The organism is Paracoccus seriniphilus (assembly GCF_028553745.1).
Classification (GTDB): Bacteria; Pseudomonadota; Alphaproteobacteria; order Rhodobacterales; family Rhodobacteraceae; genus Paracoccus; species Paracoccus seriniphilus.
This window is the reverse complement of record NZ_CP067129.1, coordinates 575,758-801,512: the sequence shown is the minus strand read 5'-3', so window position 1 is coordinate 801,512 and position 225,755 is coordinate 575,758. Positions and strand designations below refer to the sequence as shown.

The following is a 225,755-nucleotide window of genomic DNA, read 5'->3' as shown; positions in this document are numbered from 1 at the left end:
GCCTCGGCGGGCCGGGGCTTGGGATAATCCACATGTTCAAGACCGACGAACTGGGTCGATTCCACCGGGACCAGCTGCAACCGCTCGAAGTTGAGATCGACCAGTTCGGCCAGCCGTTCGGGGCGGTTCAGATAGGCCCATTCGGCCCGCAGGACACCCAGATCCTCGCGAAGCCCGCCAATTTCGCGTTGCACCTGCGCCATGGAACTGATCGCGGCCTGTGTGCGGTAGTTTTCGCGATAGGCCCAGAATGCCAAACCCATCACCAGCAAGGTCACCGCCAGATAGGTCAGCGAGCGCATCACCCACCCCCCTTGACCGGTAGCCTTGGCATGGCCAGCGCGCCATCATCCGCGCGCCCTGCCGGAGCTTCGGTGCGCACCGCAACCCGCAACAGGGCCGAGCGCGCACGCGGGTTCTGATCGGTCTCACCCGGATCCGGGCCGATCGCGCGCCGGAATGGCAGCCGGAAAGCGGCGGGGGCGACCTCCTGCACGGGCGCATAGCGACTGCCCCCGCCCCCGGTGTTCGAACGCGCCTGCATGAAACGCTTGACGATGCGGTCCTCCAACGAATGAAAGCTGACCACCGCCAACTGGCCACCGGGCTTCAGGGCCCGTTCGGCGGCGGACAGCCCCTCGACCAGTTGCCGGAATTCGTCATTCACCCAGATGCGGATCGCCTGAAAACTGCGCGTGGCCGGATGACTTTGGCCCGGCTTGGGGCGAGGCAGACAATGGGAGACCACCTCGGCCAATTGCGCGGTGGTCGTCAAGGGACGCGCGGCAACAATGGCGCGCGCAATCCGGCGCGAGGCCCGCTCCTCGCCGTAATGATACAGCACATCCGCGATCACGGCCTCATCGGCGGTGTTCAGCAGTTCCGCAGCCGAAGGCCCGTCCTGCGCCATGCGCATGTCCAGCGGCCCTTCGCGCATGAAGGAAAAGCCGCGCTCGGCCTGATCAAGCTGCATCGAACTGACGCCCAGATCCAGCACCACACCGTCCAGAGGTTCGCCCGCCAGTGTATCCAGATCGGAAAAGGTGCCCTCGACCAGACGCAGCCGGTCGCCGAAATCCGCCGCCCAGTCCCGTGCCATCTCGAAGACCATGGGATCACGATCGACCCCGATCACCCTGTCTGCACCGGCCGCCAGCAGGCCGCGGGCATAACCGCCCGCACCGAATGTTCCGTCCAGCCAGACACCCGAAACCGGCGCCACCGCACGAAGCAGCGGGTTCAGCAGAACCGGAATATGTGGATCAGCAGCCATGGCCTATTCTTCGCTTTCATCTTCGCTGAGGAACACGCGCGGATCAAAGCCCGGCCCCTTCGAGGCGGCAAATTCCTCGAGTTCCTCGACATCCTTGGGACGCGAGTCGGGAAGATAGACTTTGACATAATCGCCATGCGATTCGAACGTCGTCTCGACGCCATTGTCGAAGCCCAGCTTCTCACGCAGTTTCTGGGGAAGGACCAGCCGTCCCTCGCGGTCGATCTCCAGATCGACGGATTGCCCGTTCATCAACTGCTCCAGCCAGCGGCGCTTCTTGCTGCCCCGGGTCAATTTGTCGATCTGTTCGTCGATATCTTCGATCGCCTCGATGCTGTAAAGCTCGATCCAGTTCCACCAGTCGGGGCCATAGACGGCAACGACCTGGGTGCGACCGGTATTGGATGTCGCAAATGCGGGATCACAGGCATCAAAGACCTTCCGCAGCCGGGCGGGGACCGACATCCGGCCCTTTCCATCGACCTTTACGGTCTCTGTGCCTCTGAACTTTCGCGCCACGCCCGCCCGTCCTCACTGCCCCATCTTGTGCATCCGCCCAAAATGAGAAAGGCGGATTGGGCCGCTGCCACTGCCCAATCCGCCGCCCTCGTTCCCAAAACATGGGCCCCATTCGGGGTTTGCCGGCCCTGTCACGCGCCACCTGGGGGAGGTGCTGCTCGCACGCGCGGACCGACTATTTGGAAAACGGGTGCCTGCATGAAACCTGCGTCGCCACATGGGGTCTTGATGCCCCTTCACTGCCCGTCTTCGTGATCAAGTTGTGACATGGGAATTCATGGGAAGCAACGGATTTTTTCGGGAAAGCACCACAAGCCCCGGCCCGGAAACGACCTTACGCAAGGGAAAAAATTGTCCGGCCTATGGGTCGTCCGCTACAAATAGACGACCCTTACCAATGAACCCCTAAATATGGATAAGGTATTGAGTTGAGCGGAATCTGGCTCAGGAACTCGCCATTCCCGTTATCCGGCAGGCACATATGGTGGATATCCGGAGGTCCTCACAACGAATCACGGAAACGAGAGAGAAAACGGGCGCCGGTGCCATGCATTCCCAGCGGTGCCGGGAATTCCCAGATGCGCCCGTCGCACAGCCGATCAGGCCAGGCCGCCCTTGATCAGGCGGTCGGCCAGACGCGCATAGGCATCCGAGACATCGCCCTCACCCAGGGCAACCGGACGCCCCGCGTCCCCCGCCAGACGGATCTCGAGCTGCAGGGGAATTTCTCCCAGAAAGGGCAGATCCATTTTTCGCGCATCCTCGGCCACGCCGCCATGTCCGAACAGATGCGCCTCATGCCCGCACTTGGGACAGATATAGCTGGACATGTTTTCGACCAGCCCGAGAACCGGTGTTTTCAGCTTGTTGAACATGTCGATCGCGCGGCGCGCGTCCAGCAATGCGACATCCTGCGGGGTCGAGACGATGATCGCCCCGGTCACGGCGGCCTTCTGGCACAGGGACAATTGCACATCACCGGTGCCCGGAGGCAGGTCGATCAGCAGAATGTCCAGTTCACCCCAGTTCACCTGCTGCAGCAACTGCTGCAAGGCACCCATCAGCATCGGACCGCGCCAGACGACGGCCTCGCTTTCCTTCAGCATCAGGCCGATCGACATCATCGTGACGCCATGCGCCTTCAGCGGCTCGATCCGCTGCCCGTCCGGGCTGGCCGGGCGACCGGACACTCCCATCATGCGCGGCTGGGACGGCCCATAGATATCGGCGTCCAGCAATCCGACCTTTCGCCCGGCCCGCGCCAATGCCACGGCCAGATTCGAGGTCAGCGTCGATTTGCCGACACCACCCTTGCCCGACCCTATGGCGATAATGCTGCGCACCCCCGGCACCGGCTGCGGGCCAGCCTGCGCGGTCGGGTGCCGCCCGATCTTCAACGAGGGCGCATCCCCCCTGGCCGGTGCAGCGGGTTTGCCAGCGGGCGCCGTCATGACGATCTGCACATCATCAACGCCCTCCAGCGCCAGCAAGCGACGGCGCGCCTCGGCCTCGACCGGGGCCAGCGCCTTCGCCGCACCGGCATCGGCGACCTCAAGCACGAATCGCACCGTGCCGGACTCGAGGGTAAACGCCCGCAGGATATCTGCTGCGGCAAGGGTTTTGCCGTCCGGAAGCGCAATGTCAGAGATTTCCCCAAGGGCAACTTCACGTGTGACGGACATGTCATAATTCCTTCATGATCTTTCGTGGCACATCTTGCACAGGTCGGCCACCGGCAGCCACCCCCTGCAGCCACCGCAAGTCCTCCGCGCAGAAGAGGTCAAGATTTCAGCAGTTTCCGCTATGCAGCGTGACCGCTAACGGAAAAGCCTGATTGATCTTAAAGTGCAATTTCACCCCGTCGCCGCGAAAATGACCCGGACGAGCCATGCGATTGCTGCATGGCAGCATTACGAAACCATCCATTGTGCATTCGCAGCATTAGCGCCATCTTTAAACCAACGAAGCGCCGGGCCATCCGGGCCGGGCGCCAGACCGAAGAAGATGCAAGGAATAGAGCAATGACCGTATTCGCCCAAGCACAAAACGCATCGGCCGCAACCGGCCTGCGCGGACGTCTGTCGGCTGCGGTTCAGCGCTATCAGGAAAATCGCGCTCGCAACGCAGTCTATCGCCAGACCGTTCGCGAACTGAATGCGCTGACCACCCGTGATCTGAACGATCTGGGAATCAGCCGCTCGATGATCACCCGCCTGGCTCACGAAGCAGCCTGGGGTTCGTCGAAATAAGGAATTCGAATTCCCGCCCGACCTCCTCCCCGGGCAGGGATTGGCGACACTCTCCCCTCCTCCTCCCAGGAGAGTGTCGCCCCTAGATAGCGCCGGTCCCCTCTCCTCCTCCCTGGGAACGGCGTCAGGCGGTGGCCTCACTCCTCCTCCCAGAGGTCACCGCAAAAACATAGCCGCCCCATAACGCGGCAACCTGTTACGAACGGCTCACTCCTCCTCCCTCGGAGCCGATCGTTTGCGGCAAAGCCCTTCTCCTCCTCCCTGGGGCTGGCCGCACCCCATAGCCGCTCCGATTGCGGCAACCTGATGCTACGGACCTTCTCCTCCTCCCTTGGTCCGGCAGCATGCGACGTAGGCCTCTCCTCCTCCCTGGCCGGCGTCGCAGCCCATACGCGGCCCTCCCTCCTCCCTGGGCCAGCGTTGCGCGGCGGCACCCCTCCTCCTCCTCCCTGGGTGCCGCCGCAATCTCCCCTCGCTTCGCACATTCATTGCCCGCTGATCCTGCCAAGTTGTCAGCCGCCCCTTTCGCCCTTCGCGGTTCAGGGGTAAGGCAAGGTGATGCTCAGTTATCAACACGCCTATCACGCCGGAAATCTGGCCGATCTGCACAAGCACGCCCTGCTTGCGACAGCGCTGGCCTATATGACCCGCAAGGACAAGCCGCTCAGCTATATCGAGACCCATGCCGGGCGCGGCCTCTATCACCTCGATTCCGCCGAATCGCTGAAAACGGGTGAGGCAAGGGCAGGCATCCAGCGCGCAGCCGCCAATGGCTGGCTGCCCAAGGACCACCCGCTGCTGACCGCCCTGCAAGAGGTCCGGCGCATGCATGGCGATACCGCCTATGCGGGCTCTCCTTTGATCGCGGCGCAGATCCTGCGTCCGACCGATCGCGCAATCCTGGCCGAGATGCACCCCAATGAGTTCGCCCATCTGGAACAGTTGTCATGGTTTGCGACGCTGTATCACCAGGACGGGTTCGAGATGGCGCATGCCGTCTGCCCGCCGACACCGCGACGCGGCTTTCTGCTGATCGACCCCAGCTACGAGGTCAAATCGGAATATGACACCATCCCGCGCCGCATCGGCCAGATCGCGCGCAAATGGAACGTGGGGGTCATTGCGCTGTGGTATCCGATCCTGACCGACAACCGGCACGACGCGATGCTGCAGGCGCTGATGCAGGCACATCCCCAGGCCCTGCGGTCAGAGGTTCGATTTCCTCCGGCCCGTGCGGGACATTCGATGGTCGGTTCAGGGATGTGGATCCTGAACGCCCCCTATGGGCTGGACGGCGAAGCACAGCAGCTTCAGGCAATCTTTCGCAAGAACTGCTAGCGCGGGTTTCCCCTGACCGGTCTGCTGTGGCATCATGGCGCAACAACAACGAATGGTTCAGGGCATGACACAGCGCCTTTCGATCAGCGCGACCGTTTTCTTTGTACTGGCGCTTATCCTTGGTCTTTATTTTGCCTTTGCCGCGGTGCAGGGCCCTTCGGGCATTCTGCGCAGAATCCAGATCGAAGCCGAAACCGCCGAATTGTCGCAAGAACGTGACCAGCTGCGCAACGAGGTGGAGCAGATGCAGAATCTGACTCATCGCCTGTCGGATGATTACCTTGACCTTGACCTGCTGGATGAGCGCGCACGCGAGGTTCTGGGCCTGCTGCGGCCGGATGAGATCATCCTGCGCTGACCCTGAAACAAGGGGCCCAAACGCGCGCCATTGCACCCCTCGAAGCGATGGTTTACGGATAGTTTAACGCTGAACTACTCCGTAGCATCCAGGAGGAATGCCCGCATGGCCAGGAAACCCGCAGGCGGCACGGCAGCGCCGTCCAATACGTCAAAGGACGAACTGCTGAAATTTTATCGCGACATGTTGTTGATCCGGCGCTTTGAAGAAAAGGCCGGACAGCTTTACGGCATGGGGCTGATCGGTGGCTTCTGTCACCTGTATATCGGTCAGGAAGCCGTCGTCGTCGGGCTGGAAGCAGCCGCAAAGGAAGGTGACAAACGTATCACCTCCTATCGTGACCACGGCCATATGCTGGCCTGCGGCATGGACCCGCGCGGTGTCATGGCCGAACTGACCGGCCGCGAGGGTGGTTATTCCAAGGGCAAGGGCGGCAGCATGCATATGTTCAGCCGCGAAAAGCACTTCTATGGCGGGCATGGCATCGTTGCCGCGCAGGTTCCGCTGGGGGCCGGGCTGGCCTTTGCCGACAAATACCTGGGCAATGACAATGTGACCTTCACCTATTTCGGTGATGGCGCGGCGAACCAGGGTCAGGTCTACGAATCCTACAACATGGCCGAACTCTGGGATCTGCCGGTCGTTTTCGTGATCGAAAACAACCAATACGCCATGGGCACCTCGGTGAAGCGTTCGACCAAATCGACCAGCCTCTTCGGCCGCGGCGAAGCATTCGGCATTCCCGGCGAACAGGTCGACGGCATGGATGTCCTGGCAGTGAAGGCCGCAGGCGAAAAGGCGGTCGCGCATTGTCGTGCGGGCAAGGGCCCCTACATCCTTGAAGTGATGACCTATCGCTATCGCGGCCATTCGATGTCCGACCCGGCGAAATACCGGACCCGCGAAGAGGTTCAGAAGATGCGCGACGAGCGTGACTCGATCGAACATGTGCGCGACCTGCTGCTGCAGGGCAAACATGCCACCGAGGACGAGTTGAAAGCCGTCGACAAGGAAATCAAGGACATCGTCAATGATTCCGCCGAGTTCGCCAAGGAAAGCCCGGAACCGGCGCTGGATCAGCTGTGGACCGACATTTACGCCAGCGAGCTGCCGCAGGGCAGCGCCAAAGAAAACGCCTGAGGGAGAGTGATCTAGAATGGCAACCGAAATTCTGATGCCCGCCCTGTCGCCGACCATGGAAGAAGGCACATTGGCCAAATGGCTGGTCAAGGAAGGCGATGACGTGAAATCCGGCGACATTCTTGCCGAAATCGAAACCGACAAGGCCACGATGGAATTCGAAGCCGTCGATGAAGGCAAGATCGGCAAGCTGCTGGTCGCCGAGGGCACGCAGGGTGTTGCCGTCAACACGCCCATCGCCGTGCTGATCGAGGAAGGCGAAAGCGCCGACGACATCCAGAGCTCGGCCCCGGCGGCCCAACCCGCAGAAGCCAGGGCGGAAGACGCCCCCGCGGCCGCGGCCGCCCCCGAAGCTCCGGCTCCGGATCGCAGCCCGGACTGGCCCGAAGGCACCCCGATGAAGACCATGACCGTGCGCGAAGCGCTGCGCGAGGCCATGGAAGAAGAGATGACCCGCGACGATACGGTCTTCCTGATGGGCGAGGAAGTCGGCGAATATCAGGGCGCCTACAAGATCAGCCAGGGCCTGCTGGACAAATTCGGTCCGCGTCGGGTGGTCGACACGCCCATCAGCGAAATCGGCTTTACCGGCATCGGCACCGGTGCCGCGCTGGCCGGTCTGCGCCCGATCGTCGAGTTCATGACCTTCAACTTTGCCATGCAGGCAATTGACCATATCATCAACTCGGCCGCCAAGACCCTGTATATGTCGGGTGGGCAGATGGGTTGTTCCATCGTGTTCCGCGGCCCCAATGGCGCCGCCGCACGTGTGGGTGCCCAGCACAGCCAGGATTACGCGGCATGGTATGCCCAGATCCCCGGCCTGAAGGTGGTCATGCCCTATAGCGCCGCAGATGCCAAAGGTCTGCTGAAACAGGCGATTCGCGATCCCAACCCGGTGATCTTCCTTGAAAACGAGATTCTCTATGGCCGCAGCTTCGAAGTGCCGGACATGGATGATTTCACCATCCCCTTCGGCAAGGCGCGGATTGCGCGCTCGGGCAGCGATGTGACGATTGTCAGCTTCGGCATTGGCATGACCCATGCGCTGGAGGCAGCGGACAAGCTGGCCGAAGACGGGATCGAGGCCGAGGTGGTCGATCTGCGGACCCTGCGTCCGCTGGATTATGACACCATTCTGGAGTCGGTGAAAAAGACCAATCGTTGTGTCACCGTCGAGGAAGGCTTCCCGGTCGCGTCGATCGGCAACCATATCTCGGCGCATGTCATGGAAAACGCCTTCGACTATCTGGATGCCCCGGTGATCAACTGCACCGGCAAGGACGTGCCCATGCCCTATGCCGCCAATCTGGAAAAACACGCACTGCTGAACGCCGATGAGGTCGTCGAAGCGGTGAAAAAAGTCACCTATAAATAAGGGGATATGCGAGATGCCAACAGAAATCCTGATGCCCGCGCTGTCTCCGACGATGGAAGAAGGCACCCTGGCCAAATGGCTGGTCAAGGAAGGCGACGAGGTCAAGTCCGGCGATATTCTGGCCGAGATCGAAACCGACAAGGCGACGATGGAATTCGAAGCCGTTGACGAAGGCAAGATCGGCAAGCTGCTGGTCGAGGAAGGCAGCGCCGGCGTGAAGGTCAACACGCCCATCGCGGTTCTTCTGGAAGAGGGCGAAAGCGTCGACGATATCGCCAAGGCCCCCGCGCCAAAGGCCGAAGCTCCCAAGGCTGAAGCCGAGGCCCCCGAAACCGCCACAGCCGCGCCAGCCAAGGCCCCTGCCGCACCGGTATCGGCCTCGGGGCAGCGTGTCTTTGCTTCGCCTCTGGCGCGTCGCATTGCGGCTGACAAGGGCATCGATCTGACCGCCATCAAGGGCTCGGGCCCGCATGGCCGGATCGTCAAGGCGGATGTCGAGGGAGCGCAGCCCGGCGCAGCCCCCGCCCCCGGGGCCGAGACCGCTGCATCTGCCACCACCGCCGCACCCGCCGCGCCCAAGCCGCCTTCGGCCGATGCAATCGCCAGGATCTATGCCGATCGCGAAACCGAAGAGGTTCAGCTGGACGGGATGCGCCGCACCATCGCGCAGCGTCTGGGCGAGGCCAAGCAGACCATCCCGCATTTCTATCTGCGTCGTTCGGCCAAGCTGGACGAGCTGATGAAATTCCGTGCCACGCTGAACCAGCAGCTGGAATCGCGCGGCGTCAAGCTGAGCGTCAACGATTTCATCATCAAGGCCTGCGCATTGGCCCTGCAGCAGGTGCCCGACGCCAATGCCGTCTGGGCCGGTGACCGGATCATCAAGCTGAAGCCTTCGGATGTGGCGGTTGCCGTCGCTGTCGAAGGCGGCCTGTTCACGCCGGTTCTGAAAGATGCCGAGATCAAGACATTGTCCTCGCTGTCGGCAGAAATGAAGGATCTGGCAGGTCGGGCCAAGTCCAGGAAGCTGGCCCCGCATGAATATCAGGGCGGCAGCTTCGCGATCTCGAATCTGGGCATGTTCGGCATCGAGAACTTCGATGCGGTCATCAATCCGCCCCATGGCGCCATTCTGGCCGTGGGTGCCGGGATCAAGACCCCCGTGGTCGAAGGCGACGAAGTCGTCATCCGCAATGTCATGTCCATGACGCTGTCGGTCGATCACCGGGTGATCGACGGGGCGCTGGGGGCACAACTGCTGGAAGCCATCGTCACGAACCTGGAAAATCCGGTCGCCATGCTGGCCTGACCGGACCGACCGACAGAAACGGGAAAAGGGGGCCTTGACGCCCCCTTTTTCATGCCTGTCAGCACGGTCTATTGCGCCGGGATATCGCGCGCCTTGTTCAGCCCAATTCGCTTGCCAAGCCAGCCAAAGACACCGCCCTGCGCGCCATGCACCATCGAAAACAGCGATGGCACGAACAGCAGTGACAGCACGGTAGACAGGATCAGCCCCCCGATCACCGCAATGGCCATGGGGGCGCGGAACTCGCCCCCCTCGCCCGTTGCCATGGCCGAGGGAATCATGCCCGCGCTCATCGCGATGGTTGTCATCACGATGGGGCGCGCCCGCTTGTGCACGGCATCAAGGATCGCCTCGCGCTTCGGTGTGCCCTCGGCCATCGAGGTCAGGGCAAATTCGACCAGCATGATCGAGTTCTTGGTCACGATCCCCATCAGCATCAGAAAGCCGATGACAACAGCCATGCTGATCGAATTGCCGGTGATGAACAACGCAAGGATCGCCCCGCCAATCGCCAGGGGCAGCGACAGAAGAATCGTGATCGGGGTGACAAAGTTATGAAAGAGCAACACCAGCACGACATAGACCAGCATCACGCCGGCCCCCATCGCAGTCCCGAAGGCCGCGAAGACCTCGCCCATGATTTCAGCGTCACCCGCCGCCTGAATGCGCGTACCCGGCGGCATCTCGATCTCATCCTGCAATTGCGTGACCTGCGCACTGACCGGCCCCAGCAAGGCTCCGTCGGCCAGATTTGCGCTGACGCTGGTCTGATACTGGCGATCATAGCGCCCGATCTCGGTGGCGCCGGCCGACAGCCTGACCTCGGCGACCGTCCCCAGCGGGATCTGGCCCGCCGAACTGGGCACCCGCAGGTTCTGCACCTGCATCAGATCGGTCCGCGCGGCCTCGTTCAGCCGCACGACAATGGGCAGCTGTTCGTCGCCGGTATTGAATTTGGCCAGATTTGCCTCGGTATCGCCCAGCGTGGCAATCCGCAGGGTCGTGGCCATGGCGCTGGCGCTGACGCCCAGTTGTGCAGCCACATCGGAACGTGGATAGATCTGGATTTCTGGCCGCTGCAGGCTGGCCGAAGAGGTCACGCCCTCCAGCGTCGGCAAGCGCGACATCCTTGTGGCCAGACGCTCGGCCGCAAGGGCAGCGCCTTCGTCCGTTTCGCCCAAAACGCTGATTGACAGGTCATTCTGGCCGTTCTCATTCTGGAAATTGATCCGCATATCGGGCGTCAGGGACAGCCGCTCCTTCAGCTCAGCCTCCAGCGCGAATTGCGATCGGTCGCGGGTTTCCTTCTTGCCGTAATTGATCATCACCCGCGCGGTGGTGACATCGACGCCATCGCCATAGGCAAAGACCGATTTGACCTCGGGCGTATGCGCGATCTCTTGCGTCAAACGGCGGGTTGCATCCTGGGTTTCCGAAATCGTCGAACCGGGTGGCAATTCCACCTCGATCTGGCTGCGCCCGACGTCCGAGGCCGGAATGAACTCAGTCGGCAGCAGGGTCGCCGAATAGATCGAACCCGCGAAGATCCCCAGCCCCGCCAGCAGGGTCAGCCCGCGATGGCGCAGCGTCCAGCGGCACAACGCCATCAAACGGGCCATCACAAAGCCGTCTTCGGGCGTTTCCGCATGGGCGGTACCGCGCATGAAATAGGCGGCCAGCATGGGCGTGATGATCCGCGCGACCAGCAGCGAAAACAGCACGGACACGGCGACCGTCAGCCCGAATTGCTTGAAATACTGTCCCGGAATCCCGCCCATGAAGCTGACCGGCGCAAATACCGCGACAATCGAGAAGCTGATCGCGATGACCGTCAGACCGATTTCATTGGCAGCCTCTTCGCTGGCCTCATAGGGGGGAACCCCCATGCCGATATGGCGGACGATATTCTCGATTTCCACGATGGCATCATCGACAAGGATGCCGGTAACCAGCGTGATACCCAGCAGGCTGATGCCATTCAAAGTAAAGCCCAGCCAGTGCATCACGAAAAAGGTCGGAATGATCGACAGGGGCAACGCCACCGCCGCGATCAGCGTGGCCCGCCAGTTGCGCAGGAACAGAAAGACCACCACCACGGCCAGCGCCGCACCTTCATAAAGGGTCTCCATCGCGCTGTGATAGCTGGCGGCGGTATAGGTCGTGCTGTCGTCAATCAACGTGATGCGGGTATTGGGATATTCCTGACGCAGTTCTTCCAGACGCTTCTTGGTTGCATCCCCGGCGGCCAGATCGGATTCACCCGAGCCGCGATAGACCCCGAAGGCCACCACCGGCTGCGCATCCAGCAGGGCAAAGGTGCGTTCGTCACTGGCACCATCGACGACGGTTCCCAACTGGTCCAGACGGATGGTCCGGCCGGTGCCAATCGCAATCGGCGTGGCGGCCAGTTGCTCGACCGTATCGGCCGAGCCAAGGGTGCGGATCGAATATTCGGTCCCGGCCAGATCGCCACGACCCCCACCCATGTCGATATTCTTGTTGCGCAACTGACCCGAAACATCCGCTGCGGTCAGGCCATGCGCCAGAAGCCGGTCGGGGTCCAGATCAACCTTGATCTGACGCTCGGCCCCGCCAATGCGCGAGGTTCTGGCCACGCCGGGCACATTGGACAATTCACGCCCGATCACGTCATCGACGAATTTCGACAGGCCCTCGATGCTTTGTGTCGGATCGCTGACGGCATAGGTCAGGATCGGAAAACCGGTCACATCGACGCGTTGCACGATGGGCTCGTTGATGCTTTCAGGCAGCTCGGCCCGCACATTCGACACCGCGTCCTTGACGTCATTCACCGCCCGGTCGCTGTCGGTTTCCAGTTCGAATTCGATGGTGATGCTGGCGCTGCTGTCCGTGGCGGTCGAGGTCATGTGACGCACCCCGGTAACCGAGGCAATGCTGTCCTCGACCGGCTGCACGACCTGGCTGATCAGTTCCGAAGGTGCCGCGCCGGGCTGCGAGATGCTGACGCTGACAATCGGCAGGTCGATATTGGGCATGGCCGTGACCGGCAGGCGGCCAAAGCTGAACAGCCCGACCACAAGCAGCACCATGAACAGGGCAATCGGTGGAACGGGATGCCTGATCGACCAGGTGGACATGTTCATGGGTTGGTCGCCTCTGCCGCGGCACTGGCGGTTTCCCGTCCGCCCCCGGTCGGGCCATCGCTGTCCCGCATCATGCCCGGATCGACCGTGTGAACCTGGTCTCCATCGCGAAAGAAGGCCCCCGAACGCGCGACCACCTGTTCGCCCTCGGCAAGACCTTCAAGGATTTCCCGCCGGCCCTGCCACAGAAGCCCCGCCCTGACCGGTCGGGTTTCAATCCGCCCGTCTGCCACGACCTGCACCCGCTCACCCGTGGCATCGGCCAGCACCGCCGTCGCGGGCACGGTGATCGCCTCGCGACGGTCGGTGGTGACCCAGCCGCTGGCGAATAATCCGCTGCGCAATTCGGCCTTGTCCTTCAGGGAAATGCGCATAAGCCCCAGCCGCGTGACCGGATCGACCGAGGCCGGCACCAGGCGCACCGCGCCTTCGACATTGCCAAGCCCGGCAATCTCGACATCGACGGGATCGCCCTGCGACAGTTTGGGCAAGGCCGTTTCGATGACCTCGGCCTCCAGTTCGATCTCTCCGTCCGCGATCAGGGTGAACAGGGGCGCCGCCGATCCCCCCGACAAGGCCCCCAGTTCGGCATTGCGCGCCACGACCAGCCCCGCAACCGGCGCCTTGATATCGGCATATTCCAGGTTGAGCCGCGCGATGCGACGAGCCGCATTCGCCTCTGCCAAAGCCGCCTGCGCCACGGCCAGACCATCCGAGGCCGAAGCCGCACTGGCGCGGGCGTTGGCCTCGGTCGCCACGGCCTGATCCAATGCAGCCTGAGATGTATTGCCGCTTTGCCGCAATCGGCGCGCGCGTTCCAGCGCAGTCACAGCCTGCGTCAGAGACGCTTCGGCGCTGTCGATATTGCTTCGCGCCTGCCCCACCCCGGCCAGGGCGCGCTGATATTCGGCCTCGGCCTGGGCGAGTTGGGCAGACAGCGTATCATTGGACAGGCGCGCCAGAACCTGCCCCTGTTCGACACGATCCCCGGTTTCGGCAAGGATCTCGGTGATTTCGAAGCCCGTCACCTTGGGGAAGACCTGGACTTCCTGGCGCGCCACCAGGCTGCCTGACACGGGAACGCGGGCCAGCATTTCGGCGCGGATTGCGGGGGCAACCGTGACCATGGGTGCCGCGCGCTCGATTTCAGGCAGACGCACGTCTTCTGCCTGCGCGGAGACAGAGAGCATGGCCATGGCCATCAGGCTGAAGAAAACGCGTTGCATGGCCCTGTGTCCCGATCCTGAGTGCCGACGAGGCGAACCGGACAAGCCGCGTCCAGTCCTGAACCCCTGTGGTCACCCTTTTAGTCTATTCCGTCTTGCCATGCAGTTAAACCACATGCGCCCGCGGCCCCGGCTACACGAATTCGCCAGTTCGCGGTCAGAAGGTGATCTCGACGCCGGGCAAATTCAGTTCGGCGACCAGATCGCGCAGCTCTTGCCGCGCAGCAATATTGGACATCGACAGTTGTTCGGTGCCGATATCCTTCAGATCCAGCAGGGTCAAACCGCGCGGAAACAGCTCGCGGAAAATGACCCGCTCGGAAAAGCCCGGAGCCACGCGAAAGCCGATCCGCTTGGACAGATCGGTCAGCGCACGGCCCACCTTGCGCTTGTTGTGCATGGCCTGCGTGCCCAGACGGTTGCGCAGCACCAGCCAGTCGATCGGCCCGGCCCCGGCCTCGGCACGCATCTGCCGTGCCGCCCAGACCATTTCGGCATAAATGGACGGCCCCTGGATCCGGCCCTCGGGGGACATCCGCGCCAGCAGGTCGAAATCGACGAAACTGTCATTCAACGGCGTCAGCAGCGTATCGGCCACGGTATGCGCCATCTGGCTGAGCCGCGTATGCGATCCGGGACAATCCAGCAGGATGAAATCACAGGTCTTTTCAAGCTGGGTCAGTGCCGGGGTCAGCGGATCAGACCCCTCGCCCATGCTGCCCAGCACCGGCATGGGCAGATCGATCTTCTTGCGTTCGGCATAGGCCGCACGATTTTCCAGATAGCGACCAAAACTGCGCTGTCGCACGTCCAGATCCAGCCCCCCGACACGATGGCCCATACGCGCCAGCGCGGTTGCCACATGCATCGAGGTCGTAGACTTGCCCGAACCACCCTTTTCGTTGCCCACAACGATGATATGCGCCACCGAATACCTCGTTCCCGCCTGTTGTCTGGCGGACCCTAACGAGTGCGTGAGCCGATGGAAAGTGGCGCGATGCAAAGGGTTTGCCGGCTGTGTCCGCTTTGCCTTCAGGCGGGGTCATCATCCTTCAGCAACAGGATCAGCGCCGCCAGCGTTGCAAACACGCCGGGCAGGACCGCCAACCCCGGTCCGCCCTGACCAAGGGCAACCTCCAGCAGGATCACCCAGACCGGCGTCAGATAGGTATAGGCCATCACCTTTGCCGCTGGCAGACGCAGCGTCGCATATTGCACCAGCACGAATGACACCGCGCTGGCACAGACCGCCAGATAGACCAGCGCCACCCAGACGATGCCCGGCAGGGCCGCCCAGTCGGTTGCCCGCAGGGGCTGCCAGCCCCAGACGATCAGGATCACCGCACCGGCGATCAACGTGCCAAGGGTAAAGACCAGCGGGCTTTCACCCCGGTTCAGCCGTCGCACCAGCGGCGTATAGAAGGCATGAGCCATGCAGCCCACCAGATAGATCGCCTCTCCGCGACCGAACTCCAGCCGCGCCATCGCAGCCAGGTCGCCGCGAAAGATCACCCAAAGCGCGCCGGCACCGCCCAGCATCAGGGCAGATGCCATGCGCAGGGTCATTCTCTGGCGCATCAGCATCCAGCCAAAGCCGGCCGCCATCAGCGGAGTCAACGTGAAGACCGCGCTGGCCGAAACCGGTGGCGCGGTCTTCAGACCCTCGAACATCAGTACGAAATAGATGGCAAAGACGCCGCCCAGAAGCAGATAGCGCCAGGGCGCACGAAAGGCACGGGCAGGAATGCCGCCGCTGGCCAGGGCCACACCTGCAATGACACCCGCAGCCAGCGCAAAGCGCAGCGCGGTCAGCGCCGTCGGATCGATCAGATTGGCCGCCCGCGCGCCCAGCGAGAACGACCCCGCCACCAATGCCGAAAACAGCAGCATGGCCGCATGTCCCGACAGGGCCTCACGCCGCGCCCTGCCATCGGCAACCGAGGTTCGTATCGCAATACCTTGCGTCGGCGCATTACGGGTCATGGCCCTGGCGTCACGTTCTTCCCAGCATGTAGAATTCATCGTTGGGACGAATATCCCCCGCATTCACCAGGCGGTTGGACATGCCGAAAAAGGCCGCGATCGCCCCGATGTCCCAGATTTCGTCCGCCGAGAACCCGTGGTCACGCAACACGTCATGGTCGGCTTCCTCGATATCCTGCGCATCCAGCGCAACCTTTTCGGCATAGGCCAGCATCGCTTTCTGGCGCGGGGTAAGATCGGCCTTGCGCCAGTTGACCGAGACCTGATCGGCAATCAGCGGGTTCCTGGCCCGGATCCGCAGAATGGCCCCATGTGCGACAACGCAATACTGACAGCGGTTCAGCCCGCTGGTCGCCACCACGATCATCTCGCGCTCGGCCTTGCTGAGCCCGTCGTCCTTGTCCATCAGCGCGTCGTGATAGGCAAAGAAGGCCCGGAACTCGGCGGGGCGATGGGCCAGCGCCAGAAAGATGTTCGGAATAAAGCCGGATTTCTCTTCCACCTTGCGCATGGCTTGCTGCATGTCTTCGGGCAGGCTGGCAAATTCCGGAATGTAAAAACGGCTGATCGGGGGCAGTTTGGCTGTCATCATGGGTCCTCCTGCCGCGCATCTTGGCCCAGAGGATTGCCGGGGAAAAGCACCAAGGCGCCGCAACAGTCAGATATCGCGCAAAACCGCCAGCGCGGCCTGAACCTTCGGCGAGCGATGCAGATCGACATGCGTCACCAGCCACAGCCGCGATTCCCATTCCGGCAGGCACATCACCTCGACCAGTCCCCCGGCATTTGATGGCGGGACGCTGCCGATCGCAAGACCTGCGCGAATGACCGCCTCGCGGGCCTGGGGATCATTGCTGACCATGAGGAAATTCGCGGCAGGCACGCGCGCAACCAGCCAGCGCATGACCGGTGCCAGCGGTCCGTCAGGCGGCGGCACGACGAAACTGTGACCCAGCAGATCCTCGACCGGACCGAAACGGTCCAGATAGGATTGCGTCGCATAAAGGGCCTGTCGCGAGACGATCATTTCGCGAACAACGTAATCGGGCTGGGTCGGGCGCGCGCCGGCCCGAATCGCCAGTTGAGCCTCGCCCGCATCCAGACGGAACAGCCGCGAATCGGTCATGTAGCGCAGGCGCAAACCGGCATGCTGCAGCAGCAGGGGCATCAGGCGCGGCATCACCAACGGCGCCAGTTCCGGCAGTGAGGTCACGACCAGCTCGCCCTCGATCCGGTCACCTGCCCCCGAGATCCGCGAAGCCATCTGGCCGAAATGTTCGTCCACCTCAGTGGCCGTCTGCAACAAGGTCCGCCCGGCATCGGTCAGCGTGTAACCGCGCGGATGCCGTTGGAACAGCCGCGCGCCCAGATGCTGCTCCAGCGCGTCGATGCGGCGGATCACGGTCGCATGATGCACGCCCAGAACATGCGCCGCGCCGCTGACAGTGCCTTGCCGTGCAACAGCCAGCGCCACGCGGATATCATCCCAGCTTTCAATCAAATTGTGCGCTCCTGCACAGATGCTGCGCGATTATCTCTGTTTCGTTCGTTCATGCAAAGCACTATCCAATCCTCAACAGACAATCCAATGAGGTTTAGCCATGAATATCCTGCATCTCGACAGCGCCATTACCGGTGATGCCTCGGTTTCGCGCAAACTGACGGCCGAGGCGGTGGCAAAGCTGACCGCAGCACATCCCGACGCCAGGATCACCTATCGCGACCTGAACATGGGCGTTCCGGCGATCGACACAGAATGGTTCCACGCGGTGCGCATGACGCCCGAAAACCCCAGCCCGAAACAGCTTGAGCTGATCGCCACCTCGGATGCCTATCTCAAGGAGGTGCAGGATGCGGATGTGCTGGTGATCGGCCTGCCGGTCTACAACTTCAACCTGCCTGCCCAGTTGAAGAACTGGCTGGACCAGATCGCCCGCGCCGGGATCAGCTTCCGCTATACCGCCGAGGGACCGGAAGGCCTGCTGAAAGGCAAGCGCGCCATCATCGCCTATGCTGCGGCCGGAACGCCGATGGGATCGGAGATGGACCATGCCTCGAAGTATCTGCGTCACATGCTGGGATTCCTGGGGATCACCGATGTGACCTTCATTCCCGCCGATGGACTGGCACTGGATCGTGACGCGGCCATGACCCGCGCCCAGCAGGCGCTGGAAGAATTGGCTGCATAAACGGCACGAAAAGGATATGGACGGCTCTCGTTGACTCGGGGGCCGTTTTTTCGTATCAGCCAATCGAATTCCCGGAAGGATGTCCCTTCCGGTCCCCGACATGCGCGGGGATCGCCCTCCGTCAGCGCGTTGCGCCCACGGGGGCAGTACCGTTTTGGACCGCAGGAGGCCGTGGCTCATGTTCGAGAACCTATCCGACCGGTTGGGCGGCGTCTTCGACCGGCTGACCAAGCAAGGCGCGCTGTCCGAGGACGACGTTACCGCCGCCATGCGCGAAGTGCGCATCGCCCTGCTGGAGGCCGATGTCTCTTTGCCGGTGGCGCGCAATTTTGTCAAAGCCGTCACGTCGAAAGCGACCGGCGCTTCGGTCACGAAATCGGTGACCCCCGGCCAGCAGGTCGTCAAGATCGTCCATGACGAGTTGATCAAGGTGCTGCAGGGCGAAGATGCCCCCGAAGCCCTGCGGATCGACAACCCGCCCGCCCCGATCCTGATGGTCGGCCTGCAGGGTTCGGGCAAGACGACCACCACCGCGAAGCTGGCCAAACGCCTGACCGAGCGCGAGAAAAAACGCGTGCTGATGGCCTCTCTGGACACCAACCGTCCCGCTGCCATGGAGCAGCTGGCCATTCTGGGCCAGCAGATCGGCGTCGATACGCTGCCGATCGTGCCGGGCGAGAACGCCGTGCAGATTGCCAAACGCGCCAAGCAGCAGGCCAGCCTTGGCGGCTATGACGTCTATATGCTGGACACCGCCGGACGGCTGCACATCGATCAGGTGCTGATGGATGAGGTTCAGGCCGTCCGCGATGTCGCCAATCCGCGTGAAACCCTGCTGGTGGTCGATGGGCTGACCGGTCAGGACGCCGTGAATGTCGCCACCGAATTCGACGGCAAGGTCGGCGTGACCGGCGTTGTGCTGACCCGGATGGATGGTGACGGGCGTGGCGGTGCGGCCCTGTCGATGCGCGCCGTGACCGGCAAGCCGATCCGCTTCGTCGGCCTTGGCGAGAAGATGGACGCGCTGGAGGGCTTTGACGCGCAGCGAATCGCTGGCCGTATCCTTGGCATGGGCGATATCGTCTCGCTGGTCGAAAAGGCCCAGGAAGTGCTGGAGGTCGAACAGGCCGAACGCATGATGAAGCGCTTTCAGAAAGGTCTGTTCAACATGAACGACCTGAAGGGTCAGCTGGAACAGATGCAGAAGATGGGCGGCATGCAATCCATCATGGGCATGATGCCCGGCATGCAGAAAATGGCCAAACAGGCCGAGGCCGCGGGCATGGATGACAATGCCATCCGTCGCCAGATCGCCCTGATCAATTCGATGACCAAGAAAGAGCGCGCCAATCCCGCGATTCTGCAGGCCAGCCGCAAGAAGCGGATCGCCAAGGGTGCCGGCATGGAAGTGGCCGAGCTGAACCGTCTGCTGAAGATGCAGAAGCAGATGGCCGACACGATGAAGAAGCTGGGCAAGATGGGCAAGGGTGGCATGCTGAAACAGGCCATGCGCGCCATGACCGGCAAGGGCGGCGGCCTGCCCGACATGGAGAACATGGACCCGGCGAAAATGGCCGAGGCCACCAAGCTGCTGCAGGACCCCAAGGGGCTGGGCGGCGATCTGTCCAAGGCTGGTCTGCCCGGCGGGCTCTCGGGCCTGTTCGGCAAGAAGTGATCCGCCCCGGATGATCCAGCTGTCCCCCACCCCGGTCCTGACGACGCAGCGCCTGACGCTGCGGGCGCCGGTCGCAAGCGACTGGCCGCATTGGCGCGCCTTCATGGCAAGCGAGCGTGCGCAGTTCGTCGGTGGTGGCCCCGAAGTGAAGGCATCGCAAGGCTGGCGTGCCTTCGGTCATGTCATCGGGCATTGGGTCCTGCGGGGCTGGGGAATGTTCGTCTTTACACGCCGGGATGAGGACAGGCCGCTTGGCATGACCGGCCCCTGGTTCCCCGAAGGCTGGCCCGAGCGTGAAATCGGCTGGTCGCTCTGGGACGAAACCGCACAGGGCAAGGGCTATGCCTTCGAGGCGGCACAGGCCGCGCGCAAACATGCCTATGACGTTCTGGGCTGGAACGGCGCCGTCAGCTATGTCGCGCCGGACAACAGCCGTTCGATCGCCCTGGCCGAAAGGCTGGGCGCAGAGCGTGACGATTCGGCGGCAACACCCGAATTCGACGCGCCCTGCCTTGTTTATCGCCATCCCGCCCCGGCCGGATGCCAAGGAGACCGTGCATGACCGACCCCGTGACCCGTGCGGCCGAACTGCTGAGAGAACATCGTGACAGCATTGACCGGCTGGACGCGATCCTTGTCTACACGCTGGCCGAAAGGTTCAAGCACACCCAATCCGTTGGCCGCCTCAAGGCCGACCACGACCTTCCTCCGTCCGATCCTGCCCGCGAGGCGCAACAGATCGAGCGGCTGGAACGCCTCGCGCGCGAGGCCGATCTGGACCCGGAATTCGCGCGCAAATTCCTGAACTTCGTGATCGCCGAAGTCATCCGGCATCACGAGCAATACCAAACATAGGATGCGCCTGTCGCATCGTATTCCCGCCATTTCAAAGGAGAAAATCAAATGGCTATGAAAATCCGTCTGGCCCGTGGCGGCTCGAAAAAGCGCCCTCATTACGCCATCGTAGCCTCGGACTCGCGCATGCCGCGCGATGGTCGCTTTCTGGAAAAGCTGGGCACCTATAACCCGCTGCTGCCCAAAGACAGCGAAGATCGCGTCAAGATGGACATCGAGCGCGTGCAGTACTGGCTGAGCCAGGGCGCACAGCCCACCGACCGCGTTGCACGTTTCCTGGAAGCCGCTGGCGTCAAGGAAAAGGCCGAGCGCAAGAACATGAAAAAGGCCGAACCGGGCGAAAAAGCCAAGAAGCGTGCCGAAGAGAAAGCCGAAAAAGCTGCTGCTTCTGCCGAGGATGCCGCTGCGGAATAAGCGGTTTGTCGGGCCCGGATTTCCGGGCCCGATCCCGTCTGTGACCCATGCTGCGTCTGTTTCGTTTCTGCGTGATGATGCTTCTGGCCTTTGTCGGGGGAATCATGTTTGAACGCGCCCATCAGCGCGACCTGTGCGAAGATTCAGGTGGCGACTGGATGGGCGTCGGCATTTGCGGGGTAAGGTGAACCATGTCCGATAAGATCTGTGTCGGCGCCATTGCCGGAGCCTTCGGGGTTCGTGGCGAGGTCCGCCTGAAGAGTTTTTGCAGCGAGCCGCGCGATATCGCCAGATACGGCCCGCTGACCACCGAGGACGGCAAGCGCAGCTTCGAGGTCAGGCTGACCCGACCGGTGACCGGCGGTCTGGGCGCGCGACTGTCAGGCGTGGCCACCCGCGAAGATGCCGAGGCCCTGAAGGGCGTGACGCTCTGGGCACCCCGCGCGGCGCTGCCCTCTCTGCCTGATGATGAATTCTACCATGCCGATCTGATCGGCCTTGATGTCTATGACACCGGCGGCTTGTTGCTGGGCCGGGTGCGGGCGATCTTTGATCACGGCGCGGGCGATATCCTGGAAGTCGTGGGCAAGGAGGTGCTCTTGCTGCCTTTCACCCGCGCTGTCGTCCCCACGGTCGACCTGAGCGCCCGCCGGATCATCGCCGATCCGCCAGGGACAGACGAATGAGCGACACCCCAAAATCGCACGGACGGCTGAGTGTCAAACCCAGTCTGCGCCCGCGCGCCCTGATGGAGGAACCCCGGATCCGCGATGCCTGGACCGCCAGCATCGTGACACTGTTCCCCGAGGCCTTCCCCGGCATTCTGGGCCTGTCGCTGACAGGGCGGGCCCTGCAGCAGGGGCTCTGGAACCTGCACACGGTACCGCTGCGCGATTTCGGAGTCGGAAAGCACCGCAATGTCGATGATACGCCCGCGGGCGGCGGGGCCGGCATGGTGATTCGTGCCGATGTCATGGATGCCGCCCTGCGCGAAGCACGCCGCCTGACAACGGGCCCGGTGATCTATATGTCCCCGCGCGGTCGCCCCCTGACGCAGGCCCGTGCCCGCGCGCTGGCCGAAGGCCCTGGCGTGACGCTGATCTGCGGCCGTTTCGAGGGCGTCGATCAGCGCGTTCTGGATGCCCATGATGTCGAGGAAATCAGCATCGGCGATTATGTCCTGACCGGGGGAGAGATCGCCGCTCAGGTCTTGATCGACGCGACGGTTCGCCTTATACCGCGCGTGCTGGGGAATCAGAACTCTCTGGCCGAGGAATCCTTTTCCGTCGGCAATAGGGGTTTGCTGGAAGCCCCTCAGTACACGAAGCCAGCCCTGTGGGAAGGCCGCGAGATCCCGGATGTACTGCTTTCGGGGCATCACGCGGCCATTGCTGCTTGGAGGGAACGTGAGGCCGAAAGGCTGACCAAGGAACGCCGCCCCGACCTGTGGCGGGCATATGCAGACGATCCGCATATGGACCCGGCAAAGGACCGACAGCTCTCGGGCGCATCAGACCAATCGCGGAATCACCGCGAGCATGACAAGGAACCCAAGCGATGAACCTGATCGCAGAACTCGAAGCCGAGCAGATTGCCTCGCTCGGCAAGGACATCCCGGATTTCAAGGCTGGCGACACCGTTCGCGTCGGCTACAAAGTGACCGAGGGCTCGCGGACGCGGGTGCAGAACTACGAAGGCGTCTGCATCTCGCGCAAAGGCGGCCAGGGCATTGGCGCCAGCTTCACCGTGCGCAAGATCAGCTTTGGCGAAGGCGTGGAACGTGTGTTCCCGCTGTACTCGACCAATGTTGAATCGATCACGGTCGTTCGTCGCGGTAAAGTTCGGCGCGCCAAGCTGTACTATCTGCGTGATCGTCGCGGCAAATCCGCACGTATCGCCGAAAAGACCAACTACCGTCCCAAAACCGACGCGAAAGCCTGAGGAAGGTTGTCAGAATGAAAAAAGATATCCATCCCGACTATCACATGATCGAAGTCAAAATGACCGACGGGACGGTCTACCAGACGCGTTCGACCTGGGGCGCCGAAGGCGACTCCATGACGCTGGACATCGATCCTACCGTGCACCCTGCATGGACCGGCGGTTCGGCCCGCCTGATGGACGCCGGCGGCCGCGTTTCGAAGTTCAAATCGAAATACGCAGGCCTGGGCTTCTGATCTGCCCGCCAATCACGAACGACGAAACGCCGCCCCTTCGGGCGGCGTTTTTCATGTTGCGGCAGCGGCGTGACCGGCCGTGCAACGGTCAGGCGGCAGCCGAGCCCGGCTCGACCAGAGCAACGATATCCATCATGATCCGGTTCAGCTGGAAATCCTTGGGCGTATAGACCCGCGTCACCCCCATCTCCAGCAGACGCTCTGCGTCTTCATCGGGGATGATCCCCCCCACGACCACCGGAACATGGCTCAACCCGGCCGCGCGCATCCGCTGCATCAGATCCTCGATCAGTGGCAGATGGCTGCCCGACAGGATCGACAGCCCGACCACATGGGCATCCTCTTCCTGTGCCCGGGCCACGATCTGCTCGGGCGTCAGGCGAATCCCTTCATAGGTGATGTCCATGCCGCAGTCGCGGGCCCGGAAGGCGATCTGTTCCGCGCCATTGGAATGACCGTCCAGACCGGGCTTGCCGACCACGAATTTCAACCGCCGCCCCAGGCGGGTGCTGACCGCATCGACAGCATCGCGGATCTCTTCCAGTCCTTCCGTCCGATTCGAGGGACTGGCGGCTACGCCGGTCGGACCGCGATATTCGCCATGCACCTGCCGCATCACGCCTGCCCATTCGCCGGTCGTGGCACCGGCCTTTGCGGCCGCGATCGAGGCGGGCATGACGTTGCGTCCCTCTTGCGCCGCAAGGCGCAACGCGGCGAGGGCGGCCTCGACGGCCCCCTCGTCGCGATCCGCCTTCCATGCTTGCAACCGCCTGATCTGTTCCTGCTCGACCGCCGGATCCACGACCATGATGCCGCCATCTCCAGCGGTCAGGGGAGAGGGCTCGCCCTGCTCCCAGCGGTTGACACCGACCACCACCGTTTCGTTCGCCTCGATCCGGTTGAGCCGCTCGGCATTGGCCTCGACCAGCCGCGACTTCATGTAGTCGATGGCCGAGATCGCGCCACCCATCTCGTCCAGCAGGCGCAATTCATCGCGCGCACCCTGCTTCAGATCTTCGACCTTGGCGGCGATGACGGGATTGCCGTCGAACAGATCGCCAAACTCCAGAAGATCGGTTTCATAGGCCAGAATCTGCTGCATGCGCAGCGACCATTGCTGGTCCCATGGCCGCGGCAGGCCCAATGCCTCGTTCCAGGCAGGCAACTGCACCGCACGGGCGCGGGCATTCCTGGACAGGGTCACCGCCAGCATCTCCAGCAGGATGCGATAGACATTGTTTTCAGGCTGCTGCTCGGTCAGGCCAAGGCTGTTGACCTGCACACCATAGCGGAACCGGCGGAATTTCGGTTCTTCGATGCCATAGCGTTCGCGGGTGATCTCATCCCAAAGCTCGGTGAAGGCGCGCATCTTGCACATCTCGGTCACGAAACGGATGCCGGCATTCACGAAAAAACTGATTCGTCCGACCATGGCCGGGAAATTCTCTTCCGGCACCTTGGTCTTCAGATCATCCAGAACGGCAATCGCGGTGGCCAGCGCATAGGCCAGCTCTTGCTGCGGCGTCGCCCCGGCCTCTTGCAGGTGATAGGAACAGACATTCATCGGGTTCCATTTCGGCAGATGCTCACGCGTATAGGCCGCCACATCGGTGATCATCGCCAGGCTGGGCTTGGGTGGGCATATATAGGTGCCGCGCGACAGATATTCCTTGATCAGATCGTTCTGAACCGTGCCCTGCAGCTTGCGCGTATCGGCACCCTGCTCTTGCGCGACGGCAATATACAACGACAACAGCCAGGGCGCGGTCGCATTGATGGTCATCGAGGTGTTCATCTGCTCCAGCGGAATCTGATCGAACAGGGTCCGCATATCGCCCAGATGGCAGACCGGCACACCGACCTTGCCGACCTCGCCCCGTGCCAGAACATGATCGCTGTCATAGCCGGTCTGGGTCGGCAGATCGAAGGCCACCGACAGTCCGGTCTGTCCCTTTTGCAGGTTGCTCCGATACAGGGCGTTGGACTTTTCGGCCGTCGAATGACCGGCGTAGGTCCGGAACAGCCAGGGCTTGTCTTTCTCGGCCATTTTATCCTCGCAACAAAATATCGGTTGAGAGATCGTTACAGAAACAAAACTACCCAGTCAATTCGCCGCGTTGCGGCATTATGCAAATCAATGCGACATAAAATTACCCTATATGGACATTATTGGTTGCATTGTTTCTTATTCATCTCTAGGACTTCGGAAAACCCCGCAACGATTCTGCACTGCGGCACGACCAAGGAGATGCTGATGGCTTTGGATTCCCCGACCCCGATCGCGCCCTATGACGCGCCCGTGAAAGACCTTTATGCCGTGGGTGAAATGCCACCCCTGGGCCATGTTCCCAAACAGATGCACGCCTGGGCGATCCGCCGCGAGCGTCATGGCGAGCCTGACAAGGCCATGCAGCTCGAGGTGGTGGACACACCCGAAATCGACAGCAATGAAGTGCTGGTTCTGGTGATGGCCGCAGGGGTCAACTACAACGGGATCTGGGCCGGACTGGGTCAGCCGATCAGCCCCTTTGACGGCCATGGCGCAGAATATCACATTGCCGGATCCGATGCCGCCGGCGTGGTCTGGGCCGTCGGTGACAAGGTCAAACGCTGGAAGGTCGGCGATGAGGTCGTGGTTCACTGCAACCAGGACGATGGCGACGACGAGGAATGCAATGGCGGCGACCCGATGTTTTCGCCCACGCAGCGCATCTGGGGCTATGAAACGCCCGACGGCAGCTTTGCCCAGTTCACGCGCGTCCAGTCGCAACAGCTCATGCCGCGCCCGCGTCACCTGACATGGGAGGAATCAGCCTGCTACACGCTGACGCTGGCCACCGCCTATCGCATGCTGTTCGGCCATGAGCCCCACGAGTTGAAACCCGGCATGAATGTGCTGGTCTGGGGCGCTTCTGGCGGGCTTGGCTCTTTCGCGATCCAGCTGATCAACGCGGCGGGCGGAAATGCCATTGGCGTCATCAGCGACGAGGACAAGCGCGAATTCGTCATGGATCTGGGTGCCAAGGGTGTCATCAACCGCAAGGATTTCAAATGCTGGGGGCAATTGCCCAAGGTGAACACGCCCGAATACAAGGCATGGTTCGCCGAGGCCCGCAAGTTCGGCAAGGCCATCTGGGACATCACCGGCAAGGGCAATAACGTCGATATCGTCTTCGAGCATCCCGGCGAAGCGACCTTCCCGGTCTCGACACTGGTCTGCAAGAAGGGCGGCATGGTCGTGATCTGTGCAGGCACGTCGGGCTTCAACTGCACCTTCGACGTCCGTTATCTGTGGATGCATCAAAAGCGCGTGCAGGGCAGCCATTTCGCGCATCTGAAACAGGCCAGCGCCGCCAACAAGCTGATGCTGGAACGCCGCATCGATCCCTGCATGTCCGAGGTCTTCCCCTGGGCCGAAATCCCGCAAGCCCATCTGAAGATGTATCGCAACGAGCACAAGCCGGGGAACATGTCAGTTCTGGTGCAGGCACCCACCACCGGGCTGCGGACATTCGAGGATGCGCTGGAGGCCGGCCCCCGCTAGCCACCATCCCTATCGCCACGCAAGGCACCGCCCTCAAGGCGCGGTGCCTTTGCATGACGGTTCAGATCTCGGCCTGCCCCCGGACCACGGCGCGGCAACTCCAGCGCCGCACCCGGTCGCGCGGATGGCTTTCGACCCAGCGCGCAAGCTCGGTCTGGGCATCACGCTGGCAATGTGCGAGCCCGATCCGGTCATCGAACAACAGGCTGCGCTGCTGGCAGATGTCGGGCGCTGTCGAAAGACAGGTCACGAAGAACAGGCCGATCATGATGCGCCTTCCTTTCTGGCTGGACAGGCAATAATAGCACGGAGTCACGCGCATTTCGTGGCCGCCCTCTTCGCTTTTCGTCCGTCGCGGGATAAGGCTTTGACATGACCGGCTCATTATCCGCATCGTCCTCTGCCACGCCCCAGCTGTCGCCCGATCAGGCCGACGCATGGGATGCGCTGACCGAAACCTTTCAGGCCGCCGGAATCGATCTGGTCGCAGAAGAGATCAGCCCCCAGAAACCGGGCAAGGGCCGGGTAATGGCGGTGATCGGCAAGGCCGGTTCGGGCAAGACGCTGATGCTGTCGGAAATGACGCGGGCGCTGCGCGAGGCCGGAGTCGATCTGATCAGCGCCGATTACGAAGGCCGACGCCGCAAGGACCGGCGCACCGTGGCGATTCTGGCACCGACCAACAAGGCCGCCTTCGTGCTGCGCACGCGCGGCGTGCCCGCCACGACCATCCACCGCATTCTCTATACTCCGGTCTATGATCCAGAATATGAACAGATCGCCGAATGGCTGACCGGCGAAGGCAGCCGCCCGGTGATCGAGTCCCTGGCTGATGACGCCCTTGATCGTGCCAAGGCGTTTTACGACCTGCATGCATCCATTCCCGGAGCGCTCGCCGCCGCGGGGCTGCGCGGGTCCGATTTCATCAATGGCTGGAAGCGGCGCGAAGAAGGTCTGGACATCGGGCTGATTGACGAGGCCTCGATGCTGGATGAGCGCCAGTTCGACGACCTGCGGGAGATCTTTCCGCTTCTGGTGCTGTTTGGCGATCCCGCACAGTTGGCCCCCGTCGGCCTGTCGGGCGAAATGGTCTTTGACCGTCTGGCCGAAAGCCAGCGCCTGACCCTCAGCCGCATTCACCGTCAGGCCGATGACAGTCCGATCCTTGACCTGGCCCATGCGCTGGCCGACGAAAAACTGCTGTTCGAAGATTTTGAAAGCATGATCCGCGATGCGGCACGTCGTGATGACCGCGTCATCTGGGCCGAACGTGTCGAATCCGACCTGATGGCGCGCAGCCCGGTTCTGGTCTGGCGCAATGCCACGCGCATTCGCCTGATCCACGCCTTCCGGGCGGCCTTCGGGGCGCCCGGCGACGCGCTGCTGCCCGGAGAGCCGCTGATTTGCGACGGGCTGGAACTGCCGCTGAAATACCGCAAGAAGCGCATCGACCTGGAGGCGCGTGGCCTGATCAAGGGCGCGCAGGTCGTCTATCTGGGGCCGGGGCGCAAGCCCGGGTTTTCAAGGCTGCATGTGATTGGCGCCGAAGATCCACGCCTGTCCGCCGCCAGCATCGTCAAGATCGAGATGCCCGACCAGGAAGAACCCTTCATCCCCTATGCGGCCGGGATGGGGGCGGCCTTCCTGCATGGCGCGGCGGTCACGATCCACAAATCACAGGGCAGCCAATGGCCCGATGTGCAGGTCTTCGCCCCTGATATTTCGGCGGCCGCATGGTCGAACCGTTCGGAAGCAGGCATTCCGCTGTGGAAACGGCTGGCCTATGTCGCCATCACCCGCGCGCAGGAACGTCTGCACTGGGTCACCCGCCCCCGACTGGCGCGCCCCTCGGGCCCGCTGTCCACGGCCGATCTCGAACAGCCCGTGGCACCGCTATCTCTGGAAGTGCAATCCGAATAGCCGCCCCGGATCCGACAATACCGTCAGGCGGACCGCGCCGGGCGACCCTCGATCCGACGAATCGACAGGCCAAGTGCCTCGGTCAGCGCCTCGGGCGGCAGGCCGGTTTCCTGCCCCAAGCGCATCAGGCCGAAATGCACCCGCGCCAGTTCCTGATAATAGCGGGCAAAGGTATAGTTGATCGAAGCACCGGCCACCGCCCCGAACAGCGGGGCCGCCTGCGCCGCCAGCTTTTGCGCCAGTGACACCGACAGGCGCGGCGCAACGCGGGCGATCAGCCCCTGCACCGTCTGACCGGTGATGGACAGCCGCGCGGCCAGCAGGCCCAGATCGACATCGTCGTCCTCTTCCATCGGCCCTGCCGCCGCAAAGATGCGCAGGCACTCCATCTGAACCTCTTCGCTGTCAGGGTCCAGCCCGTGTTCAGCCGCGATCTCCAGCATCGAACGCAACAGCAGCGTCACCGTCAACGGCAATTCGATCATCGCGCCGGCAAAGCCGCCCGCCCCGCCAGCCGCTCCGCTGACCGTCGTGCTCATGCGGTTGAACCAGTCACCACGGTCGCGCATGATCCTGCGCGAGCGCGAGGCTGCCGTGAATGCGCGTCGCAGCGCCATCCGGGTCAGACCATCCATGCGCGAGCGGAGGAAACCGGGCAGACGCTCGATCAGCGACTCGGCACTTGCGCCGATCATGGAGAGAAGCTCCATGCCCAGTCCGCCAGCATCGACATAGCGCTGTGCCAGACGGTCGATCTGCTTATGCACCGTCGGGTCGGTGATCGGCGGAAGAACAACCTGCGGCTTGCGATCCATGATGTCCATCTTTCGGTTGAGGGCGTTCAGGTTCCGGGGTCCTTATATGGGGAGCCACATCATCCCCTGCCAGAGCGGGCGGTTGCGCGCGGCAAACCGTTCCACGGATTCCAACCCATGAACCCTCACGAAGTTCCAGCCCCAGCACCCGATCGGGATTGGTGGGCGGTGGCATTTCGATGCCATCCAGCCGCGAAAAGCCGAACCTGGAATAATAGGGCGCATCTCCGACCAGCAGCACACGCCCCCAGCCAGCCTTCTGGGCGCGCGCAAGGCTGTCGCGCATCAGAATAGCCCCCAGCCCTTCACCCTGCGCCGTCGGGTGAACCGCGATCGGCCCCAGCAAGAGCGCATAGTGATTGCCGATCCGCACTGGCCAGAAACGGATTGCAGCCAGAAGGATGCCATGTTCCTCGCGCAGCAACAGGCACAGGTCGGCCACCTTTTCGACCCCCTCGCGCAGGCGATAGGATGACAGGGCCGTCCGCCCCGGGGCAAAGCAAAGGTCATAAAGCGCCTCGACTTCATATTCGTCGGCAGGCGTCTCGGTGCTGATCGTATACATCGCCCCTCCTCGTCTTACGCGGCCCATTATCACGCCCCTGCACGACGGGGAACATTGCAGCCGGCAAAAAGCGGTGGCAGTTTGAAAGCTTACAGGAAAAGAGGCCGATCATGTTCTATCGCCCCGAGGCTGGCCACGGCCTGCCACATAATCCCTTCAATGCCCTTGTCGCCCCAAGACCCATAGGCTGGATTTCAACCCGTGGCGCGCAGGGCGACAATCTGGCCCCCTATTCCTTCTTCAACGCCGTGGCCTATGTGCCGCCACAGGTCATGTTCGCCTCGACCGGTGTCAAACCGGACCGCAAGGGAACCAAGGACAGCGTATCGCAGATCATTGAAAGCGGAACCTTCTGCGTCAATATCGGCACCGGCGACATGCGCGACCAGATCAATGCCAGCTCGGCGCTGTTGCCCGCAGGACAAAGCGAATTTCAGTCGGCAGGCATTGAATCGGCGGAATGCAACAGCATCGATTGCCCCAGGGTTGCCAGAGCGGCTGCCGCGATGGAATGCCGCATGACGCAGATCGTGCCCCTTGCCGGAGAAACGAATTTCATGGTTCTGGGCGTAGTCACCGGCATCCACATCCGTGACGACTGCATTGTCGAGGGACGATTCGACCCGCGCCCTGCCGGCGGATGGATTGCGAGGCTGGGCTACAAGGATTTCGCGACAGTCACCGAACTGTTCGAAATGGACCGCCCCAAATGATGCCCAATATCCGTGACTATATCCGCTCGATCGCGGATTTTCCTCATGAGGGAATCATTTTCCGCGATGTGACGACGCTTTTTGCCGATGCACGCGGCTTTCGCATGGCGATCGACCAACTGTTGCACCCCTATGCAGGCATTCCCATCGACAAGGTCGTCGGACTGGAGGCACGGGGTTTCATTCTGGGGGGAGCCTTGGCTCATCAATTGTCGACCGGCTTTGTTCCAATCCGCAAGAAAGGCAAGCTGCCGGGCGCGGTGATTTCCGAAGCCTACCAGCTGGAATATGGCGAAGCGGTGATGGAGGTGCATGACGATGCGCTGAAACCCGGAGAGCGCGTCCTGATCGTGGACGACCTTCTGGCCACCGGCGGCACGGCAGAGGCGGGCATCAAGCTGTGCCGTCGTCTGGGGGCAGAGGTGATCGGCTGTGCCTTCGTCATCGACCTGCCCGAACTGGGCGGGCGCGCCAAGCTGGAACAGATGCAGATGCCGGTCCATGTGCTGACCAGTTTTGAAGGCGCCTGACCGCCGCAGCTAGCTGGCCATGGCAAAACTGTCGATCTGGGCACGATCCCAATATTTGGCGAACGCCGGGTGAGAGACCTTTTCGGTCAACAGTTCACCCGGCGACAGCCAGTCATACAGGCTGGCCGCCGATCTAACCTCGCGCGGGCTGGTTCGAATCATCAGGTGATGCGGGGTGAAGGCATCGGGGTGATCCAGCCCCGAACTTTCGCAGGCTTCCTTGACGGCGAACATCGTCGCCTCGTGAAAACGCGCCGCGCGCACCGCCTTGTCGGGCACCACCAGCGCGCGATAGCGATCGGCATCCTGCGTGGTGATCCCGGTCGGGCATTTCCCGGTATGGCAGGCCTGCGCCTGAATGCAGCCGATCGCGAACATGAAGCCACGCGCCATGTTCACGCCATCCGCCCCCAGCGCGGAAATCCTGCAGATGTCAAAAGCCGTGATGATCTTGGCCGAGGCGATCAGCTTGATCCGGTCGCGCATGTTCAGGCCAACCAGCGTATTGTGAACCAGCATAAGCCCGTCACGCAAAGGTGCCCCCTTGTGGTCGGCGAATTCGACCGGCGCGGCCCCGGTGCCTCCTTCGCCGCCATCCACCACGATGAAATCGGGCGCGATTCCGGTTTCATGAAAGGCCTTGGCCATGGCAAACCACTCCCAGGGGTGGCCGACGCACATCTTGATGCCGATGGGCTTCCCGCCGGAAAGCCTGCGCAGTTGGGCGATGAAATCGCACAGCCCCCGCGGCGTGGAAAAGGCCGAATGCGACGAGGGGCTGACACAGGCGACGCCAACCTTCACACCACGGGCCTCGGCAATCGCCTCGGTCACTTTCGGGCCGGGCAGAATGCCGCCATGGCCGGGCTTGGCGCCCTGACTCAGCTTGATTTCTATCATCTTCACCGCCTCACCGGCGGCATTTTCGGCAAAGCGTTCGGCGTTGAACGTGCCGTCATCGTTGCGACAGCCGAAATAGCCCGAGCCGATCTGCCAGACCAGATCGCCGCCCATGCGGTGATAGCGCGAAATCGACCCCTCACCCGTGGTATGGGCAAAATTTCCGGCCTTGGCGGCGCGGTTCAATGCCTCGATGGCATTCGGGGACAGGGCCCCATAGGACATGCCCGAGATATTGACGACCGAACTATCGTAGGGCTGTTTGCAATCAGGTCCGCCGATGTGAATGCGAAAATCGGAATCGGGAAGATGCGTTGTCGCCATGGAATGGTTCAGCCATTCATAGCCATCGCTATAGACATTGCACAGCGTGCCGAACGGCCTGACGCCCTCGATCCCCTTGGCGCGGCGATAGACGACCGCGCGCTGCTCGCGGGAAAACGGGGTTTCGGCATGGTCATCCTCGACAAAATACTGCCGGATCTCGGGGCGGAAATGCTCCAGAAGATAGCGCATCCGCGAGGACAGCGGGTAGTTGCGCATCAACGCATGTTGCGTCTGGGTCAGGTCATGCAGGCCGGTCAGCGTTCCCGCAAGACCCAGAAGAACCAGGATCGTCGCGAAAATCGGCGCAGAGCCGAACAGCAGGATACCCGCCGGGATCATCAGCACCGCAAGGGCGAAGGGCACATAGCGTTCGTAATAGCGTGCGCGTTCCCGGGCACGTGTAAATCGCTGCCGCATCACTTCCTCCGCAGTTTCGACGATCATGACTCAATAACATCGAAACATTAAGGAAAAACATCGGCAGCACTGCCTAGAGCGCCAGAACTGCCCCCGGGTTCATGATCCCTTGCGGATCCAGCGCCTGTTTGATGGCCCTCATCGCGCCCAGACGACCCGGATCGCCCCAGCGCGCCAGATCATCGACCTTCAGCCGTCCCACACCATGTTCGGCCGAAAAGGACCCGCCCCGTGCCACCACCATCTCATGCACCAGGCGGGACAGGTGGTGGCGCTGGTCATCATATTCATCGCGATGCCGGCCATGGGCGGGATACAGGTTGTAATGCAGGTTTCCGTCGCCCAGATGGCCAAAGCAGTTGATGCGCATGTCGCCCTGCGCGGCCAGCATGTCGCGCGCATCGGCAATGAAGGAAGGAATTTCCGAAAGCGGCAGGCTGATATCATGGCTGGCGATGGCCCCGACGGCACGATTGCCAAGCGGGATATGTTCGCGCAGCCCCCAGAAATCGGCGGCTTGCTGGCCCGATTGGGCGATGACGCCATCGCTGACCAGCCCGGCCTCCATCCCTGCCATGAACAGCCCCTCCAGCGCGTCCTGCGCCTGCAGGCCCGCAGGCAGGCCGACCTCGATCAGCACCTGCCATTCGGGAATCTCGGCAAAGGGTTGGCGGATCTGGGGGAAGTGCTCGGCGAGGAACTGCAACCCCTGCCCTGACAGCAATTCAAAGGCCGACACGCCGCCCGCCATGCGCGTCTGCGCCAGTGCCAGCAGGCGCAGCGCCGCCATCGGATCCTCGACCACCATCAGCGCCACCCCGCTTTCGGCCGGATTGGCGGCCAGCGCCAGAGAGGCCGCCGTGATGATGCCCAGGGTTCCCTCGGCCCCGATCAGCAGGTCGCGCAGATCATAGCCAGTGTTGTCCTTGCGCAGCCGTTTGAGGTCGTGCAGGATTTCTCCCGAAGGCAGAACGGCCTCCAGCCCCAGGCATTGGGCGCGGGCATTGCCATAGCGCAGCACATTGACCCCGCCCGCATTGGTGGACAGCACGCCGCCGATCTGGGCCGTGCCCTGCGAGGCCAGTGACAGCGGGAACAGCCGCCCCGCCTCTGCCGCCGCGTCGCGGGCCTGTTGCAGGGTGACGCCGCTTTCGGCCAGCATGACGCTTTCCTCTGCATAGACCTGTCGAATGGCAATCATCCGCTCCATCGACAGAATCAGCGGCGCAGGGCCGTCGGTCATCACCTGACCGCCCACCAGTCCGGTTCCGCCACCGCGCGGGACGATGGCCACATTGGCAGCGGCGCAGGCCCGCACGACAGCCGCGACCTCTTCAACATCCCGGGGCGCAGCAATCAGACCCGCATGGCCATGATAGCGGCCACGCGGCTCTTCCAGATAGGCGGGCGAGACCTCGCGCAGAACGCCCTCGGGCAATCTGGCCGCCAGGCTCTTGTCAGCCGCATTCCAACCCATGTCTTGCACCCTTTCCTGATGCCGCGTCTTCAGCGGGCATCGGCCTTGCCGCGACGGTCACTGCGCAGATTGGCGTAAAGGACGTGGTTGCGCCAGCGTCCGTTGATCTGCAGATAGCTTTGCGCCACGCCCTCATATTTGAAACCCGACCGCTCCAGCACTCCGCGCGAGGCGGCGTTCTCGGGCAGGCAGGCGGCCTCGATCCGTGACAGGTCCAGCGTGGTAAAGGCATGATGGACCAAGGCACCGATGGCCTCGCTCATGTATCCCTGACGGGCAAAGGGCTTACCGATCCAATAACCGATGGTCCCGGTCTGGGCCGGACCGCGCCGGATATTGTCCAGCGTGATCGCCCCCAGCAGGACCCCGTCCCGGCGCAGCAGGAACAGCGGATAGGCCGTGCCGCCCTTGCTGGCCCGAGAGGCCCAATAGACGCGATTGGTAAAGCTTTTGCGCGACAGATGGTCGGGAGACCAGACGGGCTCCCAGGGAACCAGGAAATCCCGGCTTTCGATACGCAGCGCCGTCCAGGCATTGTAATCCGAATGCGCCGGCAGACGCAGGACGATCCGCTCGGTTTCCAGCCGGACGGGGCGCCGCATCGGGAACATCAGGCGGCAAGCCTTTCGGCAAGACGATCACGCGAGGGCGCACCGGCCACGGGTCCGTAAAGCGCCAGCGCCGGACGTGCCTGCCCGATCAGCCGTTCGGCGTGAGCGCGCACATCCGCCAGAGTGACCGCCGCGATACGTTCAGCCACCTCGGCCGGATCAAGCACCCGGCCCCAGATCGCCAGAACCCGGGCAATGCGCTCGGCCTGTCCCGAGGGGCTTTCCAGCCCCATCAACAGCCCTGCGCGAAGCTGCGCCTTGGAACGCTGAACCTCGACCTCGGTCAGGTCACCCGCCGCGCGCTTGATCTCGTCGATGGTTAGATCGGCCAGCGCCGCCACGTCATCTCCGCCGGTACCGGCATAGACGGTCAGCATGCCGGTGTCGTCGTGAAATCCCGACTGTGCAAAGATCGTGTAGCACAGTCCGCGCTCTTCGCGGATCTTCTGAAACAGCCGTGATGACATGCCCCCGCCCAGTGCCGCCGAAAAGATCTGCGCCGCGTAGAAATCATCGTCCAGATAGCCCGGCCCTTCAAGGGCCAGCGCGAAATGGGCCTGTTCCAGCTTCTTGATGTTGCGCACTTCGCGACCCTGCCAGACGGCAGCCTCGCGCGGCTTCTGGGTGACGGCAGTCATATGCCCGAAGGCGCTTTCCGCCAGCCGCACCAGTCGATCATGATCGACCGAACCGGCAGCCGCGACAATCATCTGACCGGGGCCATAGTTTTCGGCCACGAAACCAGCCAGATCGGCGCGGCCAAAGCTGCCCACCCGCTCGGCCGGACCCAGAATCGGGCGACCGATGGCCTGATCGGGATAGGCGGCCTCTTGCAGCCAGTCGAAGATGATATCATCCGGCGTGTCCAGGGACTGGCCGATTTCCTGCAGGATGACACCGCGTTCAACCTCGATCTCGCGCGGATCGAAGATCGGATTCAGCACGATATCCGAAATCACGTCAAAGGCCAGATCCACATCGTCTTCCAGAACGCGCACGTAATAGGCCGTGGTATCGCGCGAAGTATAGGCATTGATGAACCCGCCGACATCCTCGATTGCCTCGGCAATCTGCAGCGCCGAACGGGTCGTGGTGCCCTTGAACGCCATATGTTCAAGAAAATGCGCGATACCGTTCTGCTCGACACGCTCATTGCGCCCGCCGGCACTGACCCAGACCCCCAGAGAGGCGGAATGCAGCCCCGGCATGTCACGCGTCGCAATGCGAAGTCCGTTGGGCAGGGTCGTCACGCGCAGATGAGGATCGATCGTCAATTAGGTTCTCCGTTCAAGGATCAGCGATTTAAGCGCCGCGGCATCATTTTCAACCCGTGTCACACGTTCGGGAAGATCGAACAGATCGCCCATATGCGCGGGAAGCCCGGGGCGCAGACCCACGGCCCGCTCGACAGCATCGGGGAATTTCGCCGGATGCGCCGTCGCCAGTGTCACCATCGGCACACCGGGTTCAAGATGCTGACGCGCCACGGCCACGCCGACCGCACTGTGCGGACACAGGATCTGGCCGGTCTCTTCGCGGATGGTGCGGATCATGGCAATCGTCTCTTCCTCGCTGACGCGACCCGAGAGATATTGCTCGCGCAGCGCCTGAAGCGCGCCCTGACTGATGGTGAATCCACCGGCTTTCAGTTCATCCATCAATTGCGTGATGGCCGAGGCATCGCCGCCATAGGCCCAGAACAGCGCACGTTCAAAATTCGAACTGACCTGGATATCCATCGAGGGGCTGATCGAGGGCTCGACCGTGCCGATCCGGTATTCACCCGTACTCAGCGCGCGGTGCAGGATGTCATTCTGGTTGGTGGCCACGATCAGGCGGCGGATCGGCACACCCATCGCGCGTGCCACGCTGCCTGCGAAGATATCCCCGAAATTTCCGGTCGGAACCGTGAAATCCATCGGGCGCATGCCAAGGCTGGCGGCGGCGGTAAAGTAATAGACGATCTGCGCGACGACCCGCGCCCAGTTGATGCTGTTCACGCCCGCCAGTCCGACCTGATCGCGGAAATCGTGATCGTTGAACAGGTCCTTCAGCCGGGCCTGACAATCATCGAAATGGCCGGTCAGTGACAGTGCATGCACATTCGCGGCAGTCGGCGTGGTCATCTGGCGGCGCTGCACCTCGCTGACGCGACCATGCGGGAACATGATGAAGACATCGACATTCTCGATGCCGCGAAATGCCTCGATCGCGGCGCTGCCGGTATCGCCCGAGGTTGCGCCGACAATGGTGATCCGCTGCCCGCTGCGCTTCAGGGCGATTTCGAACAGCTGGGCAATCAGCTGCATCGCGAAATCCTTGAAGGCCAGCGTCGGCCCGTGGAACAGTTCCAGCAGGTGATGACCCGGCGCCAGTTGCACCAGAGGCGCCTTGGCAGCATGGCTGATGCGGTCATAGGCGCGGTCAATCGCGCCGCGCAGCTCTTCCTCGGTAAAGCAATCGCCCGTAAAGGGGCGGATGACGCGAAAGGCGACCTCTTGATACGACAAGCCGTCCAGTTCGTTCAGTCCCGAGATGGCGGGCACGGTTTCAGGCAGATACAGGCCGCCGTCACGGGCCAGCCCCGACAGCATGGCCTGTTCGAAATTCAGAACCGGGGCCTGACCCCGCGTTGACACGTAACGCATAGGTGTTCCTTCAGTATTTCGACTGCCTGATACGCCAGATCAGGGCGACTGTCATCCCTGCCCATACGGCCGCAATCATGAACCATTGCATTGCATATGACAGGTGGTTGTTGGGAATGCCATCAATGGCCACGGGGATCGGTTGAACGCCCTGCGCGTCGCCCTCGACAAAGCTGGCGACGACCAGCACCGGTTCGGTATCGAGGACTTCCGCCATGGCCGGGACGTCGCGGGCGAACCAGATATTCTCATCCAGATTCGGTTTCGGGGTCGAGCTGCTGACCTCGGCCGGCCAATGCAGATTTCCCTGGACCACCAGGCGTGTCGGGCCACGTTGCAGGTGGCGCATCTCTTGTGGGACGAAGCCGCGATCAACCATGATCGCGCGCCCGGTGTCGGTCACGAAGCGGGAAATGATCTGATAGCCCCCACCCTGATCCTTGCTGCCCGACAGCATGTCGATCTCGTCCCCTGTCGTCGTGCCGCTGACGGTGACGGGCATATATTTCATCGAGGGGTCGATCTTCTCGGGCAAGGGCACCGCAGGCGCCTCGATGCCGGCCTGTATCTGCTCCAGCATGGCTTCCTTCCATGCCAGCCGGCGCAGCTGCCACATCCCCAGGCTGATCAGGATTGCACAGCCGACGATGCCAAGAATGGCGGGAAACAGGATGCGGCGCATGGGTCAGTTCACATGATGGGGCGGCAAGCGCCCGAAAAGAAAACGCGCGGAGCAGGCCCCGCGCGTCGGTTCAGTGTCGCGTGGCGCCTTAACGGCCCCAGATATAGACTGCGGCGAAGAGGAACAGCCAGACGACATCGACGAAGTGCCAATACCATGCGGCAGCCTCAAATCCGACATGCTGTTCCTGGGTCATTTGCCCGCGCAGCATGCGAATCAGGCAGACGGCCAGGAAGATCGTGCCGACGATGACGTGGAAGCCGTGGAAGCCGGTCGCCAGATAGAAGGCGCTGGCATAGGAGGTATCGGCCAGACCAAAGGAAGCGTGGCTGTATTCATAGGCCTGCAGCACCGAGAAGGCGACGCCAAGGATGATCGCCACGATCAGCCCGTTGATGGTCGTCTTGCGGTCGCCCTCATGCACGAAGGCATGGTGAGCCCAGGTCACGGCAACGCCCGACAGCAGCAGGATCAGCGTATTGATCAGCGGCAGATGCCAGGGATCGAAGGTCACGATGCCTTCCGGCGGCCAGACGCCGTCCTTGATCGGGCTTTCCGGGCCCATCGGATAGAGGACGTTCTTGAACCAGTTCCAGAACCAGGCGACGAAGAACATCACCTCGGAAATGATGAACAGGATAAAGCCGTATTGCAGGCCGATACGAACGACCGGCGTGTGATCGCCCTCTTCGCCTTCACGGATGACATCGGCCCACCAGCTGTACATGACATACAGCACGCCGACGAAACCGATCAGGAACAGCCACGGTCCGGACACCGGGATCCAGAACAGATGGACCTCGCCCGAATGCATCCAGCCCACTGCGCCAAACAGCATCAGGAAGGCCGCGACCGCGGATATGAAGGGCCAGATGGACGGCGGAAGAATGTGATAGTCGTGGTTCTTTGCGTGCGCCATTTGCGAGTCCCCGTCGGCTCTTCAGATCAGTTGATATTGGTGACCGAGGGGGCGTCAAGCGCCGCCTGTTTCGACTCGGTCAGGTGGAAAGTATAGGACAGCGTGATGTCCCGCACCCAACTGGCATCAGGATCGTCTACCAGCTCGGGATCGACATAGAATGTCACCGGCATCTCGACCCGTTCGCCCGGTTGCAGGGTCTGTTCGGTAAAGCAGAAACATTCGATCTTGTCGAAATAGTAACCAGAGACCTCTGGCGCGACATTGTAGCTGGCCGTGCCGGTGATGATCTGGTCGGAATTGTTCACCGCCTCGTAAAAGGCCAGCGCCGTCTCGCCGATCTTGATGTCCATCTTGGTCTGCATCGGACGGAAGGTCCATTCCAGATTCTTGTCGACATTGGCGTCGAAACGCACCCGGATGGTTTCATCAAGCACGACATCGGATGCCTGCTCGGCAATCTGCGTCGTTCCGGCAAATCCGGTGACGCGGCAGAACCAGTTGTAGAAGGGCACCGCTGCCCAGGCCAATGCGCCCATCGTCACGACGACACCGATCAGAGCGGCAAGAGTGCGGGTTTCGCGTCTCATTCCGAAGGCTCCTTGGGCTGGCTGCTTGTCAGCGGGGTCTTGGACACGCGCGGCTGATGGTCAAATCCTTCCATCGTGTCACCCTGCCGCACCTTGACGACGGTTAGCCCGAAGACAAGCGCAACAAAGGCGACCAGCACCAGACCCAGCCCGACATTGCGCGACCGGCGACGGCGATGCAGTTCATGTTCAACGCGTATCGCCATTACCAGGCACCGACCCAATGCTGCACCAGCAATGCCAGGAAATGCAGGAACAGGTAATAGAGCGACAGCTTGAAGACGCGCTTTTCGGTCGCATATTCATCGGCGATGGCCGCATCCTCGTCACGGCGCATGATGTTCCAGCCACCCAGAATGAACAGGATGTTCAGAACCACCGAGACGGCCAGATAGATCGGACCACCGACCGAGGTCAGCCCCAGCCAGATCGAGAAGGGTGCCAGCACCAACGTATAGGCGAAAATGTGACGCCGTGTCGCCGCGCGTCCATGCGTGACGGTCAGCATCGGCACGCCGGCCTTGTGGTAATCTTCCTTCATGAACAGCGCCAGCGCCCAGAAATGCGGTGGGGTCCAGAAGAAGATGACGGCAAACATCAGCAGCGATTCGATGCTGATTCCACCGGTTGCGCAGGCCCAGCCGATCATCGGCGGAAAGGCACCGGCAGCGCCGCCGATCACGATATTCTGCGGGGTCCAGCGCTTGAGCCACATCGTATAGACGACGGCATAGAAAAAGATGGTGAAGGCCAGAAAACCGGCCGCGAACCAATTCGCGGCAAGCCCCAGCATCATGACGGCAAAACCCGAAAGCGTCAGCCCGACGGCAAGCGCCTCGCCTCCGGCAACGCGCCCCGAGGGGATCGGCCGGCTTTGGGTCCGGCGCATCACCGCATCGATATCGGCGTCATACCACATGTTCAGCGCACCCGAAGCGCCGCCTCCCAATGCGATGAACAGCACCGCACAGAAGCCGACGAAAGGATGCACATCGACCGGCGCGACCAGCAGCCCCACAAAGGCCGTGAAAACGACCAGCGACATCACCCGCGGCTTGAGCAGGGCGACATAGTCGCCGAACTCGGCCTCGGGGGCGCCTTCATATAGGTGTGTATCTGCCATTGCGCGTCCGGCTCACAATCCCTGATCAGTCGGCTTTCGCCAGCTGGATTTCATGGGCAGGCAGATCAAGCGCGGCCTGTTGCTCTTCGCTGATGGTACCGCCCTGCTCGGCAACCCATGCGGCATAGACCTCGGGGCTGACAGCTTTGACAACGATCGGCATATAGGCGTGGTTGATCCCGCACAGCTCGCTGCACTGACCGAAATAGACGCCTTCCTGTTCAACATTGAACCAGGCTTGGGCAATCCGGCCCGGCACGGCGTCCTGCTTGATGGCAAAGGCGGGCATGGCCCAACTGTGGATCACGTCATTGGCGGTGACCTGCAGCAGAACGGTCTTGCCGACAGGAACGACAACAGCGGTGTCGGTCGCCAGCAGATGCTCGTCCTCGCTATAGCCATATTCGGCCAGCTCGTCCTCGGCCAACATGATCGCGTCGAAGCTCAGATCATTGTCGGGATATTCATAGGACCAGTACCACTGGTTGCCGATCGCCTTGATGACGATATCCGGGTTCGCAGGCATTTCCTGGCTGCGGAACAGCGCGGGCAGCGAGAACGCACCGATCGAGATCAGAATCAGCACCGGCACAAGCGTCCAGGCAACTTCCAGCGGCGTATTATGGGTAAATTTCGCGGGCACCGGATTCGCCCGGCTGTTGAACCGGAAGATCACCGTCAGCAGCAACAGGCACACCACGGCAGTGACAACCGTGATGATGACCAGGACGAAATGGTCCAACCACTGCTGGTCACGCGCCAGTTCCGTGGCTGCCTGCTGGAAGCCCATGCCTTTCGCGTGGGGTTTGCCGATCGTCGGCAGATCGCCCAGAACATCCTGCGCCGTCGCAGTTCCAGCAACCATGCCCGCCGTGGCGAACCCCATAGCTGCCGCGACTGCACGGCGAATCATCGCTTTTGCCATCATTCCATCCCGTTGCGTTGGCCCGGCCGCAATGGCCGTAGGGGCCGCCAAGGCCGCCCCTTTCCCTTTCACATTGCCCGTTCTATGACCATATCTCGCCTTGTCGGGCAAGCCATACATCAGAGCAAGACATGATTTTCCGCATCGAACATGCAGATTAGACCCGACATCAGGTGCAAAACCAAGGAGTTTCAGACATGAGCAGCGATCGCTTCGCCCCCTTCGAGAGTTTTCTGGATCGCGACCGGGCGCTGGCCATCCTGCGTCAGGCCGTCGCGGGGGCGGATGACGGAGAGCTGTTTCTGGAACGTTCTGTCGCGGAAACGCTGGTCTTTGACGACGGAAGACTGCGCAATTCGGGCTATACGGCCGAGCAAGGATTCGGCCTGCGCGCGGTCCGTGGCGAGGTGACCGGATATGCGCACTCTACGGAAATCACCGAAGAATCACTCAAGCGTGCGGCAGAAACCGCACGGCTGGCGGTCGGAGCCGGGGGCGGCAGTCTTGCAACACCTCCGGCAATGAAGGGCGTCGCGCTCTATGGTGCTCTGGACCCGGCTGCAGGCATTTCCGTCGCCCGGCGAATCGAACTGCTGCGCCAGATCGACGACTATGCCCGCGCACTGGATCCGCGCGTGGTTCAGGTCACCGCCTCGATCGCCTCATCGCTGCAGGAGGTCGCGATCCTGCGTCCCGAGGGCGGGCTGGCCGTCGACATCCGGCCGATGGCGCGACTGAATGTCGCAGTCATCGTCGAAAACAACGATCGGCGGGAATCCGGCAGCCATGGCGGCGGCGGACGGGTGTCGCTGGAAGGGCTGATGCAGCCCGAACATTGGCAGGGCGCCGTCGATGAGGCCCTGAGGATCGCGCTGGTCAATCTGCGCTCGGTCGCGGCACCTGCCGGGGTGATGGATGTCGTGCTTGGCGCGGGCTGGCCGGGAATCCTGCTGCATGAGGCCGTGGGTCACGGGCTGGAAGGCGATTTCAACCGCAAGAAGGCCAGCGCATTCGCCGGGCTGATGGGACAGCGCGTCGCTGCGCCCGGCGTGACCGTGGTCGATGACGGAACCATCCCCGATCGTCGCGGCAGCATCAGCGTCGATGACGAGGGCACCCCTCCGGCGCGCAATGTGCTGATCGAGGACGGCATCCTGGTCGGCTACATGCAGGACCGGCAGAATGCGCGCCTGATGGGGGTCGAGCCCACGGGCAACGGCCGGCGCGAAGGTTTTGCCCATGCCCCCATGCCGCGCATGACCAACACCTATATGCCCGCAGGCGATGCGGATCCGGCGGCGATCCTGGCCGATCTGGATGATGGCATCTATGCGGTCGGCTTTGGTGGCGGCCAGGTGGATATCACCAACGGAAAATTCGTCTTTTCCTGCACCGAGGCCTATCGGGTCAGGAACGGCAAGGTCGGCGACCCGATCCGCGGCGCAACCCTGATCGGGGACGGCGCCACCGCGCTGAAACATATTCGCGCCATCGGCAATGACATGTCGCTGGACCCGGGAATCGGCAACTGCGGCAAACAGGGCCAATGGGTTCCCGTTGGCGTCGGCCAGCCAACCCTGATGATCGGCGGGCTGACCGTGGGTGGCTCGGCCGCCTGACATCCCGCAAGGACGCGGATCAGTAACCATGTCTTAACTCTCTCTGCGCTATCACGGGAATCGCAGAAGGCGGAGGCAACATGGATACCGGTCACATTTCCTCTGGCACCCGGTTCGGGAGGCAGACATCAGATGCCGATGATCTGGATGTGCTGCGGCTGATCCGCTCGCGCCGCGTCGGGCCGACAACCTTTCATCGTCTGCTGGCGGAACATGGCAATGTCCGGCAGGCCTTGCTGGCCCTGCCCGATCTGGCCGCGGCAGCCGGGGTCAAGGATTACCGGCCCTGCCCCGAGGGGGTGGCCGCCGCCGAGTTGGCGGCGGGTCGCAAGGCCGGTGCCAGACTGATCCGCTTTGATTCCCCCGATTATCCGCAGGCCCTGCGCGAGATTGATGACGCGCCACCGGTCCTGTGGCTGCGCGGATCACCAGAATGGCTGTCACGCAAACCTGTCGCGGTGATCGGCGCGCGCAATGCCTCATCCCTGGGCCTGCGGATGACAAGGGCGATGGCCTCTGGCCTTGGCGAAGCCGGGTTCACGGTCGTTGCCGGTCTGGCGCGCGGAGTTGACACCGCCGCCCATAATGCGGCCCTGCCCACCGGCACGGTCGCGGTGATGGCCGGTGGCGTAAATGTGATCTACCCCCCTGAAAACGCGGTTCTGGCCGCCCAGATTGCGGAAAAAGGTGCGCTGATTTCAGAACAGCCGCCGGGAACCGAGCCTGCGGCACGGCATTTTCCGACCCGCAACCGGATCATTTCGGGGCTGTCGCGCGCCGTTGTCGTGATCGAGGCGGCACACCGCTCTGGCAGCCTGATCACTGCCCGGAACGCACTGGATCAGGGCCGTGATGTCATGGCCGTCCCCGGCCATCCGATGGATGCCCGCGCCGCTGGCTGCAACATGCTGATCCGCGACGGCGCGGTTCTGGTGCGCAACGCCGGGGATGTCGTCGAGGCCATGACGGTCGCGAACGATCTCACATCATCGACCGCCTCGGAATCACGGGACAATATTGCGAACGATCCCCCGGCCCCGACCACCAGCCCCGGGCCTCGGGGGCCACAACCCGACACACGCATTCCGGCGGCGGATCGCGGCGGGCCCGTTCAACTCGAGGCGCGCATCCTGTCGCGTCTGTCCCCCAGCCCGACCGACGAAAACGACCTGATCCGCGATCTGGGCATTCCCGCCGCCAGCGCGGCCGCCGCAATCCTGTCACTGGAACTGCAGGGTCGGTTGACCCGTCTGGCAGGTGGACGACTGGCACTAAGTTGACAGTGAAAGGACGCATTTCCGACCGGCATCGGCCCCGAAAATGCCGATTTGCCACACCCTTCCCCGTGCTCTTTGCGCCGCAGGCCGTTGACAGCAACCCGGTGTGGACCCATGTTGCCGCCCCATTGAGCGGTCCTCCGAGGTGAATATGCCCGTCGTCGTCGTCGAATCTCCGGCCAAGGCCAAAACCATCGAAAAATATCTCGGTGCCGACTACCGTGTGCTGGCCAGTTTCGGCCATGTCCGCGACCTGCCCCCCAAGGATGGCAGCGTCGATCCCGAACATGATTTCGACATGAAATGGGAAGTGGCCAGCGACAGCCGCAAGCATCTGAAGGCGATCAAGGACGCACTGAAGGAAGACCCGAACCTGATTCTGGCCACCGACCCCGACCGCGAGGGCGAAGCCATCAGCTGGCACCTTCTGGAAACGCTGCGCAGCTCGTTGAAAAAGGACAGCGAGGTCAACCGCGTCACCTTCAACGCCATCACCAAGGCTGCCGTGACCGAGGCGATGCAGCAGCCGCGCGAAATCGATCAGGCGCTGGTCGATGCCTATCTGGCGCGGCGTGCCCTGGATTACCTGGTCGGCTTCAATCTCTCGCCGGTGCTGTGGCGCAAGCTGCCCGGCGCGAAATCGGCCGGACGGGTGCAATCGGTCTGCCTGCGGCTGATCGTCGATCGCGAAATGGAAATCGAGGCCTTCAAGCCGCGCGAATACTGGTCGGTCCACGCCCGGCTGGCGACGCCTGCGGGGGCCGAATATGACGCCCAGCTGGTCTCTCTGGCCGGGACCAAGCTGGATCGTTTCGACCTGGGCGATGCCGAAAAGGCCGCCATGGCGGTCAGCGCTGTTGCCAGCCGCGACCTTTCCGTGACCTCGGTCGCGGCGAAACCGGCCAGCCGCAATCCTTGGCCGCCCTTCATGACATCGACCCTGCAACAGGAAGCATCGCGCAAGATGGGCATGGGGGCCAAGGCCTGCATGTCGGCCGCGCAACGCCTCTATGAAGCCGGGCTGATCACCTATATGCGGACCGATGGCATCGACATGGCCCCCGAGGCCGTGATGGCCGCCCGTGATGCCATCAAGTCGAAATTCGGCGAGAAATACCTGCCGAAAAGCCCGCGCATGTACAAGAACAAGGCCAAGAACGCGCAGGAAGCCCACGAATGCATCCGTCCGACCGACATGATGCTGTCACCCGACAAGCTGAAGGTCACCTCCGACGAACAGCGCAAGCTGTATGACCTGATCTGGAAACGCACCATCGCCAGCCAGATGGAAGCGGCCCGGATGGAGCGCACGACTGTCGAGATCGGCAGCGAAGACGGTCAGGTCGGCCTGCGCGCCACCGGTCAGGTGATGTTGTTTGACGGGTTCCTGCGGGTCTATGATCAGGGCCGCGATGATGACGAGGGCGAAGACAGCGCCCGCTTGCCCGCCATCACCCAGGGCGAAGCCGCGACCCTCGTGGCCTCGGCCTTCGAAAGCGAATTCGCCAAGGCCCGTGAAAAGGGCGAAGACGTACCTCAGGCGCCCGCCGGACAGCGGGCAGCACCGGGATTGCTGATGGATGAGGCCGCCTCGGCCGCCGCCCGTCAGCATTTCACCCAGCCCCCGCCCCGCTTTACCGAGGCAACGCTGGTCAAGCGCATGGAGGAACTGGGCATCGGTCGTCCTTCGACCTATGCCAGCATCGTGACAACGATTCAGGATCGCGCCTATGTCCGCAAGGACAAGAACCGCCTGATCCCCGAGGACAAGGGCCGTCTGGTCACGATCTTCCTGGTCAAATATTTCCCGCGCTATGTCAGCCATGACTTCACGGCCAATCTGGAAAACGAACTGGATGAGATCAGCGCCGGCGAATTGATGTGGCGCGAGGTTCTGGGCCGTTTCTGGAAAGATTTTTCAAAGGCGCTGGAAGGCACATCGGAACTGCGCATCACCGAGGTTCTGGACGCAATCGACGACGTTCTGGCGCCGCATCTCTATCCGCCCCGTGCGGATGGCGGCGATCCGCGTGAATGCCCGCTGTGCGGCAAGGGTCGGCTGAACCTGAAAACCGCGCGTTCTGGCGGTGCCTTCATCGGCTGCTCGAATTACCCCGAATGCCGCTATACGCGCCCCCTGTCGGCCCCCGATGGCGAAGCCCCGGTCGGCGACCGCGTCCTGGGTCAGGACAATGGCGATGAAATCAGCCTCAAGACCGGACGCTTCGGCCCCTATGTGCAGCGTGGCGAGGCCACGGCGGAACAGCCCAAGCCGCCGCGCGCCTCGATCCCAAAGGGATGGGATGCGGCGACTCTGGATCTGGAGCAGGCGCTGCAACTGTTGTCCCTGCCTCGGCCCATTGGCCCCCACCCCGATGACGGCGTCATGATCGAGGCCGGAATCGGGCGCTATGGCCCCTATGTGAAACATGACCGCAAATATGCGAATCTGCCCGATGTCGACGAGGTCTTCACCATCGGCATGAATCGCGCGGTCGAGGTTCTGGCCGCAAAACAGACCCGTGGCAGAACGGCTGCCGCTCCGTTGAAGGAACTGGGCGATCATCCCGATGGCGGCGCAATCCAGGTGATGAATGGCCGCTATGGTCCCTATGTGAAATGGGAAAAAATCAACGCGACCCTGCCCAACGATGTCACGCCCGAGGACATCACCATGGAACAGGCGCTGGAACTGATCGCGGCCAAGGCCGCGAAGTCCCCCAAGAAGGCTGCCAAGAAGCCCGCCGCGAAGAAGAAACCCGCGGCAAAGGCAACAGCCAAGAAGGCCGCTCCCAAGAAGGCGGCGACCAGAAAACCGGCTGCGAAAAAGGCACCCCCTGCCGACGATGGGGACGAGTCCGCACCGGATCAAAGTTAGGGTCAGGCCACCGTCCCGATCTGCGTGGCGGTGGCGAGGAATTTCTGCCGTGCAGGCCGGGCGTAGGGATTGGCCTCAAGGATCATGTGCAGCAATTCGGGGGAATCGGCGCGCACCATCGCCACTGCCTCTGCCAGTCGACGATAGCTTTCGGTGGTCAACCGCGTCGTCGGTCGCGCCATCTGGTCCAGGCTGCGCGCGATCAGATGGGTCAGCCCCTGCACCACAGCCATGTCGCGATCATGTTCATCCGGTGTGGTGGCAATCAACTGCAGGCCCAGAAACCGCAGCAAGGCCGCGACCCGCCGGTGGGCCGTCCCGCGCAGAGGGCACCAGGCCAGCCGGTGCCCGGCAATCCCGTCGCGTGCACTTTCCGGACCGAACAAGGGATGCGTGGCAATGATCTGCACGTGTTCCGGCAGGATCTGCTGCATCGCGCGGGCGGGCTCGACCTTGACGGAAGCCACATCCATGACAATCGTGCCCGGCCGCAGATGCGGCGCGATCTGCTGCAGCACGGTCTCGAACTGGCTGAGCGGCACCGCCAGCACGACGATATCGCAACTGGCCGCCACCACCAGATCCACCTGCGGCAAATCATTCGAACGATGATGGGGATCGCAGACACAGACCGACAGATGCGGTCGCAGATGGCGGGCAATCAGGCGCCCGAAGGCTCCGAAACCGATAATGGCAAGACGTTGTCGAGAATTCATGGGACGGACCTGAGACTGGCGCAAGGCCGTGGTCTGTTTCCCGTTTCAACCGCCGTCCCCGCGCGGTTGACATGACTTTGCCCCCGCTATGTCAGCGGGCAATAATAGGTGGCAAAGGTCGCTATGATGTTCTTCATGCCTTCATAAAGAGCGTCGCTCGCCCTGGAAGTCAAGACTTGCCGCGAAGGGCCACGCCATGATTGACACGACATGGCACTCGGGCCACAAGTTGCGCCGGAAACGGATGTCATGAGGGGGATGGCCGATGAAAAAGGTCTATACCAATGCAACAGAGGCCCTTGATGGTCTCTTGAAGGACGGGATGTTCATCTCGGCCGGAGGGTTCGGCCTTTGTGGCATCCCGGAATTGCTGATCGATGCCATTGTCGACAGCGGCGTGAAGGATCTGACGATCGCCAGCAACAACTGTGGCGTTGACGGTTTCGGACTGGGCAAGCTGCTGGACACCAAGCAGATCAAGAAGATGATCTCGTCCTATGTGGGCGAAAACGCTGAATTCATGCGCCAGTATCTTTCGGGCGAGCTGGAACTGGAATTCAACCCCCAGGGCACTCTGGCCGAACGCATGCGCGCCGGCGGCTGCGGCATCCCCGGTTTCTACACCAAGACCGGCGTCGGCACGCAGATCGCCGAGGGCAAGGAAGTCAAGATCTTCGACGGCGAGGAATATATCCTTGAACGCGGGATCGTCGCCGATCTGGCCATCGTCAAGGCCTGGAAGGCCGATGAGACCGGCAACCTGGTGTTCCGCAAGACCGCGCGCAACTTCAACCCGCCCGCCGCGATGTCCGGCAAGGTCTGCGTGGTCGAGGTCGAAGAGATCGTCAAGCCCGGCAGCCTTGACCCCGACCACATCCATCTGCCCGGCATCTATGTGCATCGCATCATTCAGGGCGAGCATGAGAAGCGGATCGAGAAAGTCACCACCCGCAAGCGTGAGGAGGCCTGATATGGCATGGGATCGTGACCAGATGGCGGCCCGCGCCGCCGAGGAACTTGAAGACGGCATGTATGTGAACCTGGGCATCGGCATTCCGACGCTGGTGGCCAATTATACGGGCGACAAGGACATCACCCTGCAGTCGGAAAACGGCATGCTGGGCATGGGGCCCTTTCCCTATGAGGGCGAAGAGGATCCCGACCTGATCAATGCCGGCAAGCAGACCATCACCGAGCTGCCGCGCACCTCCTATTTCGACAGCGCCACCAGCTTTGGCATGATCCGCGGCGGCAAGATCGCGGCGGCGATCCTGGGCGCGATGGAAGTGGCCGAAAACGGCGATCTGGCGAACTGGATGATCCCGGGCAAGCTGGTCAAGGGCATGGGCGGCGCGATGGATCTGGTCGCGGGCGTCAAGCGCGTGATCGTGGTGATGGACCACACCAACAAGGCCGGCGAATCCAAGCTGCTGAAGGAATGCACCCTGCCGCTGACCGGCAAGGGTGTCGTCGATCGCATCATCACCAATCTGGGCGTCCTGGATGTCGTCGAGGGCGGCCTGAAGATCGTCGAACTGGCCGATGGCGTCACCGAGGAAGAATTGCGCAACGCAACAAAGGCCACGATCGTCAACTGATCGCCGGATTGCCGATCCTGCAAGAACACCGACGGGGGGCCCAGCCCCCCGTTTTGCGTCAGCGCCCCGCCCTTGCGGCGCGACGAGACATCACCAGCCCCACAGGAAGCCCCGCAGATGACGCCTGAAGAGATTACGGATCTGTTTACCCGCAAGGACGGCAGCTATCTTTGTGCAAGATGGGGCCGCCCGGTCGCCCCTGTCATCTTCGGTCTGGCCGATGAAAGTCTGGACATCTTTCGAACCGTCATCCGCGCGGGTTTTGCCCATGCCGGCCATCCGGTCACGGACACCGACCCCGAGATGGGCAGCAACCTGATGATCTTCTTTGTCCGCGACTGGGCCGAACTGGCCGAAGTGCCCGATCTGGACAGGCTGACCGGCAGCGAAGATCTGCCGCGGCGCCTGCAGCGGCAGCGGGCCGACCAATATCGCATGTTCCGCTTTGATCCCGATGGCGCAATCCGCGCCTGTCTCAGCTTTGTGCGGATGTCGGGCGCCCTGGCCGATGCCCATCCCGCCGAGCTGGCCGAAGCACTGACCATGCGCGCCACGCTGAGTTTTGCGGCCGACATCACCCCCAGTCCCGAACTGGCCGCGCTGATCAGGGCCGCCTATGATCCGGCCCTGCCCGTCGCCGCTGGCGATCCCAGCCATGCGCTGCGGCTGTTTGCCAGACTGTCGGTCTGAACATGCCAATGATTGCGGGCCCTGCGCCCCGCCCCTAGGATGGCCCCCATGACCCATTGCCTGACCCTGCGCGTCTATTACGAAGACACCGACCTTGCCGGGATCGTCTATTATGCGAATTACCTGAAGTTCATCGAACGTGGCCGTTCGGAATGGCTGCGTGAATTGGGCGTGGACCAGGTTGCGATGAAGCAGGACGAGGGCAAGGTCTTTGCCGTGCGCCGTGTCGAAGCCGACTACCTGAAACCCGCCCGTTTCGACGACTTGCTTGATGTCGAAACCCGTCTGGCCAGCCTCAGTCCGGCACGGATCGTGGTCGAACAGATCGTCCGCCGCAACGAGGAAAAGCTGTTTTCCGCCACGGTGACCATCGCATGTCTGGACCAGCGCGGCCGCCCCTCGCGGCTGCCCGCGCGGCTGGCGGAATGCCTGAAAGGCCCGGGTGATGGCTGAGACCAAGCGAATCGCCATGTGGTCGGGGCCGCGCAACCTGTCGACCGCAATGATGCGTGCCTTCGGCGCAAGGGGCGACTGCACCTGCGTGGATGAACCCTTTTACGCGCATTACCTGCTGAAGACCGGGCTGCCGCATCCCATGCGTGACGAGGTCATCGCCAGCCAACCCGCCGACTGGCGCGATGTCCTGCCGGATCTGACGGTGACAAAGGTCAACCAGCCGATCCAGTATCAGAAACACATGGTCCAGCACATGCTGCCCGATATGGACATCACCTGGACCCACAGGCTGACCAATGTCTTCCTGATCCGCGAACCGGCCCGCGTGGTCGCCTCGTTCAGCAAGAAGCGCGGGCTGCCCGATCCGGCAGAACTGGGCTTTGAACGCCAATGGCAGCTTTTCCGCGAGATGTCCGATGCCGGTGCCAGCCCAGTGGTCATCGACAGCGCCGACATAAGGCGCGATCCTGCCCGTGCGCTGACAGCACTGTGCGAGGCCATCGACATTCCCTTTACCCCGCGGATGCTCGACTGGCAGCCGGGGCCCCACCCCGAGGACGGCGTCTGGGGGCAGGTCTGGTATGATGCCGTCAATGCCTCGCGCGGCTTTGCCGGTGCCGAGGGCCCCGCGCCGGAACTGGAAGGTGACCTGGCACGTCTGGCCGCGGAACTGCAGCCCTCATACGAGGCGATGGCCCGGCACCGGTTAACATTTTCCTGACACATGCTGCCCATTCTGGTGACGGCATTGTGTTGCGCCAAGGGCTAAAAGCCCTGCTACAGAAGGGCTAGAAGGCCCGACAAACCGGCCCGTTGACGATGAGGCAGTGACTATGGAACCCATTCAGGCCGCGCAGGCCCTCGATTTCTCGCTGGTGGCGCTGTTTGCGCGCGCTTCGCTGACGGTCAAGATCGTGATGATCCTGCTGATCGTCGCCTCTTTCTGGGGATGGGCCATCATCATCCAGAAACTCATCAGCCTTGCCGCCGCACGGCGCGAGGCGAACCGCTTTGACCGCGCCTTCTGGTCGGGCGAACCCCTGGACGATCTGTTCGACCGGCTGGGCGAAACGCCCTCGGGCGCGTCCGAACGGATCTTTGCCGCCGGCATGATCGAATGGCGGCGCAGCCATCGCGAGGACGGGGCGTTGATCCCCGGTGGCGTGCAGCGGATCGATCGTGCCATGAATGTTGCCATCCAGCGCGAGGAATCGCGTCTGTTCAAAGGCCTGTCCTTCCTTGCGACGGTCGGGGCGACCGCCCCCTTCATCGGCCTGTTCGGCACCGTCTGGGGCATCAAGACCGCCTTTGAAGGCATTGCCATGTCCCAGAACACCAGCCTTGCCGTCGTCGCTCCCGGCATTGCCGAGGCGCTGCTGGCAACCGCATTGGGCCTGCTGGCGGCCATCCCGGCGGTGATCTTCTACAACAAGCTGTCGGGCGATGCCGAGCGCGTGGTCGGGAACTGGGAAGTCTTTGCTGACGAATTCTCGACCCTGCTGTCGCGTCAGCTGGACGGCGAAGGCTGAGGGCGCGCATATGGCGGATGTCGTCAAGAGAGTCAGTCGGAAAGGCCGCGGGCGGCGGCGCAATGCGCCAATGTCCGAAATCAACGTCACGCCCTTTGTCGATGTGATGCTGGTGCTGCTGGTGATCTTCATGGTCGCCGCGCCGCTGATGACTGCGGGTGTGCCCGTCAACCTGCCCAAGACGGCCGCCACCGCCGTGCCCTCGGAACAGGAAGAGCCGCTTGTGATCTCGATCCCCGCCGAAGGGGCGATCACGCTGATGAACACGCCCGTGGCCGACGACGAGGTGATCGGCCGCCTGAGCGCCATCCTGCAGGAACGCCAGACCGACAAGATCTTCCTGCGCGCCGACGGCGCGATCCCCTATGCCCGCGTGGTTCAGGTCATGGGGGCGCTGAACGCGGCTGGCTATACCAATATCGTGCTGGTCACCGATACCGGCGGCCCGCGACTGGATCGCTGACCCATGGAAGAACGCGAGGGCCGTATCGGTTACTGGATCTCGGGCGCGGCTCATGTCGCGCTGATCCTCTGGGCCTTGCTGGGCGGCGTCCTGTTTCGCCCCCAGCCCTCGGTTCCCGTCCGCACCACAGAAGTCTCGACAATGAGCGGCGCCGAATTCGAAGCCTATGCCGCGGCCGCGCGCGGATCGGGCCCGGTATCGCCCGAGGCAACGGCCGTGGCCAGCATTCCCCAGCCGGCCACCGAAACCGATGCCGGCACGATGCCCGAGACCAGCGATACGCCTGATGTTCAGGACAGTGCACAAGAGCTTGCCCAGCCGGATGCGCCCGAGGCCAAGCCGGACCTGAGCGATTTTTCATCGCAACCGCGCATTGAGGTCACCAGTTCCCTTCCCTCCGCACCTGCGGCCCCTGAAATCGAAGAGGCGGCCCCGCCCGTTCCGCAGGGGGTCTCCGCTCCGCAGACGGCTCCACAGCCCGCACAACCCAGCGCCGCGCCGCAGGACCAGGTCGCGCCGCCGGTTCCGCCACGCTCGGCCCTGGCGCTGGACAGTTCGGCGCTGCCCCAGCCGCGCCCGGCCGATCTGGTCGAAGCCCGCAATGAACGGCTGGCCGCCCGGGCCGCTGCCGAGGCCGAGGCCGCCGAAGAGGCGCAACGGGCGGCCGAACGGCAAGCCGCAGCGGAGGCTGAAGCCGAAGCGGAACGGCAGGCTGCCGCCGCCCGCGCCGAAGAAGAGCGCGCGGAACAGGCCCGCCAACAGGCCGAAGCGGCAGAACGCGCCGCCGAAGCTGAACGTCAGGCTGCGCGGGAAGCAGAAAGACAGCGCGCTGCCGAAGCGGAACGGCGGGCCGCCGAGCAGGCCGAACAGGAGGCAGCACGAAAACGCGCCGAGGAAGAACGGCTGGAAGCCGAACGCCGGGCGGAAGCCGCGCGTCAGGCCGAAGCGGAGCGACAGGCTGCCGAACAGGCCGAACAGGAAGCAGCACGGCAACGCGCCGAGGAAGAACGGCTGGAGGCCGAACGGCAGGCAGCGGCCGACAGGCAGGCGCTGGAAGACGCGCTGCGCGAGGCCCAGCAGGACAGCGACGCCACGACCACGGTGGGCGAGACGGCTTCGGGCAACCGCCAGCGCATCGAAGGTGGAAGCGATGCCTCGGTCGCTCAGGACCCGTTGAGCGCGGCGCTTTCCGAAGCCATGTCCGCCACACAGGCGCCCCCGCAAGAATCCGCCCGGGAACCCGCGCCGGACCCCCTGCAACTGACCCCGGTGCCGATCACGCCGACACCGCTTCCCGATCCCGAAGAACATTCGGACGCCGGGCTGGACAACCTTGGGGCTGCGCCGCTTGGCCAGCCCCTTTCGCTGTCCGAGCGCGACGGCTTTCGCACCGCGATCGGGCAATGCTGGAATGTCGGTGCCCTGTCTCTCGAGGCGGCAAGGATGTCGATCTCGGTCGAATTCAGGATGGGCCCGGATGGCCGCCCCGATGCCAACAGCCTGCGCCTGGTGGATTTGCGCGGCGGATCCAAACATGCGGCACAAAACGCATTCGACGTCGCGCGCCGCGCGATCCTGATGTGCGGCCGCAACGGCTATCCGCTGCCGGCCGAGAAATACGGTCGCTGGCAAGAGGTCATCGTCGATTTCCGCCCGGAGGGAATCGGTTTCAACTAATGGTGCATAGGTATTCCCGCCATCTTTTGCGCCCCCGCCAGAAAGGTTAGAGAGGACAACATGTTCCGCAAACTGACACTTGTATTTGCACTCAGCCTGACGGCCACGCCGCTTGCCTCCCTGCCCGCCTTGGCGCAGGACGGTCCGCTGCGCATCGAAATCACCGATGGCATTGTCGAACCCATGTCCATCGCCATCCCCGAATTCTTCGGCGACGCCGAGATTGCCGGAAAGGTCCGCGATGTCGTGGCCGCCGACCTGACCGGAACCGGATTGTTCCGCGAGATCCCCGCCGAGGCACAGATCGCAGACCCCGGCAGCTTTGCCAGCGCCGTCGCCTATGAGGACTGGCGCGCCGTCAATGCTCAGGCCCTTGTGACGGCCGAGGTCACCGGCGCGGGCGACGAGATCAGCGTCAAGTTCCGCCTCTTCGATGTATTCGCCGGACAGCCGCAGGGCGACGGCATGCAATTCGACGCCCGCGCCGTGGACTGGCGCCGCGCCGCGCACAAGATCGCCGACCAGATCTATTCGCGCCTGACCGGCGAAGCGCCCTATTTCGACAGCCGCGTGGCCTTCGTTCAGGAAACCGGCCCCAAGGATGCCCGGATCAAGCGTATTGGCGTCATGGATTACGATGGCGCCAACATCCTGTGGATGACCGACAGCTCCTCGCTGGTTCTGGCACCGCAGTTCTCGCCCGATGGCAAGTCGATCCTCTTCACCAGCTTTGACAGCGGTTTTCCCCAGATCCGCGTTCTGGACGTGGCCAGCGTCACCTCGCGACCGCTGACACAGGGCGGTGACAGCATGGCCTTTTCACCGCGCTACAGCCCGGATGGCCGCTGGATCGTCTACTCGCTGGAAAAGGGCGGCAATACCGACATCTGGTTGATGGACTCTGCCACTGGCGCTCAGCGACCGCTGACGACATCGCCCTCGATCGAGACCTCGCCCAGTTTCAGCCCTGATGGCAAGCGCATCGTCTTCGAATCGGATCGCTCGGGGACGCCGCAACTGTACATCATCGGCCTGAATGGCGGCGAGCCCGAGCGCATCAGCTTTGGCGAGGGCCGCTATGGCGCCCCCGCCTGGTCACCCAAGGGAGACATGATCGCCTTTACCAAGCAACTGGGCGACAAGTTCCATATCGGCGTCATGCGCACGGATGGTTCTTCGGAAAAGATCCTGACGGAATCATTCCTTGACGAAGGACCGACCTGGGCCCCCAATGGCCGGGTGGTGATGTTCACGCGCGTCGCACCCGGCGGAACCGGCCAGCCGCGCCTGCATTCCGTGGACATTACCGGACGCAACATGCGGCCACTGGACCTTGACTTTGCCGCCTCGGACCCGTCTTGGGGTCCGTTGATGCCGTGAGGAAGATGCTCAAAGCAAGACCCGCCCGAAGGAGCCCGAGATGAAAGCCTGGACAAAGCCCGTCACCGCCGCCTGTCTTCTGGGTCTGGCCGCATGTGCCCAGCCCCCCGAGCCCCCTCAGCAGATCTATGATCCCTATGCCAATACCAGTGCCGGGGCACTCTATCAGGGTGACCTCGCCGGTGGTGCGCTGGGTATCGAGGCGACGGCCCAGTATTTCCGCAACACGGTCGGCGACACCGTGCTGTTCCCCTCGGGTCAGACGACCCTGACCGCCGAGGCGCGCAACGTGCTGGCCCGTCAGGCGGAATGGCTGAACAAATACACCAATTTCAACGCCGTGGTTCAGGGGCATGCCGAGGAAACCGGCACCCGTGAATACAATCTTGCCCTCGGTGCGCGCCGCGCCAGTGCCGTGCAGGAATATCTGGTCGCAAAGGGGGTCTCTGCAGGCCGTATCCGCACGCTCAGCTTTGGCAAGGAGCGCCCGGTCGAAACCTGTTCGGATGAGGCCTGTTATGCCAAGAACCGCCGTGCCGTGACGGTGGTGACCGACAGCGGGGCCGCATCCTGATGCAAAGACTTGCCGCCCTGCTGCTGGTGCTGTCTCTGGCGTTTGCCCTGCCGGCAACCGCCCAACAGCCGACGCTGGCCGATCTGCGGACGGATCTGACGCAATTGCGAAACGAGCTTCAGGCCCTGCGATCCGAACTTGTGGCATCGGGCGCGGCCGGCTTTCAGGCTGCTGGCGGAGATGCCGCGATTGACCGGATGAATGCGATGGAGCGTCACCTCTCGCAGTTGACCGATCGCGTCGAACAGCTGCAGAACCGCATTCAACGGATCGTGGCCGATGGCACCCGCCGCATCGACGATATCGAGTTCCGCCTGTGCGAGATGGACGAGAATTGCGACCTGAGCGCGCTGATGACCACGCCGGACCTGGGTGGTCTGGGCGGTGGCGGTGTGACCTCGTCGCAGGTCGGGCCAGCCGAATCCGGGCTGGCATCGGGCCCGACCGGCAAGGCAACGACAAATGCAGAGCAGGCCGATTTCGATCAGGCGCAGGCCGCGATGAATAACGGCGATTTTCAACGCGCCGCGGATCTTTTCGGTGCCGTGGCCGAGAACCACGCCGGCGGCCCCCTGATCGCCGAAGCGCTGTTCCTGCGCGGTGCGGCGCTGGACAGTCTGGGCGATACGCAGGGCGCGGCGGCAGCCTGGCTGGAGAGCTTTGCCTCCTCGCCCGATGGTCCGCGTGCGGCCGAAAGCCTGCTGGGGCTTGCGCGGGTGATCGCATCCGATGGCGACCCGACGGCCTCTTGCCTGTATCTGGCGGAAATCCCGGCCCGCTTTCCCGGCAGCGCCCCCGCCGCCGAGGCAGAGCGGCGGATGACCGTCCTGAATTGCGGCGGCATCGATCTGGGGCAGAATCTGACCGACGGGGCCGATTTCGGCGCAGTTGACCCCGAAGCTGCCGCCGATATGGCCGAATACGAATGATCCTGACGTCATGAGCGCCGGGGCCTGCGATATCGACGCATTGGTCCACGCCAGACTGGATCAGATGGCCGGTGATCTGCCTGCCTTGGGCGTGGCGGTCTCTGGCGGCGGTGACTCGATCGCGCTGATGCATATGGTCGCCACCTGGGCCGCCGGGCGGCGCATCATGGTGGCGACGGTCGATCATGGATTGCGCAGCAGCAGCCGCGCCGAGGCCGAAGCCGTGGCCAGGCAGGCGGCAGCTCTGGGGTTGCCCCACAGGATCCTGACATGGCAGCGGGAAGAAGCCGTCTCGGGAAACCTGATGGCAGATGCCCGCAATGCGCGGCTGCAGCTGTTGTCGCAATGGGCGCGGGACAATGACCTGGCGGCCATCGCGCTTGGCCATACGGCGGATGATCAGGCGGAAACGCTGATCATGCGACTGAACCGGGGCGCGGGCGTGGACGGGCTGGGCGCAATGTCTGCGCGACGACATGCGCGGGAGATGCTGTGGCTGCGTCCCATGCTGGAAATCACGCGTCAGCGCCTGCGCGACTGGCTGCAGGCGCGTCAGCTCGACTGGATCGACGATCCCAGCAATGACAACGAGGATTTCGAACGCGTGCGCGTGCGCAAATCCCTGAAAGCCACGGGCTGGAGCGTCACCGCCATCGCGGATTCCGCCGCACATCTGCGCGAGGCGCGTGACGCCTTGACCCATTACGTTCTGCAGGCCTGCGCCGACGCACGATTCGCACAGGCCTGTATGGATCTGCCGTTGACCGCCCTCCAGGAGGCCCCGAGCGAGATTCAGCGGCGCATCCTTCTGGCCTCGGCCCGCTGGATCACCGGACAGCCCTATCCGCCGCGGCGCGCGGGCGTGGCCAATGCCCTGGCGGCGGTTCTCGCAGGCCGGCGTGTGACATTGGACGGGGTGCTGTTTCATCCCCGCCGCGACCACCTGCGGATCATGCGCGAACCCGCTGCGGCCTTGCGCGCGCCCCCGGCACAAGAGCTGTGGGACAACCGCTGGCGAATCACCGGGCTGGCCCCCGGTCAGACGATTTCGGCACTGGGGCCGGACAATCTGGCCAATACGGCCTGGCGCGACCGTGGCTTCAGCCATGATCAGGCCATCGCCAGCCCCGCCGTATACGAAGAAACACGGATGATCGCGGCCCCGGCGCTGCAAGATCATGACATTTACGCCGCGACACCGCTAAGAACCGCGACGGATTTTCGCAGACTTGTCATGGCGCATTGAACCTGCGCCGATAATCCCTATTTTCATTGCAAACCGAATTCCGCCGGAGGACCCGTTTTGGGCAACGCACGCAACTTGGCCTTCTGGGTCGTTCTGTTTCTGATGATCTTGGCCCTGTTCAATCTGTTCAGCGACGGAACATCGACGATGAACAGCCGGCAGATCAGCTATTCCGACTTTGTTCAGCGCGTCGACAAGGATCAGATCTCTGCCGTGACGATCGATGGCGAAGACCTGTTGATCACCGGCACGGACGGTCAGCAATATGCATCTGTTCGTCCCCTGGGCGAGGAGATCGCCGACAAGCTGATCGAGAAGAACGTCGATGTGAAGGTCGTCAAGCAGCAGCAATCGGGCTTCATGTCGATGCTGGGTGTCTGGCTGCCCTTCATCCTGTTGATCGGTGTGTGGATCTTCTTCATGAACCGCATGCAGGGCGGTGGCAAAGGCGGGGCGATGGGCTTTGGCAAATCGCGCGCCAAGCTGCTGACCGAAAAGCACGGGCGCGTCACCTTTGACGACGTTGCCGGGATCGACGAAGCCAAGGAAGAACTGGAAGAGATCGTCGAATTCCTGCGCAATCCGCAGAAGTTCAGCCGTCTCGGCGGCAAGATCCCCAAGGGTGCCTTGCTTGTCGGCCCTCCGGGCACGGGCAAGACGTTGCTGGCACGCGCCATCGCGGGCGAGGCCGGGGTGCCCTTCTTCACCATCTCGGGCTCCGACTTCGTCGAAATGTTCGTCGGTGTCGGTGCCAGCCGCGTGCGCGACATGTTCGAACAGGCCAAGAAAAGCGCCCCCTGTATCGTCTTCATCGATGAGATCGACGCCGTCGGCCGCTCGCGCGGGGTCGGCATTGGTGGTGGCAATGACGAACGCGAACAGACGCTGAACCAGTTGCTGGTCGAAATGGACGGTTTCGAGGCCAATGAGGGCGTCATCATCATCGCCGCGACGAACCGCAAGGATGTTCTGGACCCCGCCCTTCTGCGTCCGGGTCGCTTTGACCGCCAGATCCATGTGCCCAATCCCGATATCAAGGGCCGCGAAAAGATCCTGTCCGTCCATGCCCGCAAGGTTCCGATCGGACCCGATGTCGATCTGCGCATCATTGCACGCGGCACGCCGGGCTTTTCCGGTGCCGACCTGATGAACCTCGTGAACGAGGCCGCATTGACCGCAGCCCGGATCGGGCGTCGCTTTGTCAGCATGGAAGATTTCGAGAACGCCAAGGACAAGGTGATGCTCGGGGTTGAACGCCGCAGCATGGTGCTGACGCCCGAGCAAAAGGAAAAGACTGCCTATCACGAGGCCGGTCACGCCATTGTCGGCCTGTCGATGCCCAAATGCGATCCGGTCTACAAGGCCACGATCATTCCGCGCGGCGGCGCGCTTGGCATGGTTGTCAGCCTGCCCGAGATGGATCGCCTGAACTTCCACAAGGACGAGGCCAAGCAGAAGCTGGCCATGACCATGGCAGGCAAGGCCGCCGAGATCATCAAATATGGCGAAGAAGGTGTGTCGAACGGCCCCGCCGGTGACATTCAGCAGGCTTCCAGCCTTGCGCGCGCCATGGTGATGCGCTGGGGCATGTCGGACAAGGTCGGCAATATCGATTATGCCGAAGCCCATGAGGGCTATTCCGGCAGCACCGGCGGCTTCTCGGTCTCGGCAGCGACCAAGGAACTGATCGAACAGGAGGTCCATGACCTGATCGAGGAAGGCTATAACGAAGCCCGGCGCGTCCTGCTGGAGAAGAACGAAGAATTCGAGCGCCTGGCACAGGGACTGCTGGAATACGAGACCTTGACTGGCGAGGAAATCGGCAAGGTGATCCGGGGCGAACCGCTGGGTGGCGACGACGACACGCCGGGCAGCGCCATCCCGTCGGTGACCGCCGTGCCCAAGGCAGGCAAGCCATCGACGGATGGCGACGCGGCCCCGGCCTGATCCCCTTCAAGCCCCGCCCTTCCTGGCGGGGCTTTTTCTGATCGGCGATTACCGAGAAATCCCCTTGCCTGTATTGTCGGCAAATGCGTATCACGTTCAGGCCATCCCCTTTGGAAACTGCCCAGGTGCAAGTTACGCCCCCATGATCCAATATGACGACATCGCCGACATGACCGCCTTGCGCCAGAAGATCGACGAGGTCGACGGCCAGTTGATCGAGCTTCTGGCGCATCGCCGCGCCCTGATTGACCGTGCCGCCCGGATCAAGGCCCGCGACCATCTGCCCGCCCGCATCGACTGGCGCGTGGAAGAGGTCGTCGAGAACGCGCGACGCAACGCCATTGCCGCTGGACTGGATGGAGAATTGATCGCCTCGATCTGGCGCACACTTGTCGAGGCGGCGATCGCACAGGAAGACTGCCAGTTGAAAGGACCCCCGGATGACCGCGACACTGATTGATGGCAAGGCCTTCGCGGCCGAGCTTCGCCAAAGGATTGCCGATGAAGTCACACGCCTGAAGGATCGTGGCATCACGCCCGGGCTGGCCGTCGTGCTGGTCGGTGAAGATCCCGCGAGTCAGGTCTATGTCCGGTCCAAGGGCAAACAGACCGTTCAGGTCGGCATGAATTCTTATGAACACAAGCTGCCGGCAGAGACATCACAGGAAGAGTTGCTGACACTGATTGAACGGCTGAACTCCGATCCTGCCGTGAACGGGATCCTCGTGCAGCTTCCCCTGCCCGCCCATCTCGATGAAGCCGCCGTCATCAACGCCATCGACCCCGCCAAGGATGTCGACGGCTTTCACATTCTGAATGTGGGCCTGCTGGCCACCGGCCAGAAGGCCATGGTGCCCTGCACGCCACTGGGATGTCTGATGCTGTTGCGCGACCAGCTGGGCGAACTGTCGGGCAAGCGCGCCGTGGTCCTGGGCCGCAGCAATATCGTCGGCAAGCCGATGGCCCAACTCTTGCTGCGTGACAGCGCTACCGTGACCATCGCCCATTCCCGCACGACTGATCTGCCGGAGCTGTGCCGGCAGGCCGATATCCTGGTCGCCGCCGTCGGCCGCCCGCATTTCGTGCAGGCGGACTGGATCAAACCGGGTGCCACCGTCATAGACGTCGGCATCAATAGAACCGAGACCGGACTGGTCGGCGATGTCGATTTTGCCGCCGCCTCTCAGGTTGCCGGGGCGATCACCCCGGTGCCGGGTGGTGTCGGGCCGATGACCATCGCCTGCCTGCTGGCCAATACGCTGACGGCGACGGCAAGGGTGAACGGGCTGCCGGACCCCGAAGGGCTGACCCCCTGAACCTGCCCTCTTGGGCGCGGCTTGCCAGAGACCCTGACAACAGTGACCGGGGGAAATTCCCCCGATCAGCTTCCAAAGAGGGACTGCTGCCCCGTAGGGGCCGGTGCCGCCAGCCCAAGGTGGGACCATGCCCTTGGTGCCAACAGGCGCCCGCGCGGGGTGCGTGCAATCAGCCCCTGCTGCAGCAGGAAAGGTTCGATCACCTCCTCGATGGCATCGCGGCTTTCTGACAGCGCCGCCGAAAGGGTCTCGACCCCGACCGGCCCCCCCCCGTAATGTTCGGCCATCAGGGTCAGATAGCGACGATCCGCGCCGTCCAGCCCCAGATCGTCAACCCCAAGACGGGTCAAGGCGCTGTCGGCAATCTCGCGCGTCAACCGACCATTGCCCTCGACCAATGCGAAATCGACCACGCGCCGCAACAACCGCCCCGCAATACGCGGCGTGCCGCGGGCGCGCCTTGCGATTTCCCGCGTGCCATCCAAATCGGCCTCGATCCCCAGCATCCGTGCGCCACGCTGCACGATCAGGTCAAGCTCCGGGATGGTATAGAACTGCAGGCGGGTCGGAATGCCGAAACGGTCGCGCAAGGGTGTCGTCAACAAGCCCAGACGCGTGGTCGCCCCCACCAGCGTGAAAGGCTGCAACTCGATGCGCACCGTCCGGGCCGCGGGGCCTTCACCGATCACCAGATCAAGCTCAAAGTCCTCCATCGCCGGATAGAGGACTTCTTCGACCGCCGGATTCATGCGGTGGATCTCGTCGATGAACAGGACGTCACGCGCCTCCAGATTGGTCAGAATCGCGGCCAGATCACCGGCACGTGCCAGCACCGGCCCGGATGTCATGCGAAAGCTGACGCCAAGTTCGCGCGCCATGATCTGGGCCAACGTGGTTTTCCCAAGGCCGGGAGGGCCAAAGAACAAGGTATGATCCATCGCCTTGCCCCGCATACGGGCGCTTTCGATGAAGACACTCAGATTGGCGCGGGCCTCGGCCTGGCCGACGAATTCGGACAACGCCTGCGGACGAAGGGCGCGATCCTCGGATTCGCCCTCGATCGGTTCGGGACGCAATGTCGGATCTGGCTGCGTCATGGACCGACACGCTCTCGATGACGAAACCGCCCCGCCAGACGCGGATCGTGATTGGGTTGAAGACCTGAAACCCTCATCTCACTCTATCCTTTCGGTGCCAGCAGACGCAGTGCGGCCCGGATCAGCGATGCCGTGCCGGCATTTTCCTGCGCGGCCTGCGCTTCGGCGACCGCCGCCGCCGCCTCGGAATGGCCGTAACCCAGATTTGTCAGTGCGGACAACGCCTCGGCCGCTTCCCTGGCAACCTGTGCGCCATCGGAAGCAGAGTGCGCCGCGCCACCGGCCATCGAGGCCGGTGGCGCGGCGGCGGTTGAACCGGGCTCGACGCCCGGCTCAACCGCTCCCCCCCCCGCCAGATGTCCCGCATCCACAGTCAGATCGCCGCCCAATGCCATGATTCCGGGCGCCTTGTCCTTCAGTTCCAGCACGACCCGCTGTGCCAGTTTTGGCCCAACCCCCTGCGCCTTGCGGACTGCCGACCAATCCCCCAGCGCAATGGCACGTGACAGCCCATCGGCTCCCAGGGTACCCAGAATCGCCAGGGACACCTTGGCCCCCACACCCTGAACGCTGGTCAGCAGGCGGTGCCATTCCTTTTCCAGCATGGTCGGGAAGCCGAACAGTTGCAGCAGGTCCTCGCGCACCAACAATTCGGTATATAGCGCTACGGCCTGACCCGCCGGCGGCAGGCTGGCCGCCGTGCGCTCACTGACATGGACGATATAGCCGATGCCGCGTACATCGATCAGCACCTGATCCTGTCCCCGATGCAAGATCACGCCTGCAATCCGTCCGATCATGCCATTCCTCCCCTTGCCACGGCAACCCGCAGGCTGCGCCCTTGCAGATGATGCGCATGACAGATGGCAATGGCCAGTGCATCCGCGGCATCCGCATTCTCGAATTGCACCCCCGGCAATTGCACCCGCACCATATGCTGCACCTGTTCCTTGCCCGCATGCCCAACGCCGACCACGGTCTTCTTGACCGCATTGGGCGCATATTCGCCAACCTCCAAGCCGGCTTCGGCAGGGGCCAGCAGCGCGATGCCGCGCGCCTGCCCCAGTTTCAGCGTCCCCGTGGCATCCTTGTTGACGAAAGTCTGTTCGACCGCGGCGGCATCCGGACGGTATTGGGCGATCACTGCACTCAGCCCGCGAAACAACAGCGACAGGCGCGCGGCCAGATCCGTCGCGCTGCCATCGGCCTGACTGCGAACGACGCCATTTGCCACATGGCGCAGGCGCGGACCGTCCATGTCAATGATGCCCCAGCCCATATTCCTCAATCCGGGATCGATCCCCAAGACCCGCATGGCTGCCCCTTTCGATTTTTCCCAGCACTAGCACGAAAGGCGAACATCAACCAGAGCAGACCATGTGTCGCAAGTCAATTGCTTGACTTCGACCGTGTCATTCGAAACACAAAGTCAATCAAGAAGTCGTTAATGCCCCACAGGAACGAGGTCTCATGTCGCCAGCACTCATTGCCTTGCTGCCATTCATTGGGGCCTTGCTGCCCGGACTTTTGATCCGCTCGGGGCGTACGGTCGCCGCAACCGCGTGTGGCACCACCACGCTGGTTGCATTGCTGGGATTGCTGCTCCACATCCCCGCGATCCTGCGCGGAGAGGTCGCCACGGCGCGTTTCGACTGGCTGCCGCTGCTGCAACTGAATGCCAGTTTCCGCATCGACGGACTGTCGCTGCTGTTCGGGATCCTGATCCTGGGGATCGGGCTGCTGATCATCACCTATGCGCGGTTCTACCTGTCGCGCCATGACTCCATCGGCAAGTTCTACACCTATCTGATGCTGTTCCAGGGCGCGATGGTGGGGATCGTCCTGTCTGACAACATATTGCTTTTGCTTGTTTTCTGGGAATTGACCTCGCTGTCTTCCTTCCTGTTGATCGGCTATTGGCGTCACCTGCCAGAGGGTCGTCAGGGCGCGCGCATGGCCTTGACCGTCACCGGCATGGGCGGGCTGGCCATGATTGCGGGCATGCTGATCCTGGGGCAGATCGCAGGCAGCTATGACATCAGCGAGATCCTGAACGCCAAGGATGCCATCCAGGCCAGCCCCTATTACACCCCCGCCTTGATCCTGATCCTGATCGGTGCCTTTACCAAATCAGCTCAGTTTCCCTTCCATTTCTGGCTGCCACACGCCATGGCCGCGCCGACCCCGGTCAGCGCCTATCTGCACAGCGCGACGATGGTGAAGGCGGGTCTGTTCCTGATGGCGCGGATGTGGCCGGTCCTGGCTGGCACCGACCAATGGTTCTGGATCGTGTCGACGACCGGGCTGATCACCATGTTGCTGGGCGCTGGCATCGCGCTGTTCAAGGATGATCTCAAGGCGCTGCTGGCCTTTTCGACGGTCAGCCATCTGGGCCTGATCACCATGCTGCTGGGCTTTGGCACCGAAGAGGCCGCCATTGCGGCGACCTTCCACATCATCAATCACGCCACCTTCAAGGCGGCGCTGTTCATGACCGCCGGGATCATCGATCACGGCACCCATACAAGATCGATTGCCCGTCTGGGCGGCCTGCGCAAGCTGATGCCGATCACCTTCGTGATCGGGACGGTTGCCGCCCTGTCGATGGCCGGGATCCCGCCGCTGAACGGTTTCCTGTCCAAGGAAATGATGCTGTATGAGGCCAGCCATCTGACCATGGCGAAACAGGGTTTCATGGTTCTTGCGACCCTGGCAGCACTGTTCTCCGTGGCTTATTCGCTGCGCTTCATCTTTCACGTGTTCCTGGGACCGCAGCGCGACGACTATCCGCACAAGCCCCATGATCCGGGGTTCGGCCTGTGGTTCAGCCCGGGCCTGCTGGTCGCGCTGGTCGTCCTGATCGGCCTGTTCCCGAACACCATGGCCGGCTGGCTGGTCGATGCTTCGGCCGCAGCCGTCACCGCCGGCCATCCCCATGCGCATATCGCCCTGTGGCACGGCGTGAACGCGGCGTTGATCATGTCGGTCATCGCCATTGCCGGGGGCGCCATGCTGCTGTCGCTGCACAAGCCGTTCCAGTCGGCATGGGACAGTGCCCCGCGCCCCGAGGCCAAGGCCATCTTCGACTGGCTGGTGCTGCGGATCGTCTTTGCCTCTCGCGGCATCAGCGACAATCTGACCAATGGTGCAATGCCCCGGGCGCTGGCCGCCTTCACGCTGGCCACGCTCTTTGCCGGGGCCGTCGCCTGGTATACGGGCAGCGCCGGTCCGGTGACACGCCCCATGCTGCCGATCGAGCCCGTGCCGCTGATCGGCTGGCTGATGGTGCTGGTGGCAACGGGATGCATGGTCTTCTTCCATCGCATCCGCGTGCTGGCGCTGGTGCTGGTCGGGGTCGTGGGGCTGGTGACCTCGGTGTTCTTTGCCTATTTCTCGGCCCCCGACCTGGCGCTGACACAGATTTCGGTCGAGGTGGTGACGGTGATCCTGCTGTTGCTGGCGCTGAATTTCCTGCCCAAGCGCACGGCCACCGAAACCTCCTCGGTTCATCGGGGCTGGGACGCCTTCATCGCAACATTGGCGGGGATCGGCATGGGGTCGCTGTGCTATGCGATCATGCGCCGCGACTTTGCCTTTGACTCGATCTCGGGATACATGCTGGAAAACAGCCACAATCTTGGCGGCGGCGACAATGTCGTCAATGTCATTCTGGTGGACTTCCGCGGCTATGATACCTTTGGCGAGATCACCGTGCTGGGCATTGCCGCATTGGCGATCTTTGCGCTGACCCAGACCCTCCTTCAGGGCAAATCGGCGAAACGCCTGATCAACTGGGTCCATGACCAGCGCCGCGCTGGCGACCGCCACCCGGTCATGCTGGTGATTGCAACGCGGGTGATCCTGCCGATTTCGCTGGTGGTCGGGGTTTACATCTTCCTGCGCGGCCACAACCAGCCGGGCGGCGGGTTCATCGCCGGCCTTGCCGTCGCCATCGGCCTGCTGATGCAATACATGGCCTCGGGCTATGCCTGGGCACAAGAGCGTCAGACCCTGCCCTATCACGCGCTGATCGGCGCGGGCGTGGTCGCGGCAGGTGCAACCGGCATCGGTGCATGGTTCAACGGCCTGCCCTTCCTGACGTCGGCCTATGGCTATGTGAAGCTGCCCTTCCTGGAAAAATTCGAACTGGCCACCGCGATGGGTTTCGACCTTGGCGTCTTCCTTTGCGTCGTCGGGGCCGTGATGCTGGCGCTGAATTCGCTCAGCCGGATTGCACGGCGCGCCGGGGAAACGGTGAACAAGAACCCGATGGACATCGACCTGAGTGACGAACCCAAAGAAGGAGCCCACTGATGGAAATGCTTGTGGCCTCTGCGATTGGCGCAACCACGGCGGCCGGGATCTATCTGATCCTGCGGCTGAGGACCTTTGCCGTGGTTCTGGGCATGACGATGCTGACCTATGCCATCAATGCCTTCCTCTTTGCGACCGGCAGGCTGGTGGTCAACATGCCGCCCATCCTGCAGGATCACGCCGCCGGTGGACATCCGACCTATACCGATCCGCTGCCGCAGGCGCTGGTTCTGACGGCCATCGTCATTTCCTTCGGGATGACCGCCGTGGTCGTGATGATGGCCCTTGGCGCCTTTATCGAAGGTGGTGACGATCGTATCAACATGCCCGAAGACGACTATATCATGCCGCCCCTGAAAACCGTTGACGACCAGAAGACCGAGGACGAGACCGCATGAACCATCTGCTGATCGCCCCGGTCCTTGTCCCCGCCCTTCTGGGTTCCCTGATGGTCCTGTGGATGCGCCACGACCTGCTGCAGCAACGCGTGTTCGGCGTGATCGGCAGCCTGCTGACCGTCGTGCTGGCGATCAAGCTCAGCCATATGGCAGCGGGTGGAGAGGTCTTCGTCTATCGCCTGGGCAACTGGAAAGCTCCCTTCGGCATCGTGCTGATGCTGGACCGGCTGTCCGCCATGATGCTGCTGCTGACCTCGGTTCTGGCCGTCATCGTACAGCTATACGGCATCGGCTCGGGCTGGGATCGCAAGGGCTGGCATTTCCATTCGCTGTGGCTGTTCCAGCTGATGGGACTGAATGGCGCCTTTCTGACCGGCGACGCCTTCAACCTGTTCGTGTTCTTCGAAGTGCTGCTGATCGCCAGCTATGGCCTGATGATCCATGGCGGCGGTCCGATGCGGCTGCGGGCCGGGGTGCAATACATCAGCTATAACCTTGCGGGATCAACGCTGTTCCTGATGGCCCTGGGCACGCTTTACGCCGTGACCGGAACCCTGAACATGGCGGATATGGCCGAACGCGTCGCCGCCATGCCCGCCGAAGATACCGCGCTGTTGCGGACCGGTGCGGTGCTGCTGCTGATCGTCTTTGCGATCAAGGCGGCGCTGGTGCCGCTGCATTTCTGGCTGCCCGCGACCTATGCCAATGCGCCCGGTCCCGTCGCTGCGCTGTTCGCAATCATGTCCAAGGTCGGCGTCTATGCGATCATCCGCTTCTTCACGCTGATCTTTCCGCAGGATTCCATCACCGAATCGCTGGCCACCGATCTGCTGCTGCCGGCGGCGCTGATCACCCTGGCTCTTGGCCAGATCGGGGTTCTGGGCACCCGCAGCCTGACACGGCTGGCGGCCTATGCGGCCATCGCCTCGATCGGCACGCTGATGATCTCGGTCGCACGCTTTGATGCACAGGGGCTGACGGCAGGTCTGTATTACCTGATCCATTCGACACTGGCCGCTGCGGCCCTGTTCCTTGTGGTCGACATGATCGCCGCGCGCCGTGGCGGGGATATCTGGCTGCGCCTGCGGCCGGCGATCCTGAACACCGGGCTGGTTTCGGCGCTGTTCTTCCTGACCGCCATTGCCGTGGCCGGTCTGCCGCCGCTGTCCGGCTTTCTAGGCAAGCTGCTGATCCTGAACGCCACCGCCGATGATCCCTGGATGGTCGGCATCTGGGCGACAGTCCTTGTCACGTCGCTGTTCGCGATTGTCGGCTTTTCCCGCGCCGGTTCGATCCTGTTCTGGAAATCCCACGAGATGGACCCCGAGCCGGGCAATGACAGCGACGAGGGCGAAGCCCCCAGCCGCGGACCGATCCCGACCAAGCTGGAAACCGATGAACCCATTCAGGACGTCAAGGATTCCGCAGCACCCTGGCTGTCCTTTGTCTCGGTGGGGGCATTGCTGGCCGGTCTGGTCGCGTTGACCCTGTTTGCCGGCCCGCTGACCGGATACATGCAGGACACCGCCGACCAACTGACCAATCCCCAGCTTTACTATGACTCGGTCTTGCGCCAGCAGGAGGGTTCGCGATGATCCGCCGCATTTTCCCCCACCCCTATCTTTCCGCCCTGCTGGTGCTGATATGGATGCTGCTGGTGAACCGCTTTGCCTGGGGGTCGCTGGTATTCGCGCTCATCCTCAGCATCGCGATTCCGGCGCTGACCGAACCCTATTGGCCCGACCGAGCAAGGGTGCGCCACCCTTTCAAGATCATGAGCTATGTCCTGCTGGTGATCTATGACATCATCGTGGCCAATGTGCAGGTCGCGCTGATCGTGCTGTTCAAGGCGAACCGGAACCTGAATCCGGCATGGATCAGCGTGCCGCTGGATCTGCGCTCACCCGAGGCGATCACCGTCCTGGCGGGAACGATCACCCTTACACCGGGCACCGTCTCGGCGGATCTGTCGCAGGATGGCCATGCGCTGCTGGTGCATTGCCTGCATGCGCCGGACCCGGAATCGGTGATCCTTGACATCAAATCGCGGTATGAAGACCGGCTGAAGGAGATTTTCGAATGATCGAATATGCCCTGTATTTCGCCTTTGCCTGCTTTGGCATCGGCCAGCTGTTCTGCCTGTATCGCGTCGTCTTTGCCCCCGGAGTTGGTGACAGGGTGCTGGCGCTGGACACAATGTCGATCAACATGATCGCCCTGATCGCGCTGTTTGGCATTCTGCACAACACCACCATGTATTTCGAAATCATGATGCTGTTTGCCATGGTCGGTTTCGTCTCGACCGTGGCCTATGCCAAGTTCCTGCTGCGCGGCGATGTGATCGAATAGAAAGGACCGGACAATGGAATTTTATGTCGAGCTGCTGATCGCGATCATGCTGGTCATTGCCGGGTTCTTCGGATTGGTAGGATCATACGGACTGGTGAAACTGCCCGATCAGATGACGCGGCTGCACGGCCCGACCAAGGCGGCGACGCTGGGTGTGGGGGGCGTGCTGATTGCCTCGTTGCTGTGGTTCGGCTTCTTCGGACCCCACTTCAGCTGGCACGAGCTGCTGATCGCCCTGTTCCTGTTCCTGACGGCACCGATCACCGGTCTGATGATCTCGAAGATCAATCTTCACCTGACCTGGAGCCCCGAAGAGCTGCCCCACCCGGTCGAGGATCAGAACTGGGCCACTTTCGGCAATTCGGCCGAACGCAGCCTGATGGATGCCGCGCCCGACAGCGGCCGGGTCGAACGCGAACACCACGAATGATTGCGCCGCGCCGGTCCACACCGGCGCGCCAGTTCAAGTGCTATTCCTCGATCACATCCAGAACCCCTGGCACCGCCCGCAGCGCCTGACGCGCAGGCGTGTTCAGCGGCGCGTCATTGGCGACCTCGATCTCGATCAATTCGTCGCCTTCGCGGATGCGCAGCAGAACCGGCCCGCGCGAACGTGAGGACACATTGATCTCGGCCTTGATGCGGCCCAGCACTTCGGCCAGACGGGGGATCGTATCGGCGCCCTGCATCTCTACCGCCAGACAGCCTGCCCCGGCATCGGCCACCGCGTCATCCAGTGCGGTCACCGAATTGGCCAGCATCTTGACCTGATCGCCCGAGGGTTCGACCTTGACCTGCAGCACGACATTCTGGCCCGGCTCCAGAAGTTCGCGGGCCGCGTTCAGCAGATCCGAGAATACCGTCACCTCATACAGCCCGGTCGGATCGGACAGGCTGACAAAGGCATATTGGGTACCCTTGGCCGATTTGCGCTCCATCCGCGCCGCGACCGTTCCGGCAATCGATGTCACCAGCGGCCCGCCCAGAGCCTCGGCGCTGATCTCGGCAAGGGTTTGCACCTTCTTGCGTTTCAGCGCCGGCAGATAGTCATCCAGCGGATGGCCCGACAGGTAGAAGCCGACGGCCTTGTGTTCCTCGCCCAGCTTTTCGGCGGGCAGCCAGACCTGTGCGATGGCGGGGCGCGGTGGCGGCAGATCCTCGCCCCCGCCAAACAGCGATGACTGACTTGAGGCCGCCTGTTCATGCACCGCCGCCGACCATGCCACCAGCCCGTCCAGCGATTTCAGCACCCTTGCACGATTGTCATCCAGCAGGTCAAAGGCCCCCGCCCGCGCCAGCATTTCCAGCGGCCGCTTGCCCACGCGCTTCATGTCGACGCGGCGCGCGAAATCATTGATGTCGCGGAACGGAGTTTCGCCCCTTGCTTCGTGGATCAGGCGCATGGCGTCCTGCCCGACCCCCTTCAGCGCCCCCAGCGCATAGTGGATACGCCCCTGGCTGACGGTAAAGGTCGGAGCCGAGCGGTTGACGCAGGGAGGCACGATCTCGATTCCCATGCGGTCGCATTCGCGTTTGTAGACGGCCAGCTTGTCGGTCAGATGCATGTCGCAATTCATGACCGCCGCCATGAATTCGACCGGGTGGTTCGCCTTCAGCCATGCGGTCTGATAGCTGACCACCGCATAGGCCGCTGCGTGGGATTTGTTGAAGCCGTAATTGGCGAATTTCTCCAGCAGGTCAAAAACCTCGCCGGCCTTCTTTTCGGAAACGCCATTCTCGACGCTGCCCTTGATGAATTTGGGCCGCTCCTTGGCCATCTCGGCGGCGATCTTCTTGCCCATGGCGCGGCGCAGCAGGTCAGCGCCGCCCAGAGAGTAGCCCGCCATGACCTGGGCAATCTGCATCACCTGTTCCTGATAGACGATGATGCCCTGGGTTTCCTCAAGGATATGGTCGATCAACGGGTGGATGGATTCCAACTCGCGCGCGCCGTTCTTCACGTCGCAATAGGTCGGAATATTCTCCATCGGGCCGGGACGATACAGCGCCACAAGCGCGACGATATCCTCGATACAGGTGGGACGCATGCGCCGCAGCGCGTCCATCATGCCCGAGCTCTCCACCTGGAACACCGCCACGGTGCGGGCGCTGGCGAAAAGATCATAAGTGGCCTTGTCATCCAGCGGGATGGCGTTGATCTGGTTCTCGGCCCCTTCGGGGGGCTGATACAGCTCTTCGCCGCTGGCCGAGACATGCAGCGGCCGACCGCCACCATTGATCAGATCGACAGCGTTCTGGATGACGGTCAGGGTCTTCAGCCCCAGAAAGTCGAATTTGACCAGACCGGCCTGTTCCACCCATTTCATGTTGAACTGCGTGGCAGGCATATCCGAGGACGGATCGCGATACAGCGGCACCAGCTGATCCAGCGGCCGGTCACCGATCACCACACCGGCGGCATGGGTGGATGCGTTGCGATACAGGCCCTCGATCTTCTCGGCGTAATCCAGCAGACGGGCGACGACCTCTTCCTTGGCGGCCTCGCGCAGGCGCGGTTCGTCGGCGCGGGCCTTGGCAATGCTGACCGGCTTGACGCCTTCGACGGGAATCATCTTTGACAGGCGGTCGACCTGACCAAAGGGCATCTGCAGCACCCGCCCGACATCGCGCACGGCAGCCTTGGACAGCAGCGCACCGAAGGTGATGATCTGGCCGACCTTTTCCTTGCCGTATTTCTGCTGCACATAGCGGATCACCTCTTCGCGGCGATCCATGCAGAAGTCGATGTCGAAATCCGGCATCGAAACCCGTTCCGGGTTCAGAAAGCGTTCGAACAGCAGGCTGTAGCGCAGCGGGTCAAGGTCGGTGATGGTCAGCGCATAGGCAACCAGAGAGCCCGCACCCGAGCCCCGCCCCGGCCCGACCGGGATGTCGTGATCCTTGGCCCATTTGATGAAATCCGCAACGATCAGGAAATAGCCGGGAAAGCCCATCTGTTCGATGATGCCCAGCTCGAAATCCAGCCGCTTGTGGTAATCCTCGACCGGGACGGCATGGGGAATGACCTTCAGCCGTGCCTCAAGCCCTTCGCGGGCCTGACGGCGCAGCTCCTCGACCTCGTCATCGGCGAATTTCGGCAGGATCGGCTTGTGCCGGCTGACGGCAAAGGCGCAGCGTTTGGCGATTTCGACCGTGTTTTCCAATGCCTCGGGCAGATCGGCAAACAGGACCGCCATTTCCTCGGGCGATTTGAAGTAATGCTGCGGCGTCAGGCGGCGACGGGGCTGGGACTGGTCGATATAGGCCTTTTCGGAAATGCAGATCAGCGCGTCATGCGCCTCATAGAGGTCCGGCTTCGGGAAATAGGCGTCATTGGTAGCAACCAGCGGCAATTCACGTGCATAGGCCAGCGATATCAGCCCCGCCTCCGAGGCCGCTTCTGCCTCGGTCAGCTTGCCGTTTTCACCGGGATGGCGCTGCAATTCGACATAGAGCCGGGTCGGAAAGCTTCGCTCCAGGCGTTCGGCCAGAAGATTGGCCTTGTCGGTCTGTCCCTGCGCGATCAGCAGGCCAAGGGGGCCTGTCGCGCCGCCGGTGAGACAGATCAGCCCCTCAGAGCGTTCGCAAAGTTCATCCAGCGTGACATGGGGCAGGCTGCCATCGCTACGCAGATAGAGGCAGGAGGACAGCGACATCAGGTTCAGCCAGCCCGCCTGATTTTGCGCCAGCAGGACCACCGGTCCGGTCGCGTCGGCCTCCAGCGTGATCTGGCAACCGATGATGGGCTGCACCCCCTTGTCCATCGCCTTCACGCTGAACTCCAGCGCCGCGAACATGGCATTGCTGTCGGTCAGCGCCACAGCCGGCATGCCCGCTTCGGCGGCAAGCGACGGCAATTTGCCCACCGGAATGGCGCCTTCCAGAAGCGAATGCTCGGAATGTGTGCGAAGATGGATGAACTTAAGAGGTTTTGTCGCCATGATCGACACAGTATCCCAGCCTGACCAAACAGTGCAATTGCCCAGACAGCCAGCATCGCGCTATGCAGAGAAGATTTTACCGGAGGGACAGGAATTTGACGACAGAGGCGGTGTTCCTGGCACAGGGGATCGGCAAGTCCTATCCCGGCGTTCGCGCCAATGACGATGTATCCTTTCAGATCTCGCGCGGCGAGATCCACGCCCTGCTGGGCGAAAACGGCGCGGGCAAATCGACCCTGGTCAAGATGATCTATGGCCTCGTGCGCCCAGATGACGGCCACATGATGCTTTCCGGACAGCCCCATGCGCCATCGGACCCGCGCGCCGCCCGCGGTGCCGGTGTGGCCATGGTGTTTCAGCATTTCAGCCTGTTCGATGCGCTGACCGTCGCCGAGAACATTGCCCTGGGCATGGAGAATCCGCCGGCTCGGCGTGAACTGGCCGCGCGCATTTCCAGTGTCAGCCATGAATTCGGCCTGCCCCTGAACCCCGGACGGCGCGTCGCATCGCTGTCTGCGGGGGAACGGCAACGGGTCGAGATCATCCGCTGTCTGTTGCAGGACCCGCGTCTGCTGATCATGGATGAGCCGACAAGCGTCCTGACCCCGCAAGAGGCCGAATTGCTGTTTGCCACCCTGCGCAAGCTGGCGGCACAGGGCACGGCGATCCTCTATATCAGCCACAAGCTGGAAGAGATCCGCAGCCATTGCGACCGCGCCACCATCCTGCGCCACGGCAAGGTCGTGGACAGCTGCAACCCGCGCGACCATTCCGCCAGCGAACTGGCCGCGATGATGGTGGGCGGCGAAATGCGCCGGATCGACCGCAGCGGACGTCAGGCCGGAGAGATCCTGCTGGAGGTCGAGGATCTGTCCCTGCCCGCTCCCGATGCCGAAAGCACGGCGCTGAAATCCCTGTCGCTGACCCTGCGCGCCGGAGAGATCCTCGGCATCGGCGGGGTCGCCGGGAACGGACAGGAGGAATTGCTGTCCGCCCTCTCGGGCGAAAGGCGCAGCCCCCATGGCGCAATCCGGCTGGAAGGCCGGGATCTGGGCCATCTGGGCCCGCAGGCGCGACGCGCGGCGGGGCTGCTGGCCGCGCCGGAGGATCGCCTGGGACATGCCGCCGTGCCCGATTTCAGCCTGACCGAAAACACATTGCTGACCGCCGCAACGCGCAGGAAGCTGGTGCATGGCGGATTGATCGACAAATCTGCCGCGCGCGATTACGCCAAGCAGGTCATTGCGGAATTCGATGTCCGCACCCCCGGTCCGGGCACGGCAGCGCGTGCCCTGTCCGGCGGAAATCTGCAGAAATTCGTCATCGGGCGCGAGGTGATGCAGGCCCCTAGCGTGCTGATCGTCAACCAGCCGACATGGGGTGTTGATGCCGGCGCGGCGGCATCGGTGCGTCAGGCCCTGCTGGATCTGGCGCGGGATGGTGCGGGCGTGATCGTCATTTCCCAGGATCTGGACGAATTGCTGGAACTGTCAGACCGTTTCTGCGCCCTCAATGAGGGCAAGCTCTCACCACCCGTCCCCACCGAAGGACTCTCGCTTGAACAGATCGGCCTGATGTTGGGCGGCGCACATGGAATGGAGGTCGCCCAGATATGATCCGTCTGGTTCCCCGCACAGAAACCTCGACCATGTGGCAGGTGGCAACACCGCTGCTTGCCGTTCTGGCCACGATGATTACCGGCGGGCTGCTGTTTGCCGTCATGGGCTATGACCCGGTGGCCGCGATCCGCACGATCTTCTGGGATCCGCTTTTCGGCATGGCCTCCAGCTATTCCCGCCCGCAATTGCTGGTCAAGGCGGCCCCGCTGATCCTGATCGCATCCGGACTGGCCATCGGCTTTCGCGCAGGCATCTGGAATATCGGTGCCGAGGGGCAATATATCATCGGCGGCATCACCGGTGCCGCCGTCGCCCTGGCCGCCTATCCCTCCGAGGGCATGTGGATCTTTCCGGCCATGGTGCTCGCCGGGGCGCTTGGCGGCTGGGCCTGGGGAATGATCCCCGCCCTGCTGCGCAACTGGTTCGGCTCATCCGAGATCCTCGTGTCGCTGATGCTGGTCTATGTGGCGGAAAAGATCGCCGCCTGGATGGCATTCGGCCCGATGAAGAACCCCGAAGGCTTCGGCTTTCCCGGATCGCGCAACCTGCAGCAATATCCCCCCGCCTCGAACCCTGAACTGATCGCCGGAACCGGCGCGCATTGGGGCGTTGTCGCGGCGGCGATCGCCATTCTTCTGACATGGGGATTGATGAACCGCCACATCCGCGGTTTTCACATCCGCGCCGCAGGGTTGGCCCCGCGCGCGGCACGTTTTGCCGGCGTCAAACCCGAAACGCTGGTCGCCTTCTGCCTTGGTCTGTCGGGCGCATTGGCGGGCATGGCCGGACTGTTCGAGGTCGCCGGACCTGCGGGACAGATCACCGACAGCTTCGGATCGGGCTATGGCTTTACCGCCATCATCGTCGCCTTTCTGGGTCGCCTGCATCCCGTCGGCATCCTGCTGGCAGGCTTGCTGCTGGCGCTGACCTATATTGGCGGTGAACTGGCGCAGCTGACATTGCAGCTGCCTGCCGCGACCGTTCAGGTCTTTCAGGGCATGTTGCTGTTCTTCCTGCTGGGTTTCGACCTGCTGACCCGGTTCCGCATTGCCCGGAGGATCGCCGCATGATCGACCCGCTTTCCGTCTTTCTGCTGCTGCTTGCCGCTGCCACGCCAATCCTTTTCGCAGCCCTTGGCGAATTGGTCGCCGAACGCGCCGGAGTGCTGAATCTGGGGGTCGAGGGCATGATGATCACCGGTGCTCTGGCCGGGTTTGCCGCCGCCTATGCCACCGGCAGCCCGATGATCGGATTTCTGGTTGCGGCGCTGGCAGGCGCGACGATTTCGCTGATCTTCGCGCTGCTGACCCAAGTGCTTCTGGCCAACCAGGTGGCCTCGGGGCTGGCGCTGACCCTGTTCGGGCTGGGACTGGCGGCACTGTTTGGCAAACCTCTGGAGGGGATCAAGGCCCCCGCGATGACGCCCGGCCCGCTGGGGATCAACTGGATCGTCTGGCTGGGGCTGCTGATGGTGCCGCTGGTCTGGTGGTTCCTGAATCGCACCCGCCCCGGGCTGATCCTGCGCGGCGTCGGGGAAAACCATGATGCCGCCCATGCGCTCGGCTATTCGGTGCGCGGTGTTCGCGTCGCGGCGATTGCCTTTGGCGGGGCGATGGCCGGGGTTGGCGGTGCCTTCATTTCCATCGCCACGGTTCTGCAATGGACCGAGGGCATGACCGCCGGTGCCGGCTGGATCGCGCTGGCAATCGTGGTCTTCTCGAACTGGACGGCGCTTGGCGTGCTGGCGGGGGCCTGGCTGTTCGGCGGCGTCACCGTGCTGCAACTGCGGTTGCAGGCGGCAGGCGTGTCGGTTCCGGTGCAATTATTGTCCATGGCACCCTATCTTGCCACGATCATTGTTCTGGTGATGATTTCGGCGCGCCAGAAACTCAGCCGCAGCGCGGGCAAGGCCTCGCCCGGATCGCTCGGTCAGAATTTTCACGCGCTGCGCTAGGCGCAGCCAAACAGGAGAGCATCTCATGAATCGCAGAAAACTATTGGCCAGCGCGGCAGCCCTGTCGGCCATCGGACTGGCCGCTCCCGCCTTTGCACAGGACGAACCGCTGAAGGTCGGCTTCATCTATGTCGGACCCGTCGGTGATGGCGGCTGGACCTATCAGCACGACCTGGCCCGTCAGGCGATCGAGGCCGAATATGGCGACAAGATCGAAACCACCTATATCGAAAGCGTCCCCGAAGGGGCCGATGCCGAACGCGCGCTGACCCAACTGGCACTGGCGGGCAACAAGCTGATCTTTGCCACCAGCTTTGGCTTCATGGATGCGGTGATGAATGTCGCCGCCAAGTTCCCCGACGTGAAATTCGAACATGCCACCGGCTACAAGCGGGCCGAGAATGTCTCGACCTATGATGCGCGCTTCTACGAAGGCCGAGCCGTGATGGGCACCATCGCCGGACGCATGACCAAATCGAACAAGATCGGCTATATCGGATCCTTCCCGATCCCCGAGGTGATCCAAGGCATTAACTCCAGCTTCATCCATGCCCGCAAGGTCAACCCGGATGTCGAGATGAAGATCGTCTGGGCCTACAGCTGGTTCGATCCCGCCAAAGAGGCCGACGCAGCCTCGGCCCTGCTGGCCGAAGGCGTCGATGTGATCCTGCAGCACACCGATTCGACCGCCCCCTTGGCCAAGGCCCAGGAAGCCGGCGCCATCGGCTTTGGCCAGGCCAGCGACATGTCGAATTTCGCGCCCAGCCCGCGCGTTTCGGCCATTATCGACAATTGGGCCCCCTATTACATCGACCGGGTCGGCAAGGTGCTGGATGGCACCTGGACTTCCGAAAGGACCTGGGCCGGAATCGCCGGCGGAGAAGTCGAGATCGGCGAAATCACCGAGGCGGTTCCCGCCGAGGTCAAGGAAGAGGCGCTGGCCCTGAAGGACATGATCGCCTCGGGCGAATACCATCCTTTCACCGGCCCGCTGAACAAGGCCGATGGCACCCCCTGGCTGGCCGAGGGTCAGGTGGCCAGCGACGAGGAACTGTCGGGCATGAACTTCTATGTCGAAGGCATCGACGCCGAGATCCCGCAGTAAGCCTGACACACCGGGCCGTCACTGCAGACGATGGATCCCCGCCATGCGCTGGCGGGGATTTTTCATGGGATCAGCCCATCCGCTCGGACATGTAGCTTCCCGGAGAGGCGGGAAAGACCACCGTCTTGGAACCGTTCAGGAACACCCGCCCGTGAATATGAGCATGAACCGCGCGCGACAGAACCTGCGATTCCACGTCGCGCCCAAGGGACACATAGTCGCCCGGCGATTGCGCATGGGTCACACGCACGGTGTCCTGTTCGATGATCGGGCCTTCGTCCAGATCGGCGGTCACGTAGTGGCTTGTCGCACCGATCAGCTTCACACCGCGCTCATAGGCCTGTTTGTAGGGATTGGCGCCCTTGAAGCTGGGCAGGAAGGAATGGTGGATATTGATGATCCGGCCCGACATCTTCTGGCACATCTGGTCAGAGAGAACCTGCATGTAGCGCGCCAGAACAATCAGTTCGGCCCCGGTTTCCTCGACCAGGGCCATCTGCTGGGCCTCGACCTCGGGTTTGTTCTGGGGGGTGACACGCATCATGTGGAAGGGGATGTCATGGTTCACGACGACCTTCTGGTAATCATGGTGGTTGGACACGACCCCGACGATATCAATCGGCAGCGCACCAATCCGCCAGCGATACAGCAGATCGTTCAGGCAATGCCCGAATCGCGACACCATGATCAGAACCTTCTTCTTCACGGCGTCGTCACCGATTTCATACTCCATGCCGAATTTCTTCGCGATCGGCTCGAATGCCGCGCGCAGGGTTTCGACAGTCGCACCACCCTCGGAGCGAAAGCTCATCCGCATGAAGAAGCGTCCGGTTTCCGAATCGTCAAACTGGGCGCTGTCGGTAATGTTGCAATCCTGCGCCGCAAGAAGTCCGGAGATGGCGGCCACGATGCCGCGGGCCGTCCCGCAGGTGACGCGCAAGGTATAGCTGTTCATCTGATGACGTCGTCCTTTTCATGCTGAATGCGGTCGTATCGACCTGCCGCATTCAGCATTTCGTCAGGTTTTTCGCGTCCCGACCATCGCGATTCCGACATCACGCGGTATCAGCGCGACAATTCCGCCCCGCGGATCAGGCGGCCGGCATGCGCATCTCGACCATCTGGGCATACCAGCTTGAACCGGCCGGGATCGCATCATCGTTGAAATTGTACGCCGGGTGGTGGACCATGGCCGAATCTCCGTTGCCCAGAAAGATATAGGCGCCCGGGCGTTCGTTCAGCATATAGCTGAAATCCTCACCGGCCATCATCGGCTGCATGCTCATATCGACATCTCCGGAGATCTGGCGGGCCACTTCGGCGGCCCATTCCGTCGCCTGGTCGTCATTCACGGTCACCGGGTAGCCACGATGGTAATCCACCTCGGCCACGGCCCCCATGGCGGCGGCGACATTGGTCGCGACACGCCGGATGCCCTCTTCCAACTGACTGCGCACTCCGGCATCCAGGCTGCGAGCCGTGCCCTTCAGCTTGACGACCTGCGGAATCACGTTATGCGCCGTCGAATCCGTGGACACGACACAGACCGATATGACCGCATTCTGCAAAGGATCGATATTGCGTGCCACGACCGATTGCAGGGCAACGATGATCTGCGCCGCCGTCAGGGTCGTGTCAACGCAATCATGCGGCTTGGCGGCATGGCCGCCCTTGCCGGTCACGGTGATGTCGAATTCATCGGCAGCCGCCATCATCGCGCCCGGCTTGATCGCGAACTGCCCGACCGGCACCCCCGGCATGTTGTGCATGCCGTAGAATTCCTGAATCCCCCAGCGTTCGACCAGCCCGTCCTTGACCATGGCATCGCCACCGGCGCCGCCCTCTTCTGCGGGCTGGAAGATCATGACCGCCGTGCCGTCGAAATTGCGGGTTTCGGCCAGGTATTTGGCCGCGCCCAGCAGCATCGCCGTATGCCCGTCGTGACCGCAGGCATGCATCACGCCCGGCGTCTTCGAGGCATAGTCGACGCCGGTCTGTTCATGGATGGGCAGCGCGTCCATATCCGCGCGCAGGCCGATGACCCGCTTGCTGCTGTCAGTCTTGCCCCTGATCACGCCGACCACGCCTGTCCGGCCGATGCCTTCGGTCACTTCATCGCAACCGAATTCGCGCAGCATCTCGGCGACCTTGCCGGCGGTGCGATGCACCTCATACAGCAACTCGGGGTTCTCGTGAAAGTCACGGCGCCATGCGGTGATTTCTGGCAGAAGTTCGGCAAAACGGTTCTTGACGGGCATGATGATCTCCTTTGCGCGCCAGACTATGTCATTGTGCAGACCGTGCAAGAGCGCAGACACCCCGCAGGGGCGGCTCAGTCATGGGTAACCGGGTCGATCAGGACCCGATGTCCTGGCGCGACCTCTTGATAGACGGACGGCCCCGGCTCGAACCCGGCTGGATGGATCGGCGAGGGAATCGGCCGGAACTGCAGATCCTCGCTGATCTTCTTTTGACGAGGGTCGGCCACCGGGACCGCTGCCATCAACTGTCTGGTATAGCTGTGCCGGGGGTTCTCGAACACCTGACTGCGGCTGCCCATTTCGACGATCCGGCCCAGATACATGACCCCGACATAATGGCTGACACGTTCGACCACGGCCATGTCATGGCTGATGAACAGCATGGAGATTCCCAGATCCTGCTGCAATTCCATCAGCAGGTTCAACACCTGCGCCTGCACCGAGACATCCAGCGCAGAAACGGCCTCATCCGCCACGATCAGCTTGGGGTTCAGCGCAAGGGCACGGGCGATGGCAATGCGCTGGCGCTGACCACCCGACATTTCATGGGGATAGCGCCGCATGAAGGCGCGCGGCAGCTCGACCCGGTCAAACAGCTGCGCGATCCGGTCCTCGCGCTCTTGCCGGTTGCCGATGCCGTAATTCTGCATCGGCTCGGCCACCTGATCATACAGTTTCATATGCGGATCCAGGCTGGCGAAGGGATCCTGAAAGATCATCTGCATGTCCCGCCGCGCCTTGCGCAACCCCGATTGCGACAGCGCCAGAACATCGGTATCCCCCAGAATGACCGAGCCTGAATTCGGTTCGACCAAGCGCAGAAGCGACCGCCCGCAGGTTGATTTGCCACAGCCCGATTCACCGACCAGCGACATGGTTTCCCCGGAATTGATGGTGAAGCTGACATCTTCGACCGCATGAACCTGCGCCACCGTGCGCCGCAACAGCCCGCCCTTGACGGCAAAGCGTGTTGTCAGGTTCTTCACCGTCAGCAATGGCTTGGGGTCGGCAACCACGATCGGTTCGGGTTCCCCGACCGATCCGTCGCGCATCACGCGCATGCGTTCGGGCGCGGGTTTGCCGGTCATCTCGCCCAGACGCGGCACGGCGGCCAGCAGCATCCTGGTGTAGTCCTGCTGCGGAGCCTCGAATATCTGTTCGACCGTACCTTCCTCGACCTTGTCGCCGCGATACATGACCACCACCCGGTCGGCCATCTGCGCAACCACGGCCATGTCATGGGTGATGAACATCACCGCAATCTGTTTTTCCCGCTTCAGCCGGTCGATCAGGGCCAGGATTTCAGCCTGAATTGTCACATCCAGCGCGGTTGTCGGCTCGTCACAGATCAACAGGCGCGGCTCGCAGCACATGGCGATGGCAATGACCACACGCTGGCGCATCCCGCCGGACAATTCATGCGGATATTGATCCAGCCGCCGCTCCGGTTCGGGAATGCGCACCTGTTTCAGGATTTCCAGCGCGCGGGCGCGGGCCTCTTTCTTGTCCAGCCCGCGATGGGCGATCAGCCCTTCGGTCAGCTGATCACCGATGGTAAAGACCGGGTTCAGCGCGGTCATCGGTTCCTGAAAGATCATCCCGATCCGGTTGCCGCGAATGTCGCGCATCGCGGGGGTGGATTGCTGCGCAAGGTCAATTGCCTTTCCGTCACCGGGATCGAACATCAGTCGGCCCCGGGTGATCGTGCCGCCGCCGAATTCGACCAGCCGCATCAGCGACAGCGAACTGACCGATTTTCCCGATCCCGATTCCCCGACCACGCAGACGCATTCGCCGGGCTTGATGTCAAAGCTGATATCCTTGACGCCGACAACCACGCCGTCATTGGTCTGGAACTCGACCCGGAGTTGCTCGATCGAAACAAGCGGTTTGTCATCCAGCATCCGGCATCCCCATGATCTGACCCTTTGCAAAGGCTAGCGGTGGCGTCCTGAAAGTCAAAGAGATTACCACCTGCGCCCTGACAGGCGATAAGTCTTGCTTTTGAAAGGGGCATCGTTTGAACTGATCCTGTTCCGCAGGGATGGCCGCACCAGAACAATCACCCGAAGAATACGGGGAACCCGATGAACAAGAAAAACCTGACAACGGTTCGTCATCGCGTGTCGCGCAACCCTCGGCCTTGCAATCGCCAACAGGAGAACAACATGAAACTGAGGACCTTGCTTTTGGGGGCTGCGGCTTCGATGGCACTGGCACCCGCCGCCATGGCCGAACGCGGCAGCGACGGAGAGCTGAAAATCATCTATTGGCAGGCCCCCTCCACGATGAATCCCTATCTGTCTTCGGGCACCAAGGATGTCGAGGCCTCGAGCCTGGTCCTGGAAGGGCTGGCCGGCTTCAACGAAAAGGGCGAGGTCATCCCGCGACTGGCGGCCGAAATCCCCAGCCTTGAGAATGGCGGCATCAGCGAGGATCTGAAAACCGTCACCTGGAAGATCAAGGAGGGCGTCACCTGGTCGGACGGCACGCCGGTGACCTCGGCCGATGCCAAGTTCACCGCAGAATATTGCCTGCATCCCGAAGGCGGTTGTGCGCAGGCCGCCCGCTACGAGGGCATCGCATCCATAGACACGCCCGACGAACGGACCGTGGTGATCAATTTCACCGAACCGCGCCCCAACCCCTTTACGGCCTTTACCGGCGCGACCTCGCCGCTGCTGCAAAAGGCCCAGTTCGAAAACTGCCTTGGGGCCGCGGCCTCGACCTGCACCGAACAGAATTTCAATCCCATCGGCACCGGCGCCTTCCGGGTCGTGGAATTCAAGACCAATGACGTGGTCACGCTGGAAGCCAACCCCGAATATCGCGAAGCGGACAAACCGGCCTTTGCCACCGTCACGCTGAAAGGTGGCGGCGATGCGGCATCGGCAGCGCGTGCGGTACTGGAAACGGGCGAATTCGATTATGCCTGGAACCTGCAACTGGCTCCCGATGTTCTGGCCGGAATGGAAGCCGCCGGACAGGGCAAATTGGTCACCGGTTTCGGCACGCTGGTCGAACGGATCGAGATGAACATGACCGATCCCTCGCCCGATCTGCCCGAGGGCGAACGTTCGACGACCAAACACCCCCATCCGATCCTGTCCGACGAAAGGGTGCGCCGCGCCCTGTCGATGGCCATCGATCGCGAATTGCTGACCGAGATCGGCTATGGTCAGGCCGGCCGCGCGACCTGCAACCTGGTGCCCGCACCCGAGTTGTTCGCCTCGGACAACACCGATTGCCTGACACAGGATGTCGAAGGCGCCAAGGCCCTGCTTGAGGAAGCCGGCTGGGTCATGGGCAGCGATGGCGTGCGCGAAAAGGACGGCAAGAAACTGTCACTGCTGTTCCAGACCAGCGTCAATGCCGTGCGTCAGGATTTTCAGGCGCTGATCAAGCAGTGGTGGTCGGAAATCGGTGTTGAAACCGAACTGAAGACCGTCGACGGATCGGTATTCTTCGGTGGCGACGCCGGATCCCCCGACACCTTCCAGAAATTCTATGCCGATGTCGAAATGTATGCCAACAACTTCGATGGCACCGACCCCGAGCCCTATCTGGCGCAATATACCTGCGAAAAGATCCCCGGCCCGGACAACCAGTGGCAGGGCGAAAACGTCAACCGCTTCTGCGACGAAGCCTATGATGAAAAGGTCGTCGAACTGGGCAGGACCGGCGATATCGAGGAACGTGCAAAACTGGCACGCGCCATGAATGACATGCTGACCAAGGACAGCATGGTCGTCGTGCCGCTGGTGGATCGCGGCCGCGTTTCGGCCCATTCCAATTCCCTGGGCGGCGTGGTCCTGAACACCTGGGACAGCGAAATCTGGAACGCGGCGGACTGGTATCGTATCGCCGAATAGGCTGAACCCGGCTCTGGCCTCTCGGATGACGGGCCAGAGCCATGACATTCAAGAACAAGGGACGGATAATGAATCGGATTGTTGCCTCTGTGCTGGCCCTGATGGTCGCCAGCCCTGCCATTGCCGAACGCGGAACCGATGGCGAGTTGCGCGCCCTGTATTGGCAGGCCGCAATGGTGCTGAACCCGTATCTGTCCACAAGCGCGAAAGATGTCGAACCAGCCGGCCTGGCCGTCGAGCCGCTGGCCATCGTCGAGGATGACGGCACGATGACCCCGCGGCTGGCGCAGGAAATTCCCAGCATCGAGAATGGCGGCATCGCCGAAGACTATCGTTCGGTCACATGGAAGCTGAAACCCGGCCTGTTGTGGTCCGACGGGACGCCCGTCACCGCCGAGGATGTGAAATTCACCGCGGATTACTGCATGGCACCCGGCTTTGGCTGCGCGGTGCTGGACGAGTTCGAGAACATCAGTTCGGTCGAGGTGATTGACGAAACCACCCTGCGCATCAATTTCGACCAGCCGAAATATGTTCCGCTGCAGGCCTTCGTCGGCCAGCGCACGCCGGTTCTGCAAAAGGCCCAGTTCGAACCATGCCTTGGCGCGGCAGGTGCCAGTTGCACCGAACAGAATTTCGGCCCGATCGGCACCGGCCCCTTCAAGGTCACCAACTTCCTGCCCGGTGATGTCGTGCAGTTCGACATCAACCCTCATTACCGCGAGGCTGACAAGCCGGCGTTTTCCTCGGTCACGATCAAGGGTGGCGGCAATGCCATGGCGGCGGCGCGCGCGGTTCTGGAAACGGGCGAGTTTGACTTTGCATGGAATCTGCAGCTTGCCCCCGATGTCGTGGCCGCGATGGTCGAAGGCAGCAATGGATCATTGACCGCAGCCTTTGGATCAATGGTCGAACGGATCGAGCTGAACCAGACCGACCCCGGCTTTGGCCTGCCGCCCGAGGAACGTTCGACCACCGCCCATCCCCATCCCTTCCTGACCGATCCGGCGGTGCGCAAGGCGCTGTCCATGGCGATCGACCGCCCCTTGCTGGCCGAGCTGACCTATGGGCCGGCGGGCAAGGCGACCTGCAGCATCGTGCCCACACCGCCAGCTTTCGCGCCGCTTGATCCCGAGGCCTGCTTTGCCCAGGACATCGCCGGAGCCAATGAGGTTCTGGATCAGGCCGGATGGCTGCCCGGCGCCAATGGCATCCGGGAAAAGGACGGTATCGCGCTGTCTCTGGTGTTCCAGACAAGCGTCAATTCCGTGCGTCAGGACGTGCAGGCGCTGATCAAGCAGTGGTGGTCGGAAATCGGCGTCCAGACCGAATTGAAAACCGTCGAGGGGTCGGTCTTTTTCGGGGGTGATCAGGAAAACCCGGACTCGCTGCAGAAATTCCATGCCGATGCGCAGATGTATACCGATGCCTTCTATTCGCCAGATCCGGCATCCTTCCTGAACAAGTTTGTCTGCGCGAACATCCCCTCGCCCGAGAACCAATGGCAGGGCAAGAACCCGACGCGCTTCTGCGATCCGGCCTATGATGATGGCATCGCGCAGTTGCACCGGACCGCCGATCTGCAAGAGCGTCAGGATCTGGCGCGGGAACTGGAGGCGATGCTGACCCACGACGGACATTACATGCTGCCGCTGATCCATCGCGGGATGGTCTCGGCCCATGTCAATTCTCTGGCCGGAATCAGCCCCAACGGCTGGGAAGGTCAGCTTTGGAATATCGCCGACTGGTATCGCACCGAATGAGATCACGCCAAGAGCCGAGGGCCGCATGCTGAACTTCACGATACGTCGATTGCTTCTGGCGGTGCCGACGCTGCTGTTCATCTCATTGGTGATCTTTCTCTTGCTCGAGGCATCACCGGGCGATCCGCTTGGCGACGTGCCGCTGACAGTTCCCCCCGAGGTCAAAGAGAAGATGCGTGAGGCCCTTGGCCTGGGGCAGGCCTGGTATATTCGCTATGTGCTGTGGCTGAAGCAGTTCTTCTGGGTCGAACCGCTCTACTGGTGGGATCAGGCCTTCGGGACCGATTTCAGCCAGGGTGCGCAGCGGGTCATCAGTTTTCAGTCCCGCAGCCCGGTATTCGATGTGATCGCGCAGCGTGTTCCCCAGACTCTGACGGTCGTCGGCATGTCCTATCTGGTCGGGATCCTGATCGCGATCCCGATCGGCATCCTGTCTGCCTACAGGCAATACAGCTGGTTCGACCAGCTGGGCACCTTCATCTCGATGATCGGCTTCTCGATGCCGACCTTCTTTACCGGCGTCGTTCTGATCATCATCTTCGGGGTCAAGCTGCAATGGTTCCCTTCGGTCTATGACACCACGCTTGAAGTGACTGACTGGGACAGCTTCCTGGCCCAGATGCGCCAGATGGTCATGCCGGTCACGGTTCTGGCGCTGTATAACGCCGCGCAGATCAGCCGCTTCATGCGGGCCTCGATGCTGGACAACCTGGGACAGGACTATGTGCGCACCGCGCGGGCCAAGGGGCTGGGCGAACGCACCGTCGTTCTGAAGCATGTGCTGCGAAACAGCCTGATCCCGGTTGTCACCGTCATCGCGCTGGGGCTGCCGACCGTCTTTGGCGGGGCGATCATCACCGAACAGGTCTTCAAGGTGAACGGGCTGGGGCAGTTGCTGATCAGTGCGATCCACGCCAATGATCTTCCCATGGTGCTGACGCTGACCTTCATCTTTGCGATCCTGATCGTCACCTTCACTCTGATCGCAGATATTCTCTATGGCGTTCTGGACCCGAGGATCCGCTATGATTGATTCCGAAAAGCAGCGCCGTCTGGATACTGCCGAACTGATCGACGAAACCGCTGCAGGGGCGGCGGCAACCTCGGCCCTGCCCCCTGACGATCCACAGCATGCCGGGCAAACCCGCAGCCAGTGGCGCGATGTCTGGCGCCAGTTCCGCAGCCATCGCGGCGCCATGATCGCGCTGGTTCTGTTCATCGGCGTGCTGCTGTTCGTCTCGCTTGGGCCCTATGTCTGGACCATCGATCCGACCTATGTCGATATCAGGGCGCGCAATTCGGGCTTTGTTGCTGCCCATCCGCTTGGCACCGATCAACTGGGGCGCGACATGCTGGCCCGGTTGATGGCCGGCGGGCGGGTGTCGATTGCCGTCGGTCTGACCGCCATGATCATCGCCATCACGCTTGGCGGCTTTATCGGTGTGATGTCGGGCTATTTCAAACGGCTCGACGCGCCATTGATGCGGCTGACCGAGTTGTTTCTTGCCCTGCCCCTGCTGCCCTTGCTGCTGCTGATGGTGACGCTGTTTCGCGAGCCCCTGTCCAAGGCATTCGGCCCGGCGATGGGCATTTTCATCCTGATCGTGACCGCCATTGGCGCGACAAGCTGGATGCAGGCCGCGCGGATTGTCCGTGGCGATGTCCTGGGCCTGAAAGAGCGCGAATTCATCCTGGCCGCGCGCTCGATCGGGACGCCACCGCGACGGATGATCCTGCGACATGTGCTGCCCAATGTGCTGTCGCCGATCATGGTCGCTGCCACTCTGGGCATTGCCACCGCGATCATCACCGAAAGCGCGCTCAGCTTTCTGGGGCTGGGCTTTCCGCCAGATTTCCCGACCTGGGGGCGATTGCTCTTTGATGCCGTGGACCAGATGGTTCTTTATCCCAGCCGCGTGATCCTGCCCGGCGTGTTCATTTCCCTGACGGTTCTCTGCGTGAATTATATCGGGGACGGGCTGCGCGATGCCATGGATCCCCGGATCAGGGGGCGCTGACCCCCTGACAACCGCTTTGGCTATTTGCGCGGCTTGCCCTTGAAGCTGTCCAGCCAGCGCCTGAACCTGCCCTGTGCGCTGGCAGTGCTGGTCGAGATATGGTCGCGTGCGGCATCGGCACCATCTTCGACCCGGTCCCAAGCCTGATCGACCTGATCCACCACCGGATCAATGGTGCGTTCGCGGAACTGTGCCCACATCCGCCAGAACAGCGCCAGAAACACCAGCAGCACAAGGCAGATGACCATCGCGCCCCAGTTGCGGGGCCGCTCATCCGGGCCGGCAAGCGTGTCGATCGAAATCGCATTGGGATAGGCGGTCAGCCAAGGGATACGCCAGCCATAGGAGGTAATGCTGACCCATTGCGGATCCGCCGATGTCGAACGCAGATTGGTTGCCTCGGCATGCAGATTGGCGCTGTCATATTTGAAATAGGGCGGCCAGATCCAGCCGGTATCCTCATTGCGATAGACATAGACCTTGCCATTGGGCCGCACGGTTTCGAAGAAACGCACATCCCGCTGTCCCGAGGCATTCTCGACCGTGCCGGTGTCCTCGGCGGCATAGAACATGGCATTGGACGAGGTGATCGAGGTCAGCCGGTTGTAGGTATTGGTGATCCGGACAGTGTTCTTCGAAGGCAGGCTATAGTCCAGGAACATGAACACCACGATCCCCAGCAACACCCCGAGAACAACCTTGACGTAATGGAACATATGCGGCGGCTCCTACTGCCAGTTCACCCAATAGACGATCCCCATGATCGCCATTGTCGGAAGGATGAAGACCAGCCACAGCAGCCGGGACTTCAATGTGCGGTCGAATCCGACCATCGACTTGCGCAGGAATTCATCCCGCGCTGCGCTGTCGCCCGCCTTGTCGGGATGGCGTTCATCCCAGATTTCTTCAAGACGCTCACGGCGCAGGGATCGTATATAGATCCGCAGCAGCAGATAGAACATCGCTTCCAGCAGAAACACCAATACGATCAGGCGGAACAGCGCTATCAATCGTTCCCTCCGGATGCACGACCCCATGGTCCGGCCGGCCGGACCAGCGCGGCCTCGGCCAGCTTAACACGGGCCGGACCCCATGGGCCAGAGCGTGCCGGTGCACTCCCGGTCTCGCTCATGTCCGGCTCGGCGCCGAACAGCGCCTCGCGCGTGCCCTGTTTGTCCATCGCGTATTCCCGCGCCAGAATGCCCACCACATAGTCCCGCTGGCTGTCCGGCCAGCCTTGATACAATTTATAGAACAGCGGTTTATGAGTGATGAACAGCTGCCGGACATCGCGGGGGGCCAGTTCGGACAACAACCTGTTGATCAGGTCGCGCAATGGGCCCGAAGTGGCGCGCAAGGCATAGAAATAGGCCGGGTCGCCGCTGTCGATCACCGGCCAGTCACCGCCGCTTTCGGCATAGCGATGCAGCGCGGACAGCCCGGATATCTCGTCAGGCAGGTCCGGCCCCATCCGGGCCGCCGCTCGGCGCAGTTCGCTGCGACTGCCACTGCCTGTCTCAATGCCCAGGCCTATCGCGGCATCAGCCAGAATGAAGTCGATCTTCTGACGCAGGATCGCCGCCGCATCCGCACCGTTTGCATTGATGATCGGTTCGGCCAGAGCGTTGCGGGCAAGCCAGGCCGCGACCTGATGCCTGTCATCCAGCGAAAGCGTCAGAAAGCCCGAGACTTCGACCTGTTGCTTCGCCTCTGCAAAGATCATCGCCGGTTGCTGGCATGAGCGGATGACATAGACGCCGCCGAAATCCGCCGTCCAGAAATCGGGCATGGCGAATTGGGTATGGGCCAGCCGCACCGGATTGCGCAGCACATCTCCGGATTTTCGGGCCTGTTCGATCATCCGGGCGATCAGCACATCGTCCCACCAGGCATCGGGTCGGCTGCGGAAGCGGTCGATCATTTCGCCCAGCCGCTCGGCTTCGGCGACATGGTTGCCGGTCGTATCGGCCTCGATGCTCAGATGGCGCAATGTCGCCAGATCGGCGGGGGTCTCAAGTGACCAGACCCGGTCGTCGATCTGGCCGATCACGGCATCCCGCGCCGTCAGGCTGAACAGCTGGCTTTCATTTTCGGTGATGAACCGGCGCAGAACATCGCGCAGCACCGACAGTTCGGAATTCAGCAAGGGCGCGGTTTTCTGTTCCGTCGTCAGCAGGATGAACTGTCGTTCCCCGCCCCTGGGAGACAGATAGTCCATGTCGCCCAACTCATCCCCGACCTCGGGTGAAAAGCCGCTGATGTCGATGTGAAATTCGCCTAGCGCGGTTTCCCGTCCGGTCAGCCTGGCCAAGGCCCGGTTATACAATCCCAGCCATGCCGGTGAATCCACCCGGATCAGATTGCCAAACATCAGGCCTTTTTCGATCAGCCGTCTCACCTTGCAACAGCCTTGTTGCGCCGGGCGGTCATGGGGGGCGTTTTCATCCTCCGCCCTCGAATCTGCGACGGGCCTCGGCCATGCGCTCCATGCTCCGCACCGCCTCCTGAATGGCCCTTTCATCGGCATTCTCGGCATAGCGCCATTCGCTGTCGGCGTAGCGGTTGATTTCCTGCACGACCATCTCGGGCGTGACCGGTTTGCGCAGCGCCTCGATCATCTGGAGTTTGCGCTCATAGGGTTGATGCAGGAAAGGCTCGGGCGTTTCGAACCATTCGTCGGGCATGTCAAAATCCATGGCCCGTGCCTTGACCGCATCGGTGATATTCTTGACCGCACGGCCTGTGAAACGAGGCTCGGCACGGGCGATGGCATGCAGATAGCTGCCCAGATCGGCCATATTGTCCAGCGGGCCGAATTCACGGCTGACCCTGTCAAAGACCCGCGCCAGACCTTCCTCGGCGGGGCGCGAATGGCGGGAATATTCGGCCGCCACCGCCCGCTGCATGGCCTGCGCGCGCATCAGGTCGTGATCGCCGATCGGGATATCATGCCGTGGCCCCATCAACAGGCCCAGAATATCGATGTAATCATCGCGGCTCTTTGGACCATCGATCAGAAAGCGGGCCGAGGCACGCTGGCGCAGGGCATCGTCGATATTCTCGGCATGGTTGGAAAACATCCCGAAGGTGGCATTGCCGCGCACCACTGTCGAGGCACCGGCAAAAGCCTCCATCAGAACGGCGGTGATCTCTTGCTGACCCGAGGAAGACTGTCGGTCGCCACGTCTCCCCGCGATCTGGTCGATATCGTCGATGCTGCCAAAGGCGATGACCTTGGGGTCAATGATCGCATTGACGAAAGCCCGCGCATTCTGGCCAGACTTGCCCTGATAGCTGTCGATACTGTCCACCGACAGATTGCGATAGCGGAAGGGATAGCCCGCCATCAGGCAATAATCATTGATCAGCCCGGCCATCATCTGGATCAGCGTCGTCTTGCCGGTGCCGGGCCGACCGTCGCCCAGAAAGGTAAAGACGAATCCGCCCAGCTCGACAAAGGGGTTCATCATCCGGTCGAAATCATAGGCGACCAGCATCCGCGCCAGGCGGATGGCCTGGTGCTTGGCAATGGCGTTGCCGACGACCTCTTCGGGTTTCTTGAAGCTCATCGCCACCGGGCCGCCATGTGCCCGCGTAGGCGGCGCGAAACCGGCAATGGGAAAATCATCCTCGGCCACCCGCCAGGCGGCACCGGTAAAGGCACCCACGCGCGGCGCGGTTTCGCCCCGCGCAGCAACGGTCGAAGACAGCGCCTCGGCCCATGCCAGCGCCGTGGCGAGCAGGCTTTGGTCATCATGCGCGTGACGCGACAGGTTCTGGTCCAGTTCCCACAGCGCGCCCTGCAGGGCGGTTTGCGGGTTGTCGGTCAGCACCTCGTCCGAGGTTACACCCTCGACGTTATAGGTGCCCTCATGTTCGGCCAGAAGAAACGCCGTGGCATTGGCCAGAACCGACAGCGCGGCAAGCGATTCGACAGCCAGAAGCTCGGCAAATTCGCGATGCCGAGCGGCGGGCAACCGGGTTTCCAGATTGATCCGCTTCAGCTCGCCCCCACCCGAACGGGCGGCGACATCCTCGGCGACGGCCATGGCTATCGCGACGGCACGGCGCAGAACCCGCGCCAGGGTCGCCGCTGCAGGGGTCAGCAATTCATCCCCACCGGCATTCTCGATCCGCTCGAGCAGATTGACACCATCCGCCCGCCCCGTCCCTCGCCCCAGCAGGCCCGGCGTGGTCGGTCGAAAGCGCGAGGGCGCGGCAATACCCGCTGACAGATCGGCCTGCGCTTCAACCACCGAGTGCCCCAGACGCGGCGCATGTTCAAAGCCGGTCAGCAGCGACAGCGCCTGCGGGTAAAAGCGCCTGATCTCTTCCTCGGGCAGTTCCATTTCGTTGCGGGCGTCCATCCCAACCTCTTTACATCACAAAACACGACAAATGACCGCACCCGAAGCCGGTGAGGCGATCCCTTCGTGCCGGGGCCTTCCGGCAAGATGGATCAGAACATGATTGGATCGCCATGACAATTTCGCTGTTCCCTTCAGCGATAGGATGCGACGCGCCCGTCCGGAGCGGGAACATATTTGCGCATGTCGCGAAATCCGGTCGGGTCCAGCGTTGCCAGCGCCTGATAGGGCCGCTGCGGCAGGATCAGCGCGCGCGTGACCGAACCGGCTCCCTGGCCGACGGCCAAAGGGTCCAACTGGAACAGCTGGCGTTCGACCACGCCGAAAAAGCCCTTGGGTTCGACAATCGCCTTTTCCGACTGCAGATCCTCGACAGTCATGGCCATGGCCCAATCCTCGCCCTCGCCTGCATAGGCGTTTTTCAGGACCTCACGGATTGGCCCCTGCTGCACGGTGAAACGCTGCGAATAGATCGGGCCCAGCACGATCCGCCGCAACCGCATGGGGTGAAGGTTGTCGAAATCGCTGTCAAAGCCTCGCGCGATGGTCAGCAACTGCAGCGATGTCACGGATTGCGCCAGAAGATAGGCACGCAGTTCGGGCCAGCGCCGCGCATCCTCGATCAAGGGACGGCGCCCGCTGTCATCCACATCCATCAGATACAGCACCGGCACGTTCAACTGGCTGTCATAGACCGCCCAATGAAGCAACCAGCGCCGACGTTCGCCCTCTGCGCCCGACAGCCAATAGCCCTGGGGGTGCATTTGCGGCCAGAACAACCCACCCCCCGCCAAGGCCTGATAATAGAGCCGCTGCGACATTGCATATTGCAGCCGGGTCGGCACCGTCAGATCCCCGACGATCTGACGGATCATGTCATCCTTGATTGCCTCGGGCGTGGGGGTGCGCGACAGCTCCTCGTCGGCCTGCGCCGCATCGGCGGCGGTCTGGGCGATTTCTGACCAGACCGGAAAACCCGATTCGTGAATGTCGATGGTCACGTGACGCCGCAGCGGCCCGTCAATACGACCGGCCACCAGATATTTCATCGCAAGCGCCCTGATGCTGGTCGACAGCGCCTGCAGATAGCCGTTCATGACCGCCGTCTCGATTGTCGTGAACAACCCGTCGCGCTGCATTTCCGTCAGGGCCGCAGGCAGGACATCCGCGATCTGCCCGACCTGTTCGAAAAAGGCACGGGCCGTCGGCTCATCTTCCAACGCGTGGTGATCGGCGTCCAGATTTCCGGTTTCGGCCACGGGTCAGCCACCATACAGATTGCTGTCGTGTTTCTTGACGATCTCGCCAAAGCGGCGGGCAAATCGCTCGTCCGCCCTGGCCTTTTCCTCCAGAACCTTGCGGGCGAACACCATATGATCGCCATGAGCTTCCAGCATATCGGCCATCCGGTCGTTCGTCGCGGTGCCGATGGCCGCCATGGCCGCCTGCGCCTCTTGGTCCGTCTTGACGCCGATCTCGTTGATACGATGGGCGACATCCTGCTGCTGCGCGGTTTTCAGCGACTTTGTAAGCGCATCATACAGCACGACCCGCTGCCGCGTGTCGGTCTGCAGCTTGTTGATCAGCACCATCTGCGTCGCTGCCTGATTTTGCAGACTGTCCACCCAGGTCTTGCCCGCCTCGATATAGCGTTCCAGCGTCTGCGAGCGTGCCAGCGTCACCTGTTCTTCCTGAACCAGCGCATTGTGATCCTTGTTGGCATTGGCAAGCTGTGTCTCCAGCCGGGTGCGTTCGGTCGCATCGGTGGTGCTGGCCAGCTTGTTTTCCAGCCGGATCAGATCCGGATCCATGTCCCTGATCCGTTCGCGCAACGATTCCAGCGTCGCGACAGTCTCTTCGCGTTCGCTCAGCGTCCGTGTCAGGTTCTCTTCGACCCTCTGCTTCTGCTCGTTCAGCAAGTCCAGTTGCCCTTGCAGCAGCCGCGTGATGGTATCGGATTTCGAGATCAGATCCTGCAGCTTGTCGTCGATGCTGGCCGAACGCAGGCGCTCCTGCCGCATCGATTCAGATTTCCCGCGAGCAAAGATGCCGACGAATTTCTCCCAGCCGGTCTTGTTGCGCAATTCGTCGAAATCACGGCTGAATCCGGCGGTCACATCGTCAAGCCCCATGATCAGTTCGGCGATATTGGCATTCATCGCCTCGTTATGGGCATGCACGTCTTCAAGCGTGGCATTGGCCACATCCACCGGCAATGAGGCCGCATCGGCCCTGGCCGACACGCTGTCCAGTCGGGCAGTCATTTCCGCAATCTTGCCCTGTGTCAGCGACACCTGCTTGCGGCTGGCGTCGATCTGTTGTTCCAGCGATGCCATCACGGCCCCTCCATCCTGTGTTCCGATTGATGTTAGGCCGCCCACCCCATGACGCAAGGGGCAGCGCGACCGATCAGCCGGAAGTCGCCTTGCCGCGATGACGCACAAGGCAACGCAGATCGCCGCGGCAGCCCCGCCGAGGGAAGTTTCATCCCTCATCCGCGCGCAGGCTGGCCATAGAGGCCATTGCACGGCCCGCGCCCGGAAGGCGCGGGCGTTTTGAGAGCAGCCTAGTTTTCAGGCTTGGCCGGGGTGCTGGGGGCGCTGGCTGCAGGCGTTTCCGCCGTCGATTTGCTCGCAACGGGCGCGCTGGCGGGTGCAGAGGTTTCCGCTGGCTTTGATGTCGCGGTCGTCGCGGACTTGCGTCGGCTGCGGGTTGCGGGCTTTGCGGCTTGCTCGGCCTGAGATGAGGTCGCCGTGCTGGCCGGTTTGCGCCGGGTCCGGGTCGCCGCAACTCCGGCTTCAGGCTTTGCCGCAGCCTTGGGCGCCGGTGCGGGCGCGGTTGCCTTGGCGGCAGAGCCAGCCTTCGCCTTGGCGGTGGCAGGCTTGCGCGCTGCGGTTGCGGGCTTGGCATTTGCGGCCTTGGTCGTGGCGGCTTTGCTGGTCGCAGCCTTGGTGGTCGCGGGTTTTGCTGTTGTGGCCTTGGGGGCGGCGGCGTCCTGGGGCTCGGCGGCGACCTTGGCCGTCGTTGTCTTGCGGCGCGACCTTGTAGCGGCTGGCTTGCGGGTTGCCGGTTTCGGCGCGGGCTTGACGGCAGGTGGCGTCACGACGGCAGCGCTGCCTTCACAGATCCAGTCCGAGGCGGCATCCAGCGCCTCATCGGGGAAGACCGCGACTTCACTGGGCATCAGGGGGGCGAACATCTTGATCGAACGCGTGATCCAGCCAATGTCGCTGACAATCGCGATCCGTTCGAAACTGCGCCAGTTGGTCAGGCCAAGGCGGGCGTCATCCCACATGGCCCCCACCGAATACTTGTCGAAATCATGACCCAGCTGCATCAGCAGACGCACCTTGCCATGCGCCTTGGCCTTCTTGCGCACCAGAGGGATCAGCCGGTCTTCATAGTCACGCGAGGTCACCTCGCCGACGGCACGGATGGCGATCACATTGTCAGGATAACCGTCCAGCAGCAGATAGCCTTCGGGCTCATGCTCTGCCGCGCCGGCCCAGGAGATGGCCTCGGCTTCATTGCGCTGATCAAAGTGACGCACGCGGGCACGCACGAAGATATCGGCCAGATTGGGAAGGAAGGCCAATCCCTTGCTGTCGGTGACAATCGCCACGCGCGGCAGAACCACGCCATGTTCGCGCACCACCTCGAAATGGGCGCGCATCGCGGACAGGCCCTGCCAATGGGGCAATGCGTTCAGATGGATGACCAGTCCCGGCATCCGGTCCCGTTCATTGATGTAGCTGTCAATAGCCTCACCCAGCGCCTCGAATTCAGAAGCAGGGATAAGTCCTTCGGGCCGGGCGGTGATGATATTCCTGTCGGAGTCTACATGGATATTCAGCATTCGCTTTCCTCTGTTTCCGGCCCCACCGCAGTCAGAACGGAACGTCCTGATCGTCACCGGCCGGTCTGACATAGCTGGCCTTGATGTTCTTGAAACCAGCCTCAAACTGCACCGTCAACGTGCCCTCGGCAATGCCCATGACCTGACCCTGGCCAAATTTGGCGTGAACCACCTTGTCACCAACGCTGAATCCGGCAGCAGGATCCGCATCAATGGTCACCGTTGCCCGGGGTATTGGCGTTTTGCGTTCCGCCGCGCGGGCCTGCATCCGCTTCCAGCCGGGCGAATTGTAGACATCGGCCCGGGCCGCGCGCTCCTGCATTCCGGCTGCGGGCGCACCACCCGCATGGGCCATTGCTGCACCATAGCCACCGCCATAAAGGCCGGGCGGGGTCAGAACCTCGACATGTTCCGGGGGCAATTCGTCGATGAAACGCGAGGGCATCGCGCTTTGCCATTGCCCATAAAGGCGGCGGTTTCCGGCAAAGGTGATGGTCGCCATGCGCTCGGCACGGGTCAGGCCGACATAGGCCAGCCGACGCTCTTCCTCGACGCCCTTGGTGCCATTTTCATCCATCGCCCGCTGGTTCGGGAACAGCCCGTCTTCCCAACCCGGCAGGAAGACGATCGGAAATTCCAGCCCCTTGGCCCCATGCAGGGTCATGATGCTGACCTCTTCACCGGCCTCATCCTTGTCGCGGTCCATGACCAGCGCGACATGTTCCAGAAAGCCCTGAAGATTCTCGAATTCCTCAAGCGCCTTGACCAGTTCCTTGAGGTTGTCCAGCCGCCCCGGCGCATCAGGTGATTTGTCGTTCTGCCACATCGCGGTATAGCCGGATTCATCCAGGATCCGTTCAGCCAGTTCGACATGGCTGGCCGCGCTGTTCAGCGCATCCACCTGCCAGCGCGCGATGCCGGTCACGAAGTCGCGCAGATTGGCCAGCCCCTTGCCGCCCAGTTGCTTGTCCTCGACAACGATGCGCGCGCCTTCCAGCAAGCTGACACCATTGTTGCGCGCTGCCGACTGGATGGTCTTGACCGCCTTGTCTCCCAGCCCGCGCTTGGGCGTATTGACGATGCGTTCAAAGGCCAGATCGTCATCGGGCGATACGACCAGCCGGAAATAGGCCATCGCATCGCGAATTTCCTGACGTTCGTAAAAGCGCGGGCCGCCAATCACGCGATAGGGCAGACCGATGGTCATGAAACGGTCCTCGAAGGCCCGCATCTGATGCGAGGCCCGGACGAGAATCGCGATATCGTTCAGGCTGACCGGTCCCATCGAGGCCCGGTGGCCACCCTGGAAGGCCTCGATCTCCTCGCCGATCCAGCGGGCCTCGGCCTCGCCGTCCCAATGGCCGATCAGACGCACCTTCTCGCCGGATTCGGCATCCGTCCACAGCGTCTTGCCCAGTCGGCCCGCATTGGCCGCGATCAACCCCGAGGCCGCCGCGAGGATTTCCGGGGTTGAACGATAGTTCTGTTCCAGCCGGATCACCTGGGCGCCGGGAAAATCCTTTTCGAAACGCAGGATATTGCCCACCTCGGCCCCACGCCAGCCATAGATCGACTGATCGTCATCACCCACGCAGCAGATATTCCTGTGTGCCTGCGCCAGCAATCTCAGCCACATGTATTGGGCGACATTGGTATCCTGATATTCGTCCACCAGGATATAGCGGAACCGATCCTGCCAGCTTTTCAGAACATCGGGATGGGCCTGAAACAGCGTCACGCAATGCATCAGAAGATCGCCGAAATCGACCGCATTCAGCGTCAGCAAGCGGTTCTGATAGGCCTGATACAGCCGCCCGCCCCAGCCGTCGAATGTCGCATCCTCGCCCTTGGGCAGATTGGCAGGCGTCAGGCAGCGGTTCTTCCAGCCGTCGATCAGATGCGCCAACTGCCGCGCAGGCCAGCGCTTCTCATCGAGGTTCTCGGCCTGAATCAACTGTTTCAGCAGGCGGATCTGGTCGTCCGTATCCAGAATGGTAAAGCTGGGTTTCAGATGCAGGTCGCCATTGCCGATTAACTCGGCATGGCGGCGCAGGATCTTGACGCTGATCGAATGGAAGGTCCCCAGCCAGGGCAGCCCCTCGACTGACTCGCCCAGCAAACGACCGATGCGGTCCTTCATTTCCCGCGCGGCCTTGTTGGTAAAGGTCACCGCCAGAATCTGGCTGGGCCATGCCCTGCCCTGAACCAGCAGATGGGCAATGCGGGTGGTCAGCGCCCGGGTCTTGCCCGTCCCGGCCCCGGCCAGCATCAGCACCGGCCCGTCAAGGGTTTCAACGGCAGCACGCTGCGCGGCGTTCAGCCCCTCAAGATAGGGCGCGGGGCGTGCGGCAATCGCGCGTTGCGACAGCGGCACCCCATCGAAATCGTCGGAATCGTCCAGAAGCTCCATAGCCCTCACCATATGCGCCCCGGTGCCTCAAGAAAAGCCCGCGTTCCATTTTTGTTCCGCAATCCACCGTCAGACGCGCAGGCTTTCGAACGTCATCGGATCCAGCGAGGATTGGGCAAAGGTCGGCCCGTCCACCAGCAGGCTGACGGCATCGTGGGAGTGCAGGGATTCCTGATGGCTGGCCACGACGCGGAAATCGCCGATCCGGGGATCGCCCTGCAATTCCTTGGCAAAGGCGCGCACGGCATCCTCGACGAAAATCGGGTTCGAGGCGTTCAGCTCGGCAAAGGCCTGCTCATCCTCGCGCTTGACCATGACCTGCGTTTCCGTCGGAACGGCGCGGCGGCACAGGTCGACCAGATCCTCGAACCAGACCTTTTCGGGCCCCGCCATCACCAATGAGATTCGCGCGATCGATCGCTGCGAATGCGGCGTCGCCAGACGCGATCTGGATTCACGGGCATGTTCCGACAGTTCCAGCGAACAGGGGCAGGTCGAGGAATAGACATAGTCGAAATGCATGATCCGCAACCGCTCGCCCTTCCGCTCGATCACCTCCTGGGCAATGTCGTAATACTGCCAGCCCGACAGACCCGAACGCAGCGATTCCACCCGCACCGGATAGGAAAAGCGCATCTGGATCCGCGCGTCAAAGGCGTCGAGATCGGCCTTGTAGTCATCCAGCGCCGCCTCCAGCACCGACAGGCTGAACAGGTGATCGGAATGCCCATAGAAAGAGCGCATGATGCGGCTCATGTTGATGCCCTTGCGGTCGGCATCCAGACTGACGGTGCCGGTCACGCTGGTTTCCAGCGCGACCTCGCCCCCCGCCCGCGTCTGATAGCGGATCGGCAAGCGGAAGTTGGAAATGCCGACATGCTGGATCGGCGCCCGCGCGCCCACGATCAGGCTGGCCGGACCGTTCTGCAAATCCGGCAGGCCAGCGCGATAGTCGTCATCCACGCGAAATTCCGCGTCATATTCGCGAACAAGCGCCGGATAAGCCGGAACGAGAGGGCGTGCATCAGTCAAGCGGGCATCCTCCTTGGGGGAACTCTGGCGCAATATGGGGGCTTTCACGCATTTGCGAAAGCCCCGAGCTGCAATGATCTTCAGCCCGCCAGCGCCTGGGTCAGATCGGCGATCAGATCACGGGGATCTTCCAGGCCGATGGACAGGCGCAACAGACCCGGAGAGATTCCCAGGGTTGCCTTGGCCTCATCGGAAAGGCGTTGATGGGTCGTGGTTGCCGGATGTGTCACGATGGACTTCGCATCTCCCAGGTTGTTCGAGATCTTGACGATCCGCAGCCGGTTCAGCGCGGCAAAGGCATCATCCTTTCCCCCGGCAACCTCCAGGGCAATCATCGTGCCCCCCGCCCCCATCTGGCGCATGGCCAGCTCATGCTGGGGATGATCGGCAAGCCCCGGATAGACGACACGCGACAGATGCGGATTCCCCTGCATCGCGCGGGCAACCTTGTCGGCCGTATCGGCCTGTGCGCGCACCCGCAGATCCATGGTGGTCAGCCCGTTCAGCATGATCCAGCTATGAAACGGGCTGATCGCGCCGCCGGTATGCTTGACATAGGGCTCGACCGTCTTGCGGATGAAATCGCGCGTTCCGCAGATGACCCCGGCCAGCGCCCGTCCGCCGCCATCGATATGCTTGGTCGCGGAATAGACCACGACATCGGCGCCCAGTTCCACCGCGCGCGAGAAGACCGGCGTGGCAAAGACATTGTCGACAACGACCATGGCCCCCGCCGCATGGGCCAGTTCGGCGACGGCCTTGATATCCGTGACCTCAAGCCCGGGATTGGACACGGACTCAAAGAACACGGCCCTGGTGCCCTGACGGATCGCACCGGCCCACTGGTCGAGGTCGGTGCCATCGACATAGGTGACCTCGACACCGAATTTGGCCAAGAGGTCCAGCACGTAGATGCAAGAGCCGAACAACGCCCGCGCCGCCACGACATGATCGCCCGGCGCACAGATGGAAAACAGCGCGCCATTCACTGCGGCCATGCCGCTGGCGGTGGCAAAGGCGTCCTCGGTTCCCTCCAGCGCGGACATGCGGTCCTCGAACATGCGGCTGGTCGGATTGCCATAGCGGGCATAGATGAATTCATCCGGCCCGCTTTCAAGGAACCGGGCTTCAGCCTGCTCGGCACTGTCATAGACAAAGCCCTGCGTCATGAAGATCGCCTCGGACATCTCGCCATACTGGCTGCGCCGGGTGCCGTGATGAACGGCGGCGGTCCGGGGGTGAACGTCATCGGGGCAAGGGGTCTTGGGCTTTCCGGCCATGGTCTTTTCCTTTCGGATATTGCTCCGGGGTTAGCGCCGCCGGCCCGACCGTGCAAGCACCCCGGCGAACTGCAGGCAAAATGTTGGACGGGAACCCGCAAATAACAACCAGAGGTGGATTTTATCAAGTCAATACAATATCTTTTTAGACAGCTTACATGAGCACATTTCCGCCGATAGTTTGCGCCCTGTATTTAACGATGGAGCAGGGTAATGCGTTTTCGCAAGGCATTTGGATTCGATAACAATCGTTTCGATAAACATTTTGATCGGCATTCCGACAGTCACGACAGCCGCCATGAAGGACGCCGGGATTTTTTCGACCGCCGGGACAATGATCACAATGATCGCAGCCACGCGCGCAACGACCACCACGACCACGGGCGCCACGACCATGGCCGCAAGTTCTGGCATCATGACGACAAATCCGACAGCAGCCATGACGCCTCGGCGGCACCGGCCGAGGCTCCGGAAGGTGCCGACACGGTAACCTGGGCCCTGGAAGGCCCCAAGAACGTGACGGTCGAGATCACCGCGCATGCGGATGACGACGGAAATGTGGTGTTCAACTACGAACTCACCGGCGGCACCGCTGATCTGAACGGCTTCTTTGTCGATCTGGACAATGACGGCGGCGCAATCAGCCAACTGGGTCGCAACAACAGCATGACCGGCGTCGATTCCGACGGTGACACCCTGGACGGCTTCGACTTTGCCCAGACCATCGGAACGACTGGCCAATGTGATGCCAATACGACCGAAGGCGCGGTTGTCGTGTCGATGGAGAATCTGGGCATTTCGGATCTGTCGGAACTTGCGGATGCGGAACTGGGCATCCGCGTCAATGGCACCGGGCGCCTGTCTGACGGCAGCATGAAGCTGGCCGATACCGGCACCTTCGTCGAAGGCGACGCCACCGATGCCGAAGAGCCCATGTCCGTGGTTCTGGATTTCCCCGACATGGAGGCCCCGATCAGCGTGCTGACCCTTGCCTTCGTGCAGCAGGGCGGCGTCGATGCCGGAGACTTCGACTCGAACGGCCTGCGGATTGTCGATCTGAACCTTGAAGGTGACATGCCCACCGATCTGGATGTTTTCGTCGAGCAACTGGTCGATGATCTGATCGCTTCGGACAGCTATCTGACCGATGATTCCTACCTCAAGGCGGTCGTTCTGGGCGGCGAGGGTGTTGCCTCGGACTATTACCTCTATGGCGGAGTCAACGCCAATGGCGAAGAGGCCGATGTCATGCCCCAGGGCGCTTTCATCGATCCGGTCAACGGCATGGTCGCCCCCAGCAGCCTGATCGACGACAGCTATACCGTCGCCATGAACGAAGACCATTTCGTCTTCGCCTGAGCGACCAGACCTTGCGGAATCGGAAAGGGGCGGATCAACCGCCCCTTTTTCTTTGACTGCAGCAGTTGGAGGCTCAAGGGTCGTTGCGACGCTTCCTTCTATCCTGGCTTCATGAGTTCGTCCCTGAAGGCTTCAGCCGGTGTGCGCCATCCGAGGCATTTTCTGGGTGTGCCGTTCAAGCGGTCGCAAATCGCCTTCATCGAGCGATTTGAGAGCGCGGCCACAGGCGTATCCCGTGGCAGGTAGCGGCGGACCCGCTTGTTGAGGTTCTCGACGGATCCTTTCTGCCAGGGCGCTTGGGGATCGCAGAACCACGCTTCCGTTCCGATCCCAGGCTTGAGCTTGCGCCAGTTCCGGAACTCGATCCCTCTGTCGAAAGTGATGGAGCTCCGCGCCGGCTGGGGCAGGGGTTCCATGACGTCCATCAGCCGGTTCATCAGGTGTGTGGTGCTCCGGTCCTGGTTTCTGAACAAGACGGCAAACCGCGTCTTTCGCTCTACAAGCGTGGCCACGTTGGCATTGCCCTGGGCGCGTTCGAAAATCATCAGATCGCCTTCCCATTCACCGAATGTCTCGCGGGACTTCACGTGCTCCGGGCGCTGATGAATGGAGCGCTCCGGCGGGAAAACAAGGCCGCGCGGCCTGCGCGCATGGCGCGGCTGCCGTTTCTTGCGCCGGCTCGGCAGGTGGCGCGCCAGTTCTTCGGATTGGCCATCGGGGCCATAGACGTAAGCGTAAATGGTCTCGTGGCTCACGCGCACCGGTTGGCCTTCAAACCAAAGACGGCCGGCAATCTGCTCTGGTGACCAGCCTTCCTTCAATTGGGTGATCACTGCTTTGCGCAGTTCTTTCAATCGCACGAGTTTGCGGCGGCGCATGCGTCTGGCGGCCGCGGCTCGCTGCGCGTTCACACCGTAGTAGCCGTTCAGATATGGCAGTTCATTGTCTTCAAAGCGGTTGCGCTTGATTTCCCGGTAGACAGTAGAGCGATGCCTGCCGAGCGAAGCCGCGATCTTGCTCACGGGCGTCTTTGCGTTCAGCATATCCTCAATTGTGCGCCGTTCTCGCAAATCCAGCTCTATGTGGGCCATCTTCCATTCTCCTTGCTTTCCAGCAAGATAGGGGAACTGTCGCAACCCAATCTAGAATGTGCCAGTTATGCCCTCGCCTACAGATAATCTCCGCGCTGCAATCCGTATTTTGCCATCTTCTCGTTCAGCGTCCGGCGCGGCAGGCACAGTTCTTCCATGACGCTGGCGATGCTGCCCTTGTGGCGGCGCATGGTATTGTCGATCAGCATTTTCTCGAAGCTTTCGACATATTCCTTCAGCGGCTTGCCCTCGGTGGTCGTGGCCTGTTGGTTGTCATCTCCATCCGCCATCAGCAAAGAGGCAATGCTGCCCGATCCGCGACGGTTCTGCAGCACTGCACGCTCGGCCACATTGATCAACTGGCGGATATTGCCCGGCCAGGGGGCCTGCAACAACTGCGCGGCCTCCTGCGCGCTGACCTGCGGAGGTTCGCAACCATATTCCTCGGCGAACTGATCGGCCATGCGGGTAAACAGGGCCAGAATATCCTCGCCCCGCGCCCGCAGCGGCGGCAGGGTGATCTTCAGCGCCGACAGCCGGTAGAACAGATCCGGACGCAGCGAATCCTCGGCCTTGCGACCTTCCCCGCGCGCATTCGAGATCGCGATGATCCGCGCCTCGACCGCGCCGGCCTGTTCGCTGATAAAGGCCAGCAGCCGCGCCTGAAGCGGTTCGGACAGCGCCTCGATGTCCTCGAGGCACAGCGTTCCGCCGCGCGCTTCTTCGACGGCAGGCAAGCCATCTTCCATCGGGCCAAACAGCCGCGCGGTCAATGCCTCGTCATTATAGGCGGCGCAGGAGACCGGGACGAACTTGCGCGACGCGCGTGGCCCGACCGCATGCAGTGCATGGGCCACCAGCGTCTTGCCGGTCCCGGTTTCGCCATCAATCAGCACGTGGCCATCCGCCTGCCCCAGATCGAGAATATCCTCGCGCAGCCGCTCCATGACCGGGCTGGAGCCAATCAGCTTGGACATCACCTGCTGACCCTCGGACAGATCGCGCCGCAGCGCCCTGTTGTCCAATGTCAGCCGTCGCGCCTGAGTGGCCTTTTTCGCCAAGGTGGTCATCTTGTCGGGGTTGAACGGCTTTTCCATGAAATCCATGGCCCCCAGCCGCATGGCCTCGACCGCCATGGGGACATCGCCATGGCCGGTGATCATGATGACCGGCAGGCCCGAATCCAGCCCCATCAGACGCTTGAGAAAGGCAATGCCATCCATGCCCGGCATGCGGATATCCGAAACCACGACACCCGGCCAATCAGGGCCGATGACCTTCAGCGCCTCTTCGGCACTGGCGAATGTCTCGGTTTCGAATCCTGACAGGACCAGCCACTGGCTGATGGATTCCCGCATATCCGGTTCGTCATCGACAATCGCGATCTTCAGCTTGCGGGACATATCTGTTCCTCTCTCGGTCTCATTCTGCAGCAAGGGCTTCGGCCGGATGACCGGGTCGGTGCAAAGGCAGCTCGACACGGAACACCGCCCCGCCCTCGGTTTCGTTATGTGCGGTCAGGCGGCCTCCGAAATCCGCCACGATGGTCGAAGAAATGGCCAGGCCGAGGCCCGTACCCTCTCCGGGTTTCTTGGTTGTCCAGAACGGTTCAAACAGCTTTTCGAGGTCCGAAACACCCGGACCATTGTCGCGAACGGACACATAGGCGTGAGCACCGCTTTCCACGGTGATTTCGATCCACGCATCACGCTTGTCCTTGACGGCATCCACGGCGTTTCGCAGCAGGTTGATGATCACCTGCTCCAGCCGGATGCGATCGGCCAGGACCATGACCTTTCCGCGCGAAACATTGCGCGTGATGCGGATGGTACGGGCGCGCAGCTGCGGCTCCATCATGGTCAGGGCGGAACTGACAGCGGCACGCAGATCGACGGGCTCGACGGCCTCTCCGCCCTTGCGGGCATAGGATTTCAGCTGGCGGGTGATGGCCCCCATACGTTCGATCAGATCGTCGATCCGCTGAAAGCTGGACAGCGCCTCTTCGCTGCGCCCGCGTTGCAGCAACAGTCGCGCCCCCGCCAGATAGGTCTTCATCGCCGCAAGAGGCTGGTTCAACTCGTGGCTGACGCCCGCCGACATCTCGCCCAGGGCGGCCAGCTTGGAGGATTGCTGCACGGTCTGCTCGGCCACGCGCAATTCCTTCTGCACACGCTCGCGTTCGGCGATTTCGCGGGTCAGGCGCATGTTCAAGGCGCGCAGATCGGCGGATTCGCGCATATAGGCCGCCGATTGCATGCGGGCCCGGCGTGACAACACATAGAAGGTCGCGGCCAGAAGAATCGCAAATCCCATGATCTCCAGCGCCAGAACGGCATTCACCCGCTCGCGTGTCGACGTATAGGTGGTGAAGCTGATCATCTTCCAGCCGCGAAAGGGAATCCGGGCCTCGCTGCGCATCACCGCGCGCCCCTGCAGATAGGCATCGGCGGGGGGCGAGGTCCAATCCGCCGTCACCTGAAAGGCCCGCTGGATCGCCGAGGTCGGAGAGCGCACCGAAAGGGCCTCGGGCAGGGGCAGCCCGCGCCAGCGTGGCTCGGTCGCCAGAATGATCGAACCCTCGCTGTCGGTGACGACCACGGCATCGGCAATCCCGGCCCATGATCTCTCCAGGCGGGTCAGATCCGCCCCCACCACGATCACCCCCAGGGTCTTGCCATCGGCAATGATGGCGCGCGAGTGGTTGAACTCATAGGCGCCCGAATCCGTGGTCGAGACGGTAAAAACGGTATCGCGTGAACGCAGTGCCTCGACAAAATAGGGTGTGGAAACATTATTCGCGCCGATCTGATAGCGATCGGTCGAGCCCACCGTCCGCCCCGAGGCATCCAGCAGGCGAATCGATGCGGCACCGATTTCCTGTTGCGCAGCGATCAACCGTGCCGATGTCTTGGAGAAATCCGAACTGTTCAGCGCCCCGATCAATGCCGGGTCACGCGCCAGCAGCAGCGGCACGACCTCGTTTCGATCCAGTTCGGAACGCAGGTTGCCGGTATAGAGCGCCAGCCGAAGATCGGCCCGAACGCGGGTATTTTCGGAAAAACGCTCGGTCAGCCAGGAGTTTGTCACCCAGACGGCCGCGACGGCAGTCAAACAGATCACCCCGATGGCGGAACGAAGCCACCACGGGTTGGACGGTTGCGCCGCACCGCCCACGCGGGTCTTCCCGCTGTGGCTGTTTGTCTTTTTCCTACTCACCGCGTCGATCCGACAAAATCGTTAACTGACGCAATTTAGGCCCAGAATGGCCGCCGCTCAAGTCACGCGTGCTGCAATCCGCCAATCAGGGACGAGAACATGGCCGCGCCATCCTGTCCGCCCAGGGCCGGATCGGCCGCGCGTTCGGGGTGGGGCATCATGCCCAGCACACGCCGGTTCGCCGACAACACCCCGGCAATATCGGCCACCGACCCGTTGATCGCGGGCGCATAGGTAAAGGCAATCCGGTCCTGATCCTGCAACTCGGCCAGACCTTCCGGCGCGATCTGGTAGTTGCCATCGTGATGGGCGACCGGGATCGTGATGGTCTGTCCGCCCTGATAGCCCGACGTGAAATCGCTGTCGGTGGTGGCCACGCGCAGCGTGGCGGGCTTGCAGATGAAGGTCAGGCCCTGATTGCGCATCAGGGCACCGGGCAGCAGGCCCAGTTCCGTCAGAACCTGAAAGCCGTTGCAGATGCCCAGAACGTAACCGCCCCGCGCGGCATGATCGCGCAGCGCGCCGGCAATGGGCGAATGCGCTGCAATGGCGCCGCAGCGCAGATGATCGCCATAGGAAAATCCGCCCGGCACGGCCACCAGATCGGTGCCATCGGGCAAAGCGGTATCCTTGTGCCAGACCTGCGTCACCTCGGACCCGGCCTGTTGAAGGGCAACGGCCAGATCACGATCGCAATTCGATCCGGGAAAGGTGATGACGGCGGCTTTCATGACACGGGCTCCTGTAGGGTGCTGCGCGCACTGATAGCCCAGCCTTGCGCCACAGAAAAGCCTCAGCGCGCGATCCGGCCCCACTGAATTCGCTGCCAGAGGCGTTCATAGCCCAGATACATCGCAAATCCGATGCCGGCATTCATCAGTGCCATGCTACCGGCGACACTGGCCGATCCGGTCATCACCAGACCGACAAGCGTCATGCCCAACAGGCCGATCACCTGCCACACCACCGCCTTGGTTACTGATCTGACACGGGATTCCATCAGGGGTCCTTTCCATATTCTCTACCTTCGCCTTGAAGTTAACCCAGTTGGCCGCCCGCAGAAATTCTGAACATCATTAGCAGAATGTCTCGTTTCGTGATAATTATCACCACATGAGTGATTTTATCGACAAAAGAGAACTGGCCAGAGAGCTGCGCACCCGCCTGTCCCAGATCATGGCCGAGACCGGCGAAACCCAATCCGGCCTGGCGCGGGCGACCGGCGTGGACAGATCCACCATTTCGCAGTTGCTGACCGATGAGGGCGGACGCATGCCCGGAGCCCATCTGATCGCGCTGGCGGCACGGCATTTCGGCATCAGCACCGACTGGCTGCTGGGGCTGAGCGAACATCAGCAGATGGCCAGCGACCTGGTCGATGCCTCGCTGCAGGTCACCAAGGCCACGCGGATGCTGATCGACGACCAGATCTATGAATGGCATCGGCAGGCGACGGGCTACAAGATCCGGCATGTGCCCACCGGCCTGCCCGATCTGCTGAAAACCCGGGAAACCCTGCGCTGGGAATATGGCAATCACGTCACCCGCGACAGCCAGCAGGCCATCGAGGCCTCGGAACGGCGGCTGGAATGGATGCGACAGACCTCATCCGATGTGGAAATCGCCTTGCCCCTGCAAGAGTTGCAGATGCTGGCACGGGGCGAAGGATATTACCGCGACATGCCCGGGCCGCTCCGCAACGGCCAGCTGCAGTATATGCGCGATGTGACCGACCAGCTTTACCCGGCGCTGCGGCTGTATCTTTATGATGCGCGGCAGGTCTTTTCCGCACCCCTGACCGTCTTCGGTCCGCTGATGGCGGCGATCTATATCGGCCAGAACTATCTGGTCTTCCGCGACAGCAACCGGGTGCGGATGCTGACAGCGCATTTCGACCAATTGGTGCGTCAGGCCGAACATGGCGCCCGCGATCTGCCGGATGTGCTGGCATCGCTGCTGGAGCGCCCCAACGAATCAGGGCCGCGCTGATCCAGCGCGGCCCTGTTCAGATTGTCAGAGTTCTGTTCAGGACAGAGCTTTGTTCAGATATTCGTCGACTTTTTCCAGATAGCCCATCGTGGTCAGCCATTTCTGGTCCGGACCCACCAGCAGAGCCAGATCCTTGGTCATGAAGCCGTCTTCGACGGTCTGCACGGTGACTTTTTCCAGAGTGGTGGCGAATTTCATCAGCGCATCATTGCCATCCAGCTTGGCGCGGTGCTTCAGACCACCGGTCCAGGCAAAGATCGACGCGATCGAGTTGGTCGAGGTCGCATTGCCTTTCTGATGCTCGCGATAGTGGCGGGTCACGGTGCCATGCGCGGCCTCGGATTCAACCACCTGTCCGTCCGGCGTCATCAGGACACTGGTCATCAGGCCAAGGCTGCCAAAGCCCTGAGCAACGGTATCCGACTGGACATCGCCGTCATAGTTCTTGCAGGCCCAGACATAGCCGCCCGACCATTTCATCGCGCTGGCGACCATGTCGTCGATCAGGCGGTGTTCATAGGTGATGCCGGCGGCCTTGAACTTCTCTTCGAACTCGGCCTCATAGATCTCCTGGAACAGATCCTTGAAGCGACCGTCATAGGCCTTGAGAATGGTGTTCTTCGTCGACAGATAGACCGGAACGCCACGGTTCAGACCATAGTTCATGCTGGCCCGGGCGAAATCACGGATCGAGTCATCCAGATTGTACATCGCCATGGCGACACCGGCGCTTGGCGACTGGAACACTTCGTGCTCGATCTCTTCACCGTCTTCGCCGACGAACTTGATGGTCAGCTTGCCCTTGCCGGGGAACCTGAAATCGGTCGCGCGATACTGGTCACCAAAGGCGTGACGGCCGACGATGATCGGCTGGGTCCAGCCGGGCACAAGCCGCGGGACGTTCTTGCAGATGATCGGCTCACGGAAGATCACGCCGCCCAGGATGTTGCGGATCGTTCCGTTGGGCGAACGCCACATTTTCTTCAGGCCGAATTCTTCCACGCGGGCTTCGTCCGGGGTGATGGTCGCGCATTTCACGCCCACACCGTATTTCTTGATCGCCTCGGCGGCGTCAACAGTGATCTGGTCGTCGGTACGGTCACGCTCTTCGATGCCCAGATCGTAATATTTCAGGTCAATATCCAGATAGGGCAGGATCAGCTTCTGTTTGATAAAATCCCAGATGATCCGGGTCATTTCATCGCCGTCGAGTTCGACGACTGGATTCTCTACCTTGATCTTGGACATGGATGGTCCCCTTGTTGGCGTCAGGATCTGCTGCCTCATAGCGGTTCCCGAGGCAAAAGAAAAGACGGTATGCCTTTGTATGCCAAAATCGGCACAGGCTGCAGACAGCTAAACTTGTCGGCATTTTGGCGCACCCGGCAAAGCGGTTCTTAAACAGCTGCATGGCAGATCGTGGCTGTAACCGCCACGCAGGAACTGTCGATATGCCAACCCATACCATGATCTATCTGGGCAATTTCGCCGATCTTGATCGCAATGAATGGAGCTTTTCTGCCGAACGGGCGACGGCGCATTTCGCCCGGACCAGCTTTGGGTCGCCCGATGATCCGTTATATGGGCAGCGGGTTCAGGTAGAGATGCAGGACGACAATGATGACGGCGTCATCCTGACCAACAACTGGTTCGGACATCAGGAAGAAATCTCTTACAGTCTGCCCGGTTCGACCGCGCAATCACATGAAATCGACAGCGCCTTCACCGCACGCAATGTCGAGGTGACGCGGCTTCTGCCCGACGGCAGCACTGATCGCGTGCAGACCACCCTGCGGGTCATCCAGGACACCGGCGGCAATGTCTTTCTGATGCCGCCCCCCATGGAGGACAGTGACACCTCCGAGATCGAGGCGATGACCACCCTGCCCATCGTCTCGATTCGCTTTCCATCAGCGAAATATTTTTCCACCGATTACAATGCCGCCTATGCCGGACGACATGACCTGACAGGCTTTGTGCCCTGTTTTGCCAGCGGCACCCTGATCCTGACCGAATCAGGGTCGCGCCCGATCGAGCAGATCGCGCCGGGCGAGATGGTCATGACCAGGGACCACGGGCCACAGCCCCTGCGCTGGCGCGCGCAACGCAGCCTGACGACCAGGGAATTGCGGACCCATCCGAATCTGCGCCCGATCCGCATCGAGGTCGGGGCACTTGGCGTCGATATCCCCGACCAGCCGCTGCTGGTCTCACCCCAGCACCGCATCCTGCTGCGCTCACCCATCGCGCAACGCATGTATGGCACGCAGGAATTGCTGATCGCGGCCTGCAAGCTGACCGACCTTCCCGGCATCCGTGCCACCTCGGGCAATGCGCCGGTCACCTATGTCCATCTGCTGTTCGAACGCCATGAAATCCTGACCTCGAATGGTGCCGAGACGGAATCGCTCTATCCGGGGAAACAGGCGATCTCGGGGCTGGGCGAAGCTGCGGAAGAACTGTTCACGCTGTTTCCGCAATTGCGCGACATGGCCGAACCCTTCCCCGCTGCGCGGCCCTTTGCCACCGGCAGACGGGCCCGCCAGATGGTGGCACGACATATGCGCAACAGACGCGCGCTGTTCAACTGACCTCCGGCGGGATCACGCAGGCAGCAGGGCGGCGATCTGCGGGCGCAGCCAATCCCAGATGGCCGGAGCCCCCAGCGCAATCTTGTGACCCACGCGGCTTTCCACATCCGCGAATGTCACATGATATTCCCGCCAGCCCAGACCGCCCGAACGCAGGTTCTGGATGGCAGGCTGGCAGCGGTCCAGTGACTTGGCAAAGATCGCCTCGGGGGTCTGCACCGCCTCGAATTCCTGCCAGAGGGTCAGGAATTCCCTGCCCTGCCGTTCCGGCAACAGGCCAAAGATACGCCGCGCGGCCTCGGCTTCGGCAGCCTGGATCTCGACCGAACCATGGGCCTGCCCCGCCGCCGAATGCAGCGGGACGTCGCCGACGTCGATTTCGACCAGATCATGCAGCAACAGCATGCGGATCACCCGGCCGATATCCAGCCCGTCATCCGCCAGCCCCCGCAGTGCAAGGGCATAAAGCGCCAGATGCCAGCTATGCTCGGCGCTGTTTTCGCGGCGCGAGCCATCTATCAGCGTGTTGGCCCGATAGACCGACTTCAACTGATCGACCTCGGCCAGAAAGCGCAGGCGACGGGCCAGGTCGTCATCTGCCGGCTCCTGCCCTGCCATCAGCGCATGGGCGGCCTGCATGATCTCGGGCCATTCCTGCGCCAGCCGTGCGGCACGCCCCTTGTCCAGATTGTCGCGCACGATCTCCAGATGTGCCGGCAATGGCGTTTTCGCCTGCAGAACCTGAAACAGCGGCTGGCTGTGATCCATGCGCTTGGCAACACATGCATCCGCCGAACTCGCAGCCTCGAATTCGGCCCAAAGCGCCAGAAGCGCATCGCCTTCGGGCGACAGACCAAGAATTCGTTGCGCGGCCAGAGCCTCGGTCCGGGCCAGTTCCGCCACGTCATGATCCAGATGGATCGGCTGGTCTCCCACGTCGATCTCGACCAGATCATGCAGCAACAGCATGGCGATGGCGCGATCGGACGCGCCAAAAACCATGGCGAACAGCGCCACATGCCAGCTGTGTTCGGCGCTGTTTTCCGGTCGCGACAGATCCATCAGGACATTGGCGCGATCGACGGATTTCAGCCGATCGGCCTCGCACAGAAAATCGACCGAACCTGCGATATAGGCGGACATCCCCGCGAACTTAACGCGTGGTTTCCGTCAGACGGCGGCGCACATAGCTTTGCACCGTCGAGATCATCGGCTTCATGTGCTGTTCGTCATCGCGGAAGAAGTGGTCGGCACCCTCGATTTCCTCATGGGTGACAGTGATACCCTTCTGCTCGCGCAGCTTGCCCACCAGAGCATGGGTGTCCTTGGGCGGCGCAACGCGGTCGGCCGTGCCATTGATGATCAGCCCCGAAGACGGGCAAGGCGCAAGGAAGCTGAAATCATACATGTTCGCCGGCGGGGCGACACTGATGAAGCCGGTGATTTCCGGGCGGCGCATCAGCAGCTGCATGCCGATCCAGGCACCAAAGCTGAATCCGGCAACCCAGCAATGTTTGGAATTGGGGTTCATTGCCTGCAGGTAATCCAGCGCCGAGGCGGCATCGGACAATTCGCCCACACCCTGATCGAATTCCCCCTGACTGCGCCCCACGCCGCGGAAATTGAACCGCATGACGGTGAAGCCCATATTGTGGAACGCATAGTGCAGGTTATAGACGACCCGGTTGTTCATCGTTCCGCCATATTGCGGGTGCGGATGCAGGACGATGGCGATCGGGGCATCAGGTTTGCCAGGTTGAGGATGGTAGCGGCCTTCCAAACGACCTTCGGGACCCGGGAAAATCAGCTCTGGCATCGTCATCCTTCACAGCATGTTGGTTTCTTGACGCCTTCGCGTCCGACTTCTAGACCATTATCTGGGAAGCCAGCGCCAGCGACACAAGAAGCAGGCCATCGCGGCATAGCGCAGCGATAAGCCATACGTCAATCCGGCGTCAGCCACAAGCAGAGGGTCTTGCGATGAAATTGTCAACCAAAGGACGTTACGCGGTCATCGCTCTGACCGATCTTGCGATTGCCAAACCTGAAGAACTTACCTCGCTGTCCGAGATCTCGAAACGTCAGGACATCTCTCTGCCCTATCTGGAACAGCTCTTCGTGCGCCTGCGCCGGGCCGGGCTGGTGGAATCCGTGCGTGGCCCCGGAGGGGGCTATCGCCTGGCGCGGGCAGCCGAAACGATCCGCATCTCTGATGTGCTGGAGGCTGTCGATGAAACCGTCAGCGCCATGCATGTCGGCGCGGGGGCCTCGGGCGGGGTCTCGGGTTCGCGCGCGCAGACCCTGTCGAACCGGCTGTGGGAGGGGCTGTCCGCGCATGTCTTCGTCTTCCTGCACAATCACACGCTGGCCGATGTCGCCAAGAATCAGCTGCTGCCCTGCCCCGCGCTGCCGCAACTGTTGAAGGTCGTCGACGAGTGATCTGACGGCCCGGCGCGACGCCGGGCTATCGCGTCAGGGAATGGGCAGGGCGCTGGTCGCCTTGATCTCTTCCATGGACAGCAGCGCCGTCACATTGTGAATCTTCACCTCGCCGATCAATGACTGGTAGAACCGGTCATAGGCCCGTGCGTTACGCACCTGCACCTTGAGAATATAGTCGATGTCTCCGGCCAGCCGATGCGCTTCGATCACCTCGGGGCGGTCGCGCAGGGCCTGCAGAAAGCGCGTGGCCCAGTCCTTGTCATGTTCGCTGGTTCGCACCAGCACAAAAAAGCAGGCCTCCAGTCCCAGCGCATCGGGATCAAGAATCGCGACCTGCCGCAGGATCACCCCCGCATCGCGCAACTTGCGGATTCGGTTCCAGACCGGCGTTTTCGAGGCCCCCACGCGCTCGGCAATCTGGTCCAGGGACAGGCTGGCATCACTTTGCAGCAGGGACAGGATTTTACGATCCACATCATCCAGCCGGACGGATGTCCGCTCGGCCCGGAGATCGGAGGGATTTTTGTCTGCCATAGCGGCCTCTCTGGACTGTTTGTCCTTATTTTGCGCAACCTATCGCAAAATTCCAGAACAAAATTCTATATATGAGGGCAGCAAGGGAAGGTCCGAAATCATGAGTAAAGCCTTTACACCGACAGCCGCGCGACCTGGCGTCATCACCGCAAACGATCTGCGTGAAGGTCACAATGTCTGGATGTGCGACGGTGACTGGACGGCGGACCCCAGGCGCGCGACCGTCTTCGAGGATCAGGCCATCGCCGAACTGGCCCTGCTGGAAGCCCTGGGTCAGGCCGACCGCGTCATCGGCCCCTATCTGGTCGAGGTCAAACGCGGCCCTGACGGCCCCGAACCGACGCATTTCCGCGAGGCGTTCCGCCAGACCGGACCCTCGAATTACTTCCACGGCATTCAGGCCCAGAAAGCGGAGACAGCCAATGTTTGATATCCGGCCCGTCGAAACCGATTATGTGCGCCACCGTGCCCAGCAGTTCCGCGATCAGGTCGCGCGACGTCTGGACGGCAGCCTGACGGAAGAAGAATTCCGCCCCCTGCGGCTGATGAATGGCGTCTATCTGCAATTGCACGCCTATATGCTGCGCATCGCCATTCCCTATGGCACGATCAATCCCGACCAGATGCGGATGCTGGCGCATCTGGCACAGAATTACGACAAGGGCTACGGCCATTGGACCACCCGCCAGAACATCCAGTTCAACTGGCCCAAGCTGGTGGAAATTCCCAACATGCTGGACGACCTGGCCAAGGTCGGGCTGCATGCAATCCAGACCTCGGGCAACACGATCCGCAATGTGACCACCGATTCCTTCGCCGGGGCCGCAAAGGACGAGATCGCCGATCCCCGCCCCTATGCCGAACTGCTGCGCAGCTGGTCCACCGACCATGCCGAATTCCAGTGGTTGCCGCGCAAGTTCAAGATCGCGATTTCCGGCGGCGCGCGTGATCGTGCGCTGGTGGCTGCGCATGACATCGGGCTGCGCCTGATCGAACGCGACGGACGCACCGGTTTCGAGGTCTGGGTCGGTGGCGGTCTGGGCCGCACGCCGGTTCTGGGCCAGATCATCCGCGACTTCCTGCCCGAAGAGGACCTGCTGCCCTATGTCGAGGCGATCATCTCGACCTACAACCTCTCGGGTCGGCGCGACAACAAATACAAGGCGCGCATCAAGATCACCGTGATGGAACGCGGGCTGGATGTCTTCAAGGCCGAAACCGAAGAGGAGTTCATCCGCCGCCGTCGCGATTTCCACGGCGCCGACCGCGAAGCCCTGGCAATCTTCCGCGATCGTTTCGCCGCGCCCGAATTTCGCGACGCGCCGGTCACCGGCTTCGAGGCCGAGCGTCAGGCAAACCCCGCCTTCCGCAGCTGGACCGACACGAACCTGCATGACCACAGGATCAACGGCTATGCCAGCGTCATCGTGACCTTCAAGGCCCCCGGTGCCACGCCGGGTGATGCCAGTGCCGATCAGATGCGCCTGCTGGCCGATCTGGCCGAGAAATACGGCCATGCCGACCTGCGCATCAGTCATGATCAGAACGTGGTTCTGCCCCATGTCCATAAATCCGACCTGCCCGCGCTGTATCTGGCATTGCGCGACGCCGGTCTGGCGACGGCCAACGCCGGTCTGACCAGCGACATCATCGCCTGCCCCGGCATGGATTACTGCACGCTGGCCACGGCGCGCTCGATCCCCATCGCCCAGGAAATCGCCGAGCATTTCCGCGCCAAGGGACTGGAAGAAGAGATCGGCAAGCTGAACATCCGCATCTCGGGCTGCATCAATGCCTGCGGCCACCACCATCTGGGTCATATCGGCATCCTCGGTCTGGACCGTGCCGGCGTCGAGAACTACCAGATCACGCTTGGCGGTGACGGCTATGACATTCCGGCCATCGGACAGCGCGCCGGTGCCGGATTCCCGGCCGAAGAGGTCGTGCCCGCCATCGACCGGCTGCTGACCGCCTATCTGGAACTGCGCGAAGATCCGTCCGAGCGGTTTCTGGACGCCTATCGCCGCCTTGGCCCGGCGCCCTTCAAGGCCGCGCTCTACCCCGAGGTCGCCCATGCTTGATGGCAGCCTCGACACGCGCGCGGGGCGCCTGAACGACCGGTATCGCCATCACGCGGCAACCGAGGTTCTGCGCCGCGCCGTCAGCGACCCCGATCTGGGTCGGGTGGCGCTGGTGTCCTCATTCGGGGCGGAATCGGTCGTGCTGCTGCATATGGTCAGCGTCGTGGCCCCCGGCCTGCCGGTGCTGTTCATCGATACCCAGATGCTGTTTCCCGAAACGCTGGACTACCAGCGCCAGGTGGCGGGCAAGCTGGGCCTGACCGATGTGCGGGTGATCCGCGCCGATGAAACCGAGGTCAGCCGGCTGGACCCCGACGGCACGCTGCATCGGTTCGACCAGGACGCCTGCTGCAACCTGCGCAAGACCGTTCCGCTGGAGCAGGCACTGTCGGGATTTGACGCATGGATCACCGGACGCAAGCGGTTCCAGAATGGTCTGCGCGCCGCGCTGGAATTCTTTGAGCCCGAAGAGCCCTCGCGCCTGCGCGTGAACCCTCTGGCACATTGGCGGCCCGAGGATGTGCAGGACTACATGATCGAAAACAACCTGCCCCGGCATCCGCTGGTGGCACGGGGCTACCCATCGATCGGCTGCGCCCCCTGCACATCGCCCGTCAAACCGGGCGAGGATCCGCGCGCGGGACGCTGGCGCGGCAGCGACAAGACCGAATGCGGCATTCACTTCATTGGCGGACGCATGGTCCGCAGAAAGGTCCCGGCATGACCCAGCAGTTGAACAGCAAGGACATCATCGTGCGCGACGACGGCTTTCACGCGCTGGACGCCGAGGCCGAACTGATCCTTGCCCCCGACACTTCGCCAGAAGAACTGGTCGATCATCTGCATCGCGACCTGATCGGCATTGATTTCCCCGCCTTTACCGACGGGCGCGGCTTTTCGCTGGCTCGCCGACTGCGCGAACTGGGCTTTCAGGGCCGCTTGCGGGCGACCGGCCGGCTGATCGCCGATCAATATGCCATGGCGCGCAGGGTCGGCTTTGACGAAGTCCAGATTCCGGTCGATATCGCCGAGCGTCAGCCCGAGGCGCAATGGCTGGCCCGTGCAGACTGGCGCGCCTGGGACCATAGGGCGCAGCTTGCCGGCTGAGCACCCTCTTTCGCCACCGCGACAAATCGCATAAAGACATTCAGGAATTTTCACATGACGCTGGATCTGCACGTGGCCGAAGCCGCCGAAAAACCCGCCAAGAAGACCCTGCCCGATGCCCAGACCGTGACCGCGGTCCGGCATTGGACCGATTCCCTGTTTTCCTTCCGCGTGACGCGGCCTGCCAGCCTGCGCTTCCGCTCGGGGGAATTCGTGATGATCGGTCTGCCCGGCGACAACGGCAAACCGATCCTGCGGGCCTATTCCATTGCCTCGCCCAATTGGGATGACGAGCTGGAATTCTATTCGATCAAGGTTCAGGATGGCCCGCTGACCTCGCGGCTGCAACATATCCAGCCCGGAGACGAGATCATCCTGCGCCCCAAACCCGTGGGCACGCTGGTTCTGGACGCCCTGCTGCCGGGCAAGCGCTTGTGGTTCCTGGCCACCGGCACGGGGATTGCGCCCTTTGCATCGCTGATGCGCGACCCCGACACGTTCGAACGCTACGAACAGGTCGTGATGATGCACACCTGCCGGACTGCTGCCGAATTGAACTATGGCCGCGAACTGGTCGAGAACCTCAAGAACGACCCGCTGCTGAGCGAAATTCACGGCGAGGATTTCGCCAAGCGCCTGCTGTATTATCCGACCACCACGCGCGAAGAATCGCCAATTATGGGCCGGATCACCGACAACATGGCCTCGGGCAAGGTGTTTCAGGATCTGGGCCTGCCTCCGATCACACCTGAAAACGACCGCGCCATGATCTGCGGCAGCCTTGCCTTCAACGTCGATGTGAAGGCCGTTCTGGAAGGCTTTGGCCTGCGCGAGGGAGCAAACTCCGAACCGCGCGAATTCGTTGTCGAAAAGGCATTCGTCGGCGAAGGCATCTGACGCCCCATCGAAGATGAGAACATCGCGAAAGGCATATGAGGAAACTCATATGCCTTTTTGCATGCCCCGCCATCTGAATAAAGATTCGGCACGACGCGACGACGTCAAACGTCCCTTGCATTCACCCTGTCTTTTCCATATTTCATGTAATATGGAAAAGATAAATGCTCTCACCTGCCTGTCCGCACTTGCCCATGACCTGCGGCTGGATGTCTTCCGGCTGCTGATTCAGGCCGGCCCCGACGGTCTGGCCGCTGGCGACATCGCCAAACAGGCCGGAATCCGTGCCAATACACTGTCAAACAATCTCAACATCCTGGCCGCCGCCGGATTGGTGCGATCCACGCGTGAGGGCCGCTCGATCCGCTATTTCGCGCAGATGAACGCAATGCGCGACCTGATGTCCTACCTGCTTCAGGATTGCTGCGGCGGGCAGGCGGAACTGTGCCGTCCGCTGCTGGACCAGATCGCCTGCGAATGCTGATCTGCCTGTTTCCCGTGATCCGCGCCGATCAGGAAAATCCCGCCGCGCGCCAAGACATGCTCTCAACGTCCAAAGAATGAGCCCGCCATGACCGACACCACAGCCCCCGACACCGACAGTCTGGGCATATTCGAACGCTATCTGACCCTCTGGGTCGCGCTGGCCATGATTTCCGGCATCGCGATTGGCAGTTTCGCCCCCGGTCTGGTCGATGCCATTGCCAGCGCCGAGATCGCCTCGATCAATCTGGTCGTGGCCGTGCTGATCTGGGCGATGGTCTATCCGATGATGGTCAGCGTCGATTTCGGCGCTGTCGTCGGAGTTGCCCGCCAGCCGCGCGGCCTGTTGATCACCCTTGCCGTGAACTGGCTGATCAAGCCCTTCAGCATGGCGCTTCTGGCGGTGCTGTTCTTCGATCATGTCTTCGCGCCCTGGATCGCGCCCGAGGATGCGGCCCAATATATCGCCGGTCTGATCCTGCTGGGCGCCGCGCCCTGCACGGCCATGGTCTTCGTCTGGTCGCAGCTGACCCGTGGCGATGCCACCTATACGCTGGTGCAGGTCTCGGTGAATGATCTGATCATGGTCGTCGCCTTTGCGCCGATCGTCGCCTTTCTACTGGGTGTCACCGATATCACCGTGCCCTGGGAAACGCTGGTTCTGGCGACGCTGCTTTACGTGGTGCTGCCGCTGATCGCGGGCATGCTGACGCGCCGCGCATTGGGATCGCAGCAGGCCATCGACAGTTTTTCGGCGCGCATCAAGCCGCTGTCCATCATTGGCCTGATCGCCACGGTTGCCATCCTGTTCGGCCTGCAGGGAGAGATCATCCTGAACCGTCCGCTGATCATCCTGCTGATCGCCGTGCCCATCGTGATCCAGAGCTATGGCATCTTCGCCCTGGCTTATGGCGCAGCCTATGCGCTGAAGGTGCCCCATCGGATTGCCGCGCCCTGCGCCATGATCGGCACGTCGAATTTCTTTGAACTGGCCGTGGCCGTCGCCATCAGCCTGTTCGGTCTGAATTCCGGCGCGGCATTGGCCACCGTGGTCGGCGTGCTGGTCGAAGTGCCCGTGATGCTGTCCCTTGTCGCCTTCGCCAACCGGACCCGTCCAAACTTCCCCGAGGTGCAATCATGATCGTCATTCACCACAACCCCTCCTGTGGCACATCACGCAAGGTGCTGGCCATGATCCGCGCCTCGGGCGCCGATCCGGTCGTCGTGAACTATCTGGACGAAGGCTGGACCCGCCCGCAGCTGCTGGCACTCTTCGCGGCGGCAGATCTGACTCCGCGACAGGCGTTGCGCGACAAGCGCTCGCCCGCCGCTGAAATGGGCCTGCTTGACGACGGCGTGTCCGATGAAACCATTCTGGAGGCCATGCTGGCCCATCCGGTTCTGGTGAACCGACCGATCGTCGCCTCTCCCAAGGGGGTCCGCTTGTGCCGCCCCGCAGAACTTGTTCTGGACCTGCTGGAGCAAGAACCCGCCGCCCCCCTGCACAAGGAAAACGGCGAAACGATTCCGGATCAGGAAGGAAAGCCCGTTGTCTGATTTGCCGAATATCCAGCCCGAGGCCTTCGAGGCCATCGACCCTGCCAAGCTGTTTCCCGCCCAACGCGACAGCTCGCCCCCGCGCATCCTGCTGCTCTATGGCTCCCTGCGCGAGCGCAGCTTTTCGCGTTTCGCCGCCGAGGAAGCCGCGCGGATCCTGAATGCCTATGGCGTGGAGACCCATATCTATGACCCCCATGGCCTGCCGCTGGCCGATGCCTGCGAGGCTGATCACCCGAAGGTCGCCGAACTTCGCGATCTGGTCACATGGTGCGATGGCATGGTCTGGTCATCACCTGAACGCCACGGCGCGATGTCGGGCGTGATGAAGACCCAGATCGACTGGATCCCGCTGTCTCTGGGCGGCGTGCGTCCGACGCAGGGCAAGACCCTTGCGGTGATGCAGGTCTGCGGTGGCAGCCAGAGCTTCAATACCGTGAACCAGCTGCGCGTTCTGGGCCGCTGGATGAGGCTTCTGACCATTCCCAATCAGTCTTCGGTCGCCAAGGCATGGGACGAATTCGACGAGAATGGCCGCATGAAGCCCTCGCCCTATTACAACCGCATCGCGGATGTGATGGAGGAACTGGCCAAATTCACCGTGCTGACACGCGACATTCGCGACCATCTGGTGGATCGCTATTCCGAACGCGTGGAAAGCCATGCCGCCCTTTCGGCGCGGGTCAACCTGTCCAAGGCCGTCTGAAAGACCGCGCATCCCGCAGGGGATGCGCCACTACAGCCAGTTTTTCCAGCGCAGGAACAGCCAGGTCGCGACCGACGTGCCCAGCATCAGGCCCAGCGCCATCGGATAGCCCCAGGACTTGTCCAGCTCGGGCATATTGGCAAAGTTCATCCCGTACATGCTGGCGATCAACGTCGGCGGCAGGAACAGCGCGGCGATCACCGACAGGATCCGCACGGTATTGTTCTGTTCCAGATTGATCATGCCAAGGATCGTGTCCACGGTCAGGCTGACCCGGGACGACAGGAAATCGGCATGAACCTCCAGCGCCTGAACGTCGCGCAACTGCGCCTTGATGACCGGACGCAGCTTGTTGCCTTCGCGCCGCTCGGTGGCGGTGGCCAGGCTGAAGGCCAGGATGCGCTCGATGCTGAGCAGGCCCAGCCGCACCCGCGCCATCAGCTCGGCCTCGCGTCCGACAACCCGCAGCGCCTGCTGCAGCCTTTCGGCGCTGCCCTTGCCGGCTTGCCCCATCCCGGTGCGGCGTTCGAAGACAGCCCCGCTGGTTTCATCCAGCAGCCGCCCTGATGCCTCGAGAATATCTGCCAACCGCGCGATGATTTCTTCCAGAAGCCCGACGAACAGCCGGTCGGCATTGGAACACCCCAGGGTCGATCGCTCGGCCCGCTCCGGGAATGTCAGGAAGGGGCGCGGCGAGTGGTGGCGCACCGTCACCAGGCGTTTCTCTGACAGGATGAAGGTAACCGGCATGGCCGCGCGGATTCCATCCGCCCGATCCCCCGGCAGAACCGCGGTCATGTATTCCATGCCGTTCTCGCGATAGAGTCGGTTCGAGATTTCGATCTCTTCCATATCGGCAAGCGAGGGCACCGCGACGCCCAGATCTCGCAGACAGGCGATCTCGGCATCCGTGGGCTGGATCATGTCGATCCAGATCGCCTCTGCGAGATCGGCATCGCGCTTCAACTGAGCGATGCGCCCGTCCCTTGTGACATAGCCATATAGCATCGGCGCGCTCCATGATGGACGGACACGGTCTCAAGACGGTCCTTAGCCGCACATCGGGCAAATTGAAATCCCCGCGCGATCCCCCGCGTGAGCACAGGCCATGACCGCCACGAAAAAGGCCCGGCAATCGCCGGGCCCTGTCGATCTGTTGTGGAACAGTCCTAGACCTTGTCCGAGAAATGGTCGTCGATCTCGCGCTCGGCCTGTTCCTTGGACCAGCCGTATTTTTCCTGCAGCTTGCCGGCCAGCTGGTCCTTGTTTCCTTCGATCTGATCCAGATCGTCATTGGTCAGTTCGCCCCATTTTTCCTGAGCCGAGCCTTTGAGTTGCTGCCACTTGCCTTTTACGATGTCCCAGTTCATGTCGTCCTCCTTAGACTGCATGCGTTGTATGGCCGGTCAACGAATGGCAGCGGTCAGAGTTCCAGAAATCTCGGGACCGATCAGTTCACCAGATCGCGAGGGGGGCGCCCTTCGGTGAATGCGACGAGGTTCTCCAGCGCGCGCTGCGCCATGGCGGTCCGGGCGGATTCCGTGGCCGTACCCAGATGCGGCAACAGCGTCGTATTGGGGGCCTTGATCAGGGCTTGCGGGACCACCGGCTCGTTTTCATAGACATCCAGCCCCGCACCCGCGATCGTGCCCGACGTCAGGGCCGCAATCAGCGCGTCTTCTTCGACCACATCGCCACGGGCAATATTGATCAGGAAGCCGCGCGGCCCCAAAGCGTGCAATTGTGACGCCCCGATCATGTGGCGGGTGCCCGCACCGCCCGGCACGGCCACGACCGCGATATCGCATTCCTGCAGCATCTCGTCCAAGCCGGGCATCTGCCGCGCGGGAATATCCAGCGATGAGACGGTCGAGCGGTTGTGAAACACGACCCGCATCCCAAGGCCCAGATGGCAACGCCGCGCGATGGCCTTGCCGATCCGGCCCATGCCGATAATGCCGACGGTTGCTCCGCTGACATGGGCACCCAGCAATTGCGTCGGATGCCAACCCTGCCACTGCCCGGCGCGCAGCATGGCCTCGCCTTCACTGGCCCGCCGCATGGTCATCAGGATCAGCGTCAGGGCGATATCCGCCGTGGCCTCGGTCACGACATCGGGCGTATTCGTCACCGCGATGCCCGCCTTCCGCGCGGCCTGAACGTCGATATGGTTATAGCCCGCGCCGAAATTCGCGAGAATCCGGCAGCGCAGCCCCTCGCCTGAAAAGGCACCCGCGTTGAAGGCATCGCCCAATGTCGGGATGATCGCGTCATAGTCACGCAGCGCCTGCGCCGCGGCAGCCTCGTCCAGCGGACTGTTGTCGCGAAATTCCGCATGAAAGCGTGCCTCGATGGATTTCCTTGCCCGATCCGTCATCGGACGCGTGACCAGCACCCTCATCAGAACAGCCTGCCACCATTGGGAACCGTCTTGTCAGGACCGATCAGGACCACTTCCCTGTCTGCATCAGGCACGCCAAGCACCAGAACCTCGGACATGAAGGGGCCAATCTGCCGCGGCGGAAAATTCACCACGCACATCACCTGCCTGCCGATCAGGCTGTCGACATCGTAGTGGCGGGTGATCTGCGCCGAAGACTTCCGGCTGCCCAGTTCACCCAGGTCCACCCACAGCTTGATGGCGGGCTTGCGGGCCTCAGGAAAGGGTTCGGCACGGATGATCGTGCCGACGCGGATATCAACCTTTTCGAAATCCTCGAAGCTGATGGTCATGCCGCACCCTTGCCCAGTTCACGCCCCCGTTCGGTCGCGGCGGCAACAGTGCGCCGCATCAGTGGCGGCAGGCCGTTTTCCGGGTCCATCAGCACCTTCAGCCCCGCTGCGGTCGTGCCGCCGGGCGAGGTCACATTCTCGCGCAGGACGGCCGGGTCCTCATCGGCATCCACGGCCAGCGCCCCGGCCCCGGCAACGGTCATCCGCGCCAGTTCCAGCGACAGTTCCGGTGACAGGCCCTGCGCCTCGCCAGCCTTGGCCATCGCCTCGATCATGTGGAAGACATAGGCCGGACCACTGCCCGACAGGCCGGTGACGGCATCCATCTGATCTTCGCTGTCAAGCCGGACGACCCGACCGACCGCACTCATCAGGGTTTCGGCGGTATCCAGATGCGCGGCAGTGGCGAGGCCATTGCCGATCAAGGCCGAGATCCCTTGTCCGATGGCGGCCGGCGTATTGGGCATCACCCGCACGATGGGCGCATCGGGAAAACTGCGTTCGAAGGTGTCGATGGTGGTCCCGGCGGCAACCGAGACGACCAGCGTGTCGCTCAGCCTAGGAACACCTCCAAGGGCATCGGCCATCATCTGCGGCTTGACGGCCAGAACCATCACGGCCGGATTTTCGGGCAAGGGCTGATTGACGCGCAGCCCCTTGTCCTGCCATTCCGGCGCAAGCCTCGGGTCGATCACCGTGACAGAACCGGGTTGCAATCCGCGCGACAGCCAGCCTTTCAGCATCGCGCCGCCCATGCGGCCGCATCCAACCAGAACCAGTCCGCGTGTGTTGATGTCCTCGAAATCGCTCATCCGCTTCCCCATTATGCTGACCGGGGCAGGCCGCCCCTAGGCCCGTCCGTAGGCCTCGCCCAAGGCGATGTCCAGTGCGGCTCCCGGCTCGGTATCGCCCCAGCCGACCAGCTGGAACGAGGGATAGAAACGCTCGCAGGCGATCAGCGCATTGCGGATCATCTGGTCGATCTGCTCGGGTGCGGCCACGGATTCGCCCGCCAGCACCAGCCCATAGCGCCAGACCATCAACCTCTGTTGCGCCCAGAAGGTAAAGCCGCCATCCCAGACCTGGTCATTGGTCAGGTTCAGCGTCTCATAGATGCGCGACAGCCGGTCGGCGGGCGGATCCATGTCAAAGGTGCAGATCAGGCGCAGAACCTCCTCGCGCGGGGACCATGCCAGCGTCAGCGAGTAATTGCGCCACTGCCCCTCGACGGACATGGCGATCTGATCATCGGCAAGACGGTCGAAATCCCATTCGTGATGGGTTGCGACCGCCTCGACGATATCGATCGGATGAATCTCGTCGCTGGCGATGAAATGATCCGTCTGAGCCATAGCCTGCATCCTGCCTCTCTGCGGGAGCGATTCTGACGCCGCTAACCCTTGGTTCCGATACAATACAGGGCATAGGTTCCTGTATGTTCTCACTACATATCGTGGTCGGGATTGCCTCTGGTGTAAAGTAAAAATTCGTTAACAGATTGCAGGACAGAGGGGCTTCTCCTACCAGATACGGGGCAGGAAATAAGGGGAATCACAAGATGGCGCGTGACCATGGCGGGAACATAGACGAGGCGCAGCGCGACTATGGAACCGGGGACTGGATCGACCTTTCGACCGGGATCAACCGCCGCCCCTGGCCGGTGGCGCAACTGTCCGACGCTGCCTGGCGCGCATTGCCAACCGCGACAGCACAGAAACGGCTGATCGAAACGGCGGCCAGATGGTTTCGCTGCAACCCCGGGCATATCCTGCCCGTCGCCGGAGCCTCGGCCGCGATCCAGATGATCCCGCGCGTCCTGCCCCGCGGACGGGCTGCCGTTCTGTCACCCAGTTACAATGAACATGCCGCCAGCCTGGGGCAGGCAGGCTGGCAGGTCACGCAGGTCGCGGACCCCGAAGACATGGCCGGGGCGGACCTGGCGGTGATCGTCAATCCCAACAACCCCGACGGGCGCGAATGGAGCCCCGAATTCCTGACCAAACTGGCCCGCAAGGTCGGGCACCTTCTGGTGGATGAAAGCTTTGCCGATCCCCGCCCCGACCTGTCGCTGACCCCCGAGGCCCCGGAAAACGGCCTGATCCTGCGCAGCTTCGGCAAGTTCTGGGGGTTGGCCGGGCTGCGGCTGGGCTTTGTCATCGCCAAGCCCGAGATGCTGTCCGATATCGCCGAATATGCCGGCCCCTGGTCGGTCAATGGCCCGGCGCTGGAGATCGGCGCGGCCGCCATGGCCGACACCCATTGGGCGGATGAGACCATCGTCTATCATTCCGAAGCCTGCCTGCGGCTGGATCGTCTGGCCGGTCAGGCGGGATGGACGCCTGCGGGCGGCACGCATCTGTTCAGGCTTTATGATGCCAAGGATGCTGAATCGGCGCAGGACCGTCTGGCGCGGGCCCAAATCTGGACGCGTCGTTTCCCCTATTCCGATCGCTGGCTGCGGCTGGGTATTCCGGGCACCCGAGATGAATGGGACAGGCTGACCGCAGCCCTTGTCCAGAGCTAGGCTTGCGCCCTCTTTGATTTGCGACAATGCGCGCACCATGTCACAGAGGAACCGTCCCATCGAGCAAGGAGCCGCCGTGACCGTCCTGATCCGCCTTGTCCTGCTGGCCTTTCTGGCGACAGCACATTCCGCAGCGGCGGATGCACCGCTGATCATCCTTGACCAGACGCAACTGCCCTTTGACCTTGGCCCGGGGCATCCTGACAACAAGCCATCGAAACGCTCGAATTCGCCCCATGCATCGTGGAACTCGGCCGGGAATACCGCCAATTCCTCGTCGGTCTGGGGCAACCGGCCATCCAACCCTGCCAATGAAAAGCGCCTGATCATCACCGCCGACGGCAGCGTGCTGGGCTATTACGCGCGCAATGCGGGGGGAGTGCTGAACCTGTTCGATGTGAACGGCCGTCGCATTGCCTATCGACCGGCACGGGGCACACGTAGCCTGTTCACCACCAATGGCGAATGGTGCGGCACGGTCGACGGGACCGGGCAGAGTTTCGTTCTGGCCGTGACACGCAGCTGCGCGGCGCGTTTCCACCGCTGAATAGCTGAAAAACCGCGGCATGGCCGCAAATTCGTTACATTCCCGCCTTAAAGGGGGATCTCATACCGGAGAGGACCATGCAGGAAACACCCAAGGACTGGCTTGAGGCCGAGCTTCAGGACACGCTGGACGAAGATATCGAGATCGAGCTGGAAGATGCCGTTCTGTCCGCCGAGATCAAACGCATCTATCGTGGACATCACCCCGACCAGATGGACCGCAAGCTGTACTTTCAGGAATTGCTGCGCCTGCAGTCCGAGTTGATCAAGCTGCAGGACTGGGTGTCCTACCACAAGGAAAAGGTCGTTGTCCTGTTCGAAGGCCGCGATTCCGCTGGCAAGGGTGGCGCAATCAAGCGCATCACCCAGCGCCTGAACCCGCGCGTGGCCCGTGTGGTCGCCCTGCCCGCCCCTTCGGACCGCGAAAAGACGCAATGGTATTTCCAGCGCTATGTGCCGCATCTGCCGGCCGGCGGTGAAATCGTGCTGTTCGACCGCAGCTGGTACAACCGCGCCGGCGTCGAGCGCGTGATGGGCTTTGCCGATGAAGATCAGGTCGAACAGTTCTTTCAGGATGTTCCCGAATTCGAACGCATGCTGGTCCGTTCGGGCATCCGGGTGGTGAAATACTGGTTCTCGGTCACGGATGAGGAACAACAGATGCGCTTTCTGATGCGCATTCACGATCCGTTGAAGCAGTGGAAACTGTCACCCATGGACCTGCAGTCCCGCGTCCGCTGGGAGGCCTATACCAAGGCCAAGGAAGACATGTTCGAGCGCACGAATATTGCCGAAGCGCCATGGTATATCGTTCCCGGCAATGACAAGAAACGCGCCCGCCTGAACTGCATGAACCACCTGCTGAGCCTGTTTCCCTATACCGATGTCCCACATGAGGACATTCAGCTGCCCGATCGGGTCTTCAACCCCGATTACGAACGCGAGGTGCTGCCCCGCGATCTATACGTGCCACAGAAATATTGATCGCGGGCTTCGGCGGGTGCGAATGTCGCCCGCCAGAGCGCCCCGTCGACGAGGAAGCCGCCCGGAGATGGCGGGCATTCGCCGCTTGTGACCGGGGCGAAAACCCTTATGATCCGCTTATGTTCCAAGGTCTCTTATCCCGCTTGTTCTTCGACGCCCCCGGCCCGAAACCTCTGGCCTCGGCGGATGCCGAAGTCGCCATCGCGGCATTGCTGGTGCGTGTCGCCCGGGCCGATAATCACTATGATCTTGCCGAGAAACAGCGCATCGACTCGATCCTGGCGCGCCGTCGCGGGCTGACCATGGAAGAGGCGGCCGAATGTCGTGCCGCAGCCGAGATGATAGAGGCCGAAGCCCCCGACACCGTCCGCTTTACCCGCGAAATCAAGGACCGTATCGCGCTGGAGGACCGCCTGGGCGTCATCGCCGCAATGTGGGAGGTGACCTATGCAGATGATCACCGTGACCCCGACGAGGAAACGATGGTCCGTCTGGTCTCGGGCTTGCTGGGCATCCCCGACCGGGATTCCGCGCTGGTGCGGCAGAAAGTGCTGGAAGGGCTGGGGTCGGCCGGGCTCTAGAACCCCAGACGATCCCGCAGGCCATACCACGCCATTCCGGCCACAAGCAGCGGCCCACGCAGCATCGCCCCACCGGGAAAGGATCGCGTCGTCACGGCCGCCATGGTGTCAAATCCCGCAGCCTGTCCGGCAATGGCATCCGCCATCAACCGTCCCGACAGCGTCGCCATGGCAACCCCGTGGCCTGAAAAGCCACTGGCCGACAGGCAATTGGGTGCAGGACGGGCAAAGAACGGCATCCGGTTCATGGTGATCGCCAAGGTTCCGCCCCAGGCATGGGTCAGTGCGACATCGGCCAGTTGCGGATAGACCGACAGCAGATGTCGCCGCACCACGCCCACAATATCCTTGGGGAAACGATAGGTGACGGTTTCCCCACCACCAAAGATCAGACGCCGCTCATCATCCAGCCGCCAATAGTTCACGACGAATTTCGTATCGGCGGCTGCGGTATTGCGGGGCAGAACCTCGGGAAAGCGATTCCCCAGAGGCTCGGTCGCGACGATGTAATTGTTGATCGGCATCACCCGGGCCGAGACCTTTGGCTCGATATCCCCCAGATAGCCATTTCCGGCCAGAACCAGATGATCGCACAGGATCCGGCCCGTATCGCAGTGAACGATCGTCTTTTCGCCCGCCTTGCGGGCATGGGTGACGCGATGCACATGGGTGTCTTCATGCAGGCGCGCGCCCGCCTGATCGGCCAGTCGCGCCATACCAAGGGCAAGGTTCAGCGGATGGACATGCCCTGCCCCCCAATCGACATCGCCGCCATGATAGACCTCGCTGCCGATCAACGCGGCAAGCCCGGGACTGTCCAGAGTCTCGACCCGGTCGTAACCATAGGATTCGCGCAGATGCTCGGCCATGTGACGGGCGTGATCGACCTCGGCCTGATTGCGACAGGCATGCACGATACCGTCACGCACCGGCACGGATGCCTCGGCCGCCAGACCACGCACCAGCTCCTTGGCCTGCTCGGCCAGATTCCACAGGCGAGAGGCCTGCTCGGCCCCCAGCTGCTGTTCCAGCCAGTCGACCTCTTGGCGTTGTCCCGATCCGATCTGCCCACCGTTGCGCCCCGATGCCCCAAAGCCGACGCGATGCGCCTCGACCAGAACCACATCCAGCCCCGCACGCGCCAGATGCAGGGCCGCCGACAGCCCCGTATAGCCGCCACCGACAACCGCGACATCAGCCCGTGTCTCGCCCCGCAGGCGCGGAAACGGGGCCAGATCGGTTTTCGTCGCGGCATAGACGCTGTCGGGATAGTGGCCGCGCCGATCGTTCATATACAGAAGGTTCATACGTTCAACAGCAGGTGCTCGCGTTCCCACGGGCTGATGACCTGCAGGAATTCATTGTATTCATTGCGCTTTACCGCAACGAACAGATCCACGAATTCGTCACCCAGAATGTCCCGCATGGCCTGACTTGCCGTCATCAGATCAAGCGCATCACCCAGATTATAGGGCAGCTCGCCCTGAGACATATAGGCGTCACCCTTGTATTCGGCGCGCGGATCCTTTTTCTCGGTCAGACCCAGATACCCGCAGGCCAGCGAGGCCGCGATTCCCAGATAGGGGTTGCAGTCCATTCCGGCCAACCGGTTTTCAACGCGCCGTGCCTCGGCCCCCGAAATCGGCACCCGCAAACCCGTGGTGCGATTGTCACGCCCCCACTCCAGATTGATCGGCGCGGCAAAGTCGGGAACATAGCGGCGATAGCTGTTCACATAGGGCGCCAGCAGGGCAATCGCCGCCGGCAGATGCCGCTGCATGCCGCCGATGAAATGCATGAAGGCCTCGGTTTCCCGCCCCTCGGCATCGGAAAAGATATTCTGCCCGGTTTCGCGATCCACGACCGAATGGTGGATATGCATCGCACTGCCCGGCTCTCCTTCGATGGGCTTGGCCATGAAGGTGGCAAAGCAATCATGGCGCAGGGCTGCCTCGCGGATCAACCGCTTGAAATAGAACATCTCATCAGCCAGCGCGACGGGGTCGCCATGGGCCAGGTTGATTTCGACCTGCCCGGCCCCGCCCTCTTGCAGGATTCCGTCGATTTCGAAGCCCTGGCTCTCGGCGAAATCATAGATGTCATCAATGACCTTGCCATATTCATCCACGGCCGACATGGAATAGGCCTGTTTGGCCGCCGCCCGGCGTCCCGTGCGCCCCATGGGCGGAATGATCGGCTGATTGGGATCGGTATTGCGCGCCACCAGGAAGAACTCCATTTCCGGCGCGACGACGGGCTTCCAGCCCTTTTCCTCATAAAGCTTGACGATCCGTTTGAGCACATTGCGCGGGGCAATCGGCACCGGATTGCCCTGCTGATCATGGGCGTCATGGATGACCTGCATGGTCCAATCCGCCGTCCAGGGGGCCGCTGCCGCCGTGCTGTAATCCGGCGTCAGGATCATGTCCGGTTCGGTGAAGGCACCGGCAGGGTTTTCAGCCCATTCCCCGGTGATGGTCTGCAGAAAGATCGAGTTGGGCAGATAGAACTTGTCCTGCCGCATGAATTTCGACGCCGGCATGGCCTTGCCACGGGCGACACCGGCAATATCGGCCACGATGCACTCCACCTCGTCCAGTCGCCGTTCCGCCAGATAATCCCGTGCAGCCTGCGGCGCCTTTTCCAGCCAGTCCGCATTCATACCGCCCCCTCTGCCGCTGCCCGCGACATCTTGAAAAAAGTTTCAATCCGATCTGCCAGCAGGTCCGAGTCCCTGGGCTCTCCCATGCGCTGCGCCGCGCGGTCCAGCAAAGGCTGGGGCACTACACCCTTGGCGCGCGTATCCATCAGACCCTGCACGAATGCGTCATGGAATTCGGGATGCGCCTGTACCGTGAAGGCCCTGTCTCCATAGACCAGGGCAGCATTCTGGCAAAATTCGTTGCTGCCCACGACCTCGGCATCCGGGGGCAACGCCACGACCTGATCCTGATGCCAGGCATTCAGTGTCACGGTCTTCCCGCCGAAATCGTAGTCCTGCGCGCCGACCGCCCAGCCCCTGGGGTGCTTGATGACCTTGCCGCCCAATGCCTGCGCGATGATCTGATGGCCAAAGCAGATGCCGACCATGGGAATCCCCGCCGCATAGATCCGCCGCACCAGATCCTCAAGCGGCGGAATGAAGGCGTGATCCTCATAGGCGCCATGGCGCGACCCTGTCAGCAGCCAGCCATCCGCGTCGTGAATGTCATCGGGAAATTGCATTTCCTCGACGTGATAGACATCGAACTGGAAACCGCGACCGGACAGAAGGCGGGTGAACATCTCGGGATAATCACCCAGTTCACCCTTCAGCTGTTCGGGCGACTGGCCGCATTGAAGTATGCCGATACGCATGAAGAACCCGTGGTGTTGATGATACCGCAAGGTAGGCACGCAAAGGCATTCGCCGCAAGGGGCATAAAGCAATGAAGGCTGCCGGACTGGCGCTGCGGGACAGACCACGCTAGCCTTCGGCGCAACGGCACAACCGCCCGCATTCAGGAGGAAAAATCATGTCAGCCATTGACCCGGACGGGCTGCAGGAGTTCTCGGTCGTCTTCACCGATCGCTCGCTCAACCATATGTCGCAACGCTTCCAGAAGGTCATGCGCGACCTCTCGGCCTCGCTGCGCGAGGTCTATGGCGCAGATCAGGTCGCCATTGTCCCCGGCGGTGGAACATTTGCGATGGAATCGGTGGCACGACAGTTCGGCCTGGATGCCCATGCCTTTGTCGTCCGCAATGGCTGGTTCAGCTATCGCTGGAGCCAGATTTTTGAAACCTCCGGCATTGCGCGGGAAACCACCGTCGCCATGGCGCGCCCCGCCGGCAACGACCCGCAACCCGCCTATGCACCCCCACCCATCGAAGAGGTCACCTCAAGCATTCGGAAAGCCCGCCCCGATGTGGTCTTCGCGCCCCATGTCGAGACCTCGGCCGGGCTGATCCTGCCCGACGATTACATCACCGCATTGGCCGAAGCCGCCCATGAGGTCGGCGCACTGATGGTGCTGGACTGCATCGCTTCGGGCGCGGTCTGGGTGGACATGCAGAAAACCGGGGTCGATGTGCTGATCTCGGCACCGCAAAAGGGCTGGTCTGCCTCGCCTTCGGCCGGTCTGGTGATGCTGTCCCGGCGCGCCGGGGAACGGCTGGAGCAGACCCAAAGCGACAGTTTCGCGCTGGACCTGAAGAAATGGCGCAGCATCATGGCGGCTTACGAGGACGGCGGTCACGCCTATCACGCGACCATGCCGACCGACGCCCTGACCGGTTTGCGCGACGCCGTGGCGGAAACCCGCGAAATGGGATTGGAAGCGGCACGGCAAGCGCAGTGGCAACTGGGCGATGGCGTGCGCGCCCTGCTGGCCGAAAAGGGGCTGCGTTCGGTAGCGGCAGCGGGCTTTGGCGCGCCGGGCGTTGTCGTATCCTATACGCGGGACCCGGATATCAAATCCGGCAAGAAATTTGCCGAGCAGGGCCTGCAGATCGCCGCAGGTGTGCCGCTGGCCGTCAATGAAGGCGACGATTTCTCGACCTTCCGGCTGGGGCTGTTCGGGCTGGACAAGCTGAAGGATGTCGAGGGCACGATCGAACGTCTGCGCGCAGCAATCGACAAGCTGCTGTAGGATCGCAGTGCAGGGGCCCAGGTCCCTGCCTCACCGCAAGGGAATGCGGCGGAGGGAAATGAAAAAGGCCGGGTTTCCCCGGCCTGAAATCAGTTCTTTTCTTCGATGATGGTGACAAGATGCGGGATCTTGGCAACCATTCCGCGCACCGAGGGAGTATCTTCCAACTCACGGGTGCGGTTCATCTTGTTCAGGCCCAGACCTTTCAGCGTCGCGCGCTGAATGGCGGGGCGGCGCAGCGGCGAACCGATCTGCTTGACGACGATGGTTTTTGCCATGTCTCTCTCCTTACGCCTGTGCAGCCGAGGTTACGGTTGCGTCGGTTCCGGCGGTCGCGGCAGGTGCCTTGTCCTGCGACGGCAGGATCTCGGCAACCTTCTTGCCACGACGCTGAGCGACGGCCCGCGGGCTGGAACCCAGCTTCAGACCATGCAGCGTTGCGCGGATCATGTTGTAAGGGTTTTGCGACCCCAACGACTTGGCCACGACGTCCTGAACGCCCAGCATTTCAAAGACGGCACGCATCGGACCACCGGCGATGATCCCGGTACCGGGAACTGCCGTCCGCATCACGACCTTGCCAGCGCCGTGACGGCCCTCGATATCGTGGTGCAGGGTGCGGCCATCACGCAGCGGCACGCGGATCATGTTGCGCTTCGCCTGTTCGGTCGCCTTGCGGATCGCCTCGGGAACCTCTTTGGCCTTACCTTTGCCAAAGCCGACGCGGCCACGTTGATCGCCCACAACCACAAGAGCAGCAAAGCCGAAACGCTTACCACCTTTGACGGTCTTGGACACACGGTTGATCGCTACAAGGCGATCGGCGAATTCCGGAGTTTCGTCGCGATCATCACGACGGCCCCGACGGTTGTCACGTTCTGCCATAAGGCATCCCTTTCCAGCTGACGCGCAATTGGCGCCAATTAATTCAATCCAGGTGGATCGAGGATCCCCGGATCATCGGGGTGACGCGAACGCCACCCACAACTTTTAGAACTTCAGGCCACCTTCGCGTGCAGCGTCGGCCAGGGCCTTGATCTTGCCGTGGAAGATAAAGCCACCCCGGTCGAAGACGACGTCCTCGACACCGGCTTTCTTTGCCCGCTCGGCAATCGTCGCACCGACCTTGGCGGCCGCTTCGACGTTGTTCTTGCCCACGAAGCCCAGATCCTTTTCCAGCGTGCTGGCCGAAGCCAGGGTCACGCCTTTCAGGTCGTCGATGACCTGAACGGAAATGTTCTTGGACGAACGGTGAACCGACAGCCGCGGACGGCCATTCGACATCGCCCGCAGTTTGTTCCGTACGCGCAAGCGGCGCTTTTGGAACAGCTCTTGCTTTTTCAGTGCCATTTCTCGCGCCCCTTACTTCTTCTTGCCTTCCTTGCGGAAAACATACTCGCCCTTGTAGCGGATGCCCTTGCCCTTGTAAGGCTCGGGACGACGCCACTCGCGAATGTTTGCCGCAACCTGGCCGACCAGCTGCTGGTCAATGCCTTCGACAACGACTTCAGTCTGTTTCGGAGCCGTGATCGTCACGCCCTCGGGCGTTTCGAAATTCACCTCATGCGAATAACCCAGCGACAGCTTCAGGGTCTTGCCCTGCATCTGCGCCCGGTAACCCACACCCTGGATTTCCAGCTCTTTCTTGAAGCCAACCGACACGCCCACAGCCAGGTTTTCCACCATCGAGCGGGTCATGCCCCACTGCTGGCGGGCCCGCTTGGACGTTCCGCGCGGGGTCACCCGCACGAAACCGTCGTCGATTGCCATATCGACGTCATCGGTCGCGGTGAAGCTGCGGGTGCCCTTGGGGCCCTTCACTTCGATCACATGACCTTTGACTTCGGCCGTTACGCCCTTGGGCAGTTCGACCGGTTTCTTACCAATCCGAGACATCTGCTGCCCTCCTTAGAATACCGTGCAGAGGACTTCGCCGCCAACGTTGGCGTTGCGAGCCGCTGCGTCCGACATGACACCTTTCGGCGTCGACACGATCGAAACGCCCAGACCCTGACGGACCTGCGGGATTTCCTTGGCGCCGGCGTAAACGCGGCGGCCAGGCGTCGATACGCGAGACAATTCCCGGATGACCGGGGTGCCGTCGAAGTATTTCAGGCCGATTTCCAGCTCAGTATGGCCGGTAGCAGTGGTCACTTCCTCGTAGCCGCGGATGTAACCTTCGGATTTCAGCACGTCCAGAACCCAAGCGCGAAGCTTGGAGGCCGGGGTGCGCACGGTCGATTTGCCACGCATCTGCGCATTGCGGATGCGGGTCAGCATATCGCCGAGAGGATCGTTCATCGACATCAGTGCCCCCTTACCAGCTAGATTTGACCATACCCGGAACCAAACCGTTCGAGGCAAGCTCGCGCAGTGAGATCCGGCTGAGTTTCAGTTTCCGGTAATACGCCTTCGGGCGTCCGGTCAGCTGGTCACGGTTGTGAAGCCGCGTCGGCGACGAATTGCGGGGCAATTCAGCCAGTTTCAGCGTAGCCTTGAACCGCTCTTCCATCGGAAGGGACTGATCCTTGACGATCGCGTTCAAAGCAGCCCGTTTCTCGGCATACTTGGCGACCATGCGCTGGCGCTTTTTCTCGCGCTCAACCATCGATTTCTTTGCCATATCTTCTTCCCTCCGCGACTCAGCTGTTGAACGGCATGTTGAAATGCTTCAACAGCGATTTCGCTTCCGCGTCGGTCGTCGCGGTGGTGCAGATGATGATGTCCATTCCCAGAACTTCGTCGACCTTGTCGAAGTTGATTTCCGGGAACACGATGTGCTCTTTCATGCCCATGGCATAGTTGCCGCGGCCGTCGAAAGAGGTGCCCTTGACGCCGCGGAAGTCGCGGATCCGGGGCATCGCGATGTTGATCAGGCGATCCAGGAATTCATACATCCGGTTGCCGCGCAGCGTGACCTTGGCACCCAGAGGCATCTCTTCACGGACGCGGAACCCGGCGATCGAGTTCTTTGCCTTGGTGATGACAGCCTTCTGACCGGCGATCAGCGACAGCTCTTCAGCGCCCTGTTTCACCTTCTTGGTGTCCTTGACCGCTTCACCGATCCCCATGTTCAGGACGATCTTGTCCAGACGCGGGATCTGCATGTCGTTCTTGTAGGCGAACTCTTCTTTCAGAGCAGCCTTGATCGAATCGCGGTACTGCGCCTTGAGGCGCGGCGTATATGTTGCAGCGTCCAGCATCAGATCACGTCTCCCGTGGTCTTGGCGAAGCGCACTTTCTTGCCGTCTTCCACGCGGAAGCCGACCCGAGTTGCCTTGCCGTTCTTGTCCATGAGGGCCAGGTTCGACAGGTCGATCGGCATTGCCTTGGGCATGCGACCACCCTGACTGTTCTGGGTCTGGCGCTGGTGACGGATCGCGATATTCACGCCGTCAACAATGGCCTTGTTGTCCTTGGGCATCACCGCGGTGATCTCGCCCTGCTTGCCCTTGTCCTTGCCGGCAAGCACGACGACCTTGTCGCCCTTTTTCAGCTTGGCAGCCATTACAGCACCTCCGGAGCAAGCGAGATGATCTTCATGAAGTTCTTGGCGCGCAATTCACGCACGACCGGCCCGAAGATACGGGTTCCGACCGGTTCGCCCTGGTTGTTCAGGACGACTGCGGCATTGCGGTCAAAACGGATCGAGGTTCCGTCTTCACGTTTTACTTCTTTCGCGGTGCGGACGACGACGGCCTTGCGGACGTCACCTTTCTTGACCCGGCCCCGCGGGATGGCTTCCTTGACGGAAACGACGATGATGTCGCCCACCGACGCATAGCGACGGTGCGAACCACCCAGGACCTTGATGCACTGAACCCGGCGAGCGCCGGAGTTGTCAGCAACATCCAGATTGGTCTGCATCTGGATCATTTGGTTTCTCCCGACCTTTGGGGACCGGCCAATCCGGCCCCAGGGTTTCGATCATTTCTGATCTGTGATGATGGACTTATGCCGAAGCAGTATCGTCCGTCAGGACAGTCCAGCGTTTCGTCTTCGAAATCGGCGCACATTCGACGATGCGAACGATGTCCCCGATCTTGAATTGGTTGTTTGCGTCATGCGCCCGGTATTTCTTGGACGAACGAACGGTCTTGTGCAGCAGCGGATGCTTGAAGCGACGCTCGACCAGAACGGTGACGGTCTGCTCGTTCTTGTCGCTGGTCACGCGGCCTTGCAGGATACGTTTGGGCATGGGCCGGTCTCCTTACTTCGAGGCCGCGGCTTCCGCCGCTTTCTGGTTCAAAATGGTTTTGACGCGTGCAACATCGCGACGAACGGCGCGCATGCGAGCGGTGTTTTCAAGCTGGCCGGTGGCCTGCTGGAAGCGCAGATTGAACGCCTCCTTCTTCAGCGCGACAAGCTGCTCTTGCAGCTGGTCGGGCGTCTTCGACTTCAGTTCTTGCGCGTCCATGCGCCTTTTCCTTTCCAACATCACCGGAGAGCCCCGGTTTGTCCGGGCCACCCTGATTCCGGTGGAGTTTCGTGATGAAGGCCTGCCCATACAGGGCCAGACCGTGCTTGGCAAGCCCTTTTGAGGTTTTGCCAAATACGGAACCCCGCCAGTTGCCCGGCGGGGTCCGTTTTCTGCGATCAGCGCGGTGGCGCCGGTCTTACCAGTCCTGGCGAGCGATGATGCGCGTCTGAACCGGAAGCTTCATGGCGCCAAGGCGCAGGGCCTCACGCGCGATGGTGTCGGACACGCCGTCGATCTCGAACATGATCCGGCCGGGGTGAACCCGGGCGGCCCAGAAATCGACCGAGCCCTTACCTTTACCCATCCGCACTTCGGTCGGCTTCGAGGAAACCGGAACATCCGGGAAAATCCGGATCCAGACCCGGCCCTGACGTTTCATGTGACGGGTGATCGCGCGGCGAGCCGCCTCGATCTGGCGCGCGGTGACGCGCTCGGGTTCGACAGCTTTCAGGGCGAAGGACCCGAAGTTCAGTTCGTAACCGCCCTTCGCGTTGCCGTGAATCCGGCCCTTGTGCTGTTTGCGGAACTTCGTCCGTTTAGGTTGCAGCATTTGTCGTTCTCCTTACCGGGCGTCGCGGCGCGGACCGCGAGGAGCCGGACCTTCCTGGGCTTCTGCGGCCTTGCGGTCGCGAGCCTGGGGGTCATGCTCCATGATCTCGCCCTTGAAGATCCACACTTTCACGCCGATGATCCCGTAGGGGGTCGTGGCTTCGCAAAGCGCATAATCGATGTCGGCACGCAGGGTATGCAGCGGCACACGGCCTTCGCGATACCATTCGGTCCGTGCGATCTCGGCACCGCCCAGACGACCGGCAACGTTCACACGAATGCCCAGGGCGCCCATGCGCATGGCGTTCTGAACCGAACGCTTCATGGCACGACGGAAGGACACACGACGCTCGAGCTGCTGCGCGATCGATTCTGCAACCAGGGCAGCGTCGATTTCCGGCTTGCGGACTTCGACGATGTTCAGGTGCAGTTCCGAGCTGGTGAAAGCGCCCAGCTTCTTGCGCAGAACCTCGATATCGGCGCCTTTTTTGCCGATGATGACACCCGGACGTGCTGCGTGAATGGTCACACGGCATTTCTTGTGCGGACGCTCGATGATGACGCGGCTGATGCCGGCCTGTTTGGCTTCTTTCTTGATGAAGTCCCGGATCTTCAGGTCTTCAAGCAGCAGATCGCCATAGTCCTTGTCGTCGGCGTACCAACGGCTGTCCCAGGTGCGGTTGACCTGGAGGCGCATCCCGATCGGGTTTACCTTCTGACCCATTACGCTTGCTCCTCGACTTGGCGCACCTTGATGGTGATTTCCGAAAACGGCTTCATGATCTTGCCATAGCGGCCACGTGCCCGCGGACGGCCACGCTTCATCACCAGGTTCTTGCCAACCCATGCTTCGGCGACGATCAGGTTGTCGACGTCGAGACCATGGTTGTTCTCGGCATTCGCGATGGCCGACTGAAGGCATTTCTTCACGTCACCAGCAATACGCTTGTGCGAGAAGGTCAGGTCGGACAGCGCCTTGTCCACCTTCTTGCCCCGGATCAGCTGAGCGACGAGGTTCAGCTTCTGCGGCGAGGTGCGAAGCATCTTGGTCTTCGCCATCGCTTCGTTCTCCGCCACGCGGCGCGGATTCTGTTCCTTACCCATGACGATTATTTCCTTTTGGCTTTCTTGTCCGCCGCGTGACCGTAATAGGTCCGGGTGGGCGAATATTCACCGAATTTCTGGCCAATCATATCCTCGGTAATCGCAACGGGGATATGCTTCTGCCCGTTGTAGACACCAAAGGTCAGGCCGACGAATTGCGGCAGGATGGTGGAACGACGCGACCAGATCTTGATAACGTCGGATTTCCCCGACTCACGGGCTTTTTCCGCTTTCTTGAGCACATAGGCGTCAACAAAGGGGCCCTTCCAAACAGAACGTGCCATTGGTTAACGCCCCTTCTTCTTCGCGTGACGCGACCGCAGAATATACTTGTCGGTCGCCTTGTTGCTGCGGGTCTTCTTGCCCTTGGTGTCTTTACCCCAAGGCGTAACCGGCGTGCGGCCACCCGAAGTCCGACCTTCACCACCACCATGGGGGTGGTCGATCGGGTTCATGGCGACACCACGAACGCTGGGACGGATGCCCTTGTGGCGGTTCCGGCCAGCTTTCCCGAAGTCCTGGTTCGAATGGTCGGCATTCGACACGGCACCGATGGATGCCATGCATTCCTGACGCACCAAACGCAGTTCGCCCGAGGACAGGCGGATCTGCGCATAGCCACCGTCGCGACCCACGAATTGCGCGTAGGTGCCGGCGGAACGTGCGATCTGGCCGCCTTTGCCGGGCTTCAGCTCGACATTGTGGACGATCGTGCCGATCGGCATGCCGCTGAAGGGCATGGCGTTGCCGGGTTTCACGTCGACCTTGGCGCCGGAAACGATCTTGTCGCCCACGGCCAGGCGTTGCGGCGCTAGGATATAGGCACGCTCGCCGTCTTCGTAGCTGATCAGCGCGATGAAAGCGGTACGGTTGGGATCGTATTCGATCCGCTCGACCACCGCGGTCACGTCAAATTTGTTACGCTTGAAATCGACGATGCGATACAGGCGTTTTGCCCCGCCGCCTTTGCGGCGCATGGTGATCCGTCCGGTGTTGTTCCGGCCGCCTTTCTTGGTCAAACCTTCAGTGAGGGTTTTGACCGGGCGACCTTTCCAAAGCTCCGAACGGTCGATCAGAACCAGCCCACGCTGGCCAGGCGTCGTCGGCTTATACGACTTCAATGCCATCTTTCTGTCTTCCGTTGCTTTGGACCGAGGTGGTCCGTTTATTCCAAAAGATCTGCGGCCCCGGAGCTACCGGGGCCGCAGATTCGCGACCTACTATCAGAGTCCCGTCGAGACGTCGATAGTGTTCCCCTCTTCAAGGGTCACATAGGCTTTTTTCACGTCGACCCGACGGCCCAGCTGGCCCCGGAAACGCTTTTGCTTGCCTTTGGTGATGGTCGTGTTGACCGCCTTCACCTTGACGCCAAACAGGGCTTCGACCGCTTCCTTGATCTGCGGTTTGGTCGAATCCTTGGTAACCTGGAAGACAACGCCGTTGTTTTCCGAAGTCATCGTGGCCTTCTCGGTGATGACCGGCTTGACGATCACGTCGTAGTGTTCGGGTTTCGCGCTCATTTCAGGCGAGCCTCCAGAGCTTCGACACCAGCCCGCGTGATGACCAGAGTATCACGCTTCAGGATGTCATAAACATTGGCACCGATCGAGGGCAGAATATCCACGCCTTCGATGTTGCGCGCAGCGCGGGCGAAGCCTTCGTTGACTTCGGCACCGTCGATCACCAGCACGCGCTTCCAGCCGTTTTCCTTGACAGCCTTGGCCACTGCCGCGGTCTTGGCGTCGGCGAGGTTCAGATCCTCGACAACAACCAGTTCACCAGCGGTCGCCTTGGCGGACAGGGCATGCTTCAGGCCCAGGGCGCGAACTTTTTTCGGCAGATCGAAAGCGTGCGAACGCGGGGTCGGACCCTTGTAGACGCCACCGTGACGGAAGATCGGAGCCTTCTTGGAACCGTGACGTGCGCCGCCGGTGCCCTTCTGGCGATAGATCTTCTTGGTCGAGTAGCTGACTTCGGACTTGGTCAGAACCGAATGCGTGCCGGCCTGAGCCTTGGCACGCTGCCAGCGGACAACGCGCTGCAGCAAGTCGCCGCGCGGGGCCAGGCCAAAGACCTCATCGGCCAGCTCGATCGACCCGGCCTTGCCGGAATCCAGCTTGATCACATCAAGTTTCATCACTTGTCTCCTTCCGACGCAGCTTGTTCTGCGGCAGCAGCTTCGGCTTCAGCAGCCTTGCGGGCGGCTTCTTCCTCGGCAGCGGCCTGTGCAGCTGCTTCTTCGGCCAGACGTTTTGCTTCATCAGCAGCCGATTTCAGCGCGGCAGGGTAGATCACGTTCTCGGGGGTGGTTTTCTTGACGGCATCCTTGACGGAAACCCAGCCACCCTTGGAGCCCGGAACCGAACCCTTGACCATGATCAGACCACGTTCGGCATCGGTGCGGACAACCTGGAGGTTCTGGGTCGTGACGCGCACGGCACCCATGTGACCGGCCATCTTCTTGCCCTTGAACACCTTGCCCGGATCCTGACACTGACCGGTCGAACCATGCGAACGGTGGCTGATCGACACGCCGTGCGAGGCACGCAGACCGCCAAAGTTGTGCCGTTTCATGGCACCGGCAAAGCCCTTACCGATCGAGGTGCCGGCGATGTCCACATACTGACCTTCGAAATAGTGGTCAGCCGTGATTTCTTCACCGACATTGATCAGGTTTTCTTCCGCAACACGGAATTCCGCGATCTTGCGCTTCGGAGCAACCGAAGCTTTCGCGAAATGTCCGCGCATGGCGGCCGTGGTACGCTTGGCCTTGGCAACACCCGCGCCCAGCTGAACGGCAGTATAGCCGTCGCGCTCGGCCGTGCGCTGAGCCACGACTTGCAGATTGTCCAGTTGCAGGACGGTGACCGGGACCTGACGACCGTCCTCAAGGAACAGCCGGGTCATGCCCAGTTTCTTGGCGATTACACCAGTACGCAGCATGTCCGCCTCCTTACACCTTGATCTCGACATCCACGCCGGCGGCGAGGTCGAGCTTCATCAGGGCGTCAACGGTCTGGGGCGTCGGGTCGACGATGTCCAGCAGACGCTTGTGCGTGCGGATTTCCCACTGATCCCGCGATTTCTTGTCGATATGCGGACCGCGCAGGACGGTGAATTTCTCGATCTTGTTCGGCAGCGGAATCGGACCGCGAACAGTCGCTCCGGTGCGCTTGGCCGTGTTGACGATTTCCTGGGTGCTGGCGTCCAGCACGCGGTAATCGAAAGCCTTCAGCCGGATGCGGATATTCTGGCTTTGCATGTATTATCCCTCGGATGGGATTTCAGTTGAGAGGCAGACAACGCACCATGCGAAGCCTGCTTCGAACCGTAGTAATAGGCAGAGCGGCCGAATAACGGCCGCTTTACCAAATTGCAATCCCCTTTTCAGAGGAATTCTTTCGTCGTTGCAAAGGCTGGCCGAAACCAGCCCTTGCCACCCATCATCACTCGATGATTTTGGAGACGACGCCTGCGCCGACGGTGCGTCCGCCTTCGCGGATGGCGAAGCGCAGTTTTTCTTCCATGGCGATCGGCGCGATCAGTTCGACTTCGAACTTCAGGTTGTCGCCCGGCATCACCATCTCGGTGCCCTCGGGCAGGTTGACCGTGCCGGTGACATCCGTGGTGCGGAAGTAGAACTGCGGACGATAGTTCGCGAAGAACGGCGTGTGACGGCCACCTTCATCCTTGGTCAGGATATAGGCTTCGGCTTCGAACTTGGTGTGCGGGGTCACCGAGCCCGGCTTGGCCAGAACCTGACCACGCTCGACGCCGTCACGGTCGATGCCGCGCAGCAGGGCGCCGATGTTGTCGCCAGCCTCACCGCGATCCAGCAGCTTGCGGAACATCTCAACGCCGGTGCAGGTGGTTTTCTTGGTGTCGCGGATACCCACGATTTCCAGTTCGTCGCCCACGTTCACAGCGCCACGCTCGACACGGCCGGTCACAACCGTACCACGACCCGAGATCGAGAACACGTCTTCGATCGGCATCAGGAACGGCTGGTCGACAGCGCGCTCGGGGGTCGGGATGTAGCTGTCAACGGCTTCCAGCAGCGCGCGGATCGACTTCTCGCCGATTTCCTCGTCGCGACCTTCCAGAGCGGCCAGAGCCGAGCCCTTGATGATCGGAATGTCGTCGCCCGGATAGTCGTAGCTGGACAGCAGCTCGCGCACTTCCATCTCGACCAGTTCCAGCAGCTCTTCGTCATCAACCTGGTCGACCTTGTTCAGGTAGACGACCATGTAGGGGATGCCCACCTGACGGCCCAGCAGGATGTGCTCGCGCGTTTGCGGCATCGGGCCGTCAGCTGCGTTCACAACCAGGATCGCGCCGTCCATCTGCGCCGCACCGGTGATCATGTTCTTCACATAGTCAGCGTGGCCGGGGCAGTCGACATGCGCATAGTGGCGCGTCTCGGTTTCATATTCGACATGGGCCGTCGAGATCGTGATACCGCGGGCCTTCTCTTCCGGCGCGCCGTCGATCTGGTCATAGGCCTTGAAATCGCCGAAATACTTCGTGATCGCGGCCGTCAGTGTCGTCTTGCCGTGGTCAACGTGACCAATCGTGCCGATGTTGACGTGCGGTTTGTTCCGTTCAAACTTTGCCTTTGCCATGATTGGCTCCTTTTCATGTGACGGTGCGTGCAAGCACGCACCCTACGGGGGTGGTAGGGTGCGCCGAAGCGCACCGCCCTTATGCGTATTTCTTCTGGATCTCGTCCGAGATGTTCTGCGGCACGCCATCGTAATGGTCGAACAGCATGGTGAACACGGCACGGCCCGAGGACATCGAACGCAGGTTGTTGATGTAACCGAACATGTTGGCCAGCGGAACATAGGCGTCGATGACATTGGCGTTGCCACGGGTATCCTGCCCGCGCACCATGCCACGACGGCTGGTCAGATCGCCGATGATCGAACCGGTATATTCTTCCGGCGTCACAACTTCGACCTTCATGATCGGTTCCAGCAGTTTCGCACCGGCCTTGCGCAAACCTTCACGCATTGCCGCACGAGCCGCGATTTCAAAGGCCAGCACCGAGGAGTCGACATCGTGGAATGCACCGTCGATCAGCGCAACCTTGAAGTCGATCACGGGGAAGCCTGCCAGCGGACCCGAATCCATCACCGATTTGATGCCCTTTTCGACACCCGGAATGTATTCCTTCGGAACGGCACCACCGACGATCTTGCTTTCGAAGGAATAACCTTCACCCGGCTCGGTCGGGGTGATGACCAGCTTGACCCGCGCGAACTGACCGGTACCACCGGTCTGTTTCTTGTGGGTGTAGTCGATTTCGGCTTCCGAAGAGATCGTTTCGCGATAAGCCACCTGAGGCGCACCGATATTCGCCTCGACCTTGAATTCCCGCTTCATGCGGTCAACCAGGATGTCGAGGTGAAGTTCGCCCATGCCCTTCATGATCGTCTGACCCGATTCCAGATCGGTTTCGACGCGGAAGGACGGATCCTCGGCGGCCAGACGCTGCAGAGCCAGACCCATCTTTTCCTGATCGGCCTTGGATTTCGGCTCGACCGCGATCTCGATGACCGGATCGGGGAAGGTCATGGTTTCCAGAACGACCGGCTTGCTGGGATCGCTGAGCGTGTCCCCGGTGGTCGTTTCCTTCAGACCGGCCAGCGCAATGATGTCGCCGGCATAGGCTTCTTCGATCTCTTCGCGGTTGATGGCATGCATCAGCATCATCCGACCGACACGCTCGCGCTTGCCCTTGGTCGAATTCAGCATCGTGTCGCCCTTCTTCACTTTACCCGAGTAGATCCGGGTGAAGGTCAGAGAACCAACGAAGGGGTCGTTCATGATCTTGAACGCCAAGGCCGAGAACGGCTCTTCATCGCTGGCCGGGCGCGGGATATTACGCGTTTCCGTCTCGTCATCGGGCGAGAAGCCCAACAGGGTCGGAACGTCCTGCGGACCGGGCAGAAAGTCGATGACAGCGTTCAGCAGCGGCTGCACACCCTTGTTCTTGAAGGCGGAACCAGCCAGCATCGGGAAGAACGACAGCGACAGCGTACCCTTGCGGATCAGCTTGCGCAGCGTGTCCTGATCAGGCTCGTTGCCTTCAAGATAGGCTTCCATGGCTTCATCGTCTTGCTCGACGGCAAGCTCGATCATGTTGTTGCGCCATTCGTTGGCCAGATCCTGCAGCTCTTCACGGATCGGTTGCCGTTTCCAGCTTGCGCCCAGATCTTCACCGATCCAGACCCATTCTTCCATGGCGATCAGGTCGATGATGCCTTCCAGCTTGTCTTCCGCGCCGATGGGCAGAACGATCGGGCACGGCGTACCGCCGGTCCGTTCCTTGACCATCTTGACGCAGTTGAAATAGTCGGCGCCGATCTTGTCCATCTTGTTGACGAAGACAAGCCGCGGGACCTTGTAGCGGTCAGCCTGACGCCAGACCGTTTCGGTCTGCGGCTCGACACCGGCGTTGCCGTCCAGCAGTGCCACGGCACCATCCAGAACCGCCAGCGAACGTTCGACTTCGATGGTGAAGTCGACGTGGCCGGGCGTGTCGATGATATTGAACCGGTACTTGGTGTCAGAAGTGCCCTCGGCAGTCGGGTCTTCCTGACGCTGCCAGAATGTCGTGGTTGCAGCGGACGTGATCGTGATGCCGCGCTCGGCTTCCTGCTCCATCCAGTCCATCGTCGAGGCGCCGTCATGCGTCTCGCCGATCTTGTGGTTCTTACCGGTATAGAACAGGATGCGCTCGGTCATCGTGGTCTTGCCGGCATCGATGTGAGCCATGATGCCAAAGTTCCGGTAGCGCGTAAGCGGATACTCGCGTGCCATTGAGGGCCTTCCTTCCGATTACCAGCGGTAATGGCTGAACGCTTTGTTAGCGTCGGCCATCTTGTGGGTGTCTTCGCGCTTCTTGACGGCAGTACCGCGGCCGTTAACGGCATCGGCCAGCTCGCCAGCGAGGCGCTCTTCCATCGTGTTTTCGTTGCGGTTCTTGGCCGCAGTGATCAGCCAGCGGATGGCCAGTGCCTCACGGCGGGTCGGACGAACCTCGACGGGAACCTGATAGGTGGCACCACCAACGCGGCGCGAACGCACCTCGACCGAGGGTTTCACGTTGTCGAGGGCCTCGTGGAAGACCTCGATCGGTTCGCGCTTGAGGCGGGCCTCGACACGGTCCAGAGCGTTATAGACGATACGCTCGGCAACCGATTTCTTGCCGTCAACCATCAGGTTGTTCATGAATTTTGTCAGGACGCGATCACCAAACTTGGCGTCGGGCAGGACTTCGCGCTTTTCAGCGGCGTGACGACGGGACATTGATGCCTCTCCTTACTTCGGACGCTTCGCGCCGTATTTCGAACGACGCTGACGACGATCTTTGACGCCCTGGGTATCCAGCACACCGCGCAGGATGTGGTAACGGACACCCGGAAGGTCTTTCACACGGCCGCCACGGATCAGCACGACGCTGTGTTCCTGAAGGTTGTGCTTTTCGCCCGGAATGTAGGAGATGACCTCGAAGCCATTCGTCAGGCGGACCTTGGCCACCTTCCGCATAGCAGAGTTCGGTTTCTTCGGCGTCGTGGTATAGACGCGCGTGCAAACGCCACGCTTCTGCGGGTTACCCTGCAGATGCATTGACTTTGACCGCTTGACTTTAGGCTGCCGCGGCTTGCGGATCAGCTGTTGAATTGTCGGCATTCGGTTCCCCGTCTTGCTCTGTCAATACTCGCAGCCACCGGCTGCGCCTCTTCTCGACGGCACTCCGCGCGAATCGCGAAATGCCATACCCATCCGTCCCCTATCGGGGTGGATAGGCGAATTCCAGAGGATCGGGGCTTAAAACGGCCCGGATCGTGTCCACATAGGTTCTGGTTCCCGAAACGGTTTCCCGCCGGGTGAGCGGCGTATATGGGGAATCATCCAAGCTGTCAACAAGAGCCGCCGCGCGGCCCGCATCAGCTTTCGCGGGCCAGACTGTCCAGATCCTGTCGGCGCAGGCGAAAGCGCTGCCACAGCTGCCGGTCGGCCTGTTCGCGGCTGAGAGACCAGGGCGTTCCCGGCCCCATGGCGCCCGAGTCACTGTCACCATGGATGGCGCGCAGGAACATCAGCGGCTTGGTAATCGCGACGCCGGGCATCCACAAGCCGATCTTGGAATGATCAAAGTGCAACGCGCTGCTTTCGACCTCGGGGGGCAGGAATACAGTCAGGGCGACGCCCATGTTGTGGCACAGACGCGGCGTCAGCTCGATCCCGTCTGGGCCGACCGAGGCCATCACCCCGCGCGAATAATCCAGCGACAGCCGTTGTTCGGTTTTCCACAGCGCCTTCACCCGCCGGAAATCCCTGCGCGTGGAGGCGACATAGTCAATCGCCACCGCGTCATCATCGTCATGGCGGAAATGCCCGATCACATCAGCATCGCTTTCGACATGGGGGGCGATTGCGGCTCGGCAGGCCTGCAGGTGACGCTCCATCGGCGGGACCAGTTCCAGCCGCAGCTGCGGCATGCCCGCGACCAGTTCCCGCAGGCGCGACAGATAGGGGTCGGGCAGATCCGGTCCGGTCATGATCACAAGGGTGAAATCCGGGTCGGTCTGGGCCTGCCATGCCGGCAGCGCCACCCGGGTGAACCATTGCCAACGCCGTGCCAGCCGATCGGGCTGATACAGAAAGCGACGCCGCTCCTCATAGCTGTCATGCTCGATCTTGTAACCACGCAGGCCGACATAGGAGAACCGGCACAGCCCCAGCATTTGCACGCGCATCACTGCTTCTCCAATTGCGCTTCCCGCCAGATCACATAGATGCCCGCTGCCACGACAAGCGCCGATCCCAGCCAGGTCCAGATGTCCGGCCATTCCCCGAAGATCGCCACGCCCGCAGCAATGGCTACGATCAGCGAGGTATAGCGGAAGGGTGCGACATAGGAAATTTCCCCGACCCGCATTGCCGCCACGCCGGTCACATAGCCCATCGTCAGGAATGCACTGGCCAGAAGGAGCAACAGCAGGTGCTGCAGATTCGGCATGATCGCGCCCTGCCCCAGCGCCAGAACGCCACCCATGACCGTCACCGACAGGGCCGCGTAAAAGGCGATCGTGGTCGAACTGACATCGCGGCTGAACATCTTGGTCACAATATCGCGCAGGACCATCAGCAGCACCGATCCCAGCGCCACCAAGGCCCAAATGCCGAATGTGCCGCTGCCCGGCCGCAGGATCATCATGACCCCAACCAGACCGACCAGAACCGCGCCCAGGCGCCGCGGTCCCAGCCTCTCGCCAAAGAACATCGCGGCGGCCAGCATCACCACCAGCGGCAGGGACTGCATCACCGCCGACAGGTCGCCGATTGCCATGACCTGCAAGGCATTCAGGAACAACAGGGTCGAGCCGACCTCTCCGAGCGCCCGCAGCACCATCGACCAGCGATTGCCTCGCCCGACGGCCAGGGACAACCCGCCCTCGCGCAGCGCCAGCGCCCAGAGAACCACCATCATCGTCAGCCCACGCATGGTGATGGCCTGATACAGCGGCATGTCCTGGGTCACGAATTTCATCGCGGCATCGTTGCAACCAAAGCCGATCATCGACAGCGTCATCAGCAATGCCCCACGCAGATTGTCACCCGGAGCATGGGGCTGCGGGGTGACCGAGGCGGGGCTGACCCGCCGCAGGGGAGACATGAGAGGCGCACGCATGAGAGACCTGCCTGATTGGGCTATCCCCAAGCGATAGGGGATGCGGACCGCCGAGAAAAGCCCCGCCAGAGGCCACAATGCACAAAGATGCGCATGAAAAAAGGCCCGGCCAAATGGCCGGACCTTTCAGTTCTGTCAGAGCGGATCACTCGTCCGTGCTGCTGTCCGGCTTCGGAGCGAAGATATCCGCCGCCTCGTCACTGGCAGTTTCGGGTTCGGGCGCAGCCAGGGCTGCGGCCGCTTCCGCTTCGGCCCGACGCGCAACGATCACCTCGTTGTCGCGCTCGGTCGCGATGCGACGCACCCGTGCCGTGGCTCCGCCGGTCCCTGCCGGGATCAGACGACCGACGATGACGTTCTCTTTCAGGCCGACAAGCTTGTCGCGTTTGCCCTGAACCGAGGCCTCGGTCAGCACGCGCGTCGTCTCCTGGAAGGATGCGGCCGAGATGAAGCTGCGGGTCTGCAGCGATGCCTTGGTGATGCCCAGCAGCACCGGCTCGCCCGAGGCACGACGCCCCCCCTTGGCTTCGATCTTGGCGTTCTCGGCCTCGAACTCGTCGCGCTCGACATGCTCGCCCTTGAGCAGGGTCGTATCGCCGCTGTCGATGATCTCGATCTTCTGCAGCATCTGGCGAACGATCACCTCGATGTGCTTGTCGTTGATCTTCACACCTTGCAGTCGATAAACGTCCTGCACCTCGTCGATGAGGTAGTCGGCAAGGGCCTCGATCCCCAGGATCCGCAGGATATCATGCGGAGCCGGGTTGCCGTCCATGATGTAGTCGCCCTTCTGCACGAAGTCGCCTTCCTGCACCGGGATATGCTTGCCTTTCGGCAGCATGTATTCGACGGGTTCCCGCCCTTCCTCGGAAGGTTCGATCGAAACGCGGCGCTTGTTCTTGTAGTCCTTGCCAAAGCGCACATAGCCGTCGATTTCGGCGATGATGGCGTGATCCTTGGGACGACGTGCCTCGAACAGTTCCGCCACGCGGGGAAGACCCCCGGTGATGTCCTTGGTTTTGGCACCTTCACGCGGAATACGCGCAACAACGTCACCCGGACGGATTTCCTGCCCATCCTCGATCGACAGAATGGCATCCACCGACATCGGATAGCTGACCGGATTGCCCTGATCGTTGCGCACCGGCTCGCCGTTGACGTCCATGATGATGATCTCGGGCTTCAGATCATTGCCTTTCGGCGCGCTGCGCCAATCGGTCACGATCTTCTGCGTCATGCCGGTTGCATCATCGGTCTCGTCACGCACCGAAATGCCCGACACGAGATCAACGAACTTGGCCGTGCCACCCTTCTCGGCGATGATCGGCAGGGTATAGGGATCCCATTCGAACAGTTTGGCGCCACGGGCGACGCGATCGCCTTCCTTCACGAACAGCTTCGAGCCGTAGAACAGCTTGTGGCTGGCACGTTCCTGTCCCTGATCGTCCAGAACAAGAACCTGCATGTTGCGCGACATCACGACCAGCTCGCCATTGGCGTTTTCCAGCAGGCTTTCGTTGCGGAACTGGATCGTCCCCTCGTGCGAGGCCGGCTGGAAGGACTGTTGTCCACCCTGGGCAATGCCGCCGATGTGGAAGGTCCGCATCGTCAGCTGGGTGCCCGGCTCACCGATGGACTGCGCGGCAATGATGCCGACAGCTTCACCGATGTTGACCAGCGTACCGCGTGCAAGGTCACGGCCATAGCAAAGTGCGCAGATGCCGTCTTCGGATTCACAGGTCAGGGCCGAGCGAATGCGAACCGTCTGGATGCCAGCGGCTTCGATTTCATCTGCCTTGCGTTCGTCGACCAGCTCACCCTTGCGCAGGATGATCTCGTCGCCGCCCGGAACCAGAACATCCTCGGCCACGGTCCGGCCCAGAATGCGCTCGCTCAGAGGTGCGATGACCTCACCGTCATTGACGGCAGCCGAAGCTGTGATGGACTGCTCGGTTCCGCAATCATGTTCGCGGATGATGCAATCCTGCGCCACATCGACCAGACGCCGCGTCAGATAGCCCGAGTTCGCGGTCTTCAACGCCGTATCCGACAGACCCTTCCGGGCACCGTGGGTCGAGTTGAAGTACTCAAGAACGGTCAGACCTTCCTTGAAGTTCGAGATGATCGGCGTTTCGATGATCTCGCCGTTCGGCTTGGCCATCAGGCCACGCATGCCGCCCAGCTGTTTCATCTGGTTGGTCGAACCCCGAGCCCCCGAATGCGCCATCATGTACACGCTGTTCGGTTCCATTTCGGCACCGTTTTCGTCCGTCTTGACGGCCGAAATCGTGGACATCATGGCATCGGTGACGCGGTCGTTACATTTCGACCAGGCATCGACAACCTTGTTGTATTTCTCGCCCTGAGTGATCAGGCCGTCCAGATACTGCTGTTCGAACTCCTTGACCTGAGCCTGAACCTCTTCGACGATGCCCCATTTGTTGTCGGGCACCACCATGTCATCCTTGCCGAAGCTGATGCCGGCGCGGAAGGCTTCGCGGAAACCCAGGGACATGATCTGGTCACAGAAGATGACCGATTCCTTCTGGCCGCAATAGCGGTAGACGGTATCGATGACGGTCTGCACGTCTTTCTTGCGCAGCAGACGGTTGACCAGTTCAAACGGCGCCTTGGCGTTCAGCGGCAGCAACGCCCCCAGACGGACACGACCCGGCGTGGTTTCAAAGCGCTTGATGACTTCCTGGCCGTTTTCGTCGATCTGCTTGATCCGCGCGGTGATTTTCGAGTGCAGATGCACTTCGCCGGCGGCCAGGGCATGTTCGACCTCATCGACATTGGCAAAGGCCATGCCCTCTCCGGGCATCCCCTTGCGCTCCATCGAGGTATAATAGAGGCCAAGCACCATATCCTGCGACGGAACGATGATCGGCGCGCCGTTGGCGGGCGACAGAACGTTGTTCGTCGACATCATCAGGACGCGCGCTTCAAGCTGGGCTTCCAGCGACAGCGGGACGTGAACGGCCATCTGGTCGCCGTCAAAGTCGGCGTTGAAGGCCGAGCAGACCAGCGGGTGCAGCTGGATGGCCTTGCCTTCGATCAGGATCGGTTCGAAGGCCTGAATGCCCAGACGGTGCAGCGTGGGCGCACGGTTCAGCAGAACCGGATGCTCACGGATGACCTCGTCCAGGATATCCCAGACTTCGGGGCGTTCCTTTTCGACCAGTTTCTTGGCCTGTTTGACCGTCGAGGACAGCCCCTTCGCCTCAAGCCGCGAATAGATGAACGGCTTGAACAGCTCCAGCGCCATCTTCTTGGGCAGACCGCATTGATGCAGCTTCAGTTCGGGGCCGGTCACGATGACCGAACGACCCGAGAAGTCCACGCGTTTACCCAGAAGGTTCTGACGGAAGCGACCCTGTTTGCCTTTCAGCATGTCCGACAGCGACTTCAGCGGGCGACGGTTGTTGCCCGTGATGACGCGGCCACGACGACCGTTGTCAAACAGCGCATCGACCGATTCCTGCAGCATCCGCTTTTCGTTGCGCACGATGATATCGGGCGCACGCAGTTCGATCAGGCGCTTCAGACGGTTGTTCCGGTTGATAACGCGGCGATAGAGATCATTCAGATCCGAGGTCGCGAAACGGCCGCCATCCAGCGGAACCAGCGGACGCAGCTCCGGCGGAATGACCGGAATCACGGTCATGATCATCCATTCCGGACGGTTGCCCGATTCCAGGAAGCTCTCGACGATCTTCAGACGCTTGATGATCTTCTTGGGCTTCAGTTCACCGGTGGCCTCTTTCAGATCCTCGCGCAGCTGTTCAGCCGTTGCAGCCAGGTCGATATTGGCCAGCATCGCACGGATCGCCTCGGCCCCGATATCGGCGGTAAAGGCATCGGCACCGTAATTGTCCTGCGCGTCGAGATATTCCTCTTCGCCCAGCAACTGGCCATAGGCCAGATCGGTCAGACCCGGTTCGATCACCACATAGTTTTCGAAATACAGGATCCGTTCCAGATCGCGCAGCGTCATGTCCAGCATCAGGCCGATGCGCGAGGGCAGCGACTTGAGGAACCAGATATGGGCGACCGGCGCGGCCAGTTCGATATGGCCCATGCGCTCGCGGCGGACCTTTTGCAGCGTCACTTCGACGCCGCATTTCTCGCAGACCAGACCGCGATATTTCATGCGCTTGTATTTGCCGCAAAGGCATTCATAGTCCTTGATCGGACCAAAAATACGCGCGCAGAACAGACCATCGCGTTCGGGCTTGAAGGTCCGGTAGTTGATGGTTTCGGGTTTCTTCACCTCGCCAAAGGACCAGGCCAGAATTTCTTCGGGCGAGGCCAGCGAGATCTTGATCTCATCGAACTGACGCGGCTGAGCCAGCGGGTTCAGGGGGTTGGTGGCAAGTTCCTGGTTCATTTCCAAATCCTAATGAAGGGCACGGGGGCAAAGTGGGTGAGGGCCGATGCCCTCACTCCTCTTCCTCCGCATCCAGGAGTTCCATGTTGAGGCCCAGACCCCGGACCTCCTTGACCAGAACGTTGAACGATTCGGGCACACCGGCTTCGAAATTGTCATCGCCCTTGACGATCGATTCATAGACCTTGGTCCGGCCTGCGACGTCATCCGACTTGACGGTCAACATTTCCTGCAGGGTATAGGCGGCGCCATAGGCTTCCAGAGCCCAGACCTCCATCTCACCCAGACGCTGACCACCGAACTGTGCTTTACCACCCAGCGGCTGCTGCGTGACAAGGCTGTACGGACCGGTCGAACGGGCATGCATCTTGTCATCGACAAGGTGATGCAGCTTCAGGAAGTATTTCACGCCAACGGTGACAGGGCGGGCGAACTGCTCACCGGTCCGGCCGTCAAAGACGATCGACTGACCCGATTCATCAAAGCCCGCGCGGCGCAATGCGTCATTCACATCGGCCTCTTTGGCACCGTCGAAGACCGGCGTCGCGATCGGCACACCGTTACGCACGGTATCGGCATGTTCGATCAGCGTGGCGTCATCCATGTCGGCAAGAATGTCGTCATAGATCTTCTCGCCATAGCCGTTCTTCATGGCCTCGCGAACCGCATCGATGTCGGCATTGCGGCGATACTCTTCCAGCGCCTCGTCGATCTTGATGCCAAGACCGCGCGAAGCCCAACCCATATGGGTTTCGAGGATCTGTCCGACGTTCATCCGCGACGGAACGCCCAGAGGGTTCAGCACCAGGTCAACCGGCGTGCCATCGGCCAGGAAGGGCATGTCTTCCATCGGCACGACCTTCGAGATGACACCCTTGTTGCCGTGACGACCAGCCATCTTGTCACCAGCCTGCAGCTTGCGCTTCACGGCGACAAAGACCTTGACCATTTTCATGACACCCGGCGGCAGGTCGTCGCCCTGACGGACTTTCTCGACCTTGTCCTCGAAGCGGGCTTCCAGAGCCTTCTTCTGGGCGTCGTACTGATGGTTCAGCGCCTCGACTTCCTTGGCGATGTCTTCCTCGCCAACAGCCAGCTGCCACCATTGACCACGGCTCAGCGTTGCCAGCAGATCCTCGGTGATCTCGGTGTTCGCCTTGACGCCTTTCGGCCCCTTGACGGCAACCTTGCCCAGGATCAGCGACTTCAGACGCGCATAGATGTTGCGGTCCAGGATCGCCTGCTCATCGTCGCGGTCACGCGCCAGACGCTCGACCTCTTCACGCTCGATCTGCAGCGCGCGTTCGTCCTTGTCGACGCCGTGACGGTTGAAGACACGCACTTCGACAACGGTCCCATAGGCTCCGGGCGGCAGACGCAGAGAGGTGTCACGCACATCCGAGGCCTTTTCGCCAAAGATCGCGCGCAGCAGCTTTTCTTCCGGCGTCATCGGGCTTTCGCCCTTGGGCGTGATCTTGCCCACCAGAATATCCGCGGGTCCGACCTCGGCACCGATATAGACGATGCCGGCCTCATCAAGGTTGCGCAGCGCCTCTTCACCGACGTTGGGAATGTCGCGGGTGATTTCCTCGGGCCCAAGCTTGGTATCGCGGGCCGCCACTTCGTATTCGTCGATATGGATCGAGGTGAACACGTCGTCGCGGTGGATCCGCTCGCTGATCAGGATCGAGTCCTCGTAGTTGTAGCCGTTCCAGGGCATGAAGGCGACGACCACGTTGCGGCCGATGGCCAGTTCACCCCGATCGGTCGAAGGACCGTCGGCGATCACCTGGTTGGTCATCACCCGTTCACCGACCTTCACCAGCGGACGCTGGTTGATGGTCGAGGACTGGTTCGAACGTTTGAACTTGCGCAGGCGATAGATATCGACACCGGCATCGCCGGCTTCGAGATTCTCGGTCGCGCGCACAACGATCCGCTGAGCGTCAACCTGGTCGATGATGCCGCCACGGCGGGCCATGATCGCAGCGCCCGAGTCACGGGCCACGGTCGCTTCCATCCCGGTGCCCACGAATGGAGCCTCGGCACGCAGCAGCGGCACCGCCTGACGTTGCATGTTCGACCCCATCAGGGCGCGGTTGGCGTCGTCGTTTTCAAGGAATGGAATCAGCGCCGCAGCAACCGAGACCAGCTGTTTGGGCGACACGTCGATCAGATCGACAGCATCGACCGGATTCAACATGAAGTCACCCGACTGACGGGTCGAGATCAGCTCGTCGACGAAATTGCCGTCGTCGTCCAGCGTCGCGTTTGCCTGGGCAACCGTATGGCGCATCTCTTCGGTAGCCGACATGTAAACGACATCGTCGGTCACCTTGCCGTCGATCACCTTGCGATAGGGCGTTTCGATGAAGCCATACTTGTTGACACGGGCGAAGGTCGCCAGAGAGTTGATCAGACCGATGTTCTGACCTTCCGGCGTTTCGATCGGACACATCCGGCCATAGTGGGTCGGGTGAACGTCGCGCACCTCGAAGCCTGCACGTTCCCGCGTCAGACCGCCCGGCCCAAGCGCCGAGAGACGACGCTTGTGCGTGACCTCGGACAGCGGGTTGGTCTGGTCCATGAACTGCGACAGCTGCGACGAGCCAAAGAATTCACGCACCGCGGCCGCTGCCGGCTTGGCGTTGATCAGATCCTGCGGCATGACGGTGTCGATCTCGACGCCCGACATGCGCTCGCGGATCGCCCGTTCCATGCGCAGCAGACCGACGCGATACTGGTTTTCCATCAGTTCGCCGACCGAGCGGACCCGGCGGTTGCCCAGATGGTCGATATCGTCGATCTCGCCCTTGCCGTCGCGCAGTTCCACCAGACCGCGCACACAGGCCACGATATCTTCGTGACGCAGCGTCCGCTGGGTGTCCGGCGCGTCAAGGTCCAGACGCATGTTCATCTTGACCCGACCAACGGCCGAAAGGTCATAGCGTTCGCTGTCGAAGAACAGATTGTCGAACAGTGCCGAAGCCGCCTCGACGGTGGGCGGCTCGCCCGGACGCATGACGCGATAGATATCGGTCAGCGCCTGTTCGCGGTTCATGTTCTTGTCCGCAGCCATGGTGTTGCGGATATAGGGACCGACATTGACATGGTCGATGTCCAGAACCGGGATGTCGCCGATGCCATTGTCCAGCAGAACCTTCAGCAGACCGCCCGAAAGTTCGCCGTCCTTGTCGTATTCCGCCGTAATCTCGTCGCCGGCTTCGGCATAGATCAGGCCGGTTTCCTCGTTGATGATATCCTTGGCAACGAAACGTCCAATGATACGGTCAAAGGGAACGAACAGATTGACCTGCTCGCCGGTCTCAAGCAGTTGCTTGACCAGACGCGGAGTGACCTTGTCACCGGCCTTGGTGATGATCTCGCCGGTATCGGCATTGACCAGGTCATAGGACGGACGGGTGCCACGCACACGTTCGGGGAAGAACCGCGTCACCCAGCCCTGCTCACGCCCCTCTTTGCGCAGGGTATAGTCGACGGTCTCATAGAAGGCATCCATGATTGCCTCCTGATCCATGCCAAGCGCATAGAGCAGGGTCGTCACCGGCAGTTTCCGGCGGCGGTCGATGCGTGCAAAGACCAGGTCCTTGGCGTCGAATTCAAAGTCCAGCCAGCTGCCGCGATAGGGAATGATGCGGCAGGCAAACAACAGCTTGCCCGAGCTGTGGGTCTTGCCGCGGTCATGGTCAAAGAACACGCCGGGCGAACGGTGCATCTGGGAAACGACCACACGTTCGGTTCCGTTCACGATGAACGTCCCGTTCTGCGTCATCAGGGGCATGTCACCCATGAAGACGTCCTGTTCCTTGATGTCCTTGACCGATTTGGCACCGGTGTTTTCATCGACATCGAACACGATCAGACGCAGCGTCACCTTCAGCGGCGCCGCATAGGTCATGTCGCGCTGCTGACATTCCTCGACATCGTATTTGGGCTTTTCAAGTTCGTATTTCACGAACTCGAGCGTTGCGGTTTCGTTGAAATCCTTGATCGGGAATACCGACTGGAACACGCCTCGGATCCCGTCGCCGTCCCGGTGCTCTTCACCTTCGCCGGATTTCAGGAACAGGTCATAGGAAGATTTCTGAACCTCGATCAGGTTCGGCATCTCCAGAACTTCACGGATGTTGCCATAATAGCGCCGGATACGCTTTTGGCCGACATAAGCTTGCGCCATGGGGTCTTGTCACCTTTCGTCTTCGCGCGCGCGCCGGGTCGGGGCCCCCGGTACGCGGCCTACGAATGCAGGGGTGAGGTTCCATTCATGCCGCCCGTCCCACCGTGCGACTCCCGAACCTCGAACATGCCCTGAAGGAAGGTCTTAACGCCAAACCGTCCTTCAAGACAGGTTCGGCAGGGACCGGGAAATCCCGGACCCTGCCTCAATTCGATCAGTCCGAAGACCGATTACTTCAGCTCGACCTTGGCGCCAGCGGCTTCCAGTTTGGTCTTCATTTCTTCGGCTTCTTCTTTCGAAGCGCCTTCTTTGACTTTGCCGCCTGCTTCGACCAGGTCCTTGGCTTCTTTCAGGCCCAGACCGGTGATGCCGCGAACTTCCTTGATCACGTTGATCTTGCTTGCGCCGGCATCGACCAGAACGACGTCGAATTCGGTTTTTTCTTCAGCAGCTTCGCCAGCAGCAGCCGGGCCAGCCATCATGACCGCGCCACCGGCTGCGGGCTCGATGCCGTATTCGTCTTTCAGGATCGTTTTCAGTTCCTGGGCTTCCAGAAGGGTCAGGCCCACGATTTCTTCGGCGAGTTTTTTCAGATCAGCCATTTTTCCGTATCTTTCCAATTGGTGTTCCAACGTCGGGTCATCGACCACACGCAGGGAAGGGGTTGCTTATGCAGCCTCGCGCTCTTCCAGAGTGCTGAGGATGCTCGCGATGTTGCTTGCAGGCGCGCCAATGGCACCAGCGATGTTGCTTGCAGGCGCACCGATACAGGACACGATCTGAGCGATAAGCTCATCACGCGACGGCATCGAGGCGACGGCTTTCACACCGGCCGGATCCAGAGCCGAGTCACCCATTGCACCGCCCAGAATCACGAAACGTTCGTTGTCCTTGGCGTATTTGTCAGCGATCCGCGCCGCAGCGGTCGGATCCTCTGAATAGGTGATCACGGTCATGCCCGTCAGGTAATCTGCGATGCTTGCGCATGGCTTACCCTCAAGGGCGATCTTGGCGAGCTTGTTCTTGGCAACGCGAACCGAACCACCGACTTCACGCATGCGTGCACGGAGGTCCTGCATATGTGCAACCGTCATCCCTTCGTAATGGGCAACCACTACGACGCCAGAGCTTTCAAAGATCTGGCCGAGTTCCTCGACCACCTGTTCTTTTTGTGCTCTATCCACGGTTTCACTCCAAGTTGGGGGTTTCCCCCCGGCTCTCACTTTTCCCGTTCCCCGGAACCGGGGCGCGGGTCGGGTCCGCAGGGGACAAGATCGCCCGAAGGACGTGCCTTCGGAAAAATACTTGATCCCATCTCAGGAAGGACATTAAGCCTTTGCCCTGCGGCATCGGCACCCTCCGTCTCGGACAGGACGGGGCGGCTTGCACTGCCCCGTCATTCCCGGCTTGCGCCAGGAAATTCTCAGTTGGCCGACGCCGAAACGACGTCAACGGAAACGCCCGGGCCCATGGTCGAGCTGATCGAGACCTTTTTCATGTAGGTCCCTTTCGCGCCCGACGGCTTGGCCTTGTTAACGGCGTCCACGAATGCGCGCAGGTTCTCGACCAGCTTGGCTTCATCAAAGCTGACCTTGCCGATTCCGGCGTGAACCACGCCGGCTTTCTCGGCCTTGAACTGCACTTCACCACCCTTGGCGGCCTTGACGGCATTCGCGACATCCATCGTCACCGTGCCGACTTTGGGGTTCGGCATCAGGTTGCGCGGACCAAGGATCTTGCCCAGACGACCAACCAGCGGCATCATGTCCGGCGTTGCGATGCAACGATCGAACTCGATCTTGCCCGACTGGATGGTTTCCATCAGGTCTTCGGCGCCGATGATGTCCGCACCGGCTTCCTTGGCTTCATCAGCCTTGGGGCCACGGGCGAAAACGGCAACGCGAACGTCCTTGCCGGTACCGGCAGGCAGGGTCACGACGCCACGGACCATCTGGTCGGCGTGACGCGGGTCGACACCCAGGTTCAGCGCGATCTCGACGGTCTCGTCGAACTTGGCCGAAGCATTGTCCTTGACCAGCTTGACGGCGTCCTCGACGGTCAGGTTGTCCTTGCCTTCGAATGCAGCGCGGGCGGCGGCTTTTTTCTTGGAAAACTTTGCCATGACTTAGCCTTTCACCTCGATACCGATCGACCGGGCGGAGCCCAGAATGATCTTCATCGCCTGCTCGACGTCGTTGGCGCTGAGATCCTTCATCTTGGCTTCGGCGATCTCACGCACCTGCTTGACGGTCACGCTGCCAGCAACCTGACGGCCCGGCTTTTCCGAACCCTTGGCGCGGTTGCGCTTGCCGACCGGCTTCAGGCCGGCGGCTTTCTTCAGCAGGAAGGACGCCGGGGGCGTCTTCGTCTCGAAAGTGAACGACTTGTCGGCGTAATAGGTGATCACGACGGGAACAGGGGCGCCCTGTTCCATCTCCTGCGTCTTGGCGTTGAACGCCTTGCAGAATTCCATGATGTTGATGCCGCGCTGACCCAGTGCGGGACCAACGGGGGGGGACGGGTTCGCCTGCCCCGCCTTGATTTGCAGTTTCAACTGCCCGACGACTTTCTTGGCCATGTGGCCCTCTCCTTCATCATCAGATCCCGCATGGGGATCGACTTAGCGGTTCGGCCTGCCCCCGATGGGACCAGAACCTCCCGCGACCAATCACGCGGTCTTGGCAACCTGCGTGAATTCCAGTTCGACCGGCGTGGGCCGGCCAAAGATCGAAACGGTGACCTTGACGCGCGATGCGACCTCGTCGACCTCTTCGACCATGCCCGAGAAGCCCTCGAACGGGCCATCGGTCACATTCACCTTCTCGCCGACGTCGAAGCGGATCAGATTGCGCGGGGCAGCCTCTTCGCCATCGCCGGTGCGATTCAGGATCGTATTCACTTCCTCGTCACGCATGGGCATCGGCTTGCCCTGAGCGCCCAGGAACCCGGTGACCCGGTTGATCGAGTTCACCAGATGATAGGTCCGATCCGACATGTCCATGTGGACCAGAACATATCCCGGCATGAAACGACGTTCGGACGTCACCTTCTTGCCGCGACGGATCTCGATGACCTCTTCGGTCGGAACCAGAACCTCGTCGATCTCTTCTTCAAGGCCTTTTTCGGCAGCCGCCTGACGAATCGCCTCGGCGACCTTCTTCTCGAAGTTCGACAGGACGCTGACGGAATACCAACGCTTTGCCATGTCTCGATCGACCCCTGCTCGTCTTGAGGGAATCACGCAGCAATCGCGCCAAACCCCTGAATTCATTTGCGTCCGTCAAAATTGAAATCGGCGCGCATGCGGATTCGATGCACGCCGCTTACCGGACAGTCGAGCGCAAATAACGCCCCAAGGCCGGAATTGCAAGCCCTGATCAGCCGCTGATCATCTGCAGACCCTCGGTAATACCGAAGCGGATCACCAGATCGACAAGAAAGAAGAAGATGCTGGTCAGCGCCGCCATGATGAAGACCATGATGGTGGTGGTGATCACTTCGCGACGGGTCGGCCACGAAATCTTGGCACCTTCGGCGCGCACCTGGTTGATGAACTGGACGGGATTGGCCACGGGAGGCTCCTTCGCGAAATCAGGGGCTGATGTAACCCCCGAGGCCCAGCACTTCAAGTCCAAACCCCGTTCAAAGGACGGACCCTCTCGTCGATGCTCCGATGGAACATCTAAAATTCCACGTAGTTTTCGACCGCAGGAACCGTCGGCTTAAGGCTTGGGAAACAAAGGGGCAGCTATCCACTCCGCACCGATCAAAGGAAAGGATGCTTCCATGAAACCAGGTCGTTTCGCGCTGTCACTCTTGAGTGCTATTCCCTTAGTTCTGGCAGCCTGCGCCAATAAATCCGATGAGATCGCGGCCAGCTATGTCTCGCCGACCATCTACGAGGGCATGAGTTGCAGGCAACTGGCGGTCGAAGCCCAGAGCGTCGCGAACCGCGCTGCGCAGGCTGCCGCGGCGCAGGACAAGAAGGCCAACAACGATGCCGTGGCCACCGGGGTAGGCGTGGTGCTGTTCTGGCCCGCCCTGTTCTTCATCAAGGGCGATGGCGCGCAAGCTGCCGAGGTCGCGCGCCTGAAGGGTGAAATGCAGGCGATCGAAACCGCGAATACGGTCAAGAACTGCGGAATTCGTTTCTCGACCTGAGTCGGAAATCCGGCAGAACGCACCGGGCGCCCTGCGCCCGGGCATCTTTCGCAGAACATCGGGCGATGTCGGCTGCGGCATCAATTTCAGGATGCGGCCTGGCAGGGGCAGAGGGACTCGAACCCACGACCCTCGGTTTTGGAGACCGATGCTCTACCAACTGAGCTATACCCCTAAGGCCGAGCGTCCGTTTAAGGCAGCGGCGGCGATAGCGCAAGGGGGTTTGCGTCGCTGTGGCGAAGAACCCGCCCCACCCTGCCCTACAGGCAGACAGCACAGAGGTGATCAGCGGATCAACCGGCAAGATCGGCAGCCAGGAAGCCGCCCGATTGCCGGGTCCACAGCCGCGCATACAGGCCATCACGCGCCAGCAGTTCGGCGTGGCTGCCCTGTTCGACAATGCGGCCCCTGTCCATCACCACAAGGCGATCCATTGCGGCAATCGTCGACAGCCTGTGCGCGATGGCGATGACAGTCTTGCCCTGCATCAATACGTCCAGACGGGACTGGATCGCAGCCTCGACCTCGCTGTCCAATGCGCTGGTGGCCTCGTCGAGAATCAGGATCGGCGCATCCTTCAGCGCCACCCGCGCAATGGCGATTCTCTGACGCTGCCCACCTGACAGCTTGACGCCGCGCTCTCCGACATGGGCATCCAGTCCGGAATTGCCATAGCTGTCGGACAGATCCGGCACGAAGCCATCCGCCTCGGCCAGTTCCAGTGCCTTCGCGATCTGCTGCTCGCTGGCATCGGGACGCCCATAGGCGATATTGTCCCGGACCGAGCGATGCAGCAGCGAGCTGTCCTGTGTGACAACGCCGATTGCAGCGCGCAGGCTGTCCTGTGTGACCGAGGCGATATCCTGACCGTCGATGCTGATACTGCCCTGTTCGATATCGTGAAAGCGCAACAGCAGATTGACCAGGGTCGATTTGCCCGCACCCGAACGCCCCACCAGCCCGACGCGCTCGCCGGGCGCGATATGCAGCGTCAGGTCATCCAGCACCGCCAGGGGGCGGGCACCCTCGACCCCGCCATAGCGGAAGGTCACATTGTCAAAGCGCACCTCGCCGGGCCCCGGCAACAGGGGACGTGCCTGCGGTCCATCCAGAACCTGCCTTGGCAGCGCAAGGCTGGCGATGCCGTCGCGAACCGTGCCGATATTCTCGAAAAGCGCCGCGAATTCCCACATGATCCAATGCGCCATATTGTTCAGGCGCATGGCCAGCGGCACCGCGACGACAACCGCCCCGACAGCCACCTGATCCTCGGTCCACAACCACAGGCCCAGCCCCGCGACCGAAGCCACCAGCATCACATTCATCACGTTCAGGGCGACATCCTGGATACTGCTGAGTCGCATCTGCTGGTGGACGGTATGCAGGAAACCGTCCATCCCCTCGCGCATCCACGCCTCTTCCCGCGCGGAATGCGAGAACAGCTTGACCGTGGCGATATTCGTATAGCTGTCGACCACGCGACCGGTCATCGCCGAACGGGCATCGGCCTGCGCCTGCGCCACCCGCCCCAGACGAGGCACGACCTGCCACAGCATGATTCCATAGGCCACGGCCCATGCCAGGAAGGGCAGAGCAAGCCGCCAGTCCTGGCTGGCGGCCAGCGCCATCGCGCCAAGAAAATAGATCAGGACATAGCTGCCCACATCCATGATCTTCATCGAGACTTCGCGCACCGCCAAGGCGGTCTGCATCAGCCGCTGCGCGATACGTCCGGCGAACTCGTCCTGGAAATAGCCGATGGACTGATGCAGCAGATAGCGATGCGCCTGCCAGCGAATACGCTGGGGGAAATTGCCCATCAGAGACTGATGCAGGATCAGCGACGCGATCAGGTTCAGCACCGGCAGGATCAGGACCAGCATGACCGCCATGAAGGCCAGACGCCCGCCTTCCTCGCTCCAGAACTGATCACGCGGCGTATCGCCCAGCCGGTCGATCAGATCGCCAAGCCAGCCGAACAGCATCACCTCGATGATCGCGATCAGCCCCGAGAATACCGCCAGCAGCATCAGCCAGAGCAGCGCGCCCCGCGAATAATGCAGGATGAAACGCCACAGCGATCGCGGCGGCATCGACGGATCATCCGCCGGATAGGGATCAATGCGACGCTCGAACCACGCGAACATAGTGACACCCGCAAGCTGTTTGACCACAGAACAGAGCGCCTCTGCTGACCTGCGACGCATTCCGAGTCAAGACGCGGGAGCCGCACCTTCCCCAACCGGGACGCCTGAAAACCCGCCAGGATGCCCCGTTGACGTTGCTGCGCTATTTGTAACGGCCGGCGCGCTGCAAGACCTCGATCTGATAGCCGTCGGGATCCGCGATGAAGAAAAAGCGCCCGATGACCTCGCCTCCCGGGGCGAAATCGACCAGCTTGCGTGGCGCGAAACCCTCGGCTTCCAGCCGCGCATGGGTTGCATCGACATCCTCGACCGAGAACGCCACATGGCCATAGCCGTCGCCCAGATCATAGGGTTCCGTGCGACCCTTGTTCACCGTCAATTCCAGCTCGGTGTCGCTTTCCTCATTGGCCAGATAGATCAGCGTGAAGGCATCGAAATCCAGCCGCTCGGCGACCTTCAGGCCAAAGCAGCGCTCATAGAAATCGACCGAACGCCGTTCGTCCAGCACGCGAATCATCGAGTGAATGTATTTGGCCATGATTTGACTCCTGATGTCGAAAGACGGTTTCTGCGGGGCAATGAAACGGAAAAGGGGCCGTCCCGAAGGACAGCCCCATAAATCGCGATATCCCGAGGGATCACTCGATGATTTTGGAGACGACGCCTGCGCCGACGGTGCGTCCGCCTTCGCGGATTGCGAAGCGCAGTTTTTCTTCCATGGCGATCGGCGCGATCAGTTCGACTTCGAACTTCAGGTTGTCGCCCGGCATCACCATCTCGGTGCCCTCGGGCAGGTTGACCGTGCCGGTGACATCCGTGGTGCGGAAGTAGAACTGCGGACGATAGTTCGCGAAGAACGGCGTGTGACGGCCACCTTCATCCTTGGTCAGGATATAGGCTTCGGCTTCGAACTTGGTGTGCGGGGTCACCGAGCCCGGCTTGGCCAGAACCTGACCACGCTCGACGCCGTCACGGTCGATGCCGCGCAGCAGGGCGCCGATGTTGTCGCCAGCCTCACCGCGATCCAGCAGCTTGCGGAACATCTCAACGCCGGTGCAGGTGGTTTTCTTGGTGTCGCGGATACCCACGATTTCCAGTTCGTCGCCCACGTTCACAGCGCCACGCTCGACACGGCCGGTCACAACCGTACCACGACCCGAGATCGAGAACACGTCTTCGATCGGCATCAGGAACGGCTGGTCGACAGCGCGCTCGGGGGTCGGGATGTAGCTGTCAACGGCTTCCAGCAGCGCGCGGATCGACTTCTCGCCGATTTCCTCGTCGCGACCTTCCAGAGCGGCCAGAGCCGAGCCCTTGATGATCGGAATGTCGTCGCCCGGATAGTCGTAGCTGGACAGCAGCTCGCGCACTTCCATCTCGACCAGTTCCAGCAGCTCTTCGTCATCAACCTGGTCGACCTTGTTCAGGTAGACGACCATGTAGGGGATGCCCACCTGACGGCCCAGCAGGATGTGCTCGCGCGTTTGCGGCATCGGGCCGTCAGCTGCGTTCACAACCAGGATCGCGCCGTCCATCTGCGCCGCACCGGTGATCATGTTCTTCACATAGTCAGCGTGGCCGGGGCAGTCGACATGCGCATAGTGGCGCGTCTCGGTTTCATATTCGACATGGGCCGTCGAGATCGTGATACCGCGGGCCTTCTCTTCCGGCGCGCCGTCGATCTGGTCATAGGCCTTGAAATCGCCGAAATACTTCGTGATCGCGGCCGTCAGTGTCGTCTTGCCGTGGTCAACGTGACCAATCGTGCCGATGTTGACGTGCGGTTTGTTCCGTTCAAACTTTGCCTTTGCCATCTAGGCCTCCTGATCGCGGGGCGTGGCGTGAAGATGGCCCCGAATTAACGTGCGCCGCGATGTATAAGCCGCCAGAGGAAAAATCAAGGGCAGGACAAGGGCACAACACTCATTTTCACCCTCCTGTGGCGCAAACAGCCGAAAGGTCGGCGGGAACCATATCCGCCGCAGGATCATTGTTCCTTGAAGCAGGTCGCATCTGGCGGCCTCGGCAGCAGGGGGACTTGACAATGAGCCTGATGAAATCGCTGGCCCGCGTGGCCGCAGGTGTAATGGTCGCCAAGGGAATCGGCGCTGTGATGAAGCGCCGCCAGCAAGGCAGCCAAAGCGCTTCGCCCGACAATCAACAGGGCGGAGGCGGTTTGCTTGACAGCCTGTTCGGCAGCAATACGGATGGCCGGACCGGCAGCCTTTCGGATACATTGGGTCAGGTTCTGGGCAGCGGGAAGACGGGCGCCGGCACGGGTTCACCCTATGGCGGTGCGCAATCTGCTGGCGCCCAGGGTGGCTTGGGCGGCTTGCTTGACGGGCTGACGAATCGGGCCCGCAGCGGTGAATCCTCCGGCGGCGGCCTCAGCGACATTCTTGGACAGCTTACCGGTGGCGCGCGACAGCCGGGCAGCGGCAGCAGCGGCGGACTGGGTGACATGCTGGGCGGACTGCTCGGGGGGGCGGCAGGTGGTGCCGCAGCGGGCGGACTGGCGCGCAAGGGCGCGCAGGAAAGCAATGACGCAAGCTTTGGCGAGCTGTTCAACGACGCCATTGCCCGCAATGACGAACCCGCCGTCGCGCCAACAGCCGAACAGAACGCCGTGGCGGGCCTGATGCTGAAAGCGATGATCCAGGCTGCCAAATCCGATGGCAAGATCGACGAGGCCGAAAAGCAGCGCCTGCTGGAACATCTGGGTGACGAACTGGATGACGAAGAGCGGCAGTTCGTGCGCGAGCAGATGGCCCAACCTGTCGATGCCGCCGGATTGGCCCGCGAGGTGCCCAAGGGGCTGGAGGCTCAGGTCTACCTGATGTCGCTGCTGGCGATCGATTTCGACAATGCCCAAGAAGCGCAATATCTGCACAGCCTTGCACAGGCGATGGGGCTGGCACCCGAGATCATCAACGACATTCACGATCAGGTCGGCGTGACGCAACTCTACAAATAGGGTGTGCCTGTCGGACCGACATTGCGGAGCGGATCATTGCGCCGCTCTGCAGCCCGTCGGTTTTTGCCTTTGTCATGAAGGTCATCGCATAGAAAACGCGTGATTCATGCAGCCCCAGATTGATTGCAGCGCCGGGCTCTGCCAATGTTGAAACGAAGCAAATTCTTCGCCAACTCAATTCAGGAGCCAGCCATGCACTTGTTCAAGTCAGTCGCCCTTGCAGCCCTTGTTGCTGTGCCGGTCGTTGCCGCGGCCCAATCCAGCAAGGATGTCCTAGAAGCCCGTCACGGATACATGCGGATGCTGGCGCTGAACATGGGTCAACTGGCCGGCATGGCCAAGGGCGAGATCGAATATGACGAGGCTGCGGCCGCGACTGCGGGGGCCAATATCGAGGCGCTGGCGCAATATTCGGCGGCCGGCCTTTTCGTGCCCGGCACGGCCAATGGTGAGGTCGAGGGTTCTGATGCCCTGCCCGCCATCTGGGAAAAACCCGGCCAGTTCGCGCAAGAGTTCAAGGCATTCGCGGATGCCGCCGCCGGCGCGGGCGAGGCCGTCAAGGGCGGCCAGGGAAATATCGGAGCGGTCCTGCAGAAACTGGGCGGCACCTGCAAGGACTGCCATGACGATTTTCGCAAACCCGAATGAGCCAGCCTGACCACAGCCAACGCGTTCGTGTCTGGGACCCGGCGCTGAGGATATTTCACTGGCTGCTTGCCATTCTGGTCATCTCGAACTGGCTTCTGGGCCAGTTCGGGCCGAATGTCATGACCCTGCACTTCTGGCTCGGCTATGCCATTGCAGGATTGCTGGTCTTCAGGATCATCTGGGGATTTGTCGGCCCCGAAGCGGCACGTTTCACCAGCTTTCTACGCGGCCCCAGGGCCATCTGGGACTATATTCGCCATATGGGACGCCGCGAACCCAGCAACTGGCCCGGCCATAACCCGCTGGGTGCGCTGTCGGTCGTGGCAATGATCGCGGTTCTGGCTCTGCAGGTGGGCACCGGCCTGGTGTCGGACCCAGAGGATTTCATCAATGTCGGGCCCTTCGCCGCTGACGTCGGGGCCACCGTGTCGCGCAAGGCCGTCGGATGGCATCACCTGGGCGGCACGGTCATCCTGCTGCTGGTGCTGCTGCATGTCGCCACGATCCTGTTCTACCGGTTCTGGAAGAACGAGGATCTGGTCCGTCCCATGCTGACCGGCTGGAAATGGGTGCGGCGCCGCTAGGGGCGCCGCATCTGGATCCGGACCGTTGCTGCGCGATCAATCGCGCAGCCATTTTCCTGACATCTACCTACGGAAAGCGATTGTTGCGCGGGAAGCCACGCGGCGCCATGCGCCCGGCCGTGGCGCGTTTGCCCAGCCATTCGCTCAGGTCGCTTTCGGTGCGCGTCTTGCCGCCGGTCATCGGCCAGCTCAGCCCGTCCGTCAGGGTCAACGTGATGGCGTCTGACAGGCCGCCATCCTTGAACTTCAGCAGCCGCACCCCCTTGCCGCGCGACATTTCCGGCAGTTCGGACAGCGGGAAGACCAGCATCTTGCGGTTTTCCCCGACCACGGCGACATGATCGCCCGAGACCGGCTTGCACAGCAACGCCTCGCCGTTCAGCACCTGTTTCCCGGTCTTGGTCTGGGCCAGAATGTCCCCCGCCTGAACCACGAAACCGTCCCCCGCCCTGGAGGCGACCAGATATTTCTCATCAGCGCGCCAGGGGAAGATCGAGATCACCTCGGCCTCATTGGGAAGATCAACCATCAGTCGCAGCGGTTCGCCCATGCCGCGCCCGCCGGGCAGGTTGTTGGCAGGCACGGTATAAAAGCGCCCATTGCTGGCAAAGACCATCAGCTTGTCGGTGGTCTCGGCATGCAGCGCGAATCCCGGACCGTCGCCATCCTTGAACTTCAGTTCGGCATCCAGCGGCTGATGGCCCTTCAAGGCACGAATCCAGCCCATCTTGGACAGGATGACCGTCAGTGGCTCGCGCTCGATCATGGCCTCCATGCTGACCGCCTCGACTACCGGCGCATCGGTGATGACCGTGCGGCGCCGGCCTTCGGGCGTGGATTTGCCGAAGAGGTTGCGCACCTCTTTCAGCTGCTGGGAAATGCGCAGCCATTGCAGCCCCTCGTCAGCCAGCATGTCCTGCAGGGCCTGCCGTTCCTCGGTCAGATTGTCACGTTCCGCGCGCAGCTCGATCTCTTCCAGTTTGCGCAGGGCCCGCAAGCGCATGTTCAGGATGGCCTCGACCTGAACATCGGACAGCCCGAATTCAGCCATCATCACGGCCTTGGGGTTGTCTTCATTGCGGATGATCTCGATCACCCTGTCGATATTGAGATAGGCGACCAGATAGCCTTCCAGCACCTCCAGCCGGGCGGCAATCTTCTCCAGCCGGAAATTGGCGCGGCGGACCAGAACCTCGCGGCGATGGTCAAGGAAGGCGTGCAACACTTCCTTGAGGCTGCAAACCCTGGGTACCCGGCCGTCGATCAGAACGTTCATGTTCAGATTGAAGCGGATTTCCAGATCGCTGACCTTGTACAGCGCCGCCATCAGCTGGTCGGGATCGACGCTGCGGCTCTTGGGTTCCAGCACGATGCGGATGTCCTCGGCCGATTCGTCGCGCACATCGGCCAGAATCGGGATCTTCTTGGTCTGGATCAGTTCGGCCAGCCGTTCGATCAGCTTGGATTTCTGAACCTGATAGGGGATTTCGGTCACGACAATCTGCCATTGCCCACGACCCAGATCTTCCTGTTCCCATTTCGCGCGGATACGGAAGGCCCCGCGCCCCGTGCGATAGGTCTCGGCAATCGATTCCCGGCTTTCGACGATGACACCGCCGGTCGGCAGGTCCGGCCCCTGGATGATATTGGCCAGGGTATCGTCGCGCGCATCCGGCGTCTTGATCAGATGCAGACAGGCATCGATCACCTCATGCAGGTTGTGGGGCGGGATATTCGTCGCCATCCCCACCGCGATCCCCGAAGCCCCATTGGCCAGCAGGTTCGGGAAAGCCGAGGGCAGCACGACAGGTTCGGTCAGCGTGCCATCGTAATTGGGCCGGAAATCCACCGCATTCTCGGCCAGCCCCTCCATGAGGGCCTCCGATGCCTGTGCAAGACGCGCCTCGGTATAGCGGGCGGCTGCGGGGTTGTCGCCATCGACATTTCCGAAATTGCCCTGCCCGTCCACCAGCGGATAGCGCATGGCAAAATCCTGGGCCAGACGCGCCATGGCATCATATATCGCGGCATCGCCATGGGGATGATAGTTCCCCATCACGTCGCCGGTGATCTTGGCCGATTTCCGGAATGCGCCATTCGGAGCAAGCCGCAGTTCCCGCATGGCATACAGGATGCGACGATGCACGGGCTTCAGCCCGTCACGTGCATCCGGCAGCGCCCGGTTCATGATCGTGGACAGCGCATAGGTCAGATACCGCTCGCCAATGGCGCGGCTGAGCGATTCGGCCTGGGTATTCTCTTCGGGGTCGATGGGCAGATCTTCTGACATGCTGCACTGGATATGATGGGATCGACGCCCGGTCCAGCAGGAAAATCAGATCATCGGAACCGCAACGGCCCAAGCGGCGTTGAGATCGTGAAGCTATCGCTACTTGTGAAACAGCTATCCGGGAATGATGACCGCGCGATGACAAGATTGTTGATCCTCATGGCAGTCACGCTGACGGCGCTCTATCTGGTGCTGGGCACCTATGGGGCTGTTGACCGACGCGCCGCCAGACAGGTTGCCGCCCCATCCGACACAACCCCTCAGGCCGAAACGACCGCCAAGATCACCAGCCCCGCGGCCGCGCCGGAAACAACCGAAGCCACGCCCCCGCCCGAGGACATCGAACCTTCCGGGCAGGCCGAAGAACAGCCGCTGGACTCGCCGGATCCGGCGCTGAGGCGCGCGCCCGATCATACCGAACAGGCCTCGCCGACAGAGGCCGATGCGGCGATCGTTCCCGAACCTGACGCTTCGGACAAGATTCTGTATGTCACCGGCAACCGCGTGAATTTCCGCGCCGGACCTTCGACGAACAACCGGGTGATCGGCGCTTTGCAGCGCGGGGATCCCGTTGAAGCTCTGGGCCCGACCGATGCCCCATGGATCAATATTCGTGACGCCGAGGGACGCATCGGCTATATGTCGGCGCAGTTTCTCAGCAACATCCCGCCCAACTGACATGCGCAAATCCGTTCTGATTACCGGCGCCTCGTCCGGCATAGGCCTGGATGCGGCCCGTCGCATGACGGCCGAGGGCTGGCATGTCATTGCCACCTGCCGTCGCCCGCAGGATATCGAGGCGCGGCGCGCAGAGGGAATCGACTGCCACCATCTGGAACTGTCTGATCCCGACAGTGTCACACAGCTTGTTGAAACCGTCCTGTCACGGGGACCCTTGCACGGGCTGGTGAACAATGCCGCCTTTGCCCTGCCGGGAGCGGTCGAGGACATCCCGCGCGGTGCCCTGCGCGAAATCTTCGAGACGAACCTGTTCGGCACGCATGACCTGACAACGCAGCTGATCCCGCATTTCCGCAAGACCGGTGGTCGCATCGTCACGATCAGCTCGGTGCTGGGCCTGGTCGGAATTCCATGGCGCGGCCCCTATGTCGCCACCAAATTCGCACTCGAGGGGCTGACCGATGTTCTCAGGCTGGAGATGCGGGGCACCGGGGTCAAGGTCATCCTGATCGAGCCCGGCCCGATCACCAGCCGCATCCGAATCAATGCCATCCCGCATTTCGAGAAATGGGTGAACTGGCAGGCCAGCCCCCGCGCCGAGGATTACCGCGCGACCCTGCTGCGCCGTCTTTATGAACCCTCGGGAAAGGACAGGTTCGAATTGCCGCCCTCGGCAGTCAGCGACCGGATCCTGCAGGCCCTGACCGCAACTTCGCCCCCGCCCCGCTATTACGTGACCACACCGACGCGGCTTTCGGCGATTGGTCGCAGGCTTTTGCCGACGCGCGCTCTGGACTGGTTTGCGCGGCGCAGCTAGGGTCACGCGCGAAAGGCGGTTCCCATGCAAGACAAGCCACTCTTCTACATCGTCGTCCTTGCGGTCCTGATCGTGCTGGGCATTCTGGCCACGGGCATCGGCGGCTTCGCGCGCGGCGGCGAATTCAACCGCAAACACGGCAATCGGCTGATGCGCTGGCGGATCATCGCCCAGGCGGTCGCCATAGCGCTGATCCTGCTGTTCATCTGGCTGAGGTCAAGCTGATGGTCGTTCTGAACAAGATCTATACCCGCACCGGCGACAAGGGCGACACGGCGCTGTCAGACGGCAGCCGGGTCGCCAAACATGACCCGCGTGTAGAGGCCTATGGTTCGGTGGATGAATTGAACGCCACGCTGGGATTGTGCCGGCTGCATGCCCAGGGACAGATGGCCGAGGAACTGGCCGTCATCCAGAATGACCTGTTCGATCTGGGTGCGGATCTGTCGCGGCCGGATATGTCCGCAGATGATCAGGCCGGATATCCCGTGCTGCGCATGATCGACGCCCAGGTCGAACGTCTGGAACGCGAGATTGACCGGATGAATGCCGAGTTGCAGCCCCTGCGCAGCTTCATCCTGCCCGGTGGCAGCACCCTGGCCGCGCATCTGCATCTGGCGCGGACCGTTGCCCGTCGAGCCGAACGGCGCGCGACCGAACTGGCCGCGGGGGGCGATGCCAATCCGGTGGCGGTACGCTATCTCAACCGGCTGTCGGACTGGCTGTTCGTGGCCTCACGTCAGGCGAATGACAATGGCAATGCGGATATCCTCTGGGTGCCGGGTGCAAGCCGTTAGCGGACAACAGTTTCCTGCAAGCTCAGCTGATGGCCGCAAAAGGCATATTCAGGGACGTTTTTGCCCTGTAAATGCCATCGACCTGTCGCTAACACTTGCCGCAGCCGAAGATATACAATCAAGGGAGAAAGGCCGATGAAGGTACTTGTACCGGTAAAGCGGGTCATTGATTACAACGTTAAGGCCCGTGTCAAGGCTGACGGATCGGGTGTTGATCTTGCGAATGTGAAGATGTCGATGAACCCGTTTGACGAGATTGCCGTGGAAGAGGCGATCCGTCTGAAGGAGAAGGGCGTCGCCACGGAGGTTGTCGCGGTCAGCATCGGCGTCAAGCAGGCGGCCGAAACCCTGCGCACGGCCCTTGCGATGGGGGCCGACCGTGCCATCCTGGTGATTGCGGCCGATGACGTGCATACCGATATCGAGCCTCTGGCGGTGGCCAAGATCCTCAAGGCGGTGATCGACGAGGAGGCACCGGGCCTGGTGATCGCGGGCAAGCAGGCGATCGACAACGACATGAACGCGACCGGCCAGATGCTGGCGGCGCTGCTGGGCTGGGGTCAGGCGACCTTTGCCAGCAAGCTGGAGATCGAGGGCGATGCCGCCAGGGTCACCCGCGAGGTCGATGGCGGCCTGCAGACCATCGAGGTCCGGCTTCCGGCCATCGTCACCGCCGACCTGCGCCTGAACGAGCCGCGCTATGCCAGCCTGCCCAACATCATGAAGGCCAAGAAGAAGCCGCTGGAGGAAAAGACCGCCGCGGATCTGGGCGTCGATGTGACCCCGCGCCTTGCCGTGGTCAACACGCGCGAGCCCGAGGGCCGCAAGGCCGGCATCAAGGTCGGCTCGGTCGATGAGCTGGTATCGAAACTGAAAGAAGCGGGGGTTGTGTGATGGCTGTTCTGTTGCTGGGTGAAGTCACGAATGGCGAGTTGAACCGCGATGCCACCGCCAAGGCGGTCGGCGCGCTGAAATCCCTGGGCGATGTGACGGTGCTCTGCGCCGGGGCCTCGGCACAGGCCGCGGGCGAGGCGGCTGCCACGATCGAGGGCGTGGCAAAGGTCCTGGTGGCCGAGGATGCGCTCTATGGTCATCGCCTGGCCGAGCCCGCCGCGGCGCTGCTGGTCAGCCTCGCGGGTGATTACGACCATATCGCCGCACCGGCCACGACCGATGCCAAGAACATCATGCCTCGCGTTGCGGCGCTGCTGGACGTGATGGTGATCTCGGATGTCTCGGGCGTGGTGGATGGCGAGACCTTCGAGCGCCTGGTCTATGCCGGCAATGCCATCCAGACGGTGAAATCGGCGGATGCGAAGAAGGTTCTGACCGTGCGCACGGCCAGCTTTGACGCCGCCGGTGACGGCAGCGCGGCGCCGGTCGAAGCCGTGGCCGCGGCGGGCGATCCGGGCCTGTCCAGCTGGGTTGCCGACGAGGTGGTCACCAGTGACCGCCCCGAGCTGACCTCGGCGGGTCGCGTGGTGTCGGGCGGTCGCGGCGTCGGCTCGAAAGAGGATTTCGCGATCATCGAGAAACTGGCCGACAAGCTGGGCGCGGCGGTCGGCGCCTCGCGCGCGGCGGTCGATTCCGGCTATGCGCCCAATGATTATCAGGTCGGCCAGACCGGCAAGGTCGTCGCCCCCGAGCTTTACGTCGCCGTGGGCATCTCGGGCGCGATCCAGCATCTGGCGGGCATGAAGGACAGCAAGATCATCGTCGCCATCAACAAGGACGAAGAAGCCCCGATCTTCCAGGTCGCGGACTACGGACTCGTCGGTGACCTCTTCTCGACTGTCCCGGAACTGACCGACAAGCTGTAAACAGCCGATCAATCCGGCATTTCAACCGCCCCGATGTTTCGGGGCGGTTTTGCATTGCGACGACCCGCGCCCCGCCCTATCGTCCCCGCGATCAAGACGTGAGGGTACGGAGATGGCGATACAATCGGTTGGCGTGATCGGCGCAGGTCAGATGGGCAACGGCATCGCCCATGTCTTTGCGCTTGCAGGATTCGACGTCCTGCTGAGCGATATCAGTCGCGAGGCTCTGGACAAGGCCATCGCGCTGATTGACAGGAATATCGAACGTCAGGTCAGCAAGGGGCGGATCTCGCCCGAGGACAAGAAGGCCGCAATGGCCCGAATCACCACGACCCTGAATCTGGCCGATCTGGGTCAGACCGATCTGGTCATCGAAGCCGCCACTGAACGCGAATCCGTCAAGCAAGCCATCTTCGAGGATATTCAGCCGCATCTGAAACCCGACACCATCCTGACGTCGAACACATCCTCGATTTCGATCACCCGGCTGGCCAGCCGCACCGATCGTCCCGAAAAATTCATGGGGTTCCACTTCATGAATCCGGTCCCGGTAATGCAGCTGGTCGAGTTGATCCGCGGCATTGCCACCGACGAGGCGACCTACAAGGCCCTGCACGAGGTGGTTCGCAAGCTGGGCAAGACCGCCGCAAGCGCCGAAGACTTCCCCGCCTTCATCGTCAACCGGATCCTGATGCCGATGATCAATGAGGCGGTCTATACGCTGTACGAAGGCGTCGGGAATGTGAAATCCATCGATGAATCGATGAAACTGGGCGCCAATCACCCCATGGGACCGCTGGAACTGGCCGATTTCATCGGGCTGGACACCTGTCTGGCGATCATGAATGTGCTGCATGACGGGCTGGCAGATACCAAGTACCGCCCCTGCCCCTTGCTGACCAAATATGTCGAGGCCGGATGGCTTGGCCGCAAGACCGGACGCGGTTTCTATGATTATCGCGGCGAGACGCCAGTTCCGACAAGATAGTCGTTTTCGGACGGTCTCAGGTTGAACTTCGGTTATTGACTGGTCAGACAATCAACTGACCAGTCACCGTATGTAACCGGAGGAAATCTGATGAGACTCGTTCAAATGACATCCCTTGCCGCCTTGCTGGCAGGGGCTGCGCTGCCTGCATCAGCCGACGACGCGGCAAGTTGCGAAACGGTACGTTACTCCGGCCCCGGCTGGACCGACATCGCGGCCACCAATGGCGTGGCAGCGGTTCTGTTCGAAGCGCTGGGATATACGCCCGACATCGCCACCCTGTCCGTACCTGTTGGCTATGAAGCCCTGAAGAACGGTCAGACCGACATGTTCCTGGGCAACTGGCTGCCCGCCCAGCAGAAATTCCGCGACGATCTGGATGCAAACGGTGGCATCGAGGAACTGGTGCAAAACCTGGAAGGCGCGAAATTCACTCTGGCGGTCAACAAGCCCGGTGCCGAGGCAGGCGTTGCCGATTTTGCCGATCTGGACGCCCACAAGGACGCCTTTGACGGAAAGATCTATGGCATCGAGCCGGGCGCACCGGCCAATCAGTCCATTCAGGCGATGATCGAGGCCGATGACTTCGGGCTGGGTGACTGGACGCTGGTTGAAAGCGGCGAACAGGCCATGCTGGCCCAAGTCGGACGCAATGAATCCGCCGGAACGCCATCGGTCTTCCTGGCATGGGCCCCCCATCCCATGAACGAGGCCATCGACATCACCTATCTGTCCGGTGGAGATGCACAATTCGGGCCCGATTTCGGCGGCGCAACCGTCCACACGCTTGCCCGCCGCGAATGGGTCGAATCCTGCCCCAATGCCGCCAGGTTGCTGCGCCAGCTGACCTTTGACGTGCCCATGGAAAACGCGCTGATGGGGGATATCCTGAATGATGGCATGGATCCGGCAGAGGCAGCATCGGCCTGGATTGCCGAACACCCCGAACGTCTGGAAGCCTGGCTTGATGGCGTGACCACGCTGGACGGCAAACCCGGTATCGAAGCGGTCAAGGAGGTCGTTCAGCAATGAAACCGAATATCCTGATCTTCATGGTTGACCAGTTGTCCGGGGTGCTGTTTCCCGACGGTCCCGCCGATTTCCTGCACACCCCGAATCTGCGCAAGCTGGCCGCCCGCTCGACCCGTTTTTCCAATGCCTATACCGGCAGCCCCCTTTGCGGCCCGGCGCGCGCCAGCTTCGTCTCCGGGCAACTGCCCTCGCGCACCGGGGTCTATGACAATGCGGCCGAGTTCGCCTCGGACATTCCGACCTATGCCCACCACCTGCGCCGGGCGGGGTATCAGACCTGTCTCAGCGGCAAGATGCATTTCGTCGGTGCCGATCAGTTGCATGGCTATGAGGAACGTCTGACCACCGATGTCTATCCGGCCGATTTCGGCTGGACGCCTGATTACCGCAAGCCGGACGAACGGATCGACTGGTGGTATCACAATATGGGTTCGGTCACCGGCGCGGGTGTGGCAGAGATCACCAACCAGCTCGAATATGATGACGAGGTCGCCTATAACGCCTGCCGCAAGCTCTATGATCTGGCGCGGGGCGAGGATGAGCGGCCCTGGTGCCTGACCGTCAGCTTTACCCATCCCCATGACCCCTATGTGGCGCGACGCAAGTATTGGGACCTGTATGAAGGCATCCCCGAACTGGAGCCGCCCGAAGCCATCCCCTATGATGAACAGGACCCGCATTCGCAACGCCTGATGGACGCCAATGACTGGCGCAATTTCAACATCTCGGACGACAATATCCGTCGCGCGCGTCAGGGGTATTTCGCCAATATCAGCTATGTCGATGACAAGATCGGCGAGATCATGGATGTGCTGGAGCGCACCCGGCAAGAGGCAATAATCCTGTTCCTTTCCGATCACGGCGACATGCTGGGCGAACACGGGCTGTGGTTCAAGATGAGCTTCTATGAAGGTTCATCGCGGGTCCCGCTGATGATCTCGTCCCCCGACATGCCGGTGGGCCGGGTGGATCAGCCGGTCAGCACCATCGATGTGGTTCCCACGATCTGTGACCTGGCCGGGCTGGACATGGACGAGGTGATGCCCTGGACCGATGGGGAATCCCTGGCAGATGGCGGTGCCAATCGGGGCCCCGTCCCGATGGAGTATGCCGCCGAGGGCAGTATCGCGCCTCTTGTCGCGCTGCGTGACGGGCATCTGAAGTATATTTCCTGCCAAGCCGACCCCGAACAATTGTTCGATCTGCAGGCCGATCCCGGCGAAAGGCGCAATCTTGCGACCGACCCGGCATATGCCGAGGATCTTGCAAGGTTGCGCGACATGGCCGCCGCGCGCTGGGATCTGGCGCGGTTCGATGCCGAGGTGCGGGAATCTCAGGCACGCCGCTGGGTCGTCTATGAGGCCCTGCGGAACGGAAAGTACCGTGCCTGGGACCACCAACCGTTCCTGGATGCCAGCCAGCGCTATATGCGCAATCACATGGACCTGAACGTGCTGGAAGAGAACCAGAGGTTCCCCCGCGGAGAATAAGCGAAGGGGCCGGAGATTCCGGCCCCATCCAACTTCGGGATCAGTTGCCCGTTTTCGCGTCGCGCTGATCCATGAACTGATCGAACTCGGATTTGTCCTTGGCTTCACGCAGCTTCTGCAGGAAGGCCATGAACTCTCCATGCTCGTCTTCCAGTCGCTTGAGGGTTTCCTCGCGATAGGAATCGAAGGCCGTGTTCCCCGTTGGCGCGGCAGAATAGTGACGGTGATGGGTCCGTTTGCTGCATCCGAACATGCGTTTACTCCAGATCATATAACCAAGAATGGCCAGTCCGACCGGCCAGAAAGCCACGAATCCCAGGACCATGGCAACGATCCATGCCGGGCGGCCCCTTTCGTCCAGCCAGTCACGGGCGCGGCCCAAGGGCCCCGTTGCGCGTGACGCCATCATCTGGGCTGAAAAGTTCTGTGATGCGCTGTGCATCCTGCGTTCTCCCTATGTTAATGTTAATCACATTTACATAGATGGGCGCAAAACTGGCTGAATCAAGACATTTGCCCGAATTTTTCAGTTGGGGATCAGGCCAAGGCCGCGCAGATAGATGATGACGCCGCTTTCCAGCATTTCCGAGGGTTCGACCGAGCTTCGCCCGCCCGGCTTGCCGCGCGAGAAAAGTTCGACCACGCCGTGACTGAGCGCCCAGACATGATTGGCCACCATGCGCGACGGAGGACGGCGATCCTTCGGCATCCGGCTGGCCAGCGCATCGGCGGCGCGCAAAAGGACGCCCTGCGCACGGTCGGACGCCGCTGAAAGCTCCGATTTTCCGGCAATGGAGATGCCCGATTCAAACATCGCCATATAGAAACCCGGACGTTCCCCGGCAAAATCAAGATAGGCCTGCCCCATCCGCAGGAATGCGGTCAGAACCGTCGGCGCGCCGTCATCAAATGCGACCTCCAGCCTGTCGGCAAATTCCAGAAAACCCTGTCGCGCGACCTCTTCGATCAGATCGTCGCGCCCCCTGAAGTGCCGATAGGGCGCCGCCGCCGACACCCCGGCCCGGCGCGCGGCCTCGGACATCGTGAAGGCCTGTGGGCCAAGTTCCTCGATCAGCGCGGCAGTTGCATCAACCAGGGCCTGACGAAGGTTCCCGTGATGGTAGGATCTGCGTTCTGCCACGGCAGGCCTACATGCCTTCGCCGAAATAATCCGCCACCAGTGCCTCCAGCGCGTCGGCAAGTTCGACGGCATCCGGACCCTCTGTTGTCACCTTGATGCTGCTGCCGCGCGGTGCGGTCAGCATCAGCAACCCCATGATCGAGTCGCCCGACACGCTCATTCCATCCTTTTCGACCATGGCTGTAGAGGAAAATCTTTCGACGATATCGACAAATTTGGCGCTGGCGCGGGCGTGCAGCCCCTTTTCATTGATGATCGACAGCTCGCGCGTCACGGATTGCGTCATGTTGCAGGCGTTCCGGTGTTGAAAACGGCCTCGACCGGCACGTTGTAAGAGTTGATATATTTGCGCCCCGCCTCCTTGGCGAAAGTGACCGCATCGGGCACCGAGAGATGGCGCGACTTGGCCAGCTTGACCAGCATGGGAAGATTGGCGCCGTATAGAATGCTGCGGTCGCGCATTGCACATGCGGGCAGCGACAGGTTCGATGGCGATCCTCCGAACAGATCAGTCACCACGATCACGCCATTGCCATCATCGACGGAATTCGCCGCGTCCTGGATTTCGGCTGTTTTCGCCATCCGGTCGTGATCATCCTCGATCGCAACCGCCGCAATCCCTGACTGCGGACCAACGACATGCTCGACCGCGGAAAGATATTCCCGGGCAAGTCCGCCATGCGCTACGATGACAATTCCAATCAACGCCTATCACCCAAAACAGGCGCCTCGCCGCGCCCGGCATCGACACGAGATTCACGGGAAGGCCCAACCTCGCCCGTTTCCACTTCGTGAACAGATGCGGACGTCGGCAGCCGACGCTCCAATTCCCTATGCCTTATTGACACCGGCCAGCCGGCATCTGCAAGCGCGACCGCCATCTTTTCAGCCAGAGTGACCGAACGGTGTTGCCCTCCGGTACACCCAAAGCCTACCGAGAGATGCGATTTGCCCTCTTCCAGATGCGCGGGCAGCAAAAACAGCAGCAAATCGCGGATCCGGTCAAAGAATTCACCGAATCGCGGGTCGGCCTGAACATAGGCCTGGACCTCGGGGTCGCGCCCGGTCTTTCGCCTCAGCGCCTGCTCCCAATGCGGATTGGCAAGGAACCGACAGTCAAACATCAGATCGACCCCGCGCGGCACCCCGCGCTTATAGCTGAAGGAATGCAATGACACCGTCAGCCGACCGTCCGGCCTGATGTCGAACCATCGGTTCAGCTCGGCCTTCAGATCATGGGGCGTCAGTTCCGATGTATCGACCAGAACATCCGCCCGAGCACGGATCGGGGACAGAAGATCGATTTCCGCGGTGACGCCAGAGAGCGGCGAACTGTCCGGGGCCAATGGATGGCGGCGGCGCGTTTCGCTGTAGCGCCGCACCAGCACATCCGGCGCACAATCCAGAAACAACACCTCTGGCGCATAGTTGGGATTGCGGGTCAGACGGTCAATCAGCTCGATGACATTCGAGGTCGAGAAATCCCGGTTGCGCACATCCAGCCCCAGCGCCAGCGGATCCGGCCGTACCGGCCCGTCCAGCAGGCGCGGAATCAGCGACAGCGGCAGGTTGTCGATGGCCTCGAAACCCAGATCCTCAAGGACATTGATGGCCGTTGACCGCCCGGCCCCGGACGGCCCCGTCACCAGAACCAGCCGCTGTGCCTGTTCGCGTCGGCCAGCCAGATCATATTCGGTCAAACCGCGATCTTCCATGAACGCCCTCCGAAGCTCCTTTCACGTTTCCGGTCACATCATGCGACCGGCCAACAGAAATTGCCGCAAAGCAGCATAAAGATGTGGCCGATAAGGGCCGAAAACAAGGGGCAGACGCAATCCCAGAAGCTCAAGCTCGTGTTCCAATGGCAATCGCTGTTCTTCCTGCTGCCCCAGATCGATAACCGCATGCAATTGCACAGGGTCAGAGGTCATTGCCGCGAGAATCCCGACCCCGCGCGCCTCGATCTGTCCAACCAGGACCTCGGGACAGCTGGCGATGATCGCATCTCCGTCACGACGCAGATCCGTGCGGTCATCAGCAACCAGTTCCGCACCCACCGCCATAAGTTGCAGAGCCAGAGAAGATTTTCCTGAACCCGAAGGTCCGAGAATCAGCAATCCGCGCCCATTCATCGATATGGTCGTACCATGCATCTGGCACATGCGAATCACCTCCGGGTCCAATCCTTGTCCGAAATGCTGAATTTCCCGACCCGAGTCTTTATAGAACGTTCTTGTTTGCGATAACATGTTGTGTTTGCGCTACCGTTTGCGCTCCCTCACTTTTTTGACTCTCGCGCGGTGCTATAGGCCGCTCATACTGCGTCATGGAACTGTCGCAGGCCTTAACTGAAGTCAGGAGCGTTTTGACATGAGCACGCGTGTAAACCCGAATTGCCGGCTGGAAGATCAAGGTTTCGAAGGCCTCGGCCGGGTTTATTACAATCTCTCCGAGCCTGCTCTCATGAACGAAGCCGTCGCGCGCGGCGAGGGCAAACTGGGTCAGGGCGGCACCTTGCTGGTGTCAACCGGTGCCCATACCGGACGTTCGCCCAAGGACAAATTCGTCGTCCGCACACCCTCGGTCGAAGATTCGATCTGGTGGGAAAACAATGCGCCCATGGCTCCTGATGCCTTTGACCGGCTGCATGCCGATATGCTGGAACACATGAAGGGTCGTGACTATTTCGTGCAGGACCTCTTCGGGGGTGCCGACCCTGAAGAACGCCTTGACGTTCGTGTCGTGACCGAGCTTGCCTGGCATGGCCTGTTCATCCGCCATCTGCTGCGCCGCCCCGAGATGGCCGAACTGGCCGAATTCGCGCCCGAGTTCACCGTCATCAACTGCCCCAGCTTCAAGGCCGATCCGGCCCGTCACGGCTGCCGCAGCGAAACGGTCATCGCGCTGAATTTCGACAAGAAGCTGATCCTGATCGGCAACACCGCCTATGCTGGCGAAAACAAGAAATCGGTCTTCACCCTGCTGAACTACATCCTGCCGGGCAAGAACATCATGGCCATGCATTGCAGCGCCAATCACGCGCCGGGCAACCCCGATGACAGCGCCGTGTTCTTTGGCTTGTCGGGCACCGGGAAAACCACGCTCTCGGCCGATCCCAGCCGCGTGCTGATCGGCGATGACGAACACGGCTGGTCCGACAAGGGCATCTTCAATTTCGAGGGTGGCTGCTACGCCAAGACGATCAACCTGTCGCCCAAGGCCGAGCCGGAAATCTATGCCACCACGACGCGGTTCGGCACGGTCATCGAAAACATGGTCTATGACGAGGACACCTTCGAACTGGATTTCGAAGACAACTCGATCACCGACAACATGCGCTGTGCTTACCCGCTCGAGGCCATCTCGAACGCCTCCGCGACCAGCCTTGGCGGCCATCCGAAGAACGTGATCATGCTGACCTGCGACGCCTATGGCGTCCTGCCGCCGATCGCGCGGCTGACCCCGGCGCAGGCCATGTATCACTTCCTGTCGGGCTTCACCTCGAAGACCCCGGGTACCGAGGTTGGCGTGACCGAGCCGATTCCGACCTTCTCGACCTGTTTCGGCGCCCCCTTCATGCCGCGCCGCCCCGAAGTTTACGGCAAGCTTCTGGCCGACAAGATCGCCCAGCATGGCGCCAGCTGCTGGCTGGTCAACACCGGCTGGACCGGCGGTGCCTTCGGCACCGGGTCGCGCATGCCGATCAAGGCAACCCGCGCGCTTCTCTCGGCCGCGCTGGACGGCAGCCTCAATGACGCGGAATTCCGCAAGGATGCGAATTTCGGCTTCGATGTCCCGGTCTCGGTGCCTGGCGTGTCCGACGTGCTGCTGGATCCGCGCCGCACCTGGAGCGATGGCGCAGCCTATGATCGTCAGGCCGCCAAGCTGGTGCAGATGTTCAGCGACAACTTCGCGCAATATCTGGATGGCATCGATGACGAGGTCCGCGCGGCAGCCATCGGCTGATCCCGCTCCATCCGACAAGACAAAGGCCGCGCAGATGCGCGGCCTTTTTCTTTGGCGTCGGGTGGCCCGCGGCCACCCGACATTCAGGTCGAGGAAGGCATCAGCCGATCTTCCCGCCACCCTGTTTCGTGATCGCCACGACCGACGGACGCACCGGCATCGCATCGTCGAAATCCGGCCAGCGGGTCGAAAGATCCTCGTAATAGGACGGGCGCCCGAACTCATCCCATCCCTCGCCCTCGTCAGCAGGGTGCTGCACCGCGACAAAGAAGGTTGTCATGTCTTCAGTCAGACAGGGGCCGCACAGTTCCGCGCCCACCGGCACGCGATAGAACAGCCGCGAGGTTCCACGCGCCGCACCTTCGATGTCCATCGCCCACAACCCATCGGTGCGACCGGTCTTGGACGGAGAGTTGCCATCCGTCGAGACCCACAGACGCCCCTCGGCGTCGATCGCGCAATTGTCGGGCATGCCGAACCAGCCATCCTCTGTCGTGGCCGTCGAAAAGGTCGCCCCGACCTCGGCAACCGAAGGGTCACCGCATTTCACCAGGATTTCCCAGCGCCCCTTGGTCGCGGCGATGTCTTCGCCATCCTCGATGATCTCGATGATATGGCCGAACGCATTCTCGACGCGGGGATTGGCAGCATTCGCCTCGTCGCGTTTGGTATTGTTGGTCAGCATGACATAGGCACGCCCGGTATCGGCATTGGGCTGGATATCCTCGGGGCGGTCCATCGGCGTCGCCTCCAGCAAATCGGCGGCGCGACGGGTTTCGATCAGCACATCCGCCTGGCTTTCGAAACCGTTTTCCGCAGTCAGCGGGCCTTCGCCCTGCACCAGGGGCAACCAGACGAGACTGCCGTCCTCGTCAAACCGCGCCACATACAGCGTGCCCTCGTCCAGCAGGTCCATGTTCGCAGCGCGGTTCTCGGGGTCGAATCTGCCCGCCGTCACGAACTTGTAGACATAGTCGAACCGCTCGTCATCGCCCAGATAGAAGACCACGCGCCCATCACGGGCCACGGCACTTTCGGCACCCTCATGCTTGAAACGGCCAAGCGCCGTGCGCTTCTTGGGGACCGATGTCGGGTCATTGACATCGACCTCGACGATCCAGCCAAAGCGGTTCGGCTCGTTGGGTTCCTTGCTGATGTCGAAACGGTCATGGAACCTTCCCCAGTCATAGCTGGCCCCCGGCACGCCCACGCGCGCATAGTTGCGGGCCTCGGGGTGGTCAGAGGGCAGTTCACCGATGAAATAGCCATGGAAATTTTCCTCGGCCATGACATAGGTTCCCCAGGGCGTCACGCCACCGGCGCAATTGTTGATCGTGCCCAGCACCGAGCGGCCTTGCGGGTCGGCCTTGGTCTGCATGCGCGGATGACCCGCTGCCGGACCGGCGATCTCCATTTCGGTCTTGGCCGTGATACGGCGGTTCTGCCTGCCCTCCAGCACCGTCTGCCATTTTCCATCGACCTTGCGGATCTCGATCACGGTGCCACCATGGGCCGCCATCTCGATATTCACCTGGTTCTCGGTGGCGGGGGCGACCGTGACCTTGCCATCCTTCACGGAGACAATCCCCGGGAACATCAGGTGGTCATTGGTGTATTCATGATTCACGACCAGCAGCCCGTGGTCATGTGCCCCGTTCAGCGGGATGAAGCCCACGAAATCATTGTTGTATCCGAACTGGCGTTCCTGCGCGGCCTCGGACTGGTTTTCCGGATCGAATTCCGGCGCGTCGGCAAAGATCTTGTCGCCCCAACGCAAGAGCACATCGGCATCATAGCCTTCTGCTACGTGATGATCGGCATCCACGCCGGCCTTCACCTCGGGGAAACTGAAGCGGCTGCCCTCGACGGCACCCTGCGCCTTGGCGTCATCGGCGGCCAGCATTGCCATCGGGCTGACCGTTGCGGTGATTGCCACCGAAGCCATCGAGCCACGCAGGAAGCCGCGGCGGGAAAAGCGCGCCGCGATGATCTCTCCCATCGTGCGATTGCCGGTGGGATTCAGGCCGGGGCCATCCGCCGCTTCAAGTTGGGTGGTCCGGAAAACATGGCGGGAAGAGTCTTGGTCGCGCATGGCGGTCTCCTGGCTGAACGAAAGGCAAACCCGCCGGTGGCAGGTATGTCGCCGCCAGAGATAAAGCCGCCTCGTGACAGAGATGCGACGGGATCGCGACGCTTTCCCGACACGCCCTTGCCCGCAGCCAGAATGTAAAACGCCCGCCAGTTGGGGCGGGCGCTACATCATCCGATGTCAGACGATCACAGCCCCAGACAATAGCGCATCACGGCCTTCTGGGCATGCAGCCGGTTTTCGGCCTCGTCCCAGATCACCGAATGGGGGCCGTCCATGACCGCGCTGGTCACCTCATCCTCGCGATGGGCGGGCAGGCAATGCATGAACAGAGCATCCGGCCTGGCCTTCGCCATCAGCGCCTCATTCACCTGATATCCGCGCAGCTGATTATGGCGGCGTTCCTTGGCCGATTGCGGATCATGCATGCTGACCCAGGTATCGGCAAAGACCAGATCGGCGCCCTCCACCGCCTTGGCCGGGTCGCGCTCGATCTCGACCCGAACGCCCTGGGCACGCGCGAATTCCAGCGCTTCGGATTCGGGGTCCAGCTGCACCGGGCCGGTGAAGGTGAAATCGAAACCGAACTGCCCCGCCGCGTGGATCACGCTGGCGCAGACATTGTTGCCATCGCCGACCCATACGATCTTCTTGCCCGCGATCGGCCCGCGATGCTCTTCGAAGGTCATCACATCTGCCATGATCTGACAGGGATGCGTGCGGTTGGTCAGCCCGTTGATCACCGGAACATCCGCATATTCTGCCATTTCTTGCAGGGTGGCCTCTTCGAAGGTGCGGATCATGATCAGATCGACATAGCGCGACAGCACCCGCGCGGTATCGGCGATGGTTTCGCCATGCCCCAACTGCATCTCGCTGCCCGACAAGACCATGGTCTGACCGCCCATCTGGCGCGCGCCGATGTCAAAGCTGACGCGGGTCCGGGTCGAAGGCTTTTCAAAGATCAGCGCAACCATGCGCCCGTCCAGCGGCTGCTCGTCATCGGCGGCCCCCTTGGGGCGGTCCTTGCGGGCAGCCTTCATGGCATGGGCCTGATCAATAATGGCCCGGAGATCGTCTTTCGACGTCTTATGGATATCCAGAAAATGCGTCATCACGTTGTCTTTCAGCGGTTTGGTGCAGCAAGCCCGCTTGAAAAGCCGGGGTCAAGGGAAATGCTGCGGCTGTTTGCGCCGCAGGCCTTGGCCCCGGCAGGTTTTCAGGCGGCACCGCCCTGTCGTCGCCGCGCCGCACACCTGCGCGCGCCACCGACACAAGGGGCCCGAAGGTTCCGCTGATCAGGCATCGACCATCCCCGCCGCGCGATCCAGCCGGGCCACGGCCTCGGCAATCTCGTCATCGGAAATGTTCAGGGGCGGCAACAACCGCAGCGTATGATCCGCCGCCGGAACCGTCAGGATATGCTGCTCATAACCCGCGCGGACCAGATCGGCCGGAGAGACCTTGCATTTCAGGCCCAGCATCAGCCCCTGCCCCCGCACTGACTCGAAGACGGACGGATGGCTGGCGACCAGCCCTTCCAGCTTTTGCCGCATCAATGCGGATTTTCGGTTCACCTCGGCAAGGAATGCCTCATCGGCAACGATTTCCATGACCTTGGTGCCTACGGCGCAGGCCAGCGGGTTGCCACCATAGGTCGAACCATGGGTCCCCGCCGACATCGGGCTGGCGGCCTTTTCCGTGGCCAGCACGGCCCCCAAAGGAAAGCCTCCGCCAATGCCCTTGGCGACCATCATGATATCTGGCGCGATCCCCGCATATTCATGCGCGAACAGGCGACCCGTCCGGCCCATGCCGCATTGAACCTCGTCAAGAACCAGCAGCGCACCGGTCTGGTCGCACAACTCGCGGATCAGGCGCAGATCCTCGTCGGCGATGGGCCGGATGCCGCCCTCGCCCTGAACCGGCTCGATCATGACAGCGGCTGTGGTTTCGCTGATCGCGGCCTTCAGCGCATCGATATCGCCCCAGGGCAATTGCCGGAAACCGGGCATCAGCGGCCCGAAGCCCGCAACCATTTTTTCCGATCCCGCGGCAGCAATCGCCCCGGTCGAGCGGCCATGGAAGGCACCCTCGAATGTCAGGATCTCGATGCGCTCGGGCTGACCTGCATGATCCCAGTATTTGCGCACCATCTTGATCGCCAGTTCGGCGGCCTCGGTGCCGGAATTGGTAAAGAAGACCGTATCGGCAAAGCTGTGTTCGACCAGCATGTCGGCCAGCTTTTCCTGTTCGGGAATCTGATACAGGTTGGACACATGCCAGATCTTGCCGGCCTGTTCGGTCAGCGTCGCGACCAGTTCGGGATTGGCGTGCCCCAGAACATTGACCGCGATACCGGCCCCCAGATCAAGATATCGGGTGCCATCAGTGGCAATGGCCCAGACGCCTTCCCCCCGTTCAAAGGCAAGAGGAGCGCGATTATAGGTCGGCAGGACATGCGAAATCATGGCAGATTCCCCGAATGGCATGACAGATTTGAAAAGGCAGGCGGGATCGGACGGTGACGAGGCGTCAACGTCGGGGACGGGCAACTATGGCGGTCCAGATGATCATGCAAAGGCCAATAGCCTGCTTTTGCCCTTCGCGCAATCACGCTTTCATCCGATAACCGGTTTTGAACCAGCGCCATCCCAGCGACAGCACGCAGACCACCGCAAACAGGCAGACCGCAAAGCCGCGCAGCGGTGGCGCATCGCTGACCCCCGTCACGCCATAGCGCGCGCCGTCGATAAGATAGAAGATCGGGTTCCAGTGCGACAGCGTGCGGAAGGGTTCTGGCAGCGCATCGACCGAGTAGAACGTCCCAGACAGGAAGGACAGCGGCGTGATCAGAAAGTTCGTGATCGCCGCCATCTGATCGAATTTCTGCGCAAGAATTCCCGCCAGAATCCCCAGGCCACCCAGCAGCAGCGCCGCCAGCAGGACGAAGGCGATCGCCCAAAGCGGATGCGCGATCCCGGCACCGGTGACGAGGACCATACCCGTTCCGATCACCGTGGCGACCAGGCTGGCCCGCACCACCGATCCGGCCAGATAGCCGGTCAGCAGCTCTCCGGCGGAGAGGGGCGGCATCAGGGTATCAACGATATTTCCCTGCACCTTGGCAGAGGTGATGGAACTGGAGGTATTGGCAAAGGAGTTCTGGATCACCGTCATCATCAGGATGCCCGGCCCCAGGAACTGCAGATAGGGCAACCCCATGATCTGGCCCCGCCCCTGCCCCAATGCCAGCGCGAAGACCAGCACGAACAGCGCAGCGGTCATCAGCGGCGCAAAGATCGTCTGTTGCCACACAGCCATGAAACGCATGACTTCGCGGCGGGCCAACGTATACAGTCCCAGCCAGTTCACCTGGCCGAACCGACGCACCCCCATCGCGGGTTGCTCACTCATTCTGATGCGCTCCATGCTTGCAGTCCTTGAATTCCCGCGTCTCAAACGCTAAATCTCGGCATCCCGTTTCTGACGGGGTCAATCGAAGGTTTCAAGATGGGGCGGCAGGTCAGACCCGCCCGGAAAGGCAGCCATGTCCTGGACGGATGAACGTGTCGAGACTCTGAAACGCATGTGGAGCGAAGGCCAATCGGCCAGCGCCATCGCCAAGGAACTGGGCGGTGTGACCCGCAACGCCGTGATCGGCAAGGTTCATCGCCTGGGCCTGTCCAATCGCACCGAAGAGCCCGAAGCCACACCAGCGCCCGAGCCCGTGGTGAAGAAAGAGGCCGAGAAAAAACCCGCGCCGGCCCCCAAGGCAGCACCCGCAGCCGCGGCAGAGCCCGCAAGCGCCAAGCCCGAGCCGATGGCCGAACAGCTCGCGCCGCAGCCGGTATTCACGCCCACGCCGCGCCGGCCCATCGTTCCGGCCGGCCAGCCGCTGCCGCCGCAGCCCTCGGCCAATGAAATCAGCCCCGAAGCCCTGGCCTCGGTACGCGAGGTCGAAAAGAAATCCCGCAAGCTGACGCTGATGGAACTGACCGAACGGACCTGCAAATGGCCGATCGGCGATCCCGCGACGGACAAGTTCTGGTTCTGCGGTCTGCCCAGCCAGCCCGGCAAACCCTATTGCGAAGCCCATGTCGGCGTCGCCTTCCAGCCGATGAGCTCGCGCCGCGACCGCCGGCGCTGATTCCTTGACCAATTTCCCAAGACTTGCCGCGCTGGCCGTAACCCTGCGCGGCGAAGATGTCCTGCTGGCACGGCGACGCAATCCGCCCGATGCGGGACTTTGGGGCTTTCCCGGCGGTCATGTCGAGACCGGCGAAACGGCACTTGCGGCAGCCAGCCGCGAACTGCTGGAGGAAACCGGCGTCACGGCCACGCCACGCCATTACCTTGACAATGTCGATCTGATTCTGCGCGACCCGGACGGACAGTTGCAGTTTCATTTCCTGCTGGCGGCGGTTCTGTGTGACTATGTCTCGGGAGAACCTGTCGCCGCCGATGACGCATTGGATGCGGCATGGATGCCGATCTCGCATGTGCTGGCCGGTGCGGTGCCGCTGTCCAGCCATGTCGAGGACATCCTGCGGCAGGCCGTTTCGCGCCGTCAGGACGTGCGGCATGTCCGGGCGTGACCCGGGACGGCCCTGCCTGCGCCCTGGCGCAAAGGAGCGGTCAGCCCCACTTTCATTTGGCTGACATCGCGGCTAGATAGGCCGCGACCGAAAAGGACGCATCGCCATGGCCCGCCACCTCATTACCTCTGCCCTGCCCTATATCAACGGCATCAAGCATTTGGGGAACCTCGTCGGATCGCAGCTGCCTGCCGATCTTTACGCCCGTTACCTGCGCGCACGCGGCAACGAGGTGATGTTCATCTGCGCGACCGATGAACATGGCACCCCGGCCGAGCTGGCCGCAGCCAAGACCGGCGAACCGGTCGCCGAATATTGCGCGCGCATGCATGGCGTGCAGACCGCGCTGGCCAAGGGCTTTGGCCTGTCCTTCGACCACTATGGCCGCTCATCCAGCGATCGCAACCGCGCTCTGACCCAACATTTCGCCGGCAAGCTGGCCGACAACGGCTATATCCGCGAAGTGTCCGAAAAGCAGGTCTATTCCATCGATGACGGACGCTTCCTGCCGGACCGCTATATCGAGGGCACCTGCCCCAATTGCGGCTATGACAAGGCGCGCGGCGATCAATGCGAAAACTGCACCAAGCAGCTTGATCCCACCGATCTGATCGAGCCGCGCAGCGCGATTTCGGGCAGCACCAATCTGGAAGTCCGCGAAACCAAGCATCTCTACCTGCGCCAGTCCGCGCTCAAGGAGCAGATCGCGGAATGGATCGACAGCAAGACCGACTGGCCGATTCTGACCACTTCGATCGCGAAGAAATGGCTGAATGACGGCGACGGCCTGCGTGACCGTGGCATCACCCGCGACCTGAACTGGGGCATTCCCGTCAAGCATGGCGAGGACGACTGGCCCGGCATGGAGGGCAAGGTCTTCTATGTCTGGTTCGACGCTCCGATCGAATATATTGGCGCGACGGCGGAATGGGCCGATGCCCACGGCCTGCCCGACGCGGACTGGCGCCGCTGGTGGCGCAAGGACGAAGGCGCCGAGGATGTCACCTATACCCAGTTCATGGGCAAGGACAACGTCCCCTTCCACACGCTGTCCTTCCCCGCCACCCAGCTGGGTTCGGGCGAGCCGTGGAAAATGGTCGATTACATCAAGTCCTTCAACTATCTGACCTATGATGGCGGGCAGTTCTCGACCAGTCAGGGCCGCGGCGTCTTCATGGATCACGCGCTGGAGCTGTTGCCTGCCGACTACTGGCGCTGGTGGCTGCTGTCCCATGCCCCGGAATCGGGCGACAGCGAATTTACATGGGAAAACTTCCAGCAATCGGTGAACAAGGATCTGGCCGATGTTCTGGGCAATTTCGTCAGCCGGATCACCAAGTTCTGCCGGTCGAAATTCGGCGAGGCCGTTCCCGAGGGTGGCGCATATGGCGAGGCCGAGGCCACGCTGATCGAGGCGCTGAGCACCCGCATTCGGGCCTATGAATCCGCCATGTCGCGCATGGAGATCCGCAAATCCGCCGCCGAACTGCGCGGCATCTGGGTGCTGGGCAATGAATATCTGCAAAATGCCGCGCCCTGGTCGACCTTCAAGACCGATCCCGACACGGCGGCAATGCAGGTGCGGCTGGGTCTGAACCTGATTCGCCTCTATGCGATTCTTTCAGCCCCCTTCATTCCCTTTGCCGCCGACGGCATGCTTCAGGCCATGCAGACGGACAATCGCGACTGGCCCGATGACGTAAATGCCGCGCTGAACATGTTGCCCGCCGGTCATGCCTTTACCGTCCCCGATGTGCTGTTTGCCAAGATCACCGACGATCAGCGCAGCGAATGGCAGGAACGCTTCCAGGGCGTGCGCAGCTGATCTGATGGTGGACTTTCCGGCGCTTGGGGTCTTAGCTCGAAGCGAAACGGACAGGAGAACCAGATGACACATTGCATCCTGATCGGCGCGCCGGTGGATGAGGGACAGCGCCGCCCCGGCTGCCTGATGGGCCCTTCGGCCTATCGCACCGCAGGGTTGGCCGCGACGCTGGAAGATCTTGGCCATACCTCCGAGGATCGCGGCGATGTCTCTCCGGCGCCACTTGGGGCCGAGACCTGCCGGAACGGCGCCGTGCATCATCTGCCCGAGACGATCGCCTGGACCAGGGCGCTGCGCAGCGCGACCGAGGCCGCGATGCCGGATGGCATGCCCATCATCATGGGCGGGGATCACTCGCTGGCGCTTGGCTCTGTCGCCGGTATTGCCGCCCATGCGGCCAGGGTCGGACGCCCGCAATTCGTGATCTGGCTGGACGCGCACAGCGATTTCCATACCGTGGAATCGACCACCTCGGGCAATCTGCACGGCACGCCCATGGCCTATGCGCATGGAAATGCCGGGTTTGATCCCTTCCCGCCATTTCCTGCCCCGATTCCGGGCGAAAATATCTGCATGTTCGGCATTCGCAGCGTCGACCCCGCCGAACATGCCGCCATGCAGCTGACCGATATCACCGTCAATGACATGCGGATATTGGACGAACATGGCATCGTCGCGCCGCTGCGAGGCTTTCTGGACCGTGTGCGGGCCGCCAATGGGCTGCTGCATGTCTCGCTGGATGTGGATTTCCTCGACCCTTCCATCGCTCCTGCGGTGGGCACCACGGTGCCTGGGGGCGCAACTTTCCGCGAAGCCCATCTGGTGATGGAGCTGCTGCACGAATCGGGGCTTGTGACCTCGCTGGATCTGGTCGAGCTGAACCCTTTTCTGGACGAGCGCGGACGCACGGCCAAATTAATGGTGGATCTGGTCGGGTCGCTGATGGGGCGCAAGGTGTTCGACCGCCCGACCCGCAGCTATGGCTAGCAAGCAGCGCGACTGCCCTTTCCGGCGTGATACCGCACAGGACACCAGAGCTAGCGCCGCCCCTTGATTATTTCGCGGCGCTTGGCTAGCCACATCGGGCTGGCGCGTGGATTTCACGCCCAGATGCGGGCGTGGTGGAACGGTAGACACAAGCGACTTAAAATCGCTAGGGCCTGGCCCGTGCGGGTTCGACTCCCGCCGCCCGCACCACTTTCTTCCTGTAAGGGAATCCGTCCGAAAAACACTGTCGGGAACAACAGAAAAGGCCGGTCACAAGGACCGGCCTTTTCTGTTTCAACCCTGGTGCCGGTGAAGGGACTCGAACCCCCGACCCCATCATTACGAATGACGTGCTCTACCAGCTGAGCTACACCGGCATCAGGTTGTGCGGGGCCGGATAGCAGGTTCGAACGACAAGTGGAAGAGCCTATCTCGGGTTTTTTGCACTGCCTGCCATTCAACCCTGCTGACGCTTGCCGGATTTGCTCGTGTCGGACCAATCGATCTCGACCGCGGGCTCGACATCGGGGCGCACTGGCGTCGTTTCGACATCGGTTTCCACATCCGCCTTGGGCGCGGCAGAGGCCTTGTCGGATACGTCGACCTCGACATAGTCGCTCTCATGGGGAACCATGCCGGGCGCGACATCCGCCACCTCGACCTTGCTGGTCCTGGCCGGCTCTTCCTGCGCGGGTTCTTGGGCACTGTCCTTGTCCGACGGCTCCATCTCCTTGGCGGCATCCGGCGCCTCGGCTTCGGTTCTGGTCGCCACAGCGGGTCCGACCAACAGCGGCAACATCTCGGCCCCATGCGCATTCGGCGCAGCATTGCGCGCCGGATCGGGCTCGCGCCAGGTCAGCGTGTCGAAACCGCCACAGCTGTCGCAGACCGGAGCCCATTCCCCCATGACATTATGGCAGCTGTCGCACACCCATTGCGGCCCCCGCGAGGCCGTCAGCGCCTTGGCCAGCCAGCCGCGCACGACACTGTCGTCCGCGCCTTCGCCGCGCTCGATCGCGGCCATGATCGACAACGTGCGTACCGTCGGATGCTTTTCCGCCAGGTCGCCCAGGGCACGACGCGCACCCGGGAAGTCTTCGGCAGCCAGCAGCAACTCGGCCTTGAGCAGATGCGACTCTTCCGAGTCGGGGCTTTTGCGAATCAGGCGCTCGAAACGTTTGAGGCGCGCGGCCGGCGTCTCATCGGGAACGATCTCGGCATAGGCCGCTGCAATATCGGGATGCGGACGCACCGACCAGGTTTTTTCCAGAACCCGCGAGGCGTTGCGCGTGTCTTTCTGCGCGATATAGCTGCGTGCGGCCAGCACCGCCGCCGGGATCAGATCGGGCGAGGCCTTGTTGGCGGAAATCGCCGCCTCGCGTGCGCTGATCGAATTGCCCTCGGCCAGCACCTCGCTGGCCTCCTGCAGGGCCAGAACCGCATCGCGACGCAGGTGTACATCCTTGGGCAGTTCGCCCTGACGCCGCTGCTCTTTCATCAGCTTGCGGGCACCTTTCCAATCGCCTTCGCGCATTTCCAGATCAAGCAATGTGTTCTGGATTTCCTTGTGACGCGGCTTCAGCGCATAGGCTTTCTGGGCCAGCAGCAGCGCGGTCGAGGTCTCGCCAGCCTCCAGTTTCTGACGCATCAGCCCCCGGACACCGACGAAACGGGTGCGCTCGTCTTCAAGAAGCTTGCGATAGGCGGCCTCGGCCTTGGCGCGGTCTCCAGCAACCTCGGCGGCCTGCGCAGAAAGAACATTGGTGATATGGGGCCGGTCCAGATATTTCCCCGCCTTGGTCGCCTTGTCCAGCGCCAGTTTGCCCTCGCCCGATGCGACGGCCAGCATGCCTTCACCCAGGGCTTCATATCCCTTGCGCTCACGCGAGCGGGCGAAGAAGCGATTGATCGCCGTGTCGTCGCCCGCAAGAAAGCGCAGGAAAGCAACCGCCAGCCCCAGCAGCTTGAATGCAATCCAGATCAGCACCATCAGCACCAGCGCGGCGATGATCGCCTTGACCGGTGTCAGCGCGATCTCGATCCCGCCATATTCGACACGCAGGGTCTCTCCGACTTCGGAAAGCTGCATCGCCCCCAGAGCAAGGGCCAGCACGACGGCAAAGAAGAACAGAATTTTCAACAATGACAAAAGCATGATCGCGCCCTCAGTTCGATGTGGCCGACAGATCGGACAAGGCCGAATGTGCGTCCTGATAAGCTGTTGCACCACTCAGCCAATCGGCCATTGACGGCGCATTGCGTGCCGTATCCGACAGATCGGTCAATTCGGTCAGAGCAGCCGCGATATCGCCTGCCTCGACCTTGGCATTGGCACGCGAGAGAATCGCATCCGCGTCATCGCCCTCACGCGGGGCGACGGATCTGGCGCCGATCTGTGCGCGAAGGAAGTTGGTGATCACATTGCCGCCCTCGGCACTGTCGCTGCGCAGCGAAGCCCGCAGCGCCGCGCGGGCAGCATCGGGGAAATCCTCCTGCAGGCTGATCAGGCTGGGAACCTCTTTGTTCAGTGCTTCGGGCGCCTGCAAACCGGCATCTTCCAGCGTCTTGCGCGCCTCATCCGGCGTCACGCCACGGTCAAGCGCGGCCTGCAACGAGGCGATCGCGGCTACGGCTTCCGCGCGGCGGGTGCTTGCAGCGGCGGCCTCTTGCAGTTTCTGCGCCTCGGCCTGGGCCGCGGCGATGGTGGATTGGGCGTTTTCGGCTGCCGCGGCGATCTGACCTTCCAGCGCGGCGGCCTTGTCTGCCAGGGTCTGCACGCGCTGCGCCAGTTCGGGGTCGATGCCGGGCTGGGCGCTCAACTGCGCGATCCGCCGGTCCTGTTCCTCCAGTTGCGCCAGGATTTCGTCGATGCGCGGATCAGGGGTCACGGCATCAGTCGCGGTGCCTTCCGGTGCCGGGTTGGCCGCCAGTTCGGCACGCAGGGCGTCGACCTCTTGTCTGGCTACCTCTTGCGCCTTGGCAACGGCTTCGGCGGTGATGGGCGCGGGGTCGAATTCGGCAGTGGCGACCGGTCCTGCCTCGGGGGCAGCAGGCAACCAGCCTGCTGGCAGATGCGGCAGCGCCCAGATTGTCGCGGCCGAGCCAAGCCCCGCGGCAACGACGCCACCCAGAACGACAGGCCAGAAACCGGTCTTCTTGACGGTGACATTCTGCGCCGGGGACGAAATTGCCGTGTCCCGCCCGGACCCTTCGGCCGCAGCGGGTTGGGCCACAGGTTTATCCGCGACGGCGGATTTCTCCGGGGCGACGGAATTCGTCGTCCCCTTGTCCGCCGTACCCTCTGCTGCGCCAGCCTTGGCCGGATCAGCCGGTTTTCTGGGCTGCGCGGCGGGACGCCCGCCGGAACCCGAACCGACCAGCGTCGATTCGACCGCCTCGATCTTGCCGCCACCGGCCATGGCAGCCTTGCCATCACCTGCGCCCGTGTCACGCATCTCCAGCGTGCCCGGCTTTGCGGCTGCCTTCCTGACCGGTTCTGCCGGCTTGTCGACGATTTTTCCGGGCTTGGCGGCCTCGGATGCCTTCTTGTCGCTTGCGGATTTGATTTCTTCTGGCTTTTTCACGTTTTGTCCCCGTCATCGCATGCCACGGTGGCATCACCGCCAAAGGTGTTGGCCTCAGCCTAATGAGACGCGCCTTTTTGCTCAACCCGCCGTATTCATGATTGTTCCCCTGTCAACATATGGCGAATGGACGCGGCAAGTCCTGCCGCATCCGGCGTTGGCGCAACAATCATGCGTTCACATGGCACTGAAAAGCCCCGTTGCGCCGCTTTGCTGATGGATGCAACCCAGAGTGGGGCGCGCGCATCCCTGACCTGCGCCGCAACCAGCCGGGCCGAGCGCGGCGAAAACAGCGGCAGGATCACCGGTGTCTCTGCTTGCAACAGCGCCCGCGCCTGATCCGACAACGCCAATGATTGCTGATCATAGACCACAACCCCCTGCACGGGCAGCACTTTTGCCAAATGCCGTCCATGGGGATGCACCAGGGGTTCCGGTGCAGCTTGCAGGATGGGCAGCAATCCCTCGGCATCGCCCGGCCCCTGCACCACATCGAACCCGGCCAGCCGCGCCAGTTCGGCGGTGCGCGGCCCCACGCAATAGGCGCGCCGGCCCCGCCCTTCGCCCGCGGCCGCGATTGCATGGCCCGACGTGAACACCAACGCCGGTGCGCGCAGCAGCGCCTCGCGGTCATGGGGCAGCGGAACAATCCGGATGATCGGAGAGAACACGACCGGCAAATCGGGCAGCAATGCCGCGAAACGGCGCGAATCATCCTCGGGGCGGGTCAGCAGAAACGCCGGCTTGGCGCGGGTTGGCATTGGCATCCTTTCCGGGCGGTGTTACCTCGACAGGGGTAAGCCTCCCTTTGCACAGCGGCAATAGCATGGACGATCAGATCTTTCTTGGCATCGAAAGCAGCTGTGACGACACTGCGGCGGCAATCGTCACCGCAGATCGCAGGATCCTGTCTTCGGTGGTCAGCAGTCAAACCGACCTTCATGCGGATTTTGGCGGCGTCGTACCCGAAATCGCCGCCCGCGCCCATGCTGAAAAACTGGATCTGGCGGTCGAAGAGGCGCTGCAGCAGGCCGGGGTCACGCTGCGCGATCTGACTGGCGTTGCGGTAACGGCCGGTCCGGGGCTGATCGGCGGCGTGATGGCCGGGGTCATGTGCGCCAAGGGTATCGCCGCAGGGGCCGGATTGCCGCTGGTGGGGGTCAATCACCTGGCCGGGCATGCGCTGACGCCGCGCCTGACCGATGGCATCGACTATCCCTATCTGATGCTGCTGGTCTCGGGCGGGCATTGCCAGTTCCTGCGGGTTGACGGCCCCCAAGATTTCACCCGCCTGGGCGGCACGATCGACGATGCTCCGGGCGAGGCCTTTGACAAGCTGGCCAAGCTTCTGGCCCTGCCACAACCCGGCGGCCCTGCGGTCGAGGCAGAAGCCGCCCTGGGGGATGCCGAACGTTTCAGGCTGCCGCGCCCGCTGCTGGACCGCCCCGGCTGCGACATGTCATTCTCGGGGCTGAAGACCGCCGCCCTGCGGCTGCGTGACAGGCTGATCGCCGAACAGGGCGGATTGCGCCAGCAGGACCGGCGCGATCTCTGCGCGGCCTTCCAGAACGCCGTTGCCGAGGTGCTGGCCGAGAAATCTCGCCGCGCCCTTGCACAAGGCCCCGTCCCTGTTCTGGCCGTCGCGGGAGGCGTTGCCGCGAACAAGACGATCCGCGCCGCCCTGGAACAGGTTGCGCAGGATGCCGGTTCCCGCTTTCTGGCACCGCCCCTGCGCCTGTGCACCGACAATGGCGCGATGATCGCCTGGGCCGGGATCGAGCGTTTCCGGCTGGGCCATCGCGATGGCATGGATCTGACCGCCCGCCCCCGCTGGCCGCTGGACAGTCGCGCCAGACCAATGCTGGGCAGTGGCAAGAAGGGGGCCAAGGCATGACGATCGCGATTCTGGGTGCCGGTGCCTTCGGAACGGCACTGGCGGTTGCGCTTTCTGCCAATGGTCCCGTTGGCCTGTGGGGACGGCAGGCAAGCTGGCGTCGGGAAAACCCGCGCCTTCCCGGCATCACCATGCCCGACAATATCGATGTCACCGACAATCTGACCAGCGTTCTGACTGCCGACACGATCCTGCTGGCCCTGCCCGCCCAGATCCTGCGCGGCTTTCTGGCCGATCATGGCGCAAGGCTGAACGGCAAGACCCTGGTCAGCACCGCCAAGGGCATCGACATATCGACCCTGACTGGTCCCTCGGCCCTGATCGCCGAGGCCTGCCCCGAATCCTGCATCGCCGTGCTGACCGGCCCGTCCTTTGCCGCCGATATCGCCCGTGGCCTGCCCACCGCGCTGACGCTGGCCTGTGCCTCGGGCATAGAAGGCCCACGCCTGCAACATGCGTTGTCCACGCCGGTGTTGCGCCTGTATCTCACCAGCGACATTGCCGGGGCCGAACTGGGCGGCGCCTTGAAAAATGTCATCGCCATCGCCGCAGGCATCGTCATTGGCGCCGGACTGGGCGACAGCGCGCGTGCTGCGATCATCACCCGTGGTTTTGCCGAGATGACGCGCCTGGCCGGACGGCTTGGCGCACGCCCTGAAACCCTGACCGGCCTGTCCGGGCTGGGCGATCTGACGTTGACCTGCACCTCGCCGCAATCGCGCAATTTCCGCTTTGGCCTGTCTCTGGGCGCGGGACAGCCATTTGATCGCGCGACCACCGTCGAGGGTGCAGCCACCGCGGGCGCGGTCGCCGCCCTGGCCACGCGGATCGGCGAGGACATGCCCATCGCCGCCATGGTGGCACGCCTTGCCGAAGGAGCGGTTTCGGTGGAAAAAGCTGTAGAAAACCTGATGACACGTCCCCTCAAGGAGGAATGATGCCCCTATTTGCCGTAACCTGCCGGGACAAGCCCGGTGCCCTGCAAATCCGTCTGGACACCCGTGAGGCCCATCTGGAGTACCTGAAGAACAGCGACATCGTCTTCATGGCCGGCGCCCTGCTGGAAGAAGGCGAGATGCGCGGCTCGCTGGTGGTTCTTGATACCGAAGACATGGCCTCGGCCCAGGCATGGGTGGATGGTGACCCCTATGGTCACGCGGGCCTGTTCCAGTCGGTCGAAATCCGCGAATGGAAAAAGGTGATCGGCTGATGGCACGCTGGCTGTTCAAATCCGAACCCAATGTGTTCGGCTGGGACGATCTGGTCGCCAAGGGCGAACAGGGCGAGGAATGGGACGGGGTGCGCAACTATCAGGCGCGCAACAACATGCGTGCCATGAAACTGGGCGATCAGGGTCTGTTCTATCACTCCAATATCGGCAAGGAAGCCGTGGGCATCGTCGAGGTGGTCGCCCTGGCCCATCCCGACAGCACGGCCAGCGATCCGAAATGGGAATGCGTCGACATCAAGGCGGTCAAACGCCTGCCCCGGGCAATTTCGCTGGAGGAGGCCAAGGCCGAACCCCGTCTGAAAGACATGGTTCTGGTCAATAACAGCCGCCTTTCCGTGCAGCCGGTTTCGGATGAGGAATGGGCCGTGATCATGGAGCTTGCCGGTCTGTAGGCAAGGCCCAAAGGGGGCCATGGTGAACGTCGCGTTTTCGACAAAGCGGGTTCATATTGCTCCCTCTGCGCGTTAGGGTCCGCGCATTCGACACCCAGGAGGTCTTATGAGCCAGCGTCTTCACCTGGTCTTTGGCGGTGAATTGGTCGATCCGCAAAGCACCCAGTTCCGTGACACCGACGACATCCATATCGTCGGCATCTTTCCAAATTATGCGCAGGCCTACAGCGCCTGGAAGGCCGAGTCGCAGCGCACCGTCGACAGCGCCCATACCCGCTATTTCATCGCCCATCTGCATCGCCTGCGCGATGAGGAAACCGAAGTCAGCGCGACCGAGGAACTGGGCAGCTGATGTCTCGGGCCGGTCTTGGCAGGCTGGGATTGTGGCTGCAATTGCGGCGCAGCCCCTCCGGTGCCATCTCTCGGCCCGATGCCCCGGAAGGCGACGGACCGCTGCTGCTGCTTTACGTGGCAGCGGATGCGGTTTCGGCCAGCGCACCCGTCGTCAAACAGTTGCAGGCGTCACGGCCCGATCTGCGGATCCTGCAATTGCCCGCCCTGCGCGGCGACAACAAGACCAACATGCGCGCGGCCCGAGCGCTGATGTCGCAGATCCGCCCCGACGCAATTCTGCTGCTGGGCTATCAGATGCCGACGGCTCTGGTCGTCACCGCCAAACAGAATGACGTGCCGGTTTTCCTGGCCGAGGCCCGCCTTCAGAACAAGACCGGCACATGGGGTCTGCGCAGTTCGGCGCGACGCACGCTGTTGCGGGCGCTGGATGCCATCATGGTCCCCGATGAGGCCAGCGAGAACATGATCATTCGCATGGGGGCAGACCCGGGCAGGGTCGAACTGACCGGCCCGGTCGCGGAAATCAAGGATCCCCCCGGTTGCACCGAGGCCGAGCGCAACGGCTTCGCACAGCTGCTCAGCGGGCGTCATGCCTGGCTGGCCGCTGACATCCCCGAATCCGAGGAACAGATCGTATTGGCCGCACATCGCGCCGCCATGCGTCAATCGCATCGCGCCCTGCTGTTTCTGGCTCCGCGCGACCCCGGCCGCATCGATCCGCTGGCGGAAATGCTGGAGGCCCAGGGGTTGATCGTGTCGCGGCGCAGTCTGGACGAGGAACCCGTAGAGGAATCCCATGTGATGATCACCGATGGACCAACCGAGATGGGCCTTTGGTACAGGCTGGCGCCGGTCACCTATGCAGGCGGCACTTTGAGCGGATGCGACACCGCCGATTTTCACCCGTTCGAACCGGCCGCGCTGGGGTCGGCCATCGTCCATGGTCCCAATGTCACCCAGAACATCACCCAATGGCAGCAACTGGACGGGGCCAATGCCGCGCGCGTGGTCGCCAATGCCGGGGAACTGGCCGCCACCATGGCCGAATTCACCCAGCCAGATGTCATCGCCCATATCGCCGGCAATGCCTGGACGGTCAGCACCGGTGGCGCGGAAGTCACGCAGCGCATCGCCGCGCCGGTGCTGGCAGCCTTATCGAAGGACAGAGCATGAGGCGCGCGCCGTCATTCTGGTTTCACAACCCTCCCACGCTCGCCGCGCAGGTGCTGCGCCCTCTGGGCGCGATCTATGCCGCAGCCACGGCCCGCCGCCTGGCAAAGGGGCCGCGCCACAGGGTCGGCGTTCCGATCATCTGCATCGGCAACCTGAATGCAGGCGGCACGGGCAAGACACCCACCGTCATCCATATGCAGCAACTGCTTCAATCGCAGGGACTGAAGGTGCATGTCGTGTCAAAAGGCTATGGGGGCCAGATCACCGGCACGATGCGCGTGGATGAACGCAGACACAGCGCTGCGGAAACCGGTGACGAACCCCTGCTGATGGCGGCCTTCGGGCCGGTCTGGGTCTGCACCGACCGCGTGGCGGGCGCGCGACAGGCGGTCGAGGCCGGGGCCGAGGCCATCCTGCTGGATGACGGTTTTCAGGATCCCTCGCTGGCCCATGATCTTTCGATCATCGTCGTCGATGCCGCCAAGGGGTTCGGCAACGGGCTTTGCCTGCCCGCGGGCCCCCTGCGCGAGCCGGTCTCGACCGGCATGGCACGCGCCGATCTGCTGATCTCGATCGGGCCAGAGACGGCGCAGCAACGCTTTTCTCCCTCCGACAGCCCGGTGCCGCATCTTCGGGGTAAATTGGTTCCTCTGCAAACCGGCATAGACTGGCAGGGGCATCGGGTGCTTGCCTTCGCCGGGATCGGCCATCCGGAGAAATTCTTTGCGACATTGCGCGAACTTGGGGCTGAACTGGTCCGAGGAGAAGCTCTGGATGACCACCAGAATTTCACCCCCGCCCTGCTGACCCGTCTGGAAACCGAGGCCCGAATGACCGGCGCGCAGCTTGTCACCACCGAAAAGGATGCCGTCCGGCTGCCCCCAGCCTTCCGGCCCAAGGTGCTGGCCCTGCCGGTGCGCATGGCACTGGAGGATGCTTCGGCCCTGACGGCCCGCCTGCATGACCTGTTTCCCCGGCAAGGATTTCAGGGCTGAGAAAACGCGGGGACTTTGCATTTTGGTCCTCAGACCCGATATAGACAGGACTGCCATCATCGAACCGGATACCGGAAAGGGTCGCGATGTCGCGAAACGCCATGCAACGGCTCAGCTTTTATCTGCTTGTCCTGCTGACGCTCTATGCGTCGCTGGCTGGCGCAGCATAAGGGACAGATGATGGCACAGCGTTATGGCGGACGTCATTCGCCCGATTCCAGCGGTCACGACCCCGCGCAGCGCCTGACCACAGGCGCCCGGCTGCACCGGCTGTCGTCGCGCCCGAAGTGGGTCACCATCGCGGCGGTTCCCTTTCTGTTCAGCGCGTTCTTCCAGCCACCGGTCGGAATGGTGATGAATCTTGCCGGGTTTGGTCTGATTGCTGCCGGCATGTGGCTGACCCGCGACGGGCTGGCCGCGCAGGCCGCCTATGACGCGCGCCCCACCGCACGTGCGCCCGCCATCCCGCGCAAGCTGTTTGGCGGTGTTCTGGCCGGTCTGGGGCTGGGTCTGGGCGCCGCGGAACCGGGGGCGATTGCGGGGGCTGCCCTGATCGGCATCGCCGGATTCGCGTTGCATCTTCTGGCCTTCGGTGCCGATCCGATGAAGGCCAAGGGCATGGATGGCACCGATGATTTCCAGGCCGACCGCGCCGCGCGAATGATCGAGGATGGCGAAGCGCATCTGTCCCAGATGCTCGAGGCGATCCGGCGCATTGGTGATCGGCGGCTGGAGGCTCGCGTCATGAGCTTTGCCGCAACGGTGGAAGACCTGTTCGATCAGGTGCGCAGCGATCCGCGCGATCTTTCGGCCGCGCGACGCTATCTTGGCGTCTATTTGCAGGGTGCCCGCGATGCGACCCGGAAATTCGGAAATATCTATGCCAGATCGCGCGATGCCCAGACCCGCAGCGCCTATGAGGCTTTTCTGGATGATCTGGAAAATGATTTCAAAGCACGTTCCGAGAAATTGCTGGACGGTGACCGCGACGATCTGACCATCGAAATCTCGGTGCTGCGCGAACGACTGCAACGCGAAGGCGTCCGCCCTGCAAGGGACGACGGCGAAACCGCGCAACTGACCAGCGAGGACGCCCGGACGATGGACGATCTGCTGTCACGAAACGAAACCCTGCATTCAAGAAAGCCGCGCTGACGCGAGATGCCCAGATATGCGCTAAAGATCGAATATGACGGACGACCGTTTTCCGGCTGGCAGGCACAGGCCGATCAGCCTTCGGTTCAGCAGGCCGTAGAAGAGGCGTTGGGATGGCTTGATCCCGGTTTCGCCGCCGGAGCCAGGATAGCCGCGGCCGGGCGGACCGATGCCGGTGTACATGCCACCGGACAGGTGGCCCATGCCGACATGCAGCGCAACTGGGATCCCTTCCGTCTGGGCGAGGCCCTGAACTTTCATCTGAAACCGGCGCCGGTCGCGATACTGGCCGTGGCCGAAGTGCCCGATGAGTTTCATGCGAGGTTTTCGGCGCTGGAGCGGCGCTATCTGTTCCGGCTGGTGGCGCGGCGTGCGCCGGTGACACATCTGCGTGGTCAGGTCTGGCAAGTCCTGAACCCGCTGGATGTCGATGCCATGCGAGAAGGCGCGGCGCATCTGTTGGGGCGGCACGATTTTACCACCTTCCGTTCATCCATCTGTCAGGCGCAGAGTCCGGTCAAGACGATGGACGAAATCACCATCGAAAGCCTTCCCCTTCCCAATGGCCAGGAATACCGCTTCTACCTGCGCGCAAGGTCGTTCCTGCACAATCAGGTCCGGTCAATCGTCGGCACGCTGGAACGGGTGGGTGCAGGATCATGGAAGCCTGAACGGGTCAAAGAGGCCCTTGAGGCCCGCGACCGCGCGGCCTGCGGCCCGGTATGTCCTCCACATGGTCTGTATCTCTCGGGGGTCAGCTATCCGCAGGATCCCTTCGCAGATCGCGAATCACCCGGCTGAGCGTCGCGACGACATCTTGCGGCGGCGGCGCGGGCGTTCGTCACGGCGCGAGATGACGATCTTGATCGTGTGCCACAAAATCCAGATATCCATCCGGACATTGCGGTGACGCTGATAGATCAGATCGATCTTCAGCTTGGCGGGAAGGCAACGGCGGTAATAGGCCGCCTCGGTTGCCTCGGCGCTGGTGCAGCGCGCCAGGATCTTGTCTTCGTGCCGGTGATAGATCAGCGTCGCCAGCCCCGTCACGCCAGGACGGCTCTTGAGCACCTGCGTATAGATGGCAGGGAAACGTTCGACATATTCACGCAGCGGGGGGCGCGGGCCGACAAAGCTCATATCGCCTTTCAGGATGTTGAAAAGCTGCGGCAATTCGTCAATCCGCGTGCGGCGCAGGAAATGCCCGATGGGCGTGATGCGCCAGTGCTTGTGCGCGCCGGTCGCCCCGAAATCGCCATCCTGCAACAACATGGTGCGAAATTTCAGCTGGGTAAAGCTGCGCGACGGCGCGCTCATCCTTTGGGCCGAGTAGAAGATGGGTCGCCCCTGCACCACCAGCAGGATCAGGGCCACGGTGAACATCACCAGCGACAAGGGCACAAGCAACACCAACACCAGAGCCACATCGAAAACCCGTTTTGACAACGGCATCGGGTTGAACTCATCGGCACCGGACCTGTGAATGAACCGGCCCACTCCGGGCGCTCTCAGCGCGGCCAGACGGTGCTCCTGTGTCTTGTCCCAGTTGTGGTGGATCGTCACATCGCGGTCCGATAGTCCTGTTGAAGCCATATCCTTCCGGGTAGCATAAGACTGTTCTCTTTGAAATGACGAAGCAACCCTTTGGTGCAATGACTTGCACAGCCATGGCACTTCGGCCACTGTATGGGCAGAAAACCACCTGGATCGGCTCTCTGATGCGTAAATTTCTGGTGCTGCTGGACGACAGCCATGAATGCCTGAATGCAATGCGGTTTGCGGCAATGCGGGCTGCCAATGGCGGGGGAGGCGTCGTGATCATGTCCGTGATACCGACCGCTGACATTCAACACGGATTCGGGGTTGCCGATGTCATGCGCGCCGAAGCCCATGAAAGGATCGAGGCGCATTTCGAGGTTTTTGCCAAATGGATGCGCTCTCGCCCCAGAGTTGAGCCCGAACTGATCATCCGCGAAGGCGACCCTGCCGAGGAGGTCATCGCGCAGATCGCCGAGGATCCCGAAATCGGGGTCGTCGTGCTGGGGCTGAACAGCGACAAGTCCAGCCAGAACCCGGTGCTCAACCGGTTGTTGCGCGATGCTGCGGCGCTGGCATGCCCGATCACGATCGTGCCCGGCGACATCCCCAAGGAACGGCTGGAGGCGATAACCTGACGGGCTTGGCTTGACCCGCAGTGCCGCGGTCGCCATATCAATCCCAAAGGAGCGCTGCCGATGTTCATTCAGACCGAGACTACCCCGAACCCCGCGACGCTGAAGTTCCTGCCCGGTGAAACCGTACTGGGCGCGGGCACAGCTGATTTTCCCAATGCCGAAGCCGGACAGAAGTCACCGCTGGCCCGTCGCATCTTTGCGATCGAGGGCGTGACGGCGGTATTTCTGGGCCGCGACTTCGTGACCGTCACCAAGGCCGAGGATCAGCCCTGGGATCACCTGAAGCCGTCCATTCTGGGCGCGATCATGGAGCATTTCCAGTCGGGTGCCGATGCCATCGAGGGCGAAGACAATGGCTCGGCCGGACATGCCGAACATTCCGGCCCCGATGCCGAGATCGTCGGACAGATCAAGGAACTGCTGGACACCCGGGTGCGGCCGGCCGTGGCACAGGATGGTGGCGACATCACCTTCCATGGTTTTGACCGCGGCATCGTCTACCTGCATATGCAGGGTGCCTGCGCGGGATGCCCGTCCTCGACCCTGACCCTGAAAATGGGCATCGAGAACCTGCTGCGTCACTATATCCCCGAGGTCGTCGAGGTGCGTCCCGTTGCCTGACGCGATTGCTCTGGGCTTTGACACATCGGCCGCGCATTGCGCGGCCGCTTTGCTGTGCGGTGACGAGGTTCTGGCCCAAAGCCGGGAAGAGATGACCAAGGGTCAGGCCGAGCGGCTGTTTCCCATGCTGGGCGAACTGCTGACCGAGGCCGGAGTGACATGGTCGGACCTGAATGTGCTTGGCGTCGGGATCGGGCCGGGCAACTTTACCGGCATTCGTGTCTCGGTCGCCGCAGCCCGGGGACTGGCGCTGTCACTGGGCATCCCGGCCATCGGCATCAGCGTGACCGAAGCCACCGCCTATGGTATCGCGCGTCCTTGTCGCGTGGCCATTCCCGCGCGCCGCGATCAGTTGATCTGGCAGGATTTCGGCTGCGACGGAAATGGCGGAACGGAAGAGGGCCAGCCACAGCAAGCTGCGGCCGGCGCGCTGCCGCCCGGCCCCGCGCCGGCTTCGCCGGTGGTTCCACTTGCGGAAGGCATTGCGCGACTGGCCCTGTCGCGCCGGACGTGCCCTGCAAGCCGGCCCGCACCGCTCTATCTGCGCCCGGCCGACGCTGTTCCCCCTTCCGATCCGCCACCCGTCATCCTGCCATGACCCCCGAAGACCTGGCGCGGCTGCATCAACGCTGCTTCGATAACACCCCAAGGCCCTGGTCAACGGATGAATTTTCCGGCCTGCTGGCTTCGGCCGGAGTCTTTCTGTTGACCAGGGCCCATGGTTTTCTGCTGGGTCGGGCCATTGCGGGCGAGGCCGAACTGCTGACCCTTGCGGTTGATCCGGGACACCGCCGGATGGGGGCCGGCGCGGCCCTGACCACCGAATTCGCAGTTGCCGCGCGTGATCTTGGTGCCGAAACCGGATTCCTTGAAGTCGCCGCTGACAACATCGGCGCAAGGGCACTGTATCGGCGACTGGGCTGGATCGAGGCCGGAACCCGGCGCGGCTATTATGGCGCTGGTCTGGATGCCCTGACCTTACGGCTTGAGCTTTGATTTCACGAAGAAGGCAGTTGACCCATTCGGGGTGATGCGCCCTAATCGGCACATCAGGCAGGCGACATGACTCGCCGGCAATAACAGGATGAGGCTCCGCAATGACCTTGATGAATTCCCTTCTGGCGGGAACCGCATTGATCGCACTGGCATCCGGTGCCGCCATGGCCGACCCGGCGTTGATCTATGACCTTGGCGGGAAATTCGACAAATCCTTCAACGAGGCAGCCTATGCCGGCGCGAAACGCTGGACCGAGGAAACCGGCGGCAGCTACAAGGAACTGGAAATGCAGTCCGAGGCACAGCGCGAACAGGCCTTGCGTCGGCTGGCCGAAACTGGCGCCAACCCGATCGTGATGACCGGCTTTGCCTTCAGTGACGTGCTGACCAAGATTGCCCCTGACTATCCCGACACGAAATTCGCGATCATCGACATGGTGGTCGATCAGCCCAATGTCCAATCGGTCGTCTTCGCCGAGGAACAGGGCAGCTATCTGGCTGGCGTGATGGCCGCCATGAAATCCCAGTCGGATGTGGTCGGCTTCATCGGCGGCATGGACATTCCGCTGATCCACAAGTTCGAATGCGGCTATGCGCAGGGCTTCAAGGCCGTGAAGCCCGAAGGCAAGGTGCTGGTCAACTATACCGGCACGACCCCGGCCGCCTGGAACGACCCCGTGAAAGGGGGCGAACTGGCCAAGGCACAGAAATCGCAAGGCGCTGACGTGATCTATGCAGCTGCCGGCGGAACGGGCATCGGTGTCCTTCAGGCCGCGGCGGATCTGGGCATCCTGTCCATTGGCGTGGACAGCAACCAGAACCACCTGCACCCCGGTCAGGTTCTGACCTCGATGGTCAAGCGCGTCGACAATGCCGTCTATGATGCATTCATGGCGGGAACCGATCTGGAGCCGGGCGTGAGGGTCATGGACCTGAAGGCCGAAGGCGTCGGGGTGGCCATCGATGACAACAACAAGGATCTGGTGACGCCCGAGATCCAGGCCGCGGTTGACGAGGCCGCCGCCAAGATAGGCTCGGGTGAAATCATGGTTCATGACTACATGACCGACAGCAGCTGCCCGGTCGAGTAATGGCAGCGCCTGCGAAACATGCCGGGGGGCGGTCGGACGCGGCCGCCCCCTATGCCATCGAACTGCGCGGGATCTCGAAGGCATTCGGGGCCGTGCAGGCGAACAGGAATATCGATCTGCGTGTTCCCAAAGGCAGCATCCACGGGATCATCGGAGAAAACGGCGCGGGAAAATCCACGCTGATGTCGATCCTCTACGGGTTCTACAGACCCGACCGGGGCGAGATTCTGGTCAATGGCGAGAAGCTGACCATCTCGGACAGTCAGGCCGCCATCCGCGCCGGGATCGGCATGGTGTTCCAGCATTTCAAGCTGGTGCAGAACTTCACCGTGCTGGAGAACATCATCCTTGGGGCCGAGGATGGCGCCCTGCTGCGCCCCTCTCTGGCCAAGGCGCGTGGGGTGCTGCGCGATCTGGCAACCGAGTATCAGTTGAATGTCGACCCGGACGAGCGAATCGAGGAACTGTCCGTCGGACACCAGCAGCGGGTCGAGATTCTCAAGGCGCTGTATCGCCACGCCGACATCCTCATTCTGGACGAACCGACTGGCGTTCTGACCCCGGCCGAGGCCGACCACCTGTTCCGGATTCTGGAAGGTCTGAAGGCCGAGGGAAAGACCATCATCCTGATCACGCACAAGCTGCGCGAGATCATGGATATCACCGACAATGTCAGCGTGATGCGGCGCGGCGAAATGGTGGCCTCGGTCAAGACGGCGCAAACCAGCCCCGAAGAACTGGCCGAACTGATGGTGGGCCGCAAGGTTCTGCTCAGCGTGGACAAGACGCCCGCCAAACCGGGCAAGCCGGTGCTGGAAGTGCGCGACCTGAAGATGGTCGATGACGAGGGCGTGGAACGACTGCGCGGCATCAGTTTCGACATAAGGGCCGGGGAAATTCTGGGCATCGCGGGGGTCAGCGGCAATGGCCAGACGCAACTGCTGGAATTGCTGGGTGGCTATCCCGAAAAGGGCAGCAAGGTCGGCGGCAGCATCCGCATGAACGGCGAAAAGCTGGACCTGACGGGCACACGATCCGATGCGGCCACCCGGCGGCAACGCGGCATCGGCCATGTCCCCGAAGACCGGCAGGTCGAAGGTCTGATCATGGATTTCACCGCTTGGGAGAATGTCGCCTTCGGCTATCATCAGGAGCCGGAATTCAATCGCGGTTTCCTGATGGACAATGCCGCGATACGCGCGGATGCCGAGGCCAAGATGGAACGTTTCGACGTGCGGCCACGCAACCCCAACCTTGCCGCGCGCAATTTCTCGGGCGGGAACCAGCAAAAGATCGTTGTCGCGCGCGAGATCGAACGCAATCCCGACCTGCTGCTGATCGGCCAGCCCACGCGCGGCGTCGATATCGGCGCGATCGAGTTCATCCACAAACGCATCGTCGAATTGCGTGACGCCGGAAAGGCGATCCTGCTGGTCAGCGTCGAGTTGGACGAGATCCTGTCGCTGTCGGACCGCGTGGCCGTCATGTTCGACGGGCGCATCATGGGCGAACGGCTGCCCGAGAACACCACGACCGGGGAACTGGGCCTGCTGATGGCAGGGATTACCGATACCGAACATCACAGCCCTGATGAGGGGATCCCGCCCGAGACCCAGCATGTGGACAGACTGCCCGAGGGAGGCGCCTGATGGACAAGATGCCGAAATGGGCCGATGTGATCCTGACGCCCCTGATCTCGCTACTGCTGGCCATGGCGATTTCCGCATTGGTCATCCTGGCCATTGGCGAAAGCCCGTGGCTGGCCCTCAAGACCATGGTCGATGGCGCGCTTGGGTCCAGCTATGGCTGGGGCTTCACGCTGTATTACACCACCAATTTCATCTTCACCGGCCTGGCCGTCGCGGTGGCCTATCATGCCAGCCTGTTCAATATCGGCGGCGAAGGTCAGGCGATGCTGGGCGGGCTGGGCGTGGCGCTGGTGCTGCTCTATCTGCCCTTGCCGCATTGGGCGCTCGCCCTGCCCGTCGCCATGATCGGCGCGGCGGTTCTTGGCGCGGCATGGGCACTGATCCCGGCCTGGCTGCAGGCCAAGCGCGGCAGCCATATCGTGATCACGACGATCATGTTCAACTTCATCGCAGCGGCGCTGATGAACTATGTGCTGGTCAATGTCCTGCGCCCCGTGGGCAGCATGGACCCGGCCTCGGCCCGTTTTCCGGAATCGACCCATCTGCCCAGCCTGTCTGATCTGGCGTTGGGTCTGGGCGTTGAATGGGGCAAGCACACGCCGGCCAATGTGACCTTCTTTGTCGCGCTGCTGGCCTGTCTGCTGGTCTGGGCACTGATCTGGCGCACACGCCTTGGTTATGAAATCCGCGCCCTCGGACGTTCGGAACCGGCAGCCATGTATGCCGGTATCTCGCCGGTGCGGATCACCGTGGTGACGATGCTGATTTCCGGCGGGCTGGCGGGTCTGATGGCCATCAACAACGTCATGGGGGAATCCGAACGTCTGGTGCTGAATTCGGTCGAGGGCGCGGGCTTCATCGGCATCGCCGTGGCGCTGATGGGGCGAAACCATCCCTTTGGTGTGTTCCTGGCGGCGCTGCTGTTTGGCTTTCTCTACCAGGGCGGGGGCGAACTGGCCCTGTGGACCAGCATTCCGCGCGAATTGATCATCGTCATTCAGGCATTGGTCATCCTGTTCACTGGCGCACTGGACAATATGGTGCGCATGCCGCTGGAGCGGCTGTTCCTTGCGATGCGCAACAAGCGAGGAGATACGTGATGGATTTCAACACGATCATTCAGATCCTCGACAGCGCGGTGCGCCTGATGACGCCGCTTTTGCTGGCCTGTCTTGCCGGGCTTTATTCCGAACGTTCGGGCGTCTTTGACATCGGGCTGGAAGGCAAGATGCTGATGGCGGCCTTTACCGCGGCCTCGGTCGCCTATGCCACGGGGAATGCCTGGCTGGGCTTGGCGGCGGGAATTGCCGGTTCCATGGCCCTGTCGCTGATTCACGGGCTGGCCTCGATCACCTTCATGGGGAACCAGCTGATTTCCGGCGTCGCCATCAATTTCCTCGCCTCGGGGCTGACCGTCCTGCTGGGGCAAAAGATATTCGGACTTGGCGGGCGCACACCATCGCTGACCGGAGGTGGCCGTTTCGGTGAAATCACCCTGCCCTTCGCGGATGCGATGCGCGATATTCCCTTCATCGGCCCGATCTATGCGGAACTTCTGTCGGGCCACACCGCATTGGTTTATATCGCCTTTCTCTGCGTGCCGCTGACCTGGTGGATCCTGTCGCGGACGCGCTTCGGCCTGCGGCTGCGTGCGGTGGGAGAAAACCCGGCCTCGGTCGATACGGCTGGCGTATCCGTGACCCGGCTGCGCTATGCGGCCATTGCCATATGCGGGCTGCTCTGCGGCCTGGCGGGGGCCTATCTGGCCACCGGCCTGTCGGCGGGCTTCGTCAAGGAGATGTCGGCGGGGCGCGGCTTCATCGCCCTTGCCGCGTTGATCTTTGCCAAATGGCGACCATGGAATGCGCTGTTTGCCACCTTCCTCTTCGGACTGCTGGAGGCCATCGCCAACCGCTATCCGAATCTGGATCTGGGCGTCATCACCATCCCTTCGATGTTCATGAATGCCCTGCCCTATATCCTGACCGTGATCATCCTTGCCGGCTTTGTCGGCCGCGCAATCCCGCCGCGCGCGGGTGGAGAACCCTATGTCAAAGAGCGCTGAACTTGCTGATTTCATCCGTGACAAGGCCGGGGATCAGCCCCCCGAATACGGATTGATCCTGGGCTCGGGCCTGGGTCATCTTTCGCAGCAGGTCGAAGGGGTCGCCATCCCCTATGACCAACTGGACGGCTTTCCTCATGCCGGGGTTTCGGGTCATGTGCCACAACTGGTCATCGGCACGCTGGAAGGACGGCGAGTCGCGGTATTCGGCGGGCGGGCGCATTACTATGAATCAGGACGCGCCGATGCCATGCGGCTGCCGCTGGAAACCCTGGCGGCGCTTGGCTGCCAGAAGTTGCTGCTGACCAATGCCGCCGGTTCACTGCGCACCGATATCGCCCCGGGCGGCCTGATGCTGCTGGCCGATCACATTGCCTTTGCGGGCAACAACCCGCTGATCGGCGAAAAGAGCGATGCGCGCTTTGTGCCGATGACCATGGCCCATGACCCCGAGATACGGGCGGCACTCGGGCAGGCGGCACAGCAGGAAGACGTCGAATTGCCAGAGGGAGTCTATTGCTGGTTCTCGGGCCCCAGTTTTGAAACCCCCGCTGAAATCCGCGCCGCACAGGTTCTGGGGGCAGATGCGGTGGGCATGTCCACCGTGCCCGAGATCATTCTGGGCCGTTTTCTGGGGCTGCGGTGCGCGGCCATTTCGGTGATCACCAATATGGGTGCCGGGCTGAGCGATGAATCGATCAGCCATGAACATACCAAGGCCATGGCTCCTCTGGGCGCGGCCAAGCTGGAAAAGCTGCTGCGCCGCTTTCTGCGTGATCACGACCGCGACTGACGCAGGTTTCCCGTCAGCCGCAGGGCCTCGGCCTCGACACGGGCCGCAATACTGTCCAGATCGGTCAGATCCTTGACCGGCAGCAGGCTTTCCCTTTGCGTGGCAAAGCGCGCCCGATGCCGTTCATAGCGCGGGTCATAGTGATCGCGCATCAGACCAGCGGCCAGTTCCTCCATCTGGCCGCTGCGCGCCAGTTCCAGCCAATGCGCGATCCGATCCCTGGAATGCAGGGCAGCCAATGCCTGGACCTTGTCCTGCAGTGCGTCACGATCCAGCGTCAGATCGGCGTAGTCGCGCGTGCAATAGGCGGCCCGGACCCCCACCGGAACGGCAAGGCGTATCCGTGGGGCGTCGCATATTGCCCGCCAGATCGCTTTCGGCAGATTCAGATTTCCGATACGGCTGCTTTCCGCCTCGAGGATCACCGGACGCGCGGGGTCGATCTGTTCCATGGCGACGGCCAGCCGTCCTTCAAAGGCTTTCTGGCTGGGTTGATCGCCCATCGCGCCGAACAGGCTGCCGCGATGATGCGCCAGCCCTTCAAGGTCGATGACCTGTGCGCCGCGCGCAGCCAGTCGGGTCAGGATCGCGGTCTTGGCGCTGCCGGTATTGCCGTCCAGCACCACGACCGGTGCCGCGAGGCTGCCGTTCTGCACCTTGTCCACCACCAGTCTGCGCCATGACTTGTAGCCGCCGCGTATCGTGTCGATCCGCCAGCCGATCTGGCCCAGAATGGTTGCGAAGCTTCCCGATCTTTGCCCGCCACGCCAGCAATAGATCAACCCGCGCCACGCGCCATCACGATCTGCCAGCGGGCCGGCGATATGACGCGCAGCATTGGCCGCGACCAGCGCCGCCCCCAGCTTGCGCGCATCAAAGGGAGAAACCTGTTTGTAGATCGTGCCGACCCGGGCATGTTCTTCGTTGTCCAGCACGGGCAGATTGATCGCACCGGGCAGATGGTCCTCGGCAAATTCCGCAGGCGAACGGACATCGATGATATCGTCGAACCCGGCAAGAGCCGGGTCCAGCACGCGATTCAATTGCAGGGGCAAGGCTTAGTAGACATAGACCGGAGTGCCGATCGGAACCTGATCGAACAGGCTCATGACCGCTTCGTTGCGCATCCGCAGACACCCATTGGACACCGCCCGACCAATCGACTTCGGGTTCGTGGTGCCATGGATCCGGATCGCCGTATCATTGCCATTGGCATCATAAAGATACAGCGCACGCGCCCCCAGGGGGTTGCGCGGGCCGCCGGGCATGCCATCGCTGTATTTCGCATAGGCCGCCGGGTTGCGCTTGATCATGTCCTGAGTCGGACGCCAACTGGGCCATTCGACCTTGCGCCCGATCGTGGCCCGACCCCTCCATTTCAGCTCGTCACGGCCAACGGCAACGCCATAGCGAATGGCCTTGCCGGGCGCGATCACGTGGTAAAGGAAGAAATCCTTGCTGACGACGACAATGCTGCCCACTTCGAAATCATTGCGAATCGACACTTCGGTCGGCGCATAGGGGTCGCGGGTTTTTGCCGGCGCCGGCGTAGCCTGTGCAAACGCAAGGGACGGCGCGGCGATCAATGGCAGAGCCAGCGAGATCATCTGACGGCGGTTCATATCTGGTTCGTCCTGTATGTTTTGCAACGCTCGAGGTTTCCCAACCAAAATACAGGAGGGAGGGGCGAGGTTGCAACTCAAGACGCCGAAATGACCTGAAATGCAGCGTGACGTCGCGTCTTGTGGCCATTTTGTGCCGCTGCGCGGACCGCATCCGGCCCGGCACCGGCTTCAGGCCAGTTGACAGATCCTGATCAGTGATCGCTCTGAGGCATGCCGGCTTCCATTTGGGCATGTTTCCCATGCATGCCATGCCCCATCGCAGGCTTGCGTTCATTGTCGACGACGGCTTCGACCGTCTGGATGCCACAATCGCCGAAATCCAGCGAGATCTCGACCTTGTCACCGTCGGCAAGGGAATTTTCCAACCCCAGGAACATGACGTGATCCCCGCCGCGCGCCAGCATCAAAGTACCACCCGCGGGAACCACGAAGCCTTCTTCCACATGCACCATCTTCATCACGCCATCCTCTTCACGATGGGTGTGAAGCTCGGTCCGCGCGGCGATCCCCGAAGAGACATCCTGCAGATGGCAATCGACATCGCCCGAGTTCTCGATCGTCATGAAGGCCGCGCCGGTCACCGGATTGGCGCTGCGGGCATAGGCATCATGGATGTGCAATGCCTGATCGGCAAATGCGGCAAGGGGCGTGGCGGTCAGCAGGGCAGCAAGGAAGATCGGCTTCATGAAAAACTCGGCTCTTTCGGAAATGGAGGCATGAACAGACGAAAAGACAGACCATGCAAGGCGGATTGCCCCCGTGACGCCTTTGGTTCACGACCATGGCAGGGGATGCACAGAGTCTGACCGCCTGATGCAGCACGATTGGATTTGCTCGATACAATACCGAAGCTTGCATCACCTGCAACCTTCTATGCCGCTCTGGACATGCAGATCGGACAATCGGTCGCAATCAGCCAGGGCTTTTCCGGTCCCCTGAACGCGAAAGCCCCGCCGAAGCGGGGCAAACACAAGACTGTCTGGACCAATCAGGCCTGCTGTTCAGCCGCAACGTCCTGCTTGGCGATCTCACGCTTGATTTTCAGCGCGCGCTCGGACAGATCGGCATCCTTGGCTTTTGCAAGGAAAGCGTCCAGACCACCGCGGTGATCCACCGAACGCAGCGCCGCAGCCGAGATGCGCAGCGAATAGCCGCGACCCATTTTCTCGGAGAGAAGGGTGACATCATTCAGGTTGGGCAGGAACCGACGACGGGTCCTGTTTTTGGCGTGGCTGACATTGTTGCCTGTCATCGGGCCTTTGCCGGTCAATTCGCAGACGCGCGACATGATCTAAATCCTTTGTCTCAGCTTTAGCGGGCGTCCCCGGCGGGAGGGTCCGACCCAATGTGAAAGGGCGCCGCGAGGCAGCGCCCGGAATTCCGTTTGCGGGTGGTTACCGTTTGGCATCGGCCGCGTCAACCCCTTGCGGGTGAAATCACAGACCCGCCCCGGTCTGAGCGGCATAGGCACGCTCGGCCTCGATCAGCCTTTGCTTGCGCCACAGGCCGCCTGCATATCCGGTCATGCTGCCATCGGCACCAATGACCCGGTGGCAGGGAACAACCAGGGCGATGCGGTTCGTGGCGTTGCTGCGGGCAACCGCGCGTACCGCATTGGGCTTGCCGATCCGCTGCGCCAGTTGCTTGTAGCTCAGGGTCTGTCCCGCTGGTATCCGGCGCAGTTGCTGCCAGACCTGACGCTGGAAATCGGTCCCATGCAGGGTGACGGGCACGCTGAACAGGGGACCAGTCCCCTTGAAATAGGCCCGCAGCTCCTGCTCGACCAGATCGGTCACCGCATTGCGGCCCAGACCGATACGCCCGCCAACCATGGCAGAGAGCTTGCGCAGCCCTTCGGGCAAGGCCTTGCGATCGGTGAACTCCAGCAGGTGCAGAGTTCCCTCATCGGTGATCGCGATCATTCCGCCCAAGGGCGTATCAATCCAATCAGCACGCAGATCAGCCCCATCACGCAATTGATGGGGCGCGTGACCAAACAGCCGCGAAAAGGCAGCGCGGAACCCCGATGCCGATTCGAACCCGGCCTCCAGCTGTGCGTCGATCATCTTCTCTCCCTTCTTCAGGCTGTTCACCGCGTTCCGCAGCCGCGTGGTGCGGGCCATTTGCAGAAAGCTCTGCCCGAAATGCCGCTGAAAAGCGCGACGCACCGTAGAGGGGTCCAGCCCCAGCTCGACCTGATCGGCCTCGCTCCAGCGCCGGGCCGGATCGGCCTGCAATCTTGCCGTCAGATCGGCAACCAGTCCGCTTGCCCCTGCCTCTGCGACCGGATGGCAACGGCGGCAGGGGCGAAACCCGGCCGCCTGCGCCGCAGCCGCATCCGCGAACCAGCGACAGTTTTCGGGACGGGGCTTGCGGGCGGGGCAGGTCAGACGACAGAAGATTCCCGTTGTCGTGACCCCCACCAGCGCGCGCCCCTCATAACTGGGGTCACGGCTGACAAGTGCGGCATAAAGGGTGTCGGGCGCAGGCAGATCCAGCATGTTTCTTTCCTCTGTCACCCGGATGTTCTACCTGATTCGCGCCCATCAAGGGCGCAAAAAACAGGCGTTTCATTCCTGTGACATCTGCCCCAACAGATCCAGCATCCGGGTCGCGGCCATTCCAGGCGCCAGCTTGCCCTGCGCCACATCATCGCCAAGCCGCGCCAGATGCGCCTGCGCCTGCGGCTGATCCAGTTGCGACAGCAGACCCGCGCGCAATTCGGCCATGAACCACTGACGCTCTTGCGCGGCACGGTTTGCCTCGAAATGCCCGTGTTCGCGACGCCAATCGGCCAATGCGGTCATTTCCGCCCAGGCCTTGTCCAACCCGTCGCCCGTGGCAGCCGAGACCGCCATGGCCTTTGGGAAGCCCTCGGGATCCTGCGGCCGTTTGCGCAGCAATCTCAGCGCACCGGCATAATCCGCCACGGTGCGCCTTGCGGTGGGGAGCAGATCGCCATCGGCCTTGTTCACCAGAATCAGATCTGCCATTTCCATGATGCCGCGTTTGACACCCTGCAGTTCGTCACCCCCCGCAGGTGCCAGAAGCAGAACGAACAGATCGGACATTTCGGCCACAAGCGTTTCCGATTGTCCGACACCGACTGTCTCGATCAGAATCACATCATAGCCCGCGGCCTCGCACAGCCGGATGGATTCACGTGTTCGCCGCGCCACGCCGCCCAGTTCCGCGCTGGAGGGCGTGGGCCGAATGAAGGCGCGCGGATTGCGCGACAGGGTTTCCATGCGGGTCTTGTCCCCCAGGATCGAGCCCCCCGAACGGGTCGAAGACGGATCAACCGCCAGAACAGCCACCCGCAACCCTTGTTCGGTCAGCATGGTGCCAAATGCCTCGATGAAGGTTGATTTTCCGACACCTGGCGTGCCCGACAGCCCGATGCGCAGGGCCTGTTTCTTCGGCAGCTCGGCCAGCAACGCCACCGCCCTTTGCCGGTGATCGGCCCGCGTCGATTCGACCAGAGTGATCGCGCGCGACAGGGCGCGACGGTTTCCCTCGATCAAAGGCTTTAACAGTTCGTCCATGCGACCCCATCCCAAGCCGGGGCTTTTGCCCCGCCTTTCTGGATATGTTCAGCAATCGCGAATGTGAAGCCCGTCCTAATCGGTCAGCAGCCTGATGGCGCGATTGGGCGCAGGCGACACGGTGCCCTGCCTGCGCAGATAATTCTCGACCACATCCCAGATCTGCGGCCCTTCCGTGCCTTCGTTCACCGAAGCCCAGCCCGCAACCACATAGTTGCGCGCCGGATCGATCGCGCTGCCATCCTTCAGCAGCGTCATGCCGGTGATGCGATTGCCAATGCTTGCATAGGGATCGATCGTATAGCCAAGTCCGCCGACGCGCACCATGTCGCCGCCCTGCTGGTAATAGGGATCTTCGTTAAAGATATTGTCCGCAACATCCTCCATGACGGTTTTCAGCATCTCGCCCGACATTTCGGTGCGATAGCATTCGCCATAGGTCATCGAGGTGACGGAATGGATATCCTCGCGGGTGATATCGCCGGGCAAGAGCGATGCTCCCCAGCGCACACCCGGCGACAGCGCAATCTCGGCATCGCGCTCCGAGAGCATTGCGTCGCAGATCAGATCATCCCAGCTGCCGTTGAAATTGCCGCGCCGATACAGCAGTCCTTCGGATTTTCCGATGACTTCGGAGAGTTCCGATTCATAGGGCGCGCGGATTTCATCGATCAGTCCGGCCATTTCCGAATCAGGTTCGATCACATCCGAGAAAACCGGGATCAGCTTGTGCCGGAAGCCCATCATCCGGCCATCGCGCACATCCAGATCGACCCGGCTGACGAATTTTCCATGGCTGCCGCTGGCAATGATGATCGTATCGCCGACCACCACCGGTTCGGGAATGGCGTCATGGGTATGGCCCGACAGGATCACGTCGATGCCGCTGACCCGTCCGGCCATCTTGTGATCGACGTCAAAGCCGTTGTGGGACAGGCAGACCACCAGATCGACGCCCTGCCCGCGCAGATCGTCAACGACCTGCTGCATGCGTTCCTCGCGGATGCCGAAGCTGTATTCCGGGAACAGCCAGCCGGGATTGGCAATGGGCAGATAGGGAAAGGCCTGTCCGACGACGCCAACGCGCAGCCCGTTGGTTTCGATGATCTTTGACGGCTCGAAGGCCGGTTCGTCCCATTCCGCGTCAAAGATATTCGCGCCCAGCATGGGCTGGTTCATCATCCCGATCAACTCTTGCACACGCTGGGTGCCGAAGGTGAACTCCCAATGCGCGGTCATCGCCTGCGACCCCAGCAGGTTCATCACCCGCACCATATCCTCGCCACGGGTTTTCAGGCTGGTGTAACTGCCATGCCAGGTATCGCCGCCATCCAGCAGGATCGCACCGGGACGTGCCGCGCGGATCGATTTGACCACCGTCGCAATCCGGTCAAACCCGCCCATCCGGCCATAGCTTGCCGCCAGATTCTGGAAATCGGGATAGGTCAGCGCATAGGCCTCGGGGCTGCCGGGCCTGATCGAAAACATTTTCTGAAATGCGTCACCGACCACATGGGGCACACGCCCGCTGGCCTCGCCCACGCCGATATTGGTGTCGGGTTCGCGAAACCAGACCGGCTTCAGATGCGCATGGGTATCGGTCAGATGGATCAGGGTCAGATTGCCGAAATCGTCAAATTGCAGCAGCTGATCCTGCGTCAACGCCTGCTGGGCAAAGGCCCGCGTCGGATTGCCAAGCCCCAGCCCGGCCAGAGCGGCCGAACTGGCAAGACCCAGCTGAAGCATTTCTCGACGGGAAATCATCCGTGCCCCCTTTGACTGGAATTGAGGTCGAAGCCCGTGGTTCAGTGCCGGACACTGACCCCTTCGACCGGAAGACCGTTCCCCCGCGAAGCGACATACAGCTCCAGCGCGCGGAATTCATCGCTGCCCATGGGGAATGTCTCGGCCCGCGTGTCACGGATGCAGCCGCGGAACCGGTTGTGCTGGGACACCAGCGCCGCCTGTTTCAGACGATAGACCGGAAAGCCGTTGGTATGACCCTGACTGAGATGATCGGCCCGGATCCAGTCGCCATAGTGATCTTCGTGGCAATTGGCGCAGGCCAGCTGCAACTGCCCATAGCGGGTATAATACATCTCCTTGCCCTGTTCCCAGAAAGGTCGGGCGGGACCGTCGATGGCCACATTCATCGGCATGCCGCGCGACTGCACCGAGATCGCAGCCGTCAGGTTCTTCATGCGATTGCCGTTCCAGTCCAGCGCTTCAGCCTGCATGCGGTTGGTGCGGCAGTCATTGATGTAGTCTTCCATCGACCACAGCTGCCCCTCGGCATTCACCTTGGGCATGACCGCACGCACGCCGGCCATGCTTTCGATACCTTCATGGCAAGAGGCACAGCTTTTCCCGGCCTCGCCATCGGGCGTGTTCCAATCATCCACGCCCTGATCGACGAAGATCATGCCGGGGTTTTCAAAGTCGTCGGTCTGCATGGCCTGCGTGCCCGGATCGCGAAACAGCCAGCCGGAATAGAGTTCGGGCAAGGCCCCTTCCAGATGGGCCGGCGCGGGGGCGACCGTTTCCAGCTGCAGTTCGCCATCATTGATGACGATCGGATCGGTCCGTTCGGGCACGGTCTGCGCGGCAACCGGCCATGACATCAGGCAGGCGATCGCAAGGCCGGACAGGCGGATCTGTGTCAACATCATCTCTTCTCCCTTGCGCGGCCCCCGATGGCGGGCCGGATCGCCCTGGCCTGCCCTCAGGCCAGCGCGATCGACTGTTTGTCTTCGTAGACCGAGCCGTCGTCATCATACCAGGTAAAGACGAATTCACCGGCTTCGGGAATCCTTGCCTCGAACTCGAAATAGGGGTTGGTGCTGATCGCCGGTTCCATCTGCACATCGATCACGCTGGCACCATTGAAGGTCACGGTGAAGCGATTGATGATCGAACGCGGGATGATCTGCCCGTCCTTGCCCTTGCGCTGGCCCGATTCCATCTGATGCGAAATCAGTGTCTTGATCGTGACCACTTCGTCCTTCGCCGCGGTTTTCGGCACACGGACGCGGGGTTTGACGTTATCTGCCATCTGGGTCTTCCTTCTGTCCGCTCAGCCGCCGCAGCCGCCGATGGTAACTTTGACATTCGACGAGCTGCGCATGAATGTGCCGTCCGGGAATTTGGCGATGGCCACGACATCCTGCGTTTGCGCCAGTCGAATCCGGGTCGAAGCCGACTGGCTGCCGGCCAGTTCGCCAAAGGTAAAGCGCGCCACCGGCGGGGTCGGATTTCCCGGTGCCAGCACCAGTATCTCGCTTGCCCCGGGGGCATCGACGCTGATCGGAACGGTATTGCCGTTTTCCGCGATCTCGGGTGCGGTCAGGGTCACGCCATCGCCTTCGACGACGTCGGCGCCGCCGGTAAATTCAGCGATCAGTTCTTCGGCCGTTTTCGGCGCGGCGGTCTCTTGCGCCGCCAGCGAAAAGGGCAGGGCCACCGTGGCTGCACCCGCGACGGCGGCAACCAGAACTTCGCGTCTGTCGAGGTTCATATCCATTCTCACTCTTTCAGCGTCACCAGATAGGCGACGACATCTTCAATCTGCTGTGCCGACAGCAAGGTCGGCAGCGGCTCGGTTCCGGCCTTGCCCGAAAAGCCGTCGCCAGGCCGGATATAGCCCGAGGTCTTGTAAAGGCTGGGCATCATCGAATCCGGGAAGGTCCGCTTGGCATCCGCGACGATTCCGCGCAGCTGCGCCTCGGTCCAGCGATCCCCCGCCCCATCCAGCGCGGGCCCGATGGTGCCCTGAAATTCCGCGTCGGTACGCGTGCTGATCACATGACAGGCCACACAGTTTCCGCTGCCCTTGTCGGAATAGATCCGGGCACCTTCGGCAGCATCACCGGGGCGATCCGAAAGCGGGGCCGCAACAGATCCGTCCTCGGCAAAGATCACATCCTGCGAAGCAGTCTCGGCGGCGGCTGGTCCCGTCAGGACAATCGCCGCAAGCATCGCGATTGCCGAAGAAGCGGCGTGGCGTGGCATGTCAGTCTCCCTCTTTCATGCGCCGTCAATGGACGGGGCCCGGCTCGACCGCCCCCGACATCAGCCGGAAGCCAGAGCGATAACGCGGTTTTTACCTCAGACGTTCGGCAAACGAAAGGTGACAGCCATGCAAAACTTGTTCGATGCCTGCGGCGCGACTAGATGCAGGTCAACAGCATTCACCAAGGCCCCGCCCATGTCACCCACCCGGACCAGACGATCCTTTCTTGTTCAGGCTGCGGCGCTGACCCTGACGGCACCGGCCTTGCTGCATCACGGCGCGCAGGCGGCTGTGGCCAACCCGCCGCGCATCGACTGGGATGCAACCCCGGTGCGGCTGATGATGGTTGAATCGAAGGGCTGCATCTATTGCGAGGCATGGCGGCGCGAAATCGGCCCCGGCTATCCCCTATCGTCCGAGGGACGCGCCGCGCCCCTGTTGCCCATCGATATCGACGGCCCCTGGCCCGATGGCCTGGCGCTGGAGCGGCGACCCACCATCACTCCGACATTCATTCTCTTGCGCCAGGGCGTGGAGCTGACCCGGCTGGAGGGCTATCCGGGCGATCAGTTCTTCTATCCGGCCATTGCGCTGATGATGACCAGGGCGGGAATCCCGACCGGTTGACGCCTGCGCCTTCCTCTCTGTCCGATCTCCGTGTCACGATCGGGCAAGATTTTTGCGCCCTCGTCCGCCGCCGCCCTTTTGTCGCGGCCAAGCTTGCGCTAGTCAGACCTTCAACCTGAACTCAGCCCGGTGACAGAGATGCATGACATTCGCGCCATCCGTGAAAATCCGCAGGCATTCGACGCCGCATTGCAGAAGCGCGGCAGCGACGCCATGTCCTCGCAATTGCTGCAGCTGGATGCCGAGCGGCGCAACAAGATCGCCGAGGCCGAAACCGCCCAGGCCGAGCAGAACCGTGCCAGCAAAGAGGTCGGCGCGGCCAAAGCACGCGGCGATGACGCGGAATTCGAACGGCTGCGCGGCCTCGTGGCCGAGAAAAAGGCCGAGGTCGCCCGCATGCAGGCCGAAGCCGCCATGCTGGACGACCGTCTGCGCCAGATGCTGCTGGGCATCCCCAACCTGCCGCTGGACGACGTGCCTGTAGGCAAGGACGAAAATGACAATGTCGAGATCCGCCGCTGGGGCACGCCGCGCGAATTCGATTTTGCGCCGGTCGAGCATTTCGAGATTGCCGGCGTGAAACCGGGCATGGATTTCGAAACCGCCGCGAAACTGTCGGGCAGCCGCTTCATGATGCTGAAAGGCAGCGTCGCGCGCATTCACCGCGCCCTGGGCCAGTTCATGCTGGACCTGCACATCACCAAACATGGTCTGGAAGAAACCTGGGCACCGGTTCTGGTGCTGGAAGACATGATGCTGGGCACCGGGCAACTGCCGAAATTCGGTGAAGACAGCTATCAGACGCGCGAGGGATTCTGGCTTGTGCCGACCTCCGAGGTGCCGCTGACAAATACGGTGAATGGCGATCTGATCGATCAATCCACCCTGCCCCGCCGCATGGTCGCCCACAGCCAGTGCTTCCGCTCCGAAGCGGGCAGCGCGGGCCGCGACACCACCGGCATTCTGCGCCAGCATCAGTTCGAAAAGGTCGAGATGGTCTCGATCACCGACGCCGAAAACGGCCTGCCCGAACATGCGCGCATGACCCGCTGTGCCGAGGCCGTGCTCGAGGCGCTGGAGCTGCCCTATCGCACCGTCGTGCTGTGCACCGGCGACATGGGGTTCGGTGCCCGGATCACCCATGACATCGAGGTCTGGCTGCCCGGACAGGACAAGTTCCGCGAGATCAGCAGCGTCAGCTATTGCGGCGATTTCCAGGGGCGGCGGATGAATGCGCGCTATCGGCCCGAAGGCGGCGGCAAGCCCGTCTTCGTCCACAGCCTGAATGGCTCGGGGCTGGCCGTGGGGCGTGCCCTGATCGCCGTGCTGGAAAACGGCCAGCAGCAGGACGGTTCGGTGCAGCTGCCTGCAGCGCTGCATCCCTATCTGGCAGGCGCGACACGGCTGACCGCTTCCGGGCAATTGGCCTGAACCTTGCAGGAATTTCCGGATCACGGAGCGGATTCCCACCCCGTGATCCGACGATGCGTCCGGCACCATCCGGGCAAATCCGCCACAGCTGAAAGCATTGCCGACAATATTGCCGTTTCACTGCCGAGACAGAGCAACCCAACGGCCCCTGGCGGCGTTCACCTGACATGAAACGCGCGGTATTTTTCACTCAGTTCTTGTCCGTGACCGTCTTTGTCGGCAGCAATCTTGCCTATCTCGCGCACCCCGACAACCAAGGCGTGCAGCAACCCGACGCTTCCGGGGCGGTTCAGATGGTGCAGCTATACTTGCATCCGGCCAGTATCATGCTTTGGGCGCTGCTTCTGATCCTGTGGGCCTTGCTGGTTCTGGACACGATCGGGCAGTGGCAGGATCCGTCCGAACCGGAAGGCCGATCACAAGATCTCCGGCAACTCGTCTGGCCCGGATTCTCGGCGGCGCTGGTTTTGCATGCATTGTGGCCTTGGCTTGCACAGCCGGCCCCCTGGCTGGCGGCCCTGACAGGTCTTGTCGCGGCAGCCCTGGCCTATCACGCGACACGCTGCGCAACCGATCAGAACCGGCCGGCCATCGGCTTTGTCGCCGGCTGGTCGCTGGTGATTGCCACAGCCCTGCTGGCCTCGGCCCTTGCCGGAAGCCTGGAAATGGCACCCGCGCAAGCCTCGATTCTGGGCATCCTGGTCGCCTCGGGCGCAGGCATGACCGCCCAGCTTCAACTGGGACGGCAGGTGGCCTTTTCCATCGCCGTGATCTCGGGGTTCTGCGCAATTGCGGTGACAACCATGATCCATGACCCGGTCACCGCAATCGCCTGCATTCTGGGTATCACGGCCATGACAGCCGTGCTGATCCGCGCCGCCAGCTAGGCTGGGCCTAGCTGCCCTTGGGGCGCTGGCGCTTCTTGTGCTTGGACAGCGCGCCCGACTGGTTGATCTTGTTTGCCTTGGCCCGATAGGGGTTCGAGACGCCCTGAT

233 protein-coding genes, 3 tRNA genes and 1 pseudogene (2 of these 237 only partly in view) are annotated in these 225,755 nt (G+C 62.1%); 110 read left to right on the top strand and 127 right to left on the bottom strand.

What is annotated here, in order from left to right; translation table 11 throughout:
• The 4 genes from ftsL to JHW44_RS03920 form a co-directional block, all read right to left on the bottom strand.
• Window positions 1–302, bottom strand: the 5' portion of a protein-coding gene (gene ftsL / locus JHW44_RS03935) for a cell division protein FtsL (RefSeq protein ID WP_089344949.1). 49 nt of this gene lie to the left of the window's left edge; 302 of the gene's 351 nt are visible here — the first part of the coding sequence; the start codon lies at window positions 300–302; the stop codon falls past the left edge of the window.
• The gene (rsmH, locus tag JHW44_RS03930; RefSeq protein WP_089344948.1) at window positions 302–1,273 is read right to left on the bottom strand and encodes a 16S rRNA (cytosine(1402)-N(4))-methyltransferase RsmH; all 972 of its coding nucleotides are present in this window, start codon (window positions 1,271–1,273) and stop codon (window positions 302–304) included. Before rsmH ends, ftsL begins: the two co-directional genes overlap by 1 nt.
• A gap of 3 nt (window positions 1,274–1,276) precedes the next feature.
• Window positions 1,277–1,792, bottom strand: a complete 516-nt coding sequence (locus tag JHW44_RS03925) for a division/cell wall cluster transcriptional repressor MraZ (RefSeq protein ID WP_089344947.1) — start codon at window positions 1,790–1,792, stop codon at window positions 1,277–1,279.
• 599 nt (window positions 1,793–2,391) lie between these two features.
• On the bottom strand, window positions 2,392–3,474 hold the full coding sequence (locus JHW44_RS03920) for an Mrp/NBP35 family ATP-binding protein (protein ID WP_089344946.1): 1,083 nt from the start codon (window positions 3,472–3,474) through the stop codon (window positions 2,392–2,394).
• 339 nt (window positions 3,475–3,813) lie between these two features.
• Here JHW44_RS03920 and JHW44_RS03915 point away from each other — a divergent pair, with 339 nt between their 5' ends.
• From JHW44_RS03915 to JHW44_RS03890, 6 genes are all read left to right on the top strand, one after another.
• Window positions 3,814–4,041: a DUF1127 domain-containing protein gene (locus tag JHW44_RS03915; RefSeq protein ID WP_089344945.1), complete on the top strand. Its 228-nt coding sequence runs from the start codon at window positions 3,814–3,816 to the stop codon at window positions 4,039–4,041.
• Between the two features lie 558 nt (window positions 4,042–4,599).
• Window positions 4,600–5,379, top strand: a complete 780-nt coding sequence (locus JHW44_RS03910) for a 23S rRNA (adenine(2030)-N(6))-methyltransferase RlmJ (RefSeq protein WP_089344943.1) — start codon at window positions 4,600–4,602, stop codon at window positions 5,377–5,379.
• 64 nt (window positions 5,380–5,443) lie between these two features.
• Entirely contained in the window at window positions 5,444–5,737 is a 294-nt protein-coding gene (locus JHW44_RS03905) for an FtsB family cell division protein (protein WP_089345009.1), read from the top strand.
• Between the two features lie 105 nt (window positions 5,738–5,842).
• Entirely contained in the window at window positions 5,843–6,877 is a 1,035-nt protein-coding gene (gene pdhA / locus JHW44_RS03900; protein WP_089344942.1) for a pyruvate dehydrogenase (acetyl-transferring) E1 component subunit alpha, read from the top strand.
• A 16-nt stretch (window positions 6,878–6,893) separates the two neighbouring features.
• On the top strand, window positions 6,894–8,255 hold the full coding sequence (locus JHW44_RS03895) for a pyruvate dehydrogenase complex E1 component subunit beta (protein ID WP_089344941.1): 1,362 nt from the start codon (window positions 6,894–6,896) through the stop codon (window positions 8,253–8,255).
• Between the two features lie 13 nt (window positions 8,256–8,268).
• On the top strand, window positions 8,269–9,564 hold the full coding sequence (locus tag JHW44_RS03890) for a pyruvate dehydrogenase complex dihydrolipoamide acetyltransferase (RefSeq protein WP_089344940.1): 1,296 nt from the start codon (window positions 8,269–8,271) through the stop codon (window positions 9,562–9,564).
• Window positions 9,565–9,632: 68 nt separating this feature from the next.
• Here JHW44_RS03890 and JHW44_RS03885 read toward each other — a convergent pair whose 3' ends face one another.
• The 6 genes from JHW44_RS03885 to JHW44_RS03860 form a co-directional block, all read right to left on the bottom strand.
• On the bottom strand, window positions 9,633–12,689 hold the full coding sequence (locus tag JHW44_RS03885) for an efflux RND transporter permease subunit (RefSeq protein ID WP_089344939.1): 3,057 nt from the start codon (window positions 12,687–12,689) through the stop codon (window positions 9,633–9,635).
• Complete coding sequence (locus JHW44_RS03880; RefSeq protein ID WP_245847231.1) at window positions 12,686–13,915, bottom strand: efflux RND transporter periplasmic adaptor subunit; 1,230 nt, start codon at window positions 13,913–13,915, stop codon at window positions 12,686–12,688. The genes JHW44_RS03885 and JHW44_RS03880 overlap by 4 nt, the downstream gene beginning before the upstream one ends.
• Before the next feature lie 157 nt (window positions 13,916–14,072).
• Window positions 14,073–14,843: a division plane positioning ATPase MipZ gene (locus JHW44_RS03875; RefSeq protein ID WP_089344938.1), complete on the bottom strand. Its 771-nt coding sequence runs from the start codon at window positions 14,841–14,843 to the stop codon at window positions 14,073–14,075.
• 104 nt (window positions 14,844–14,947) lie between these two features.
• Window positions 14,948–15,898, bottom strand: coding sequence for a DMT family transporter (locus JHW44_RS03870; protein ID WP_179217748.1), 951 nt, complete (start codon window positions 15,896–15,898; stop codon window positions 14,948–14,950).
• 10 nt (window positions 15,899–15,908) lie between these two features.
• The gene (locus JHW44_RS03865; protein WP_089345006.1) at window positions 15,909–16,487 is read right to left on the bottom strand and encodes a peroxidase-related enzyme; all 579 of its coding nucleotides are present in this window, start codon (window positions 16,485–16,487) and stop codon (window positions 15,909–15,911) included.
• A 69-nt stretch (window positions 16,488–16,556) separates the two neighbouring features.
• Window positions 16,557–17,399: a LysR family transcriptional regulator gene (locus JHW44_RS03860; protein WP_336385713.1), complete on the bottom strand. Its 843-nt coding sequence runs from the start codon at window positions 17,397–17,399 to the stop codon at window positions 16,557–16,559.
• A gap of 100 nt (window positions 17,400–17,499) precedes the next feature.
• Between JHW44_RS03860 and JHW44_RS03855 the strand changes: the two genes are divergently transcribed.
• The 10 genes from JHW44_RS03855 (at window position 17,500) to rpmE (ending at window position 23,208) form a co-directional block, all read left to right on the top strand.
• The gene (locus JHW44_RS03855) at window positions 17,500–18,087 is read left to right on the top strand and encodes an FMN-dependent NADH-azoreductase (RefSeq protein WP_089344937.1); all 588 of its coding nucleotides are present in this window, start codon (window positions 17,500–17,502) and stop codon (window positions 18,085–18,087) included.
• 178 nt (window positions 18,088–18,265) lie between these two features.
• Complete coding sequence (gene ffh / locus JHW44_RS03850; RefSeq protein WP_089344936.1) at window positions 18,266–19,762, top strand: signal recognition particle protein; 1,497 nt, start codon at window positions 18,266–18,268, stop codon at window positions 19,760–19,762.
• Window positions 19,763–19,772: 10 nt separating this feature from the next.
• Window positions 19,773–20,324 (top strand): GNAT family N-acetyltransferase, encoded by a 552-nt coding sequence (locus tag JHW44_RS03845; RefSeq protein ID WP_089344935.1) that lies wholly within the window; start codon window positions 19,773–19,775, stop codon window positions 20,322–20,324.
• Window positions 20,321–20,617, top strand: coding sequence for a chorismate mutase (locus tag JHW44_RS03840; RefSeq protein ID WP_089344934.1), 297 nt, complete (start codon window positions 20,321–20,323; stop codon window positions 20,615–20,617). Before JHW44_RS03845 ends, JHW44_RS03840 begins: the two co-directional genes overlap by 4 nt.
• A gap of 48 nt (window positions 20,618–20,665) precedes the next feature.
• The gene (rpsP, locus tag JHW44_RS03835; RefSeq protein WP_089344933.1) at window positions 20,666–21,031 is read left to right on the top strand and encodes a 30S ribosomal protein S16; all 366 of its coding nucleotides are present in this window, start codon (window positions 20,666–20,668) and stop codon (window positions 21,029–21,031) included.
• 47 nt (window positions 21,032–21,078) lie between these two features.
• Window positions 21,079–21,219 (top strand): hypothetical protein, encoded by a 141-nt coding sequence (locus JHW44_RS03830; RefSeq protein ID WP_179217747.1) that lies wholly within the window; start codon window positions 21,079–21,081, stop codon window positions 21,217–21,219.
• Window positions 21,220–21,222: 3 nt separating this feature from the next.
• Window positions 21,223–21,717 (top strand): ribosome maturation factor RimM, encoded by a 495-nt coding sequence (rimM, locus tag JHW44_RS03825; protein ID WP_089344932.1) that lies wholly within the window; start codon window positions 21,223–21,225, stop codon window positions 21,715–21,717.
• Complete coding sequence (trmD, locus tag JHW44_RS03820) at window positions 21,714–22,592, top strand: tRNA (guanosine(37)-N1)-methyltransferase TrmD (protein WP_089344931.1); 879 nt, start codon at window positions 21,714–21,716, stop codon at window positions 22,590–22,592. Before rimM ends, trmD begins: the two co-directional genes overlap by 4 nt.
• Window positions 22,589–22,972: a 50S ribosomal protein L19 gene (gene rplS, locus JHW44_RS03815; RefSeq protein ID WP_089344930.1), complete on the top strand. Its 384-nt coding sequence runs from the start codon at window positions 22,589–22,591 to the stop codon at window positions 22,970–22,972. Before trmD ends, rplS begins: the two co-directional genes overlap by 4 nt.
• A gap of 14 nt (window positions 22,973–22,986) precedes the next feature.
• Window positions 22,987–23,208: a 50S ribosomal protein L31 gene (rpmE, locus tag JHW44_RS03810; RefSeq protein ID WP_089344929.1), complete on the top strand. Its 222-nt coding sequence runs from the start codon at window positions 22,987–22,989 to the stop codon at window positions 23,206–23,208.
• Window positions 23,209–23,296: 88 nt separating this feature from the next.
• On the opposite strand, the gene JHW44_RS03805 is transcribed toward rpmE, so the two are convergent.
• The gene (locus tag JHW44_RS03805; protein WP_089344928.1) at window positions 23,297–25,255 is read right to left on the bottom strand and encodes a protein meaA; all 1,959 of its coding nucleotides are present in this window, start codon (window positions 25,253–25,255) and stop codon (window positions 23,297–23,299) included.
• 207 nt (window positions 25,256–25,462) lie between these two features.
• Here JHW44_RS03805 and ccrA point away from each other — a divergent pair, with 207 nt between their 5' ends.
• Complete coding sequence (gene ccrA / locus JHW44_RS03800; RefSeq protein ID WP_089345004.1) at window positions 25,463–26,752, top strand: crotonyl-CoA carboxylase/reductase; 1,290 nt, start codon at window positions 25,463–25,465, stop codon at window positions 26,750–26,752.
• Window positions 26,753–26,813: 61 nt separating this feature from the next.
• Here the strand turns inward: ccrA and JHW44_RS03795 are convergent, their stop codons facing one another.
• Window positions 26,814–27,020, bottom strand: coding sequence for a hypothetical protein (locus tag JHW44_RS03795; protein ID WP_089344927.1), 207 nt, complete (start codon window positions 27,018–27,020; stop codon window positions 26,814–26,816).
• Window positions 27,021–27,124: 104 nt separating this feature from the next.
• Here JHW44_RS03795 and JHW44_RS03790 point away from each other — a divergent pair, with 104 nt between their 5' ends.
• Window positions 27,125–28,672, top strand: a complete 1,548-nt coding sequence (locus JHW44_RS03790; RefSeq protein WP_089344926.1) for an ATP-dependent DNA helicase — start codon at window positions 27,125–27,127, stop codon at window positions 28,670–28,672.
• A 23-nt stretch (window positions 28,673–28,695) separates the two neighbouring features.
• Here JHW44_RS03790 and JHW44_RS03785 read toward each other — a convergent pair whose 3' ends face one another.
• Window positions 28,696–29,487, bottom strand: a complete 792-nt coding sequence (locus JHW44_RS03785; RefSeq protein ID WP_245847227.1) for an EcsC family protein — start codon at window positions 29,485–29,487, stop codon at window positions 28,696–28,698.
• An 88-nt stretch (window positions 29,488–29,575) separates the two neighbouring features.
• A pseudogene (locus JHW44_RS03780) lies at window positions 29,576–30,052 on the bottom strand (GNAT family N-acetyltransferase); the annotation flags it as partial.
• A 110-nt stretch (window positions 30,053–30,162) separates the two neighbouring features.
• Here JHW44_RS03780 and JHW44_RS03775 point away from each other — a divergent pair.
• Both JHW44_RS03775 and JHW44_RS03770 read left to right on the top strand, forming a co-directional pair.
• Window positions 30,163–30,765, top strand: a complete 603-nt coding sequence (locus JHW44_RS03775) for a flavin reductase family protein (protein WP_089344923.1) — start codon at window positions 30,163–30,165, stop codon at window positions 30,763–30,765.
• Window positions 30,765–31,295: an adenine phosphoribosyltransferase gene (locus JHW44_RS03770; protein ID WP_089345003.1), complete on the top strand. Its 531-nt coding sequence runs from the start codon at window positions 30,765–30,767 to the stop codon at window positions 31,293–31,295. The genes JHW44_RS03775 and JHW44_RS03770 overlap by 1 nt, the downstream gene beginning before the upstream one ends.
• Before the next feature lie 9 nt (window positions 31,296–31,304).
• On the opposite strand, the gene JHW44_RS03765 is transcribed toward JHW44_RS03770, so the two are convergent.
• The 11 genes from JHW44_RS03765 to coxB all read right to left on the bottom strand — a co-directional run bounded on the left by JHW44_RS03765 (window position 31,305) and on the right by coxB (window position 41,902).
• Window positions 31,305–32,939 carry an FMN-binding glutamate synthase family protein gene (locus JHW44_RS03765; RefSeq protein WP_218822581.1) on the bottom strand — a complete coding sequence of 545 codons (1,635 nt, stop codon included), beginning with the start codon at window positions 32,937–32,939 and terminating at the stop codon, window positions 31,305–31,307.
• A 73-nt stretch (window positions 32,940–33,012) separates the two neighbouring features.
• Window positions 33,013–34,416 carry an FAD-binding oxidoreductase gene (locus JHW44_RS03760; protein ID WP_089344922.1) on the bottom strand — a complete coding sequence of 468 codons (1,404 nt, stop codon included), beginning with the start codon at window positions 34,414–34,416 and terminating at the stop codon, window positions 33,013–33,015.
• 29 nt (window positions 34,417–34,445) lie between these two features.
• Window positions 34,446–35,027: a GNAT family N-acetyltransferase gene (locus JHW44_RS03755; RefSeq protein ID WP_089344921.1), complete on the bottom strand. Its 582-nt coding sequence runs from the start codon at window positions 35,025–35,027 to the stop codon at window positions 34,446–34,448.
• The gene (locus JHW44_RS03750) at window positions 35,027–36,301 is read right to left on the bottom strand and encodes a M16 family metallopeptidase (protein ID WP_089344920.1); all 1,275 of its coding nucleotides are present in this window, start codon (window positions 36,299–36,301) and stop codon (window positions 35,027–35,029) included. Before JHW44_RS03750 ends, JHW44_RS03755 begins: the two co-directional genes overlap by 1 nt.
• The gene (gene thrC, locus JHW44_RS03745; RefSeq protein ID WP_089344919.1) at window positions 36,302–37,675 is read right to left on the bottom strand and encodes a threonine synthase; all 1,374 of its coding nucleotides are present in this window, start codon (window positions 37,673–37,675) and stop codon (window positions 36,302–36,304) included. It lies immediately after the preceding gene.
• Window positions 37,676–37,685: 10 nt separating this feature from the next.
• On the bottom strand, window positions 37,686–38,357 hold the full coding sequence (locus JHW44_RS03740; protein WP_089344918.1) for an SURF1 family protein: 672 nt from the start codon (window positions 38,355–38,357) through the stop codon (window positions 37,686–37,688).
• An 88-nt stretch (window positions 38,358–38,445) separates the two neighbouring features.
• A complete protein-coding gene (locus tag JHW44_RS03735; protein ID WP_089344917.1) occupies window positions 38,446–39,276 on the bottom strand; it encodes a cytochrome c oxidase subunit 3 in 831 nt (276 codons plus the stop codon).
• 26 nt (window positions 39,277–39,302) lie between these two features.
• Window positions 39,303–39,866: a cytochrome c oxidase assembly protein gene (locus tag JHW44_RS03730; RefSeq protein WP_089344916.1), complete on the bottom strand. Its 564-nt coding sequence runs from the start codon at window positions 39,864–39,866 to the stop codon at window positions 39,303–39,305.
• Window positions 39,863–40,072: a hypothetical protein gene (locus tag JHW44_RS03725; RefSeq protein WP_089344915.1), complete on the bottom strand. Its 210-nt coding sequence runs from the start codon at window positions 40,070–40,072 to the stop codon at window positions 39,863–39,865. Before JHW44_RS03725 ends, JHW44_RS03730 begins: the two co-directional genes overlap by 4 nt.
• Window positions 40,072–40,989, bottom strand: a complete 918-nt coding sequence (cyoE, locus tag JHW44_RS03720) for a heme o synthase (protein WP_089344914.1) — start codon at window positions 40,987–40,989, stop codon at window positions 40,072–40,074. Before cyoE ends, JHW44_RS03725 begins: the two co-directional genes overlap by 1 nt.
• A 25-nt stretch (window positions 40,990–41,014) precedes the next feature.
• Complete coding sequence (gene coxB / locus JHW44_RS03715) at window positions 41,015–41,902, bottom strand: cytochrome c oxidase subunit II (RefSeq protein WP_272850299.1); 888 nt, start codon at window positions 41,900–41,902, stop codon at window positions 41,015–41,017.
• 209 nt (window positions 41,903–42,111) lie between these two features.
• On the opposite strand from coxB, the gene tldD reads away from it, so the two are divergent.
• From tldD to topA, 3 genes are all read left to right on the top strand, one after another.
• Window positions 42,112–43,533 carry a metalloprotease TldD gene (tldD, locus tag JHW44_RS03710; RefSeq protein WP_089344913.1) on the top strand — a complete coding sequence of 474 codons (1,422 nt, stop codon included), beginning with the start codon at window positions 42,112–42,114 and terminating at the stop codon, window positions 43,531–43,533.
• Between the two features lie 80 nt (window positions 43,534–43,613).
• Window positions 43,614–44,813, top strand: a complete 1,200-nt coding sequence (dprA, locus tag JHW44_RS03705; protein WP_089344912.1) for a DNA-processing protein DprA — start codon at window positions 43,614–43,616, stop codon at window positions 44,811–44,813.
• 148 nt (window positions 44,814–44,961) lie between these two features.
• Window positions 44,962–47,688 (top strand): type I DNA topoisomerase, encoded by a 2,727-nt coding sequence (gene topA / locus JHW44_RS03700; protein WP_089344911.1) that lies wholly within the window; start codon window positions 44,962–44,964, stop codon window positions 47,686–47,688.
• 2 nt (window positions 47,689–47,690) lie between these two features.
• On the opposite strand, the gene JHW44_RS03695 is transcribed toward topA, so the two are convergent.
• Complete coding sequence (locus tag JHW44_RS03695; protein WP_089344910.1) at window positions 47,691–48,404, bottom strand: prephenate dehydrogenase; 714 nt, start codon at window positions 48,402–48,404, stop codon at window positions 47,691–47,693.
• A 265-nt stretch (window positions 48,405–48,669) separates the two neighbouring features.
• Here JHW44_RS03695 and JHW44_RS03690 point away from each other — a divergent pair, with 265 nt between their 5' ends.
• The 15 genes from JHW44_RS03690 to folD all read left to right on the top strand — a co-directional run bounded on the left by JHW44_RS03690 (window position 48,670) and on the right by folD (window position 62,209).
• Window positions 48,670–49,374: a CoA transferase subunit A gene (locus JHW44_RS03690; RefSeq protein ID WP_272850298.1), complete on the top strand. Its 705-nt coding sequence runs from the start codon at window positions 48,670–48,672 to the stop codon at window positions 49,372–49,374.
• Between the two features lies 1 nt (window position 49,375).
• Window positions 49,376–50,002 (top strand): CoA transferase subunit B, encoded by a 627-nt coding sequence (locus JHW44_RS03685; protein WP_272850297.1) that lies wholly within the window; start codon window positions 49,376–49,378, stop codon window positions 50,000–50,002.
• A 117-nt stretch (window positions 50,003–50,119) separates the two neighbouring features.
• Window positions 50,120–50,692 carry a hypothetical protein gene (locus JHW44_RS03680; RefSeq protein WP_089345903.1) on the top strand — a complete coding sequence of 191 codons (573 nt, stop codon included), beginning with the start codon at window positions 50,120–50,122 and terminating at the stop codon, window positions 50,690–50,692.
• 48 nt (window positions 50,693–50,740) lie between these two features.
• Window positions 50,741–51,145, top strand: coding sequence for a tol-pal system-associated acyl-CoA thioesterase (gene ybgC, locus JHW44_RS03675; protein ID WP_089345907.1), 405 nt, complete (start codon window positions 50,741–50,743; stop codon window positions 51,143–51,145).
• Window positions 51,138–51,869 carry a sulfotransferase-like domain-containing protein gene (locus JHW44_RS03670; protein WP_089345902.1) on the top strand — a complete coding sequence of 244 codons (732 nt, stop codon included), beginning with the start codon at window positions 51,138–51,140 and terminating at the stop codon, window positions 51,867–51,869. The genes ybgC and JHW44_RS03670 overlap by 8 nt, the downstream gene beginning before the upstream one ends.
• A 112-nt stretch (window positions 51,870–51,981) precedes the next feature.
• A complete protein-coding gene (gene tolQ / locus JHW44_RS03665; RefSeq protein ID WP_089345901.1) occupies window positions 51,982–52,677 on the top strand; it encodes a protein TolQ in 696 nt (231 codons plus the stop codon).
• 70 nt (window positions 52,678–52,747) lie between these two features.
• Window positions 52,748–53,140 (top strand): protein TolR, encoded by a 393-nt coding sequence (gene tolR / locus JHW44_RS03660; protein ID WP_245847430.1) that lies wholly within the window; start codon window positions 52,748–52,750, stop codon window positions 53,138–53,140.
• Window positions 53,141–53,143: 3 nt separating this feature from the next.
• A complete protein-coding gene (locus JHW44_RS03655; protein ID WP_089345899.1) occupies window positions 53,144–54,817 on the top strand; it encodes a hypothetical protein in 1,674 nt (557 codons plus the stop codon).
• Window positions 54,818–54,877: 60 nt separating this feature from the next.
• A complete protein-coding gene (gene tolB, locus JHW44_RS03650; RefSeq protein ID WP_089345898.1) occupies window positions 54,878–56,197 on the top strand; it encodes a Tol-Pal system beta propeller repeat protein TolB in 1,320 nt (439 codons plus the stop codon).
• A 40-nt stretch (window positions 56,198–56,237) separates the two neighbouring features.
• On the top strand, window positions 56,238–56,771 hold the full coding sequence (gene pal, locus JHW44_RS03645) for a peptidoglycan-associated lipoprotein Pal (RefSeq protein WP_089345897.1): 534 nt from the start codon (window positions 56,238–56,240) through the stop codon (window positions 56,769–56,771).
• Window positions 56,771–57,700 carry a tetratricopeptide repeat protein gene (locus JHW44_RS03640; RefSeq protein WP_089345896.1) on the top strand — a complete coding sequence of 310 codons (930 nt, stop codon included), beginning with the start codon at window positions 56,771–56,773 and terminating at the stop codon, window positions 57,698–57,700. The genes pal and JHW44_RS03640 overlap by 1 nt, the downstream gene beginning before the upstream one ends.
• Window positions 57,701–57,710: 10 nt before the next feature.
• Entirely contained in the window at window positions 57,711–58,946 is a 1,236-nt protein-coding gene (gene tilS / locus JHW44_RS03635) for a tRNA lysidine(34) synthetase TilS (protein ID WP_089345895.1), read from the top strand.
• A gap of 57 nt (window positions 58,947–59,003) precedes the next feature.
• Window positions 59,004–60,893 carry an ATP-dependent zinc metalloprotease FtsH gene (gene ftsH / locus JHW44_RS03630; RefSeq protein WP_089345894.1) on the top strand — a complete coding sequence of 630 codons (1,890 nt, stop codon included), beginning with the start codon at window positions 59,004–59,006 and terminating at the stop codon, window positions 60,891–60,893.
• A gap of 142 nt (window positions 60,894–61,035) precedes the next feature.
• Entirely contained in the window at window positions 61,036–61,353 is a 318-nt protein-coding gene (locus tag JHW44_RS03625) for a chorismate mutase (protein ID WP_089345906.1), read from the top strand.
• Window positions 61,334–62,209 (top strand): bifunctional methylenetetrahydrofolate dehydrogenase/methenyltetrahydrofolate cyclohydrolase FolD, encoded by an 876-nt coding sequence (gene folD, locus JHW44_RS03620; protein ID WP_089345893.1) that lies wholly within the window; start codon window positions 61,334–61,336, stop codon window positions 62,207–62,209. The genes JHW44_RS03625 and folD overlap by 20 nt, the downstream gene beginning before the upstream one ends.
• A 65-nt stretch (window positions 62,210–62,274) precedes the next feature.
• Here the strand turns inward: folD and ruvB are convergent, their stop codons facing one another.
• From ruvB to ruvC, 3 genes are all read right to left on the bottom strand, one after another.
• On the bottom strand, window positions 62,275–63,306 hold the full coding sequence (ruvB, locus tag JHW44_RS03615) for a Holliday junction branch migration DNA helicase RuvB (protein WP_089345892.1): 1,032 nt from the start codon (window positions 63,304–63,306) through the stop codon (window positions 62,275–62,277).
• A gap of 83 nt (window positions 63,307–63,389) precedes the next feature.
• Complete coding sequence (gene ruvA, locus JHW44_RS03610; protein ID WP_089345891.1) at window positions 63,390–64,106, bottom strand: Holliday junction branch migration protein RuvA; 717 nt, start codon at window positions 64,104–64,106, stop codon at window positions 63,390–63,392.
• The gene (gene ruvC, locus JHW44_RS03605; RefSeq protein WP_089345890.1) at window positions 64,103–64,621 is read right to left on the bottom strand and encodes a crossover junction endodeoxyribonuclease RuvC; all 519 of its coding nucleotides are present in this window, start codon (window positions 64,619–64,621) and stop codon (window positions 64,103–64,105) included. Before ruvC ends, ruvA begins: the two co-directional genes overlap by 4 nt.
• Window positions 64,622–64,776: 155 nt before the next feature.
• Here ruvC and JHW44_RS03600 point away from each other — a divergent pair, with 155 nt between their 5' ends.
• From JHW44_RS03600 to JHW44_RS03575, 6 genes are read left to right on the top strand one after another with little or no spacing between them, the layout of a single operon-like run.
• Window positions 64,777–67,620, top strand: a complete 2,844-nt coding sequence (locus JHW44_RS03600) for a monovalent cation/H+ antiporter subunit A (RefSeq protein WP_089345889.1) — start codon at window positions 64,777–64,779, stop codon at window positions 67,618–67,620.
• Window positions 67,620–68,018: a Na+/H+ antiporter subunit C gene (locus tag JHW44_RS03595; protein ID WP_089345888.1), complete on the top strand. Its 399-nt coding sequence runs from the start codon at window positions 67,620–67,622 to the stop codon at window positions 68,016–68,018. The genes JHW44_RS03600 and JHW44_RS03595 overlap by 1 nt, the downstream gene beginning before the upstream one ends.
• A complete protein-coding gene (locus tag JHW44_RS03590; protein WP_089345887.1) occupies window positions 68,015–69,613 on the top strand; it encodes a monovalent cation/H+ antiporter subunit D in 1,599 nt (532 codons plus the stop codon). Before JHW44_RS03595 ends, JHW44_RS03590 begins: the two co-directional genes overlap by 4 nt.
• Window positions 69,610–70,101: a Na+/H+ antiporter subunit E gene (locus tag JHW44_RS03585; RefSeq protein ID WP_089345886.1), complete on the top strand. Its 492-nt coding sequence runs from the start codon at window positions 69,610–69,612 to the stop codon at window positions 70,099–70,101. Before JHW44_RS03590 ends, JHW44_RS03585 begins: the two co-directional genes overlap by 4 nt.
• A complete protein-coding gene (locus JHW44_RS03580) occupies window positions 70,098–70,367 on the top strand; it encodes a K+/H+ antiporter subunit F (protein WP_089345885.1) in 270 nt (89 codons plus the stop codon). Before JHW44_RS03585 ends, JHW44_RS03580 begins: the two co-directional genes overlap by 4 nt.
• A 13-nt stretch (window positions 70,368–70,380) precedes the next feature.
• Window positions 70,381–70,797, top strand: coding sequence for a Na+/H+ antiporter subunit G (locus JHW44_RS03575; protein WP_089345884.1), 417 nt, complete (start codon window positions 70,381–70,383; stop codon window positions 70,795–70,797).
• 40 nt (window positions 70,798–70,837) lie between these two features.
• On the opposite strand, the gene dnaE is transcribed toward JHW44_RS03575, so the two are convergent.
• Window positions 70,838–74,308: a DNA polymerase III subunit alpha gene (gene dnaE, locus JHW44_RS03570; RefSeq protein WP_089345905.1), complete on the bottom strand. Its 3,471-nt coding sequence runs from the start codon at window positions 74,306–74,308 to the stop codon at window positions 70,838–70,840.
• Window positions 74,309–74,403: 95 nt separating this feature from the next.
• Between dnaE and JHW44_RS03565 the strand changes: the two genes are divergently transcribed.
• From JHW44_RS03565 to JHW44_RS03550, 4 genes are read left to right on the top strand one after another with little or no spacing between them, the layout of a single operon-like run.
• Window positions 74,404–75,924 (top strand): ABC transporter ATP-binding protein, encoded by a 1,521-nt coding sequence (locus JHW44_RS03565; RefSeq protein ID WP_245847426.1) that lies wholly within the window; start codon window positions 74,404–74,406, stop codon window positions 75,922–75,924.
• On the top strand, window positions 75,921–76,997 hold the full coding sequence (locus JHW44_RS03560) for an ABC transporter permease (protein WP_089345882.1): 1,077 nt from the start codon (window positions 75,921–75,923) through the stop codon (window positions 76,995–76,997). Before JHW44_RS03565 ends, JHW44_RS03560 begins: the two co-directional genes overlap by 4 nt.
• Complete coding sequence (locus JHW44_RS03555) at window positions 76,994–77,881, top strand: ABC transporter permease (protein ID WP_089345881.1); 888 nt, start codon at window positions 76,994–76,996, stop codon at window positions 77,879–77,881. Before JHW44_RS03560 ends, JHW44_RS03555 begins: the two co-directional genes overlap by 4 nt.
• Window positions 77,882–77,906: 25 nt before the next feature.
• Entirely contained in the window at window positions 77,907–78,986 is a 1,080-nt protein-coding gene (locus JHW44_RS03550) for a BMP family ABC transporter substrate-binding protein (RefSeq protein ID WP_089345880.1), read from the top strand.
• A gap of 70 nt (window positions 78,987–79,056) precedes the next feature.
• Here the strand turns inward: JHW44_RS03550 and purU are convergent, their stop codons facing one another.
• The 3 genes from purU to JHW44_RS03535 form a co-directional block, all read right to left on the bottom strand.
• Window positions 79,057–79,941, bottom strand: a complete 885-nt coding sequence (purU, locus tag JHW44_RS03545) for a formyltetrahydrofolate deformylase (protein WP_089345879.1) — start codon at window positions 79,939–79,941, stop codon at window positions 79,057–79,059.
• Between the two features lie 136 nt (window positions 79,942–80,077).
• Entirely contained in the window at window positions 80,078–81,244 is a 1,167-nt protein-coding gene (locus tag JHW44_RS03540; RefSeq protein ID WP_089345878.1) for a M20 aminoacylase family protein, read from the bottom strand.
• Window positions 81,245–81,318: 74 nt separating this feature from the next.
• Window positions 81,319–83,151, bottom strand: a complete 1,833-nt coding sequence (locus tag JHW44_RS03535; RefSeq protein WP_089345877.1) for an ABC transporter ATP-binding protein — start codon at window positions 83,149–83,151, stop codon at window positions 81,319–81,321.
• Window positions 83,152–83,415: 264 nt separating this feature from the next.
• On the opposite strand from JHW44_RS03535, the gene JHW44_RS03530 reads away from it, so the two are divergent.
• The 4 genes from JHW44_RS03530 to JHW44_RS03515 all read left to right on the top strand — a co-directional run bounded on the left by JHW44_RS03530 (window position 83,416) and on the right by JHW44_RS03515 (window position 88,900).
• Window positions 83,416–85,119 carry a peptide ABC transporter substrate-binding protein gene (locus JHW44_RS03530; RefSeq protein ID WP_089345876.1) on the top strand — a complete coding sequence of 568 codons (1,704 nt, stop codon included), beginning with the start codon at window positions 83,416–83,418 and terminating at the stop codon, window positions 85,117–85,119.
• A 68-nt stretch (window positions 85,120–85,187) separates the two neighbouring features.
• Entirely contained in the window at window positions 85,188–86,882 is a 1,695-nt protein-coding gene (locus JHW44_RS03525; RefSeq protein WP_089345904.1) for a peptide ABC transporter substrate-binding protein, read from the top strand.
• A 25-nt stretch (window positions 86,883–86,907) separates the two neighbouring features.
• Window positions 86,908–87,915 (top strand): ABC transporter permease, encoded by a 1,008-nt coding sequence (locus tag JHW44_RS03520; RefSeq protein WP_089345875.1) that lies wholly within the window; start codon window positions 86,908–86,910, stop codon window positions 87,913–87,915.
• A complete protein-coding gene (locus JHW44_RS03515) occupies window positions 87,908–88,900 on the top strand; it encodes an ABC transporter permease (RefSeq protein ID WP_089345874.1) in 993 nt (330 codons plus the stop codon). The genes JHW44_RS03520 and JHW44_RS03515 overlap by 8 nt, the downstream gene beginning before the upstream one ends.
• Before the next feature lie 20 nt (window positions 88,901–88,920).
• Here JHW44_RS03515 and JHW44_RS03510 read toward each other — a convergent pair whose 3' ends face one another.
• From JHW44_RS03510 to metZ, 10 genes are all read right to left on the bottom strand, one after another.
• Window positions 88,921–89,616, bottom strand: a complete 696-nt coding sequence (locus tag JHW44_RS03510; RefSeq protein WP_089345873.1) for a DUF1523 family protein — start codon at window positions 89,614–89,616, stop codon at window positions 88,921–88,923.
• A gap of 12 nt (window positions 89,617–89,628) precedes the next feature.
• Window positions 89,629–89,910, bottom strand: coding sequence for a hypothetical protein (locus JHW44_RS03505; protein ID WP_089345872.1), 282 nt, complete (start codon window positions 89,908–89,910; stop codon window positions 89,629–89,631).
• Window positions 89,907–91,298 (bottom strand): DUF6638 family protein, encoded by a 1,392-nt coding sequence (locus tag JHW44_RS03500; RefSeq protein ID WP_089345871.1) that lies wholly within the window; start codon window positions 91,296–91,298, stop codon window positions 89,907–89,909. The genes JHW44_RS03505 and JHW44_RS03500 overlap by 4 nt, the downstream gene beginning before the upstream one ends.
• Window positions 91,299–91,341: 43 nt before the next feature.
• Window positions 91,342–93,267: an AAA family ATPase gene (locus JHW44_RS03495; RefSeq protein WP_089345870.1), complete on the bottom strand. Its 1,926-nt coding sequence runs from the start codon at window positions 93,265–93,267 to the stop codon at window positions 91,342–91,344.
• 134 nt (window positions 93,268–93,401) lie between these two features.
• On the bottom strand, window positions 93,402–94,526 hold the full coding sequence (locus tag JHW44_RS03490; RefSeq protein WP_089345869.1) for a hypothetical protein: 1,125 nt from the start codon (window positions 94,524–94,526) through the stop codon (window positions 93,402–93,404).
• 3 nt (window positions 94,527–94,529) lie between these two features.
• Window positions 94,530–95,603, bottom strand: a complete 1,074-nt coding sequence (locus JHW44_RS03485; protein WP_089345868.1) for a hypothetical protein — start codon at window positions 95,601–95,603, stop codon at window positions 94,530–94,532.
• Window positions 95,604–95,833: 230 nt separating this feature from the next.
• Window positions 95,834–97,123 carry a SpoIIAA family protein gene (locus JHW44_RS03480; RefSeq protein WP_179217795.1) on the bottom strand — a complete coding sequence of 430 codons (1,290 nt, stop codon included), beginning with the start codon at window positions 97,121–97,123 and terminating at the stop codon, window positions 95,834–95,836.
• 31 nt (window positions 97,124–97,154) lie between these two features.
• A complete protein-coding gene (locus JHW44_RS03475; protein WP_089345866.1) occupies window positions 97,155–99,533 on the bottom strand; it encodes a UvrD-helicase domain-containing protein in 2,379 nt (792 codons plus the stop codon).
• Window positions 99,534–99,602: 69 nt separating this feature from the next.
• The gene (gene folE2 / locus JHW44_RS03470; protein WP_089345865.1) at window positions 99,603–100,565 is read right to left on the bottom strand and encodes a GTP cyclohydrolase FolE2; all 963 of its coding nucleotides are present in this window, start codon (window positions 100,563–100,565) and stop codon (window positions 99,603–99,605) included.
• Between the two features lie 80 nt (window positions 100,566–100,645).
• Entirely contained in the window at window positions 100,646–101,845 is a 1,200-nt protein-coding gene (gene metZ / locus JHW44_RS03465) for an O-succinylhomoserine sulfhydrylase (RefSeq protein ID WP_089345864.1), read from the bottom strand.
• 213 nt (window positions 101,846–102,058) lie between these two features.
• Between metZ and JHW44_RS03460 the strand changes: the two genes are divergently transcribed.
• A complete protein-coding gene (locus JHW44_RS03460) occupies window positions 102,059–103,204 on the top strand; it encodes a hypothetical protein (RefSeq protein WP_089345863.1) in 1,146 nt (381 codons plus the stop codon).
• 98 nt (window positions 103,205–103,302) lie between these two features.
• On the opposite strand, the gene JHW44_RS03455 is transcribed toward JHW44_RS03460, so the two are convergent.
• From JHW44_RS03455 to JHW44_RS03435, 5 genes are all read right to left on the bottom strand, one after another.
• Complete coding sequence (locus JHW44_RS03455) at window positions 103,303–104,295, bottom strand: IS30 family transposase (RefSeq protein ID WP_272850296.1); 993 nt, start codon at window positions 104,293–104,295, stop codon at window positions 103,303–103,305.
• Window positions 104,296–104,372: 77 nt separating this feature from the next.
• Window positions 104,373–105,698: a sigma-54-dependent transcriptional regulator gene (locus tag JHW44_RS03450; protein ID WP_089345674.1), complete on the bottom strand. Its 1,326-nt coding sequence runs from the start codon at window positions 105,696–105,698 to the stop codon at window positions 104,373–104,375.
• Window positions 105,699–105,717: 19 nt separating this feature from the next.
• Window positions 105,718–107,415: a sensor histidine kinase gene (locus tag JHW44_RS03445; protein WP_336385719.1), complete on the bottom strand. Its 1,698-nt coding sequence runs from the start codon at window positions 107,413–107,415 to the stop codon at window positions 105,718–105,720.
• Window positions 107,416–107,573: 158 nt separating this feature from the next.
• Window positions 107,574–108,242, bottom strand: coding sequence for a phosphoribosylformylglycinamidine synthase subunit PurQ (purQ, locus tag JHW44_RS03440; protein ID WP_089345676.1), 669 nt, complete (start codon window positions 108,240–108,242; stop codon window positions 107,574–107,576).
• 62 nt (window positions 108,243–108,304) lie between these two features.
• Window positions 108,305–108,511, bottom strand: a complete 207-nt coding sequence (locus tag JHW44_RS03435) for a DUF2061 domain-containing protein (protein ID WP_089345677.1) — start codon at window positions 108,509–108,511, stop codon at window positions 108,305–108,307.
• A 113-nt stretch (window positions 108,512–108,624) separates the two neighbouring features.
• On the opposite strand from JHW44_RS03435, the gene JHW44_RS03430 reads away from it, so the two are divergent.
• Entirely contained in the window at window positions 108,625–109,500 is an 876-nt protein-coding gene (locus tag JHW44_RS03430; protein WP_089345678.1) for a helix-turn-helix domain-containing protein, read from the top strand.
• Window positions 109,501–109,536: 36 nt separating this feature from the next.
• Here the strand turns inward: JHW44_RS03430 and JHW44_RS03425 are convergent, their stop codons facing one another.
• Window positions 109,537–110,748, bottom strand: a complete 1,212-nt coding sequence (locus tag JHW44_RS03425; RefSeq protein WP_089345679.1) for an NADP-dependent isocitrate dehydrogenase — start codon at window positions 110,746–110,748, stop codon at window positions 109,537–109,539.
• Window positions 110,749–110,951: 203 nt separating this feature from the next.
• On the opposite strand from JHW44_RS03425, the gene JHW44_RS03420 reads away from it, so the two are divergent.
• A complete protein-coding gene (locus JHW44_RS03420; protein ID WP_245847388.1) occupies window positions 110,952–112,091 on the top strand; it encodes a Hint domain-containing protein in 1,140 nt (379 codons plus the stop codon).
• A 12-nt stretch (window positions 112,092–112,103) separates the two neighbouring features.
• Here the strand turns inward: JHW44_RS03420 and JHW44_RS03415 are convergent, their stop codons facing one another.
• Together JHW44_RS03415 and JHW44_RS03410 are read right to left on the bottom strand one after the other, a co-directional pair.
• The gene (locus tag JHW44_RS03415) at window positions 112,104–113,234 is read right to left on the bottom strand and encodes an HD domain-containing protein (RefSeq protein ID WP_089345680.1); all 1,131 of its coding nucleotides are present in this window, start codon (window positions 113,232–113,234) and stop codon (window positions 112,104–112,106) included.
• Between the two features lie 10 nt (window positions 113,235–113,244).
• Complete coding sequence (locus JHW44_RS03410; protein ID WP_089345681.1) at window positions 113,245–113,907, bottom strand: alpha/beta hydrolase; 663 nt, start codon at window positions 113,905–113,907, stop codon at window positions 113,245–113,247.
• A 164-nt stretch (window positions 113,908–114,071) separates the two neighbouring features.
• Between JHW44_RS03410 and iscR the strand changes: the two genes are divergently transcribed.
• The gene (iscR, locus tag JHW44_RS03405; protein WP_089345682.1) at window positions 114,072–114,530 is read left to right on the top strand and encodes a Fe-S cluster assembly transcriptional regulator IscR; all 459 of its coding nucleotides are present in this window, start codon (window positions 114,072–114,074) and stop codon (window positions 114,528–114,530) included.
• A 33-nt stretch (window positions 114,531–114,563) separates the two neighbouring features.
• On the opposite strand, the gene JHW44_RS03400 is transcribed toward iscR, so the two are convergent.
• Window positions 114,564–115,067 (bottom strand): Lrp/AsnC family transcriptional regulator, encoded by a 504-nt coding sequence (locus tag JHW44_RS03400; protein WP_089345683.1) that lies wholly within the window; start codon window positions 115,065–115,067, stop codon window positions 114,564–114,566.
• Window positions 115,068–115,167: 100 nt separating this feature from the next.
• Here JHW44_RS03400 and JHW44_RS03395 point away from each other — a divergent pair, with 100 nt between their 5' ends.
• The 9 genes from JHW44_RS03395 to arsH all read left to right on the top strand — a co-directional run bounded on the left by JHW44_RS03395 (window position 115,168) and on the right by arsH (window position 121,898).
• Window positions 115,168–115,497 (top strand): DUF2849 domain-containing protein, encoded by a 330-nt coding sequence (locus tag JHW44_RS03395; RefSeq protein WP_089345684.1) that lies wholly within the window; start codon window positions 115,168–115,170, stop codon window positions 115,495–115,497.
• Window positions 115,490–117,148: a nitrite/sulfite reductase gene (locus JHW44_RS03390; RefSeq protein WP_089345685.1), complete on the top strand. Its 1,659-nt coding sequence runs from the start codon at window positions 115,490–115,492 to the stop codon at window positions 117,146–117,148. The genes JHW44_RS03395 and JHW44_RS03390 overlap by 8 nt, the downstream gene beginning before the upstream one ends.
• On the top strand, window positions 117,141–117,872 hold the full coding sequence (locus JHW44_RS03385) for a phosphoadenylyl-sulfate reductase (protein ID WP_089345686.1): 732 nt from the start codon (window positions 117,141–117,143) through the stop codon (window positions 117,870–117,872). The genes JHW44_RS03390 and JHW44_RS03385 overlap by 8 nt, the downstream gene beginning before the upstream one ends.
• Window positions 117,869–118,255 carry a DUF934 domain-containing protein gene (locus JHW44_RS03380; RefSeq protein ID WP_089345687.1) on the top strand — a complete coding sequence of 129 codons (387 nt, stop codon included), beginning with the start codon at window positions 117,869–117,871 and terminating at the stop codon, window positions 118,253–118,255. Before JHW44_RS03385 ends, JHW44_RS03380 begins: the two co-directional genes overlap by 4 nt.
• A gap of 54 nt (window positions 118,256–118,309) precedes the next feature.
• Window positions 118,310–119,152 carry a ferredoxin--NADP reductase gene (locus JHW44_RS03375; RefSeq protein WP_089345688.1) on the top strand — a complete coding sequence of 281 codons (843 nt, stop codon included), beginning with the start codon at window positions 118,310–118,312 and terminating at the stop codon, window positions 119,150–119,152.
• 151 nt (window positions 119,153–119,303) lie between these two features.
• Window positions 119,304–119,636 carry an ArsR/SmtB family transcription factor gene (locus tag JHW44_RS03370; protein WP_089345750.1) on the top strand — a complete coding sequence of 111 codons (333 nt, stop codon included), beginning with the start codon at window positions 119,304–119,306 and terminating at the stop codon, window positions 119,634–119,636.
• A gap of 87 nt (window positions 119,637–119,723) precedes the next feature.
• Window positions 119,724–120,776, top strand: a complete 1,053-nt coding sequence (gene arsB / locus JHW44_RS03365; RefSeq protein ID WP_089345689.1) for an ACR3 family arsenite efflux transporter — start codon at window positions 119,724–119,726, stop codon at window positions 120,774–120,776.
• Window positions 120,770–121,192, top strand: coding sequence for an arsenate reductase (glutaredoxin) (gene arsC, locus JHW44_RS03360; protein WP_419182515.1), 423 nt, complete (start codon window positions 120,770–120,772; stop codon window positions 121,190–121,192). Before arsB ends, arsC begins: the two co-directional genes overlap by 7 nt.
• Entirely contained in the window at window positions 121,185–121,898 is a 714-nt protein-coding gene (arsH, locus tag JHW44_RS03355) for an arsenical resistance protein ArsH (RefSeq protein WP_089345691.1), read from the top strand. Before arsC ends, arsH begins: the two co-directional genes overlap by 8 nt.
• A 30-nt stretch (window positions 121,899–121,928) precedes the next feature.
• On the opposite strand, the gene JHW44_RS03350 is transcribed toward arsH, so the two are convergent.
• From JHW44_RS03350 to JHW44_RS03325, 6 genes are all read right to left on the bottom strand, one after another.
• Window positions 121,929–122,906 (bottom strand): magnesium transporter CorA family protein, encoded by a 978-nt coding sequence (locus JHW44_RS03350; RefSeq protein ID WP_089345692.1) that lies wholly within the window; start codon window positions 122,904–122,906, stop codon window positions 121,929–121,931.
• A gap of 161 nt (window positions 122,907–123,067) precedes the next feature.
• Window positions 123,068–123,268: a CsbD family protein gene (locus JHW44_RS03345; RefSeq protein WP_089345693.1), complete on the bottom strand. Its 201-nt coding sequence runs from the start codon at window positions 123,266–123,268 to the stop codon at window positions 123,068–123,070.
• A gap of 80 nt (window positions 123,269–123,348) precedes the next feature.
• Complete coding sequence (locus JHW44_RS03340) at window positions 123,349–124,299, bottom strand: 2-hydroxyacid dehydrogenase (protein ID WP_089345694.1); 951 nt, start codon at window positions 124,297–124,299, stop codon at window positions 123,349–123,351.
• Entirely contained in the window at window positions 124,299–124,631 is a 333-nt protein-coding gene (locus tag JHW44_RS03335) for a tRNA-binding protein (RefSeq protein WP_089345695.1), read from the bottom strand. Before JHW44_RS03335 ends, JHW44_RS03340 begins: the two co-directional genes overlap by 1 nt.
• Window positions 124,628–125,443, bottom strand: a complete 816-nt coding sequence (gene proC / locus JHW44_RS03330; protein ID WP_089345696.1) for a pyrroline-5-carboxylate reductase — start codon at window positions 125,441–125,443, stop codon at window positions 124,628–124,630. Before proC ends, JHW44_RS03335 begins: the two co-directional genes overlap by 4 nt.
• A 36-nt stretch (window positions 125,444–125,479) precedes the next feature.
• The gene (locus JHW44_RS03325) at window positions 125,480–125,983 is read right to left on the bottom strand and encodes a type III secretion system chaperone family protein (RefSeq protein ID WP_089345697.1); all 504 of its coding nucleotides are present in this window, start codon (window positions 125,981–125,983) and stop codon (window positions 125,480–125,482) included.
• A 206-nt stretch (window positions 125,984–126,189) separates the two neighbouring features.
• Between JHW44_RS03325 and cobD the strand changes: the two genes are divergently transcribed.
• From cobD to JHW44_RS03305, 4 genes are all read left to right on the top strand, one after another.
• The gene (gene cobD, locus JHW44_RS03320) at window positions 126,190–127,155 is read left to right on the top strand and encodes a threonine-phosphate decarboxylase CobD (protein ID WP_089345698.1); all 966 of its coding nucleotides are present in this window, start codon (window positions 126,190–126,192) and stop codon (window positions 127,153–127,155) included.
• Window positions 127,156–127,231: 76 nt separating this feature from the next.
• A complete protein-coding gene (locus tag JHW44_RS03315; protein WP_245847391.1) occupies window positions 127,232–127,702 on the top strand; it encodes a hypothetical protein in 471 nt (156 codons plus the stop codon).
• A 77-nt stretch (window positions 127,703–127,779) separates the two neighbouring features.
• Window positions 127,780–128,685 (top strand): polyphosphate kinase 2, encoded by a 906-nt coding sequence (gene ppk2 / locus JHW44_RS03310; protein ID WP_089345699.1) that lies wholly within the window; start codon window positions 127,780–127,782, stop codon window positions 128,683–128,685.
• Between the two features lie 119 nt (window positions 128,686–128,804).
• Entirely contained in the window at window positions 128,805–129,266 is a 462-nt protein-coding gene (locus JHW44_RS03305) for a tellurite resistance TerB family protein (RefSeq protein WP_089345700.1), read from the top strand.
• On the opposite strand, the gene JHW44_RS03300 is transcribed toward JHW44_RS03305, so the two are convergent.
• From JHW44_RS03300 to JHW44_RS03290, 3 genes are read right to left on the bottom strand one after another with little or no spacing between them, the layout of a single operon-like run.
• Window positions 129,263–130,573 carry an NAD(P)/FAD-dependent oxidoreductase gene (locus tag JHW44_RS03300; protein ID WP_089345701.1) on the bottom strand — a complete coding sequence of 437 codons (1,311 nt, stop codon included), beginning with the start codon at window positions 130,571–130,573 and terminating at the stop codon, window positions 129,263–129,265. The genes JHW44_RS03305 and JHW44_RS03300 overlap by 4 nt on opposite strands.
• On the bottom strand, window positions 130,570–131,928 hold the full coding sequence (locus tag JHW44_RS03295) for a glutamine synthetase family protein (protein WP_089345702.1): 1,359 nt from the start codon (window positions 131,926–131,928) through the stop codon (window positions 130,570–130,572). The genes JHW44_RS03300 and JHW44_RS03295 overlap by 4 nt, the downstream gene beginning before the upstream one ends.
• Window positions 131,925–132,623, bottom strand: a complete 699-nt coding sequence (locus tag JHW44_RS03290) for a type 1 glutamine amidotransferase (protein WP_089345703.1) — start codon at window positions 132,621–132,623, stop codon at window positions 131,925–131,927. Before JHW44_RS03290 ends, JHW44_RS03295 begins: the two co-directional genes overlap by 4 nt.
• Before the next feature lie 158 nt (window positions 132,624–132,781).
• Here JHW44_RS03290 and JHW44_RS03285 point away from each other — a divergent pair, with 158 nt between their 5' ends.
• Complete coding sequence (locus JHW44_RS03285) at window positions 132,782–133,897, top strand: aminotransferase class V-fold PLP-dependent enzyme (protein ID WP_089345704.1); 1,116 nt, start codon at window positions 132,782–132,784, stop codon at window positions 133,895–133,897.
• An 89-nt stretch (window positions 133,898–133,986) separates the two neighbouring features.
• On the opposite strand, the gene rpmD is transcribed toward JHW44_RS03285, so the two are convergent.
• The 34 genes from rpmD to secE form a co-directional block, all read right to left on the bottom strand.
• A complete protein-coding gene (rpmD, locus tag JHW44_RS03280; protein ID WP_089345705.1) occupies window positions 133,987–134,175 on the bottom strand; it encodes a 50S ribosomal protein L30 in 189 nt (62 codons plus the stop codon).
• 10 nt (window positions 134,176–134,185) lie between these two features.
• The gene (gene rpsE / locus JHW44_RS03275; RefSeq protein WP_089345706.1) at window positions 134,186–134,782 is read right to left on the bottom strand and encodes a 30S ribosomal protein S5; all 597 of its coding nucleotides are present in this window, start codon (window positions 134,780–134,782) and stop codon (window positions 134,186–134,188) included.
• Window positions 134,783–134,887: 105 nt separating this feature from the next.
• Window positions 134,888–135,247 (bottom strand): 50S ribosomal protein L18, encoded by a 360-nt coding sequence (rplR, locus tag JHW44_RS03270; protein ID WP_089345707.1) that lies wholly within the window; start codon window positions 135,245–135,247, stop codon window positions 134,888–134,890.
• Window positions 135,248–135,259: 12 nt separating this feature from the next.
• Entirely contained in the window at window positions 135,260–135,793 is a 534-nt protein-coding gene (rplF, locus tag JHW44_RS03265) for a 50S ribosomal protein L6 (RefSeq protein ID WP_089345708.1), read from the bottom strand.
• Window positions 135,794–135,805: 12 nt separating this feature from the next.
• The gene (rpsH, locus tag JHW44_RS03260) at window positions 135,806–136,204 is read right to left on the bottom strand and encodes a 30S ribosomal protein S8 (protein WP_089345709.1); all 399 of its coding nucleotides are present in this window, start codon (window positions 136,202–136,204) and stop codon (window positions 135,806–135,808) included.
• Window positions 136,205–136,214: 10 nt separating this feature from the next.
• Entirely contained in the window at window positions 136,215–136,520 is a 306-nt protein-coding gene (gene rpsN / locus JHW44_RS03255; RefSeq protein WP_089345710.1) for a 30S ribosomal protein S14, read from the bottom strand.
• A gap of 19 nt (window positions 136,521–136,539) precedes the next feature.
• Complete coding sequence (rplE, locus tag JHW44_RS03250) at window positions 136,540–137,100, bottom strand: 50S ribosomal protein L5 (RefSeq protein WP_089345711.1); 561 nt, start codon at window positions 137,098–137,100, stop codon at window positions 136,540–136,542.
• Window positions 137,100–137,405 (bottom strand): 50S ribosomal protein L24, encoded by a 306-nt coding sequence (rplX, locus tag JHW44_RS03245; protein WP_089345712.1) that lies wholly within the window; start codon window positions 137,403–137,405, stop codon window positions 137,100–137,102. Before rplX ends, rplE begins: the two co-directional genes overlap by 1 nt.
• Window positions 137,405–137,773, bottom strand: coding sequence for a 50S ribosomal protein L14 (gene rplN / locus JHW44_RS03240; RefSeq protein WP_089345713.1), 369 nt, complete (start codon window positions 137,771–137,773; stop codon window positions 137,405–137,407). Before rplN ends, rplX begins: the two co-directional genes overlap by 1 nt.
• A gap of 76 nt (window positions 137,774–137,849) precedes the next feature.
• Window positions 137,850–138,095: a 30S ribosomal protein S17 gene (gene rpsQ / locus JHW44_RS03235; protein WP_089345714.1), complete on the bottom strand. Its 246-nt coding sequence runs from the start codon at window positions 138,093–138,095 to the stop codon at window positions 137,850–137,852.
• A 12-nt stretch (window positions 138,096–138,107) separates the two neighbouring features.
• Window positions 138,108–138,314, bottom strand: coding sequence for a 50S ribosomal protein L29 (rpmC, locus tag JHW44_RS03230; protein ID WP_089345715.1), 207 nt, complete (start codon window positions 138,312–138,314; stop codon window positions 138,108–138,110).
• Between the two features lie 199 nt (window positions 138,315–138,513).
• Window positions 138,514–138,927, bottom strand: a complete 414-nt coding sequence (rplP, locus tag JHW44_RS03225; protein ID WP_089345716.1) for a 50S ribosomal protein L16 — start codon at window positions 138,925–138,927, stop codon at window positions 138,514–138,516.
• 12 nt (window positions 138,928–138,939) lie between these two features.
• Window positions 138,940–139,650, bottom strand: a complete 711-nt coding sequence (gene rpsC, locus JHW44_RS03220; protein ID WP_089345717.1) for a 30S ribosomal protein S3 — start codon at window positions 139,648–139,650, stop codon at window positions 138,940–138,942.
• A complete protein-coding gene (rplV, locus tag JHW44_RS03215) occupies window positions 139,650–140,030 on the bottom strand; it encodes a 50S ribosomal protein L22 (RefSeq protein ID WP_089345718.1) in 381 nt (126 codons plus the stop codon). The genes rpsC and rplV overlap by 1 nt, the downstream gene beginning before the upstream one ends.
• A gap of 5 nt (window positions 140,031–140,035) precedes the next feature.
• Window positions 140,036–140,314, bottom strand: coding sequence for a 30S ribosomal protein S19 (gene rpsS, locus JHW44_RS03210; RefSeq protein WP_089345719.1), 279 nt, complete (start codon window positions 140,312–140,314; stop codon window positions 140,036–140,038).
• A gap of 3 nt (window positions 140,315–140,317) precedes the next feature.
• On the bottom strand, window positions 140,318–141,157 hold the full coding sequence (gene rplB / locus JHW44_RS03205) for a 50S ribosomal protein L2 (protein ID WP_089345720.1): 840 nt from the start codon (window positions 141,155–141,157) through the stop codon (window positions 140,318–140,320).
• 96 nt (window positions 141,158–141,253) lie between these two features.
• The gene (locus JHW44_RS03200; RefSeq protein ID WP_089345721.1) at window positions 141,254–141,550 is read right to left on the bottom strand and encodes a 50S ribosomal protein L23; all 297 of its coding nucleotides are present in this window, start codon (window positions 141,548–141,550) and stop codon (window positions 141,254–141,256) included.
• Window positions 141,547–142,167: a 50S ribosomal protein L4 gene (rplD, locus tag JHW44_RS03195; protein ID WP_089345722.1), complete on the bottom strand. Its 621-nt coding sequence runs from the start codon at window positions 142,165–142,167 to the stop codon at window positions 141,547–141,549. The genes JHW44_RS03200 and rplD overlap by 4 nt, the downstream gene beginning before the upstream one ends.
• Window positions 142,167–142,973, bottom strand: coding sequence for a 50S ribosomal protein L3 (gene rplC, locus JHW44_RS03190; RefSeq protein ID WP_089345723.1), 807 nt, complete (start codon window positions 142,971–142,973; stop codon window positions 142,167–142,169). The genes rplD and rplC overlap by 1 nt, the downstream gene beginning before the upstream one ends.
• Window positions 142,974–142,983: 10 nt before the next feature.
• Window positions 142,984–143,292: a 30S ribosomal protein S10 gene (gene rpsJ, locus JHW44_RS03185; protein ID WP_042247848.1), complete on the bottom strand. Its 309-nt coding sequence runs from the start codon at window positions 143,290–143,292 to the stop codon at window positions 142,984–142,986.
• 184 nt (window positions 143,293–143,476) lie between these two features.
• Window positions 143,477–144,652 (bottom strand): elongation factor Tu, encoded by a 1,176-nt coding sequence (tuf, locus tag JHW44_RS03180; protein ID WP_089345724.1) that lies wholly within the window; start codon window positions 144,650–144,652, stop codon window positions 143,477–143,479.
• Window positions 144,653–144,731: 79 nt separating this feature from the next.
• Window positions 144,732–146,855, bottom strand: a complete 2,124-nt coding sequence (fusA, locus tag JHW44_RS03175) for an elongation factor G (protein WP_089345725.1) — start codon at window positions 146,853–146,855, stop codon at window positions 144,732–144,734.
• A gap of 18 nt (window positions 146,856–146,873) precedes the next feature.
• Window positions 146,874–147,344 (bottom strand): 30S ribosomal protein S7, encoded by a 471-nt coding sequence (rpsG, locus tag JHW44_RS03170; protein ID WP_089345726.1) that lies wholly within the window; start codon window positions 147,342–147,344, stop codon window positions 146,874–146,876.
• 12 nt (window positions 147,345–147,356) lie between these two features.
• Window positions 147,357–147,728 carry a 30S ribosomal protein S12 gene (gene rpsL / locus JHW44_RS03165; protein WP_089345727.1) on the bottom strand — a complete coding sequence of 124 codons (372 nt, stop codon included), beginning with the start codon at window positions 147,726–147,728 and terminating at the stop codon, window positions 147,357–147,359.
• Between the two features lie 257 nt (window positions 147,729–147,985).
• A complete protein-coding gene (locus tag JHW44_RS03160) occupies window positions 147,986–148,798 on the bottom strand; it encodes a glycosyltransferase (RefSeq protein WP_089345728.1) in 813 nt (270 codons plus the stop codon).
• Window positions 148,798–149,733, bottom strand: coding sequence for a DMT family transporter (locus JHW44_RS03155; RefSeq protein WP_089345729.1), 936 nt, complete (start codon window positions 149,731–149,733; stop codon window positions 148,798–148,800). The genes JHW44_RS03160 and JHW44_RS03155 overlap by 1 nt, the downstream gene beginning before the upstream one ends.
• A 145-nt stretch (window positions 149,734–149,878) precedes the next feature.
• Window positions 149,879–154,123: a DNA-directed RNA polymerase subunit beta' gene (gene rpoC, locus JHW44_RS03150; protein ID WP_089345730.1), complete on the bottom strand. Its 4,245-nt coding sequence runs from the start codon at window positions 154,121–154,123 to the stop codon at window positions 149,879–149,881.
• Window positions 154,124–154,175: 52 nt separating this feature from the next.
• Window positions 154,176–158,321, bottom strand: a complete 4,146-nt coding sequence (gene rpoB / locus JHW44_RS03145) for a DNA-directed RNA polymerase subunit beta (protein WP_089345731.1) — start codon at window positions 158,319–158,321, stop codon at window positions 154,176–154,178.
• Window positions 158,322–158,551: 230 nt separating this feature from the next.
• Window positions 158,552–158,923, bottom strand: coding sequence for a 50S ribosomal protein L7/L12 (gene rplL / locus JHW44_RS03140; RefSeq protein ID WP_089345732.1), 372 nt, complete (start codon window positions 158,921–158,923; stop codon window positions 158,552–158,554).
• Window positions 158,924–158,989: 66 nt separating this feature from the next.
• Window positions 158,990–159,505: a 50S ribosomal protein L10 gene (rplJ, locus tag JHW44_RS03135; RefSeq protein WP_089345733.1), complete on the bottom strand. Its 516-nt coding sequence runs from the start codon at window positions 159,503–159,505 to the stop codon at window positions 158,990–158,992.
• Between the two features lie 239 nt (window positions 159,506–159,744).
• Complete coding sequence (gene rplA, locus JHW44_RS03130) at window positions 159,745–160,443, bottom strand: 50S ribosomal protein L1 (RefSeq protein WP_089345734.1); 699 nt, start codon at window positions 160,441–160,443, stop codon at window positions 159,745–159,747.
• 3 nt (window positions 160,444–160,446) lie between these two features.
• On the bottom strand, window positions 160,447–160,899 hold the full coding sequence (rplK, locus tag JHW44_RS03125) for a 50S ribosomal protein L11 (protein WP_089345735.1): 453 nt from the start codon (window positions 160,897–160,899) through the stop codon (window positions 160,447–160,449).
• 90 nt (window positions 160,900–160,989) lie between these two features.
• A complete protein-coding gene (gene nusG, locus JHW44_RS03120; protein ID WP_089345736.1) occupies window positions 160,990–161,526 on the bottom strand; it encodes a transcription termination/antitermination protein NusG in 537 nt (178 codons plus the stop codon).
• Window positions 161,527–161,698: 172 nt separating this feature from the next.
• Window positions 161,699–161,893, bottom strand: coding sequence for a preprotein translocase subunit SecE (secE, locus tag JHW44_RS03115; RefSeq protein ID WP_089345737.1), 195 nt, complete (start codon window positions 161,891–161,893; stop codon window positions 161,699–161,701).
• A gap of 214 nt (window positions 161,894–162,107) precedes the next feature.
• Here secE and JHW44_RS03110 point away from each other — a divergent pair, with 214 nt between their 5' ends.
• The gene (locus JHW44_RS03110; protein ID WP_089345738.1) at window positions 162,108–162,482 is read left to right on the top strand and encodes a hypothetical protein; all 375 of its coding nucleotides are present in this window, start codon (window positions 162,108–162,110) and stop codon (window positions 162,480–162,482) included.
• 99 nt (window positions 162,483–162,581) lie between these two features.
• Here JHW44_RS03110 and JHW44_RS03105 read toward each other — a convergent pair.
• The 4 genes from JHW44_RS03105 to tuf (JHW44_RS03090) form a co-directional block, all read right to left on the bottom strand.
• A tRNA-Trp gene (locus JHW44_RS03105) sits at window positions 162,582–162,657 on the bottom strand.
• A 118-nt stretch (window positions 162,658–162,775) separates the two neighbouring features.
• Window positions 162,776–164,629 (bottom strand): ABC transporter ATP-binding protein, encoded by a 1,854-nt coding sequence (locus JHW44_RS03100; protein ID WP_089345739.1) that lies wholly within the window; start codon window positions 164,627–164,629, stop codon window positions 162,776–162,778.
• A gap of 142 nt (window positions 164,630–164,771) precedes the next feature.
• A complete protein-coding gene (locus JHW44_RS03095) occupies window positions 164,772–165,167 on the bottom strand; it encodes a VOC family protein (protein WP_089345740.1) in 396 nt (131 codons plus the stop codon).
• A gap of 100 nt (window positions 165,168–165,267) precedes the next feature.
• Entirely contained in the window at window positions 165,268–166,443 is a 1,176-nt protein-coding gene (tuf, locus tag JHW44_RS03090; RefSeq protein WP_089345724.1) for an elongation factor Tu, read from the bottom strand.
• A gap of 230 nt (window positions 166,444–166,673) precedes the next feature.
• Between tuf (JHW44_RS03090) and JHW44_RS03085 the strand changes: the two genes are divergently transcribed.
• From JHW44_RS03085 to JHW44_RS03075, 3 genes are all read left to right on the top strand, one after another.
• Complete coding sequence (locus JHW44_RS03085) at window positions 166,674–167,603, top strand: tellurite resistance TerB family protein (protein ID WP_089345741.1); 930 nt, start codon at window positions 166,674–166,676, stop codon at window positions 167,601–167,603.
• A 192-nt stretch (window positions 167,604–167,795) separates the two neighbouring features.
• On the top strand, window positions 167,796–168,251 hold the full coding sequence (locus JHW44_RS03080; RefSeq protein WP_089345742.1) for a c-type cytochrome: 456 nt from the start codon (window positions 167,796–167,798) through the stop codon (window positions 168,249–168,251).
• Window positions 168,248–168,835 (top strand): cytochrome b/b6 domain-containing protein, encoded by a 588-nt coding sequence (locus JHW44_RS03075; RefSeq protein WP_089345743.1) that lies wholly within the window; start codon window positions 168,248–168,250, stop codon window positions 168,833–168,835. Before JHW44_RS03080 ends, JHW44_RS03075 begins: the two co-directional genes overlap by 4 nt.
• A 67-nt stretch (window positions 168,836–168,902) precedes the next feature.
• Here the strand turns inward: JHW44_RS03075 and parC are convergent, their stop codons facing one another.
• The gene (parC, locus tag JHW44_RS03070) at window positions 168,903–171,125 is read right to left on the bottom strand and encodes a DNA topoisomerase IV subunit A (protein ID WP_089345744.1); all 2,223 of its coding nucleotides are present in this window, start codon (window positions 171,123–171,125) and stop codon (window positions 168,903–168,905) included.
• A gap of 138 nt (window positions 171,126–171,263) precedes the next feature.
• On the opposite strand from parC, the gene JHW44_RS03065 reads away from it, so the two are divergent.
• The 9 genes from JHW44_RS03065 (at window position 171,264) to betC (ending at window position 178,750) form a co-directional block, all read left to right on the top strand.
• On the top strand, window positions 171,264–171,803 hold the full coding sequence (locus tag JHW44_RS03065) for an SH3 domain-containing protein (RefSeq protein WP_143811490.1): 540 nt from the start codon (window positions 171,264–171,266) through the stop codon (window positions 171,801–171,803).
• 1 nt (window position 171,804) lies between these two features.
• On the top strand, window positions 171,805–172,623 hold the full coding sequence (locus JHW44_RS03060) for an SDR family NAD(P)-dependent oxidoreductase (protein WP_089345746.1): 819 nt from the start codon (window positions 171,805–171,807) through the stop codon (window positions 172,621–172,623).
• A gap of 24 nt (window positions 172,624–172,647) precedes the next feature.
• On the top strand, window positions 172,648–172,848 hold the full coding sequence (locus JHW44_RS03055) for a twin transmembrane helix small protein (RefSeq protein WP_089345747.1): 201 nt from the start codon (window positions 172,648–172,650) through the stop codon (window positions 172,846–172,848).
• Complete coding sequence (locus JHW44_RS03050; protein ID WP_089345748.1) at window positions 172,848–173,420, top strand: cob(I)yrinic acid a,c-diamide adenosyltransferase; 573 nt, start codon at window positions 172,848–172,850, stop codon at window positions 173,418–173,420. The genes JHW44_RS03055 and JHW44_RS03050 overlap by 1 nt, the downstream gene beginning before the upstream one ends.
• Window positions 173,421–173,555: 135 nt before the next feature.
• Window positions 173,556–174,314: an electron transfer flavoprotein subunit beta/FixA family protein gene (locus JHW44_RS03045; protein ID WP_272850295.1), complete on the top strand. Its 759-nt coding sequence runs from the start codon at window positions 173,556–173,558 to the stop codon at window positions 174,312–174,314.
• A complete protein-coding gene (locus JHW44_RS03040; RefSeq protein WP_272850294.1) occupies window positions 174,314–175,240 on the top strand; it encodes an electron transfer flavoprotein subunit alpha/FixB family protein in 927 nt (308 codons plus the stop codon). The genes JHW44_RS03045 and JHW44_RS03040 overlap by 1 nt, the downstream gene beginning before the upstream one ends.
• Before the next feature lie 112 nt (window positions 175,241–175,352).
• On the top strand, window positions 175,353–176,228 hold the full coding sequence (locus JHW44_RS03035) for a 3-hydroxybutyryl-CoA dehydrogenase (RefSeq protein WP_089343634.1): 876 nt from the start codon (window positions 175,353–175,355) through the stop codon (window positions 176,226–176,228).
• Window positions 176,229–176,318: 90 nt separating this feature from the next.
• Window positions 176,319–177,260 carry a choline ABC transporter substrate-binding protein gene (gene choX, locus JHW44_RS03030; RefSeq protein ID WP_089343635.1) on the top strand — a complete coding sequence of 314 codons (942 nt, stop codon included), beginning with the start codon at window positions 176,319–176,321 and terminating at the stop codon, window positions 177,258–177,260.
• Window positions 177,257–178,750, top strand: a complete 1,494-nt coding sequence (betC, locus tag JHW44_RS03025; RefSeq protein WP_089343636.1) for a choline-sulfatase — start codon at window positions 177,257–177,259, stop codon at window positions 178,748–178,750. The genes choX and betC overlap by 4 nt, the downstream gene beginning before the upstream one ends.
• A gap of 40 nt (window positions 178,751–178,790) precedes the next feature.
• Here betC and JHW44_RS03020 read toward each other — a convergent pair whose 3' ends face one another.
• From JHW44_RS03020 to JHW44_RS02995, 6 genes are all read right to left on the bottom strand, one after another.
• Entirely contained in the window at window positions 178,791–179,192 is a 402-nt protein-coding gene (locus JHW44_RS03020) for a DUF2852 domain-containing protein (protein ID WP_419182509.1), read from the bottom strand.
• An 84-nt stretch (window positions 179,193–179,276) separates the two neighbouring features.
• Complete coding sequence (locus JHW44_RS03015; protein ID WP_245846920.1) at window positions 179,277–179,891, bottom strand: TetR/AcrR family transcriptional regulator; 615 nt, start codon at window positions 179,889–179,891, stop codon at window positions 179,277–179,279.
• Window positions 179,892–179,898: 7 nt separating this feature from the next.
• Entirely contained in the window at window positions 179,899–180,177 is a 279-nt protein-coding gene (locus JHW44_RS03010; RefSeq protein WP_089343638.1) for an HPr family phosphocarrier protein, read from the bottom strand.
• Window positions 180,174–180,596 (bottom strand): PTS sugar transporter subunit IIA, encoded by a 423-nt coding sequence (locus JHW44_RS03005; RefSeq protein ID WP_089343639.1) that lies wholly within the window; start codon window positions 180,594–180,596, stop codon window positions 180,174–180,176. Before JHW44_RS03005 ends, JHW44_RS03010 begins: the two co-directional genes overlap by 4 nt.
• On the bottom strand, window positions 180,593–181,606 hold the full coding sequence (gene rapZ, locus JHW44_RS03000) for an RNase adapter RapZ (RefSeq protein ID WP_089343640.1): 1,014 nt from the start codon (window positions 181,604–181,606) through the stop codon (window positions 180,593–180,595). The genes JHW44_RS03005 and rapZ overlap by 4 nt, the downstream gene beginning before the upstream one ends.
• 33 nt (window positions 181,607–181,639) lie before the next feature.
• On the bottom strand, window positions 181,640–182,053 hold the full coding sequence (locus tag JHW44_RS02995) for an HPr kinase/phosphorylase (protein WP_089343641.1): 414 nt from the start codon (window positions 182,051–182,053) through the stop codon (window positions 181,640–181,642).
• A 208-nt stretch (window positions 182,054–182,261) separates the two neighbouring features.
• Here JHW44_RS02995 and JHW44_RS02990 point away from each other — a divergent pair, with 208 nt between their 5' ends.
• The gene (locus JHW44_RS02990; RefSeq protein ID WP_089343642.1) at window positions 182,262–183,857 is read left to right on the top strand and encodes a phosphoenolpyruvate carboxykinase; all 1,596 of its coding nucleotides are present in this window, start codon (window positions 182,262–182,264) and stop codon (window positions 183,855–183,857) included.
• Window positions 183,858–183,957: 100 nt separating this feature from the next.
• Here JHW44_RS02990 and JHW44_RS02985 read toward each other — a convergent pair whose 3' ends face one another.
• From JHW44_RS02985 to JHW44_RS02970, 4 genes are all read right to left on the bottom strand, one after another.
• The gene (locus JHW44_RS02985; RefSeq protein WP_089343643.1) at window positions 183,958–185,949 is read right to left on the bottom strand and encodes a PhoX family protein; all 1,992 of its coding nucleotides are present in this window, start codon (window positions 185,947–185,949) and stop codon (window positions 183,958–183,960) included.
• Window positions 185,950–186,134: 185 nt separating this feature from the next.
• Window positions 186,135–187,061, bottom strand: a complete 927-nt coding sequence (gene argF, locus JHW44_RS02980) for an ornithine carbamoyltransferase (protein WP_089343644.1) — start codon at window positions 187,059–187,061, stop codon at window positions 186,135–186,137.
• Between the two features lie 183 nt (window positions 187,062–187,244).
• On the bottom strand, window positions 187,245–188,417 hold the full coding sequence (locus JHW44_RS02975; protein WP_089343909.1) for an aspartate aminotransferase family protein: 1,173 nt from the start codon (window positions 188,415–188,417) through the stop codon (window positions 187,245–187,247).
• Window positions 188,418–188,559: 142 nt separating this feature from the next.
• Entirely contained in the window at window positions 188,560–189,363 is an 804-nt protein-coding gene (locus JHW44_RS02970; protein ID WP_245846921.1) for an ABC transporter permease, read from the bottom strand.
• Window positions 189,364–189,496: 133 nt separating this feature from the next.
• On the opposite strand from JHW44_RS02970, the gene JHW44_RS02965 reads away from it, so the two are divergent.
• The 5 genes from JHW44_RS02965 to JHW44_RS02945 all read left to right on the top strand — a co-directional run bounded on the left by JHW44_RS02965 (window position 189,497) and on the right by JHW44_RS02945 (window position 193,566).
• Window positions 189,497–190,096 carry a GcrA family cell cycle regulator gene (locus tag JHW44_RS02965; protein ID WP_089343646.1) on the top strand — a complete coding sequence of 200 codons (600 nt, stop codon included), beginning with the start codon at window positions 189,497–189,499 and terminating at the stop codon, window positions 190,094–190,096.
• Window positions 190,097–190,100: 4 nt separating this feature from the next.
• Window positions 190,101–190,544 carry an NUDIX hydrolase gene (locus JHW44_RS02960; RefSeq protein ID WP_089343647.1) on the top strand — a complete coding sequence of 148 codons (444 nt, stop codon included), beginning with the start codon at window positions 190,101–190,103 and terminating at the stop codon, window positions 190,542–190,544.
• Between the two features lie 106 nt (window positions 190,545–190,650).
• Window positions 190,651–192,369 (top strand): methionine--tRNA ligase, encoded by a 1,719-nt coding sequence (gene metG, locus JHW44_RS02955; RefSeq protein ID WP_089343648.1) that lies wholly within the window; start codon window positions 190,651–190,653, stop codon window positions 192,367–192,369.
• Window positions 192,370–192,432: 63 nt separating this feature from the next.
• Window positions 192,433–193,356, top strand: coding sequence for an arginase (gene rocF, locus JHW44_RS02950; RefSeq protein WP_089343649.1), 924 nt, complete (start codon window positions 192,433–192,435; stop codon window positions 193,354–193,356).
• 125 nt (window positions 193,357–193,481) lie between these two features.
• A tRNA-Leu gene (locus tag JHW44_RS02945) sits at window positions 193,482–193,566 on the top strand.
• A gap of 91 nt (window positions 193,567–193,657) precedes the next feature.
• Here the strand turns inward: JHW44_RS02945 and JHW44_RS02940 are convergent.
• The 4 genes from JHW44_RS02940 to JHW44_RS02925 form a co-directional block, all read right to left on the bottom strand.
• Window positions 193,658–193,733 (bottom strand) — tRNA-Thr (locus JHW44_RS02940).
• 80 nt (window positions 193,734–193,813) lie between these two features.
• Window positions 193,814–195,511, bottom strand: a complete 1,698-nt coding sequence (locus tag JHW44_RS02935) for a heme biosynthesis protein HemY (RefSeq protein ID WP_089343650.1) — start codon at window positions 195,509–195,511, stop codon at window positions 193,814–193,816.
• 10 nt (window positions 195,512–195,521) lie between these two features.
• Complete coding sequence (locus JHW44_RS02930; protein WP_089343651.1) at window positions 195,522–196,940, bottom strand: hypothetical protein; 1,419 nt, start codon at window positions 196,938–196,940, stop codon at window positions 195,522–195,524.
• A gap of 95 nt (window positions 196,941–197,035) precedes the next feature.
• Window positions 197,036–197,701, bottom strand: coding sequence for a uroporphyrinogen-III synthase (locus JHW44_RS02925; RefSeq protein WP_089343652.1), 666 nt, complete (start codon window positions 197,699–197,701; stop codon window positions 197,036–197,038).
• A 65-nt stretch (window positions 197,702–197,766) separates the two neighbouring features.
• On the opposite strand from JHW44_RS02925, the gene tsaD reads away from it, so the two are divergent.
• From tsaD to truA, 9 genes are all read left to right on the top strand, one after another.
• Window positions 197,767–198,834, top strand: coding sequence for a tRNA (adenosine(37)-N6)-threonylcarbamoyltransferase complex transferase subunit TsaD (gene tsaD / locus JHW44_RS02920; RefSeq protein ID WP_089343653.1), 1,068 nt, complete (start codon window positions 197,767–197,769; stop codon window positions 198,832–198,834).
• Window positions 198,831–199,772 carry an NAD(P)H-dependent glycerol-3-phosphate dehydrogenase gene (locus JHW44_RS02915; RefSeq protein WP_089343654.1) on the top strand — a complete coding sequence of 314 codons (942 nt, stop codon included), beginning with the start codon at window positions 198,831–198,833 and terminating at the stop codon, window positions 199,770–199,772. Before tsaD ends, JHW44_RS02915 begins: the two co-directional genes overlap by 4 nt.
• Complete coding sequence (locus JHW44_RS02910) at window positions 199,772–200,044, top strand: YciI family protein (RefSeq protein WP_089343655.1); 273 nt, start codon at window positions 199,772–199,774, stop codon at window positions 200,042–200,044. The genes JHW44_RS02915 and JHW44_RS02910 overlap by 1 nt, the downstream gene beginning before the upstream one ends.
• Window positions 200,044–200,457 carry an EVE domain-containing protein gene (locus JHW44_RS02905; protein WP_089343656.1) on the top strand — a complete coding sequence of 138 codons (414 nt, stop codon included), beginning with the start codon at window positions 200,044–200,046 and terminating at the stop codon, window positions 200,455–200,457. Before JHW44_RS02910 ends, JHW44_RS02905 begins: the two co-directional genes overlap by 1 nt.
• Window positions 200,458–200,563: 106 nt before the next feature.
• On the top strand, window positions 200,564–200,809 hold the full coding sequence (locus tag JHW44_RS02900; protein WP_089343657.1) for a DUF4170 domain-containing protein: 246 nt from the start codon (window positions 200,564–200,566) through the stop codon (window positions 200,807–200,809).
• On the top strand, window positions 200,809–201,984 hold the full coding sequence (locus tag JHW44_RS02895; RefSeq protein ID WP_089343658.1) for a 3-deoxy-D-manno-octulosonic acid transferase: 1,176 nt from the start codon (window positions 200,809–200,811) through the stop codon (window positions 201,982–201,984). Before JHW44_RS02900 ends, JHW44_RS02895 begins: the two co-directional genes overlap by 1 nt.
• Window positions 201,981–202,979, top strand: coding sequence for a tetraacyldisaccharide 4'-kinase (gene lpxK, locus JHW44_RS02890; RefSeq protein WP_089343659.1), 999 nt, complete (start codon window positions 201,981–201,983; stop codon window positions 202,977–202,979). The genes JHW44_RS02895 and lpxK overlap by 4 nt, the downstream gene beginning before the upstream one ends.
• Window positions 202,980–203,156: 177 nt before the next feature.
• Window positions 203,157–204,134: a 5-bromo-4-chloroindolyl phosphate hydrolysis family protein gene (locus JHW44_RS02885; RefSeq protein WP_336385712.1), complete on the top strand. Its 978-nt coding sequence runs from the start codon at window positions 203,157–203,159 to the stop codon at window positions 204,132–204,134.
• A gap of 6 nt (window positions 204,135–204,140) precedes the next feature.
• Window positions 204,141–204,935: a tRNA pseudouridine(38-40) synthase TruA gene (gene truA / locus JHW44_RS02880; RefSeq protein ID WP_089343660.1), complete on the top strand. Its 795-nt coding sequence runs from the start codon at window positions 204,141–204,143 to the stop codon at window positions 204,933–204,935.
• Here truA and JHW44_RS02875 read toward each other — a convergent pair.
• Window positions 204,924–205,727, bottom strand: a complete 804-nt coding sequence (locus JHW44_RS02875; RefSeq protein WP_089343661.1) for a sugar transferase — start codon at window positions 205,725–205,727, stop codon at window positions 204,924–204,926. The two genes, truA and JHW44_RS02875, sit on opposite strands and share 12 nt — an antisense overlap.
• Window positions 205,728–205,852: 125 nt before the next feature.
• Between JHW44_RS02875 and JHW44_RS02870 the strand changes: the two genes are divergently transcribed.
• From JHW44_RS02870 to JHW44_RS02830, 9 genes are all read left to right on the top strand, one after another.
• On the top strand, window positions 205,853–206,308 hold the full coding sequence (locus JHW44_RS02870) for a universal stress protein (protein ID WP_089343911.1): 456 nt from the start codon (window positions 205,853–205,855) through the stop codon (window positions 206,306–206,308).
• A gap of 60 nt (window positions 206,309–206,368) precedes the next feature.
• Window positions 206,369–206,929, top strand: coding sequence for a NifU family protein (locus tag JHW44_RS02865; protein ID WP_089343662.1), 561 nt, complete (start codon window positions 206,369–206,371; stop codon window positions 206,927–206,929).
• Window positions 206,922–207,527, top strand: a complete 606-nt coding sequence (tsaB, locus tag JHW44_RS02860; protein WP_089343663.1) for a tRNA (adenosine(37)-N6)-threonylcarbamoyltransferase complex dimerization subunit type 1 TsaB — start codon at window positions 206,922–206,924, stop codon at window positions 207,525–207,527. Before JHW44_RS02865 ends, tsaB begins: the two co-directional genes overlap by 8 nt.
• The gene (locus JHW44_RS02855) at window positions 207,524–207,925 is read left to right on the top strand and encodes a GNAT family N-acetyltransferase (protein ID WP_089343664.1); all 402 of its coding nucleotides are present in this window, start codon (window positions 207,524–207,526) and stop codon (window positions 207,923–207,925) included. The genes tsaB and JHW44_RS02855 overlap by 4 nt, the downstream gene beginning before the upstream one ends.
• Before the next feature lie 101 nt (window positions 207,926–208,026).
• The gene (locus JHW44_RS02850; protein ID WP_089343665.1) at window positions 208,027–209,016 is read left to right on the top strand and encodes a BMP family lipoprotein; all 990 of its coding nucleotides are present in this window, start codon (window positions 208,027–208,029) and stop codon (window positions 209,014–209,016) included.
• Window positions 209,016–210,665, top strand: a complete 1,650-nt coding sequence (locus JHW44_RS02845) for an ABC transporter ATP-binding protein (RefSeq protein ID WP_089343666.1) — start codon at window positions 209,016–209,018, stop codon at window positions 210,663–210,665. The genes JHW44_RS02850 and JHW44_RS02845 overlap by 1 nt, the downstream gene beginning before the upstream one ends.
• Complete coding sequence (locus JHW44_RS02840) at window positions 210,665–211,765, top strand: ABC transporter permease (protein WP_089343667.1); 1,101 nt, start codon at window positions 210,665–210,667, stop codon at window positions 211,763–211,765. Before JHW44_RS02845 ends, JHW44_RS02840 begins: the two co-directional genes overlap by 1 nt.
• On the top strand, window positions 211,765–212,730 hold the full coding sequence (locus JHW44_RS02835; protein WP_089343668.1) for an ABC transporter permease: 966 nt from the start codon (window positions 211,765–211,767) through the stop codon (window positions 212,728–212,730). The genes JHW44_RS02840 and JHW44_RS02835 overlap by 1 nt, the downstream gene beginning before the upstream one ends.
• Window positions 212,714–213,523: a purine-nucleoside phosphorylase gene (locus JHW44_RS02830; RefSeq protein WP_089343669.1), complete on the top strand. Its 810-nt coding sequence runs from the start codon at window positions 212,714–212,716 to the stop codon at window positions 213,521–213,523. The genes JHW44_RS02835 and JHW44_RS02830 overlap by 17 nt, the downstream gene beginning before the upstream one ends.
• Here the strand turns inward: JHW44_RS02830 and mnmH are convergent.
• The 11 genes from mnmH to soxX all read right to left on the bottom strand — a co-directional run bounded on the left by mnmH (window position 213,508) and on the right by soxX (window position 222,701).
• Window positions 213,508–214,578, bottom strand: coding sequence for a tRNA 2-selenouridine(34) synthase MnmH (gene mnmH / locus JHW44_RS02825; RefSeq protein WP_089343670.1), 1,071 nt, complete (start codon window positions 214,576–214,578; stop codon window positions 213,508–213,510). The genes JHW44_RS02830 and mnmH overlap by 16 nt on opposite strands.
• A gap of 3 nt (window positions 214,579–214,581) precedes the next feature.
• Entirely contained in the window at window positions 214,582–215,145 is a 564-nt protein-coding gene (locus tag JHW44_RS02820; protein WP_089343671.1) for a L,D-transpeptidase, read from the bottom strand.
• A 194-nt stretch (window positions 215,146–215,339) separates the two neighbouring features.
• Window positions 215,340–215,834, bottom strand: a complete 495-nt coding sequence (locus tag JHW44_RS02815; RefSeq protein ID WP_089343672.1) for a copper chaperone PCu(A)C — start codon at window positions 215,832–215,834, stop codon at window positions 215,340–215,342.
• Window positions 215,835–216,136: 302 nt separating this feature from the next.
• Window positions 216,137–216,436 (bottom strand): 50S ribosomal protein L28, encoded by a 300-nt coding sequence (gene rpmB / locus JHW44_RS02810; protein WP_089343673.1) that lies wholly within the window; start codon window positions 216,434–216,436, stop codon window positions 216,137–216,139.
• 148 nt (window positions 216,437–216,584) lie between these two features.
• On the bottom strand, window positions 216,585–217,649 hold the full coding sequence (locus JHW44_RS02805) for a bifunctional transcriptional activator/DNA repair enzyme AdaA (protein ID WP_089343674.1): 1,065 nt from the start codon (window positions 217,647–217,649) through the stop codon (window positions 216,585–216,587).
• Window positions 217,650–217,718: 69 nt separating this feature from the next.
• Window positions 217,719–218,693: a methylmalonyl Co-A mutase-associated GTPase MeaB gene (gene meaB, locus JHW44_RS02800; protein ID WP_089343675.1), complete on the bottom strand. Its 975-nt coding sequence runs from the start codon at window positions 218,691–218,693 to the stop codon at window positions 217,719–217,721.
• Window positions 218,694–218,768: 75 nt separating this feature from the next.
• Complete coding sequence (gene soxB / locus JHW44_RS02795) at window positions 218,769–220,457, bottom strand: thiosulfohydrolase SoxB (protein WP_089343676.1); 1,689 nt, start codon at window positions 220,455–220,457, stop codon at window positions 218,769–218,771.
• Window positions 220,458–220,498: 41 nt separating this feature from the next.
• Window positions 220,499–221,362 (bottom strand): sulfur oxidation c-type cytochrome SoxA, encoded by an 864-nt coding sequence (gene soxA / locus JHW44_RS02790; protein WP_419182508.1) that lies wholly within the window; start codon window positions 221,360–221,362, stop codon window positions 220,499–220,501.
• Window positions 221,363–221,415: 53 nt separating this feature from the next.
• The gene (soxZ, locus tag JHW44_RS02785) at window positions 221,416–221,745 is read right to left on the bottom strand and encodes a thiosulfate oxidation carrier complex protein SoxZ (RefSeq protein ID WP_089343677.1); all 330 of its coding nucleotides are present in this window, start codon (window positions 221,743–221,745) and stop codon (window positions 221,416–221,418) included.
• Between the two features lie 21 nt (window positions 221,746–221,766).
• Window positions 221,767–222,207, bottom strand: a complete 441-nt coding sequence (soxY, locus tag JHW44_RS02780) for a thiosulfate oxidation carrier protein SoxY (RefSeq protein ID WP_089343913.1) — start codon at window positions 222,205–222,207, stop codon at window positions 221,767–221,769.
• 8 nt (window positions 222,208–222,215) lie between these two features.
• A complete protein-coding gene (soxX, locus tag JHW44_RS02775) occupies window positions 222,216–222,701 on the bottom strand; it encodes a sulfur oxidation c-type cytochrome SoxX (protein WP_089343678.1) in 486 nt (161 codons plus the stop codon).
• Between the two features lie 196 nt (window positions 222,702–222,897).
• Here soxX and JHW44_RS02770 point away from each other — a divergent pair, with 196 nt between their 5' ends.
• From JHW44_RS02770 to JHW44_RS02760, 3 genes are all read left to right on the top strand, one after another.
• Window positions 222,898–223,329: a thioredoxin domain-containing protein gene (locus JHW44_RS02770; protein ID WP_179217663.1), complete on the top strand. Its 432-nt coding sequence runs from the start codon at window positions 222,898–222,900 to the stop codon at window positions 223,327–223,329.
• 138 nt (window positions 223,330–223,467) lie between these two features.
• The gene (serS, locus tag JHW44_RS02765) at window positions 223,468–224,760 is read left to right on the top strand and encodes a serine--tRNA ligase (RefSeq protein WP_089343679.1); all 1,293 of its coding nucleotides are present in this window, start codon (window positions 223,468–223,470) and stop codon (window positions 224,758–224,760) included.
• A 167-nt stretch (window positions 224,761–224,927) separates the two neighbouring features.
• Window positions 224,928–225,647 carry a hypothetical protein gene (locus JHW44_RS02760; RefSeq protein WP_089343680.1) on the top strand — a complete coding sequence of 240 codons (720 nt, stop codon included), beginning with the start codon at window positions 224,928–224,930 and terminating at the stop codon, window positions 225,645–225,647.
• Window positions 225,648–225,654: 7 nt separating this feature from the next.
• Here the strand turns inward: JHW44_RS02760 and der are convergent, their stop codons facing one another.
• On the bottom strand, window positions 225,655–225,755 hold the end of the coding sequence (der, locus tag JHW44_RS02755) for a ribosome biogenesis GTPase Der (RefSeq protein WP_089343681.1). 1,384 nt of this gene lie beyond the right edge of the window; the window shows 101 of its 1,485 coding nt (coding positions 1,385–1,485); its start codon lies beyond the right edge, outside the window — the gene reads right to left on this strand; its stop codon occupies window positions 225,655–225,657.

Coding starts and splice junctions, on each gene's coding strand:
- JHW44_RS03590 (WP_089345887.1), top strand. CDS start 68,015: ATGAACCATCTGCTGATCGCCCCGGTCCTTGTCCCCGCCCTTCTGGGT.
- JHW44_RS03300 (WP_089345701.1), bottom strand. CDS start 130,573: ATGAACCTTCTGTATATGAACGATCGGCGCGGCCACTATCCCGACAGC.
- JHW44_RS03450 (WP_089345674.1), bottom strand. CDS start 105,698: ATGTCCCGCAAGCTGAAGATCGCGATTGTCGATGACGAACCGGATATG.
- JHW44_RS03075 (WP_089345743.1), top strand. CDS start 168,248: ATGAGCCAGCCTGACCACAGCCAACGCGTTCGTGTCTGGGACCCGGCG.
- rapZ (WP_089343640.1), bottom strand. CDS start 181,606: ATGGAAGATCGCGGTTTGACCGAATATGATCTGGCTGGCCGACGCGAA.
- JHW44_RS02835 (WP_089343668.1), top strand. CDS start 211,765: ATGGATTTCAACACGATCATTCAGATCCTCGACAGCGCGGTGCGCCTG.
- JHW44_RS03890 (WP_089344940.1), top strand. CDS start 8,269: ATGCCAACAGAAATCCTGATGCCCGCGCTGTCTCCGACGATGGAAGAA.
- JHW44_RS02985 (WP_089343643.1), bottom strand. CDS start 185,949: ATGCGCGACCAAGACTCTTCCCGCCATGTTTTCCGGACCACCCAACTT.
- JHW44_RS02910 (WP_089343655.1), top strand. CDS start 199,772: ATGCCCCTATTTGCCGTAACCTGCCGGGACAAGCCCGGTGCCCTGCAA.
- JHW44_RS03755 (WP_089344921.1), bottom strand. CDS start 35,027: ATGTTCCCGATGCGGCGCCCCGTCCGGCTGGAAACCGAGCGGATCGTC.
- soxX (WP_089343678.1), bottom strand. CDS start 222,701: ATGCCACGCCACGCCGCTTCTTCGGCAATCGCGATGCTTGCGGCGATT.
- dnaE (WP_089345905.1), bottom strand. CDS start 74,308: ATGGCGACAAAACCTCTTAAGTTCATCCATCTTCGCACACATTCCGAG.
- choX (WP_089343635.1), top strand. CDS start 176,319: ATGAGACTCGTTCAAATGACATCCCTTGCCGCCTTGCTGGCAGGGGCT.
- JHW44_RS03325 (WP_089345697.1), bottom strand. CDS start 125,983: ATGGCTCAGACGGATCATTTCATCGCCAGCGACGAGATTCATCCGATC.
- soxY (WP_089343913.1), bottom strand. CDS start 222,207: ATGAACCTCGACAGACGCGAAGTTCTGGTTGCCGCCGTCGCGGGTGCA.
- tolR (WP_245847430.1), top strand. CDS start 52,748: ATGTCCGAAATCAACGTCACGCCCTTTGTCGATGTGATGCTGGTGCTG.
- JHW44_RS03840 (WP_089344934.1), top strand. CDS start 20,321: ATGACCGACCCCGTGACCCGTGCGGCCGAACTGCTGAGAGAACATCGT.
- JHW44_RS03295 (WP_089345702.1), bottom strand. CDS start 131,928: ATGAATGCGGACTGGCTGGAAAAGGCGCCGCAGGCTGCACGGGATTAT.
- thrC (WP_089344919.1), bottom strand. CDS start 37,675: ATGCGTTACGTGTCAACGCGGGGTCAGGCCCCGGTTCTGAATTTCGAA.
- ccrA (WP_089345004.1), top strand. CDS start 25,463: ATGGCTTTGGATTCCCCGACCCCGATCGCGCCCTATGACGCGCCCGTG.
- rplV (WP_089345718.1), bottom strand. CDS start 140,030: ATGGGTAAGGAACAGAATCCGCGCCGCGTGGCGGAGAACGAAGCGATG.
- nusG (WP_089345736.1), bottom strand. CDS start 161,526: ATGGCAAAGCGTTGGTATTCCGTCAGCGTCCTGTCGAACTTCGAGAAG.
- JHW44_RS02850 (WP_089343665.1), top strand. CDS start 208,027: ATGACCTTGATGAATTCCCTTCTGGCGGGAACCGCATTGATCGCACTG.
- topA (WP_089344911.1), top strand. CDS start 44,962: ATGCCCGTCGTCGTCGTCGAATCTCCGGCCAAGGCCAAAACCATCGAA.
- pdhA (WP_089344942.1), top strand. CDS start 5,843: ATGGCCAGGAAACCCGCAGGCGGCACGGCAGCGCCGTCCAATACGTCA.
- JHW44_RS03625 (WP_089345906.1), top strand. CDS start 61,036: ATGATCCAATATGACGACATCGCCGACATGACCGCCTTGCGCCAGAAG.
- JHW44_RS03395 (WP_089345684.1), top strand. CDS start 115,168: ATGAGTAAAGCCTTTACACCGACAGCCGCGCGACCTGGCGTCATCACC.
- rpsE (WP_089345706.1), bottom strand. CDS start 134,782: ATGGCAGAACGTGACAACCGTCGGGGCCGTCGTGATGATCGCGACGAA.
- JHW44_RS03460 (WP_089345863.1), top strand. CDS start 102,059: ATGCGTTTTCGCAAGGCATTTGGATTCGATAACAATCGTTTCGATAAA.
- rplX (WP_089345712.1), bottom strand. CDS start 137,405: ATGGCTGCCAAGCTGAAAAAGGGCGACAAGGTCGTCGTGCTTGCCGGC.
- JHW44_RS03425 (WP_089345679.1), bottom strand. CDS start 110,748: ATGTCCAAGATCAAGGTAGAGAATCCAGTCGTCGAACTCGACGGCGAT.
- folD (WP_089345893.1), top strand. CDS start 61,334: ATGACCGCGACACTGATTGATGGCAAGGCCTTCGCGGCCGAGCTTCGC.
- rocF (WP_089343649.1), top strand. CDS start 192,433: ATGACACATTGCATCCTGATCGGCGCGCCGGTGGATGAGGGACAGCGC.
- trmD (WP_089344931.1), top strand. CDS start 21,714: ATGAGCGACACCCCAAAATCGCACGGACGGCTGAGTGTCAAACCCAGT.
- rpsC (WP_089345717.1), bottom strand. CDS start 139,650: ATGGGTCAGAAGGTAAACCCGATCGGGATGCGCCTCCAGGTCAACCGC.
- JHW44_RS02905 (WP_089343656.1), top strand. CDS start 200,044: ATGGCACGCTGGCTGTTCAAATCCGAACCCAATGTGTTCGGCTGGGAC.
- JHW44_RS03770 (WP_089345003.1), top strand. CDS start 30,765: ATGCCCAATATCCGTGACTATATCCGCTCGATCGCGGATTTTCCTCAT.
- JHW44_RS02820 (WP_089343671.1), bottom strand. CDS start 215,145: ATGAACCGCCGTCAGATGATCTCGCTGGCTCTGCCATTGATCGCCGCG.
- tilS (WP_089345895.1), top strand. CDS start 57,711: ATGAGCGCCGGGGCCTGCGATATCGACGCATTGGTCCACGCCAGACTG.
- JHW44_RS03020 (WP_419182509.1), bottom strand. CDS start 179,192: ATGCACAGCGCATCACAGAACTTTTCAGCCCAGATGATGGCGTCACGC.
- JHW44_RS03400 (WP_089345683.1), bottom strand. CDS start 115,067: ATGGCAGACAAAAATCCCTCCGATCTCCGGGCCGAGCGGACATCCGTC.
- rpmB (WP_089343673.1), bottom strand. CDS start 216,436: ATGTCGCGCGTCTGCGAATTGACCGGCAAAGGCCCGATGACAGGCAAC.
- JHW44_RS03095 (WP_089345740.1), bottom strand. CDS start 165,167: ATGGCCAAATACATTCACTCGATGATTCGCGTGCTGGACGAACGGCGT.
- JHW44_RS02855 (WP_089343664.1), top strand. CDS start 207,524: ATGACCCCCGAAGACCTGGCGCGGCTGCATCAACGCTGCTTCGATAAC.
- JHW44_RS03540 (WP_089345878.1), bottom strand. CDS start 81,244: ATGCCCGTCAAGAACCGTTTTGCCGAACTTCTGCCAGAAATCACCGCA.
- arsB (WP_089345689.1), top strand. CDS start 119,724: ATGACCGACACCACAGCCCCCGACACCGACAGTCTGGGCATATTCGAA.
- iscR (WP_089345682.1), top strand. CDS start 114,072: ATGAAATTGTCAACCAAAGGACGTTACGCGGTCATCGCTCTGACCGAT.
- rplC (WP_089345723.1), bottom strand. CDS start 142,973: ATGCTGCGTACTGGTGTAATCGCCAAGAAACTGGGCATGACCCGGCTG.
- rsmH (WP_089344948.1), bottom strand. CDS start 1,273: ATGGCTGCTGATCCACATATTCCGGTTCTGCTGAACCCGCTGCTTCGT.
- truA (WP_089343660.1), top strand. CDS start 204,141: ATGCCCAGATATGCGCTAAAGATCGAATATGACGGACGACCGTTTTCC.
- ppk2 (WP_089345699.1), top strand. CDS start 127,780: ATGCAGGAAACACCCAAGGACTGGCTTGAGGCCGAGCTTCAGGACACG.
- rplL (WP_089345732.1), bottom strand. CDS start 158,923: ATGGCTGATCTGAAAAAACTCGCCGAAGAAATCGTGGGCCTGACCCTT.
- JHW44_RS03560 (WP_089345882.1), top strand. CDS start 75,921: ATGATCCGTCTGGTTCCCCGCACAGAAACCTCGACCATGTGGCAGGTG.
- JHW44_RS02770 (WP_179217663.1), top strand. CDS start 222,898: ATGTCACCCACCCGGACCAGACGATCCTTTCTTGTTCAGGCTGCGGCG.
- JHW44_RS03480 (WP_179217795.1), bottom strand. CDS start 97,123: ATGCTGAATATCCATGTAGACTCCGACAGGAATATCATCACCGCCCGG.
- ybgC (WP_089345907.1), top strand. CDS start 50,741: ATGACCCATTGCCTGACCCTGCGCGTCTATTACGAAGACACCGACCTT.
- rplN (WP_089345713.1), bottom strand. CDS start 137,773: ATGATCCAGATGCAGACCAATCTGGATGTTGCTGACAACTCCGGCGCT.
- soxA (WP_419182508.1), bottom strand. CDS start 221,362: ATGATGTTGACACAGATCCGCCTGTCCGGCCTTGCGATCGCCTGCCTG.
- rplK (WP_089345735.1), bottom strand. CDS start 160,899: ATGGCCAAGAAAGTCGTCGGGCAGTTGAAACTGCAAATCAAGGCGGGG.
- JHW44_RS03740 (WP_089344918.1), bottom strand. CDS start 38,357: ATGCGCCGCATCCTGTTTCCCGCCATTCTTGGCATCGTCGGCTGTGCA.
- JHW44_RS02925 (WP_089343652.1), bottom strand. CDS start 197,701: ATGCCAACCCGCGCCAAGCCGGCGTTTCTGCTGACCCGCCCCGAGGAT.
- JHW44_RS02760 (WP_089343680.1), top strand. CDS start 224,928: ATGAAACGCGCGGTATTTTTCACTCAGTTCTTGTCCGTGACCGTCTTT.
- rpmD (WP_089345705.1), bottom strand. CDS start 134,175: ATGGCAAAAACCATCGTCGTCAAGCAGATCGGTTCGCCGCTGCGCCGC.
- JHW44_RS03915 (WP_089344945.1), top strand. CDS start 3,814: ATGACCGTATTCGCCCAAGCACAAAACGCATCGGCCGCAACCGGCCTG.
- rpsQ (WP_089345714.1), bottom strand. CDS start 138,095: ATGCCCAAACGTATCCTGCAAGGCCGCGTGACCAGCGACAAGAACGAG.
- parC (WP_089345744.1), bottom strand. CDS start 171,125: ATGTCAGAAGATCTGCCCATCGACCCCGAAGAGAATACCCAGGCCGAA.
- JHW44_RS03455 (WP_272850296.1), bottom strand. CDS start 104,295: ATGGCCCACATAGAGCTGGATTTGCGAGAACGGCGCACAATTGAGGAT.
- JHW44_RS03535 (WP_089345877.1), bottom strand. CDS start 83,151: ATGCTGGATGACAAACCGCTTGTTTCGATCGAGCAACTCCGGGTCGAG.
- JHW44_RS03680 (WP_089345903.1), top strand. CDS start 50,120: ATGACGCCTGAAGAGATTACGGATCTGTTTACCCGCAAGGACGGCAGC.
- rpoB (WP_089345731.1), bottom strand. CDS start 158,321: ATGGCGCAAGCTTATGTCGGCCAAAAGCGTATCCGGCGCTATTATGGC.
- JHW44_RS03730 (WP_089344916.1), bottom strand. CDS start 39,866: ATGAGACGCGAAACCCGCACTCTTGCCGCTCTGATCGGTGTCGTCGTG.
- JHW44_RS03065 (WP_143811490.1), top strand. CDS start 171,264: ATGACAAGATTGTTGATCCTCATGGCAGTCACGCTGACGGCGCTCTAT.
- JHW44_RS03855 (WP_089344937.1), top strand. CDS start 17,500: ATGAATATCCTGCATCTCGACAGCGCCATTACCGGTGATGCCTCGGTT.
- metG (WP_089343648.1), top strand. CDS start 190,651: ATGGCCCGCCACCTCATTACCTCTGCCCTGCCCTATATCAACGGCATC.
- JHW44_RS03760 (WP_089344922.1), bottom strand. CDS start 34,416: ATGGGTTGGAATGCGGCTGACAAGAGCCTGGCGGCCAGATTGCCCGAG.
- JHW44_RS02995 (WP_089343641.1), bottom strand. CDS start 182,053: ATGTGCCAGATGCATGGTACGACCATATCGATGAATGGGCGCGGATTG.
- rpsG (WP_089345726.1), bottom strand. CDS start 147,344: ATGTCCCGTCGTCACGCCGCTGAAAAGCGCGAAGTCCTGCCCGACGCC.
- rpsP (WP_089344933.1), top strand. CDS start 20,666: ATGGCTATGAAAATCCGTCTGGCCCGTGGCGGCTCGAAAAAGCGCCCT.
- rimM (WP_089344932.1), top strand. CDS start 21,223: ATGTCCGATAAGATCTGTGTCGGCGCCATTGCCGGAGCCTTCGGGGTT.
- JHW44_RS02805 (WP_089343674.1), bottom strand. CDS start 217,649: ATGCTGGATCTGCCTGCGCCCGACACCCTTTATGCCGCACTTGTCAGC.
- rpmC (WP_089345715.1), bottom strand. CDS start 138,314: ATGGACGCGCAAGAACTGAAGTCGAAGACGCCCGACCAGCTGCAAGAG.
- cyoE (WP_089344914.1), bottom strand. CDS start 40,989: ATGGCAGATACACACCTATATGAAGGCGCCCCCGAGGCCGAGTTCGGC.
- rpsN (WP_089345710.1), bottom strand. CDS start 136,520: ATGGCAAAGAAATCGATGGTTGAGCGCGAGAAAAAGCGCCAGCGCATG.
- soxZ (WP_089343677.1), bottom strand. CDS start 221,745: ATGGCAGATAACGTCAAACCCCGCGTCCGTGTGCCGAAAACCGCGGCG.
- rpoC (WP_089345730.1), bottom strand. CDS start 154,123: ATGAACCAGGAACTTGCCACCAACCCCCTGAACCCGCTGGCTCAGCCG.
- JHW44_RS03575 (WP_089345884.1), top strand. CDS start 70,381: ATGGAATTTTATGTCGAGCTGCTGATCGCGATCATGCTGGTCATTGCC.
- ruvC (WP_089345890.1), bottom strand. CDS start 64,621: ATGCGGGTCTTGGGGATCGATCCCGGATTGAGGAATATGGGCTGGGGC.
- JHW44_RS03085 (WP_089345741.1), top strand. CDS start 166,674: ATGAGCCTGATGAAATCGCTGGCCCGCGTGGCCGCAGGTGTAATGGTC.
- JHW44_RS03155 (WP_089345729.1), bottom strand. CDS start 149,733: ATGCGTGCGCCTCTCATGTCTCCCCTGCGGCGGGTCAGCCCCGCCTCG.
- JHW44_RS03895 (WP_089344941.1), top strand. CDS start 6,894: ATGGCAACCGAAATTCTGATGCCCGCCCTGTCGCCGACCATGGAAGAA.
- JHW44_RS03060 (WP_089345746.1), top strand. CDS start 171,805: ATGCGCAAATCCGTTCTGATTACCGGCGCCTCGTCCGGCATAGGCCTG.
- rplS (WP_089344930.1), top strand. CDS start 22,589: ATGAACCTGATCGCAGAACTCGAAGCCGAGCAGATTGCCTCGCTCGGC.
- JHW44_RS02895 (WP_089343658.1), top strand. CDS start 200,809: ATGTCTCGGGCCGGTCTTGGCAGGCTGGGATTGTGGCTGCAATTGCGG.
- JHW44_RS03695 (WP_089344910.1), bottom strand. CDS start 48,404: ATGAATTCTCGACAACGTCTTGCCATTATCGGTTTCGGAGCCTTCGGG.
- purQ (WP_089345676.1), bottom strand. CDS start 108,242: ATGAAAGCCGCCGTCATCACCTTTCCCGGATCGAATTGCGATCGTGAT.
- JHW44_RS03790 (WP_089344926.1), top strand. CDS start 27,125: ATGACCGGCTCATTATCCGCATCGTCCTCTGCCACGCCCCAGCTGTCG.
- meaB (WP_089343675.1), bottom strand. CDS start 218,693: ATGGACGAACTGTTAAAGCCTTTGATCGAGGGAAACCGTCGCGCCCTG.
- JHW44_RS03600 (WP_089345889.1), top strand. CDS start 64,777: ATGTCGCCAGCACTCATTGCCTTGCTGCCATTCATTGGGGCCTTGCTG.
- JHW44_RS03435 (WP_089345677.1), bottom strand. CDS start 108,511: ATGGAATCCCGTGTCAGATCAGTAACCAAGGCGGTGGTGTGGCAGGTG.
- JHW44_RS03885 (WP_089344939.1), bottom strand. CDS start 12,689: ATGAACATGTCCACCTGGTCGATCAGGCATCCCGTTCCACCGATTGCC.
- rpmE (WP_089344929.1), top strand. CDS start 22,987: ATGAAAAAAGATATCCATCCCGACTATCACATGATCGAAGTCAAAATG.
- cobD (WP_089345698.1), top strand. CDS start 126,190: ATGGCGCGTGACCATGGCGGGAACATAGACGAGGCGCAGCGCGACTAT.
- JHW44_RS03585 (WP_089345886.1), top strand. CDS start 69,610: ATGATCCGCCGCATTTTCCCCCACCCCTATCTTTCCGCCCTGCTGGTG.
- JHW44_RS02840 (WP_089343667.1), top strand. CDS start 210,665: ATGGACAAGATGCCGAAATGGGCCGATGTGATCCTGACGCCCCTGATC.
- JHW44_RS03655 (WP_089345899.1), top strand. CDS start 53,144: ATGGAAGAACGCGAGGGCCGTATCGGTTACTGGATCTCGGGCGCGGCT.
- JHW44_RS03430 (WP_089345678.1), top strand. CDS start 108,625: ATGAGTGATTTTATCGACAAAAGAGAACTGGCCAGAGAGCTGCGCACC.
- JHW44_RS03410 (WP_089345681.1), bottom strand. CDS start 113,907: ATGCCAGAGCTGATTTTCCCGGGTCCCGAAGGTCGTTTGGAAGGCCGC.
- betC (WP_089343636.1), top strand. CDS start 177,257: ATGAAACCGAATATCCTGATCTTCATGGTTGACCAGTTGTCCGGGGTG.
- JHW44_RS03345 (WP_089345693.1), bottom strand. CDS start 123,268: ATGAACTGGGACATCGTAAAAGGCAAGTGGCAGCAACTCAAAGGCTCG.
- JHW44_RS03765 (WP_218822581.1), bottom strand. CDS start 32,939: ATGCGGCAGCGATTTACACGTGCCCGGGAACGCGCACGCTATTACGAA.
- JHW44_RS03510 (WP_089345873.1), bottom strand. CDS start 89,616: ATGTTCCATTACGTCAAGGTTGTTCTCGGGGTGTTGCTGGGGATCGTG.
- dprA (WP_089344912.1), top strand. CDS start 43,614: ATGGATACCGGTCACATTTCCTCTGGCACCCGGTTCGGGAGGCAGACA.
- JHW44_RS03415 (WP_089345680.1), bottom strand. CDS start 113,234: ATGTCCGCCTATATCGCAGGTTCGGTCGATTTTCTGTGCGAGGCCGAT.
- JHW44_RS03040 (WP_272850294.1), top strand. CDS start 174,314: ATGGCTGTTCTGTTGCTGGGTGAAGTCACGAATGGCGAGTTGAACCGC.
- JHW44_RS03775 (WP_089344923.1), top strand. CDS start 30,163: ATGTTCTATCGCCCCGAGGCTGGCCACGGCCTGCCACATAATCCCTTC.
- tsaD (WP_089343653.1), top strand. CDS start 197,767: ATGGACGATCAGATCTTTCTTGGCATCGAAAGCAGCTGTGACGACACT.
- rplA (WP_089345734.1), bottom strand. CDS start 160,443: ATGGCAAAGTTTTCCAAGAAAAAAGCCGCCGCCCGCGCTGCATTCGAA.
- JHW44_RS03530 (WP_089345876.1), top strand. CDS start 83,416: ATGAAACTGAGGACCTTGCTTTTGGGGGCTGCGGCTTCGATGGCACTG.
- JHW44_RS03160 (WP_089345728.1), bottom strand. CDS start 148,798: ATGCGCGTGCAAATGCTGGGGCTGTGCCGGTTCTCCTATGTCGGCCTG.
- JHW44_RS03495 (WP_089345870.1), bottom strand. CDS start 93,267: ATGGACGCCCGCAACGAAATGGAACTGCCCGAGGAAGAGATCAGGCGC.
- JHW44_RS02915 (WP_089343654.1), top strand. CDS start 198,831: ATGACGATCGCGATTCTGGGTGCCGGTGCCTTCGGAACGGCACTGGCG.
- JHW44_RS03735 (WP_089344917.1), bottom strand. CDS start 39,276: ATGGCGCACGCAAAGAACCACGACTATCACATTCTTCCGCCGTCCATC.
- JHW44_RS03475 (WP_089345866.1), bottom strand. CDS start 99,533: ATGGAGCTTCTGGACGATTCCGACGATTTCGATGGGGTGCCGCTGTCG.
- JHW44_RS03350 (WP_089345692.1), bottom strand. CDS start 122,906: ATGCTATATGGCTATGTCACAAGGGACGGGCGCATCGCTCAGTTGAAG.
- pal (WP_089345897.1), top strand. CDS start 56,238: ATGAAAGCCTGGACAAAGCCCGTCACCGCCGCCTGTCTTCTGGGTCTG.
- JHW44_RS03580 (WP_089345885.1), top strand. CDS start 70,098: ATGATCGAATATGCCCTGTATTTCGCCTTTGCCTGCTTTGGCATCGGC.
- rpsL (WP_089345727.1), bottom strand. CDS start 147,728: ATGCCGACAATTCAACAGCTGATCCGCAAGCCGCGGCAGCCTAAAGTC.
- rplB (WP_089345720.1), bottom strand. CDS start 141,157: ATGGCATTGAAGTCGTATAAGCCGACGACGCCTGGCCAGCGTGGGCTG.
- tolB (WP_089345898.1), top strand. CDS start 54,878: ATGTTCCGCAAACTGACACTTGTATTTGCACTCAGCCTGACGGCCACG.
- JHW44_RS03725 (WP_089344915.1), bottom strand. CDS start 40,072: ATGGCGATACGCGTTGAACATGAACTGCATCGCCGTCGCCGGTCGCGC.
- tldD (WP_089344913.1), top strand. CDS start 42,112: ATGAGCAGCGATCGCTTCGCCCCCTTCGAGAGTTTTCTGGATCGCGAC.
- JHW44_RS03555 (WP_089345881.1), top strand. CDS start 76,994: ATGATCGACCCGCTTTCCGTCTTTCTGCTGCTGCTTGCCGCTGCCACG.
- JHW44_RS03905 (WP_089345009.1), top strand. CDS start 5,444: ATGACACAGCGCCTTTCGATCAGCGCGACCGTTTTCTTTGTACTGGCG.
- JHW44_RS02870 (WP_089343911.1), top strand. CDS start 205,853: ATGCGTAAATTTCTGGTGCTGCTGGACGACAGCCATGAATGCCTGAAT.
- rplE (WP_089345711.1), bottom strand. CDS start 137,100: ATGCTGGACGCTGCAACATATACGCCGCGCCTCAAGGCGCAGTACCGC.
- JHW44_RS02975 (WP_089343909.1), bottom strand. CDS start 188,417: ATGATTTCGCATGTCCTGCCGACCTATAATCGCGCTCCTCTTGCCTTT.
- JHW44_RS03380 (WP_089345687.1), top strand. CDS start 117,869: ATGACCCAGCAGTTGAACAGCAAGGACATCATCGTGCGCGACGACGGC.
- JHW44_RS03805 (WP_089344928.1), bottom strand. CDS start 25,255: ATGGCCGAGAAAGACAAGCCCTGGCTGTTCCGGACCTACGCCGGTCAT.
- JHW44_RS03375 (WP_089345688.1), top strand. CDS start 118,310: ATGACGCTGGATCTGCACGTGGCCGAAGCCGCCGAAAAACCCGCCAAG.
- JHW44_RS03795 (WP_089344927.1), bottom strand. CDS start 27,020: ATGATCGGCCTGTTCTTCGTGACCTGTCTTTCGACAGCGCCCGACATC.
- JHW44_RS03880 (WP_245847231.1), bottom strand. CDS start 13,915: ATGCAACGCGTTTTCTTCAGCCTGATGGCCATGGCCATGCTCTCTGTC.
- JHW44_RS03870 (WP_179217748.1), bottom strand. CDS start 15,898: ATGACCCGTAATGCGCCGACGCAAGGTATTGCGATACGAACCTCGGTT.
- JHW44_RS03550 (WP_089345880.1), top strand. CDS start 77,907: ATGAATCGCAGAAAACTATTGGCCAGCGCGGCAGCCCTGTCGGCCATC.
- JHW44_RS03690 (WP_272850298.1), top strand. CDS start 48,670: ATGAAAAAGGTCTATACCAATGCAACAGAGGCCCTTGATGGTCTCTTG.
- coxB (WP_272850299.1), bottom strand. CDS start 41,902: ATGATTCGCCGTGCAGTCGCGGCAGCTATGGGGTTCGCCACGGCGGGC.
- rpsH (WP_089345709.1), bottom strand. CDS start 136,204: ATGTCGATGAACGATCCTCTCGGCGATATGCTGACCCGCATCCGCAAT.
- proC (WP_089345696.1), bottom strand. CDS start 125,443: ATGAGCGATTTCGAGGACATCAACACACGCGGACTGGTTCTGGTTGGA.
- fusA (WP_089345725.1), bottom strand. CDS start 146,855: ATGGCACGCGAGTATCCGCTTACGCGCTACCGGAACTTTGGCATCATG.
- rpsJ (WP_042247848.1), bottom strand. CDS start 143,292: ATGCAAAGCCAGAATATCCGCATCCGGCTGAAGGCTTTCGATTACCGC.
- JHW44_RS02935 (WP_089343650.1), bottom strand. CDS start 195,511: ATGCTTTTGTCATTGTTGAAAATTCTGTTCTTCTTTGCCGTCGTGCTG.
- JHW44_RS02815 (WP_089343672.1), bottom strand. CDS start 215,834: ATGAAGCCGATCTTCCTTGCTGCCCTGCTGACCGCCACGCCCCTTGCC.
- JHW44_RS03845 (WP_089344935.1), top strand. CDS start 19,773: ATGATCCAGCTGTCCCCCACCCCGGTCCTGACGACGCAGCGCCTGACG.
- metZ (WP_089345864.1), bottom strand. CDS start 101,845: ATGGCCGGAAAGCCCAAGACCCCTTGCCCCGATGACGTTCACCCCCGG.
- tuf (WP_089345724.1), bottom strand. CDS start 144,652: ATGGCAAAGGCAAAGTTTGAACGGAACAAACCGCACGTCAACATCGGC.
- JHW44_RS03525 (WP_089345904.1), top strand. CDS start 85,188: ATGAATCGGATTGTTGCCTCTGTGCTGGCCCTGATGGTCGCCAGCCCT.
- JHW44_RS03910 (WP_089344943.1), top strand. CDS start 4,600: ATGCTCAGTTATCAACACGCCTATCACGCCGGAAATCTGGCCGATCTG.
- JHW44_RS03335 (WP_089345695.1), bottom strand. CDS start 124,631: ATGACCATCAGCTTCGAGGATTTCGAAAAGGTTGATATCCGCGTCGGC.
- JHW44_RS03920 (WP_089344946.1), bottom strand. CDS start 3,474: ATGTCCGTCACACGTGAAGTTGCCCTTGGGGAAATCTCTGACATTGCG.
- JHW44_RS03390 (WP_089345685.1), top strand. CDS start 115,490: ATGTTTGATATCCGGCCCGTCGAAACCGATTATGTGCGCCACCGTGCC.
- JHW44_RS02990 (WP_089343642.1), top strand. CDS start 182,262: ATGAGCACGCGTGTAAACCCGAATTGCCGGCTGGAAGATCAAGGTTTC.
- JHW44_RS03055 (WP_089345747.1), top strand. CDS start 172,648: ATGCAAGACAAGCCACTCTTCTACATCGTCGTCCTTGCGGTCCTGATC.
- JHW44_RS02845 (WP_089343666.1), top strand. CDS start 209,016: ATGGCAGCGCCTGCGAAACATGCCGGGGGGCGGTCGGACGCGGCCGCC.
- rplD (WP_089345722.1), bottom strand. CDS start 142,167: ATGAAACTTGATGTGATCAAGCTGGATTCCGGCAAGGCCGGGTCGATC.
- JHW44_RS03865 (WP_089345006.1), bottom strand. CDS start 16,487: ATGACAGCCAAACTGCCCCCGATCAGCCGTTTTTACATTCCGGAATTT.
- purU (WP_089345879.1), bottom strand. CDS start 79,941: ATGAACAGCTATACCTTGCGCGTCACCTGCGGGACGGCCCGCGGCATC.
- JHW44_RS03200 (WP_089345721.1), bottom strand. CDS start 141,550: ATGAGCGCGAAACCCGAACACTACGACGTGATCGTCAAGCCGGTCATC.
- JHW44_RS03830 (WP_179217747.1), top strand. CDS start 21,079: ATGCTGCGTCTGTTTCGTTTCTGCGTGATGATGCTTCTGGCCTTTGTC.
- JHW44_RS03785 (WP_245847227.1), bottom strand. CDS start 29,487: ATGGATCGCAAGCCGCAGGTTGTTCTTCCGCCGATCACCGACCCGACG.
- JHW44_RS03595 (WP_089345888.1), top strand. CDS start 67,620: ATGGAAATGCTTGTGGCCTCTGCGATTGGCGCAACCACGGCGGCCGGG.
- JHW44_RS02865 (WP_089343662.1), top strand. CDS start 206,369: ATGTTCATTCAGACCGAGACTACCCCGAACCCCGCGACGCTGAAGTTC.
- JHW44_RS03080 (WP_089345742.1), top strand. CDS start 167,796: ATGCACTTGTTCAAGTCAGTCGCCCTTGCAGCCCTTGTTGCTGTGCCG.
- ruvB (WP_089345892.1), bottom strand. CDS start 63,306: ATGACGCAGCCAGATCCGACATTGCGTCCCGAACCGATCGAGGGCGAA.
- JHW44_RS02830 (WP_089343669.1), top strand. CDS start 212,714: ATGTCAAAGAGCGCTGAACTTGCTGATTTCATCCGTGACAAGGCCGGG.
- soxB (WP_089343676.1), bottom strand. CDS start 220,457: ATGATTTCCCGTCGAGAAATGCTTCAGCTGGGTCTTGCCAGTTCGGCC.
- rplF (WP_089345708.1), bottom strand. CDS start 135,793: ATGTCTCGGATTGGTAAGAAACCGGTCGAACTGCCCAAGGGCGTAACG.
- JHW44_RS03110 (WP_089345738.1), top strand. CDS start 162,108: ATGAAACCAGGTCGTTTCGCGCTGTCACTCTTGAGTGCTATTCCCTTA.
- JHW44_RS03290 (WP_089345703.1), bottom strand. CDS start 132,623: ATGCGTATCGGCATACTTCAATGCGGCCAGTCGCCCGAACAGCTGAAG.
- ruvA (WP_089345891.1), bottom strand. CDS start 64,106: ATGATCGGACGGATTGCAGGCGTGATCTTGCATCGGGGACAGGATCAG.
- JHW44_RS03370 (WP_089345750.1), top strand. CDS start 119,304: ATGGAAAAGATAAATGCTCTCACCTGCCTGTCCGCACTTGCCCATGAC.
- JHW44_RS02885 (WP_336385712.1), top strand. CDS start 203,157: ATGATGGCACAGCGTTATGGCGGACGTCATTCGCCCGATTCCAGCGGT.
- argF (WP_089343644.1), bottom strand. CDS start 187,061: ATGACGCATTTTCTGGATATCCATAAGACGTCGAAAGACGATCTCCGG.
- JHW44_RS03305 (WP_089345700.1), top strand. CDS start 128,805: ATGTTCCAAGGTCTCTTATCCCGCTTGTTCTTCGACGCCCCCGGCCCG.
- JHW44_RS03010 (WP_089343638.1), bottom strand. CDS start 180,177: ATGACGCAATCCGTGACGCGCGAGCTGTCGATCATCAATGAAAAGGGG.
- JHW44_RS03050 (WP_089345748.1), top strand. CDS start 172,848: ATGGTCGTTCTGAACAAGATCTATACCCGCACCGGCGACAAGGGCGAC.
- JHW44_RS03485 (WP_089345868.1), bottom strand. CDS start 95,603: ATGGCATCGCTGGAACAACAGATCGACGCCAGCCGCAAGCAGGTGTCG.
- JHW44_RS03045 (WP_272850295.1), top strand. CDS start 173,556: ATGAAGGTACTTGTACCGGTAAAGCGGGTCATTGATTACAACGTTAAG.
- ffh (WP_089344936.1), top strand. CDS start 18,266: ATGTTCGAGAACCTATCCGACCGGTTGGGCGGCGTCTTCGACCGGCTG.
- rplR (WP_089345707.1), bottom strand. CDS start 135,247: ATGGCACTGAAAAAGCAAGAGCTGTTCCAAAAGCGCCGCTTGCGCGTA.
- JHW44_RS03685 (WP_272850297.1), top strand. CDS start 49,376: ATGGCATGGGATCGTGACCAGATGGCGGCCCGCGCCGCCGAGGAACTT.
- rpsS (WP_089345719.1), bottom strand. CDS start 140,314: ATGGCACGTTCTGTTTGGAAGGGCCCCTTTGTTGACGCCTATGTGCTC.
- JHW44_RS03285 (WP_089345704.1), top strand. CDS start 132,782: ATGTCAGCCATTGACCCGGACGGGCTGCAGGAGTTCTCGGTCGTCTTC.
- JHW44_RS02900 (WP_089343657.1), top strand. CDS start 200,564: ATGAGCCAGCGTCTTCACCTGGTCTTTGGCGGTGAATTGGTCGATCCG.
- tuf (WP_089345724.1), bottom strand. CDS start 166,443: ATGGCAAAGGCAAAGTTTGAACGGAACAAACCGCACGTCAACATCGGC.
- JHW44_RS03340 (WP_089345694.1), bottom strand. CDS start 124,299: ATGAGGGTGCTGGTCACGCGTCCGATGACGGATCGGGCAAGGAAATCC.
- JHW44_RS02875 (WP_089343661.1), bottom strand. CDS start 205,727: ATGGCTTCAACAGGACTATCGGACCGCGATGTGACGATCCACCACAAC.
- JHW44_RS03640 (WP_089345896.1), top strand. CDS start 56,771: ATGCAAAGACTTGCCGCCCTGCTGCTGGTGCTGTCTCTGGCGTTTGCC.
- JHW44_RS03385 (WP_089345686.1), top strand. CDS start 117,141: ATGCTTGATGGCAGCCTCGACACGCGCGCGGGGCGCCTGAACGACCGG.
- lpxK (WP_089343659.1), top strand. CDS start 201,981: ATGAGGCGCGCGCCGTCATTCTGGTTTCACAACCCTCCCACGCTCGCC.
- JHW44_RS02965 (WP_089343646.1), top strand. CDS start 189,497: ATGTCCTGGACGGATGAACGTGTCGAGACTCTGAAACGCATGTGGAGC.
- JHW44_RS02970 (WP_245846921.1), bottom strand. CDS start 189,363: ATGAGTGAGCAACCCGCGATGGGGGTGCGTCGGTTCGGCCAGGTGAAC.
- JHW44_RS03420 (WP_245847388.1), top strand. CDS start 110,952: ATGCCAACCCATACCATGATCTATCTGGGCAATTTCGCCGATCTTGAT.
- tolQ (WP_089345901.1), top strand. CDS start 51,982: ATGGAACCCATTCAGGCCGCGCAGGCCCTCGATTTCTCGCTGGTGGCG.
- JHW44_RS03100 (WP_089345739.1), bottom strand. CDS start 164,629: ATGTTCGCGTGGTTCGAGCGTCGCATTGATCCCTATCCGGCGGATGAT.
- JHW44_RS03520 (WP_089345875.1), top strand. CDS start 86,908: ATGCTGAACTTCACGATACGTCGATTGCTTCTGGCGGTGCCGACGCTG.
- JHW44_RS03035 (WP_089343634.1), top strand. CDS start 175,353: ATGGCGATACAATCGGTTGGCGTGATCGGCGCAGGTCAGATGGGCAAC.
- rplP (WP_089345716.1), bottom strand. CDS start 138,927: ATGCTGCAACCTAAACGGACGAAGTTCCGCAAACAGCACAAGGGCCGG.
- JHW44_RS03670 (WP_089345902.1), top strand. CDS start 51,138: ATGGCTGAGACCAAGCGAATCGCCATGTGGTCGGGGCCGCGCAACCTG.
- JHW44_RS03515 (WP_089345874.1), top strand. CDS start 87,908: ATGATTGATTCCGAAAAGCAGCGCCGTCTGGATACTGCCGAACTGATC.
- serS (WP_089343679.1), top strand. CDS start 223,468: ATGCATGACATTCGCGCCATCCGTGAAAATCCGCAGGCATTCGACGCC.